The organism is Marivivens donghaensis, assembly GCF_011806565.1.
Classification (GTDB): domain Bacteria; phylum Pseudomonadota; class Alphaproteobacteria; order Rhodobacterales; family Rhodobacteraceae; genus Marivivens; species Marivivens donghaensis_A.
Genome location: NZ_JAATOP010000001.1, coordinates 1 through 221,380 on the forward strand (window position 1 = coordinate 1; position 221,380 = coordinate 221,380).

Sequence of the window (221,380 nt, forward strand, 5' to 3'; positions counted from 1 at the left end):
GCGGGGTGGAGCAGCCCGGTAGCTCGTCAGGCTCATAACCTGAAGGTCGTAGGTTCAAATCCTACCCCCGCAACCAACTCCTAAGACATGTAACACCTAGCGCCGCCAAAAAAGCAAAGGGAACGTCGTAAATCGTTCGCACCTCAATGCTTTTGCCGCGCAGAACCCGTGTACTTTTTAGTCAGTTCAGGGGCTACTTCGCTTCCGTCTACAAGAAACGGCAGAATACCGCGGCGGAGTGAACGGCCGCGTGCGGCTCGTATATCTGTATCTGACATAGTGACACGTTGGGACATGCGTCGCCCCCACTGTCCTAGGTAGCCATAAAGGCGCGCAATCTGGTCGAAGTGTTCAGTGTCTTCGCCAAGATCGTTTATCTCGTGCGGATCGGTTTCGAGGTCAAAGAGCATCTGACGGAAACCGCCTTCGAAGTGGATCATCTTCCAGCGGCCGTCAAAAACCATCATCATGCGGGCATCGCGGGGCGTCACGCCCAAAGCATCCGCGCGCGGGGTGACCGAATAGTCGTATTCGCTGATGATAAATTCCCGCCAATCTTCAGGCCCTTCGCCATTGATCCAAGGCATCAGTGAGCGCCCTTCAATGATATGATCAGGCACCTCGCCGCCAGCCGCGTCCACAAAGGTCGCGGCCAAGTCGATCGCCTCGACCAGAGCGGCACAGGTGGTACCCCGCGTGGCGTCGGCGCTGCTCCGTGGATCGCAGATGATGAGCGGAATTTTGACGGACGCCTCGTGGAAGAAGTCTTTCTCTCCCAGCCAGTGATCGCCCAGATAGTCGCCATGATCCGACGTCAGAACGATCATAGTGTCGTCCATCTGTCCGGTCGCTTCGAGGTGGTCCAGCAAGCGCCCGAGTTGGTCGTCGCATTGTTTGATCAGGCCCATATAGGCAGGAATAACTTTGGCCCGCACGTCGTCACGCTGGAATGCCTGCGCGACTTTGGTGTCGTGATATGCCTTCAGTACTGGATGCGGGTTTTTCAGTTCCTGCAAACTCCGCACGGGTGGCAGGATATGCTCTGGGCCATACATGTCGTGGTAGGGCGCGGGCACGATGTAGGGCCAGTGCGGTTTGATAAAGCTCACATGGGCGCACCACGGCATCTTCGCCACGTCGATAAAGCGGATCGCTTCGGAGGTGAGCCACGGTGTTTCGCTGTCTTGCTCTCGGATGTTGGCAGGCTTGTCCGCGTTCATGAACATCCAGCCGCTGGCAATCTGGTCGTTGCTGACGCCCGCATTTGCGTAGTCCGCCCAAGGATTATCGCCGTCATAGCCCTTGGATTTAAGGTACTCGTTGTAAGGCGAGCGCTTTTGGTCGTAATCGCCGTCCGGTCCCGTGCCCCACAGGCCGTCGTCGCGGACCCAAGCGTCAAAACCGCAGTCTGCCTGACGCGCGCCGATCAAGCTATCGGGTGAAAGGCCCAGCCGCGCCATGCCTTTGGCATCCGCCTTCATGTGCGTCTTGCCAAGAAGCCAGCAATCCATGCCCAGATCGCGGAGGTGATCGCCCAAAGTCATCTCACCCACCCGCAACGGGTAACCATTCCACTGCGCGCCGTGAGAGGACGCATAGCGCCCCGTGTAGAAACTCATCCGCGAAGCGCCGCAGATCGGCGATTGCACATAGGCGTTGGTGAAGCGCACGCCCTTCGCGGCAATCCGGTCGAAGTTCGGCGTGTGCAGATGTGGATGACCCGCGCAGCTGAGGTAATCATAACGCAACTGGTCGTACATGATGAAAAGAATGTTCATCGCAGGCTCCTCCGGTGATCGGCTGGCTCTATTTGTCATGCAAACGGTGGTGGATTGCTAACGCCGCTATATCAGAGCCGGATAACATACTCCTTGGTCGTCGTCTCCACGACTTCCCACGTGCCGCGGAAGCCCGGCCGCAAAACAAAGCTGTCGCCCGCGCGGAGCTCTAGGCTGTGGCCGTCATCTTCGGTGATGATCGAAACGCCTTCGAGGATGCGGCAGTACTCCCATTCGTCATACTGGATGCGCCACTTTCCCGGCGTTGACCGCCAAGTCCCGCAATAGAGGCCGTCGCGATCCTCCACGTTCCAAGTAGTGAACTGCGGCGAGCCGGAGATGATACGGTCGGCAGCGGGCGCGTCGTGTTCGACCTCTCCGAGGGTGGTGATACGGAAAAGGGCGTCGCTCATCAGGGAATTTCCTTGCAGTCTGGAAGGGCGTCTGCCGCCAAGGTGATCGACCGCCCCGTGCTTGTCCATCCCTGTGTCCGTTGCGACGAATGCAGTGGGTTCTACTCCGATGAAGGCAGCTAATCAGGTCAGTGTGCTGCCCAGTCGCACGTCAATGAATTCGTCCATGAAAAGCGACATGAACTCGACGCGGGATGTCACGCCTGCCTTTTGGAACACGTTGTGCGATTGAACCTTCACCGTGCCGACACTGGTGGAGCGCATCTTTGCGATGTCAGCAGTATTGAGACCTCTGAGCAGCAGCAATGCCACATCGCGCTCCGCGCCAGTCAGACCCCATTGCTCGAACCTGCGCACAATGAGGTCGTCGAAGTCGTCCTTCAGCGCGGAAAGCTGCGTCTTCTTGCGCTCGTTCTCTGCGGTGAGCATCGCCGTATACTGACGCATCGCCAAGATCCCGAACAGGAGGACAACTACGGCAATGGCCTCGAAAACGAGGTGAATCAGTTCGCCGTCAGAGTAGCCCTAACCCGAAGCAAAATGATCTCGTAGGTCGACAATCACATCCTGAAAGAAGAACAAAAAAGACAGGACCATGCCGGCCAGCAAGATGGCCAGAGCCTGCGCGTTTTTAACAATATTTTGCAATGTATCCTCCAGTTCAGGTTACAGTAGCCTGTCACGGGTGGCATAAACTGCCCATAAACCGAGGTTATACGCGCTGTTTTACAGGCGCTATAAGCCCCAGTTTATGGACCGGAGGGGGCAAAGCAAACATCCTGACTGCAATGTAATCAGGAGGCTCCCATGAAATTCAAACTACTTTCGACCGCCGCGTTTCTGCTCGCCGCAAATGTTGCAATGGCTGATGGCGTAGATAGCGCGATCAATACCTTGGCTCTGGATGGCTATACCCATTTCGAACTTGGCCGCGGTGCGACCCAATCCAAGATCGAAGGCTATGCGGTCGACGGTCGTAAGATTGAGATTCTCGTTGACAATACAACCGGCGCGATCCTCCAGCAGTACGTCGAATTTGTCGGGCAAGACGAAAGCACCGACATGATCGGTTCTATTCAGTCCCGCAGCGATGACGACGATCGGGGTAGAGACGACCATAACGAGGTCGATGACAACGGCGTGGACGACGACGGCTATGACCACATCGACGATAACCGCAGTGATGATGATCACGTCCATGATGGCCAAGGCAGTGACGATGACATGGGCGGCTCGGATGACGACTATGGCACCACTTCAGGCTCCCATGACAGCGACGATACTTACGGGTCCAATGGTGGCATCGACGATGATAATGGAGCCGACGACAATCATAGCACCACGTCGGGCACGGGCTCGCACGACAATGACGACACCAATGGTTCGGACGACAATGGAACCGATGATGACCATAACTCGACATCAAGCTCCAGCTCGCACGATGACGACGACAACAACAACGACGATGATCGTGAAGATGATCGCGACAACGATCGCGAGGATGACGACGACGATCACGAAGACGACTGATCTTCTGGGAGTCTTCGCATGAACAAATTCCACCGTCCAAACAAGGGCGGTGGCTTTTTCGTGTTTGCAGTTAGTCCGCCCCTTGCTCAGCAGCCCGACTACTCGAAAAAGTCGGCAAAGGTCTCCTTGATCGTCGGCAAATCGCGGATCAGTCCACGCAGGTGCTGACGCATGTTGGCTTCTGCCTGATCAGGCGAGCCCGCCTTGATCGCATCGACAATACCAATGTGCTGCGCGATGACATTGGCGCGCGGGAAGTGCTGCGAGGACAGGTGACGCACGCGGTCCAATTGGGATTTCGTGCTTTCGACCGTCTCCCACGCGTGGACATGTCCGGCGGCAAGCGCGAGGCGGTGGTGGAAGCGGTCGTCGATCGCCATGAACTCTTCGACCTTGCTGTCGGCAGCACGTTTCTGCGCGGCGACCAGTTCCTCCAGATCGCGGATCACATCGTCATCAGGCGCATTTGCCACGATGCGCACGATGTCCGCTTCGATCGCCTCACGAACAAACCGCGCATCGAGGACATTGGCGCTGGAGATCTTCCGGACAAAGCTGCCACGCTGTGGGCGGACCTCGATCAGACCGTCCTCGCGCAGTTTGATGAACGCCTCGCGGATTGGTTGGCGACTGACGTCGTAGTCTGAGGCGACTTCCGACTCTGACAGGCGCTGGCCCGGTTTCCAATCGTTGTGGATGATCCTGCGGCGGAGCGCATTGACCAACTGCGGACCGATAGGCTTGGTCGAATCCAGTCGGGGTGTGTCAGGTGCGATAGTCATATTTGTCTCCTGCCATACTATTGGGCGGGAAAGGGCAATGATCAATCGGCTTTAGAGTGCATCCATCGGGATCAGCGCACCGTGGTGCATCACGACCTTGGCCGCCATTGCATGTCCCGCGTGAACGGCGCCGAGGATCGACTGGCCTTGCAGGAGCGCGGCAAGGAACGCTCCGTTGAAGCTGTCGCCCGCGCCCGTCGTGTCAATGGGGTCGACCATTTCTAGCCCGTCGATGGGGAATGATTTGCCGTTGTCATGCACGATCATGGCGCCGGAGCCATTCTTGACCACGACAGTCTTTGCGCCCGCGTCCAGATAGCGCTGGCAGGTTTCTTGGGGCGAGGCATCACCAAACAGAGCGGCTTCGTCGTCGAAGCTCGGCAGGATGATATCGGCAGCTTGCGCCGCAGCGGTGAGGATTTGCTTCGCCGTTTCAGCATCATCCCACAGGCGCAGGCGGATGTTTGGGTCGAGTACGATTTTCACGCCGCGCGTTCGGCAGTCCAGCATATGCGCAATCAGGTTCTGGCGCCCTTGGGCGGACAGAATGGCAAGCGTGATGCCAGAGATATGAACCATCTCCGCGTTCTCGGTCATGGCCTCGAGCATCGCCGGATCGTCGGCCAGCGTCTTTGCTGCCGAGGTGTCGCGCCAATAGCTGAAGCTGCGCTCTCCGTTCGTCAGGCTAATCGCGTAGAGCCCGATGGAGCGGGTCGGATGCGTGAACAGCGCGTCGGTGTGCAAGCCATTTGCGGTCAGGAACGCAGGCACCTTGGTCGAAAACGTATCGCAGCCAATGACCGTGCCATAGCTCACCCGCCAATCGTCAGGCAGCGAGGCGCGGGCGTACCATGCAGTATTCAGCGTGTCGCCCGCAATGCCCATGCGCCACAGGTCGTCGGTGCCGCCCGATAGTTCGACCATGCATTCACCGATAGAGACAAAGCGTTTCATCGCGCAGCTTCCGCCTCGATCACGGTGGTCATCGGTTCTGTAAGCATGGCGGTGAGTATCTCGGTCACTTCCGCCCAGAATGCGTCATCAGTGGCGGCGGTCTCACTCACGAAGCTGGCTTTGCGCATGTGCGCAACGATCTCCACAGCGCTTTTGCCGTCCGCCATTTCGCTCAGTTCTGCCGCACGCGGATCGCGAAGTTCATAGGGATCGCAATCATGCGTGGAGCCACTGATGTGCCGCAGCCAAGCAGCGGTCGCAAAAGCGAAAGCACGACAATCGATCCCGCGGGATCGCGCGTCGGCGAGGGCCGAGAATATACGCTGCGGCAGTTTTTCTGAGCCGTCCATGGCAATCTGGAATGTCTGGTGCGCAATTTCGGGATTGCGGAACCGTTCGATCAGCGCGTCGGCGTAATCGGCGGTGTCGATACCTTCGATCAGCGGCAGGGTCGCGGCGGCGGTATCCAGATGGCGGCGGACGAGTTTGGCCAGTGCAGTGTCAGCCATGACATCACGCACATAGGTGCGGCCCGCGTGGAAGCCTGCGTAAGCGAGCATCGAGTGCGAGCCGTTGAGCATCCGCAACTTCATCGCCTCGAAAGCGACCACGTTGTCGGTGAAAATCACGCCTGCCGCTTCCCAATCCGGGCGGCCGAGGGGGAAGTTATCTTCGATGACCCACTGGTAGAACGGCTCGGTCTCGGTCGCGGCGAGGTCGGCCACGCCGAGCAGCGCTTCGGCATCTGCCAGCGTTTTCGCGGTGGCCGCAGGCGTGATGCGGTCCACCATCGTCGATGGGAAGGCAACTTTTTCCGCGATCCAGCCCGCAAGCTCGGGGTCGATATCGTTCGCAAAATCGATGGTTGCGCCGCGCAAAAGGTGACCGTTGTCCGGCAGGTTATCGCAACACAGCACGGTGAAGGACGAAATGCCCGCTTGCCGGCGCGTATCCAGCGCGCGAACCAGCATTCCCAGAACGCCGTGCGGTTTGTGGGGCGATTTCAGATCGGCGGCAACAGCGGGGTGGTTGCGGTCACATCTGCCGCTCGCACGGTCGAGGCCGTAGGCTTTTTCGGTGACGGTGATCGACACGATCTTGGTTGCCGGATTGGCCATAGCGTCCAATGCAAGTGCCGGATCTTCGGCCGAGCAGATTGCTCCGCAAATCGAGCCGATAACGCGGGCGGAGGTCGAGGTGCCTCGTTCGATCAAAGTATAAAGGCCGTGCTGCGGAGCCAGTTCGTCCGCCGCTTTGGGTGAACGAAGGGAAACACCAAGGATGCGCCAGTCGCCGCCCGAGGCTGCAATGGCTAGGTCGGTCAGCGCGGCTTGGTGTGCTTTGTGAAACGCGCCGAGGCCGATGTGGACGATGCCGACGCCATGCGCGGATGGATCGTAAGCGGGGCGAAGCGACTGCGGAACTTGGTCGAGCGATGTCAGGCGCATGGTCACTCCGCAGCAATCACGCGTTCGAAAGTGCGATAGACACCGCGCAGTTCCGCGAGGCCCTTGAGGCGGCCAATCGCGGGATACCCCGGCTGCGCATCGCGGCCGATGTCGTCCAGAATGTCCTGACCGTGGTCGGGACGCACTGGGATCGACCAGTCGGCGCGGCCTGCATCCTTGCGGCGTTTTTCCTCGGCGACAATGGCTTGGATCATGCCGATCATGTCGGTGTGACCCGTAAGGTGTTCGTCCTCGAAGAAGGAGTTCTTCACCTCGGTGCCTTCGATATTCACGTTCCGCAGGTGCAGGAAGTGAACGCGGTCGGCGAGGGCTTTGAAGATCTCGACCGGATTGTTGTCGGGACGAGCGCCCAGCGAGCCGGTGCAGAACGTGACGCCGTTTGCAGGTAGATCGACGGCGGTTAGAATGGCCTCATAGTGGGCCTGCGTAGACATGATGCGCGGCAGTCCCAGCAGCGGGAAGGGTGGATCGTCGGGGTGGCAGCAAATGCGGACGCCAAGCTCTTCGGCAAGCGGCGTGACCTCGGACAGGAAGTCGATCAGATGGCTGCGCAGGCGGTCTTCGCTGATATTGTTATACTCGGCGAGGTGTTCGCGCACGTTTTCGAGCGTGAATTTCTCCGCGGCGCCCGGCAGGCCAAAGACCACGTTTCCCGCGATCTTGTCTCTTTGCTGATCGGTCATCTCTGCAAAGCGGCGAGCGGCGGCTTCGACGATGGCATCAGGGAATTCCTCGGCAGCGCCGGCGCGCTTGAGGATATGGATGTCGAAAGCGGCGAAGTCGGTCAGGTCGAAGCGCATACAGCGGGCGCCATTGGGGCGTTCCCACGCAAGATCGGTGCGCGTCCAGTCGAGGACAGGCATGAAGTTGTAGCAGATCACTTCAATCCCGCTGTCGCGCAGATTGCGCATCGACAGCTTCCAGTTCGCAATGTGCGTTTTCCAGTCGCCCTGCTGTTTTTTGATGTCCTCGGACACGGGCAACGATTCGACGACATCCCATGTCAGCGGGGACGGACGACCGTCTTTGCGGGTTCGGATCGCCTGATGACGGATCGCGATTTCTTCGGGGGTCCAGACGGCACCCGTGGGCACGTGATGAAGCGCCGACACGACGCCTTCGACGCCTGCCTGCATCATATCGTCAATGCTCACGCGATCCTGTGGACCGAACCAACGCCAAGTCTGACGCATAATCTCCTCCCCCGAATTTATTCAGCAAACGCCGTTTTGTGTCGAACTTCAATATCACCGTAACTCGATGTTGACTAGTATGGAAGTATGTATCAGTGTGTGCGGCAGGAGGAGACGATGGCTTTACTCATGCGACAGCCTGCTACGTTAGACCCGACCGTGCCGGTCGGGCCCCAGCTGTTGCGCGTATTACGGAATGCCATCGTCTCCAACGAACTTCAGCCAGGAGCGCGCCTGTCCGAAGCCGAAATCGGCGCGAGGTACGGCGTGAGTCGACAGCCTGTTCGCGAAGCCTTCATCAAGCTCGCCGAAGACGGTCTGGTCGAAGTGCGCCCCCAGCGCGGCACCTTCGTGCGCAAGATCAATATCGGCGCGGTTCTGGACGCCCGTTTCGTGCGTGAAGCGGTCGAGGCCGACATCGTCGCCGCTTGTGCAGAGCGCGCAGACTCCGCGTTGGTTAGTGAGTTGAATAAGCAGATCGAAGTGCAGCGCGAAAAGGCACCGTCCGATCCGAGCGGATTTGTCGAAATGGACGACCTGTTCCATCGCACGCTCGCGGATGGGGCAGGGCACAGCAATGCGTGGGGCGTTGTCGACGGGATGAAATCCCAAATGGACCGCGTGCGTCAGCTGACTGCGACCCGCCTGCCGACCGACCACCTGATCAAACAGCACGAAGCCATCGTTGAGGCCATCGCAATGAACGATCCGGCCGCGGCGAAGCTCGCGCTGCGTGCGCATCTGAAAATGATTTTGGCGGACTTGCCAGCCATCCAAGAGGCATGTCCGCAGTATTTCGAACCTCGGGCCACGGCCTGAACCAAGCGATCTTTAGGGAGGAAACCATGATCGTAGCCAAGACTCTCAAGACTGTAATGCTCGCCGGTATCGCCACTGCCGCGATGGCCGTTTCGGCATTCGCTCAGGACGTGACCCTCAAGCTGGGTCACCCCGCCAACGAACAGAACACGTGGCACCTCGGTGCGGTGAAGTTCGCCGAAGAAGTGTCGGCGCTGACCGACGGCCGCGTTGCTGTCGAAGTCTACCCGAACGAAACGCTCGGCAAGGAAATGGATGTCATCAACGGTATGCAGCTCGGCACCGCCGACATGACCATCACCGGTGAATCGCTCCAGAACTGGGCGCCGATGGCGGCACTGCTGGCTGTCCCGTACGGCTACAGCTCGCTGGAGCAGATGGACGAAGTCGCGTCGGGCGAGCTTGGTGACCGCATCGAAGCCCAGATCATCGAAGCCGTCGGCATCCGCCCGATTGCCTATTTCGCGCGCGGCCCGCGCAACCTGACCTCGAACCGTCCGATCACCAACCTCGACGAGCTGGCCGGCCTGAAGATGCGCGTTCCGAACGTTCCGCTCTTCCTCAACACCTGGCAGGCGCTGGGCGCGAACCCGACCCCGATGGCATTTTCGGAAGTATTCACCTCGCTCCAGAACGGTACCATCGACGCGCAGGAAAACCCGCTCGCGCTAATCAAGTCGGCGAACTTCAACGAGGTTCAGGGCTACGTCAACAAGACCGAGCACGTCCGTTCGTGGATCTACCTGACCATCTCCGAAATGGCTTGGGAAAAGCTGTCGGAAGAGGATCAGGCTGCCGTGATGGAAGCCGCTGCAACCGCGCAGGCCTACGAGCGTGAACTGTTCAACGCGCAGGAAGCCGAACTGGTCGCAGAGCTTGAATCGCTCGGCATGGAGTTCGTCGAAGTCGATAGCGCTGCATTCGCTGCCGCTGCCAAAGACGCTGTCCTGTCGTCGGTTTCGGACGAGATCCGTCCGGAAGTCGAAGCACTCTTCGCCAACTAAGCCCATTTTGACAAACTACAGAGGGCGCCGACGCGCCCTCTGTCTGCATTTTACCAACGGGTCGTCCGATGAAAAATCTCGTCATCCGCATAACGCACTGGTGCACCCTGATCGCCAGAGCCGCGACCGGTGCTGCGTTTCTGGTGATCATCGGGGCCGTTGTGCTTCAGCTTCTCGGACGTTCCGGTGTCGTGAAAACCGTCATCTGGACCGAAGAGCTTACCCGCTTCGCACTCCTCTGGCTTACTGCGTTCGGCGCGGGCCTCGGATTGCGGTCGGGTGATCTGGTGAACGTGGATATCCTGTCGGAATCTCTCCCGGGCCGTTTTCCTTGGGCTTTCCGCCTATTCGGTGCGGCTGCGACAGCGGTATTCGCGTTCATCCTGATCGAACCGGCACAATTTTTCACAAAGATCGGCGCGCGCCAGACGGCGCCTGCGCTGGGCATTCACATGAACTGGGTCCACGCCGCATCGCTCGTGATGCTGCTTGTCGTGGGCATTTTCGCCGCTCTACGCGTCATCTCGATGCTGATCGGAACCGAAGACGGTCTGCCTGTGACGCGGACGGAGGAAGACTAATGGGACTGGCGCTACTTCTCGGCCTATTCGTTCTGGGGCTGGTGCTGGGCATCCCCGTCGCGATCACGCTCGGCATCTCGTCGATGGCCTACCTGCTCGAGGCGGGCATTCCGCTCGTGACCATTCCGCAGAAAATGTACGCGGGCATCGACAGCTTTGTGCTGCTCTGTATTCCGGGCTTCATTCTCGCGGGCAACCTGATGAACGAGGGCGGAATTACCAACCGCATCGTTCGCCTTGCCCAAGCGATGGTGGGCTGGATGCGTGGCGGTCTGGGTCTGACCAACGTCGCGGCATCAATGCTGTTCGGCGGTATCTCCGGCACGGCTGCGGCTGATGCGGCGTCTATTGGCGGAATGATGATCCCCGGCATGAAGAAGGCGGGCTATCCGGTGCCGTTCTCTGCCGCGATCACGGCTGCGTCGTCCACCGTCGGTCCGATCATTCCGCCGTCGGTGCCGATGATCATCGTCGGCACGCTCTCGGGCATTTCGGTCGGCAAGATGTTCCTTGCCGGTGCGTTGCCGGGCATTCTGATGGGCGTTGCAATGATGATCACCGCGTGGATCATCGCCAAGAAAAACGACTTCCCGCGTCAGCCGTGGCAGGGATGGGGCGAGCTGGCCCGAGCATTCGGCGGAGCGTTCTGGGCCGTCATGATGACCGTGCTGATCGTCGGCGGTATGCTCAGCGGCTTTGCCACGCCGACCGAGACCGCCATCGTGGCCTCGATCTACGCATTCGTGGTCGGCGCGTTTGTCTATCGCGGGCTAAAGCTGCGCGACGTGCCGCGCATCCTGATCGACAGCGCTGTTTCTGCCGCCGCGATCCTGATCCTCGTCGGCCTAGCGAACGTCTTCGGCTGGATTCTGGTGTCCGAGCGAATTCCCCAGATGATCGCGGACTCTGTCCTGTCGATCACTGATAACAAGTTCCTCGTTATCCTCCTGATTAACATCGTCCTGCTGTTCGTCGGCATGTTCATGGAGACGATTGCCGCGCTTATCATCCTTTTTGTTCCGCTGCTGGCACTTGCGCAGGGCGTTGGCGTCGATCCGCTCCACTTCGCGACCTTCGCGGTGTTGAACCTGATGATCGGTCTGACCACGCCGCCGGTGGGTGTGTGCCTTTTTATCTGTGCCAACATCGGTCGGATTTCGCTGGTCCAAATCACTAAGGCGATCTGGCCCTTCATCCTCACCAATATTATTGTGCTGCTGCTCGTGTCCTACGTGCCGTTCTTCAGCACGTGGCTCCCCAACCTCGTTTCGCAATAAGGCCCTCCCATGAACCGTATCGTTCGACTGCACGGACAAAATGATCTTCGTCTCGAAACGGAGGAGCTCCCGACCGCCGGTGAAGGGCAGGTCGTTGTGGCGATCGGCGCTGTGGGGTTCTGCGGGTCGGACCTTCATTACCATTCGGACGGCGGGATCGGCACGATCCGCGTGCGCGAGCCGATCATCCTTGGTCACGAAGCCGCTGGTACCGTTGTAGAAGTCGGCGCTGGCGTCACCCGTGTTGCCGTCGGAGACGTCGTGGCTATGAACCCGTCGCATCCTTGCGGCTCCTGCAAGTTCTGCGATGCGGGCGAACATCACCACTGCATGAACATGCGGTTCAAAGGCTCGGCCATGTTCCTGCCGCACGAGCAGGGCTTCATGCGCGACCGCGTCGCGATTGGCGAGGCGCAGTGCTACAAGATCGCCGACGGCGTCCCGATGACCGAAGCGGCGCTGGCTGAACCGCTGGCCGTCTGCCGCCGCGCCATGACCCGTGCGTTCGACGTGGCGGGTAATCTGTCGGGCAAGCGTGTGCTCGTCACCGGCGCCGGTCCGATTGGCGTGCTCTGCGTTGCGCTGGCGAAATACTTCGGCGCGTCTGAGATCGTTGTGACCGACCTTCAGGACGCCACTCTCGCAGTTGCCAAGGAAGTCGGCGCGACCGGCACCGTCAACGTTCTGTCCGACCCCGAGGGCCTGAAACCTTACGAGGTCGACAAAGGCCAGTTCGACATCGTGTTCGAATGCTCTGCCGCACTGCCTGCGCTCCGCAGCGCGCTGACTTGCGTGCGCCCGCTCGGCACCATCGTTCAGGTCGGCGTCATGGGTGATACTGCGCTGCCGTTCAACATGCTGGTGGCGAAGGAAGTGAACCTCGTCGGTACGCACCGCTTCGACAAAGAGTTCGGACAGGCCGTCGGGTTGATCAACGACCGTGTGCTGAACCTCGGCCCCGTTGTGACCGATGTTTTCAACGGCAGCGATGCCCTTGAGGCGATCAAGGTCGCCTCTGACAGAACCCGCGCGGTCAAGGTCCAGCTGGTTTTCGACCAGTAATTACATCTGTTTGTAAGGGCCGGTTAGCTGCCAACGAATGTTGAACCGGTCCTTGAACGCCGCGAATGCTTCGGTCCAGAACTGCGGTCCGAAGGGCTCCTGAATGTCGGCTCCTTCGATCAGCGCGTCATAGGCGGTCTTGGTTTCTTCGACGCTGTCGAATTCGACCGTCAGTGAGATGTTCGAGGTGGTCGCCGACGTGCCCTGCCAGTTATCGGACGCCATGATGCGCGTGCCGTCGGGCATGGTGTAGAGCATATTCATCACCATCTTCGAAACGTCGTCAGGCAGCGGCGGATCCTGGGGCATGTCACCCATCCGCATGATGCCTGTGATCTCGCCGCCGAACACACGGGCGTAGGTCGTCATGGCTTCTTCGCAGTTACCGTTGAAATAGAGATAGGGGACGACAGCCATGGCAGGTTCCTCATTGGCAGAATGTCACTGCTGAATTTGGTAGGAGCCGCCATCCCTTGCGTCAAGCGCGCCTGTATATCGGCGCTACCCGTTTGCGCGCGATCCAGCAGGATCGCCGCCGCATCTGTGCGCCAACATTACGTTGTGGTTATGCGGCAAGTTCCGATAGGCTCTGCCCAAATTGAAGAGGGGTGGACATGGAACTCATTGCAAAAGCGACTGCCGTTGTTGGCGGCACCGTCGCATTTATTCGCCGTCTCGGCTCGCCGTCGCATCAGGCGTTCGGCGCAACGCCGGATATTCCCGAGGCCAAGAAACAGGGCATCATGACCCTGAAAATGCCTGCGGCCGAAGGCTGGAAAGATGGGCGTCTTCCGACCTGCGCGCCGGGCCTGAAGGTCAATGCGTTTGCGTCTGGCCTCGATCACCCGCGCTGGATCGAAGTGCTGCCAAACGGTGATGTGCTCGTTGCTGAATCCAAAGAACAGGCAGGTCCGCCAAAGACCTTCATGGACCACGCCGCCCAAGCCACGATGCGCCGCGTCAAAGCCATCGGCAAAAGCGCGAACCGCGTGACGCTCTGGCGCGATGCGGACGGCGACGGCACTGCCGAAATCCGTGAAGTCTTTGTCGAGAACCAGAACCAGCCCTTCGGCATGGCGCTTGTTGGAAACCGCTTTTACCTCGGCAATACCGACGGCATCCGCGTGTTCGATTTCGCGGTCGGTGATACGGCGCTGCAGGGCGAGGGCGAGAAGCTCGTCGATTTCAAACCGCACGGCCACTGGACCCGCAGCCTGCTCGTCTCGCCCGATCAGACCAAGATTTACGCTGGCGTCGGCTCGCTCACCAACATCGCCGATCAAGGTATGGAGGCCGAAGAAGGCCGCGCTGCGATCTGGGAGCTGGATGTCGCAACCAACGATGCACGCGTCTTTGCCTCGGGCCTGCGCAACCCTGTGGGTATGGCGTGGGAGCCGGTGACCGGCAAGCTCTGGACCGTGGTCAACGAACGCGACGGTCTGGGCGACGAAACCCCGCCCGACTATCTGACCTCGGTCGAGGATGGCGGCTTTTACGGCTGGCCCTACAGCTACTGGGATCGCATCGTCGACGACCGGGTAGAGCAGGACGTGCAGAAGGTCGCGAACTCGACCAAGCCCGACTATGCGCTGGGCGGTCACACCGCGTCGCTTGGCCTCTGCTGGATGCCCGAAGGCACGCTGCCCGGATTTGGCGACGGTATGGTGATTGGTCAGCACGGCTCGTGGAACCGCTCTAAACTCAGCGGCTACAAACTGATTTTCGTTCCATTCAAGGACGGCAAGCCGAGTGGCCCGTCGCGCGATATCCTGTCGGGCTTCCTGTCCGACGACGAAAAGCTGGCCTATGGCCGCCCTGTCGGCGTGACCATCGGTCCGGATGGTAAATCGCTGCTGATGGCCGATGACGTGGGTGACATCATCTGGCGAGTCACTGCCGCCTGATAAATGGGGCGGGCCTGAAATGGCCCGCCCTCATCGTTTGGCGAGCTTGCCTGGTGCGGTCGGTGCGAGGTCCAATCCCGCCAGTCGCGCCATCTGCCAAGCCAGCGCGAGATTGCTGCTGACCACCGGCAGGCCGAGTTCGGCCTCCAACCCGTCGATCACATCCATCGTGCGCAGGTTGGTGCAGGACAGGAATACGGCGTCGACTTCGAGGTCTCGCACGACGTCATGCGCAGCGGCGCGGATAGAGGCTTGGTCGATCCGCACCACGTTCGCCTCGACTGCCTCTCCGAATGAAAGTGTACGCAGGACATCGATGCCCGCGGCCTCGAACGCTGCACGGACGGGCTCCGCGACCTCGGGCACATATGGCGACACGATGGCGAGCCGCTTGACGCCAAGTGCCTGCATCGCCGCAATCGCGGCGGTCAGAGGGTTCGTGACAGCCGCCATGGTGCAGGCACTACCGACCAGTTCCGCGACCCGCTCCGGCCCGATCTGCGCCGAGGCTGATGTGCAGGCATAGGCCACAACGTCGAAATTGGCAGCGGGCGGCAGGAGCGCGGCGGCGGCAGGGAGGCGGTTCTCCATCGCCGCAATGGTTTCAGTACCGAGCTCGTCACCCGAGCGCAGGCGGGTCACATGCAGATAGACGTCCTCTGGCAGCAAGCGGCGAAAGTCGTGTTCGATCGTCTCGTCCACGCTGAGCACGATCAGGCCGAAGGTCTTTTGCGTGCTCGTGTCGCCCAGCTCATACGGAAACTCGCCCATTATCCGATCTCCGGCATGTCATAGGGCGCGCGTTCGGACAGCAACTCGCAGCCGTTCGCGCGCAGGACGATGTTTTCTTCGTGCACCAGAATGCGGTCCTCGGTGACCCACGCCCCCGGCTCAATCGTCAGCACCATATTTTCGCGCAGCGGCGTGCGGTCCACGGGCGAGAACGAGGGCCATTCAGTCAGGTTGATGCCAAGCCCATGTCCGAAGCGCCCACCCGACGGTTTTGCGCCATAGCGTATCAACGAGTCCGATAGGATGTGATGAGCGTCACAGGCGAGCATCCCCGGTCTCAGCTCCGACATCAGATCATCGGTCGCTTGCCAAAGGCCATGATGCGCCTTGCGGGTCGCGTCCGACACCGGACCAAGGGAAAAATTGCGGTCAAAGTCGCAGAAATATCCGTCCCGCACCGCGCCTGTGTCCAGCATGAGGACATCGCCCGCCTCCAGCGGTGTCGGTCCCGCAGGAGAGATCACGTCGCCATATCCATCCTGCTCCGCACCGCCCGCAACGTAGGACACCCAGTCTGCGCCCTCGTCGAGAAGTGCGATCTGGAAATCGCGGAACACGCGGTCCAGCGGACGACCGATAGTGGCAAACTCCGGCACACGGGCAAAGGCGCGGTCGGCGATCTGGCAAATCGCTTTGATTTTTGAAATCTCGGCTTCGGTTTTGATCTCGCGGACGCGCTGGATTGCCGAAGTGCCGTCAACGAAAGTGCGCGGGGCAATCAGCTGTTCGACCTTGCGTAGGTCGGCAAGCGGCATCCGCGTGTGGGTTTCCAGGCCGCTCGGAATGCCGATACGGGCCGACGGTCCAGTCACTCCCGCGATGGTGTCGGACAGCAGGCTAACACCGTCATCGTCCGGATTTGGGGCGTCCCATGTTCGGATATCCTTGACCCAAGTGCGCCCCATGAGGTCAGCGCCGATGCGCGGGATCACCGCGATGGGAGCACCGCTGGATGGGACGACGATGAACCAAGGACGGGCAGGGCTCTCCCAGAAACGGGTTAGAAATCCTGTGACGTAAAAGATGTCGGCTGGCGTGGTAAGCAGTAGTGCATCAAGGCGGCTTGCCGACATTTCGCGTTGAAGCCTGTCGATCCGTGACCGGTATTCCGCGGACGGAAAGATCAGCGAGCGTTCACTCATCTACGGGCCCTTCGGAGATGAAACACAGAACGCGGGCATCGCTCGGCAGTTCAAGACCGCAGAGCAAAGCGGACAGTCCCGCCCCGCCCGAAGGGGAGGTCTCCGCACCCATTTCTGCCAGCTTTACGATTGCAGCGGCAACTTCGTCCTCGCCCAAAGTCACGAAGCGGTCCGCGTCACGAGCTAAGCCTGCGAGGGCGATCATGGACGGCGTTTTGCAGTCGAGGCGGCCCATGCTCGACACAGGGCCTTCGGTGTCGACGACCTTGCCTGCGGCGATGCTGTCGATCAGGGCGGGGGCGGCGTCCGGCTCGATCACGATGATCTCTGGCGCGTCGCCCCAAGTGGCGCGGGCGTGGGCGGCGACGGCAGCGGCGAGCCCGCCGACACCCGCTTGCAGCAGGATATGCGTGGGCGGCTCGGGGATCTGGCGCGAAGCCTCCTCAGCCATGGCGAGGTAGCCTTCCATCACGCGGTAGGGCCAGTCGGTGTAGCCGGGCCATGAGGAGTCCGACAGCAAGGTCCATCCGTTGTCGACCGAAGCCTTTTCGGCGGCTGCCATGCTGTCCTCGTAGGTCGCACCTTCGCGGACGGCTTCGGCGCCGTATGTTTTTAGCCGGTCGATAAAGCTCTGCGGGGCGGCTTCGGACAGGTAGATGACCGCCTTCGCGCCGAACACGCGGGCACCTGCGGCGACTGACATGCCGTGGTTGCCGGCGCTCGCAGTGACGAAGGTATGACCCGAAAGCCCAGTCCCCCAGTCGTCGCCGCTCACCTTTCGAGACGCGCAGCGGGCGATAGCGTGCGATGCACCCAGCGCCTTGAAGCTGCCGAGGCCCATCCGGCCGCGTTCGTCTTTGGCGTAAATCCGAGCCACGCCAGCATGTTTGGCGAGGTCATCCAGTTCCAGCAGCGGCGTCTCGCCGTGAGCAGGGCATTGCGCCAGAAGTTGCGTGACGGCGGAAGCGTCCGAGTGCGGAAAGGCGGTCAGCCCCTCGATGCCCTTGCCGCGCCAAGGGTTCTTCAATTGCTTCAACATGAACGCACTCTCCCACCGGAATGATCGACCGACACAGCCGTGCCGTTTCTGGAACTCAAGCGGAAGTCACTGCGTCTGGCAATGAATCTCGACGGGTATGTCGGCCGTCTCAGAAAGGTAGGGCGTTTAACGGGTGCGCAAAATGCGCATGAGAGATGCGGAAATTCAGTGGGTTGGGAACATGCTGTTCCGTGCATGATTTTGGCAAGTCAACGACATTCGCACGTTTTAGGGTCGTGTATGCGGATGCCTCGCACATGTGCGTCAGGCGGTCAAAACTACCCATCCGAGCAAATGTCGCAGTGCAGCACGAGGAGTAACTCGTGCCCTGATTGTCTATTTGCCAAAGGGCCGACTCAGATACGCCGCGTCGCTAATACTCTCTTCTCTCTGTTCCGAGTGCTTGTTGTTCTGATTGCTTCCACAATCGCAACGGTTGCATATGCCGAACTCGTCTCTGTGCCTTTCAAAGAAGGTTTTGTTGGAACCATCGGCAGCTCCAACCGTCAGGCGCTGAACATCCGCACCTTCGCCGCGCTGGGCATCGAGGCCAGCCTCGTCTAGCAGAATTCGAGCACATCGCAGTTCGAGTCGCCGACAGGCAACGACATTCCCGTTGACCTCGTTTTGATCCAAGGCGGGACGACCCTCACGATCCCTGGCTCTGTGAGCTGGAAGGTCAAGGACGGCGGCGCGCTGCAAATCTTCGGCTTCCCCCCCGACAGCAGCCAGCCGACCTATCAGGACATCACGCTGACCATTCCCGGCGGTGGTACTTATAGCCTCGTCGGGTCGTCGAGCTACGGCGTGGTGAAGACGTCGACTACCCTTGCGAACCTCGACATTGTCGATGGTCAGTCCAGCGTTTCGGGATCGAACGACCCTGTGAACCTCGCCGACCTGAACGACTACCTCGACGACGTCCGCGCAAGCCGCCCGTTTGGTCCGATCACCACCGACAGCGACAACATCATCGGCGTGGGCGAAGCTTGGGTCTACACTGCGTCCTACACGCTTGTGTCTGGCGACCTTCTGACCGGACAGGTCGACAACATTGCAGAGGTCTCCGCGACCTCGTCGCTCGGCACCGCGATCACCGTCCAGTCTTCGGCCACTGGCAACACCACATCGACCGGCAGCGTCACGTCCACGACCTTCGCCAGCCTGTCGTCGCTGTTCATTTCGAAAACCGCTGCGCTCGATACCGAGGTCGTCGGCGGAGCGAACGACACCACCGTCGATGTGGGCGATCAGATCACCTACACCGTGACCGTCTCGAACACCGGCAACACTGTGCTGAGCAACGTCGTTGTCTCGGATACGCTGAGCCGTGTGGCTGCGGACAACACCGCGACGACTGTCGTCTCGACTGCGACCACGCCCGCGCTGCTCGGCACTGCGACCGATAATGACGGCACCACGTCGGGCGCGACCATGAACCCGAACGAGCAGTGGGTTTACACCTACACCTACACTCTAACGCAGGACGATATCGACGCGGGCTGCATGTCGAACCTAGCTTCGGTGACCGATGGCTCGCTCTACATTGAATCGATGACTGCGGGTAACACGGACACTTCCGTTCTGACCGGCGCCGCACCGAGCGGTTCCCCGACCGTCACTTCGCTTCCCCAATCGCCGGAAATGCTGGTGAAGAAGGTCACCGACCTGACCGTTTCCGGCGCGACCTATCTGACGGGCAATAACTCAGATATCGTCGATCAGGATGCCAGCGGCACCGTTTCAGTAGGCGACCGCGTTTACTTCACCATCACAGTCAAGAACACGGGCAACGTTACGCTGTCGAGCGTTTCGCTGGCCGATACCCTGACAACGAACGAAGCCGCACCGACTACGCTGTCGATGACCTCCGGTCCGACCCTGACCGCCGATACCGGCACCACTGGCGATGGGAACCTCGCCGTCGGCGATCTCTGGACCTACAGCGGCTACTACGCTCTGACCCAGAGCGACATTGATCTTGGCGTCGGCATCAAGAACCTCGCAACCTTCACCGCCACGCCGCCGATAGCACCACGCTGGCTCCAGGCGCGTCGGCGACCTTCACCGCAACGTACGTCGTCACTCAGGACGACATCGACGCGGGCGGCCTGTCGAACACCGCGACGGTTGCGGGCACTGCTCCGGGCGGATCGACTTTGGACGACGTGACCGATGACGGCGATACCGGAGCAGGCGACACGGGCGCTGACCTGACCGTTTCGACGATCACTTCGTCACCCGCTGTCGCGATCCAGAAGACGGTTGATGACAGCGCGCTGGATGACGGCGTACGTGCGGGTGACGTTCTGCATTATACGATCACCATCGAGAACATCGGTGACGTGACGCTCCGGAACATAGCGATCACCGACAACCTGTCGGACCTGAACGGGACTGCGCTGAGCCTCGATGCGGCTCCTACGAAGACGTCGGATACCGGCGCGAATACCGCCGATGCGATCCTCGAGATCGGCAATGTCTGGACCTACACCGCCGACTACACCCTGACTGCCAGCGATATCGCGGCGGGCGGCGTGGAGAATATCGCGATCGTCACGGCGGAAACGCCGAGCGGCGCAACTGTCCCGGCGGAGAGCAAAACCTCGGGCAACACGTCGAATGGTGGCGATGGCGCACCGACTGAAACCGGCTTCCCTGGTGAAATCAGCGGTACCGTGATCGAGTATCAAGCAGGCGTGCAGGGCGTCATCGTCTACCTGCTCGAAGAAACTTCGCCGGGCGTTTACGACTACGTCGACGATCCGCAGAACCCCGGCACCCGTCTGTCGACGACGACCGATGCGAACGGCAACTATACGTTCGTTGGCCTGCCGCCGCTGACCTGCGGTATCGAGTTCTCGAACCCGAATTCGGGGGCCGTGCCGACCGCATCGAGCGCGACGCACTCCGAAAGCGGTAATCGTATCCTCGGGATCACCGTGGGCGCGGGCGCTGTCGAAGTTGAACAGGACGCATTCCTGATTGACCCGAGTGGTGTTGTCTACGACTCGTCGACGTTTGCTCCGCTCAGCGGCGCGACTGTGACGCTTTACTACCAGTCGTCGACCGGCGCTTCGGCGCGGATCGTGCCGGATAGCTGGCTCGACGCCGACCACGGCGATGCCTACGGTATCGTAGCGGGTTCGGACGGCAAATACGCCTACTTCCTGAAGTCGGACCGTGCGCGGGACGGCATCTATTCGCTCGACGTCGAAAAAGCGGATTACCTCTTTACCTCGTCGGTCATCGCCCCGCATTCGGGCAGCTATAACGCGGGTCTGGGTGGGCATGTCGTGCCGATCACCGCTGACGCGACCCCGCGTGCGGCTATGGACACGACCTACTACCTCGCGTTCGAGATGGTGTTCACGGGATCGGCTGCAACGTCGTCGAACGGTGTTGTGCACAACAACATCCCGCTCGATGCGATCCCGTCGTTGCTGCCGCAGATCGAGGACGATCTGGTTCAGATCCTGAAGGACGATCTATCGGCCACCATGACGCAGCAGGGGCAGGAAATGGTAGGTTTTGCAGCAGGTGCGCTGGACCGCCTGAAGCAGCGTGACGGCAACAGCTGTGCTGCGGATGTGGCCAAGGAACTCGCATACAATCCGATCCGCTTTGAGACGGCCTCTGCGGTTATTCTGCCAGAGAGCGAAGAGACCCTAAACCGCATCGCTGCGCTTCTGGAGACTTGCCCCGAAGCGGCGTTTGAAGTGGCGGGCCATATCGACGATCAGGCTGATGCGGACTACAACCAGCGTCTCAGCCAGTCGCGCGCGGCAAATATCGTCGCAGCGCTTACGGCTCGCGGTGCCGCGGCGGAGCGTCTGTCGGCTGCGGGGTACGGTGAGGGCCGCCCCGTTGCGGACAACATCACCGAAGAGGGCCGTGTGCTCAACCGCCGCGTGGAGTTGGTTGCATTCGATATGCCCTCAAACGAAGAGCCGTGCCGCAACACCCAGACCTTGTGCGTGACCTGAACATTCAGGGCGAAGACACTGGACTGACTGCGGAAGGCAGCTTTGACAGCGAAGTCCGTGACTGCGCAATCGACGGCTGGCGCATCTTTTCTGGCTCGACCAGCTACCTGACGGATGAGGGTATCTCGCAGGGCATGTTCAAACTGAACTACCGTGTCGAGCGCTTCGTCACCAATGACCGCGTGTCGGGCTGGTTCGCGGGCATCTATGGCTCGGACGATACTATCAGCGGCTCGGCCACCGGCAGCATCAATGGCTTCGGCGTGAACGGCGGGCTTTATGGTGCGGCGCGTCTCGATGCGAACCTCTTCGCCGATTACTACCTCGGCGCGGCAGCGGGGCGTCACAGCTTCGACCTCGATTTCGAGCGCGCACAGGGCACCATCAACGCGGAGGGCTTGTATGACTACTATGCGCTCTTCGCAGGTGCTGCGCTCTCGGGCCAGTTCGACGTGAACGACTACGTGCTTGCGCCGCGCTTCGGTGTGGACGCAGCGTGGTCGCCGGGCGGCGAGGCTTGGGTCACCGCCAGCCGTGCGGGCTTTGAAGACAGCGGTGCGCTCTCGACCGGCGAGGTTTCGGGGCTGCGTTTCTTCGGAGAACTGGGCGTTGCCGACCTGCTGCTGGATGATCCGGCGGTCCTGTCGATCACCCCGCGTTTCTTCTGCGAACGTGCGATCGGTTCGGATGACAACACCTGCGGTATGGGCGCGAAACTGTCCTATGAAAGCCGCAACGAGGTGACCGGAGATCACGTCGGCTTTGAGCTGGATGTCGAAGGCGCGAAGGGCCGCCAATACTACTCTGTCGGTGTGAATGTCGGTCAGCCGATGTTCGGCGGAAACGTCGAAACCAACGTCGGTGTCGGCGCGAATGGCAGCGTCGATCTGGGCCTGTCCTACACCGCCGCGTTCTGATCGCTAAACGCAAAAAGCCCCGTTCTTGAGAAAGAGCGGGGCTTTTCCTTGCCTACCGGCCTATCACTTGCCGAGCACCGTCTCCACGGCCTGCACAACGCCGGCGACGATCTGGTCGACCTCGTAGCGGGTCAGGCAGAACGGCGGAGCAAAACCGAGGATGTCACCCTGCGGCATGGCGCGGGCGATGATCTTGGACTGCTCCAGCAGGGTCGCCGAAATACGCGGGCCGACCTTTTCGCTGGGGTCAAAGAACGTGTGGCTGTCCTTGTCTTTGACGAACTCGACCGCGCACAGCAGACCTTCGCCGCGCACATCGCCGACGTGAGCGTGATCACCCAGAGCCGCCTTCATCTGTTCGTTGAGGTAAGCGCCGGTTGTTTTGGCGTTTTCGATCAGGTTCAGCTTGTCCAGCAGTTCGAGGTTGGCAACACCCGCCGCCGCGCCGATGGGGTGGGCGGAATAGGTCCAGCCGTGGCCGATGGGGCCGTTTTCGTCAGTGCCTTGCTCGAGGACCTTCCAGACTTTGTCCGACAGGATCGAACCCGATAGCGGCGCATAGGCAGAGGTCAGGCCCTTGGCGATGGTGATGATATCGGGCTCCATGCCGTAGTGGTCAGAGCCGAACATGGTGCCGAGGCGACCGAAGCCAGTGACGACCTCGTCCGCGATCAGCAGGATGTCATGCTTTTTCAGAACTGCCTGGATCGCTTCCCAGTAGCCTGCGGGCGGCGGAACGATCCCGCCAGTGCCGAGGGCAGGCTCACCGATGAAGGCCGCGATGGTATCGGCGCCTTCGCGTTCGATGAGTGCTTCCAGTTCGGCAGCGCAATGGGCCACGAACTGCTCTTCGGTTTGGTCGAGATTCTGGCGGCGGAAATAGTATGGCGCTTCGGTGTGGATCACCTGCTCGATCGGCAGGTCGAATTTCTTGTGGAACAGCTCAAGGCCGGTCAGCGAGCCGGTCACGAGGCCTGAACCGTGATAACCGCGCCAACGTGAGATGATTTTCTTCTTCTGCGGGCGACCGAGGATGTTGTTGTAGTACCAGACCAGCTTCACATTGGTTTCGTTCGCGTCCGATCCGCCAAGGCCGAAGTAGACCTTGCTCATGTTCTTGGGCGCGCGGTCCAGAACCATCTTGGACAGGGTGATCGACGCTTCGGTGCCGTGGCCAACGTAGGCGTGATAGTACGCCAGTTCCTTGGCCTGCGCGGCAATCGCATCGGCGATCTCGGGACGGCCATAGCCGACGTTCACGCAGTAGAGGCCCGCGAAAGCGTCCAGAAGTTTATTGCCGTCGCGGTCTTCGATGAACACGCCCGATGCGGTCTTGATGACGCGGTTCGGGCTTTCGCCGCGCGCGTGCTGTGCCAGATGGGTCGACGGGTGAAAGAAATTCTCGCGGTCCCATTGGTCGAGTTGATCGTTCTTGAGCATCGGCGGTCCTTTTCCGAAAAGCGTGAAACATCTTCCGGTGAAGCCACTGGCTTCCGGTATGCCTGTCTACATGGCGCATTTCGGCAGAATTTCTGTCTGAATATTCCGTAGGCCGCAGAAAATTCAGCTGTCCGGAAGTTGCCCCAGCAGCAGATCCAGCGGGGGTGTACCGTTCCCTTTGACCGGTTTGGTCACAATATAGGTGAAGTAACGGCTCAGCCCGATCCGCGCATCTAGCATGTCGTCGATCAGTTTCTGATAGCTATCCACATCCCGCGTCACGATCTGCATCAGGTAGTCGAATCCGCCGCCGAGCGCCCAGCACGCCGTCACTTCGTCATACCGCTGCATGGCCGCTTCGAACGATCGGAAGCTCGCCGCCGTGTGGTCTGCGATTTCCGCGACCACGAAGACCGTCACATGGGACGCCAGTTTCTTAAGGTTGATACGCGCGCCGTAGCCTTCGATCAGGCCGGCATTCTCCAGCTTTTTCAGACGGTCCCAGCACGGGGTAGGGGACAGGCCAATCTGTTCTGCCAACGCGGATTTGGTGATCCGCCCGTCTCGGGACAGAACTTTGAGGATCTGTAAATCGCGGTCATCCAGCAGCATGTCGGCAGTGTCTTTGGCTGTAGCGGTGGGGTCAAGTAACCCGCTGCTTCTGCGGCTCTTTTCCTGCGCTGTCCACGGGCTGCCGCAAAAATTAGCCTGACGGATAGGCGGTGATCACATCAGGCGAGATATCGCTGTTGCGATCTATCGTGTCGCGAAAGAACCTTCACGTGTCTCATCCGCTCTCCTAGGCTCGGGGCATGGATCGCCGATGCGCGACCGCAATCCCTAGTCAGAGTCGTTACCATCATGCCCATCGAAAACGCTGCCTTCAGCCTGCCCGAATATAAAGCCCGCATCGCCAAGACGCGCGCAGCAATGGAAAAGGCGGGCATCGACCTACTGTTCGTGACCGACCCGTCCAATCAGGCGTGGCTCACAGGGTATGACGGTTGGTCGTTCTATGTGCATCAGGGCGTGCTGCTTCCGATGGAAGGCGAGCCGATCTGGTGGGGGCGGGGCATGGACGCCCAAGGAGGCAAGCGTACCTGCTGGATGTCGTTCGATAATATCCACGGTTACGCCGACAACTACGTGCAATCGACCGTCCGCCATCCGATGCAGGACCTCGCCGGGCACATCCGTCGTCTGGGTTCCGAAGGGGCCCGGATCGGTGTGGAGATGGAGAACTACTACTACTCCGCCAAGGCCCACGCCGTCCTGACCGAAGAGCTGCCGAACGCGACCTTTGTGGACGCGACCGCACTGGTGAACTGGCAGCGTCTGGTCAAATCGGGCGAGGAAATCGCTTTCATCCGCAAGGCCGCGCGTATCTCTGAAAAGGTCATTCGGACAGCGATCGACAAATCTGCCGTTGGGGTGCGCAAGAACGATGTCGTGGCCGAAATCATGCACGCGGGCATCACCGGTGTTGATGATATCTGGGGCGATTACCCTGCCATTGTGCCGCTGACGCCATCGGGACTGGACGCGACCGCCGCGCACCTGACGTGGAACGGTGCGCCGATGAAAGAGGGCGAGGCGACGTTCTTTGAACTCTCGGGCTGTTATCGCCGTTATCACGCACCGCTTTGCCGTACCGTGTTCCTCGGCAAGCCGCCGCAATCCGCGCTGGATGCCGAAAAGGCGCAGGTCGAGGGGATCGAGGCGGCGCTGGACGCCGCGCGTGCAGGCAACCGTACGTGCGATATCGCGAACGCTTTCACCAGCGTCCTCGCCAAGCATGGCCTGAAGAAAGAGGGCCGCATGGGCTACCCGATCGGCCTCAGCTACCCGCCCGACTGGGGCGAGCGCAGCGCTTCGATCCGTGCCGAGGACCAGACCATTCTGGAACCGGGGATGACATTCCACTTCATGCCTGCGCTCTGGATGGATACATGGGGGCTGGAGACGACAGAGACGATCCTCATCACCGAAAACGGCCCCGCAGAGGCTGTCTGCAACGTCGAGCGTAAGCTGTTTGTGAAGGACTAAGCCGTGTCACTGATCGACGACACCAAAGATATCCTGGCAGAGCTGATCGCTTTCCCGACGGTTTCGACCGACAGCAACCTGCACATGATCCAGTGGCTCGCGCAGAGGCTCGGTGACCTCGGGGCGCAGGTGGAAATCTGGTACGATGCCTCGGGCAACAAGGCGAACCTGTTCGCTACCTTGGGGCCGATGCGGGACGGCGGGATCGTTCTGTCGGGCCATTCCGACGTCGTGCCCGTCGCCGATCAGGACTGGACCACCGATCCGTTTGAAATGGTCGAAAGGGACGGCAAATGGTACGGACGCGGTGCTTGCGACATGAAGGGCTTCATCGCCGCCGTTATGGCGATGGCCCCGCGATATGCCGCGCTGGATTTGCAACGTCCGCTCCATTTCGCGTTCACCTATGACGAGGAAACCGGCTGCCTCGGTGCTCAGGCACTGGCCGAGCAGTTGGCGGAGCAGGGCATTCGGCCCGCGGTTGCGATCATCGGCGAGCCGACGATGATGAAAATCATCGAAGGGCACAAAGGCTGCTGCGAATACTCGACGCATTTCACGGGGCTTGAGGGGCATGGGTCGTCACCCGACCTCGGCGTGAATGCCGTCGAATATGCGGTGCGGTTCGTTGGTCGCTTGATGGAGCTGAAGGATGAACTGAAGCCGCGCGCACCGGCGAACAGTCGCTTCGATCCGCCGTGGACCACGATCAACACCGGCGCGTTGATTGGCGGCGTTGCGCACAACGTCATTCCGGGGAAGGCGCGAGTGGACTGGGAAATGCGGCCCGTCCAGAAATCCGACATGACATTCGTGAAGGACGCCGTGCACGATTACGTCACGCGCGTTCTGGAACCTGCGATGCAGGAGTTCTACCCCGATGCAGGGATCGAGACCGAAGTCATCGGCGAGGTCGGCGGGCTGGAGCCCATGGAACCCAGCGAGGCCCGTGAGCTGGTTAGCGCACTGACGGGTGGAAACGACGTCGGCGTCGTGCCCTTCGGCACCGAGGCCGGTATTTTTCAGGATATCGGGATGAGCGTCGTGGTGTGCGGGCCCGGCTCTATCGCGCAGGCCCACAAACCGGACGAATTCGTTGCAGTCGAGCAGATGGAGCAGTGCCTCGATATGCTCGAAAGGCTCTGCGCCAAGCTTGTCTGATCAGCCGTTGCGGATCGTGTCGATCATCAACTGAACGTTTTCGGGGTCCGCATCCGGCGTGATCCCGTGACCGAGGTTGAAGATATGCGGGCCCTTCGACAGCGCATCCACAACGCGGCGGGTTTCGCGGACGAGATCTTCGCCGCCAGTGACCATGTGCGACGATTTCAGATTGCCCTGAACGCAGCCGCCGGTCTGGACATTGGCCGCCGCCCACTCCGGCGTAACGCCATCGTCGAGCGCAATGCAGTCCGCGCCGATCTTCTCGTGCAGGCCGACATAGCGCTCGCCCGCGCCGCGCGGGAACGCGATGACGGGGAAGCCGGGGTGGCGCGATTTAATCGCAGCGGTGATCTTGCGAGCAGGCTCGACGGCGAACTCCTCGAAGTCCTGACCTTGAAGCGATCCGGCCCAGCTATCGAAGATCTTCACAACCTCGGCTCCGGCTTCGATCTGCTGGCACAGATATTCGATCGTCGCGTCGGTGAGCAGGTCGATGATGCCTTTGAACGTCTCGCGGTCCGTGTTCTTCAGCGCGTGTGCAGGGCCCTGATCTGGCGTGCCTTGGCCTGCGATCATATAGGTCGCCACGGTCCATGGCGCGCCTGCGAAACCGATCAGAGTCGTCTCTTGGGGCAGTTCGCGGCGCAGGATGCGGACGGTCTCGTAAACGGGGTTCAGCGTGTCGTGGATCGCGTCGATAGGCTTCAGCGCAGCCAGTTCGCTCGCCGTTGTCGTGGTTGTCATGCGCGGGCCTTCACCCGTCACGAACCACAGATCGACGCCCAGAGCCTGCGGAAGAAGCAGGATGTCGGCAAACAGGATGGAGGCATCGAACCCGTAGCGGCGGATCGGCTGGAGGGTCACCTCGGCCGCCAATTCGCTGTTATAGCAAAGGGAAAGGAAGTCACCGGCTTCGGCGCGGGTTGCGCGATATTCGGGCAGATAACGGCCCGCCTGACGCATCATCCAGATCGGCGGAGTGGGCAGTGTTTCGCCCGCTAGGGCTCGCAGGATGGTCTTGGTCATGGCAACTCCTTTGGCTGGGGTTTAGGTCGCCAATGCCGCAGGGCAAGTCAAGCCATTGCTGGCAGAGTTATCCGCGGCTAGAAAGCGCATATGACATTGAACCTGCCCACCCCCGCTGAACCGCTCAAGATTGGCACCCGTGGCTCGCCGCTCGCGCTGGCGCAGGCATACGAGACGCGCGAACGCCTGATGGCGGCGTTTGACCTGCCCGAGGACGCGTTCGAAATCGTGGTCATCTCGACCACCGGTGACAACAAGACGCTGATCGACGCGGACCGCCCGCTCAAAGAGATCGGCAACAAGGGTCTGTTCACCAAAGAGATCGAAGAGGCCATGCTCGACGGCCGTATCGACATCGCGGTCCATTCCTCAAAGGATATGCCGGTGGAGCAGCCCGAGGGCCTGATCCTCGACGTGTTCCTTCCGCGCGAGGACGTCCGCGATGCGTTCGTGTCGATCAAATACAAGAGCATCGCCGAGCTGCCCGACGGAACTGTCGTCGGCACCTCGTCGCTCCGCCGCAAGGCGCAGCTATTGTCGCGTCGCCCTGACCTCAAGGTCGTCGAATTCCGCGGCAATGTGCAGACCCGCCTGCGCAAGCTGGCCGATGGCGTGGCCGAGGCGACGTTCCTCGCGATGGCCGGCCTCAATCGTCTGGGCATGTCGGACGTGCCGCACGCTGCCGTCAGCGAAGACGACATGCTGCCCGCAATTGCGCAGGGCGCGATTGGTATCGAACGCCGCATCGACGACGAGCGTGCGAAGGGCCTACTTGCCGCGATCCATGACGAGTCGACCGGTCAGCGTCTCGCAGCCGAACGCGCGTTCCTCGCGGCTCTGGACGGTTCGTGCCAGACACCGATCGGCGGGCTTGCGACGATTGACGGCGATACCATTCACCTGCGCGGTGAAATTCTGAAGACGGATGGCACGGTCACTTACGCTGAAGAAGCCAGCGCTCCGATCGCCGAAGGGGCCGAACTGGGCCGCTCTCTGGCCAAAAAACTGTTGGATCGTGCGGGCGCTGATTTCTTCTGATTTCAGTGTCTTGCGCGATTTTTGAAAGGGCGTCCCACGGGGCGCCTTTTTCATTCCGGTTGGTGCCTTGCAGAAATTTTGAGGTAGGGTCGAAAAAGTTGCCGCGACTCTATTGACCCCTTCGGCGGGAAACCGTAAATGCCCCTCCACACACACCGTGGCGGTGTAGCTCAGTTGGTTAGAGCAGAGGAATCATAATCCTTGTGTCCGGGGTTCGAGTCCCTGCACCGCCACCACTTCTCCCTGATAGTTCAAACGTATGTGCCCGCTCAGCGGGATGTTTTGCGTTCTGGGTTGCGCCCGCAAGTTGGCGCTCTACCACCTTCGGAGTCTATTAAGGGCGGGTTTACAACTCAAAAGAGTAGGACCCGTTAAAACTTCCTTCACTCCATATTATTAACTTCGCAAACGAACGGCACGTCGGGCGTGAATTCGTTGTGTTTCACGGACGACTGACCGGACCTAAGGCCACGGCTGCTTCCGGCTTGTGGAAAGTGAAATGGTATGGCTGACGGCACTCTTCAGGAATTGGCGGACTTTCTTGCGACCGGCTATTGGGGTGCGGCTGGTACTTTTACGCGGCGGTGGAACCTGACTGACACCGGCCCCGGTGCGATGAGCGGCCAGATCACCTATTCTGTGTCGGGCAACTGGGTCGATAGCGACGGTATCTCGTCCACGCACGCCGATCTCGTGCGGACCGCGTTCCAGTACCTCGAAAACATCACCGGCATCGATTTTGTCGAGACGACTTCGACCGTATACGATGAAGTAAACATCGCCTTCGGCGATAACTATTCCGGTGCGTATTCGTACTTCGATTACGGATTCTGGGACGTGTACCCAGACAGTGCTATCGCGACCCATGCGGTCGTGAATGTTAGCCCGACGTGGTACAACGGCGGCGCGAATGTCGAGAACGACTATGTTCTCCAGACCTTCATCCATGAAATCCTGCACGCGCTCGGGCTGGGTCACCAAGGTTATTACAACGGCTCGGCCAATTACCCGACCGATGCCGACTTCGACAACGATAGCTGGCAGAACAGCATCATGTCGTACTTCACGACGACCGAAAATACGACGGTCGACGCCGATTTCGCGTTTCTTCAGTCGGTCATGGCGGCGGATCTTCTGGCGCTCGACGCGCTCTATGGATCGCAAAGCTACAACGGCACCACCTTTGGCACCGCCAATGCGTTTCTGGGTGACACCGTTTACGGATTTAACACCAACATTTCGTCCGGCACCGACACGCTCATGGCGAACCTCGGGACCTACAGCTACGATAATGCCTACTGCATCGTTGATGCGGGCGGCATTGATACGCTGGACATGTCGGGGTGGAACTATGACCAACTGCTGAACCTGACGATCTCGTCGTCCACCGACACCGCGCCGAGCGTGTCGAACATCGGCGGTCTGACCGGCAACCTTACTCTGGCCGTAGGCACGGTCATCGAGAACGCTATCGGCGGTTCGGGCGACGATCTGATCTACGGCAACACTGCGAACAACTTCCTCGTCGGAAATTCGGGCAACGACAGCCTTTATGGCGAGGATGGTGACGACGACCTCTACGGTTCGGCAGGCAATGACTACCTAGAAGGCGGGGCGGGCATCGACTACCTCGTGGGGGCCGAAGGTGACGATACGCTCGTGGGCGGCTCCGATGCGGATACCTTTCTGCTGACCTACCAGTGCGGCTCCGATGTGGTGCTGGATTTCGAATGGGGCCTCGATAGCCTCTACTTCTACGACACCGACGGAGAGGTGTTCTGGTCCGAGCTGACCCTCGGCTATAACCTCGACGGCTTCCGCCAGTTCGTCATGTCCGACGGCAGCAGCATCGTTTTGTCGGGTCTCGTGAACTTTGACCCGACCGGCTCCGTGGTCATTTCCGGCACTGAAGAGCGCGGCGAGACGCTTTCCATCGTCAACACCATCGCCGACGAAGACGGGCTTGGTGCGTTCAGCTACCAGTGGCAGCGGGATGGGGCAGGCATTAGTGGCGCAAACGGCGCGAACTATATCCTCACCAACAGCGATGTCGGCAGCGCGATCACTGTCACTGTCAGCTACACCGACGATTTCGGCACAGCCGAGACCGTGAGTAGCGCCGCGACCGGCCTCATCACAGGCTCGAACAGCGCTCCGACGGGGTCCATCACCATCGCGGGGACAGAGGCGGAGGGCTCGACGCTTTCCATCCTCAATACGCTTGCCGACGAGGACGGCCTTGGCTCGTTCAGCTATCAATGGAAGCGCGATGGCGTCGCGATCTCGGGTGCGACGGGGGAGACCTACGCGCTCACGCAGACCGATGTGGGAAAGGCGATCACCGTTTCGGTCAGCTACACTGATGGCTATGGCGAAGCGGAGAGTGTGACGAGTGCCGCTACTGGTGCAATCACGAACGTGAACGATAGCCCGACCGGCTCGGTCACCATCAACGGAACAGAGCAAGAAGGTTCGACGCTTTCTGTCCTCAACACGCTTGCGGACGAAGACGGCATCGGCACCTTCAGCTACCAGTGGAGGCGTGACGGCGTGGCCGTTTCAGGTGCGACCGAGACAACGTATGCGCTGACCCAGACCGATGTGGGCAAAGGCATCACCGCAACTGTCAGCTACAACGACGGCTACGGCACGATGGAGAGTGTGACGAGTGCCGCTACTGGGGCAATCACGAACGTGAACGATAGCCCGACCGGCTCGGTCACCATCAACGGAACAGAGCAAGAAGGTTCGACGCTTTCTGTCCTCAACACGCTTGCGGACGAAGACGGCATCGGCACCTTCAGCTACCAGTGGAGGCGTGACGGCGTGGCCGTTTCAGGTGCGACCGAGACAACGTATGCGCTGACCCAGACCGATGTGGGTAAGGGCATCACCGTAACTGTCAGCTACACCGATGGCTACGGCACAACGGAAACCGTCACCAGTGCCGCAACTGGGGCAATCACGAACGTGAACGATAGCCCGACCGGTTCGGTCGCGATCATCGGAACAGAGCAGGAAGGCGCGACGCTTTCAATCCGCAACACGCTCACCGACGAAGACGGCCTCGGCACCTTCGGCTACCAGTGGAAGCGCGATGGCTCCGCAATCTTGGACGCGACAGCCTCGACGTATGTTCTGACTGAAGCCGACCTCGGGGCCGCGATCACAGTGAGCGTGAGCTACACTGACAGCTACGGACAAAGCGAGAGCGCCACCAGTTTAGCGACTGATCCAATTACTTACCCCGCAACTCTCTACCGCGATGCGTCCACCGCGCTGCCCGACATTGAGGGTGTGCTCAACCTTGTCTTGACGGGAGCCGCTGCAATGGACGGCTACGGGAACGCGCAGGATAATATCCTCAGCGGGAATGCCGCGGAAAACACTCTGTCAGGCGTCGCGGGCAGCGATACGATCTACGGCGGAGGTGGGGCGGACAGAGTGTTTGGTGGCGTCGGGGACGATGTGGCATACGGCGGCGAGGGCAATGATATTTTCTACGCCGATGCAGGCAATGACGGCATCTACGGCGGCTTCGGCGACGATTGGCTGATCTTTGATGGTGAGGCCGATGTAGCGCTCAGGATGTCCTATCGGGATGAGCAGGACACTGGCTACGGCGTGGACACTATCCGCGGGATTGAAAATGCGATCGGCGGGTCGGGCGACGATCACATCATCGGGACAGGCGGGAATAACGCGATTTACGGCAATGACGGACTGGATCGGCTGATCGGCCGGAAAGGCGACGACGTGCTCGTGGGCGGTGCGGACAACGACGTGCTGATCGGCAGCGCTGGCCATGACAGGATTTTCGGTGGCAAGGATGACGATCTGCTCAAAGGCAACTCCGGTCAGGATATTCTTCAAGGTGACCGTGGTCAGGACGTGCTGATCGGTGGGGCGCAGGCGGACGTGTTTGCGTTCACCAAAACGGCTGATAGCAGCAAAAACGTCTCCGGCGCGGACCTCATTCGCGACTTCCAGCAGGGGCTCGACCGGATCGACCTGTCGCAGATCGACGCGAGCACGGTCTGGAGCGGGGAGAACGCCTTCAGGTTCATCGGCACGGACGATGCGGGCACGGGGAATGCTGGCACGGTGTCATACGAGGTGTTCGACTATCGCGGTCGTCGCAATGACACGACGGTCATTTCTATTGACACCGACGATGATCGCGGGGCGGAGATGGTGATCAAGCTCAAGGGCGTCTACGACCTCACGGCGGACGATTTCATCCTATAGGCAGGATTGGTCAGGAAATGCGGTCGCGCTATCTGCGTGGTAAGTTATTTCCGGAAAGTCCCATTATGCTGAACGCCTATATCACCCGAAACAACCATCTCGTCGCGCTCGGTTCCGATGATGATCTGGGCGAGGCGATGTGGATAGATCTGTTTAGCGGGACGCCCGAACAGATCGCGCAGGTCGAGGCGCTGGGCATCTCCGTGCCGACATTGGCAGAGATGGAAGAGATCGAGATTTCGAACCGGCTTTACCGTGAGGGCGAGGTTGACGTGATGACGGTGGTCCTGCCCGGCCTGTCCGAAGGCAGCACGCCTGTCGCCAGTCCCGTGACGTTTATCCTGACCCCGCAGCAACTGGTCACGGTCCGCCACCGCATTTCGCGTCCGTTCGAAACCTATCCGCAGCGCCCCGAACGGACGGCGGTTGGCTGTGCGACGCACGAACGGATCTTCCTCGGTCTGATCGAAGAGATCGTAGGGCGACTGGCCGACCTGCTCGAAGGGATCGGGATCAGCGTCGATGATATGTCAGCGAATATCTACCGCAATCCGGAGGCGCCGGACTCTGACGAACTGCTTGAAGTGCTGCGCCAAGTCGGGCGGCAGGGCGACCTTCTTGGTCGTATCAGGCTCGGTCTGACGACGTGCGAGCGGATGCTCAGCTACTACGTACAGAACCTGACGACCCGCGAAGATACGAAGGCACTCAAACACGCCGCCAATGCCCAGACGCGGGATATTCAGGCGCTGGCCGTTCACGCGGATTTCTTGGGGAGCCGGATCGGCCTGACCACGGACGCCACGCTCGGCATGGTCAATCTGGCGCAGAACGCGGCGGTGCGGATCATCTCGGTGGTCGCGGCGCTCTTCACGCCGCCCACACTGATTGCCTCGATTTACGGGATGAATTTTGCCAACATGCCTGAACTTCAGGTGCCGTGGGCCTATCCTGTGGCCCTTGCCGCGATGCTGACGTCAGCGGTCGCGACATGGGCGTATTTCCGGTGGCGCGGCTGGCTTTAAACCACGCGGGCTTCGAAACCGGCGCCAGCCAGAGTGTTCAGAATGTGCTGCTGGCCACGAGTTGTTTCGACAGCGACCGTCTTTGATTCGAGGTCGACCGAAACCTTGGCGTTGCCGTCGAGGTTCTGGATCGCGTTTTCGATGGTCGCTTTGCAGTGGTTGCACGTCATATCGCTGACGAGGAATTTCATCTCAGTCTCCATTGTTTGGTAGATATGTTGTGGTTCGAAAAAGGATCGTCAATACTGGCCTTGACCTTCCAGTAACTGGAACGACTAGGTACCTTTCAAACGGAAAGGCTGAACGATGTCAGACGAAGTCACTCTCAATATCGAAGGCATGACCTGCGCCTCCTGCGTCTCGCGCGTCGAAAAGATCGCGGGCCGCGTGAACGGCGTCGAGGCGGTGAGCGTCAACCTCGCGACGGAAAAGGCCAAAGTCCTGATGGACGGCGGTCGGCTCGATGATGTGATCGAGGCGCTGACCAATGCAGGTTTTCCCGCGTCAAAGCCGGCGGACGAACAGCCGACGACCGCCAGCAAGAAAATGAGCGAGTCGCGTCAGATGGCGCTCCGCCTCTTGGTTGCGGCCGCGCTGACCATTCCGGTCGCGTTTGTGGAGATGGGTGGCCACCTCGTACCGCCGCTCCACGATGCGATCATGGGCATTGTCGGGATGCAGAACCTTCGGCTCGTCGAGTTTATTCTGACGACCCTGCTGATCCTCGGCCCTGGTCGCGTTTTCTTTGCCAAAGGCATTCCGTCGTTGCTGCGTGGTGGACCGGAGATGAACAGCCTCGTCGCGCTGGGCGCGGGGGCGGCTTACCTCTATTCCATCGTCGCGACCTTCTGGCCGAGCGCGCTGCCGAGTGAGACCAACAGTGTGTATTACGAGGCCGCGATGGTCATCATGACTCTGATCCTGCTGGGCCGTACGCTGGAAGCCCGCGCCAAAGGCCGCGCGGGTGCCGCGATCGAGGCGCTGCTGAACCTCGCGCCCGAAACGGCCATTGTGGTGAACGACGATGTGGAAACCGAAACGCCCGTTTCCGAAATTCGCCGCGGTCAGATCCTGCTCGTGCGTCCGGGGAGCAAGTTCCCGCTGGATGGCGAGGTCATTTCGGGCTCCACCTTTGCTGACGAGTCCATGATCACCGGTGAGCCTATGCCCGTCGAAAAGGGCGTTGGTGACACGCTCGTAGGCGGCACGATCAACGGCATGGGCGTCGTGCGCATGAAAGTCACCGCGACAGGCAAGGACACCGTCCTCGCGCGGATCGTGGCGATGGTGCAGGATGCGCAGAGCGCAAAGCTCCCGATCCAGACCCAGGTCGACAAGGTCACCGCCGTCTTCGTTCCTGTTGTCATCGCAATCGCGGCGCTGACCTTCCTGACGTGGCTTATCCTCGGGCCGTCGTTGCAATATGCGCTGGTGGCAGGTGTGTCCGTGCTGATCATCGCGTGCCCCTGCGCGATGGGCCTTGCCACGCCGACGTCGATCATGGTCGGCACGGGGCGCGCGGCTGAACTCGGCATCCTGTTCCGGCAGGGCGATGCGCTGCAACGTTTTGCAGAGGTGACGACCGTCGCGTTCGACAAAACAGGCACGCTGACCAAAGGCAAACCGTCGCTCGTCACCATGCTCAGCGATAACCGCGCAGATGCGATCAGCATTATGGCGGGGGTGGAGCAGAACTCCGAACACCCTCTGGCTCACGCGATCATGACGGAGGCCAAGGAAAACCGGATCGAACCTGCGCGGATCACCGATTTCCGCACGCTTCCCGGTTTGGGTGTCGAAGGCAATATGGAGGGCCGCCGCGTCGTCGTCGGTTCCGAGCGGCTGATGCGCGAAAAGGGCGTTCCGATCAGCGGCTATACCGCGCGGTCGAGTGCGATGGCGCTCGAAGGTCAGTCGCCGTTCTTTGCTGCGGTCGACAACGAACTGCTTGCAGTGGTGGGCGTCGCCGATCCGGTGAAACCGGAAGCGGGCGAAGCGATCAGCCAGCTCCATGATCGCGATATCTACACCATTATGATCACCGGCGATAACGCGGCGACCGCGAGCGTCGTGGCCCGCCAGCTCAACATTAACCGCTTCGTGGCCGAGGTCGCCCCTGAGGGCAAGGTAGGCGCGATCCGCGATGCGCAATCCCACGGTCCGGTCGCGTTTATCGGCGACGGCATCAACGATGCACCCGCTCTGGCGCAGGCGGACGTTGGCGTTGCTGTGGGTTCAGGCACCGATGTTGCGATCCAGACCGCTGACGTGGTGCTGATGAGCAGCGATATCCGCCTTGCCGCCGCCGCGTGGCGCATGAGCCGCGCCGTGATGCGCAACATCCGTCAGAACCTGTTCTGGGCCTTTGCCTATAACGTAGTGCTGATCCCTGTCGCAGCGGGCGTCCTTTATCCGACCTTCGGCATCATGCTATCACCGATGCTCGGCGCGGGCGCGATGGCCTTCAGCTCGATCTTTGTAGTCGGCAATGCGCTGCGCCTACGCAGCTACTCGGCGGGGCGCACGGCATGAACATCAAGGAAGCCTCCCGCCGCACGGGCCTGCCCGCAAAAACGATCCGCTATTACGAGGACATCGGCCTCGTGACGCCGGATCGCGACGACAATGGCTATCGCAGCTTCAGCGATCCTGTCCTGCACAAGCTCGCCTTCGTCGGGCGGGGCAGGGCGCTGGGCTTTTCGATCAATGAATGCCGCAGCCTGCTGGAACTCTACGAGGACCAGTCACGCGCCAGTGCCGAAGTGAAAACCATCGCCGCCGCGCATTTGGCCGAGGTCGACAAGCGCATCGCCGAAATGACCGAGATGCGCGACACGCTGGCCGAGCTTGTGGACTGCTGCAAAGGGGACGAACGCCCCGACTGTCCCATTCTGTACAGCCTTGCGGGGCAGGACTAGAGCGTCACCGTGAATGGCGGCACATCAACTTCTTCGAGGTTCGGCGTGTCGCCGATCCTGTCAACGACCGCGAAAAGCCCCGGAGCGTGCAGCGGCGTCAGAACGCCGTGCCATGTGCCGCGATGGAAATTGATCCCCTGTCCGGCCTCGCTGATGAACGCCACCGGAGTGCCCGGTTTGCCGCCATCATCGGACGCGACGATGATCAGGAACGGTTCCATGCTCATGGGAATGAACGCCTGACTGCCTTCGGGATGACGCTCCAATAGATCGCAGACATAAGGCATTTCGCGCGGGATCGCCTTGAACAGGCTGATGCCTACGCGACCTTCGGGACCGAAGTCCATATCGGCACGATCGTGGTAGCGACCGCACATGCCGCGGTTGATGATCCTGTCGGGATCGCCCGCAGTATCCAGCACATCGCCGAACGGCGCAAAAGCCTCGCGGGTGAGGGGGAGAGCTTTGATTTCCATGAGTTCCTTTAAGTGGTCGTGCCAGCGAACCGGCACGACCACCAATAGCCACCCTTCAGAGCGTCAAAGAAGGATGACGATTAACGTCCTTATACAGCAAATATCTAAAGGGAACATCACCAGTTGCAATACAAGCCTGCGGACAGAAGGCGCGAAGCCACATAAAATCGCCCGGACCGACGTCTACCCAGCGTTCGTTGAGCAGATATTTGGCCGTTCCTTGCAAAACATAGAGCCCGTGCTCCATCACATGCGTTTCTGCGAACGGAATCTGGCCTCCCGGTTTGAAGGTGACGATGTTGACGTGCATGTCGTGGCGCAGATCGTCGGGTGAAACAAAACGGGTGGTACCCCATTTGTCCGTACCGGGCATCCAGTGGACAGGCTGCTCTGCGTCGGATGTGACGAATGGGCGCGGATTATCGTAGCCGTCGACGTGAACGTAGCGACGCCGGATCCAGTGGAACCGCAGCATTTCGTCGCTCGCATTGCGTAACGTCCAGCGCGTCGCGGGCGGACAATAGACATAGCCGCCCGCGCCGACGACGTGGGTCTCGCCTGCGATGATGATCTCCATCTTGCCTTCGGCGATAAAGAGAACGCCCTCGGCATCGCGGTCCGGCTCTGGTTTGTCGCTCCCGCCGTTCGGCTCGATTTCGACGGCGTACTGGGCGAAGGTCTCGGCAAAGCCGGTCATCGGGCGGGCGATAATCCAGCAGCGCGTTTTGACCCAGTTCGGCAGCAAGCTCGACGTAATGTCGCGCATGGTGGACGCGGGAATGACCGCGTAGCTTTCGGTGAAGTGCGCACCATTCGAGGCCGGATCTTCGGTCAGCGGGGGCATCCCGCCGGGCGGGAAAGCGTAGGTCATGGCAATAGTGCTTTCAGTCGGTGCAGCGCGATCCGTTCGACCTGTCCGCAAGCCGTTTTTATTTCGGTTTCGGTGTCGTTCGAGACGCGCTCTTTGAATGCGTTCAGAATACCCGCCTTGTCGTGATCACGCACGGCAATGATGAACGGGAAGCCGTGCTTTTCCGTATAGGCGGTATTCAATCGGGTAAATTCCTCGCGTTCTCCGTCGGTTAGCGCATCGAGGCCGGCGCTCGCCTGTTCGGAGGTGCTGTCGGCGGTGAGGCGCTTTGCGGCAGCGAGCTTGCCCGCAAGGTCGGGGTGTGCGGTCAGAACGCCCATCTTTTCGTCATCGGTAGCCGAGCGGAACATACGGCAGAGCGCGTTGTGCAGCCCAACCGCGCGATCGTGCGCGGGGCCAAGCTCCAGATCATATGCACGTTCGGCGATCCACGGCGAATGCTCGAAGATGCTGCCGTAGGTGCTGACGAACATATCCTTGTCCATCTCGGTCGGACGGTCATAGCGGACGTGCGGGTGATGTTCGGCCCAGTGGTTCGCGATGTCGATGCGGCGGGGGAACCAGACGTCATCGAACTGCGCAACGTAGTCGAGGAACTTCTTGAGGCCCGCCATCTTGCCCGGACGGCCGATCAGGCGGCAATGAAGGCCGACGCTCATCATCTTGGCACGGCCCGCTTCGCCCTCGGCATAGAGCACGTCGAAGGCGTCCTTGAGGTACTGATAGAACTGCTCGCCCGTGATGTAGCCGGGTGCTGTCGCGAAGCGCATGTCATTGGCTTCGAGAGTGTAGGGGATCACCAACTGATCGCGGTCGCCCGCTTCGAGCCAGTAGGGCAGGTCGTCGTCGTAGGTGTCGCTGATCCACGGCAGGCCCAGTTCGGCGGTGAGGCGCACAGTGTTGAGCGAACAGCGGCCCGTGTACCAACCGGTCGGCGGAGTGCCGACGACTTCGGTATGCAGGCGCACCGCTTCGGCAATCTGGCTGCGCTCCTCCTCCTCGGGCATGTCCTTGTGTTCGACCCACTTGAGGCCGTGGGATGCGATTTCCCAGCCAGCGTTCTTCATCGCGGCCACCTGTTCGGGGCTGCGGGCGAGGGCGGTGGCGACGCCGTAGATCGTCACGGGGATATCCCGTTCGGTGAACAACTGGTGCAAGCGCCAGAAACCGGCGCGCGCGCCATATTCGTAAATCGATTCCATGTTCCAGTGGCGCTGACCCGGCCACTGCGCCGCACCCGCGATGTCGGAAAGAAAGGCCTCGGACTGTCCGTCACCGTGCAGAATGCAGTTCTCGCCGCCTTCTTCGTAGTTCAGAACAAGGCTGATGGCGACTTTGGCCCCACCGGGCCATTTGGCATCTGGCGCGTCCGGCCCGTGGCCGATCATATTGCGCGGATATCGGTTCATGCTTGCCTCTTGAGCGTTTGGTCAAATTTATGGTGTTGTGAAAGGCAAAGTTTGGCAAGTGACGTGCGGTTGATCACAACACGCATCGACATTGTGCCAATGAATGCGGCACGTTGATCACAAATGATAACGGAGTAATCAATGCCGGGCGGCTATTTAACGACCCATGTTCTGGATACTGCACGCGGAATGCCCGCAGCCGGAATGATGATCGACCTCTTCCGCTTTGATGGGAGCCAGCGGTTTCACATCGGCTACAAGTTCACCAACGACGATGGCCGGACCGATGGGCCGATCCTTCCCAAGGAAGAATTCAAGGCAGGAACCTACGAGCTGGAATTTCGTGTCGGCGCCTATCTGAAAGCGACCGGACAGGAATTCCCTGAGCCGTTCTTTCTCGATGTCGTTCCGATCCGCTTCGGTATGAGCGATCCGATGGCGCACTATCATGTGCCGCTTCTGGTCTCGCCGTTCGGCTACTCCACCTACCGCGGGAGCTGAGATGAACCCGATTCTGCTAGACTGGATCGAATTTGCCGTCCGTTGGACCCACGTCATTACGGCTGTGGCGTGGATCGGTTCGTCCTTCTATTTCATCGCGCTCGACCTTGGCCTCCACCGCGACCGCAATCTGGCGACAGGTGCTGACGGCGAAGAATGGCAGGTCCACGGCGGCGGGTTCTACCACATCCAGAAGTACCTCGTTGCGCCCGAGCAGATGCCCTCCGACCTCGTGTGGTTCAAATGGGAGAGCTATTCGACGTGGCTGTCGGGCTTCGCGATGCTGTTCGTGGTCTACTACCTCGGCGGCGACCTCTTTCTGATCGACCCGAACAAGCTGGATATCCCTGTCTGGCAAGGCGCTGTGATTTCGATGGCGTCGCTCGGTCTTGGCTGGGTGATGTATGACCAGCTCTGCAAGACCAAATTCGGCGACAACAACACCCGCCTGATGATCCTGCTCTACGTGATCCTCGTGGCGATGGCGTGGGGCTACAATCAGGTGTTCACCGGCCGCGCTGCGCTGCTGCACCTTGGTGCGTTCACCGCGACGATCATGTCGGCCAACGTGTTTTTCATCATCATCCCGAACCAGAAAATCGTGGTGGCCGACCTCATCGCGGGGCGCAAACCCGATCCGAAGTACGGCAAGATCGCCAAGCAGCGCTCGACCCACAACAACTACCTGACGCTGCCTGTGATCTTCCTGATGCTGTCGAACCATTACCCGATGGCATTCGGCACCGAATACAACTGGGTCGTCGCGTCGCTGGTGTTCCTGATGGGGGTCACAATCCGTCACTTCTTCAACTCGATGCACGCCCGCAAGGGCAAGCCGGGTTGGACGCTGGCCGTGACTGCGATCCTGTTCGTGCTGATCATCTGGGTGTCGTCGCTGTCGCGCTGGGAATACCAAGAGGACGCCGCGCTTTCGCAGACCGCGCACAAATACTCGGCTGCCGAAGGGTTCGATGACGTGGTCAACATCGTGATGGGCAACTGTTCGATGTGCCACGCCGCCGAACCGGGCTGGCCGGGGATCGCGGTGCCGCCGAAGGGCGTGATGCTGGAAATCCCCGAACAGGTCGCCATCCACGCCAAGCAGATCTACCTGCAAGCAGGGCGGAGCCATGCCATGCCTCCGCCCTCTGCGTCCTACATCCTGCCCGAAGACCGCGCAGAAATCGTGAAGTGGTTCGAGAGCGTCAACGGCTGAAACGCCACTCGCTCTCCTGCGTCCACACACCGCCTGCCTTGAGCACGATCTTGGGGAAAGTCGGCTCGTGCGGTGCGTTCGGCCAGTATTGCGGCTCCAGCGCGAGACCGGCGTAGGGGGCAAAGCCCTGCGCGTCGGTATCACGGCCATCGTAGACCTGAAGACCGGGTGCATCGGTCGCAATCTTCATCGTCACATCACCGCCCTGAAGCGTCATCACCTCCCGCATGTCCAACTTGATGCGCGACAGGCAGAAATTGTGGTCGAGGTCCGGCTCGCCCGGTACGACCGGACGCAGTTCGCGGAAGTCGAACAGAGTGCCTTCGACATCGGTCGGTTCGGTCGGAAGGGTTTCATCGTCAACGGGCAGATACTGGCGCGCCGCGATCTGCATTTTATGGTTGGTGATGTCCTTCTCGCCGCTGAGGTTCCAATAGGCGTGGTTCACCACGTTCACCCACGCGTCCTCGTCTGTGGTGACGGTCAACTCCAGCCGCAGGACGTTGTCGGCTTCGATGCTGTAGTGGGCCAGAACACGCTGGTTGCCGGGGAAGCCCGCGTCGCCGTCGGGCAGTGTCACGGACAGGGTGATGGAGCTATCGGTCAATTCTTCCAGCGTCCAGAGCTTGCAAAAGCTGCCCGCCTCGGCGGAATGCAGCGTGTTGCGACCCTCGTTCGGGGTCAGCATATGCTCGATCCCGTTGAGGCGCGCACGGGCGCCTTTGATGCGATTGCCGACGGGACCGATGAGGGCGCCGTAGTACTTCATCTTGACGTAGTAGTCTTCGAGGTTGTCCGAGTTCAGTGTGAGATTGTAGTCGAGCCCCGCCAGACGCACCTCGTGCAGGATCGCGCCGTAGGTCAGGAAACTCGCCGACAGATCGCCGTTCGAAATCGTATGGCGCTCGACATCGCGGCCATCGGGCAGGGTAGCAAACTTCATTCTCAGGTCTCCGCGAGTTTCCGGTAGAGCGCGATAAATCCGCGCAGCGTCGTATCACCGTGTTCGGTGACGGGTGTGCCCTGCGATTTCAATGCGCGAACGTAGGCGGACACAAGAGGGCTATCGCCTATGACTGCAACTTGTTGGCCGAGAACATAGGGTCTTGCCGCTTTGAGGTCGGCACCGACCAGCAGGCCAAGCACTTCGCCATCCGGCGCGCCAGCAGCCTGAGCCGAAGCCAGAAGGTGCAGCAGCCATTCAGGACGGTCGGAGCCGCGTTCGAAACCACGGTCGAAATCGTCGGCGGTCCAATCGGTCGGCGCGAGGGCGGGGGTCACAGAGGTCGCGAAGCTCACGATCTCGCCTGCGCTGACATGCACCCAATGAACCTCCGGACCGACAAGGCAGACGATGCCGTCCCAGTCGTCGTGCTGATCGAGGAAGCCCGCAACCGCAGCGGCATGTGGCAGTCGTTGCGCAGGGCTGGCCTGTTTGATCGTGGGGAATGCGCCGCCGACGGGCAGCACCTTGCAGGGCGTCTGGGCCTCTTTGGCGTCTGGCATTCCCGCGATGATTTGCGGGCCGGGCCAGTCACCGACAAGCGCGGCAGGCGTCGCGCCGCGTCGTTCGTCCAATACGTTTTCACCGTCCATGAGCCACGCGCGCTGCGCGGTCAGGTCAATTGCGATCCATTGCATAAGTCACCTCTCGCCCCGTTTGAAACACGAACGGGGCGAGAGTGAAAGGCTTAGGCCATCACGCGGGTTAGCGCGGCGTCGACGGCAGCTGTGATTTCGTCTACGTCGCTTTCGGTCGCGATCAGCGCGGGAGCGAACAGGAGTGTATTGTTGAAGCCCGGCATCGAACGGTTCGATGCGCCGATGATCACACCCTGCTGGAGGCAGTCGGCCACGACGCCCATGACGCGCTTTTCGTCCATCGGTTCGCGGGTCTCGCGGTCGAGCACGAGCTCGGCGCCTTGGAATAGACCCATGCCGCGGACTTCACCGATGCACTTGTGCTTGTCCATCAGCTCCAGAAGGTTGTTCTGGAAACGCTCGCCCATCTTGGTCGAGTTCTCGCAGAGCTTCTCGTTCTCGATGATCTCCATGTTGACCAGCGCAGCGGTCGGACCGGCGGTGCAGCCACCGAAGGTGGAGATGTCACGGAAGTATCCGAGCTTGTCGGTGTCGTCCTTGAACATGTCGAACACGCGGTTGGTGGTGACGCAGCACGAAATCGCCGCGTAGCCAGAGGCAACACCCTTCGCCATGGTGACGATATCGGGCTGTACGCCGAACTGCTGGTAGCCGAACCACGTGCCGGTACGGCCGAGGCCGCAGACAACTTCGTCGATGTGCAGGAGGATGTCGTACTTCTTGCAAAGCTCCTGAACGCCTTCCCAATAGCCTTTGGGCGGAACGATGATGCCGCCGCCTGCGGTGATCGGCTCAAGGCAAAGCGCGCCGATCTCGTCAGCGCCCTCGCGCAGGATCACGTCCTCGATGGCTTTGACGGCGCGTTCTGCATAACCCTCGCCGCGGTCGGTGGACTGGTATTCAAGGCAGTGCGGCACCTCGATGAAACCGGGCGCGAACGGGCCGTATTGAACGTTACGCTCCTTCTGGCCACCGGCGGAGAGGCAGGCAATCGTGGTGCCGTGGTAGTCGCGGTCGCGGTAAAGAATCTTGGATTTCTTGCCGCCATAATGCTTCGCCGAAATCTGGCGAACCATTTTGAACGCCTTCTCGTTCGCCTCGGAACCGGAGTTCGCGTAGTAAACGCGGTCCAGACCCGGCATCTTGCCGATGAGGCGCTCGGCGAAGGTCGCGCCGGGGATCGTGCCTTTGGCGCCTGCGAAGTAGCACATCTTTACGAGCTGGTCGCGGACTGCATCGGCGATCTCGGTGCGGCCATAGCCGACGTTGACGGTCCATACGCCGCCGGACACGGCATCAAGGTGCTCTTTGCCGTTGAGGTCCCAGACACGCATGCCTTTGCCTTCGACGATGATCTGCGGATCAATCGTTTCAAACGGCTTATGCTGCACAAGGTGGTGCCAGACGTGCGCGCGGTCGGCTTCGATAAGCGCGGCTGGATCGTTGACGTGAGTGTTCATGGAAACCTCGACTGTTGGAGAGGCCCTTAGGGCGAATTTTTGATCAATTGATCGAGAAATCCTCGCTACGTCAAGCGAGGCGGCGCAGCGCGGGTCAGGCGGCACCCGAATTTGCTGCGAACGCGTTCAATGCTTCCTGCGTTTCGGACCAGATTGCCTCAATCTCGGGCAGGCGGTCACGCATCTCGGGCGCTTGACCGCTCTTGCCCATCGTTTCCAGCGTCCGCAATTCGTCACCGAGCGCGATTGTCCCGAAGAGCGAAGCGGAACCCGCAAGCTTGTGGATCTTGGCGATGAGGTCGCTGTCCTGCTCTTCCGGCTCCGTCACAAGTTCGCCAACTACACGATCGGTTTCGGCAAGGAATGAGCCGAGGAGCTTGTTGCCGCGCTCCGCACCAAGGTCAGTGAATAGACTGCTGACCACGGTTTCGTCGATGGTCGCGGATGGGACAGGGGCGGCGGGCTTCGGTGCTTGCTCCGCGTGCTTGATGTCGAGGATCTTCGACAGCTTGTTACGCGAAATCGGCTTCACCAGCACATCGTTCATGCCTGCATCCTCGAATTTCTCTAGGTCGGAGGGCAGCGCGTGTGCGGTCAGGGCAATGATGCGGCTGTCTTTGGACCGCCCGTCACCCGCGCGAATACGGCGGCAGGCTTCGATGCCGTCCATGCGCGGCATGGAGATATCCATGAGGATGACTTCATAACGGCGAAGTGCCGCCGCAGCGACACCTTCCTCACCATCGTTGGCCAGCGTGACGCGATGACCTTCCTTGGTCAGCATTTCCTCGACCACCAACTGGTTGATCTGGTTATCTTCAACCACCAGAATATCCAGCGAGGACAGTCCCTTGGCGGTATCCTTCGCCGGTTCGCTGAATAACTGTGGCGGCGGCGCGGACGACAGGATCGGCATGGGCAGGCGGAACCAAAACAGGCTGCCATCGCCGATTTCACTCTCAACCCCGATTGCGCCTTCCATCGAATTGACGAGACGCCGCGCTATGCCGAGGCCAAGCCCGGTACCGCCGAATTCACGCGAATAGGATGCATCAAGCGTGATGAAGTCGTCGAAGATTTTCTCGAGCTTGTCTTCGGGGATGCCGATGCCGGTGTCGATGACGCGGAATTCGAGGATATCGCTGTCGCCCAGACGCTCCGCTTCGATGCGGACAACGCCGTCGCGGGTAAACTTGATCGCGTTGGAAGTGAGGTTCAGAAGGACCTGACGCAACCGCTGTTGATCGCCGAGGACAGTCGGATGTCCAATGGCATCGAGGTCGATTTCCACCATCGTTCTGTTGCGGGTCGCGATAGCGCGCTGGCCGTCGACGACTTCGGAAATGACGTTGTAGAGGTCGAACGGGCGGCGTTCGATGTCCGAGCTGCCAGTTTCCAGACGGGCGATGTCGAGCACGTCGTTGACGTGGTGCAGCAGCAGGCGGCCAGAGGTTTCCATGATTTTCAGGTAGTCGCGCTGCCGTTGGGTGAGGGGTGTGTCGCCCATTAACTCCATCGTGCCGAGCATACCGTTCAGCGGTGTACGCATCTCGTGGCTCATGACGGCCATGAACTCGGCGCGGGCGCGTTCGCCGGCGAGTGCTTCGTCGCGGGCCTTCATCAGCTCGGTTTCGGCAGCGACCTGGCTGGACGTGTCACGCAGGAACGAGACAAACAGCAGGCCCGATGCCGACTGGGCGCGGGAAATGGAGAATTCGCAGGGGAAGACCTCGCCGTTCTTGCGCAGGCCAAAGAACTGATGGCGCCCGTGGCCGACAACCGTGGAAATGCCCTCGGTCAGGTGACGCTTCATGCCGTTCAGATGGCGGCGGCGATATTCGACCGGAATGATAAGGTCGACCATCGGCTGGTTCATGACCTCTTCGCGGGAATAGCCGAAGATATACTCTGCGGCACCGTTATATTCGACGATCAGACCGTCGGCGTTGATCACAATGACCGCATCGAGCGTGCCTGACACCATCGCAGCGAGGCGTGCGGAGGCGGTGCGGACCTCTTCGGCATTGCGCTGGGCCACGCGGTAAAGCTGGAACAGGACGATGGACACGATGACAAGCGCGATCACCAGCGCGATGGTCAGCGCGGCGACCCGCATGAGGGTCAGCGAGACCTCTTCGCGGCTTTCATCAGACTTCAACGCAAAGTAGTCGAGACCGCTGAGTGTGATGGCCCTGACAGGAGGCTCCATCTGGGTCAGTTGGGTCCGCAGCGGGCCAAGATTTGCCATTAGCTGGCTGTCGGGCGAGTCGATGATGGGAATCAGCGCATCGAGGCCGCTGGCCACCTCCATCAGCAGGTCGTTGAAATCCGGCTGGTCCCGTAGCTGGCTGTACACCGTGCCGCGGCGGAACGTGTCTATCCTGCTGTAAAAGATATCGAATTTGCGGCGAACGTCGGACAGATCGTCCATCGTAACTGCCATGTCGACCTCGCCTTCGAGCCGCAGGAATTCGACCTCGAGCTGCGCAAGCGTCCACTGGATGTTGTCCGACCCGGCGGTCGCCTGCTCGCGCATTTTGCGACTGACCTCGAAGCCCAGCAGCGCGATCGCGATAAGGCACACCGAAAGAACGGCAGCAAGGATGCCGATCTTGGTCCACCTTAGGGGTGCTTGCGACGCTGGGTCTTGGTTTTCCACGGTCCTTTTCTACCCGTCAGTTGATGGGTGCTGGCCGATGTTATTCGAGGACTTCGATACGGTCCATTTGCCAGATACTGCGAGAGTACTTTACTTCGGTCTGTAGCTCTGGCGAGCTATCAAAAGGATACACAACCCAAAGCGGCCCTTTATCGCGCACGCTCATCGGTTCGCCATTGCGTGCATAGGCGACCAGTTCGGCACCTTCTTCGATTTCGTCATTCGGGATATCGACAGCGTAGTCGTTGATCGCGGTCGCGCGGACGGTGCTGCCCTCGGCGCCAAGATAATCCAGCAGGGTGCGCATCTCGACACCAGTGAAGGTCTGTACGCCATCCGTCCAGATAGTCGCCGTGTCGAAAGAGGTCGCGCCGATCTCTTCAAGCATTTCCATGTCGAATTCGGCGATGCCGTCACCGTTGGTGTGGGCGATATTACCGCTTACCGTTAGGATGATGTCACCCTCAGGGCGAGCCAGTTCGTCTGCATTCGCGGAAATAGCGAGCGTGGACGTCAAGAAAAGTACAGCAGCGACGACGCTGCCGCGAGTCGGTATGTTCGCCTGCATAGGGGCCCCCTTCTCAGGAAATATGGTATCTACCTGACTTGTTGGCATCATTAGGCATAGGGGTCACCAAGGCAAACGAATAACCGAATATACGTTCGTATAGTATACTTCTGCCATTGCGCGAATGGGTATACATTGGGCATGCTGTCTCAGCGTACGGTTGTGTTCTAAGTTCCTTTTCATGACGACAGGTGATGTGAAAAGGTGAGGAACTCGTCCGATGTATATTCAAGGAAATGCTAACGCGCCTGAAAGCGTAAACAGTTCGGAACCCACACCTGTTGAGCGTAGCGGGTTCAACAAAAGAGAAACGGAGCCCTTTATGCGTGTACTTATTGCTGATGACCACGACCTCGTTCGGGAGACCATTGCGGCCTACCTGCTCAATGAGGGCGTCGTCGAGGTACGTACTGCCGCAACGCTCGATGAAGCTATCGCCGAAGCCGACAACACGGGTAGCTTCGATGTGGTTCTCCTCGATTACAATATGCCCGGTATGAACGGCCTCGAAGGTCTCACGAAGATGCGTCAGGCTAATGACGATCGCCCAGTGGCGCTAATTTCGGGAACCGCCACCCGCGACGTTGCCGACGCAGCCCTCAAAGCCGGTGCTGCCGGTTTCGTGCCGAAGACCCTCGCGTCGAAGTCGATGGTTACGGCGATCCGCTTCATGGCTGCCGGCGAAACCTACGCGCCGTTCGGTTTCATGCAGGAGGCTCCGGCTGCCGGCGACGGTCTGCTGACCAAACGCGAAACCGATGTGCTTCGCGGTATCTGCGACGGTAAATCGAACAAGGAAATCGCACGGGACCTCGATCTTCAGGAAGTCACTGTGAAACTCCACGTCAAAACCCTGAGCCGCAAGCTCGAAGCACGCAACCGTACTCAGGCTGCAATGATCGCACGGGACCGCAATCTGGTCTGATTGCACAAGAATAAGCGCCACTCACGCTGAATGGGGAGGTCGACCATTACCGGTCGCCTCCCTTTTTTATTCCATCTCGTCCATGTCGCCGAACCCGCCGCCCAGCGAGTCGAAGAGCGAACTATCACCCAGAGCGGACAGATCCGGCCCTTGGTTCTTCTTGGGCTTGGACTGGAGCACCTTGCTATCGGTCCGCTTCGCCGTTTCTTCCTGAGGCGCTGCGGCAGGTTCTTCGGGCGCTTCCTCGGGGACTGCGTCCTCTTCCGCCGTTTCGGCAGGGGTGTCGTCTTCGGCCGGAGCCTCTTCCTCAACGACGGGCGCGTCTTCGGACACTTCTTCGGCAGCGTCAGCATCAACCTCCGCGCTGTCATCTTCAGGGAAGACAACCGCACCAGGTTCGAAGGACTCCTTGGCTTGGATGCCGGTTGCTTCGAAAGCGGGCTGTTCTTCGGCGCTTTCTTCCTGATCGGTGGACAGATCACGCTCTAGTTCGGCGGCGACGTCAGCAGCGACTTCCTCGTCCGAGGGGGCATCGCCCTCAGTGATAACGGGTGAGGGTGTTCCGGACGCGTCGTCGTCGCCAAGCTGCGCGAACATCGCTGCGGCGTCGTCCTCGGCAAAGGCGGCGTCGGGCTTGGGCGCATCATCGTCCGACAAAAACGCGGCATCTTCGCTTGTGCTGTCGTCGCTGTCGAAGGCGACGTCTTCGGTCGGGGCTTCATCATCACCGAAGGCAACGTCTTCTTCGTCCTCATCCTCGTCGCCGCCTTCTTCGTCGTCACCGCCGCCGAATTGCAGCATCATGGTCACGTCGCTGAGGTCCATCGACATCATCTGCGCCTTTTTGCCCGCCTTCTTGGAGGCGGGGGGCGGAGCCGGTTCTTCGATCACCGGTTCTTCGATGATTTCGGGTTCCGGCTCCGGCTCGGGCGCAGGTTTCGGCGCGGGCTTGGCTTTCGGCTTCGGCGGATCGTTGACCATCAGGTTCATCAGGACAGCGCGCATGGTGCGGCGCTCCAGATGATCCTTGGTCTTGTCGTGCATTTCCCAAAGGGTCTCGACCGCGTTCACGTCCTCGACCTCTCCTGCTTTTCGCAGGATGGCGCGCACGGCTTTCTTCATCGAAGCCGGCTGGGGCATGTACTGCTCTTTGGCCATTCATTTCCCTCGAACGCAGGTTGGCACGCGGTTTGCACACATCTCCGCAATAGCGGGTTCTCCGCACAAAGACCGGATACTCAATATGACGACAGGCATCAGAGAAGGTTTAGGAGTTCATGCAGAGGCGCTCGTTCTGCGCAATGCACGCAACTCCCTGCTGACGTCGAACATCGCGAACGCAGCCACTCCCGGCTACAAGGCGCGTGACTTCGACTTCGAGCAGCAGCTCGCCATGCAAACGCATGGTTCGGGTGCCATGAAGACCTCGCATGACCGTCACTTGGGCATCGGGTCCGTCGCGGACACATCCCCCGGTTACCGAGTACCAGTTGTTCCCTCGTTGGACGGCAACACAGTCGATATGGCGGTCGAGCAAATGGAATTTGCCGAGAACTCCGTCCGTTACCAGTCCAGCCTCGAATTCCTGAACCGCCGCGTCGGCGGGCTGATGCGTGTCATCAATGGAGGTGAATAATGGCTAACTTCAACGTCTTCGATGTCGGCAAAATGGCGATGTCCGCGCAAATGGTGCGGATGAATGCCACCGCATCGAACCTCGCGAATGCCAGCTCGCTCGGATCGACGCCCGAAGAGGCATACCACGCGATCCGCCCCGTGTTCGAAACGGAGTACGCCAAAGGGCACGCGGGTCTCAATTCGCTCGCCACCGTGCGTGCGACCGAGGTCAAAGCGCTGGACCGCGAGCCTAAGGCGCTGTTCCGCCCCGATCACCCGCAGGCCGACGAAAACGGTTTCGTTTACGCCTCGACCGTCAACACCGAAGAAGAGATGGTCGATATGCTGGAAGCCAGCCGTCAGTACCAGAACGTCCTCGAAGCTGTCTCCACGATGCGGACCCTGATGTCCCGCACGATGGCGATGGGCAAATAAGGAACTGACAGATGACCGAGATTTCTTCAGTCGACCCGTTTAGCCTCAACCGTCAGGGCGTCGTTCAGACCGACAAGGAAGCAGGCGCTGTCCTCGGGCAGGAGGATTTCCTCAAGCTGCTGACCGCGCAGCTGACCAATCAGGACCCGATGTCCCCGATGGACAACGCGGAGTTCCTGTCACAGATGGCGCAGTTCTCCACCGTCGATGGCATCGAGCGCGTGAACTCGGGCATCGAGGGCCTCGCCAACACGATGAGCCAGTCTCAGGTCCAGACCGCTGCAAGCCTCCTTGGCAAGTCGGTTCTGGTCGATGGCAACGTCGCGCGTCCGGGATCGGACGGCGGCATTCACGGCATGGCCAACCTCGAGTCCGCAGCCAGCGAAGTGCTCGTCAGCTACAACGACGCGACGACGGGCGGTGTGCTCTACACCCAAGTCCTCGGTGCGCAATCGCCGGGTCAGGTCGCATTCGACTGGGACAACGTTCCGGAAGACATCGTCGCCAACCACGGTCAGGTCCGCATCACAGTTGTCGCGGATACCGAAGCCGGAACCGTTTCTGTACCGACCTCCGTCTACGCGCAGGTCAAATCCGCCATCGGCGGACCCAGCTCCACCAACATCACCCTACAGCTCGAGGACTACGGAGCCCTCGACACCCTCGAAGTCACCGCTTTCCGCTAACAATCAGCCTCGGAGTATAAACCATGAGCATGACCACCGCCCTGTCCGGGCTGATCGCCGCCCAGCAGGACATCTCGACCACCTCGCACAACATCGCCAACGTGAACACCAATGCGTTCCGCAAGAGCCGCGCCGAGTTCGTCGATGACTATTACACCAACCCGATGGACAGTTTTCAGACCGTCGTCGGTTCGGGTACCCACATGAGCCGCGTGGCGGTCCAGTTCGATCAGGGCAACTTTGTCGCCACGGGTCAAACCCTCGACCTCGCGATCCAGGGACCGGGTTTCTTCACCGTCGCGCCGCAGCTTGATGTGAATGATCAGCCGACCGAGGTTGTTTACACCCGCAACGGCGGCTTCAGGCTGGACTCCACCAACCGTATCGCGGACTCCTCGGGCCGCCCGATGCTCGCGTGGCCGGTGGCCAACGACGGCACTGTCCTGTCGATGGAAGACGGCGCGCTGGCTCCGGTCGACGTTCCGCTTGTGGCTGGCACGACCCAGCCCACGGACGAGCTTTCGCTGCAAATGCGTATGCCGAGCGGTGACGATATGCTTGGTCAGCAGGACGCCGTTCCGCCGACCAATCCGTTCGACGCAGCCGACCCGACCTCTTTCGCGTTCAGTACGCCTGTTCCGATGTCGGACGAACAGGGCAACGCCGTCGAGGCGCGCGCTTATTACATCAAGACCCGCAACCCCGATGTGGCGGACGAGACGACCGAATACGAAATGCGTCTGTTCGTCGATGGTAACGAAGTTCCCGCCGCTGACGCGCTAAACCCGACCACCTTCACTTTCGACGTGGCCGGTGAGCTGGTCGACACCCAAGGCGACCTCGAATTCGGTGTCGGCGGCGTTGATTACACCGTCAGCGTTGCGGGTTCGATGATGCAGGACCAGCCCTTCGCGATGGAGTCGGTCAATCACAACGGCACCGGCCCGCTTGGTCTGTCGAACCTCGAAATCGACGACGGCGGCGTGATCTGGGCCAACTACGGCACCGACAACCGCATGGCGCTGGGCCGCGTTGCTCTCGCCACCTTCTCGAACCCGCAGGGTCTGCGCCAGACAGGTAACGCATCATTCCGCGCCGCTGCCGACTCCGGTCAGCCGGTCCATTCGGCACCAGGTGAAAAGGGTCTGGGCCAGCTTCAATCAGGTATGCTCGAACGTTCTAACGTCGACCTGACCGAAGAGCTTGTCCATCTGCTCACCGCGCAGCGCAATTATCAGGCCAACGCAAAGGCGATGGAGACGTCCTCCTCGCTCATGCAGTCGGTCATGAACATCCGTAGCTAATCGCTGATTTGAACCGGAGGCCCCGTCATGGATCGTATGGTACATACTCTCGCTAACTCGATGCAGTCCGTGAAGGACATGCAGGCGATCACGGCGCAGAACTTGGCCAACATGAATGTGCCGGGGTATCGCCGCGACCTCTCGATCCAGGACCACTCGGTTGTTGTCGACGGTTACGACTCGTTCAACGTCCGTTATTTCCAGTCGACTACGCAGCACGGCGCATTCCTTGAAGACGTCGGAAATCTGGAGCAGACGGGCGACCCGTTCGACATCGCAATCAGTGAGGACGGTTACTTCTACGTCAAAGAAGGTAACGGCGAGCCGGGCCTGACCCGCCGCGGCGATTTACGTACCGACGGGGTTGGGCAGCTGGTAAACGGTGCGAACGAACTGATCCTCGATCAGGCGATGAACCCGATTGTCCTTCCGCCCTACCGTAACATGCAGATCACCGAAGCGGGTGAGCTGCTGATCGAACCCGTTGATGCGCCTCAGGGGCAGACCCAATTGGTCGCCCTGATCGCAACCGTGTCCCCCGATCCCAATCAGGTTCTGGTCAAAGGGCTCGACGGTTTGATCCGTCCGCTTGACGGGCAGATGCCCGTTGCGAACCAAGGCGCCTCGATCCGTCAGGGCGTCATCGAAAGCTCCAACGTCAACGCGACCGAGGAACTAATCGCCCTTATTGACCAACAGCGCGGATTCGAGATGAACACCAAGATGATCGAAACGGCCAAGACACTTGACGAGGCCGGCGCAACACTGATGCGCGCGCCCGAATAATCTTGGCCTGATCCCCGAGGTGGCACGGGGTTTGCAGCTTAACGGGTGAATAAGGAACCCCGGAAGGAGCCGCAAATGTCCACCAGCGCAATGCACGTTGCCAAGACAGGCTTGAACGCACAACAAACCCGTCTTCAGGTCATCGCGAACAACCTCGCGAACGTGAACACGACCGGTTTCAAGCGGGACCGAGCCAACTTCGAAACCCTGCTTTATCAGGTCTCCCGCCCCGGCGGTGACCAGACCTCCACCGACACACAGCTCACCAGCGCACTTGCCGTCGGTACGGGTGTCCGTGTGGTTTCGACCGATAAGCTCTACACCCAAGGCGCACTTGCCGACACGGGCAACGCCCTTGACCTCGCGGTTCAGGGTACGGGCTTTTTTCAGGTTCTGATGCCGGACGGCCGTATCGGGTACACCCGCGACGGTGCTTTCTCGATGAACTCCGAAGGTACGCTGACCACCGCGAGCGGTTATGTCGTCCAGCCCGAAATCCAGATCCCGACCGGCGTCACCCAGATCAGCGTCTCCAACGACGGCGTCGTCAAAGTGCTGATGCCGGGCGAGACCGAAATGGATGAAATTGGCCAGATCACTCTGGCAAATTTCGCTAACCCGCGCGGCCTTGAGCCGATCGGTGAAAACTTCCTCGTGGAGACCGTCGCATCGGGCCAGCCGATCGTGACCGCCCCCATTGAGGACGGCACGGGGTCTATCGCGCAAGGTATGCTCGAAAGCTCGAACGTGAACGTCGTGCAGGAACTCGTCGACATGATCGAGACCCAGCGCGCCTACGAAATCAACTCCAAGTCCATCTCCGCAGCGGACGAAATGCTGCGCTTCATGTCCAACAAGCTCTGATAGGACACACGATGAAAAAAGCTCTCCCCATTCTCGCTGCACTCACTCTCACCACGGCATGTTCGACCTACGTTCAGGAAGTCGAGTCCCAGAACTACGAGCCGGTTTATCTGCAAGAACCGATGTATCAGGCCGAGCGTCAACCGACCGGCAGCATCTATTCGACGAGCGCGCAAGGCTTGTTCGTTCAGGACCGCCGCGCCGCCCAGATCGGCGATGTGCTGACCGTGGAGCTCAGCGAACGCTTCACCGCGTCGCAGTCGCTCACGGCCACGTCGGCCCGCAGCTCCAGCTACCAGATGGACCTGCCGAACATCCTGACCGGCGGCTTCGACGACGCGCTGCTGACCAACGGCACGACGCAAAGTTTCAACGGCAACGGCTCGGCCAACCAGTCGAATTCGCTCCGTGGTCGCATGACCGTTCAGGTCGTGCGCCAGCTTCCCGGCGGTATGCTGGAGATCATGGGCGAAAAGCGTCTGACGCTGAACTCCGGCGCTGAATACATCCGCATCACAGGCGTTGTCCGTCCCGAAGATATCGGCCCTGATAACGTTGTTCCGTCCGACCGCATCGCGAACGCCCGCATCGAATATGTTGGCGCAGGCGATAGCGCCGATGCCGCCCGTCCGGGCTGGCTGCGTCGCGGCCTGAACACGGTTTCCCCGCTATGATCCGTGCGGTCCTCCTGTCCCTCGGCCTTCTGGTCGCAGCGACGACGGCCACGGCTGACCGGATCAAGGACATGGCCACGGTGGCCGGCGTCCGCTCCAACCCGCTGGTCGGCTACGGCGTGGTCGTGGGCCTGTCCGGCACGGGTGACGGTGACAGCGGTCTGACGCTGCAATCCATGCAGTCGATGCTGTCCCGCATGGGTCTGGCTGTGGAGGTCGGTGACATCGACGCATCCAACGCCGCCGCTGTGATGGTGACGGCCGAGCTTGGCGCGTTCCTCAAGGAGGGCCAGGAGATCGACGTCACCGTGTCCACCGTCGGCGCAGCGGAGTCGCTCAAGGGCGGCACGCTTCTGATGACCCCTCTTATGGGCGCGGATGGAGAGATTTACGCCATCGCGCAGGGCAACCTCATCGTCGGCGGCATGGGTCTGTCGGCAGAGGACGGCTCGTCGCTCACCGTGAATATCCCAACCGTGGGCCGCGTGCCGAACGGCGGTACGGTCGAACGCATGGTCGAAAGCCCGTTCCAGAACGCCGAAAGCCTCATCCTGAACCTGAACCGCAGTGACTTTTCGACCGCCGCAAACGTGGCCGAAGCGATCAACAATGTGTTCGGCGGCGGTGTGGCTGTCGCGCTCGACGGCACGTCCATTCAGGTGCGTGCGCCCGTCGACCTTGATCAGCGCGTATCCTTCATGGGCCTGATCGAGAATATCCAAGTGACCCCCGACGCTCCGGCGGCGAAGGTCGTGGTGAACAGCCGTACAGGCACGGTTGTCATCGGTGGCGAAGTCCTCGTCACACCCGCCGCCGTAACGCATGGCGGTCTGACGGTGCAGATCAACGAAGACTTTAACGTCGATCAGAACGCCACCGTCACAATGAACGATAATCAGACGGTCATCGCCCCTGGGCAGCCGACCATCACCCCCGATAGCCAGCTTTACCTCAATCAGGATCCGGCCAAGGCCTTCCTCTTTGATCCGGGCGTTTCGCTGGCCTCGCTCGTGGATGCCATCAACGCAGTTGGCGCCGCACCTGGTGATCTGGTCGCGATCCTCGAAGCCCTGCGCGAAGCAGGGGCCCTGCGGGCAGAACTCGTCGTCATCTGAGGTAGTATCATGGAAGTCAGTGCAGTCCGTCAGTTCATGGTTTCAGCAGATTCCGGCCGCTTCGTGCAGAGCGCGCAGGATGGGGAGGCTGCGGCGCGGGATGAACTCCGCGCCGCAGCTGAAGGCTTCGAAGCCATCTTCATCAACACGATGCTGAAATCGGCACGCACCGAGGCTTTCGCCGACGACCTCACCAGCAGCAGCGCCGTCCGCTCTGCCCAGAGCCTGTTCGACATGAAAATTTCCGAAGCCGTTTCGGGCAGTTCGAACCTCGGTATCGCGGATGCCGTTGTCCGCCAGCTTTCGCCGCTCGTGCGCTATAAGGGGTGATGTAGATGCCCAATCTCCTCGATATCGGCACCAGCGCAGTTATGGCGTATCGCGCCGCGCTGACCACCACCGGTGAAAACATCGCAAACGCTGACACCGACGGCTACACCCGCCGAGATATCCAGATCCACGAAGTGCGCGGCGGCAAGATGTCTGCCGTGTCCAAGAACTCGGGCGGGCAGGGCGTGATCGTCGATGACGTACGCCGCTCCTATGACGCGTTCCTGTCTGAGCGCGTCCGCTCCACCGCCAGCGCGTTCAGCTCCGCCGAGGCGTTCGCAGACGTGACTTTCGCCATCGAAGACCTCTTCATGCCGACCACGGGCGGTATCGCGAAGGGCCTCGACGGGTTTTTCAGTTCGCTGTCGACGCTTTCGGGCAATCCGTCCGACATCGCACTGCGCCAGTCGTCGCTGGAAGCGGGCCGCGCGATGGCGACTTCGATTGCCGATGTTGCGACGGGCCTTCTGAAACTGCGCGAAGACGTTGTGGTTCAGGCACACACCGCTGTTGGCATCCTGAACGAGAAGCTGAGCCAGCTGACCAAACTGCAACTGGAACTATCGGGCGCGACCAACGAAAACGGCGGCCTCAACCCGATGTTCGACGAGCGCGACCGTCTGCTCAACGACATTGCCGAGGTCACGGGCACCAACACCCAGATCGACCAGTTCGGCCGCGCTGTCGTCCGCCTTGGCGATACGCTCGGCGGGCCGATGCTGGCCGACAACGAGGAAGCGTCGACCGTGGCGGTGGAGGCCGATACTGATCTGCGCCTCAACATCACCCGAGATGGGGAGACCAAGCAGAGTACCCAGATTTCAGGTGGCCTGATGCAGGGCTACCGCAACGCCATCGGCGCACTGGACGAAGCGATGATCCAGCTTGATGCCTTTGCGCGGCGGGTGACGCGGGACATCAACGCGCTCCACGCCAGCGGGATCGACCAGCAGGGCAACGTGGGCGGCGAGATGTTCAACATGATCGGCTTCACTGCCGACGCCTCTGCCGGCAACCGCGGCACGGCCTACATCGAATTCACTATCACGGGCCGCAATCAGGCGGCGGAGCTTCCGCAGTTCGAACTGGTACGCGACAATGCCGCAGGCACTTGGACGGCGCAAGACGCGGATGGTAATGTGCTGGCCAGCGGTGCGAATATCCTCGTGATGGACGGTCTGACGCTGACGATCAGCGGCACGCCCGCCAACGGTGATCGCTACACCATTACGCCTGTCTCGGGGCGCGCCGTGGATATGGCGATGGTCCTGACCGAGCCGCAGCAATTCGCGGCGGCGGCGTCCTCGCTGGTTGTCGCAGATGCATCGAATCTCGGCTCCGGCTCTGCCGTGATGGCCCGTGTTCCTGTTGCAACGCCCGCCGTTGACGACCTCGCCACGACATTGACCGCCACGTCGAACGGCGCGGACGCGGTGAGCCTTCTGTCCGCCGGAGTGGTCGGCTACGTGCCTGCGGGGGCAAAGAGCCTGACCCTCTCGGCGCTCGGCCAGCAGTCCACGATGGATTTTGTTCTGAACGATGCGGATGCCGGCGGGGTGTCATCGCTCAGCTTCACTTCGAGCGGCACGACGCAGACATTTACCCTCGCGGGCCAAGCCACTGTCGCTGACCTCGCGGCTGCACTGAACAACGGCACGCTGACCACTGGCGCGGGCGAAACGCTTGCTGATTTCGGAGTGCATGCGGCAGGCACCGATGGGGTTCTGACCCTCGCGCTGGGCGATGGCGACTTCGGTGCGGCGGCAACGCTGTCGGGCGGGATGGGCAATGTCTCCGGCCTGCGCCAACTGTCCGAACCGTCGGGCGGCACCGTGCAGGTCTTCACCCGCAACGGCGTGCAGATCGCAGGCACGGCGCTTGATGCGGCAACGGCGGCGAACATGCTGACCGAAGCAAACGGCTTCCTCGCAGGGGCCAGTTACATCGACGATTACCTTTATCCCGAGGGCGCGACCGGCTATCGCGGCGCGACAGTATCGCAGCAAACCCTGCCGGGTGCGCACGTTGTCGAAGTCCCGCTGGCTGCACCGCAAACCTGGGCCGCGCCTGGTGTCGGTAGCGCTTCGTCGCCCGAAACACTGACACTGTCGTATGTCGAAGGCGAAGACCTCGCCATCGACCTGTCCGCCGGCATGTCCGCCGCGCGTGCCGCTGTGATGCTGAACGATAGCGTCGAAGGCATGAACGCCTCGGCCCGCACCGCGCTGGACCTGCAAATCGCAGGCGACGGTACCGTCGCGTTCCGTCTTGAGGGCGACAACACCGCCGCGCTGAACATCTCTGCGCTTGTGGTGAATGGCGATCTGAACACGCTCGCCTACGAGATCAACGACCGCCTTGGCTCGACCGGCATCACTGCGCAACTGTCGCCGAACGGTGACCGCATCGTGCTGGTCCACGAGGGCGGCGAGAATATCAAGATCGAGCAATTCGCCCACTCCGGCGGCGGCACGATGACCATTCAGGAGGCCGATAATCAGGGCCTTCCTGCGGGCAATGCCGTGACACTGGGTGCTGGCAATGACGCGGTGAATTTCACCGGCCATGTCACCATCGAAGCACCGAGCGCCTTTGGCGTCGGCTATGGCGCGACGATGTATGCGTCGAACGTTGATCCGCTAATTGGCGGGCTTGTCGCGCAATCCTATGGGCAAGCGGGAGCGGTCCAGACCTTCACCTTTACCGGTGACGATGCGCTGGACGGCGGGGCGAGCAGCCTCGACGGGCTCGCGGCCATGGCGCCGAACGCGAAGTACAGCATCGACGTACGCGGGCTTTCGGTCAGCTACACCGGCGCGAGCGGTGCCGCTGGCCTTGCCGCCGAAATGCGGGCGACTGCGCCGCAATCGTCGCTGACTGGCGCAGCCGTTGCCTCCCTTCCCGTCACGGGCGCTGGCACAACGGTTATGCTGGGCGAGGACGCGTACGTTCTGCGCATGGGCGCGAGCGGCGCGATCACGGTCACCGGTCCGGAAGAGGGCCGCCTGTCGGCCAACTTCGATGCGTCCAACCAGCTCCAGATCACCGTCAATGACGGCACGTTGAACGGCGAAGCACTGCGCGTTCCTGCCGGAGCTTCGGGCGCGGCGGCGTTTGGCCTTTCGGCTGGCCTTGGAGCGACGACCACGATCCAAGGCGGCGCGATGGATGCGGGCGGCCTGCCATCCACAATGGACATTGACGTCGACGGCACGATCCACACGGTCGGCGTTTCGACGGCTGGCGCGACATTGCCCGCAGGCTTCCCCGGTACGGCGAACATGAACGCGGGGCAGTTGAGCTTTGAATTCGACGCCAGCGTCGGTCCCGTCAGCATTCCGCAAACGGCGGGCGGCACGGCGGCAGGCTTTGCCACTCTCGGAATGCGCGCGAAGGTGGATCGCGACAGCCTGACCTTCACCGCCACGGACGGCGCGGCAATCGACGCGGACATGTCGGTCTCTGCATTGTCATCCCAACGGATCAGCCTGTCCGACCTGCCGGACGAGGACCTGATCGTCTTCATCACCGGCGCGCCGCCGCTACGCCTTGCAGGCGGATATGAGGCGGGAGAGGTCTCGGAATTCCCGCCCTCGGTCCGCGTGGAGGTCGTTGACAGCGTCGCGGGCACCGTTCGGCTCGTGGACGATGAAACCGGACACACGATTGCGCAGAAATCGCTCGACGCCAACAATTCGGCGATCCTGAACGACATCCAATTCGCGATGACGGGCCAGCCGGAAAACGGCGATAGCTTCTCGCTCGTCGCGAACTCCGGCTTTGTCGGGGATAGCCGCAACATCAACGCTATGTCCGACCTGCGCAGCGCAGACCCGACCACGGGGAAGGGCGGCTTTGGCCGTATCCTCGCAGCGCTTCAGGCCCAGAAAGGCGCGGTCGTCGCCGCCGCGAAGGCGCGTGTCTCCGTGACCGACGTGGCCCGCGAAAGCGCCGAGCGCGTCTATGACGACCGGACCTCCGTGAACCTCGATGTCGAGGCCGCGCGTCTGGTCGAGAACCAGCAAGCCTATCAGGCCTCCGCGCAGATCCTCGCGGTCGCCAACGATCTCTTCGATACCCTTCTCAGCACGATCCGCGTTTAACACCGGAAAGAGGACGCCATGACGGTCAGTAACCAGCTTTTCACCGACCTCGCCACCCGCTCGTTTAGCCGCGTGCAGGCGAAGGTGTCGGATCTTCAGGCACAGATTTCGTCGGGCAAGAACGACCCGCGCGCCTCTGCCGACCAGATGCGCGCCTCGCAGCTTTCCGCGCTGAAAGAAGAACGCGCGGCGCTCGATCATTTCACCAATGCAGCCGATCAGGCTGCAAGCCGGATCAGCCTGTCGGACCAAGCCATCGGGGATGCCGCAGTCATCATGCGCCGCCTGACCGAACTGGCAATTCAAGCGGGCAACAGCACGCTGCCTGCCGAAGGTATCCAAGGTATCAGGACAGAGGCGCAAACCCTCCGCACCTCGCTGGTCGAGATTGCGAACCGCACCGATGCGCTGGGCCAGCCGCTTTTCGCCGGATACTCCGCCGCGCCCGCATTCAAGGAGACGAATGACGGTGTCCAGTACATTGGCGATGGCGGGCGTCCATCGCAGCGTCTGTCCGAAACCCTGACGATGGCGGTCGGACTCAATGGCGATGAGCTATTCATGACCGCACCTCTGGCGGGCGACCGTACCAGCGTGTTCGGCATCGTCGACAAGCTGGTCGATAGCATGGACACCACCATGTACGAGGCCGACGACGCGATTGCCGTCACGGGACGCGGCAAGCTGGTTCTGGATGCCGACCGCACGACCAAAACGCTCTCCATGACGATCAACGGGCCGGACGGTTCGGTCGATATCGAGGCGGAGCTGGTGGCCGGTCTGCCGCAGCCTATGGTTGACGTCATCAACGCGCACAGCGCCACGACTGGTGTCACCGCAGAGGTCTCCGAAGACGGCAAAGACATCATCCTGAACGCGGAAAGCGAGTTCGAACTTGCGAACTTCAAGCGCTCCGACAACCCGCAGCGGCCCATCGGTTCGTTGCAGCAGCTCGAATTCCGTGGCCAGCCTGGGAAAAACCCGATACTCCTCAAAGCGGTGACGATGTCGTCGGACGCGATGCTGTTGCAGGTGCAGGCCGCCGTCGGTCACTTCGCTGCCATGCGCGCCGAGGTTGGTGCAATGGGCGCAACTGTGGACGCGCAGAAAGAGGCGCTCGACTTCCGCCAGTTGCGGATCGACGAAGCGGTTGCGGGGCTCGAAGACCTCGACATCGCGAAGGCGGTGACGGAATTACAGACCCTGCTGCTGACCCGCGATGCGTCGCAGCAGACCTATGTGAAGATCACGCAGACCTCGCTCTTCGACTTCCTGCGCTGAGTGGCGCGGGACTTGCAGGGCAGGGACATGAGATTTCTTGTTTCCCTCTTTGCGCTTCTGGCAACGCCCGCGCTGGCCAACCTCCCCGATTGCGAGGGGCTGGCCGCTGTTGCGGGGCAGGAGGCCGGTCTCCCCGAAACCCTACTCCCCGCCGTGGCGCGTATGGAAAGCGGTTACGCCATCAACGGCGTTGATCGCCGCGCTTGGCCTTGGACGCTGAACCAGGGCGGGCGCAGCATGTATTTCGATACCCGAGCGGAGGCGCAGGCCTATCTGGAACAGGCGGTAGCAGAGGGCGTGACCAATATCGACGTGGGCTGCATGCAGATTAACTATCGCTGGCACCACGATAATTTCCCGTCGCTGGCCGATATGCTCGATCCCGATCTGAACACCCGCTACGGCGCGCAGTTCATGGCCGAGCTCTACAATCAGCTCGGCGGATGGGACGCGGCGACGGCCAGCTACCATTCTCGCGACACGGATCGCGGCACGGCTTATCGCGAGCGGGTCTACAACATCGTCGCGGAAATCCGTCAGGAAGACCCTGTGCCGCTCCCAGAGCCGCAGCGCGGTTTCCTGACCCGCAGCCCGATGCCGCTCGTTGCGATGGCGCCGACAGTCGAAGTCTACCTCGCCAGCGAAGACGACAGCCCAGAGGACACGCCGCAATCAGGTGCGCCCGAACACACGCCGCGTCCGCGTGCGCGTGGCACCTATGACGACGCCGCGCCGATCGCTGTGGTGCTGAATGCGCCGACCGAAGAGCCGCGCACCGAGGGCCGTTGGCGCGTCACCGATAACCGCGTGTTGGCTAGCCGCGAAAGCCTGCCGCCGCGCCTTCAACGCGACTGGGACAAGATCGAAGCGTTCCGTGAACTCTTCGGTTCTGCGCAGTAGTTATTCCTCGGCGTCGGCGGTTTCGTACACGGTGTCGACCACTTCCTGATCATCGTCGCCAAGGTAAGGTCCGGTCTGGACCTCGACGAGCTTCAGCGTCGCCTTGCCCGGATTTTCGATGCTGTATTCCTGACCCTTACCGATCAGAACGCTATCGTTTTCGCAGATCAGTTCGGTCACGCCATCACGCACAACGCGGCCCGTTCCTTCGACGACAACCCAGTTCTCTTTTCGGTTGAGGTGAGAGCGGGTGGGAATGCGGCAACCGGGCTTGATGATAACCCAGCGCAGGCGGTGGGTCGGGCCCGTTTGAAGCATTTCGGTCCTGCCCCACGGATGAAGCTGGAGCACTGGGCCTTGTGACTTGGACGACGGTCGCGCCTCCATCTGCCTGACCACGGTAGGCAGTTCCTCGGTCTTGTCCATGTCCATCACGAGCACGGCGTCGCGTGTGGCGACCACCGCGATATTGCTGAGCCCAATGCCGAGAACCTGCATCCCGTCCGACTGGCTTGCAAGGTAGGTGTCGTTGCAGCCGTGCGCCTGCGCGTTGCCTTCGACACGAACTCCCTTGCGGTCTTTCTCGGCGCTTTGCCACGCATCGCGCCAATTCTCGACCGTCGAAGATCCAGACGCGAGCGGTACGACGGTGCCCTGCTGGTGCTGCATGATCGAGGTGAAGAAACTCGTTTCATCGGCGGCGCTGTAGCACGCCCCAAGAGTATGGGATTTGCCATTCACCTGACCTTCGCGAACGGCGCGGCGGACGGTGGCGCGAATGGGGGCGGCGTGTCGGCCGTAGATGCCGCGTAAGGTCTTGGCCGAAACCAGCACGAGCTGCATGCCCCACATGTACCGACCCGTCGCGGCAATCTCTCCGGCAACGGCGGTGTCCGAGGTCGGCAGGAACTGCGCGACCGGTTGCGGGGAGGTCGATAGTGACGTGCCCTGCGCCAGCTCGATGGCGATGGACCGCGGCACGCCCGCACCAGGGGGGAAGCCGAAGGACACGAACTGCCCGCTGTCCGACAGGTGATAGCCGGCGGAAATGGCTTCCGCGATGGTTCGCTGGTGGATCACCTGACGGTCGGCCAGCATCAGCAGCATCGACGTGTCGGGGTTTTCTGCCGCGACGATTTCCGTCGCCGCGCAAGCCGCTGCGGAAGTGCCGCGATCTTCGGGCAGTCCCACAACCGCGCGGACGGGAATGCCGTATTCCGCGATCTGGTCATCGACGAGGTGACGGTGATCCGACAGTGCCACAACCAAAGCGGGTCCGAGGCCCAATTCGAACGCAGCCTTCAAACTTTGCTGGAAAGCGCTGGGCGCATCGCCTGTTTTCGCGAATTGCTGGGGCAGGGCGTCGCTCGATACCGGCCAGAAATTCTGGTCACGGCCACTACAGAGAATGACGGGACATACAGAGCGAAGTGACATCCGTTCCTCCTTCGTAGGCGAGTTTCACGGCTTCGCGGCAATTCATGCGCTTATTTTGCAAAACTGTCCAATTTTCAGAGGGATAGGATACCTATGCCTCGCCCGATTCGAAGGGCGTCCGATTCTCGACATACGAGAATGACGGCGTTGCCACGGCCAAGCCCCAAGTTCGTTGAACGAGGTGGTAAGCGCACTGGATCACTATCCCGAAGTATAATCGTCAGTGCTGGTCGAGATATGCACCTAGTCCGACGCTGTTTTTAGACCCTCTCATGCAGAGTCTAAATAACTCTCAGGTTGTGGGATGATGTGTCAGTGGCCCGACACCCTGTCGGAATTACAAAAAGTAAGGACGGTACCATGACACAGCATTGGACTAACGTACAATTCGGCGCGCAGAACACTGATAGCGCTATCGCTGTGGTCGATGGTATCATTGCCGGTAACTCTCCCGTCATGCAGCAGGTCAAGCAGCACATTGCGCTGGTCGGCGCGTCGGTTGCCCCCGTGCTGGTGCAGGGCGAGACAGGTACGGGCAAGGAACTTGTCGCAGAGGCGCTGCATGCCGTATCCGGCCGTACGGGCGAACTGGTTGCCGTGAACTGTGCCGCGATCCCTGCCGAGCTGCTGGAAAGCGAACTCTTCGGCCACGAGAAGGGTGCGTTTACCGGTGCAGAAGGCCGCAAGATCGGCCGTTTCGAACAGGCTTGCGGCGGTACGCTGTTCCTCGACGAGATCGGTGACATGCCGCCCGCACTTCAGGTCAAATTGCTCCGCGTTCTCGAAACCCGCAAGATCCGTCGCCTTGGATCGATGCAGGAAATCGACGTCGATTTCCGCCTCGTCACCGCGACCCACCGCGATCTGACCTCTCAGGAAGAAGTACAGTTCCGCGAAGACCTCTATTTCCGCGTTGCCGTATTCCAGATCGGCCTGCCGTCGCTGGCAAAGCGCGTGACCGACATTCCGCTCATCCTCGATCGCATGATCAAGGGCTACAAGGCGAACGACGTCACCTTCGACGAGCCGCTATTCGATGAGACCGGCATGCGCGCGCTCCAGTCGCACACGTGGCGGGGCAACATCCGTGAACTTCGCAACACGCTGATCCGCGCGTCCGTCATGTTCCCGGGTCAGGTCGTTACTGGCGACATGGTAAAACACTTCCTGCTGAACGCCGGAATGCCCTACATCGACGGCTGTGCGCCGCAGTCCGACGCGGTCATGCCCGAAACCCACGATCTGCCGTCGCCGGATCAGTTCCGCTATCTGAACGACGCCGAAGGGCAGGACCTCGACCTACGCGTTTATCTGCGAGATATCGAAGTGGCCCTGATCGAGACGGCGCTGGAAAAGACCAGCTATTGCGTCAGCCGTGCGGCCACCCAGCTGCGTCTGCGCCGCACCACCCTCATCGAAAAGATGAAAAAGTACGGGCTGAACCGCGAGGTCGCTTGATAGCGGCCTCTTTCCACTGATTTCTTAGCTCTTGTTCCAGCTATCGACGAGATTGCTGAGGTATTCGCCCGTCGCATTCAGCGCGGAGATCGCGGTTTCCATAGCCGCGAAACGCTTAAGGTAGCGCGTCTCGATCGTGTCGGTTCGCTCCTCCGCTTCTTTCAGCTCCGCGTCCTGCTCCGTCATGATGTTGTTGAAATGGGTGTCGCGGCTGTCGAACGTGCCGTTGACCCTCAGCGCATCATCCAGCACTTCGCGAAGGCTCGACACGAGGCTGCGGCCATAGCTGATCGTCCCCGTGGTGGCGGTGTTTTCCATCAGCATGACCACGCCAGCCATATCGCCCGACGTCGCCACGAAGCGGATCATGTTGTCGTCCAGCGCGGTCGCGAACATGGATGAATTGCCCATGCGGACCGTGCCCGCATTAGGATCGAAGCTGAAATCGTAAGAGCCCGATTTGGTAGAAGAATTCGCGGTGCCGCTGACCGTAATGCCTTCGTTGTCCGCACGGAACGTATCCTGAAACACCTGATCGAACGCATCGGGGTCGTTGGTGAATGCCCGCTCGAAAAGGGCAGTATTCAGATACAGCGTCCCGTCACGATTGGTCGCAACGCCAAGGTCGGCCATATAGACAGGATCGTCGCGGTGGCCCGTAAGCGGCTGTTTCAGAACGTCGGTGAAATCCTTGAGCAGTTTCTGCGCGGTGCGGTCACCTGCAAGGTCTCCTGCGTCGTTCTCGGCAGTGCCGTAGACGGTCATGTCCTTGATCGTGCGGATCGTCGTGTTGATCTGCGACACGAAGGTCTGCAGCATCTGTGACGCCAGTTCCGCATCGCGCTTGACCGTGACCCCCGTCGGGAATTCGGTCGTGCCGTTCAGCGTGAGCGTCAGCCCGTCGATGGCATCGTCGATGACATTTGTGTCGCGAAAGATCGTCACACCGTCGACCGTCAGCAGGGCGTTCTGCGCCGCCTGCACCTGTTTGTCCACGTTGGTGGTCGTGGTGTCGAAATCGACTAGCGCACCGGTGGCATTGGTCGTCTGGAACCGCATAGCGCGGCCAGCGCCTTCTTCGGATACGATCCCGAGTGTGTAGGTGCCGTCACCGCGGTCGAGTACTTTGGCCGTTACGCCGTCGAGCGACGAGAGCGCGTCGGCAAAATCCTGAAGCGTTGCGCCCTCACCAATGGTGATGGTGCTGCCGGGGTAGCTCGGGTTTGCGGTGAAAGTCGTGCTATCTTCCGTCCACACGCCGAATTCGACAGAGATATCTCCCGTTCCGATCACATCATCCGGCCCAGTGAAGCCGGTGAATTCGAGCACCTGACGCTGCGCGGTCTGGATCACGTCGACGCTCGATGTGGCCTCGGTCACAGCAGAACGTTCGGTGACTTCGACCGAAATGGCAGAGCTCCCAGACGTCGCGCTCAGCACCGATGCGCCCTGCATGTAGGCGAGCGAGCCGTCGAAATCCTCGAACGCTGCGCGAAGCTGGGCGTAGGCAGAGATCGCGACCTCGGCTTCTGCTTTCTTCTTCTCTGCCGCATAGATCTTGGGTGCGGTTTCTGCGGCGGCAATGCTGCCTGCCAGCTCGGACAGATTGAGGCCCGAGCCGTTCTTGTTCAGCGTGCTGATATAATCGACGGCCATTGCGATGGCTCCTTGTTAGAAGTCGATTTCGATTTCGATGCGGCGGTTCTGCTCGCGCCCTTCGGGTGTGTCGTTGCTGGCCACGGGTTCGCTTTCGCCTTTGGATACAGCCGACAGACGGTCCGGTGCGACCAGACCCGTAGCGCCAAGTTCGCGCACCACAGCCGACGCACGGCCAGAGGCGAGCCCCCAGTTGTCCGTGAACTGACCGCCCGATAGCGGAACGTTGTCGGTATGGCCCGTCACGGTAATCGTGCCTTCGTTGCCCGCAGCGGACAGCGCGAGGCGACGCATGATTTCCTGCGCTTCGGCGGTGAGGTCGGCAGAGCCGGAAGAGAACGCGCCGCCTGCGCCGACCGTGACGAAGATCTTGTCGTCCTCGCGCTCCACCGCGACGAGGCCTTGGTCGATCTGTTCTTGCAGCGCGACTTCCAGCTTGGCCTCGGCCACACCCGCACGGCGCTGCGCCGCTTGGCTATCGCCGGTTCCGGTGCCTTCACCCGCGCCGCCCATCGCATCTGCAATGCGGCCCAAATCATTAGCGAGGCCGCTGACCTGCACGTCTTCACCCGTTGCACCGGTCTGTTCCAGCGCGTCGGCGAGCTGCTGCATCTGTTCCGCGCGCTCTGCCATCGGCTGGTCCGAGGTTGCCTCGGGGAAGGTGACGGTGACCTGATCACCCTGCATTTCGACCGACAGGTCCGTGCCTTCCAGCGCGTCCTGAAGCTCTTCCATGAGCTGCTGTTTCTCCTGCTGCTCCTGTTGTTGCTGTTCGGTCTGCTGGTCGGTCTGTTCCTGCGGATCGGTTTCTTTCTCGGTGTTCTCGGTCGGCTCGTCGGTTTTCACCTCCCGCTGGTCCTGCTGGGTTGTGTCCTGCGTCATTTCCTGCGTGACCGACGGCTGCGGCGACGGAGAGAACGTCTGCGAAATGACGGTCGTGCCCTTCGGGCTTTCGACGACAGGCACGAGGCGCTGCACACCGAAGGATTCACGCAGCGAGCCCGCGATCATCTTGAAACGGGGCTGGTTGAATTCGGCGAATGACAGAATGAGAACGAAGAACGCCATCAGCAGCGTTGCCATGTCGGCGAAGGTCGCCATCCAAGCAGGAGCACCCACAGGTGGGCACTTTGGGCATTCTTCCTGCTCTTCTTCCTCTTCGGGAGGAGGCGGGGGGACGACCTTGAGCTTTGCCATGGGTTACGCAGCCTCTGCCATTTTCTGCTGCACCTTCGGCGCAAGAGCGGTGACGAGCTGGTCTTGGATGTTGCGGCCGCTGTCGCCTTTGGCGATGCCGCGCAGGCCCTCGATGACGAGTTCGCGGTAGACGACTTCATCAGCCGAGTAGCCTTCGAGCTTCGCCAGCATCGGGCCGAAAAGCACGTTCGCAAGAAACGCACCATAAAGAGTTGTCAGAAGTGCCACCGCCATTGCAGGGCCGATCGCCTTGGGGTCGGCCATGTTGCCGAGCATCAGAACGAGGCCGATCAGCGTACCGATCATGCCCATCGCAGGACCGATGTCGATCCACGCTTTGACGCCGGACTGGTTGGCGGCGTGGCGACGCTTCATCGCGTCGATTTCCTGCTTGAGCTGCTTGGCCATCTTCTGCTCGTCCGCACCGTCGACGAGCATCTGGAGGCCCTTCTCGAAGAACTTGTCGGTAACCTGCTGACCTTCGAGAGCCATCATCCCGTCCTTGCGGGCGAGGTTCGACAGCTCGACCATTTTCTCGATCAGCTGTTCGGTCTTGAACGTGGAAGGCATGAAGCATTTGGCCATCGCACCGAAGTGTCCGAGGAAGACGCCCATCGGCAGCAGATACATCACGGCAAAGAGCGTCCCGCCGAACACGATGAGGATCGAGGGTACGTCGATGAACGGTCCGATGCCGCCGCCGCTGATCATAGCGCCGACAATCATACCGACTGCGCCGATAAGGCCAATGAGCGATGCGAGATCCATAGTCAAACTCCGGTTCCGGTTGCTTATGGATTAACGGCATGCAGCCGAAGAATTTCAGCAGACGCGCGAAAATCCACCCGCAGAGGGTGCCGGATACGTGGGCAAAAACCGTGCCGCCTACGTGCGTATAGAGTCAGTAGAATGGTAAGGTCCTGCCGCCGCGCAATTTTTCATTTCGTGCTAAACAAATTCTCAGGGAGCCGTTGAGGATGACAAGCGCTGCACGGCGCGTCACCAACAACCCGCCAACCCTATCGGAGGCACCTATGACTACGATTAATACTAACATCGGCGCCATCAACGCACAGTCCAACATGGCTCGCGTGAATGACGAGTTTAACACCGCAATGACCCGCCTTTCGACCGGTCTGCGCGTCAACGCTGCTAAGGACGACGCCGCCGGTATGGCCATCGGCGAAAAAATGACCGCACAGGTCATGGGTCTGAACCAGGCAATTCGTAACGCTTCGGACGGTAAGAACCTCGTAGACACCACTGAAGGTGCACACGTGGAAGTCTCGAACATGCTGCAGCGTCTGCGTGAACTCGCAGTTCAGTCGGCAAACGACACCAACACCGCTTCGGACCGTGGCTCGCTGATGGCAGAAGCCAAGCAGCTGGTCGCAGAAGTCGACCGCGTTGCTGAAACCACCACCTTCAACGGTATGAATATCCTCGACGGTTCGTTCAAAGGTAAGCAGCTGCAGATCGGCGCTGACTCCGGCACCACCATGGAAATCAACGTCGACAGCGCGAAAGCGACCGACATTGGCGCCCACGAGATGACCTCGGAACAGTCGACCACCTCGTTCGACGCTGAAACCGTCACCATCTCGGGCCACCGCGGTTCGGAAACGATGACCACTACCGCAACCGACTCCGCCAAGGACATCGCTGCTCGCGTCAACGGTATCTCGTCCTCGACCGGTGTTTCGGCAACCGCAAGCACTTCGGCAGTCCTCGAAGGTCCGGAAGCCTCGAACACGGCAGTCGCTTCGACCGTTCAGTTCGACATCAACGGTGTCTCGACCAAAGCGGTCGCTATTCCGGCATCCGACCCGAACGGCGGTCAGCGTCTGGAATCGCTGCGTGATGCGATCAACGACCTGTCCTCGCAGACTGGCGTGACCGCAGCGATCAACGACGATGGCAACATCGAACTGACCGATGTTGACGGTGACGACATCAAAATCGAGAACTTCAAGTCCTCGACCGCCTCGTCGACCATGACCATCACCGCAGGTGACAACGCTGCGACTTTCGACCTCGACCCTACCACTGCCGGCACCACCGACACCGTCACCATGAAGGGTTCGGTCAACATGACCTCGACCAACACCTTCTCGGTCGCGACCGACGTCAGCGACGTTGCCGGTACTTCGGAATCGTTCCTAGACACCGACAGCGACCTGCACTTCGGCTCCTCGCTGAGCGCGGTTTCGGAAATCGATATCACCACCGCTGAAGGCGCAAACGACGCCATCAAGGTGATCGACGTCGCACTGTCGAAGATCTCGGACAGCCGCTCGGAGCTCGGTGCTGTTTCCAACCGCCTCGACTCGGTCATCTCGAACCTGACCAACATCTCGACTTCGGTTCAGGCCGCTAAGTCGCAGGTTATGGACGCAGACTTCGCTCAGGAATCGACCAACCTGGCCCGCGGCCAGATCCTCAGCCAGGCTGCAACGGCGATGCTCGCACAGGCGAACTCCTCGAAGCAGGGCGTCCTCCAGCTGCTCCGCGGCTGACGGAAAACCGACACTTCGAAAAAAAGCCCCGGCGACTGGTTCGCCGGGGTTTCTTTTATTTCAGACACTTATTGGGTGTACGCCACTATTCCGACACCGGTTTTCCGTCATTTTAGGGCTGTCAAATTGATTTTTTTAAATTTCTCCAGAATCGCTGCAGTTTGGGTTCATCGGAGGTCAGAACCATGCAGCTCAATACGTCCCAAATTGTTAGTCAGAGACAGTCGCTTGTTGTTACCGCGCAGCTGCAACAGGCAATCCATCTTCTTCAACTCGGAAATCAGGATCTCGCTTCGTTCATCGAAGAACAGGCCGAAGAGAACCCGTTTGTCGACGTGAAGCTGCCCGCCGCGCCGGCTCTGCCGTCGTCGTCGCGCAATGCCTCGGACGACTGGGATCGCATCGGCAATCTTGCCGCTGATCCGGGTCCGTCGATCTACGCCCATGCAACCGCAGAGATCGACCGTCTTGATCTGTCCGCCACCTGTCGCCAGCGTGCCGAAGCGTTCCTTGATGCGCTGGAGCCGTCGGGTTGGCTCGGTCAACCTCTGGACGTGATCGCCATGACCGGCAACATGACCATCGAGGAAGCCGAAGAGCTGCTGGTCAAGCTCCAAACCATTGAACCGGCTGGTTTCTTTGCCCGCGACCTTGCCGAGTGTCTGCGCCTTCAGGCTATCGACCTCGACATCATGTCGCCGGTGTTTGAAGGTGTACTGAACAACCTCGGGCTGCTCGCTAACGCCGACCTCAAAGGTCTGTCGAAGGCCTGCCGCACCGACCTTGAAACCCTGCGTCCGGTGCTGCGCCAACTGCGCGGTCTCAACCCTAAGCCGGGTGCCGTATACGAAGGTTCCGTCTCGCCGCAGCGTCCGCCGGATCTCATTGTGACGAAGGGCGAGGATGGCTGGAACATCGACCTGAACCGCTCGACTCTGCCCACCGTACAGGTGCGTACCAACGACACCATCAAGAGCCTTCGCCGCACCGCTGACGGCAAGGCGTGGGCCGAGGATCGCGTTAACGTCGCACGCTGGCTCCAGCGCGCCGTCGAGCACCGCAACATGACCACGCTGAAGGTCGGCGCAGAGGTCGTGAAGCGTCAGGCAGAGTTCCTTGAGAACGGCCCGTCGCACCTGCGCCCGATGATCCTGCGCGAAATCGCGGACGCCGTAGGCGTACACGAAAGCACCGTCAGCCGTGTCACCAACGGTATGTTGATCCAGACCCCGCAAGGCACGCTGCCGCTCAAGGCGTTCTTCAACGCGGCTCTGGGTGCGAAGGGCGATAGCTCGGGTTCGGCTGCGGCTGTGCGTCACCGCATCAAGCAGCTGGTGTCGAACGAAAATCCGGAAAGCCCGCTGAGCGACGACGCGATTGTCAAAACTCTGGCAGACGAAGGCACCGAACTGGCCCGCCGCACCGTCGCCAAGTATCGCGAAATGCTGAACATCCCCAGCTCGGTCCAGCGCCGCCGCCGCGCGGTCGTTGCAGGCGCCGCCTGATCCTTTCTTAGTCCTCTGTGAGTTCGTGTTCCGCCGTCTCCTCCTTGGGGGCGGCGAACATGAATCTGCCCTTCGGGTCGATCTTACCGTAAGCGGCGTGAGCGCCTGCTTCGGACGTGGCGGCAACAATGGCGTAGGGCGCCATTCCCATGTTGATCCTGTCCAGACGATAGAGCGTTGCGCCGGATTTGCGCAGCGTCAGACCGGCAAGAATGTAGACTACTGCGGCCAGCGGAATCCAGATCATGCCTGCCGTGACCAAAGCGGCGATAATCGCAGCGGTCGCAACCCACAGGCGGCTTTTGAGCAGCCAGACAGGCGGCAGGAACAGCGCGAGGTTGTCGGGGGACAGCGAGTGAAGGTCGTAGCTGCCATCGCTAGCACGCAGCACCTCCCAATTGCGCATCATCACGGGATCATCGCCGTCACCCGTCCATCCGGATACGGGATCGGTCGCTTCCCATTTGCCCAAGTTTGGATGGTCCGCAAGGACGGTCAGGTCGACCTTTCCGCGCCTGAAACTCAGCGCCAAGGGCTTGCCGCCGCTCTGTTTGAAACGGGTATTGAGGTCCTGAACGGTGCCGATAAACGGCGCGCCGTTCACGCCCGCCAGCACATCACCGGGGCGCAGCCCGAGCATACTGCCCGCTGCCGTCAGCTTGCGGTTCGCAAGCTTCACCGTCCCCGTCGGCGCGGCCTTCGTTTGAGGCGCTGCGCCGGCGGCCGGTGCTTCGTCATCGACCTGATCATCCGCCATGTGCTGACTTTACGACAGTGTTACGGAATGCTGAAAGGGTTTGGTGCGGGCGCGGGTGCCGGACGCGGTGCGGGGCGTGTCGTCGTGGCCGCACGCGTCGGTGTTGGCGTAGGTGCCGGAGCCGGACGGGCCGCCGCTGTCTGCGCAGCCGCGATCGCGGTGCGAAGCTCGCCGATCATCTCCGTCATCTGCGCGCGGGTCTCTTCGCCCATACCGCCCGACGTTTCGGTGATGATGTTGGTCAACGACAGATCGAGGTCCGTGATCGCGCCCAGAAGGTCCTCGTGAACCTCGTCGATCTTGGCCGAGATGGTGTCGTTCACGCCGCTCATCATCTGCGGGACCATGTTGGCGTCCGTTTCGGCGGTCTCGGGCTCGGGCATAGGAGCCTGCGTCGCCATCAGCGCCATTTCGGCGGACAGGCGTTCGGTCGCATCGTCAATGTGCGAGGTTAGAACGGTCTGCATCGCGCCTTGCTGGTTGCCCGCTTGGGTGACGACCTCTTGCAGGGCGGCGGTCTGTGCGACGATGGCTGCCAGCGCCTCTGCCTGAAGTTCGGCGTTCTCGCGCAGGTCGTTCACGCTGCGAAAATAGATCAGGCCTGCAATCGTCGTGGCCAGTAGACCGCCGACCAGAGCCCCGATCGCCATCGCGCCGAGCTTCTTCTGCGACTGCTGGACTTTGACCACGAAGGCGTCGTGCGCCTTTTTGATCGTCTCGATATCCTGCGCGGCGTCGTCAGCAAGACGCGCCGATTCCAGCGCGCGATTGATCGAGTCCGTGAGCTGTTCGGATTCGGTCATTTCTTCTTCGTCGTCAGGCTTCGAGCTTGTACGCTTGGGCTTACGCGGTGGCATGGTGTTCTCCGAAAATCGAGCTTGTCAGTGGCTTGCAAGGGCCGTGCCACCTAGCGGCGTCTGCGGTCCTTGATGGCCTGAAGCGGGAAGCGCAGTGCGCCGAGAAAGCAGGCAATCGCGCTCAGCCAAAGGGCTGTATGCGCCAACAACCCGCCATCCCATTCGAGCGCATTATACGTCAGCTTTGCCGCCATCCCTGCGAAGGCAAAAGTAGAGATCATCTCTCCGGTCGAGCGTGAATTGCGACTGGTACTCATATTATTCCTCGTCCATCCGGCGTCCGAATTCGTTCAGATGCAGTTCGTCAGGCAGGTCGATGTCGGGCATTTCGCCCATGTAGCCGCGGTCGACGTGGTAGACGTAACCGAGCAGCACAGCGACGGCGGTAAAGAGACGCTCGTCGATCTCCTGTCCGATCTGCGTGGTGAAGTAGAGCGCGCGGGCAAGCAGCGGGACACGCACGGTGTGGATGCCCTTCTTCTTGCCGAGCTTGATGATCTCGTGCGCCATGTGACCCTTGCCCGAGGCAAGCACGACAGGGGCGGGCATCTCGCCGGGTACGTACCGCAGCGCGATGGCGAAGTGGGTCGGGTTCGTGACGATCGCGGTGGCCTTCGGCACGTCCTTGAGAGCGGCGCGTTCCTGCGAACCTCGGCGGGACATCTCGAACTGCTTCTGGCGGATTTTGCCTTTCAGCTCGGGCGAGCCGTTGGTTTCCTTGGCTTCGTCGCGGACCTCCTTGAAGGTCATCATCAGCTGTTGCTTCATCGAATACATCTGCCAGATCAGGTCGATCGCACCGATGACCAGAAGCACTATCGACAACCCGCCAAGCATCAAGACCGTATCGCTCAGCACTACATTGAGGCTGGTCGCCACGTCGGTCGCCCAAAGGCGGTCAAGGCGCGGCAGCATCCCGTAGAGCAGAAATCCCGCCACGACAGCCAGCATCGACACCTTTAGGATGCCTTTGACCAGTTCGACCAATGCCTGCTTCGAAACCATCCGCGCCAGACCTTTGAGCGGGTCGAGTTTCTCAGGCTTGAAGCCAATCGCTTTCGGTGCGAACTGGATGCCGCCCATCGCGGCTTGCAGGCCAAGCACGACCAAACCAATAGGCACCGCCGCCATCAGGCCGACGACCAGAACGTGCTTCCACGCTTGGCCAAGCATGATGAGCAGATGTTGATCCAGATCGGTGCCCGAGCGGATGACGAAGTAATTCGACCACATGCCGCCTACGGTGGTGGACATCGACTGCACCATCGCCAGCAGCAACGTGCCAGTTGCGATGCAGGCAAAGACGAACATTTCTTTGGAAGTAACAACCTTACCTTCTTCCCGCGCTTTTTCCTTTTTTCGCGGGGTTGGTTCGTTTGACTTTTCGCCGCTATCGTCCTCAGCCACGGCCGACCTCCAAAATCATTTCCGACATGAGCGACAGTGCGTCGTGGATCAGCTCGTCAAATGCCGCCGCCGTGCCCGGAACCGTGAGGAACAACAGGACAATCGTGGCGGTCATCGTGACCGGAAAACCAAAAGAGAAAACGTTCAGCTGCGGGGCCGAACGGGTGAAGACGCCGATCATGATGTTGATCAGCAGAAGCGCCGCGACGACGGGCATCATGATCCGCGCGGCAAGCGCAAACATTTGGCCGCCCGCCATGATGATCGCGTCGATCATCGCGTAGGGATTGAACGACCCCATCGGCGGCACCAGCGTGTAGCTTTCGAGGATGATGCGGAACGCGGTCAGATGACCGTTCGTGCCAATGAATATCAGCAGTAACAGGATGCCGAAAATCTGTGCGACAACAGGGGTTTGACCGCCAGCAGACGGGTCAAGCTGCGCAGCAAAGCCAAGGCCCGCCGTGTTCGCGATCCGGTCGCCCGCAATCGCGGCGGCACCGAACAGCGTGGTCAGTAGAATACCCGCGCCAAGGCCGATAGCGATCTCCATCCCGACAAGCTTGAACATCGACAGTTGCGAAAGCTGATCGATCGTCGGGACGGGAACGTTGCCGACCAGCGGCAGCGTCATCACGATGGTCGCGACGATGCGGACGGGCAGGGGGACATAGCGGCCACCGAAACCGGGGCCGGCGAGGAGGAACGCTCCGATCCGCAGCGACAGGAAGAAGAACTGCGTGATCCAAAAGACCACGTCAGTCAACTCCGCGCCGGGAAGGAATGCACCACCCTCCATCGCGTCAATCCATCGTGCGGATGGTTTCGAACACGAACGCGAAGTAGTCCGTGATCGTCGTGAGCATAAAGCCCGAGGCCAGCGCCATCGTGAGCATGACAATCGCCAGCTTCGGCACGAACGACAGTGTCTGTTCGTTGATCGAGGTCGCCGCCTGAAGGATGCCGATGACCAGACCGACAGCCAGCGCCACGCCGAGCACAGGCCCAGCCGTCATCAGGATTTTCCAGTACGCAATGCGCAGGTGTTCGATATTCGCGTCGAAATCCATTGTTAACCTCCAACGGAGTAGGTTGCTGCCAGCGAGCCGAGCGTCAGCGCCCAGCCGTCAACCAGAACGAACAGCAGCAGTTTGAAAGGGAGAGAGACCAGAACAGGCGAAAGCATCATCATACCAAGGCTCATCAGGATCGACGCGATGACCATGTCGATGACGAGGAACGGCAGGAACAGAAGGAAGCCGATCTGGAAGGCGGACTTAAGCTCGGACGTCATGTAGGACGGCAGCAGCACCGACCACGGCACGTCATTGGGGCTCTCGTAAGGGCCGAGGTTCGCCATGTCAGAAAACATCAGCAGGTCGGTTTCGCGAGTGTTCGCGATGAGGAAGCCGCGCATGATCGCACCGCCGCGCTCGATCGCTTCGGTCGCGGGTAGCGCGCCGTCGAGGTAAGGCGACAGCGCGCTGTTGTAGACCTCGGTCAGCGTGGGGTTCATGACATAGAACGTCAGAAAAAGCGCCAGCCCGATCAGAACCTGGTTTGGCGGGGTCTGCTGGGTGCCGAGTGCCTGTCGGAGAATCGACAGTACGATGATGATGCGTGTGAAAGCCGTCATTCCCAGCACCAGCGACGGCAGCACCGTCAGGGCCGTCATCAGGATCAGGATCTGGTAGGACAGGGTGTAACTGGTGTCGCCCGCATCGCCCGTCGCGGTCAGGGCCGGAAGCCCCTGCGCGTGGGTTTGCGATGCCAGTAGAACGACGCCGAGGGCGAGGAGAACGCGTTTCATTCTGCCGACTCCTTCGCTTCGAGGCGGGTCAGTGAAGCGGGCGATCCCTTTGATTTCAGGACAAGAAAATCAGCGCCGTCGACGTTGATGATCATGGCGCGGTCCGTCGGGGACAGCGCCGTCACTTCCGCCACGGAGATCCGACGACCCTGACGCACTTTCGCGCCAAGACCCGCACCTTTCATCCGGACAACAAACCAGGCCAGCCCCAGAAGGGCCAGAAACAAGACAACAATGATGATCTGGTCGGGGCGAACGACGTTCATCGGCAGACTCCATGACGGTTACTGCCGTGATACGTGCAAAAGTTGTGCCAGCCGGGTGGCGGGATCAAACGCTTTCGGCGCGTTTCTCCGGATCGATGATCTCGCCAACGCGAATGCCGAAGCGTTCGCCCACCACCACGACCTCGCCTTTGGCGATCGGGGTGCCGTTGACCAGCACGTCGAGCGGATCACCCGCCAGCCGGTCGAGTTCGACGATCGACCCTTCGGCAAGGCGCAGCAGGTCGCGGATCGTCAGTTCGGTCCGGCCAACCTCGACGGTGAGCTTTACCTGAATGCTTTCGAGCATACGCAGGCTTTCAGCGGTTTCCTTGGTCGCTTCTTCAGTCATAGGTGCGCCCTTTCTTGAGCTTGGTCGGGTCCAGCCGCTTGCTCAGATTCAATGCGGATTTGCCGCTGATTTCGCCTGCGTGCGCTTCAAAGAGCGGCATCCCCTCGACACGCATGGTGACGCTGTCGCTCAGGTTCGCCGGAACGATGTCGCCGTTGTTCAAAGTCTTCAGTTTGCCGAGCGAGATCGTCGGCTCCACCAGTTCGGCGGTCACGTTGAGCGGGATCGACAGGATCGCGCGGGTCAGACGCTCGCGCCACGATTTGTCGTCGGCCACATAGTCGGACTGCATCCGGCTGCGCAGCTGGCTCGAAATCGGCTTCAGCGTTTGCAGCGGGTACAGAATATCGAAGCTCGCCGGTTCGAGGTCGGGAAGCTGGACCATGAACGAACAGTTCACGACCATCTCGTCACCGTCCACGAAGGCCGCGAATTGCAGGTTTTCCTCGCGGCTGACGAGCGAGAAATTAAGCGGCATCAGATCGCGCCACGCCAGACGCAGCGCCTGGTTGAGGTTATCCGTCACGATCTCGATCACGCGGTGCTCGGTCGCGGTGAATTCCGAACGGGTCGGACGTAGCGCGGTGATCGAGCCGCCATAGTAGGCATCCGTCAGCAGCGAGATGAACTGCGGCGGAATGACGATCAGCTGGTTGCCGCGCAGTTCCTCGATCCGGCTGTTGGTCAGCGAAAGGAACGGGTCCTGACTGTCGCGGTAGTCATCGAAGTTCCGGATTTCCGGCGGGAACGACGAAATACGCGGCTGGAAACGCAGCATCGGCATGAAGACCGAACGCGCGATGCGGCAGAAACGGTCGTTGATCATACGCAGCGCGTGGAATTCGCCGAGCAGGGAAAGGTCGTCGGAACCGAACTGGTAGCTGCGGTAGGAGACGCCGTTTTCGTCGCCGGCACCGTCCATATCCATGAGGCCGCCGACAAGCGCCGCGACTTCATTGGATGACAGTTTACGAGGTGACTTCACGATTGGTGCTCCGACTTACTGAAGAACGAAACTGGTAAAGAACACGTCTTCGACGCCCCCGAACCCTTCGAGCTGCTCAAGACGATGGTTCACGGTATCTTTGATCGCGGACGCAAGCTCGGTACGCCCATCCGCGCCTGCAACCTGCTCTTCGGTGAAATTGCTCATCACACCGAGGATATCCGAGCGGATCGCGACTTTGTGGGTTTCGACGTTCGCCGTGACCTGTTCGCCGTATTGCGTCGACATGCCGACGCCGATCTGAAGGTACTGACGCGAGTTGTGCAGGTTGGTCGTGAGCGCTTCGTCCATCTGGTAATAAGACGTCACGAACAGCGGCGTTTCCGGCATTTCGCGCGGGATACGGGCGGGCTCGCCATCACCTTCGCCTTCGCCCTCACCTTCGGCGGTTTCGTCGACGGGCTCCGGCGCGAGCAGGGAAAGCGCGCTTTGTGCAGGCGACATCGGGTTAGCGAAATAGAACCAGCCACCCGCAAAACCGGCGCCCAGCAGCACGGCGGCCATCACCAGCCGCGTCAGCAGCTTGACGATCTTTCCGACGATCCCCGGTTTCTTTTCTTCTTCGTTTTCGTCAGCCATGAGTGCCTCAAGCCACCAAGTTCACAAGGCCGCGGACCTGTTGACGCTGGGCTTGTCCCGCGTCGTCGGTCTGTTGGCCGTTACCATTGTCGTAATGTCCGGACGGGCCGTTCTGGCCGCGTTGTCCCGCATTGTTCTGCCCGCCGCGCGGATCGGCGCTGGCGTTCTGCCCTGTCAGGCTGAGGCCCGATTTCGACAGAAGTTCGCTCAGGCGGCCTTCGGACTGGTTGAATAGCCGTGCGGCCTGTTCGTTGTCGGTCAGGACGGTCACATGGGCCGCGCCGTCGCGCATCTCCAGACGGATGCGCAGCGTGCCGAGGTTGTCGGGCGTCAGTGCAATATCAATGTTGCCGCCGTCCTCTGTGAACTCGGCTTCGATCTGCGTTGCCAGTTGGTCTTCCCAGCCAGGCGCGGTCATGTCGAGCGGCTGTACGTCCGGATTTTCTGTCTGCGTCGTGTCCGTCATGCTGGTCGGTTCAGCGGCTGCGGCATTGCCCACATCCACTTGAACGGCAGGCATGGGCTGCGCTTTAGGTTGCTCGGCGGTTACGGTCTTGTGCGTAACCTCTGTCGCGTTCTCCATAATCTGCGCGAAACGCGAAGGACGCTGGGGTACTTTCGGAGCGGCGATCTCGACGGACTCGGCAGGCTCACCGAAGTCGTCGCTGACGGTCTCCTGGGTCGTGACGGTGTGCGCAGTTGCCGGCTTGGCCTGTTCAACACGCGCGGCGTTCGCCTGTTTGACCTGAGGCGCCGCAACCTGTTGGGCTACGGTCTGCGCCGCGGCAACGGGAGCATCAGCGCGGCGCGCGGTCTGTTGCGGAGCCTGAACGGCGGCAGCAACGACCTGTTCAGGCGGTTCGGCGGTTTCTGCATCAGGCGTGGCAACGATTTCTGCCGTCTCTTCCGTCTCGCCCTTCGGTTCATTCGTCTCAGCGACCTGAGCCTTCACCTCGGGCGCGACGGTGACAACGGTTTCGGGCGCAACCTCTGCTTCCGCAATCACTTCGGTCACGGGCACTTCAGGCGCCACGTCTTCAACCGTCTCATCCGTCAACCCGACGAGCTGTTCGACCAGCGGATCGGCTTCGGTCTCGGCTTCGACGTCTTCACTGACTGCAACCATTTCAGGCATAATCTCTTCGCCGACAGTCGCTTCGCGTACAGCCATTTCGCCAGCAAGGGCGACGACCTCGACGGGCATTTCGAGCGGTTCTTCTTCGCCTTCAACCATAGGAGTTCCGGTCTGTTGGGCGAGTAGGGCGAGGATCGACGTCTCGCCGCCCTCGGTCGATGCACCCGCATCGCCGTCAGTCAGCAGCAAATCGGCAAACCCCGACTGGGTTGCGTCGCCGTTGGTCAGTAGTTCGGCCACGCCTGCCTCACCCGCTTCGCCTTCGGCGGTCGGCATGATCTGGACGAACAGTTTGTCGAAGAGCGCGGACTCGGCGGAGCGACCCGCAGCTTTGTGGGCTCGCCCGTGAGGGTGCGTCACGGTCTGTTCGCTTGTCGAAATCGGTTCCATCGGCAAATCCCGTTTGATCTTTGCTCGTTTACTGCAATGAGCGTGCCACTCAGCGGCGCGGCGTGATGCGAGACGCTTCCATCCGCTTTTCGCGCTCTTCTTCTTCGGCGCGGCGGGCTTGCTGGGCGGCATCGTTCAGGAAACGCGCCTTGTGGCTCTGTGCCGCCAGCGATTTACGTGTGGCGTCGAGCGCCGAAGCAAGCTCGACGGTCCTTGCACTCTGGTTCGCGGCTTCGGCAGCCAACTTGGTGTTCAAATGCGCGTTCGAGCGAAGCTCTGCCGCCGTCACAGGACCGGACACCTGACGTTCGTTCAGAATATCGCGGAGCTTTTCCGTCAGTTCGCTGGCGCGCGAGTGCGCGGCTTGCAGATTGCGAACTTCGGACAGAACGGCGGCCTTGGCAGCCTCTTCTTTTTTGGCCATCAACGAATAGAGATCGCTACGGTTACGCATTCTGTCCTCCGACTACTTTGACTAATTGTTCGACGCTCTGCGCAAAGGGCGCGGGTTCGTCGTGCGACTGTTTGATAAGATCCTGGATCTGCGGCCAAAGCTGTACGGCAGCGTCGAGGTCGGCATCCTGTCCCGCCTGATACCCGCCCATCAGCATGAGATCGCGGTTGTCCATATAAAGCGAAACCAGCTGGCGCAGGCGCAGCGCGGCTACGTTGTGTTCCTTGGTCACCACGTCGTTCATTACGCGGCTGACCGACTGCGGAATGTCGACCGCAGGGTAGATGCCCATCTGGGTCTGGCGGCGCGAGAGCACGAGGTGTCCGTCAAGGATTGCTCGCGCCGTGTCGACCACGGGGTCATTCGTCGTGTCGTCGCCATCAGCAAGCACGGTGTAGATCGCAGTGATCGCGCCTTGCCCCGGTTCGCCAGGTCCGGTGCGTTCGATGAGGTTCGGGATCAGCGACACGACCGACGGCGGATAGCCCTTCGCGGTCGGTTGCTCGCCCAGGGCCAGACCGATTTCGCGCTGAGCGTGGGCGACGCGGGTGAGGCTGTCCATGATGAGCAGAACCTGCTTGCCCTGATCGCGGAAGTATTCGGCGATCGCGGTCGCACGGCGGGCGGCCCGCAGGCGCAGCAGCGGCGAGCGGTCGGCAGGCACGGCGACCATGCAGAGCTTTTTCGCGGCTTCGCCCTTCATGATCGAGCGGGCAAAGGCACCAACTTCGCGGGCGCGTTCACCGATCAGGCCCACGACCACAACGTCGGCCGAGGTGAACTTGGTCATCATCTCGATCAGAACGGATTTGCCCACGCCGGATCCAGCAACGATACCGATACGCTGGCCCTGACCGACGGTGAGGCAGGCGTTGATAATCCGTACACCCACGTCCAGCGGTTTTTCGACGCCGGTGCGGGTGAGAGGGTTCATCTGCTTGCCCGCCAGCGGCCATTCGTCCGCGCAGAACGGGAGCGCACGACCGTCGAGCGGCTGGCCCTCGGCGTCTATGACGCGGCCCAGCAGCGACGGCCCGACGGGCACCATCCGGCCACCATTGCGCAGCCGTACATTCGCGCCCGCCATGATCGGCGCGCCGGGTGTGTCGAGGAAAACCATGTTTCGACCGTCGGCAAAGCCGATGATCTCTCCGTTCACGGTATCGCCTACTTCAGTGTCGATTTCGCACAGCGCACCGGGCGTCGCGGGAAAGCCGGAGGTCTGCACGATGAGGCCGTCATATTTGAGCACACGCCCCGTAATGGTCGGCGGTGCCATCTGCGGCTGACCCACGCGGGCCGAGATATCGGCGAGGAGCGGGTTCATTCGATTTCATCCGGCTGCGGCGGACGGATCGGTTTGTCGGCGGCCTTGTTCGGCGCGATGACATCTTCGAGGCGGATGGCTTCGCAGCGCACGATCACGTCGCCGCGTCCAAGTGTGGCATCGACCGAGATCATGGCCGTATCAATTGTTTCGCTCCCCGCAATCTCGGGCAGAAGTGCCGCGTGATCTTCGGGGTTCAGGCGGATTTTCACGGCGCGGATACCTTGGCTCACGCGGTCGGCGAGCGTTTCGATCCGCTTGAGGAACGCATCCGGCGTGTCGTCGATCTGCACGCCCGCGCGTTCGCTGGCGAGGCGCCGAACCGATTGGTCGATGCTTGCGGCGAGGTTCGCGCTGTCGTCGGGATGCACTTCGGAAAGGCGGTTGATGACGTTTTGCATCGTCGCACGAAGCACGGCCATTTGCGCGCGCTCGTCCGCGATTTCCGCATTCAGACGCGCACGTTCTTCGGCGATCCCTTCGGCCTTTGCAGCGGCGCGGGCGGCTTCGACGCGGTGTTCGACCTCGGCCTCGCTGATCCCGCTGACCTGCTCGATCACCGGCTCCGGCGTGACCGGCGCGATGGACGGATCTTCGACGATAACGGCTGTCTGCTGGGCAGAGCGGGGCGCAAAGGCGCCGCCGCTGGTGCCGTCTGTGTAGTCCTTTTTCTTGAACCCGTCGCCGTTCGTCGCGCGGATCATCGCGAGAATGTCGACGGGACGGATTGTGCGTTCTGCCTGATCTGCCATGTGTTACACCATCTGTTCGCCGCCACGGCCTGCGAGCACGATCGTGCCTTCGTCGGCCATACGGCGGGCTACTGCGACAATTTCCTTCTGGGCGTTCTGAACCTCGGTCAGACGTACCGGACCCATGGCCTCCATCTCGTCGCGGATGTTCGCGGCGGCGCGGGTGGACATACAGGCCAGCAGCTTTTCCTTGAGCGCCTCGTCCGCACCTTTGAGCGCGAGGACCAGCAGTTCGGTTTCGACCGAGCGCATGAGGGTTTGCATCGAACGGTCGTCCGATTTGATGAGGTTGTCGAAGACGAACATGCTTTCTTCGATCGACTGCTGCATATCCTTATCGCCCTTGCGCAGGTCACGCATGATACGCTGTTCCATGTCGGTGCGGGTGAAGTTGAGGATGCGGGCAGCCGCGTTGATGCCGCCGATCTGGCTGGCGCGCATGGTCGAGGACTGCTTGAATTTGCGCTGCATGACCTGTTCGAGGTCCTTCAGCGGCTCGGGCTGAACGGTGTTGAGCGATGCGATACGCTGCACCAGATCGCCCTGAACGTCGTCGGGCAGGAGGGTCAGAACTTCGGCAGCCAGCGCGTAGTCGAGGCAAGCGATCACAAGCGCCATGATCTGCGGATGTTCGTCCGAAATCAGTTCCGCAATCGCGCGCGCATCCATCCAGTCGAGGATTTCAATCGGCTTCTGTGTGTCCATCGGGTTGATGCGGGAAATGACTGACTGGGCTTTTTCGTCACCCAGCGCATCGGTCATCACGGTTTTCACATAGTCTGCCGCGCCAAGGCCGATACCGGTTTCGGCGCGCACGGCACCGAGGAACTCTTCGACCACCGCATCGAGCGTATCGCTGTCGATATCGCCGACGCTGTACATCGCAGCGCCAAGGTGCTGGACCTCACGCGGCGACATGTTGCGCAGGATCGACGCTGCGGCCTGCTCGCCGAACAGCATCATCAGGACAGCGGCCTTCTGTGTGCGCGTAACGTTTTTCAGTCTTTCTTGCACGTCAGCCATCTTAGTTCACCTGATCGATTTCATCGGCCATCATGCGGTGCAGGACCGAAGCGATACGTGCGGGATCGTCGGAGGCCAGCTGGCGGATCGCTGCGAATTTGTCCTCACGGCTGACTTCGGCACCCATCACGCTTTCGGCCATCTCGCGGCGGCGGCTATCGAGGCGCTTTTGCACTTCGGTCAGCGTCTCGCCTTCGCCGACTTCGACAGCGGCAGCCTGCATGGCGTGTGCAACTTCGAGCGTATCGCTGGCCGGAACCAGGACACGGTCCAGCAGCGGACGGACAACGCCGAGGCCGACAATGGCGAGGGCGAGGATGATCGCACCCTGACGGAGCAGGTCCGGCAGCCAGGTCATGCCGCGCACCGCAGAAACGCTGGCCACTTCGATGGGCTGGAATTCCTGCGCGACGATGGTCAGACTGTCACCGCGGTCTTCGCTGAAACCGATGGCGTTACGGGCCAGACGTTCCAGACCTTCGACATCGGGACCGGACGCGCCTTCCTCGCCTTCGGCCGCGGGTTCCTGACGCAGCACGATGGCGGCGCTGATACGGGTCACCTTGGCACCCGGCGCTTGAGTCGCGGTCACGGTGCGGCTGATTTCGTAGTTGCGGGTCGAGGACGAGCTGCGGTTTGTCGGCGAAGTGCTGGCGGCCTCTTCTGTGGCAGCGGTGTTCGCGTCGGCAAGCGTCGGATCGGGCGGCGGCGCGTTGGAGATTGCTCCTGGAATGCCGCGTGCGCTGCTCTGATTGCTTTCGCTTTCGGACGACTGTTCCGACAGAACGACCGAGCCGTTGGGGTCCAGCATCTCTGCCGTGGTTTCAGTGCGGGTGAAGTCCATATCCACGGTCACCTGAACCGACAGGTTATCGACCCCGACGATCGGGGCGAGGATCGCTTCGATACGCTGACGATAGAGGTTCTCGATCTGGACGCGGTGCTCCAGTTCGCGGTCGGACAGGATGAGCGAGGCATCGTCCGAGCCGCGAGACAGCAGGCGGCCCATCTGGTCGACGACCGTCACGTCCTCGCGGGCCATGCCGGGTACCGAAGACGAAACAAGGTTTACGATGGCATCGACCTGACCGCGATCCAGCGCACGACCCTGCGCCAGTTGCAGGAACACCGAGGCACGCGGCGGCTGGCTGTCACGCAGGAACGCCGAGCGCTCGGAAAGGGCGAGGTGGACGCGGGCACCGGTCACGGCTGCGATTTCGGTGATCGAGCGGGCAAGGTCGAATTCCTGCGCCTGACGCAGACGCGCGCTTTCGACCGACTTCGACGCACCCATCGGCAGATCGGAAATAACGTCGCTACCGGCAGGAACGCTCTGCGGCAGACCGGCAGAGGCAAGCAGCATACGGGCACGGTAATAATCGGCAGAAGGAACCTGAATATCGCCGGTGGCGGTGTCGACGACGGCATTGATCCCGTTGGACGAAAGCGCCTCCATCACCTGCGCCTTATCGCCCTCGGCCATACCGGGGTACAGCGTGGTACGGGCAGGGGCCGACAGCAGCGACCACGCCAGCAGACCTGCGACCATGACCACGACGATCATGATGGCAGGCATCGCACGCTGGATAGCGGGCTGCCGCGTCATGGCGAACACGTTCGAAAGCATTCCGCCAGCTTGCGAAACAAGCGATCCGCCTTGTGCGGGCTGCTGGGTAGGAGCAAGTGCCATAGTTCAGTTCCTGTTTGTCCGTCCCGATCAGACGGGCATGTTCATGATGTCGCGGTAGGCGGTCAGCGCCTTGTTCCGGACCTGCAAAGTCAGCTGCATCGAAAGGGACGCGACCTGCTGGTCGATCATCACGCCGGCCAAGTCCTGTTCTTGGCCCATTTCGAATGCGGTCGCGCTTGAGCGCGCTTGTGTCTGTGCGGCGTGGAGGTCTTCGAACGCCCCCTTCACCCGTGACTGGAAATCCTCGCCCTGCGGTGCCTGTACCGCTGGGTTCTTCACTTCGCGCTGTGCTTCCTGCAGCAGCTGAAGTGGAGACATGTTGCTGGAAATTCCTCCGATACTCATTGCTCGATACCTTTATTAAGGAGGGGTTTAGATGGCCTCTGCCATGTCGGGCAGGCTGAGGGTTTCGCCGGCGTCGATCACCAGATCGTCGGGCGTGATGCGGTCGTTTTCACAGAGAACCAGCGCGCGCTGGATGACGTTTTCCAGCTCACGGACGTTGCCCGGCCAGTGGTGCGCCTGAAGTGCGCAGAGCGCTTCGGCAGTCAGCAGCGGCAGCTTCATGTCGGCGGGGCAGTGACGGGCAGTCAGAACCGCAGCCAGCACCGGAACGTCTTCGTTGCGCATGTTCAGTGCCTGCGTGGCGAGCGGGAACACATTGAGACGGTAGAAAAGGTCTTCGCGGAAACGGCCTGCGCGAACCTCTTCGGGCATGTTGCGGTTCGAGGTCGCGACGATGCGGATATCAACGGCGACTTCGGTCTGCGAGCCAATCGGGGTGACGGCGCGTTCCTGAAGCACGCGGAGCAGTTTCGACTGCAAACCCATCGGCATTTCAGACACTTCGTCGAGCAGCAGCGTGCCGCCGTCGGCTGCGCGGATGATGCCCTTGTTGCCGGTCGATGCGCCGGTGAAGGCACCTTTTTCGTGACCGAACAGGATCGCTTCGAGCATGTTTTCGGGGATCGCGGCGCAGTTGATGGCGACAAACGGCTTGTCGGCGCGGCGCGATGCGCTGTGGATCTGGCGGGCGAGGACTTCTTTGCCCGAGCCGGTCGGGCCGTTGATGAACACGGTGACGTCCGAGCGGGCGACGCGGCGGCTCAGGTCGATGAGCTTTGCGGTCGACGGCGTTGCGGCGGCCATGGCACCAACGATGCCGCCCAACATGTTGCCCAGTGTCAGAAGCGCAGCGTTCTGGAGAAGCGGCGCGTCGATGGTCGGGATGCTGACACGTACGAGGCGTCCGCCCAGTTCGGGGGCCTCCTCATAGTGGGTCGCACCCTCGGTCACGATGATGACGGTCTTGGCGCCCGCCTTGCGAACGGCGTCAATCAGACCGCGGGTGCCGCCCGATGCAGCTTCCACTTTGGACGAGACGACGATGACCTCGCTGTCACACTCTTGTACGGTTCCTTTACCGATTTGAATGCGGCGGCGTTCCAGAAGCTCTGCAATCTGGGCTGCTGCGTTGAATTCGACGTCTACGATATGGATCTGGGGCATGGCTCCCTCCGCGTTGGTGTACGCAGTTGGAAAAGCACAGACCGTGCCACGTCGGATTTTTGCCGCAAATTTTTTTCGAAATTGCCCTAAAACGGGTAATTCCCGTGCCGATAAGCAGGAACTGTGAGGAAAAGCGTGTCGAGCTGTCGGCTCCGCGCTGTCGGTAAAGAGTCAGAGTCCGGTTTCTTGACACTCCCTTAGGGTAAGGCGCCAGCGCGACAGGAGTCTTTCGGACCTCGAAGGTGCAGTTCACGCGAAGTAACCGTATAAAACTGCCCCACCCCATACTTTCGGGTATATCACATTTCGGTTGAATGCACCGTTTCTAGGCCCGTGACAGATCAAGGGACCTGGGCCAAATGCTATCAAAAACCTATCACCTGAAGTTCCCCAATCTCGATGCCGCGCAAATCGCTGCCCCGTTTGTCATCGAGGCGCTCGGCAATGCTATCCCGTCCTGCAACCTCACAGGGTTGAATGTCGTGATCAGCAAAGAGGGGGATGTATCGATCAATGTGTTCTTCCAGAACGTCAATGATCTCAAGAACTATGAAAAGAAGCACGGCGGCTTCCTGGATTCAATGAAGAAGACCTTCCTGTTCAAGTCCACGGGCTTCGACGGGGTGTGCATCTACAACTACGAGCGTGGCGACGACGAAGCAGCGTAAAGAGCTGTTCCGATTTGGCCTGAAGCTTGCAGACCGACGTTGAATAACAGAGGCGGGCTCGCCACGACGGACAAGTTCCGGCTTCTGTATCAAGGACTTAATTGATGAGCGCACAACCAGAAACATCGACAGATACCGGCCTTGTCCGGGTGTCGTCAGAAAAAATCAGCCGGTTGATGGACCTCGTTGGAGAGCTTTCTCTCAGCGTTTCCGAAACCGTGCATTCGCCTGACCTACAGGGTCTGGATCTGGCGTCCTTCGATGCAGCTGTCCACCGCCTCACCATGATTGTCCGCGAAGTCCAGGACGTCGCTACCGAACTCCGTCTTGTTCCCATGGATGATGTCTTCAAGCGTCTGCGCCGCATGGTGCGGGAGCTCGAGCGTCAGACTAAGAAGAAGATCGACCTCGTTATCGAGGGCGGTGACACCGCCATCGACAAACTCGTTGCCGACAAACTCTATGACCCTCTGCTGCACGTTCTGCGGAACGCGGCAGACCATGGTCTTGAAGGCACCGAAGAACGTATCGCAGCCGGAAAAGGCGAACGGGGGCAGATCCGTCTGGCCGCGAGCCAGGTCGGCAGCGAAGTCCGTATCATCGTCGAAGATGACGGCCGCGGCCTCGCACGGGACAAGATCCTTGCCATCGCCCGCAAGCGTGGCTTCTTTGGCCCAGAAGAAGAACCCGAACCCTCCGTGCTCTGGCGCGTGATCTTCGAGCCTGGTTTCTCGACGGCGGAAGTTGTCAGCAACCTTTCGGGTCGCGGTGTCGGCATGGACGTTCTGAATGCCACGATGGTGGCCCTGCGTGGCCGCATCGCGGTGGACAGTACGGCAGGGAACGGCACGCGCGTGTCGCTCTTCATTCCTGTGTCGCTGGCCTTCCTCGACTGTATCATCTTGCGCCTTGGCGCGACGCTGTTTGCGGTTCCGATCGACGTTGTTTCCGAGATCGCCCGTCCCGACCGCGAAGAACTGATGCACGTCTCGGCCGACCAGAACCGCGAGCTTCTCAAGCTGCGGGGCACGATGATCCCCATCGTGCGTCTGGATGAGTTCTTCAACGAAGCAACGCATGGTGAGGGCCGCAAGCCGGTGCCGCCGATCCTCGTCGTCTTCAACACCGCGACCGGCCCGATCGCCATTCCGGTGGATGAAGTGCTCGACCGCCAACAGGTCGTCATGAAACCGCTTGTCGGCAAGCTTGCATCCGTCCGCGCGAGCTGGGGCTGCGCCCTGCTTGGCACTGGCGAAGTTGCGCTGGTTCTCGATTGCGAGCGCTTGGCAGCAGGAGCAGCGAAATGATTAACGAAGAAGCCGGTTTCGAACAAATCCGGTCGTGGCTCGGCCAACGGTGTGGGATCCACTACACCGACCAGAAGAAGGACCTCCTTCTTCAGCGCCTGAACCGCGTTCAGAGGGCGTTCAACATCGAGCGTCTTGCCGAAATGTCGCGCCGCCTCGGTGACAGCGCGGAGCACGACCTCCAGCTGGCCGTCATGCACGCCGCATCGACCAACCACACCTATTTCTTCCGCGAAATGGATGTGCTCGACAAATTCCGCGACATGATCCTGCCCAAGCTGGCAAAGCGTCAGGACATCCGCATCTGGAGCGCCGCTTGCTCCACTGGCGACGAAGCCTACACGCTCGCGATCATCATCGCCGAGGCGCTGGGCATGGATGCGCTGCGGCGTGTGTCGATCCTCGGCACCGACATCAGTGCGCCTGTCGTCGAGCGTGCGGAGGCCGGTATCTTCGGTCAGCGCCAGCTTGAACAGGTGCCGCCGGGACTGCTGGGCAAGTACTTTACGCCGGTCGGTATGGGCCAGTATGAGGTCATCGACGCGATCCGCAGCCGCTGTACGTTCCGCCGTTTGAACCTGAAGACGCAGCCTTATCCGTTCAAGCAGCCGTTCCAAGTCGTGTTCTGCCGTAACATCCTCTATTATTTTGATGTCGCTGACCAAAAGGCGACCATCAATGCGATCTACGATGTGACGGAACCCGATGGTTTCCTGATCACTTCGGTGACCGAGAGTGTTCGCGAACTGTCGAACCGCTGGGAAAACGTCGCGACCAGCATCAGCCGTAAACCTCTGGGGAGTGCCGCATAATGCCGTCGTCCCAGCCCATCCGTGTATTGATTGTCGATGACAGCGCCATGATCCGTCGTGTGCTGGCCATGGGCATTGATCGCGAGCCGGACCTCGAAGTGGTCGGCTTTGCGTCGAACGGCGAGCAAGCGCTCGACCTGATGCAACGGATGCGTCCGGATGTGATTACGCTCGACCTCGAAATGCCGAGCATGGACGGGCTGACGTTCATGCGCAGCTACATGAAGTCGACACCGATCCCGACGATCGTCATTTCCTCGGCGACCACGGGCAACCGCAGCATCGCACTGCAAGCGGTCGAGGCCGGTGCGGTCGATATCATCTCGAAACCGCAGGGCGGCACCAACGTCGGCCTTGCGAGCATGATGGTCGATGTCTGCCAGCGTATCCGCGAAGCTGCCTCGGCCAAGACCGGTCTGGCGTCGAACAAAAGCCGCGTGATTGCCGAAGCGCTCGGCGCCGCGCCGATCCAGGTGCCTGCTGGCCGCGCTGCGTCGTGGGTCCATGCGATCGGAGCCTCCACGGGCGGCATTCAGGCGCTGTCGACCATGCTGCCGCTGTTCCCCGCGAATTCGCCCGGCATCGTGATCGTGCAGCACATGCCCGAAGGTTTCACGGCCTCCTTTGCCGCGCGTCTGAACACCATCTGCCCGATGGATGTCCGCGAAGCGAAAGACGGCGACATCGTCCAACCGGGCCGCATTTTGCTGGCCCCCGGCGGAGCACGTCACATGATGCTCGTCCGGTTCTCGATGGGGTACCGCGTATCGCTGATCGACGGCGATCCGGTCTGCTACTCGCGTCCGTCGGTCGACGTTCTTTTCCACTCGGTCGCCAAGGAATGCGGCCGACGGTGTTCGGCGTCGATCCTGACCGGCATGGGCCGCGACGGTGCCGAAGGAATGCTGTCCATTCGTCGCGCAGGCGGCGCGACGTTTGCACAGAATGAAGCAACCTGTGTCGTCTACGGCATGCCTCAGGCTGCTCACCAGATGGGGGCCGCGTCAAAGATGTTGCCGCTCGAAGATATCCCCGCCGCCATGACCCACGCGATGGGGGCACCTGTGCGCCCCTCACTGAAACAACCCTGAAGCTGAAGGAACCCCGCTATGACCGAAGCAGCTCAACTCACCGAAGACGCCCTGAACGCGGCCGCCGCGCGGGGAGACGCCGCATTCGCGGATGCAGATAACGTCGATGATATGTACCTCACGTTCGCGCTGGCGGACGAGGAATACGGCGTCGGCATCGGCGTTGTGACCGAAATCGTCGGTATGCAACGCATCATGTCCGTGCCGGACATGCCCCACTACGTGAAGGGCGTGATCAACCTGCGCGGCAAAGTCATTCCGCTGATGGACGCACGTCTGCGCTTCGGCATGGAAGAACGTCCCTACGACGACCGCACTGTTGTGATCGTCATGGATGTTGCTGACGCCCTCATCGGCCTGATCGTGGACGGCGTGAGCGAAGTACTCGAAATCCCGCCGAGCCAGGTCGATGCACACGGCCAGTTCGGAAAAGGCGGGCGTTCGGTCATCTCCGGCATCGGCAAGATCGGAGAGCGCGTATCGATCCTCTTGGATGTACAGGTCCTCGTTTCGGACAGCGACATCTCGTTGCCAGCAGACATGCTCTGACGAGGCACCATGACGGACGAAACTGAAAAAAAGAGCAGCAGTAGCCCCTCCAAGATCACTCGCACGGCGAAGGCTTCCCCCAAACAGCCTGCTCCCGAGCCCGCCCCTAGGAATGATGAAATGACTGAGAAATCTCCGACTATGACTCCTGAACTGGAAAACATCATTGGCGATATGTCGGCGCAGAACCTGCTCGACCTTATCGGTACGCCGGTCACCATCGCCGACGAAAACATGGTCATCCGCTATGTGAACGCGTCCGCGACCAAGCTGTTCAAAGACGTCGAAAAAGACATCCGCAAGGATCTGCCGAACTTCTCGGTCGACAGACTCGTGGGCACTTGCGTCGACGACTTCCACGTGAACCCTGCGCACCAGCGCCGTATGGTCGCCAGCCTGACCGAAACATACAATGGTACGCTGTCGGTCGGCGGTCACCACTACGCATTCATGGGCACGCCGCGCTTCAATGCCGAGGGCAAGCTCATCGGTGTGTTCGTGGAGTGGCAGGACCAGACCTCGGTCGTGAACAACGTGAACGAAGGCAAGGCACTTGCTGCCGAGTTCGAAATGATGGCCCGCAAGCACACCGAAGGCTTCATCTCGGTCACTGCCGACAGCGCGAAATTCGGCGAAGAATTCTCGCGCGTTGTCGATGGCGTCAACGAAATGGTCAAAGCTCACATCGACACTAAGAAGAAAGCAATCGGCTTCGTAACCGACCTGGCGAACGGCAACTTCGATACGGAACTTGAACAGTTCCCTGAAGAAAAGGCATTCATCAACGTGGCACTGGAAGGCGTCCGCGAACGCTTCCGCGGTGTTGTCCGCGAAGCCGAGCGCATGGGTCAGAGCATCCTGCGCGGCGACCTTGATGTTCAGGCGAACACCGAAGGCTTCAGCGGCGAATTCCGCACCCTCCTCGGTACGCTGGACGGCATCAGCAACCACGTCAGCGCCGTGATCGAAGAGATCGAGAACCTGTCGAACAGCATCGTTCAGGGCCGCCTCGACGTGAACGTCGACACCCGCCGCTTCGAAGGTGCTTACGGTTCGATCATGCGTGCGTTCGAAGGCTCGTTCGGTTCGCTGAACTCTACCTTCAACACCATCAATACGCAGGTCGGTCAGATCGTCTCGACCGTGGACCAGATGAGCCGCGCCAGCCAGTCGCTCGCGACGAACTCGCAGATCCAGTCGTCCTCGGTGGACGAGGTTTCGTCCTCGACCGAAGAGACCGAAAGCCAGGTCAAATCCAACGCCACCGCAGCCGGTTCGGCCCGCGATCTGGTCGTCGGTGCCTCGGTTGTCGCTTCGGACGGCAAGGTCAAGATCGGCGAGATGGTCAACGCTATGGACGGTATCCGCGCATCGAGCCAGGACATCGCCAAGATCATCAAGGTCATCGACGAGATCGCCTTCCAGACCAACCTGCTTGCGCTCAACGCTGCTGTTGAAGCAGCCCGCGCAGGTCAGCACGGTCGCGGCTTCGCAGTCGTTGCTCAGGAAGTCCGCAACCTCGCTGGCCGCTCCGCAAAGGCAGCCCGCGAGACCAGCGAACTGATCGAAAGTGCGTCGAGCCGCGTGCAGGAAGGTGTTCGCATCGCGGACGAAACCTCCAGCGCCTTCACCTCGATTGCGGATGACATCGAAAAGGTCCGCACTCTGGTCGGCGACATCGCAACCGCTTCGGACGAACAGTCCCGCGGTGTGGCGCAGATCAACGTCGCAGTGGGCGAGATCGCCAAGTCGGCACTCTCGACCAGCCAGCAGGCGGACGAACTGGCCGCTTCGGCAGCCCAGATGCAGGCCGCAACCGAAAATGTCCGCTCCGAGATCGCACGCTTCTCGCTGCGCGCCATGAATACGTCGACCGCCATCCCTGCGGGCCTCGAAGGTCTCCCGCCGGAAATGATGGCCCAGATCCAGGCAATGCTTGCCAATCAGGGCAACGCCAACATGGCTCCGGCTCCGGCTGCAAAGACCGGCACCGGCGGCAACCGCAACAGTGATCGTGACGAACGCGGTTTCGGACACTTCTAACGAATAACGAGCTCGGTCGGCGGGCCTCCTAACCCGCCGGTCATCTTCCACAGGAGAACGTAAATGCCCCATAACGTAATGATCGTCGACGACGCAGCGATGATGCGTCTCTACATTGCCAGCTTCATCAAGACGCTGCCTGATTTCAAAGTGATCGCCCAAGCCGGTAACGGTCAGGAAGCACTCGATAAACTGGCGGATATGCCGAACGTCGACCTGATCCTGCTCGACATCGAAATGCCCGTCATGGACGGCCTCGAGTTCCTGCGCCACGCAAAACTCAAGACCCGCGCCAAGATCGTCATGCTCTCGTCCGTGGCCGTTTCCGGCTCGGCACACGCTGCCAAAGCCCGTGAACTCGGTGCTGACGGCGTCGTGGCAAAGCCCTCGGGCACCGTTTCGCATGACCTCGAAGAGAAGGCCGGCGACGAACTTGCAAGGGTGATGCGCGCACAGTTCGCAACAGCCTGATCGGGCGCGCGTGCGCCCGCCGAATTTCTACTGCAACCTTTGACGAGAGACTGTCATGTCTGACGAAATGGACGAAATCTGGGCACTCTATCTGGACGACGGGACGCAATCCCTCGACCAGATGGAAGCCGCACTTCTCGCGCTCCAAGACGGCGATGCAGCCACAGCAGGCGAGCACGTCAGTGCGCTCTTCCGTGCTGTCCATACGTTCAAAGGTAATAGCCGCGTCCTGGGGCTCGCGGTTGTAGAAAGCCGGGCGCACTACTCCGAAGATCTCATCGGTCTGGTGCGCGACGATGGCGTTCCGCTGGATGAGGAGATCATCGACATCCTGCTGCTCGCCTCCGACGTTCTGCGCGACATGCTGGAGCAGACCTCGGCCAGCCGTTCGGACGTCGATCCAGCGTCGTCCGAAGACCTGATGCAGCAGCTCAAGAGTAAGATTGCGCGCTGCAAGGGCGAGGACGAGCCTACCGGCGAAGAGCCTGCCGCTGAAGCGCCTGCCGCAGAAGAGCCCGTTGCCGAAGCTCCGGCCGAGGAAGCACCTGCCGAAGAGACGGTCGCAGAGGCCGAGCCCGAAGAGCCTGCCGCGCCGGCCTCCAAGATGCCCGACATCTCGGATGCGATGGCGTCGCTGGGCGACGTGGACAGCAATTTCGGTGACGACGACTTCTTCGAAGACGAAGCCGCGCAGACCGACGATCTGAACGACACCGTTGCAGACGTTCCGGACGTTGCCGATCCTGTGGTCGCGGAAGAGCCTGCACCGGAGCCGGTAGCCGAAGAGCCCGCAGCCGAAGAGCCTGTGGCCGCAGCACCTGCCGCGCCGTCCACGCCGAAGCGTCTTATTGACGATCCGACCTACAAAGACATTTTCCGCGGCATGGCCGACGGTGCGCTGACGAAGTTCCGCCAGTATATGGGCGACTACGCAGGCGACGTCTCGGGCACATACGCGCTGGCCAAGCGCCAAGCCGACGACCTCCACCACGCCGCGGGCCAGATGGGCCTGAACAACTGGTGCGACGTGCTCAAGCTATTCATGGACCAGCCCGAGGCCGATGCCGATACCGGCGTCGAACAGATCGCCGCGTTGGTTCTCAAGATCGAAGAACTGACCATCCTTGACCTGTCGGACGAACCGCAGCCCATCGCGGCTCCGGCAGAGGGCGAGGAGACTTTCTTCGACCGCCTGAAGGACGTTCTGCACAATCTGGCGAAGGTTGCGCTCGACTGGACCACCGGCGACGCGCCCGAAGTCAGCTCCTACGCCGACGACGTGAAGTTCGTGATCGGTCTGGCCGACGAGCGTGGTCTCGTCCGTGTTGCCGACGCTGCAAAGCGCCTGACCGAGGTCAACAGCGCCAAAGCGTTCCGCTCAGCCGAACTGCGTCTTTACGAAGAACTGGCCGCTGTCGAGCGCGTTCTGACCGAAGAAGCTGCGGCGTCCTCCGTCAGCCCGTCCGAACTGCTACGCCACTGGTGTGCCGAACATGCCTTCGACACCCTGTCGGCTGTCGATCACGCACTCGAGGGCATCAAGACGGGCGAGAACGTCGACGAACAGTACAGTGCATTTGCCCGCCAGATGCGCCTCGTGTTCCACGCGTGCGAATACCACAAGCTCGGCACTGCCGGTCAGCTGGCGATGTCGCTCATCGACCTCTTTGGCCGTGTGCAGACCTCGGGCATCGGGCTCGACGGCATTCTCATGCACATCGCGCGCGGCTTCATCGACACCATCGAGCTTGTATTCGACGCGCTGGAGCAGGGCGAGATCCCCGACACCCAGAACCTCGCCATCCTGTTCGAGCAGGCATCGACCGCTGCGTTCAGCCAGGAAGGCGTGCTGACCGCGACCGCCATCGAACGTCGCCTCCAGCTGCCCGACGAATTCCACCGCGTTCTGTCCCCCGACAGCGTGCGTACCGCGTCGAAGGCGATCGAGGCCGGTCACCATTTCTATGTAATCCGAACAGACATCAACAACGACGAGAACCTTGCCGAACGCTTCCTTGAATGGATCAGCGGCGACAACGTTGAATCGATCACCAACGTCACCGTGTTCCGTGATGCGGAAACGCTGTTCGACTTCCTCGTCTCGACCCCGATGGACAATGCGTCGGTCATCACCGCGCTGACCGAGATGGACCCGTCGGGCAAGTACCTCGAACTGCTGCACACTCTCGAAGACCAGCAGCGCGAAGACGGACCGTCCGACAAACCTGCGTCCAAGAATGCCGACCAGCCGATCGGGCAGGGGCCTGGCCTCAGCTCCGAGATGCTCGAAGCGATCAGCGAAGTCGCGGCCAGCCAGGCGATGGTCAACCACATGCTCTCGGATCTGGCAGAAACGGGCCTTGCCGAAAGCATCGAAGTCGCGCTGCGCGTCGCAGACCAGAACCCCGCGCAAAGCCGCGATATGGTCCGTAAGATCGTCGGCGATTTCTCGGCTCGTTTGCAGGAAACCGTACAGGTCGAAAGCCAGCTTGTCGGTCAGCTTGCCCATCTTCAGGAACAGACCGTCGCGATCCGTTCGCGTCCGCTCGAGCTTCTGATCCGCCCACTCGAAGCGCTCGTCGAAACGCTGTCCCGCCGCAACCGCGGTCAGGCCAGCATGACCAGCTCCGGCGGCGAGATGTCGATCGACGTCACGCTGATGGAGCACCTGCGCAAGATGCTCCGCACAATGCTGACGGACCGTCTGTCCGCTGGCGACGACGTGGCACCCAATGCGATCCACATGGCCTTCCAGCGCGACGACGAACGCGTGCTGGTCACCATCGACGACGACGGCAAGTCCGCGGACACAGCCAACCTCGAAGCCGAACTGGCGCCGATGCTCAAAGCCACCTCGGCAGAGCTGCGCAAGATCGTCCTTCCGGGTAACAAGGGTCTGCGCTTCCACATTTCGATGCCGCTCTCGATGGTGGTCCTCGAGGGGATGGTCGTCGGCGTGGGCGGCATCCGCTATGTCATTCCGGTCGACACGATCCAGACCATCATCCAGCCGCAACCCAAGGCCCTGCGTCCGATCTCGGCCGCGAATGGCCGCGTGATGCTGCGGATGGAGGACGGCTCGATGGTTTCGGTCCACCACCTCAACGACACGTCGATCGGTGCGTTGAAGGAAGAGGACGAAAACGGTCAGCGCCGTGTCTTCGTGGTGCTCGGCGTCGGTGAACGCCGCCTTGCGATCCCCGTCGATGACCTTCTCGGACAGCAGCTTGTCCTCCTTCGTCCGCTGCGCGGCGTCCTGCGCCAGATGCGGAATCTCAACGGCATTGCTCTTCTGGCAGGCGGTGAGGTTGGCATGGTTCTGTCGACAAATTCCTTGCTGTCCGACGCGTCCGAAGCGGCATGATTTTTGCAAATGACGTCGTGAAAGAACGGCGTCATTTGCTTAACAAAATCGCCATTCTGACGTTGAGGTATACAAGCGCCAGTCGCAAAGTACAGGTAACAGGAGGAGTGTCGTATGACATTCGAGAACGCCCGGTCGTCCTACCGACGCATCGAGTCCGTGAAGCAGGTCGAACCCACTGATCCCCATGAAATCATTGGCGTAACTCTCCGCGAGCTTGAAAAGTCCCTGCGCGTACTGGCGACCGCTCAAGAGGCTGGCCGTCCGTTTCCGAGCCAGCACCTGAACCGCGCTTTCACTGCGATCTACATCCTGCAAAGCAGCCTTGATTTCAACCAGGGCGGTGACATCGCAACCAACCTTTTCCAGGTCTACGAGTACTGTCGTCTGCAAGTCGCGGACGCTTTCGCCCGCAAGGAAGGCGTGAACCTCGCCGCTTGCGCAGAGCACATCGGCGGCATCCTGACCGCGTGGGACCAGATCGGCAGCAACAGCCAATGACCCCGCGCGTAGCACCTCGCAAGGCCGAAAATCCTGCGGCGCTTGCGGTGCTGTTGTCGGGCCTGACCGACACCCTTCTGGCGGCCGCCACAGACGGAAATCACGCCGAAGTCCAATCCCTCAGCCTGCGTATCCGCGCCATGTCCGACAAGCTCGTCCAGAGCGCATCGGACAAGGACGACCAGCTCGTCCGCGCGACCCTCAAACAGACCGGCACAGCCTTGCGTGATGCTTCCACCCGCATCGAGGCAACGCTGCGCCAGTCCCGCCTTCAGGGACGCAAACACAGCGCCTACGGGCGTGCGCAAACGGCGGGGTCACAGCGATGACCTCCTGCCGGATCTGCAATTTCATCAGGGGGTTTCTGCTGCTCGCGGGCGGCCTTCTGATCATGATGGCCTATTTCGCATGGGCAGGTGACGAGCCCGCGGTCCGGCTTCCCGGACCCATGGCATTCGGTATGGCAGTGCCGGCGATCGGAATCCCCAGCTTCATCATCAAGTATCGCCGCTACAAGGCTCAGCGCAGAGGCTGAGCCAGTTCGGCAACCGGAACGTAGCGGGTCGACGGACGGCCCTGCGCATCGTTCACAGTGATCTCCACATACATCGTGCCTTTGGAAGCGTCCTGCTGCGGCAGCGGACGGTTGGCCTTTTCGGCGGGAATGATGCTTGGCTGGTGGTGCATGGTTTTGCTCCTCGGTTTGGCGTTAACCAGTCGGAGCAAGAAGCGTGCCGTTTATTGGTGCGCGTAAGAGGTCAGCAGCACTTCCCGCACCGGCTGGGGTTCTTCTTCGGTTCCCAGCTGGACATTGATCGCGTGACGGATCAGCTGCGGAATGGCGGAGCGCAAACGGTCGATATCGTTCACCGCGTCCTCGGCCTCGTTGATGGCCCCCGTCAGCACCGCATCCACCCGCCCGTCGAACGCATCCATCTGTGCCTGTAGCTCGTCAATGGCGGGGCTGCCGCTGTCCATCATGAACGAGATTTTCACCGACACACTGCGATTGAATTTGGGCAGCGTCACCGTCAGCGGCATGACGTAGGGCACATAGATCGGCTCGGGCCGCATGGACGGCATCGGGGCCGCGACCACGACAGGCTCGGGCTTCGCGGCAGGGGCGAGTGTCGTTGCCATGCCGAAGCTGAACGGCCCCATGATGAGGGCAAAGCCGAGAAAGCCGAGGATTTTGCTGCTGTCCATCAGTCCGCTTTGATTTGATCCAAGTTCTATTCCATTAACGGCATGGATCGGAAAACTGTTGGCCCCGCGCTCAGGTATTCGCGCATATTCAATGGGATAGTCGAAACGCGAAAAAATATCCTTTTGCGCCTAACATCGGCGGGGATTGCGCCGTTATTCCTGCTGACAGCTACACCCGACCGGATTTTTCGATGAACATTCCAGTGAACAAATCGCTCGTACCCGTGCCGCGGAACCTTCCTGCGCGCGTGGCTGCGCAGAACGCTCGGAAGAAAGAAAAGGCCGCTGAACAAGCCGCCCGCGACTACGATCTGGTTCGGAACGAAACGTACCTCAACGACGCGAGCGAGGTCGAAAAGTACCTACCCGACATTCTGGGCCGCGCCCTTGCGCGCATCTGGATTGACGACCAGTTCCGCCAGCGGTTTGCGCATAGCCCTGTCGAAACACTCGCCGCTTATGGGGTCTACCTGCCGCGCACGATTTCGATTGATTTCGTGACCGAAGGTACGCCGCGCCCGCAGATCGTTGTTTATGAAACTAAACGCATGGGCCTCCAGCGTCGCCGTCTGATGTCGCTGCGCCTCATGATGATGGCAGGGCAATAGGATGAAACGTTTTCTCGCCACCACCGCAGTCATGATGAGCCTGTGCGCGCCCGCCATGGCAGGCGCCGGTCTGCAAGAGGCGCTCGACGCCTATGCTGCGGGCCATGCGGCCGAAGCGGCGGCGATCTATGGTGATTTAGCCCGCACCGGCGATGGCCGCGCACAGTTCAACCTCGCGCTCATGTTTTATGCGGGGGAGGGTGTCCCCCAAAGCTGGAGCGACGCTTTCGCGTGGGCGTGGCGCGCGAAATTGAACGGCGTACAACAGGCCGAGGCTTTGCTTTCTCGTGTTGCCGCCCCGATCACGAGTGGCGAACGCACCGCGCTGGCCGAGGTTCTGACCGCCGAGCTTGCGGACAAAGTGGCCGAGGGCGACGCCCGTGCCATGATCCAGATGTCCCTCATCCAGTCGGAACTTCTGCCGCGCCCCGACATGGTTAGCACCTACGTCTGGCAGTCGCTCGCGGTCGCAATGGGGATGGAGCGGGCGGTACCTGTCCGCGCGTCGACCTTCGAAAGCCTCTCGGCCCGCGACCAGACCAAAGCGCAGTTGGCGCTGCGCGAGAAATACGCCGAATGGTGCGCGGCTGCACCCGTCGGATCTCCGGCCTGCGGGCTGATCATTAACTGACAAACTGGCAGCACAAAAAGAAAGCCCCGCCGATTACGGCGGGGCTTTTCCTGTTCCCGTGAGTGGTCTGCTTAGTGTTTGCGGAAGCGGCTGATGGCTTCGGCAGCATCGAGCGGGAGTCCCAGTTCCACGCTGATGTCTTTGGCTTGCTGACCCGTGCGGGCCATGTTGATCGCTTCGTCGATCATGCGCTCACCGGCGAGCCAGTCCATATCCGACTGGAGGCCGCGTATATCGTCGTGGATGCGGTTCGCGGTCTGTGCCTGCATCGATTCGATGCGGCCCGCATACGCGGCAAGGCGGACGTCAATCTGTTCGATCAGCTGCTCCTCGCGGGCTTGCGCCTTGGCGGAGGCGGCAGCCGCCTTCGCGCGGGCACGGCGGATGGTAATTGCAGTCAGCAAAACCACGAATAGGGCAACGCCGCCGGAGATGATCGTGAGGGTCTGTGGGCCAGGCAAGGTCATGCCGTTCTCTCCGGTGTAGTCAGTTGTTCAGTTCGAGGTAGCTTTGGAACAGGCTCTCCGTGATCTTCTCCAGATCAATCGGGTAGCTGCCGTTCGCAATCGCCTCCTGTATGCGGGTGACCAGCTCCATTTCCACGGGCGGTCCCGACTTCAGCTCGGCCGGCATCGGCTGCGCCACAGGCGCACTGATTTCCACGTTCTCTCCAGCCGGCGCCGCGGGTGCAGCCGGCTGGCCCACTGTCGGTCCGCCCTTCGCTTTTTGCAGGCGGGCGGCCGCGTCATCGGCGGTGCGCTTGATTTGTGCGCCCCCGGATTGAGAGATTGAGTCAACCATTTCAGACCTCCATTCGACGTTAGTAACGACAGCTGGTCAAATAATGTTAGGCCGTAAAGCCACTATATTGTCACCGGTTACGACGCCTCGAACCACCTTGCCCGAAGACAGATTTCTTAGCTCTATAACGTCACCGATGCGGCCGTCTTGTAGTGCTTCGCCAGGGGCAATCACATTAATCGGGCCAACTTGTATCTGTAGTGCAATTGGCGTGCCGACTCTGACGGCCCAATCGGGATCAAGATGCCTTGTGAGCAAAAATTGACCCTCACCGATGCTGGAGCGCAGGCGGCGGCCAACCACTTGTTCTATATCGCTAAAAGTATCGCGCGGCGTTTGGGCGGTGCGAGGCAGCAGGCGTACGTCGCCCGCCGTCACCATTTCGCCACGTCCCATCGTGCGGGCCAGCGCCACGACCATCGGGCCTAGGTTTTCGGGCGCATCGTTATTCGTGATTTCGAGCCGGAGCGGCGCCATCTGCGAAACGCTGGCACGGGTGCGGATATTTCGGGACCATGACGGGCTGTCGCAGCGCAGTTCCGCGGTCTCCCAGCCGTCGAATTTCGGGCTGACCGTCGGCGCGTGATCGCAGGCCGGAAACGGACGCACAGGAACCGTTGGTTCGGCCCCTGAAACGCCCGCCTCGGTCAGCGCAAGCGTGACCAGTTCTGCCGCTTGCGCGCCGCTGATGCCGTTCGCGTACTCACCCTCGGCCAAGGCGGGCGAGGCAATTAGGGCAAGGGCGCAGAGCCAGCGCATCTCAGAGCCCCGTTTCCACGAACTGCACCGGACGCCCGACAAACGCGCTTATCGGGCGGGTCGGGTCCATCGGGCGCAGCGTGGTGTAACGGTCGGTGATCTGGACGATCTCCAGCATTTCGATGCTGTTGCCGCGATCCATGGTAAAGGCAATCGCCCCGCGGCTCAGACCCTGACGGGAGCCGAGGTTGGTGATCAGTTCGTCACCGGACATGGTGACGGTCGCTTGCAGCGGAGTGCACGCCTGAATGTCGAGCAGTTGGTCGAATGCAGCGCCGACGCCATCGGTCAAATCCGCCACCATCTGGGCGCGGGTGTTCTGCGTCAGCGTGCCGACGGCGCTGATCAGCGTCGGTCCGGGCAGTTTGGTGCGGCGGATGATCTCCTGGCGATGGACCTGATTATCCGAAGACACCAGATCGAGCGTCAGGCGCATCTCGATCGCCTGACCGCGTCCGTCGGCAACGGTGTAAATCTCAAGCGCGGGAATGAAGCCCCAGTCGCCCGTGGTCAGACGCACGTCGCCTTGGGTAATCACGGTGTAGTCGCGGCGGGCACGCATATCGCTGAGGCCGCGCGGCATGGTGCGGTCGGTGATGCGCAGGCTCGCGGTCTGCGGATGACGGTCGAGCACGCCGTAGAGCGTTTGCAACACATCCTGCGCGACGATCTGCGTAAACGCGGGTGCATTGGGGGACACGCGGACTTCGGGGCGGTAAGTGATGACGTGCAGCAGGTTGGCCGCGCGGCACATCGTTTGCGCCTCGTCACCGACCAGCGCCTTGATCCGCACCTGCCACATATTGCCGTTCAGCACCGCGCTGATCTGTTCGTGACGCAGCACGCGGCCAAGCGCCTGAACGATGGTCAGGTCGCGCTCTACGCGGGTCATGTTGACGACTGTATGGCCGTGCACCGAAGCGCCGCCCATCAGAGCCGCGTTCAGCAAAGCATCCGCCACCGCACGGCGGCGGGCGCTGTCGGTGTCATTGGGGGCGCTGACAAAGCCGATGCCCTCGGCCTCGACCCAGACGGTCCGTTCCGCTGTCGCCGTAGTGGCAAACAGCAGCGCAGCGACGATGATCAGCGCCCGCCGGATCACAGTGCGCCCCGGAATGCGCTGACGATGTAGGCCACGGTTGACGCATCGAGCGCCAGCTCGACTTCGTAGCCGTCGGTGCCTTTGGGCGTGATGCGAACGGTGCGTGCGCCGCGAATGGTGCCTTCGACCATCGCCGACATGGAGTCGTTGCCGACACGCGCCTGCGAAACAGTGGTAGTCGAGGTGACGTAGATGCCGTGCACTTGCTCGGTCAGGATGCGGATCGCATCGACGCGGGCCGCGCGGAGCGCCAGCAAACGCTTTTCATTCAGCGTGCGGCCCGGCTGGCCGGAGACCTGTGCGAAGCCGATCGCGGTGATCATCGCAGGCTCTGCAACCACCACAGGGGCGGGTGTCGCCATATCGCCGCCGCCGGTCGAAACGGCGGTATTCCCCGCAACAGTCCGCGCCGGAGCGCCGTGTCCGGCACCTTCCATCGCGTCGATGTCTTCTTTGATCTGGGCGACCGTTGCTGCGCGGACCGAAGGGTCTTCGGGCAGGTGATCGGTCGGGGTCATGGGGGCCGTACAGGCGGCCACGCCCATCAGGCCAAGCGAGGCCATCAGCGCGGGCATTTTCAGAAACGAGCGGGTCAAGGCGTGCTCCATAGGCAGAGGTTTGGTTCGCCGGTTCTCTGCAAACGCCATGCCATGAAATCGGGGAGGGTCGGGAAGGCCGCACAACCCTGCGGTGGCATCCTTCTTGCAAGCCAAGTCCCGATACGCCGCTCACAGGAACGACGCACTGATGAAAATGTTTAATGGTAAAATGCAGCAGGGGACGAATTGATGGCCGCCGAAGCCCGTCCCACCATACTTGGCCGTATTGGCGACATGACCCTTCCGGTCGGCATCCTCGCTGTGATGGCGATGATGGTTCTACCGCTGCCAGTCACGCTGCTGGATGCTTTCTTTGTCGGAAACATCGTGCTCGCCCTGATGGTGCTGATGGTGGCGCTGCATAGCTACCGCCCGCTCGATTTCTCCAGCTTTCCCAGTGTGTTGCTGATCGCCACGATCCTGCGCCTTGCGCTCAACGTCGCCTCCACCCGTATCGTTCTGACCGACGGTCACACCGGTTCGGGCGCTGCGGGGCGCGTCATTCAGGCGTTCGGCGAGTTCGTGATTGCGGGCAATTTTCTTGTCGGTCTTCTGGTGTTCGCGATCCTCGTAATTATCAACCTCGTCGTCATTACCAAGGGTGCGGGCCGCGTGTCCGAGGTCTCCGCACGCTTCACTCTCGACGCGATGCCGGGCAAGCAGATGGCCATCGACGCCGACCTGAATGCCGGACTTTTGACACCCGAAGAGGCAAAACGTCGTCGAACCGACGTTGCTGCGGAGGCAGATTTTTACGGTGCGATGGACGGTGCGTCGAAATTTGTGAAGGGCGATGCCATCGCCGGTATCCTGATCCTCGCGATCAACGTCATCGGCGGCATCCTGATCGGCACGATCCAACATAGCCTTTCGGCGGGCGAAGCGGCCCAGACCTATATCCTTCTGTCGATCGGTGACGGCCTCGTCGCCCAGATCCCGTCGCTGCTGCTGTCCATCGCGACCGCGGTCATCGTGACCCGCGTGTCCTCCAGCCACGACATGGGCAAGCTGATCGGCAAGCAGATGAACCTGCGCCGCGCTTGGGTGCCTGTGGCGGGCGTGATGGCGCTCCTTGGCATAGTGCCGGGAATGCCGAACCTTCTGTTCATCATCGCTGCCGCCGGTGCTGGTGCGATGGCCTACTTCAACCGCGATCTGGCCGAGGGCGAGGATGGTGAAGTCCTGCCCCCCGAACAAGGCGACGCAGCTGGCGGCGAAGACGAAGACAGCGAAGGCATCGTGCCTGAAGACGTGGCCGACAACGCGCCCATCTCGCTCCAGATCGGCTACGGCCTGATCCAGATGGCCGGCGGTGAAAATGGCGCGCTCGTGTCCCGCATCACCGGTATCCGCAAGGAAATGTCCAAGGCGATGGGCTTCGTCGTGCCTGGTGTCCGCATCCGCGACGACCTCAGCCTGCCGCCCAACCAGTACCGCATCCGCATCGGCCACCGCATTGTGGGCGAGGACGTTGTGTACCCCGACCGCAAGCTTGCCTTGCCGGGTGGTAGCTCGACCCGCAAACTGCGCGGGATCGAGGTCAAAGACCCGTCCTTCGGTATGGATGCGATCTGGATCCTGCCTCAGCAGGTCACCGAGGCCGAAGCCGACGATTATGTGGTCGTCGAGCCCGAGTCCGTGATCGCCACCCATATGTCTCAGGCGATTTCCTCGCACGCTGCCGACCTTATCGGTCCCGACGATGTGCAGGCGCTACTCGATAACCTCGCCAACAGCGCGCCGACGCTGGTGGAAAGCGTTGTGCCGAAATTGGTGCCGCTCCACACGCTCACTGCCGTGCTGCGCCATCTGCTGTCTGGCCGTATTCCGATCAGCGATCTGCGCCGCATCCTCGAAGGTCTGGCCGAACTGTCGGGCCGCAACCTCGCGGCTCAGGACATGGCCGAAGCGATGCGTCCGCAACTGACCCCGCTTCTGCTCCAGCAGCTTGGCCCAATCAATTCGCCGCTGCCGCTCATCACGCTGGACCCCGAGCTGGAGCAGATCCTGATCCGCGCCCGCCAGTCCGGCGATATCGACGGCGGCCTCGTGATCGACAACGGTCTTGCCCAGACGATCATCACGTCGCTGGCCGAAGCACAGGACAAAGCCGCTGGCGAGGGCAAGACCTCGGTCGTCGTCGTCGCCAACGTGCTGCGCCGCGCCTTCTCGGCCTTCATCCGCCCGCACATGCCCGATGCCATCGTCATCGGGATCAACGAACTGCCTGAAATGCGCAAGGTCGAGGTGGTCGCCGTAATCGGCGGTCAGTCCACTCTGCCGCGCCCGAAACAGTGAGGTAAACTATGTCGACGATTGTTGTCCGCGCATCCGATACCGCTCTGGCGATGGAAGAGGTGAAACGTCGCCTCGGTCTTGATGCCTTCATTATTTCGACCAAGAAAAAGAACGGGCAGGTCGAGGTGCGAGCGACCACCGAGGCGCCGAAACCCAAAGCGCCCCCGCCGCCGCGCCAGCCCGAAACGCAAGGCCGCACGTTCGGCGAGGTTCTAGCCGCGCGTACTCAGCCGCCTGTGACGCCCGAAAAGCCGCAGCATGTGGTGACGGCCGAACGGGTGGAAGCTCCGCAGCAACCGGCCTTCAAGGCAAGCCCCGTCGCCCCCATGGGCGGCTGGCCGGGGCTGACGCCGAATTTCATCGCCGACCTCTGGGTCGAACTGGGCAAGGGCGAGGGCAAGGAGGACGGTTTCTTCAACGACCTCTGCCAGCGTCTGCTGACTGATCAACCGGCAGGACAGGCGGCGCGCACTATTATCGTGGGGCCGCAAGGCTCCGGCAAATCACTGACCGCCGCGCGTATGGCTGCGCTGATGATGACCGAACGGGCCGGACTGCGCCCGCGGATCATCGCGCCCCGCAGCGAACGCCTGCTCGGCAGTGATATCCTCGCGGGCTGGTCCCGCCTCATGGGGCTCGACATTGATCGTCCGATCGTCTCGACGCTCCTTGCTACGCTTCCCGCCGCCGACGCGCACGCGCCGCAGATCATCGACATCCCCGATTGCATGGACCCCGAACAGGTCGCGGCCATCGCCGGCGGAGCCGAGGTGATCCTGTGTCTGCCTGCCGGTCTGCATCCGGGCATGATCGCACGCCAGACGGAAAAATGGGCGGCCCTTTCGCCGCGTATCTGTCTGACCCGCACCGACGACTGGGCCCTCACCGCCGAGGAGCTCAGCGCAATCGCATCGTCAAGCTGTACGCTTGCCTTCTTCGGAACTGGGGCCGGTTTGATCGATACTCTTACTCGTCCGCAGCGAAATGACATTCGCAAGCTTGCCGAGGGGTGGTTGTCACCAATTTCGAGGGGTTGGGCATGACACTTGCAATTCACCTGCTGACTGAATGTGAAAGGAAGCTGCTATGCTGCTGACGAAAGGATATGCCGAACAGCAGGTCGATCCCGACAAGCTCGTGTCTGACCATATGCACATCGTGCGCAAGATTGCCTGGCACATGTTCGGGCGCGTCGGGCGCATGGTGGAAATCGATGACCTGCTGCAAGTCGGCTATATGGGCCTGATCGACGCCAGCCGTCGCTACCAGCCCAAAGCCGGTGCCTCGTTCGCCTCTTACGCTGCCATTCGTGTGCGCGGCTCTATCGTGGATTTCCTGCGGGACAACGCCAGCGTTTGCCGTAGCACGATCCTGATGCAACAGAAGGCGCGTGCTGCGACGGCCAAGCTTGAACAGGCGCTCATGCGGGCCCCGACCAAGGAAGAAGTGGCCGCCGAAATGGGGCTGCCCGTCGCTGAATACGAGGACTGGGAAACCCGCTTTGCTGCGGGACAGGTCAAATCGCTCGACGAGCTTTATACTGACCAGTCCAAGCTGTTCTCGGACAACAGCAGATCGGTCGAGGATACTCTGCAACAACAGCAGATGAAGGCCATGCTCCGCCGTGCGCTGGGCCAGTTGCCGGAACGCGAGGCGCTGCTGCTACAGCTCTATTATGTCGAGGAACTGAACGTCTATGAGATCGCCAAGGTGCTTGGCGTAACGACCGGACGTGTCTCGCAGATCAAGAAAGCCGCGGTCGAACGCCTGCGCAAGTTCATCGCGGAAATGGAAGGGGAGGACTAAGCCCTCCCCTCCGCTCATCAGATGTTGAAAGCCGGCATGATCGACGCACCAGCGGCGATACGGCGGGCCCAGCTCTGGGTATCTTCGGCAAAGCTTTCGCGAGTGTCCGGTATAGCTTCCATCAGCGCGGTGACAGCGATCTTGCCCAGTTCGTTTTCGGGATCGAAGCCGCTGACATCGACCGGAGTCCAGTCCCTGCCCTCGATACGCACCGCGCAGCCTTCGTCGTTCATACGCACGAACCACTCATAGCCGTAGAGGTCGAACAGCATGATGTCCGGACCCGCATTCACGTTGCGGCGGTGGATCATGTGCATCCGGATGTATTCGAACACCGGATCGCGGGTGAGAGAGATGATCTCGGCCGCAACCGACGACCAGCCTTCTTCGACGGTGTTTTTCAGCTGCACCCACTCGGCGGTGTTATCGGCGTCCAGACGGAAGACCAGCACGTTGATGTCCGACATCTCGCCGATCATGTAGTTGGTGCCGCCGATGCAGAGTTTCGCCACAGGCTCGATATCGGCCTTGGGCTTCTCTTCTTCGACCATCCCAGTAGCAGGTGCCGCTTCCTCGATGTGACGGGTGCAGCGCGGACGGGCCTTGCCTTCGTATTCACCGGTCGAAAAATCGCGCAGGAGGTCGAGAGCGATCTGGCTCAGGACCACTTCGCGGCCACCTTCAAGGTCGGCGAGACCGGCGATGCGCAGCGCGGTCTGCTCGGACGGGGTGGCTTTGCCTTCGCTGGCAAGGCGCAGCAGACCGACCAGCGTGTGGGACGCGGCGCTCGGATCATACTCGCGCAGGGCAATGACCAGATCCAGAAGGTCGCTAGTCGTGTAGAAACGGTGCGGGACCGCCGACGGACGGGCGGCCGTCTCGGATGTCGTTTGCATAGCAAAGTGCCTTTCGCTGCTGAACGTAAACTCTTGGCACTAGAACGTACGGCAGCGCGGCATGTTTAGGTTGCCGGTCAGTCTCAAAAGCAGAGGGGCGACCCGAAAGCCGCCCCATCCGTATTAAACCGTATCTTTGTAATTCACGATTTTCGTATCTTCACCCGGCGCTGATTTCTCGCGGCGGACGATCAAGCGGTTGATTGCATTGATATATGCCTTCGCCGAAGCAACAACCGTGTCGGTATCTGCCGACTGGCCGGTTGCGATCTTGCCGTCCTCTTCAAGGCGGACAGAAACAGTCGCCTGCGCATCGGTGCCTTCGGTCACAGCGTGAACCTGATAGAGTTGCAGGCGGCCGCCGTGATCAAAGAGTTCCTTGATCGCGTTGAAGGTCGCATCGACAGGGCCGTCACCGGTGGCTTTGACCGACTTCTCTTCGCCGTCGATTTCCAGCGTCATGTCAGCCGTCTGCGGACCTTCGGTGCCGCAAACAACCTGGAGCGACTTCAGCTTGATGTGGTCTTCGACAGTGTCGTTCTGACGGATCAGCGCGATCAGGTCGTCGTCATAGACTTCCTTCTTGCGGTCGGCGAGGTCTTTGAAGCGGACGAACAGGTCCTTCAACTGGTTGTCGGCCAACTCGTAGCCGAGGCTTTCCAGCTTGGCACGCAACGCAGCGCGGCCCGAGTGCTTGCCCAAGGGGAGCGACGTGCCAGCCAGCCCCACGTCTTCGGGGCGCATGATCTCGAACGTTTCCTTGTTCTTGAGCATGCCGTCCTGGTGGATGCCGGACTCGTGGGCAAAGGCGTTCTTGCCGACGATTGCCTTGTTGAACTGCACGGCAAAGCCCGAAGCGGTCGCAACGCGGCGCGAGATGTTCATGATCTTGGTGGTGTCGATGCCCGTCTGGAACGGCATGATGTCGTTGCGGACCTTCAGCGCCATCACGACTTCTTCGAGCGCGGTGTTACCCGCACGTTCACCCAGACCGTTGATCGTGCATTCGATCTGGCGCGCACCGGCTTCGACAGCAGCGAGGCTGTTCGCCGTCGCCATGCCGAGGTCGTTGTGGCAGTGCGTCGCAAAGATCACCTCGTCCGCGCCCGGAACGGTTTCGATCAGGCGGCGGATCAGGTCGGCAGACTCGCGCGGGGCGGTGTAGCCGACGGTATCGGGAATGTTGATCGTGGTCGCGCCCGCCTTGATGGCGATCTCGATGACGCGGCAGAGGTAGTCCCACTCGGTCCGCGTGGCGTCCATTGGCGACCACTGCACGTTGTCGCAGAGGTTGCGCGCATGGGTCACTGTCTCGTGGATGCGCTCAGCCATCTGGTCCATGTCGAGGTTCGGAATGGCGCGGTGCAGCGGCGAGGTGCCGATAAAGGTGTGAATGCGGCCCGAGCCCGCGTGCTTCACGGCTTCGGCGCAGCGCTCGATATCCTTGAAATTCGCACGGGCGAGGCCGCAAATCGTCGAGTTCTTGGACCGCTTGGCGATCTCGGAAACGGCACGGAAGTCACCTTCTGAAGCGATCGGGAAGCCGGCTTCGATGATGTCGACACCCATGTCGTCGAGCAGCTCTGCAATCTCGAGCTTTTCTTCATGGGTCATGGTGGCCCCCGGCGACTGTTCGCCATCACGGAGGGTAGTGTCGAAAATCAACACGCGGTCTTGGGTCATGTCATAAATCCTTGTCTGTCCTTAGCATTACCCGGCGCTGGGACACCCCTGAGCGGTCGCGCCGGCAGGCACGCTCAGAGGCTGCTAAGGAGTAGAAGGGCGCGCGTGGGCAGGGCACCGCAGGTGCGGGCAGCAACAATGATATGATCCAAGCGCGTCATAGGGCGGGACTATACCTATGATTCACCCGAGGGAAAGGGGGATTTTTGCCTTTGGTATCAGAGGGGCTCTGCCCCCGTCCGCCTGCGGCGGCCTCCCCCGAGGTATTTTCGTCAAAGTGAAGGGTGGAGTGGCGCGCGCTGCGGGTTATCTTCGGATTTATGAAACGAATTCTAGTCATAGGCGCTTCGGGCGGGATCGGTGCCGCGCTGTGTTCGGTCGCAGGCGGCGAGGTTGTGGGCCTGTCGCGGTCGGGCGACGGGTTGGACGTGACCGATCCGGCGTCGGTCGAGCGGGTCTTGGGCAGTGTCGAAGGGCCGTTCGATGTCATCTGGATCGCGGTCGGCATTCTGAGCGCGGGACAGGGACCGGAGAAGTCTCTGTCGCAGATCGACGCGCAGGAAATGGCGGACGTCATGGCCGTGAATAGCATCGGCGTTGCGCTGGTGATGCGGCATGTTCCGCGGCTGTTGGCAAGTGGCGGGCGTGTCGGGGGTCTGTCGGCGCGGGTCGGGTCGATCGGGGACAACGGGCTGGGCGGTTGGCACGCGTATCGTGCGTCGAAAGCCGCTGTGAACCAGATCATTCGCGGCGCGTCGATCGAACTGAAGCGGACGCATAAAGGGTCGGTTGTTCTTGCGCTGCATCCGGGCACGGTCGAGACGGAATTTACTGCAGGCTATAAGGCCAGCAAGCTGTCGCCCGAAGAGTCCGCCACGAAGCTCACCGCCGTTCTGGAGGGCGCGACGCCTGACCAGACGGGGCAGTTCTACGACTACGCCGGAAAGGCGATCCCGTGGTGAAGCTGGTGCTCGTGCTGGGGGACCAGCTGACCGAAGACCTGTCCGCGCTACGAGAGGCTGCCGAGGACGATGTGATCGTCATGGCAGAGGTGCGGGACGAGGCGTCCTACGTCAAACATCACCCCAAAAAGATCGCGCTCATCTTTGCTGCGATGCGCAAGTTCGCCAAGCGGCTGGAGGAGAGCGGACGCACCGTTGCTTATACGCGATATGACGACAAGGAGAACTCCGGCAGCATCGTCGGCGAACTGCTGCATCGCGCTAATGAATATGACGCGTCAGAGGTGCTCGCCACTGAACCGGGCGAGTGGCGGCTGATTTCGGCGCTGGAGGATGCGCCGCTCGATATCCACCAGTTCCCCGATGACCGCTTCGTGGCCTCGCACCGCGAGTTCGAGGAATGGGCCGATGGGCGCAAGGCGCTGCGGATGGAGTATTTCTATCGCGAGATGCGGCGCAAGACGGGCCTTTTGATGGAGGGCGACGATCCCGAGGGCGGCAAGTGGAACTACGACCACGACAACCGCAAAGCCGCGCCAGATGACGTCGATTTCAATGGCCCGATGGAGTTCACGCCTGACGAGATCACCGAAGAGGTTCTGACCCTCGTCGAAAAGGAATTCGGCGACAATTTTGGCGACTTGCGTCCATTCCGCTATGCCACCGATCAGGAGGGCGCGCGGCGGCAGTTGACGTTCTGGCTCAAGGGCGGGCTGCCGAAGTTCGGGGATTATCAGGACGCGATGCTCGCGGACGAGCGGTTCCTCTGGCACTCCATCATTTCGATGTACATCAACATCGGTCTTCTGGACGCGCTGGAGGTCTGCAAACGGGTCGAGGAGGCGTATCGCAACGGTGACGTGCCGCTCAATTCCGCCGAAGGATACATCCGCCAGATCATCGGTTGGCGCGAGTACATGCGCGGCATCTATTTCCTGAACGGCCCCGACTACACTAGCCACAACACGCTGCGCCACGACCGCGATTTGCCGTGGTTCTATTGGGGCGGCGAGACGAAGATGCGCTGCATTTCCAAGGCGGTCGAGCAGACCAAGGAAGAAGCCTACGCGCACCACATCCAGCGCCTGATGGTCACGGGGAATTTCGCGCTGATCGCGGGGATCGATCCGCATCAGGTCCACGAATGGTATCTCTCGGTCTACGCCGATGCCTTCGAATGGGTCGAGGCGCCCAACACCATCGGCATGAGCCAGTTTGCCGACGGCGGGATCATCGCGTCAAAGCCCTACGTCAGCAGCGGGGCCTATATCGACCGCATGTCCGACTACTGCAAAGGCTGCGCTTACAAGGTCAAAGAAAAAACGGGCGAGGATGCCTGCCCGTTCAATCTGCTCTACTGGTATTTCCTCGACCGTCACCGCCAGCGGTTCGAAAACAATCCACGCATGGGGAACATGTACCGCACGTGGGACCGTATGGACGAGGACCGCCGCAAGACGGTCCTGTCCGATGCCAACGCGTGGCTCAAGCGGATGGAGGACGGAGAGACCGTTTAGTTCGCGGTCTCTTCCTCGGTTTCTTCCTCTTCGGGCGTGACGGGTAGGACGCTGTCGACGAAAACGTTGTCTTCCCATTCGCCCTGTTCCACTTCGCCGTCGGCGTATTGCATCCGTCCGTCACCCTGACGGCGACCGGCCACGAAAGTGCCGGTGTAGATGTCGCCGTTCGAGTAGGTCGCAACGCCTTGGCCCGAAATCTCGCCGTTTTTCCATTCGCCTTCGTAGGTGAAGGTCTCGTCGGTTTCGGTGGCGGGATTGTCCGGAATGGTGATCGTGCCTTTGCCGTCGCGCTGGCCAGCCACGAAAGTGCCCGTGTAGACCGACCCGTCGGCATAGGTGGCTTTGCCTTCGCCCTCGCGCTGACCATCGACCCACGCGCCGTTATAAGAATAGCCGTGTGAGTCCGTCATTACGCCCTGACCGTGGTTCTTGGCGTTCTTGAACTCGCCCTCGTAGACCAGGCCGTTGGGGTAGGTCGCGCGGCCCGTGCCGTTGATGACGCCTTGCGTCCATTGACCGTCATAGGTCGAACCGTCGGGGTAGGTAATCTTGCCCGTGCCATCGGCGAGGCCCGCCGCAAACTGGCCGATGTAGACCGAGCCGTCGGGGTAGGTGACCTGACCACGGCCCGAAATCTCGCCCTGATCCCAGTTGCCAATGTAGATATAGCCGTCCACGCCGCGGAACGTGCCTTGTCCGTGACGAAGGTCGGCGTCAAAGCCGCCCTGATACACGTCGCCGTTGGCGTAGGTCACGGTGCCGATGCCGTCGCGCTTGCCCGCGACCAGCGTGCCTTCGTAGACATCGCCGTTCGACTGGACGAGCTTGCCGTTGCCTTCGATCTGGCCGTCGACCCATGTGCCTTCGTAGATCGTGCCGTCCGGCATCGTGAGCATCCCCGAACCGTCGCGTTCGTCATGCGCCAGCTCGCCTTCGTAAACGGTGCCGTCGGGGTAGGTGATGATGCCTTCACCCTCTTTGACGCCGTTCATCCATGTGCCGGTGTAGGTGTACCCGTCCGAGCTGGTCATGGTGCCTTCGCCGTGGTGCATAGCATTGCGGAACTGACCCTCGTAGACGACACCGTTGGCATAGGTCGCCTTGCCCATGCCCGTGATGTTGCCTTCGAGCCAGTCGCCCTCGTAGGTGCCGCCGTCGGCAAAGGTGATCTGGCCCTTGCCGTCGGGCTTTCCTGCCGAGAATTCGCCGACATATACCGAACCGTTGGGGAAGCGCGCCGTGCCCTCGCCGCGGATTGCGCCGTTGACCCATTCGCCGGTGTATTCATAGCCGTTCGGAAGGCGGTATGTGCCTTGACCGTTCTGCTTTCCGTTTTCGAACTGGCCTTCGTAGACCCCGCCGTCTTCGTATTGTTTGGTCTGGACTTGTTGTGCCACTGCCATCTGGCCGACAAGCAGAAACGCCACACTGCCAAGGAGCGCCTGTTTCAGGTTCATGATGGTCTTTTCCCTGTTTTCTCGGGGTGATGCTAATTGACCAGAACAATTCCTACAACGGCCTAGCAGACTGTTTACTGCCGCATTCGGCTTTCCCTTGGCGCGTGTTCTGCTAAATCTGCCACAACAACGATGCGCAGGAAGCCGATGACCGATACGTTCCGTATGTCCATTGCCCAGCTGAACCCGACCGTCGGGGATATCGAGGGCAACGCCGCAAAAGCTGTCGCGGCATGGAAGCAGGCCAAAGAGGCCGGCTCCGAAATGGTGGCTCTGCCCGAGATGTTCATCGCCGGCTACTCGGCGCAGGACCTCGTGATGAAGCCCGCCTTCCACCGTGCTTGTATGGCCCGCATCGAACAGCTCGCGCAGGACTGCGCCGACGGCCCGATCCTAGCGATCGGCGGCCCCTACGCGGAAGAGGGGCGTCTCTATAACGCTTATTTCATCTGCAAGAACGGTGTCGTCGCGGCGCGTCAGCTCAAGCACTTCCTGCCGAATTACAACGTCTTCGACGAAGTGCGTCAGTTCAATCGCGGCGCGATCCAAGGCCCCTATGACGTCGGTCAGCTCCGCATCGGCTCCCCGATCTGCGAGGACGCTTGGTATCCCGACGTGGCCGAAGCCATGGTCGAAAGCGGCGCGGAGATGCTCGTCGTCCCGAACGGCTCGCCCTACTACCGTGGTAAATTCGACCGCCGCCTGAGCACCATGGTCGCCCGCGTCATCGAAAACGATGTGCCGATGGTCTACGTGAACACCATCGGCGGTCAGGACGATCAGGCGTTCGACGGCGGCTCCTTCGTGCTGAACCGTGGCGGCAAGCTCGCCGTGCAGCTTCCGCTCTTCGTCGAGACCATCGCCCACGTCGATTTCGAACGCACCGAAGACGGCGACTGGGAAGCTCTTCCCGGCAACATGATCACCTTCCCGACCGAATGGGAGCAGGACTATCATGCGATGGTCCTCACCCTGCGCGACTACCTGCGCAAGACGGGCTTCAAGAAAGTTCTGCTCGGCCTGTCGGGCGGCATCGACTCCGCGCTCGTCGCCACCATCGCCGTTGACGCGCTGGGCGCCGAGAACGTCCGCTGCGTGATGCTGCCGTCGGAATACACCTCGCAAGGCTCGCTCGACGACGCCGAAGATATCGCAAAGCGTCTTGGCGTTCATTACGATTTCGTGCCGATTTCCGAGGGCCGCGATGCGATTACCAACACGCTCGCGCCGATCTTCGAAGGCACCAAGCCGGACATCACCGAAGAAAACATCCAGTCCCGCCTGCGCGGTCTGCTGCTGATGGCGATGTCGAACAAGTTCGGGGAAATGCTGCTGACCACGGGCAACAAATCCGAGGTCGCCGTCGGCTACGCCACGATCTACGGCGATATGAACGGCGGCTACAACCCGATCAAGGATCTCTACAAGACCCGGGTGTTCGAAACCTGCCGTTGGCGCAACGCCAATCACCGCGACTGGATGAACGGCCCCGAAGGCGAGGTCATCCCCGTTTCGATCATCGAAAAGCCGCCCTCAGCCGAGCTCCGTCCCGACCAGAAGGACGAAGACAGCCTGCCGCCCTACGAAATCCTCGACGCGATCCTCGAACTCCTCGTGGACCGCGAGGCGAGCGTGGCAGAGTGCGTGGCGCTGGGCTTCGAACGAGAAACGGTCAAGCGGGTGGAGCACCTTCTCTACATCAGCGAATACAAACGTTTCCAGTCGGCACCGGGCACGCGCCTGACCAAGCGTGCGTTCTGGCTCGACCGCCGTTACCCGATCGCGAACCGCTTCCGCGACAACTCCTGAGAATAGGCGATCTCACGCCGACATGACGGAGGCGTGAAGGAAACTTGTTAAGGATCTAGGAACGCTTTCAGGGGGCTGGCTGTTCTCTCTCCAATCCGGCGGCGCACCGCTGCCACAGAGAATTGGAGACTATTATGACTATCATCAAACGCACCCTCGCAGGTTCGGCAATCGCTCTGGCCGTAGCCGCTCCGGCAATCGCACAGGCAGCCGACGCAACGGCTGCAACCGATCTGAACGTACGTAGCGGCCCGGGTGCATGGTATGAATCGGTCGGCGTGATTCCCGCCGGTGAAATGGCTACCATCGAAGGCTGCCTCGACGGCTACGAATGGTGCCAGGTCAGCTACGACGGCACCGACGGCTGGTCGTATGCGCCGTACCTGACCGTACAGGCAGGTGACAACGTCGCCACCATCGACACGCAGCCCGAGCAGGTCGAAATCAAGACCGTCACCTACGTGAACCAGGAAGAAACCGACGAAGATAAAGGCGTCGCTGCCATCGCTGGCGGTACTGCCGGTGCGCTGATCGCCTACGCACTTGGTGGCCCGACCACTGCCATCGTTGCCAGCGGTCTGCTGGGTTCGGCTGGCGCGGCTGAAGTCGTAGAGCCGACCACCGAGACCATGACCTACATCCAGAGCAACCCGGTCGAGCCGGTAAACCTTTCGGGTGAGATCGTTGTCGGCGCAGGTATTCCGGCCGAAATCGTGACCTACGAGACCCCGCAGGATGGTCTGCGTTATCTGAACATCAATGGCCAGTATGTTGCCATTGACGCAGAAACGAACGCCATTGTGCGCATTGCTGGCTAATTCAGCAAAATTGCACCGAACGGCCCGCCATTGGTGGGTCGTTTTGCATTTGCGCACAGGGTCCGAGCGGTAATGCCTGACGACAAGACCGCTTCTCGGGCCTAACTCTGCCTCAGAACTCACAAAGAGGATTTCCAAATGGCTACGCCCAAAATTGCAGTTATTTTCTACTCCACCTACGGCACCAACTACGGCATCGCTGCCGCCGCTGCCAAAGCCGCTGAAGAAGCAGGCGCAGAGGTCCGTGTCCTCCGCATCGCCGAAACCGCTCCGCCTGAAGTCGTCGAAGGTCAGGACGCATGGAAAGCTCAAGTAGAGCGTGTTTCCGAGCTGCCGGTCGTCACGCCTGACGATCTGAAGTGGGCTGACGGTTACTTCCTGTCGTCGCCGACCCGCTACGGCGGTATGGCCAGCCAGACCCGCGCATGGCTCGACACCCTCGGCGGTCTGTGGATGGAAGGCGCTCTCGCCAACAAGACCATCACCGTCACCGCTTCGGCCCAGAACATGAACGGCGGCACCGAAGGCGCGATCCAGCAGACCTACGTCTCGGCCATGCACTTCGGCATGATCCCGGTTGCGCCGGGTTACACCGATGGCGTCAAGTTCGAAGACAGCGGCAACCCCTACGGTTTCTCGTCCCAGCCGGGCGAGCTGTCGGAAGTCGGCCACCGTTCTGTTGCCCACCAAGCCAAGCGCCTCGTGGACATCACCGCGAAGCTCACCGCCTAAGATTACGAAAAACGGCCCCGCGAAGGGGCCGTTTTTTTATCTCGCGACAGCTAGTGTTTTACATCAACTGGTAGGACACGGGCACGAAGCGATACCCGCTGCCGTTCTGCTCGACATACCCGATACCGGGGAAGGGCATGTGGTAGCCGATCATCGGAATGCGATCGACCGCGACCATATCAAGGATACGGCGACGCGTTTCGGCGGCCTTTGCTTTGTCCATGTCGAACCGCACTTCCCAATCAGGATGCTGGAGCGAGAAAACATAGTGGTTCGTCGTATCAGCGGCGAGCAGCAACGCCTGACCAGCCGATTCCAGACGGAACACCATATGACCCGGCGTGTGGCCGAACGCATCGTGCGCGGTGATGCCACTGGCCACGCTGTCGCCTTCGGACACAAAGGTCGTCTTGCTTTCCAGCGGGCGCATCTTGGTCTCGAAAGTCTCGTTCTCGGCACCTGCCCAGTAGTCGAACTCGGTCTTGCCGGTGACGTACTGCGCGTTGGTGAACGTCGCGCTGTCGCCCATCAGCCCGCCGATGTGGTCGGGGTGCATGTGGGTCAGAACGACGGTCGAGATATCCTCGGGCGCATGACCTGCGGCTTTGAGCGCGGCAGTTACACCTTCCGGCGACAGCCCCGTATCGAACAGGATCTTGTCGCTGCCTGTTTCCACCAGCACGGGCGTGAAAAAGTTCACCGAGCTATCGGCGGGAATGAAATTGGCTTCGGCGGCTGCCGCAAAATCCTCGTCCGAGGCATTCAGGCCGAACGTGCCGTGCGGGTCGTCCATCGGGCGGTGGGCCGCGAGGAGCGTCGTGACCTTGAAGTCACCGACATTCACACTGCGATAAGGAGCGATCATCGGCACCTCTTGTTCGGTTTCAGCCGATTGTGCGCGAACGATTTGCGGCATGGCAAGGGCTGCGGGGGCGGCTGCGGCGGCTCCGAGAGCCTGACGTCGTGAAAGTTTCATGGCGGGGTCTCCCAAAGGTTGGATGTCTCGCAAAATAGCCCGAACCCCGCCGCGGCCCACAAACCTGACGCCGATGTTATCTGGGCGCGCAAAGCCGAACTGCATAAGGCTGATATGGACAAAAGGGGGCCGATATGAAATGGCCTTGGCGCAATAGGAGATTGTCATGACCACGACCCGTTTTGCCCCCTCGCCCACCGGTTGGATGCACATCGGCAACCTGCGCGCTGCCCTGATGAACTTTGCCATCGCCCGACAGAACGGCGGCGAATTCATCCTGCGTATCGACGACACCGACCAGGAGCGTTCGAAGCAAGAATACGTCGACGGCATCAAGGATGCGCTGACCTGGCTCGGCATCTCGTGGGACCGTATCGAGTACCAGTCCAAGCGCCTTGAGCGTTACGAGGCCGCCAAGCAGAAGCTCATCGAAATGGGCCGCCTGTACGAGTGCTTCGAAACCCCGACCGAACTGGATCTCAAGCGCAAGAAGCAGCTGAACATGGGCAAGCCGCCCGTGTACGACCGCGCTGCCCTCGACCTCAGCGAAGAGGAAAAGGACAAGCTGCGCGCCGAACGCGGCAGCCACTGGCGCTTCAAGCTCGACCGCGAGCGCATCGAATGGAACGACGGTATCCTCGGCGATATCTCGATCGACGCCGCGTCGGTGTCCGATCCCGTTCTCATTAAGGAAAGCGGCCAGTTCCTCTACACCATGGCATCGGTCGTCGATGACGTGGAAATGGGGATTACCAATGTTGTGCGCGGCTCCGACCACGTCACCAACACCGCGACCCAGATCCAGATGATCAAGGCCCTCGGCGGCACGGTTCCGGCATTTGCCCACCACTCGCTGCTGACCGGCCCGCAGGGCGAAGCGCTGTCCAAGCGCCTCGGCACACTGTCGCTGAAGGACCTGCGCGAAAAGGGCATCGAGCCGATGGCGATCATGTCGCTGATGGCCCGCCTCGGTTCCGCCGATCCGGTCGAACTGCGCGCCAACGTGCAGGAGGTCATCGACGGTTTCGACGTCACCAAATTCGGTGCCGCCCCGACCAAGTTCGACACCGAAGACCTGCTGCCGCTCACCGCACGCATCAACGCCGCCAAGCCCTTCGCTGATGTGAAGGACGAGGTTCTGGCGCTCGGCGTTCCGGCTGATCTGGCAGAGAAATTCTGGGATGTCGTCCGCGAAAACATCACCTTCATGTCCGACATGAAGGACTGGTGGAACCTGTTCCAGAACGGCACACCGGGTCTTGTCGCTGACGAAGACAAGGAAATGGTCGACACCGCTCTCGGTCTCTTGGGCGACGCGCCTTACGGCCCCGATGCGTGGAAAGACTGGACCACCGCTGTGAAGGACGCGACCGGCCGCAAGGGCAAGGGTCTCTTCATGCCGCTGCGCAAGCTCGTCACGGGCCGTACCAACGGCCCCGACATGGGCGATGTGATGCAGCTGATGCAGGTGAAGCCCTACGTCTAAGACGTAAGGCCACCGCTAAAACGATCAGAGGTCAGCCTTGCGGCTGGCCTCTTTCTTTGAGGTAGGCGTCCACCAGCGCGGTTTCCTTGTCCGTCAGCAGACAGGCGCGCGGATAAAGCGGCGCATCGCGGTCATCCAGTACCGGCAGAGACTCCCAGCCCATCGTCGTGTCAAAGAAATGCTTCACCCCGTCGTCGCCGAACAGGCGGTGATAACCCTGCACGACCACATCAAGGTAGCTCAGCAGCACCGGATGCGCGGTCGACGGCTCGGCAAAGTAGCCCTCTTCAACCTCGTAAACGACAACCTCGTCATGCTCCGGCGTCACCTGATGGGCGACAGGGCGGCGGGCATAGGCAAACTCGCGTTCGTCCAGCGCCTCAAAATCGGCGTTCGGCACCAGCGCAGTCGCGCCCAGCAGAACGGTGCCCTCATGCGGCTCGACCGACAGGAAAGCGAAATCTCGGATATTGGTATGACGCCAGATACGGCGCCACCCTTGCAGTTTGGCTGCTTTCGGCTCGGGGTAGCTATGGGTGTCGAAGTTGACGAGGCTGCCATAGCCGAAAAAGCGGGGATGGTTCATTCGCGGTCTCTTAGATTGCGGGCTGGCCGCACGCTGAGGGCTCTGAGCGCGAAGGTCAAGTTGGCAAGAAGTGTTGCCACAATCCCACCGGCGATAATCCATAGCGCATTGGACCAGATGATCTGGAAGTCTGTCTCCATAATGTAGGTGGTGACTGTCCAACCGCCACCGATCCCCGCAAACAGCGCCACGATCCCCGCCGCAAACCCGACGAATGCCGCGCGCAGGGCAAAGCTGCGCAAAATAGTGCCGCGCGTCGCACCGAGCGTCTTGAGGATCGACGCCTCGTAGACCCGTGCCCGCTGGCCAGCCGCCGCAGCCCCGATCAGCACGAGGAACCCCGTGACCAATGTCGCCAGCGCACCATACCGCACACCCGCTGCGATACCATCGACCAGCACGAGCGCTTGATCGATGGCGTCCCGCACGCGGATCGCGGTGATGTTCGGGTAGGCATTCGCCAGATCTCGCAGGATCGCCGCTTCGGCGTCTTCCTCTGCGTAGACCGTGCTGATCCAGCTATGGGGCGCACCCGCCAGCGCGGTAGGATTCATCGACATGACAAAGCCGATGGCCGCCGTGTCGAACTCCACTTTGCGGAAGCTCGCGACCGTCGCCGTGATGTCCCGCCCGAGGATATTGACCGTCAGCGTGTCACCCAGTTGCAGGCCGATCTCGGCGGCTTCTTCGGCTGAGAAGCTGACCAGCGGCTCGCCGTCATAGCCCTCCGGCCACCATTCGCCAGCGGTCAGGCGGGTGCCCTCGGGCAACGCCTCGGAATAGGTCACGCCGCGATCCCCGCGCACGACCCAGTGGCCGTTCGCGAATTCTTCGGCGGGCTGTCCGTTGATCGTCGTGATGATCCCCCGCAGCATCGGCGCGGCTTCGACTTTGGACACAGCTGGGTCCGTGTCGAGCCTCTCGCGGAAGCCCTCCATCTGGTCGGGCTGGATATCGACAAAGAAGTAGCTCGGCGCGACCGAGGGCAATTCGTCCGTGAATGCCGCCCGCAGGTTGCCGTCGATCTGTCCGACCGAGGCGAGCACCGACAGGCCGAGCCCCAGCGACAGCACAACCGAAAGCGTCTCGCCCTTCTGCGCCGCGATTGCCGCCAGCGCCGCGCGAAGGGCAGGGCGCCCCCGTGCCATCGGGTTCAAACGTCCCGCGATCCAGCCGATCAGCCACGCCGCGACTGCGAGCACCAGCAGCGCCCCAGCGATCCCTCCGAAAGTGTAGAGCGTCAGGCGCACCGCATCTGTGAACCACGCCGCCAGCGCGACCAATGCCGCCACCAGCACGCCCGTGTAGAGCACATGGCGGAACGGCAAGCGTCCGCTGCCCTGATTGCGGAACAGCGCCGCCGCGCGGATGTTCTCCGTCCGCGCAATTGGGAGCAGGGTGAAGATTGCCGCCGTCAGCGCACCGTAAATCGCGGCCTCCACCAGCGGCATCGGGTAGATGCGGAAGCTCGCCGGAACAGGCAATTGCGCCGCGATGAGCGGCGAGAACACCAGCGGCAACAGCAGCCCCAGCACCAGCCCCGCGACGATACCGATCGCGGACAGGAACGCGATCTGGATGGCGTAGACGGCCAGAATGGTCCGCCGCTCTGCGCCCAGGGTTTTCAGCGTCGCGATGGTGTCGCGCTTGCCCGCGAGGTACGACCGCACCGCCGCCGACACGCCCACGCCGCCCACGGCGAGGCCCGCGAGGCCGACCAAAATCAGGAACGACCCGATCTGCTGCACGAACCGTTCGGTCCCGCCGGCACCGCGCCGCGCATCGCGCCATCGCAGTCCGCTGTCACGCCACTGGCCTTCGGTCTGCCGCTCCAGCGCCGCGAGGTCAGCCCCATCGGGCAGGTCGAGCCGATATTGCGTATTAAACAGCGTGCCCTCGGCAATCAGCCCCGCATCCGCGAGGTCTTCGGTCAGTACCAGCGTCCGCGGACCAAGCCCAAAGCCCCCAGCCGCGTTGTCAGGATAGGTGTCCAGCACAGCTGACAGCACGAAATCCTGTGTGCCAAGGCGGAACGTATCCCCCGCGCTCAGCCCCAGACGGTCGGCGAGCACGCGCTCCATCACACCGCCGGGCAACTCGCCATTTCCCGCAAAGGCATCCGCCAGCGGCATTTCGGGCGACAAAGTCACCTCGCCGATCAACGGATAGAGGCTATCGACGGCCCGCACCTGCGTCAGCGCGCGTTCCGACTCTTCGCGCTGCACGACGACCATCGACCGGAAATCAACGGTTTCTGAGACCTGCTCGGAAATGCTCTGCAAATACGCCAACTCTTCGGGACGGGCGAAGCGGTAAGTGAACTCCGCCTCGGCATCGCCGCCCAGAAGCGCCGCGCCTTGTTCTTTCAAACCGGCGGTGATCGCGCTGCGCACCGTGCCGACAGCCGCAATCGCAGCCACGCCGAGGATCAGGCAGGCAAGGAAAATCCGGAACGATTTCAGGCTCCCGCGCAGATCGCGGAGGGCCAGACGATACGCGAGGCTCATGCCGCGTCCTCGATCCGCCCGTCACGCAGGCGCACCACGCGGTCGCACCGCGCCGCCAGTTCGGGGGCGTGCGTGACCATCACCAGCGTTGCGCCGTGGCGGTCGCGCAGGCCGAACAGCAGGTCCATGATCGCAGCGCCCGTGCTTTCATCAAGGTTCCCCGTCGGCTCGTCCGCCAGCAGGATACGCGGGCGCGGCGCGGCGGCGCGGGCCAGTGCCACACGCTGCTGTTCGCCGCCCGAAAGCTGGCTGGGGTAGTGGTCCGCGCGGTGGCCAAGGCCCACGGCCTCAAGCTCCGCCCTTGCGCGGTCGAACGCGTCCACTTCGCCGGCCAGTTCCAGCGGGGTCGCGATATTTTCAACAGCCGTCATCGTGGGAATGAGGTGGAAGGACTGGAACACCACCCCCATATTGTTTCTACGAAAGCGGGCAAGCGCGTCTTCGTCCATGCGGGTCAGGTCCTGATCCAGCGCAGTCACCTTGCCGCCTGTGGCCTGTTCCAAACCGCCCATAACCATGAGCAGCGAGGACTTGCCCGATCCGCTCGGTCCGATCAGGCCGACGCTCTCGCCCGCGGATACCGACAGGGTAATCCCGTGGAGAATATCTACTTTGCCCGCGTTCGACGAAAGCGAAAGCGAGGCGTCCTGAAGGGAAAGAACTGTCATGGAAAATGTCCGGTCGGTAATGGCTGTTAAAGCATATGGGGCGGCTCGTTGGCTACGCAATGGCGCGGCTGTAGTTTTGGCCCTCTCCGCAGCGCCTGTGATGGCCGACACGATGACCGTTGCCGCATTGGGTGACAGCCTGACCCAAGGCTACGGCCTGCCGCGTGACGAAGGCTTTGTCCCTCAGATGCAGGCGTGGCTGACGGCCCACGGTGCAGATGTCGAAATGCTGAACGCGGGCGTCTCCGGCGACACCACAGCAGGGGGCCTCCGCCGCGTTGCGTGGACGCTGACCGATGACGTCGACGCGATGATCGTGAATCTCGGCGGCAACGACTTCCTCCGCGCGCTCGATCCCGCGAACAGCCGCGAAAACCTGCGCGGCATTCTCGAAGCGGCAGAGGAGGCGGATGTCGATGTGATGCTCGTTGGCCTGACGATCTCGAACAACTACGGGCCGGACTACAAAGAGCAGTTCGAAGGTATGTACACCGACCTCGCTGCCGAATTCGACGTGCCGCTTTATCCCGACTACTTCGCCGCGATGAATGCATCGGATCTGCCGCGCGAAGACCTGATGCAGCGCGACGGCATCCACCCGTCGGCCAAGGGCGTTGCGATCACGGTGGAGGATATGGGGCCGAAAGTGCTCGAATGGTTGGAGACCGTTCAGTAACGCTCCATCTTCACCAGCGCGCTATAGGTGTAGCTCTGTTTGATGGAGCCGACGGGCTCGTCGATGAAGTTCGGGTCTTGCGGTAGGCATCCCGCCCCGCAGACCTGATAGGCCCGCATTTCGGACGAATCCACGAACCACATCCGCCCTCCTGGCGTGGCGATCCAACCGTCAGTGCCCGACGCTTCGTCCGATTCCATGTCGAGCGCGGAGGGCACTTCGCTGTGGTAGTCGGGGCTGTATGTGCTGTGGGTATGGAGCGACGCGATCACGTCCATCTTGGCCGATCGCACAGGCAGAATGCAGGTCGCTTCGGTGCCGACGGCCACGCGGGTCAACATCAGCCGTCCGTCAGGACCATAGCCGATGTACGCGCAAAGCTCGCGTTCGAGGTCGAAAGACTGCTGCTGGATTTTCTGGAAGACTTTTCTTGCGAACGGCTGGATTTCGCTGCGAGGTGTATCGTCGGCTTGGCTGAATGTAATTCCAAGGCCGATGATAAGCAGGGACGTCAGTGTCGCGAGGCGTTTCATGGGCCCGAATTGTGACGGGCCCATAAATTTTATCAAGAGCTAATCAGATCAGTTCGAGATTGATTGCCGACTCGCGACCATCACGGCCGGTCTGCAGTTCGAAGCTGACTTTCTGGTTGTCCTTCAGCTCTTCCAGGCCCGAACGCTGGATAGCCGAGATGTGAACGAAGATGTCCTTCGCGCCACCATCGGGAGCAATGAAGCCGTAGCCCTTGGTTTGGTTGAACCATTTCACGGTGCCGGTTGCCATCGTGATTTCTCCTTAAAACGTTTAGTAACCCTTTCTCGCAGTATGCAGAAAGGTCGGCTCGTCAGTCCTTGCGTCTAACTGAAGCCGTGTCGGAGGCAGGTAGAAATAGGCAACTCGCACGGGGTACTATGGTGATTGTTTATTCCACAATCAAGCGGGCTTGCGTGGGCAGTCTCGCGTTTCTCCTGTAGGTGTTGGGTATTTGCCGCTTTCGGCGGGGCACACTTGCGCTTTTCCGCCGAATACACATATGAAATGTTAAATGTATGACGGAGGCAACGATGGCCGGATTGAAAGTGACGTGTCTGGACTGCGGTCAGGTGAACCGCGTTCCATCCGAAAAACTCGGGGCAGGGCCGAAATGTGCGACCTGCGGGACCAAACTGATCAGCGACAAGGCGGTCGAGATCGACTTTGACACGCTGCAAAAGGCAGCGCGCAACGACGATCTTCCGCTTGTGGTGGATTTCTGGGCACCGTGGTGCGGCCCTTGCCGCCAGATGGCGCCCGAATTTTCGAAGTCGGCTCAGGCACTCAGCGGCAAGGCGCGACTGGTCAAAGTCAACACCGAGGCAGAACCCAAAGCTGGCGCGAAGTACAATATCCGCGGCATCCCGACGATGGTCCAGTTCAAGGGTGGCCGCGAGGTGAAGCGTCAGTCCGGCGCCATGCCGTCCCGCGCAATCACGGATTGGGCTGGGACCTGATCAGCCGTTGATGCGGGCGAGAATATTGGCCGTTGCGCGTGCGCGGCGGCCATGCATGTTCGAGATCAGCACGCTAAGTGGCGCGGCAATGCCAGCGATCAGATAGATCGAGAACGCGGCGACAACGCCGAGGTTCAGGAAAACGATTCCGGCAACAGCCAGACAAAGTCCAAGAAAGCTACCTGCAAGGAAAGCGACTAGGGCCATTTTGAATACTCCACTCAGCGACAACGCTACGGTTTTTGACATCACGGGGTTTATTTACCGTTAGTGACCCTCACCGTTCACCCCGCCTTATCCGCTGTGGTCGTGCACCTATCCTCTTGGAATTGTGCAAATGACGTGCAGAGCGCCTGCTGGGGATAATTTACTACTTAAAATTGTAGAGAAGTGGCCTGAGGCTTCGCTAAACGATTCGTTTTGATAGGATTTTACTATCAAAGAACGGAAAAACGATATTGATTTGAAGATAACTCAGGTTCATTGAGACCCGATCAGGGAGTCTCGTATGAACGTTGTCACGCCATTGCCGTCGCAGGACGATATCAAGGATATCATCGCGCGCCACAGCCAGCTTGAAGGGCCGCTGCTGCCCATCCTCCATGACATCCAGAGCCAGTTCGGCCATGTTCCGCAGATGGCGGTTCAGGTGCTCGCCGACGCTCTGAATATCGGCCGCGCCGAAGTGCACGGCGTCATCAGTTTCTACCACGACTTCCGCGACGCCCCCGCTGGCCGCCATGTCGTGAAAATCTGCCGCGCAGAAGCCTGCCAGTCCGTCGGCGCGAATGCCCTTGCCGACCACGCCCTGAACAAACTCGGCGGCGAGTGGCACATGACCACGCCTAACGGCAATATTACTGTCGAGCCGGTCTACTGCCTCGGCCTGTGTGCCTGCGGTCCGGCTGTCATGGTCGATGGTCAGCTCGAAGGCCGCGTGGACAACGAACGTATCGACGAAATCCTGACGGAGTGCGGCGCATGAAAATCTACGTCCCCCGTGACGCCGCGGCCAAGGCGCTCGGCGCAGAGCGCGTCGTCAAAGCCATCGAAGCCGAAATCGCAGAGCGCGGCATCGACGCGACTATCGTGCGCAACGGCACCCGCGGCATGATCTGGCTGGAGCCGCTGGTAGAGATCGAAACCTCCGAAGGCCGCGTCGGCTATGGCCCCGTGACCCCTGCGGACGTCAAAGCAATCTTCGAAGGCGACAGCGACAAGGCGCTCGGCAATGTCGAAGAGATTCCGTTCTTCGCCCAGCAGAACCGCCTGACCTTCGCCCGCGTGGGCAAGACCGATCCGCTGTCGATGGCCGACTACGAAGCCCACGGCGGTCTCTCGGGTCTGCGCCGCGCGCTGACCCTGACCGGCGATCAACTCATCGACGAGATGAAGACCTCCGGCCTCCGCGGTCGCGGCGGTGCTGGTTTCCCGACGGGTATCAAGTGGGACACCGTCCGCCGTGCCCAAGCGGAACAGAAATACATCGTCTGTAATGCCGACGAAGGCGACAGCGGCACCTTTGCCGACCGCATGATCATGGAGGGTGACCCCTTCACCCTGATCGAAGGCATGGTGATCGCAGGTCTGACCGTCGGTGCGACCAAGGGTTACGTCTACATCCGTTCCGAATATCCCGACGCTATCGAAGTGATGTCCGCCGCCTGCGCCATCGCCCGCGACCACGGTCTGCTGGGCAATGTCATGGGTTCGGGCAACAGCTTCGACATCGAGGTTCGGGTCGGTGCCGGTGCTTATGTCTGCGGCGAGGAAACCTCCCTCCTCAATAGCCTCGAAGGCAAGCGCGGCACCGTCCGGGCCAAGCCGCCGCTCCCCGCGCTGCAAGGTTTCATGGGCCGCCCGACGGTGGTCAACAACGTGATCTCGCTGGCGACCGTGCCGGTGATCTTTGAAAAGGGCGGCCAGCATTACGCGGACTTCGGACTTGGCCGTTCGAAAGGCACCATGCCGATCCAGATCGCGGGCAACGTCAAATTCGGCGGCCTGTTCGAAACCGCTTTCGGGATGCCGCTTGGTGATCTCGTGAACAAAATCGGCGGCGGCACCGCTTCGGGTCGCCCCGTAAAGGCGGTTCAGGTTGGCGGTCCGCTGGGCGCCTACATGCCCGTCTCCAAGTTCGACACGCCCTTCGGCTATGAAGAATTCGACGGGCAGGGCGGTCTGATCGGTCACGCTGGTATCGTGGTGTTTGACGACACCGCAGACATGCTCGGCATGGCGCGTTTCGCGATGGAATTCTGCGCGGTCGAGAGCTGCGGCAAGTGCACCCCCTGCCGCATCGGCGCGGTGCGCGGTGTCGAGACCATCGACCGCATCGCCCAAGGCGACGGCGAGGCTGTCGAACTGCTCACCGACCTGTGCGAGACCATGAAAGACGGCTCGCTCTGTGCGCTCGGCGGCTTCACCCCTTATCCGGTGATGTCCGCGCTCCAGAACTTCCCTGAAGAATTCGCGGGCGTGAAGGAGGCTGCGGAATGAAGGACTTTATCATCCCGTGGGGCGATGACCGTGACCTCGGCACCCCTGCATCGAAATCCGACAAGACCGTCACGCTGAGCATCGATGGTTTCGACATCACCGTTCCCGAAGGCACCAGCGTCATGCGTGCCTCGGCGCTGGCGGGGATCGACATCCCCAAGCTCTGCGCGTCCGACAACCTCGAAGCGTTCGGTTCCTGCCGTCTGTGCGTGGTCGAAATCGAAGGCCGCCGCGGTACGCCCGCGTCCTGCACCACGCCCGTTGCCGAAGGCATGGTCGTGCACACCCAGTCGAAAAAGGTCGCCAAGATCCGCAAGGGCGTGATGGAGCTCTATATCTCCGACCACCCGCTCGACTGTCTGACCTGCGCCGCCAATGGTGACTGCGAACTGCAAGATCAGGCGGGTGCCGTCGGTCTGCGCGATGTGCGTTATACCACGGGCGAAAACCACTATGACCCGACCGGAACAGGCGCGCTGTCGATGGCCGACGCCAAGCGCCGCGAAGGTCCGGGGAACCACCACTACATCCCCAAAGACGACAGCAACCCGTACTTCACCTACGATCCGGCGAAGTGCATCGTCTGCTCGCGCTGCGTACGCGCCTGCGAAGAAGTGCAGGGCACTTTCGCGCTGACCATCGAGGGTCGCGGCTTTGAAAGCCGCGTCTCCGCCGGTGCTGTGGACGATAGCTTCCTGACCTCGGACTGCGTGTCCTGCGGTGCCTGCGTGCAGGCCTGCCCGACAGCGACGCTTCAGGAAAAGTCGGTGATCGAGATGGGCACCCCGACCCGCTCCGTCATCACAACCTGCGCCTATTGCGGTGTCGGCTGTTCGTTCAAGGCAGAGATGAAGGGCGACCAGCTCGTCCGCATGACGCCTTACAAGCACGGCAAGGCCAACCGCGGCCACTCGTGCGTGAAGGGCCGTTTCGCCTACGGCTACGCCACCCATCAGGACCGCATCCTCAGCCCGATGATCCGCGAAAGCGTCGATCTGCCGTGGCAGGAAGTGTCGTGGGACGAGGCGCTGACCTTTGCCGCGAACAGGATGCGCGGCCTTCAGGAAAAGTACGGCAAGAAGTCGATCGGCGTGATCACCTCGTCGCGCTGCACGAACGAGGAAACCTACCTCGTGCAGAAGCTGACCCGCGCTGTGTTCGGCAACAACAATACCGACACCTGCGCCCGCGTCTGCCACTCGCCCACGGGTTATGGCCTTGGCCAGACCTACGGCACTTCGGCAGGTACGCAGGACTTCGACTCGGTCGAGGAAACGGATTGCGCGCTCATCATCGGTGCCAACCCGACCGACGGTCACCCCGTCTTTGCCTCGCGCCTGAAAAAGCGCATCCGTCAGGGCGCAAAGCTGATCGTGATCGACCCGCGCCGCACCGACATGGTGAAATCGAACCACATCGAAGCGGACCACCATCTGCCGCTCCGTCCCGGTACGAACGTTGCCATTGTCACCGCGCTGGCCCACGTCATCGTCACCGAAAACCTCATCGACGAGGCTTACATCCGCACCCGTTGCGATTGGGACGAATATCTGGCCTACGCCGATTTCGTCAGCGACAAGCGCCATTCGCCCGAAGCGGTCGAGATGCTCACCGGTGTTCCGGCTGCTGACGTCCGCGCTGCGGCCCGCACCTATGCGACCGCTGGCAAGTCGTCGATCTACTACGGCCTTGGCGTGACCGAGCACAGCCAAGGCTCGACCACCGTCATCGGTATCGCCAACCTTGCGATGCTGACCGGCAACGTCGGTATCAACGGCGCTGGCGTGAACCCGCTGCGCGGTCAGAACAACGTGCAGGGCTCGTGCGATATGGGTTCGTTCCCGCACGAACTGCCGGGTTATCGCCATGTCAAAAACGCCGATGTGCGTGAAGTGTTCGAGAACGCATGGGGCGTGCCGATTGATCCCGAACCGGGTCTGCGCATTCCCAACATGCTCGACGCGGCAGTCGATGGCACCTTCAAGGGCCTCTACTGTCAGGGGGAGGACATCCTCCAGTCCGACCCCGACACCAAACACGTCGCTGCGGGCCTTGCCGCGATGGAGTGCGTGATTGTCCACGACCTGTTCCTGAACGAGACCGCGAACTACGCGCATGTCTTCCTGCCGGGGTCGTCGTTCCTCGAAAAGGACGGCACATTCACCAACGCCGAGCGCCGTATCAACCGCGTGCGCAAAGTCATGGCGCCGATGAACGGTTACGCTGACTGGGAAGTTACGCAGTTGCTCGCCAACGCGATGGGCGCGGGCTGGACCTATACTCACCCGAGCCAGATCATGGACGAGATCGCAGCGACCACCCCGTCGTTCGCCAACGTGAACTACGAACTGCTGGAAGAGCGCGGCTCGATCCAGTGGCCGTGTAACGACGACAACCCCGACGGCACCCCGCTGATGCACGTCGACGGTTTCGTGCGCGGCAAGGGCCGTCTGATCGTGACCGAGTACGTCGCGACCGATGAAAAGACAGGTCCGCGTTTCCCGCTGCTGCTTACCACGGGCCGTATCCTGTCGCAGTACAACGTGGGTGCGCAGACACGCCGCACGAAGAACTCGGTCTGGCACGGCGAGGATCTGCTCGAGGTCCACCCGCACGACGCAGAGGTGCGCGGCATCAACGAAGGCGACTTCGTCAAGCTCGCGTCCCGTTCGGGGGAAACCACGCTGCGCGCCACGATCACCGACCGCGTATCGCCGGGTGTGGTCTACACGACCTTCCACCACCCCGACACGCAGGCCAACGTGATCACCACGGACTTCAGCGACTGGGCGACCAACTGTCCCGAATACAAGGTGACGGCTGTTCAGGTGTCCCCGTCGAACGGGCCGACCGACTGGCAGGAAGATTACAACGCGCAGGCCGCCGCCTCGCGCCGTATCCTTCCGGCGGCAGAGTGACGCCGAGCAAAACCATAGCAGGCCAAAGATGGCAGGGCGCGTTGCAGGACATGCAGCGCGCTTTGCCCGAAGAAGCGCCCGTGGCCATCGTGTTCAACGGCACCACCCAAGCCGTGATGATGGCGACCCCTGACAAGCTGGAGGCTTTCGGGACCGGCTTTGCACTGACCGAAGGCACGGTGAAATCCGCCGGTCAAATCGAAAGCCTTGAGGTCATCGAGCACGCGCAGGGCTACGAGGTCCGCATGTGGATCACCGACGACGCAGCCAAGCGGATGGAAGACCGCCGCCGCTCGATGCTCGGTCCGGTGGGCTGCGGGCTGTGCGGCATCGACAGTCTGGAGCAGGCGCTCCGCGAGTTGACAACTGTCAAAAATAACAAAGTGTTAACAGCGGAGGAGGTCAATCGCGCAACCGAAGAACTCCGCAAACACCAGCCGCTCCACGATGAAACCCGCGCGGTTCATGCTGCCGGTTTCTGGCGCGATGGTATCGTTGCCGTGTGCGAGGACGTGGGCCGCCACAACGCGCTCGACAAACTCATCGGGACGCTGATCCAACAGGGCATCGACCCTGCGGATGGCGCGATTGTCCTGACCTCCCGCGTGTCGGTCGATATGGTCCAGAAGACCGTGATCGCAGGCGCGCCGATCCTGATTGCCGTTTCCGCCCCGACCGCCCACGCGGTGCGCGTCGCGGACCACGCCAACCTGACTGTCGTTGCGCTCGCGCGCGGGGACGGTTTCGACGTTTACACCCATCCCGAACGGATAACCGCATGAAAACCGAAAAGATGGTCTACATGGCGAACCAGATCGCCACGTTCTTTTCCTCGCAGCCGACGGACGAAAAAGCCGAAGGCGTCGCGGCGCACATCAATGATTTCTGGGAGCCGCGGATGCGCGAGCAACTGTTGGCCCATTGCGAGGCAGGCGGCGAGGGCCTTTCGGACCTCGCGCTTGATGCCTGCAAACTGGTGAAGCAGCCCGCTTAACAGATCCGCGGGAGCTGCTCGCCCACGAGCATGTCGACAATGCGGCTGCCGCCGAACGCGGTGCGCATGGTGACGAGTGGATTACCCGCCTTGGCCCGCCCGATGATGCGGGCGTCTTTGCCGGTGTCGACCGATTGCATGGCCGCGAGCGCGGCGTCCGCGTGTTCTTCGGGAACGAACAGCACCAGCGTGCCTTCGTTCGCGAGGTAGAGCGGATCGAGGCCGAGGATTTCGCAGGTGCCTTTGCCGACGGGCTTGGTGGTGAAAAAGGGATCGAAGATCGACTGCGCGATGTCGTCAGAAATGCCCGTGCCGTTGTCGGCGACTTCGATGAAGGCCATGTCCTCTGCCTCTCCGATGCGGATGATGACTTCGGGCACGGCGGTGTTTTCGACGGCGTCCAGCGCGTTCTGGACGAGGTTCATGATGACCTGCTGGATGTGGCCGTTGCGCCCGTGGGCAATCAGCGACAGCGGGGCTTCCGTACGGATGGGGGCTTCTTTCTTGGTGCCGCGGGCGACCCAGTGGGTGGCGACGCGGGTGGTTTCCACCAGATCGAAATCGGCCATTTCGCCCGTGCCGTCCGACGACAGGCGGCGCAGATCCTCGACGATATCGCGGACACGTTCGGCACCGTCGCGGGCGCCGTCGATCGCCATGCGCATGTTCGACAATTCGCGGTCGAGGCGCAGGTCTTTCCGCAGCGCGATCAGGTCGTCGCGGCTCGCGCCGGCCTGAACCTGTTCAAAGTAGGTTACGAAGCGGCCCACGTATTTTTCGAGCGCGTGGGTGTTGGCGTAGACGAAGGAAATCGGGTTGTTCAGTTCGTGCGCAACGCCTGCGAGGAGGCGACCAAGGGAGGCCAGCTTTTCATTGCGGACGAGGTGGCTCTGCGCTTCTTGCAGCGCCTGATGGCTCTCTTCGAGTTCGGAATAAGCGCGGCGCAGCTCGCCCACAGGGCGGCCGATGAGCACTGCGCCGACGGACTTACCGCGCTCGCCGAGGCGGGGCGCGAGGGACACGTCGAACGGCTCCGCGCCGCTGGCGGTGTCGAGTTCGACTTCTAGCCGCATCGGGCGGCGGGTTGTGATGACCTGATCGAGGGCGGTGTTGAGTGTGCCGTAAGCCTCCTCGCCCGTGATGGCAGAAAGGGGCTGGCCCGTCACCGTCGCAGGATCGCGGCCAAGCTGCGCGGCGAAAGAACCCGCCGCCTGTTCGATCATCCCGTCACGGCTAACGACAATCAGAACGTCCGAGACCGAAGCCATGACGGACGACATGAAGCCGCGCATCTCATCGAGCTCGGCGTTCCGTTGCTCAAGCTGGCTTTGGTATTCGACAAGCTCGTTGTAGGTCTGGTCCATCGCCTTGAGCACATCGACCCTCGCCTCGTCCGAGACGTTCGCCGCGAGGCTGTCGGTATTTGCGATGGTGTTGGTCACGCGGCTCTCCCCTTGGGTGAGAGATTATCCATTTCGCGCCCCGCGTCAAAGCGCCTCCTGTCACGAAAAACGGCGCTGCCGCATGGGGATGTCCCCGTTTTGGCAGCGCCGTATGCAATCGGCTGGATGGCTGGAAGGCCGGTGATCAGAAGTCCGGCGTGACGCCCGGCAGATCAAGCGCCTTCACCAGATCGCGCAGCTCCTGACGGGCAGCGACGTTGGAGATGTTCAGCTGGGTGACGCCGATGTCGCGCAGGTCGAGCAGGGTCAGGCCGCGCGGGAAAAGTTCGCGGAAAATAACACGTTCGTTGAAGCCCGGCGCGGTACGGAAACCGATGCGGCGGGACAGTTTGTCGAGCGCGTTTTCCATCTTTTGCTTGTTGACCATCGCCTGCGCACCCATGCGGTTGCGGACGACGAGCCAGTCGATCGGCTTCAGTCCGGCTTGCGCGCGAAGCTGGCGGGCGCTCCACACCATTTCGGAATAGACGGAAGGGCCGGTGATGTTTTCACCGTCGCTGTCGATATGTGCGAGGAGGTCGAAGTCGACGAAGCTGTCGTTCAGCGGGGTGATCAGCGTGTCGGCGAGCGAGTGGGCGACCTGCGAAAGGCGAGTGTGCGATCCGGGGCAGTCGATCAGAACGAATTCGTTCTCGGACTCCATCTTGCTGACGGCGTTCGACAGGCGCTGGTCGAATGCGTTTTCGCCGGGCTTGAGGGCTTCCTGATCGACCTCGGGCAGTTCGTAGTAGTTCGGGGTGGCAAGATCGATGCCTTCGCTCGCGCAGAATTCCTTGCGGTTCAGCAGGTAGCGGCCGAGTGATTTCTGACGCAGGTCGAGGTCGATAACGCCGATAGAGTGACCCATGCGGGCCAGCGCGGTTGCAACATGCATCGACACCGTCGACTTGCCTGCACCGCCTTTTTCGTTCCCGACAACAATAATATGCGCCACGTTCTTTCCCCGCGTAGTTTGCTTGGCTCCGGTTATACGATCACGCGGAAGAGAGGAAAAGGTAAAGCGGATAGTGTGCTTAATCTTCATTCACTTGACATTTGTCTGATGAATCCGCATGTGACGCCTATCGGTATCCGTCACCTGTGGCGTGAGCAGCGCGTCGATAAGACAGACGCAAGGGGATACCACGAAAACTTCGGACCCACATTCACGCAGGGGGCCGTGGCGTAACGGCAGTCTGGCATGCGGCCAGATCGCGAGTCTGCGTCACCACCTGTAGGATGGCTTCGGCGTCCTGAGGGAGCCCGTGTGTTGCGGGCGGAAAGATATTCTATGACTTTTGAAGAATTCGGGCTTCAGGCCCGTCTGCTGGAAAACCTTGCCGAAAACGGCATCACCACTCCGACCCCGATCCAGGAAAAAGCGATCCCGCTGGCCATGGAAGGCCATGACGTGATGGGTCTGGCACAAACCGGCACCGGCAAAACCGCGGCTTTCGGTCTGCCGATCCTGCACGCGATGATGAAGGATGGTCGCCGCGTTGAATCCAAAGTGGTGCGGACGCTGATCCTTGCTCCGACCCGCGAACTGGCAAAGCAGATTTTCGAGAACCTGCAAAACTTCTGCGCTGGCACCCACCTAAAGATGGCTCTGGTCACCGGCGGTGCGGGTATCGTCGGCCAGATGCGCAAGCTCGAAAAGGGCGTGTCGGTTCTGGTGGCAACGCCGGGCCGTCTGCTCGATCTGATCGACCGCAATGCTCTGCGCCTCGACGCGACCGAGTTCCTCGTCCTCGACGAAGCGGACCAGATGCTCGACCTTGGCTTTATCCACCAGCTGCGCCGCATCGCGACCCTGCTGCCGCATGGCCGTCAGACCATGCTGTTCTCGGCCACCATGCCCAAGCAGATGGAAGAGATCGCTGCCAGCTACCTCAACAAGCCGCAGCGCGTTCAGGTAAACCCTCCGGGTCAGACCGCCGACAAGATCGAGCAGTCGATCCACTACGTCGGCAAAGCTGCCAAGTTCGACCTGCTGGTCGAGCTGCTGGACCAGCACCGCGACGACCGTGCGCTCGTTTTCGGCCGCACCAAGTGGGGCATGGAAAAGCTGGCCCGTTCGCTGGAAGCCAAGGGCTTTGGCGTCGCTGCGATCCACGGCAACAAGAGCCAAGGCCAGCGTGACCGCGCGATTGCCGACTTCAAAGCGGGCAAGACCCGGGTTCTAGTTGCGACCGACGTTGCTGCGCGCGGCATCGACATTCCGGATGTGCGCTACGTCTACAACTATGAACTGCCGAACGTGCCGGACCAGTATGTCCACCGCATCGGCCGTACCGCGCGTGCGGGCAACGACGGTAAGGCCGTAGCGTTCTGCGCACCGGACGAAATGGGCGATCTGCGCGACATCCAGAAGACCATCAAGAGCGAGATCCCCGTGGCTTCGGGTCGTCCGTGGGAAAAGAGCGAAGAGAAAGCAGCCGAGCCGCAGCAGCGCAACAAGCGTGGCGGTGGCGGCGGTCAGCGTCGTGGTGGTCAGAAAGCTGGCGGCGCACCGAAGCAAGGCGGCAAGCCGCAGCACCGCGGTGGCGCAGGTAAGCCCGCCCAGCGCCGTGCAGGTGGCAATCCCAACGCTGCATCGAAGGGTGGCGCTGCGTCGCCGCGTCGCCGCAAGGCCAACTAAGACGATACTGACGACAGGTGCCGTAATTGGCACCTGTCATCCGGTTCCCGAGCGCGGAACGAATTTCCTGACAAGTTGCAACATTTCGCCACTCCTTTTGCGGGTGATCGGCGGAGCTTGGCCATTCCCTCGATCACAGCTGCGTTTTTCCGCAGAAAACCTGATCGAATTGCGTTGGCCGCGCGTTAGCTCTCTGCACGACACAGTTACAGCCGCGCAACACCCCGCTACCGATTGATCGGCGCAGGGAACGCACGGCGAAAGTTGCGACCAGTCGACAGGTCGCATGGTGTGGCCCGGTGTATGGCGGAGCGCATGACGCATTTGCCGGGTCACGCCGTCCTCTAAGGAAGAGGGGAGGAGGTCGGGTCAGCGGCGGGATGGCTGCTGACTTGGATGGTTCGGTCTCACACACGCCGAACCCAACTGTGGGTGGGCCGGGTGCCTAATCCCGTGGACTGGCATCCGCCCGCCTGCTTTTTGCAGAGCATACCGCCCAAAGAAAAACGCCGCCCCGAGGGACGGCGTTTTCTGTTTCCGCTTGGAAAGGGATTAGAAGCCCAGACCTGCGTACTTGTTCTTGAACTTCGAAACGCGGCCGCCGGTGTCCAGCAGGCGCGAGGTGCCGCCGGTCCATGCCGGGTGTACCGAGGGGTCGACGTCGAGCGACATCTGGTCGCCTTCTTTGCCCCAGGTCGAGCGCATCTTTACGATGGTGCCGTCGACCAGTTTAACGTCGATGAAGTGGTATTCGGGGTGAATATCTTTACGCATCTCGAGCTATCCTTACTTCTCAGCCAGCGGCTTGTAGTTGGTGACCTCAGCGATACGAGCCGACTTACCGCGGCGGGTGCGGAGGTAGTACAGCTTGCTGCGGCGGACTTTACCGCGACGTACAACTTCGATGCTGTCGATGTTGGTCGAGAACAGCGGGAACACACGCTCCACGCCTTCGCCGAACGAGATTTTGCGAACGGTGAACGAGCCGGCAATGCCTTTGCCGTTCTTGCGGCTGATGCATACGCCTTCGTACATCTGTACGCGGGTACGCGAGCCTTCGGTCACCTTGTAGCCGACGCGAATGGTGTCACCGGCTTTGAAATCGGGAATTTCCTTCCCGAGCGAGGCGATTTGTTCTGCCTCGATCTGTGCGATCAGATTCATCTGATGCTCCTATCTGCTTGTGGTTATTCCACAAAGGTTGCTTGCGCCCTCAGAGCTCTTGGCCTTCAACCGGGTCCGCTGGGTTCCCATTCGGGAGCGCCCGCCAGAGTTCAGTGCGACTTTACTTGGTGCCACCTTGCCTGCCCTTGTCCCCCCGAAGAAAGAGGGATGCGGCAATACAAAACGGGCCTAGCGGAATCACAGATCCCCTAGACAGTCGCGCGTATAGGCCAAAGGGGGGCGGGGGGCAAGAAGGTATCATACATTGGCATGACACCTTGCGCGAGAGTTGGGATGCGCTATTCTTGCTGGAGAAGAAGTTGGTAAATCCTCGGCATTTATTTGAAAACGCAGCGCGCAACTCAATTCAGAGACTTTATCATTGTGCTGGTCGGTGCCGCTGGCGTGGTTGGGTTCCTCTTGTATTTATTGTCATTAGTAGTCGATGAAACTTGGTGGGAGCGAAACACGCTTTTGGTGGGGACGCACGGGTTTTATTTGTTTCTACTGCCACCATTGCTATGGGCGTTTCGCTTTCGTCATCAGGATGGATTTCAGTCGCCAACAGTTCGGAAAATATTAGACAACGGTCTAATTTTGGTGGAGCCCTGCGACTGGCTCGGTCATGGTATTGGGGTGTCTATTTTCCGAGCGAGCGATGACTTGGAAATATTTGTCGGATGTGCGCGAGTGATGAACATTCAAACAAATAGAATAGTTCAACTTCGTTTGACCTCCGCTGAAGATGATGAAGTTAGTACTATAAAAGAAATGGCAGATTTTCGAAAAGACCTAGTGATCAAGCCCGGGCACATGACATGACTGATAAAACTAAGAATCGTGCAACTGTGTCGCACGTGCCGGATGATTACCGCGCTGTGATTAACCGAGGAAGTCTCCATGGCGTTAAAGCAGGTGATGTCTACTTAATCTATTCGATAGGACCCGAATTGTTTGATCCTGACACAAATGAATCGCTTGGTCGTTTGGAAGAGGTGCGTGGGCGAGCCAAAGTAACTCATGTTCAAGAAAAGATCGCGACGCTTCGTTCGATCGAGTTTGAGGAAACCCACGGGAGCCGAAAGATCATTCGCCGTGACAGTGGGATCGCTATGTTTGGGCAGCAGCGTGAAGAAATTGAAGAAGGAGCGAAGAGAGTTAACCTATCGTTAGATGCGGAAGTTGGCGATCAAGCTAAACTACTAAGTTCTGCTTGACAGCAAGCGGCACTGGTTTCCATTTCTGAAATTTAAGGTACACTCAGCGCTTTAAAGTGCTCGCAAACTTCTCCCACATATCCGGCCGACGTTCCTTCGTGATCTCTTCGGCCTGTTCGCGGCGCCATTTTTCGATGTTGCCGTGGTGGCCCGACATAAGCACGTCGGGGATGGTGCGGCCGCGCCATTCGGCGGGGCGGGTGTATTGGGGGTGTTCGAGGAGGCCGTTGGAGTGGCTTTCTTCCTCGATGCTCTCGGCGTTACCCAGCACGCCAGGCAGGAGGCGGATGGTGGCGTCGAGCATGGCTTGGGCGGCAAGCTCGCCGCCTGTCATGACGAAATCGCCGAGGGAAACTTCCTGAATGCGGTAGGCGTCGAGCACGCGCTGGTCGACACCTTCGAAACGGCCGCAGAGCAGGGTGACACCGTCGTAGGATGCCCACTCGCGCGCCATCGCCTGATCGAACCGTTTGCCGCGGGGCGAGAGGTAAATCAGGGGCATGTTGCCGCGCGCGGTGCTGCCAGCGGTCTGGATCGCCTCGTCGAGCACATCGGCCCGCAGCACCATGCCTGCGCCGCCGCCCGCAGGGGTGTCGTCGACGTTCTTGTGTTTGCCGATGCCGAAGTCGCGCAGGTTGATCGTCCGCAGCGCCCAGAGGTTTTCGCGCAGCGCCTTGCCCGTGAGGCTCTGCCCCAGCATTCCCGGAAACGCATCGGGGAGCAGGGTGATGATCTGCGCGGTCCAGACGCCGTGCCACTCCGGCTGCTCGGTGAGCAGATCGCGGGGTTTCAGCGTGGGCCGCATCACGCGGCGGCCGCTCGATTTGTTGGGCGTATCTTCGGTCATGGCTGGCTCATACGGCAAAGCGGGGTCGAAGGGAACTCAGGCCGTGCGCCACCCGCCAAGTTGGGTTTCCTCGGCGAGAGCATCTTTGGCTGCGATGACCTCTTCGTCGGAGAGGCCGGAGCGGTTGATGGTCAGGAACTCGCGCCAGAGCGCCTCTTCCGGGCCGGTGTTGCCTTTGCCGACGGGAGCAAATCCGCTCGGGTCGATGCCGAATGCGTCCAGCAGCGCACCGCCGGGGCCGAGGGCGTGGGACTTCGCGTCCTCCAGCGGCAGCGTCGTGACGACATCGCCCAGTTCGGAGCGAAGCGCGTCGACAATCGGCACGAAGTCGGCGGCGGGGCTGTAGGCGGCGGCGAATTCGTCGAAATCCATCCGCAGGCGATGGCCCTTGAGATGGTGACGGTAGGCCGAGAACAGCCAGGACGACCGCTCGCGTGTGGTCAGCACGACCTTGGTTTCGATCGCGCCGAAATGTTCGGCCAGATAGTTGGCGACATAAGACACGGTGACGGGCGCGGCGGCGTAGGTATCGACGTTCGGCCAACCGGGCAGGTGGCCGCAAAGCGCCTCGCACGAGACCAGAACATCGCGGCCATCCATGGGTAGCTGTGACAGCAGCGTGTCCAGACGTTCGCTGAGGTCCAGCAGCACGAGCGGATTGCCCGTGCGCGAAAAGTTGTGGACGAGCGATGTCACGGGCTTGAGATGGCGGAGCATCAGAAGCTGGACCTGCGGTTCCAGCTTCTCGCGGTTCACCCAGAGAAAATGCTGGATCGAGCTGGTGCCGGTCTTGTGGAAACCGGGGTGCAGCAGGATCCGTGGCATCTTATTCATCGGGGAACAGGCCCTCCGGCGGGTCGGCGACGATGCGGCCTGCGGCGATGTCCACGGTCGGAACGGCCGCCTGCGTGAAGGGCAGCAGCACGGTCGATTTGTAGCCCGCCTTGTGAATTTCCAAGAGGTCCGTCGCGCCGTGGTTCATCACGGTTTTCACGGTGCCGAGGTCGTTGCCGCCCGTGTCGAACACCTGAAGGCCGATGAGGTCGGCGTAGTAGTATTCGTCGTCAGCGGGCGGGGGCATCTTGTCCCGATCCGCAAAGACCTGTGTGCCCTTGAGCTTGTCCGCGTCCTCTTTCGACACAACGCCATCCATGCGGACGATCAGCGCGTTTTGCGCGACGCCGGTCACGACGATCGTCGGGAAGGTGCGGCCATCCGCAGTATAAAGCGGGGTGTAGTCCGCAATCGCGTCGGGCTCTGCGCAGTACGATTTCAGGCGCACTTCGCCGCGGACGCCGAATGCGCCGCCGATGGCTCCGACGACAACTCGATCCTGTGTCATGTTATCTCTCCAGCAGTGCGGGCAGATCCTGCCGTTTTTCCCAACCGAGCCGTTCCAGCTCGGGGCTTTCCTCTTCGGTGAGCGGGTAGCCGATACAGAAGTAACCTATCAGACGCCAGTGCGAAGGCACATCCAGATCGCGGGTCAGCTGCTCGGGATCGAGGATCGACACCCAACCAAGGCCGATGCGGTGCGCGCGAAGCAGCAGCCAGAACTGCATGATGGCGGACACGCAGGAATAGGCTTTCATCTCTGGCATGGTGCCTGCGCCAAGGCCCTTGCCCTTAGTTGTGTTGTCTTCGCTGAAAACGGCGATCTGCACGGGGGCGTCGTCCATGCCGGACAGCTTCAGACCCGCGTAGATCTTGGCATCGTCGCCCGAATATCCGGCGAGCGCATCGGCGTTGGCGGCGCGGAAATTCTCGCGTGCGGCGATACGGCGAGCGGGATCGTTGACGCGGACAACGCGCCACGGCTCCGACAGGCCAACCGAAGGCGCGAGCGAAAAGCTCCGCAAGCAGTCATCGATAACATCGGAATCTACGGGGTCGGTGCGGAAGTGGCGAACGTCGCGCCGCATCCGCAGCAGGCGCCAGAGTTCATCGCGAAAGTCAGCGTCAAATCCGGTCATGTGCGGCTCCTTTGCGGTGACCGTAGCGGGAACGGTCGCGGCGAAAAAGCCGAAAAAGAAACTGCCCGGAGGTTTCCCTCCGGGCAGCGGGCGTGAAGATTACTCTTCGCCAGCAGCGGCTTCTTCGGCCTTAGCGGCTTTAGCAGCAGCGCGCTCCTGAGCAGCTTTGCCCGGAACGGCTTTCTTCGGGTTGTTGCGCTCTTTCTTGGCAACAACGCCAGCAGCTTCGAGGAAGCGTGCAACGCGGTCGGTCGGCTGTGCGCCGTGGTCGAGCCAGTACTGAGCGCGCTCGAGGTCGAGCTTTACGCGGTCTTCCGAATCCTTGGCAAGGAGCGGGTTGTAGGTGCCCAGCTTCTCTTTGAAGCGGCCGTCGCGCGGCATGCGCGAGTCAGCAGCAACGATTGCGTAGTGGGGGCGCTTTTTGGAACCACCGCGTGCGAGACGGATTTTGATAGCCATGATGTTTCTCCTGATCGAATGGCAGTGTGACGGCGAGGCCGTCAGGATTGGTGTTGCTTGTGGTGTTGGATCACTTCCTGAATGATGAAATTCAGGAATTTCTTAGCGAACTCGGGGTCTAGATCGGCCTTGTCCGCAAGGTCTGTCAGCCGTGCGATCTGCATCTCTTCGCGTGCAGGGTCGCTAGGCGGAAGGTCGTTTTCGGCCTTCAGCTTGCCCACGGATTGCGTGTGCTTGAAGCGTTCGGCGAGCGTGAAAACCAGAATGGCATCGAGGCGGTCGATGCTTTCACGGTGGCCTTTCAGAAGCTCGGCTGCGCGGGCGACGGCGTCGTCAGTCATGGAGTCCTCTTACTCGGGGATTTCACGGGGATAGCGGTAGGCGATGCAGCCGCCGAAGTCGGCGCTTTCGTCGCGTTCCGCACCCAGACGCTCGGCCAGTTTGATGGCGCGGGCGTTATCGGGGTGGATGTAGCTGACCAGCGTTTCCCAGCTCAGCGCGTTGTAGGCGTTGTTACGGGCGCTGCGGGCAGCTTCGAGTGCGTAGCCCTGACCTTCGAACTCTTCGAGGAAGAGGAAGCCCAGTTCCGGTTCCGGATCGCCGAACTCGTGGTCAAGCATGACAAAGCCGAGCGTTTTCAGGTCGTCGTTGCGCACAACGGTCCAGAGACCCGCGCCACGCAGCAGCCAGCCAGCAACCAACTGGTTAAAGTCGAGCCACGCATCATCGCGGCTCATCGGGCCGTCGACGTACTTGCCGCGCTCGGTGCACACGATTTTCGCGTAGTCCTCGAAGTCCGAGATATACGGCGCGCGCAGGGTGACACGTGCCAGCGCAATGCGCGGCAGCGAGCCTGCGATACGGTCGGTCGCGACGGCGGCCTGACCCTGAGGATCTGCTTCCCACGGGCGGTTCATGACAGGTGCTCCGGTTTGGTATGACGGTAAACAAGGCAATCTTTACCATCCGGAGCGGCCGCATTCGGGTCGCGCTTCGCACCCAGCTTTTCAGCCAGAGCGATCGAACGGTTGTTGTCGGGACCGATGTAATTCACGATCGTGTCCCACTTCAGCACGGACCATGTGTGGTCGATGATCGCCTTCGCGGCTTCGGTCGCAATGCCCGTGCCCTCGACGCTCTCGTCCCAGATCATCCAGCCGATTTCCTTTTCCGGCCAGCCAGCCGGATACCACGGGCCGATCATGCCCAGTGCGGTGTCGTCGCCTTTGCGGGTGACGACCCACATGCCATAGCCGTGGATTTCCCAGTGACCGATTTCCGCCGCGAAACCGCGCCACGCCTGACCTTCCTGCAACGGACCGCCCACGCCGACCGAGCGGTCCGAGGCAAAGAATGCCATCGCCGCGTCAAGGTCGGACGCCTTGGGTTTGCGCAGGATCAAGCGCTGGGTTTCGAGTGTTTCGGTCATCGGTTACTTTTTCTTACCCAGACCGCCGAGGCCGCTCAGACCGCCGGGCAGACCCATGCCGCCCAGACCGCCCATTCCGCCGGGGATCTGCTGACCCAGAGCTTTGGCAGCCTGCTGCATCGCCTTGGGATCGTTCATGTCGGGCATACCGCCTTCGGGCATGCCGTCCTTGCCGAACATCTGTTTGACGGCCTGACGGAGCGCGCCGCCTTTGCCCATCTTGCCCATCTTCTTCATCATGTCGGCCATCTGCTTCTGCTGCTTGAGCAGCTTGTTCAGTTCCGACACTTCCAGACCGGCACCCTTGGCCACGCGCTTTTTACGGCTGGCCTGCATCAGGTCGGGGTTGGCGCGCTCTTTCTTGGTCATCGAGTTGATGAGAGCGATCTGGCGGCGCAGCATGATATCGTCGAAGCCGGCTTCTTTGATCTTGCCAGCGTGCTTGGCCATGCCCGGCATCATGCCGACGAGGCTGTCCATGCCGCCCATCTTGATCATCTGTTCCAGCTGCATCTTCAGGTCGTTCATGTTGAAGCGGCCCTTCTGGAAGCGCTTCATCATGCGTTCGGCCTGCTCGACCTCCAGCGTGGCCTGTGCCTTTTCAACAAGAGCAACGATGTCGCCCATGCCGAGGATACGGCCCGCGACGCGTTCGGCCTCGAAGGTTTCGATCGCGTCCATCTTTTCGCCGAGACCGACGAAACGGATCGGCTTGCCGGTGATCGCGCGCATCGACAGCGCAGCACCGCCGCGGCCGTCACCGTCCATACGGGTGAGGACAACGCCCGAAACGCCGATCTTGTCGTCGAATTCGGTCGCAACGTTCACGGCGTCCTGACCGGTCAGGCCGTCGACAACGAGCAGGGTTTCGCGCGGCTTCACAACGTCGCGGACGTCGGCAGCCTGCTGGATCAGTTCTGCGTCAATGTGCAGGCGGCCTGCGGTATCGAGCATGTAGACGTCATAGCCACCGAGCGACGCTTGGGTCTTGGCGCGCTTGGCGATGGCAACGGGATCTTCGCCCTTCACGATCGGCAGGGTGTCCACGCCGATCTGGGTGCCGAGGATCGCGAGCTGTTCCATCGCAGCCGGACGGTTGACGTCGAGCGAAGCCATGAGGACGCGCTTGCCTTCGCGCTCTTTCAGGCGCTTGGCGAGCTTTGCGGTCGTGGTGGTCTTACCCGAGCCCTGAAGGCCGACCATCAGGATCGGAGCGGGCGGGGTGTCGATTTTCAGTGCGCCGGCGTCTTCTTCACCAGCCAGAACGCGGATCAGTTCGTCGTGGACGATCTTCACGACCTGCTGGCCGGGCGTGATCGACTTGGTGACGGCAGAGCCGGTGGCCTTGGTTTCGACGGACTTGATGAAGTTGCGCACAACGGGGAGCGAAACGTCGGCTTCGAGCAGGGCAACGCGTACTTCGCGCAGGGCAATCTTGACGTCGTCGGCGGACAGGGCGCCTTGCTTGGTCAGACGGTCGAAGACTCCGCCAAGGCGTTCGGATAGATTTTCAAACATGCCGACGGTCCTCCTAGACCAGTTACCAATCGTTGGACGACTACATAGGTGCCGACCGCTCAAACCACAATCGCGCCCACGGGCGCAACGCGCTGGTGGACGGCGATCCCCCCATATAGGGAAGGGACCGGAAGACTCATGCTCCCGGGATGGTTGGCTGGCCGTCTACGCGCGTGCGCACCTAGAGTCAAGGTACACATAGGCGGATGTGCGGTCTTGCAGTCCTGAGTGTGCTCACTAAAGTGGCGCACAGACTATTTAAGGTTTTACTCATGCAAAATTGGGATGAAGTGCGCACCGCATATCAGGTGGCGCGTTTAGGAACCGTGAGTGGTGCCGCAGAAGTATTAGGCGTGCACCACGCTACGGTGATCCGGCATATTGATGCCCTCGAAGGACGCCTCGGCGTCAAACTTTTCCAGCGCCATGCGCGTGGATATACCCCGACCGAGGCAGGCACCGACCTGCTGAACGTCGCAAAGATGACCGATGACCAGTTCCAGCAGTTGCAGGGACGCATCAAGGGACGCGGCGACGCGGTGGATGGCGACCTCACCGTCACCTCGCTGGCCTCGTTCTCGACGATGTTGACGCCGATCCTCGTCGGCTTCCAGAACCAGCACCCGAAGCTGCGCGTGCGCTATCTGACCGGCGACCGTCTGTTCCGTCTGGAGTACGGCGAAGCCCATGTCGCGATCCGTGCGGGCAACCCGCCGGATCAGCCCGACAACGTGGTGCAGCCGTTCCTTGAACAGAAGGTCTGTCTGGTTGCGTCGAAGTCCTACATCGAAAAGTTTGGCCGCCCGAAAGACGACGCGGACCTCGTGAACCACCACTTCGTCAGCCACGACGACATGGATGGCCGCGCGCCGTTCCACCGCTGGCTGACCGCGAACCTGCCGCACGACCGGATTTCCTATCGCACGATGGATAACCGTTCGATGCGCGACGCGATTGCGGCGGGTGCGGGTATGGGCTTCCTGCCGAAGTGCGAACTCAGCACCATGCCCGAAGTGGAATGCGTGATGGAACCGCGCGATGAGTGGTCGAGCCGTCTGTGGCTGGTCACGCACGTCGACCTTCATCGCACGCCCAAAGTGCAAGCCTTCCTCAAGTACCTGAAAGAAGAGTCGCGCAATTGGGAAAACTGAGCCCGTCACTCGCGGGCCACTTGGCAATGCTCACGTTCTCGGCGCTCGTCGCCGGGAGCTTTTCGTTGGGCTCCATGGTGGCAAACGAAATTGCACCCATGGCCCTCAACGCGCTCCGCTTCTGGATCGGCGCCGGTATCGTCGGCGGCATGGTCTGGTGGACGGGCACGTTCAAAGCGTCCGACTACAAGGGAACGTGGCGCTACCTGCTGCTCGGCGGGATCTTTGCGTTCTACTTCGTCCTTATGTTCGAAGGCTTGAAGACCGCAGAGCCCGTGAGCGCTTCGGCAGTCTTTACCCTCACCCCCATCATCTCGGCCATCGCGGGTTACATCCTGCTGCGGCAGATGATGACCGCGCGCATCGCATTGGCGCTCGCCATCGGCGGGGCAGGGGCGCTGTGGGTGATTTTCCGCGCCGATTGGGATGCGTTTTTGCGGTTCCAGATCGGCAAGGGCGAGTTCATCTATTTCTGGGGCTGCGTGGCTCACGCCATCTATACCCCTCTGGTGCGCAAACTGAACCGCGGCGAGCCTGCCGTGGTGTTTACCTTTGGCGTCGTCGTTGCGGCGGCTGTCGTGCTGACGTTCTTCGGCGCGAGCGCTATTGGTGCGACCGACTGGGGCAGCCTGCCGCCTCTGGTGTGGGTGACTATATTATATACGTCGATCTTCGCGACGGCGGTGACGGCGGTGCTGCTGCAATTCGCGTCGCTCCGCCTGCCTGCGGCCAAGGTGATGGCCTACACCTACCTCGCGCCGACTTGGGTGCTGGGATGGGAACTGGCGCTTGGCCAGTCGGTGCCGCCACTGGCGATCATTGGCGGGATCGGCCTGACTATTCTGGCGCTTCTTCTGCTTCTTCGGGACTGACGCCTTCGGACACGAGGAACCGTTCAAAACTGTCGAAGTCGAGCTGGTCGAACTGCCCGAACGACTGCATCCAGACGCTCGCTTCGCGCAGGGTGTCCGGTTCCAGTTTGCACCACTTCACGCGGCCGCGCTTTTCCTGACTGATGAGACCCGCGTCAGCGAGCACGCTCAGGTGTTTGGAAATCGCAGCGAGCGAGACGTGAAACGGCTCCGCCACATCGGTCACGGCCATATCGTCCTCCAGCAGCATCGACAGGATCGTGCGGCGGGTGGGGTCGGCGAGTGCAGTGAAAATCGTGTCGAGCGAAGCGGCCATGAAGAGTGATTAAGGTGTGCCACAGAGAAAGGTCAACCAATCGGTTGAATATGGATTCAATGCAGTTGCAGCGCCGCCAGGGTCGCCTGTGGACAATTTTACCCCATCGCCGATTTGAAAAATGCAGCAATATCAATGCAATGAAGGGGTGTCGCAGGGTGGCCGTAGCTTATTGACTCGGAGCGCCTAACAACTTAGCAAAGCGCCAACCTTCATGGGGACCCTCGACTGTGACGAACCAGACCGAACAAGACCGTCTGCGCTCGCTGGAAGAGCGGATCAACAAGGCCAAGGCGGAAGCCCCGACCGAGAACCACATGAAGAAAGACTACTCCCAAGCGCAGCACGCGTGGCGGATGGTCACCGAATTAGTTGCCGGTCTTCTGATCGGTTTCGTCATCGGGTTCGGGTTGGACTATGCCCTTGGCACGTCCCCCATATTCCTGGTGATCTTTATTTTCTTTGGCTTTGCCGCCGGTATGAAAACCGTGATCGGCTCGGCCAAAGAGTTGCAGATGAAAATGCTGGACCAGCAGTCCGGCAAAAATGGGGAAAAGTGACATGGCGACCGACGTGCACGGTGAAGAAGCTGGCGGCCTGGTTTTCCACCCGCTCGATCAGTTCGAAGTAAAATCGCTGTTCAGCGATGGTCCGGTAAACTTCATCTCGATCACGAACTCGACGCTGTGGATGGCAATCGCCGTTCTGTGCGTGGTTCTGCTGTTCGTCATGGGTACCCGCAAGCGCGCGATCATCCCGACCCGCACGCAGTCGATCGCAGAACTGTTCTACGGCTTCATCTACAAGATGGTCGAAGACGTAACCGGCCATGACGGTGTGAAGTACTTCCCCTACATCTTCACCGTCTTCCTGTTCATCTTCTTCGCGAACTTCCTCGGTCTGCTGCCGCTGTCGTACACCCCGACCGCGCAGATCGCAGTGACCGCAGTTCTGGGCTTCGGCGTGTTCATCGCCGTCACCATCATCGGTTTCGTCAAGAACGGCGCGAGCTTCCTCGGCCTGTTCTGGATGTCGGACGCCCCGCTGGTGCTGCGTCCCGTCATCGCGATCATCGAAGTGATTTCGTACTTTGTCCGTCCCGTCAGCCACTCCATTCGTCTTGCAGGTAACCTGACCGCAGGTCACGCAATGATCAAAGTGTTCGCTGGCTTCGCAGCTATCGCCGCCGTTGCTCCGGTTTCGGTTGTCGCTATCGCTGCTGTCTACGGACTGGAAGTTCTCGTAGCCGGTATTCAGGCATACGTGTTCACCATTCTGACCTGCATCTATCTGAAAGATGCCCTGCACCCGGCTCACTAAGCCTGCAAACGGTCTGAATATCTATCAAGCCAATTCCATCGTAAGGAGAAAATCATGGAAGGCAATATCGCACAACTCGGTCAGTTCATCGGTGCCGGCCTCGGCGCAATCGGTTCGGGCCTTGCTGCTATCGGCGTTGGTAACGTCGCTGCTAACTACCTGGGCGGCGCTCTGCGCAACCCGTCGGCTGCTGCTTCGCAGACCGCAACTCTCTTCATCGGCCTCGCATTCGCAGAAGCTCTGGGCATCTTCTCGTTCCTGGTTGCTCTGCTGCTGATGTTCGCAGTCTAATCTACTGACGCATCCTTACGGTCGGGGCGCGCGGGCACGCCCGCGCCCCCGATGACACCAAAGGGTCCGACGGAGAAAGACGAGATGGCAGACACTAATACCGAAGTCGCCCACACTGCTACCGATGTCGCTACCGCGCACGGTGCAGATATGGCGCACGGGGCCGAGGCCGGCGGCGCATCCATGCCGCAGCTGGACCCTTCGACCTATTCCAACCAGATTTTCTGGCTTCTGGTCACGCTCGTCGTGATCTACTTCGTGCTGTCCCGTATCGCCCTACCGCGCATCGCCGCGGTTCTGGCTGAACGGTCCGGTACGATCACTAACGATATCGCCGCTGCCGAAGAGCTTAAACTCAAAGCTACCGAGGCCGAGGCTACTTATAACAAGGCTCTGGCTGATGCCCGCGCCGAAGCTGCCCGTATCGTCGCTGATACCAAGGCTCAGATCCAATCGGATCTTGATGTCGAGATTGCGAAGGCTGATGAAGTCATTGCCGCCAAGACCGCCGAAGGCGCGAAGGCCATTGACGAAATCCGCGCCAACGCCGTCGCCAGCGTCGAAGAGGTGGCTAAGGATACCGCCGGTGCGATCGTTGCTGCGCTGGGTGGCACTGCCGATCAGGCTGTCATCGACGCAGAAGTCGCAGAGCAGATGAAAGGCTGAGGACCATGAAAAAGATCCTGATCCCCGCCATTCTCGCTGTGACTGCACAGCCGGCTTTTGCTTCGACGAAGAACGTGTTCTCGGGTGAGTTCTACTCGCTGCACAACACCGACTTCATCGTGCTTCTGGCATTCCTGCTGTTCGTAGGCGTTCTGGTTTATCTGAAGGTTCCGGGCAAAGTCGGCGAAATGCTCGACAACCGCGCGGACACCATCAAGTCCGAACTGGAAGAAGCCCGCGCACTGCGTGAGGAAGCACAGAGCCTGCTGGCCTCTTACGAGCGCAAGCAGAAAGAAGTGCAAGAGCAGGCCGACCGCATCGTTGCCGATGCCAAAGCCGAAGCTGAAGCTGCTGCAGAGCAGGCCAAAGCGGACATCGCCACGTCGGTTGCACGCCGTCTGGCTTCCGCTGAAGAGCAGATCAACGCTGCTCAGGCTTCCGCAGTGAAAGAAGTGCGCGACAGCGCAATCAACGTTGCTGTCAAGGCTGCCCGCGAAGTTATCGCCAAGCAGATGACCGCCGCCGAGGCCAACAAGCTGATCGACGACTCGATCAAGACTGTTGACGCCAAGCTGCACTAAACGCTTCTAAAGCTTTTAAAGCGCCCTGCCTGAGAGATCAGGCGGGGCGTTTTTCGTTTCAACGGTTGAGTTCGTGTTCGTAGCGCTTGCGGGCGATGGCCTCGTTGCGATCGGCCTTCTGCTGGTCGTCAAGCGCCTGCTGCACGAAGTCGAGGTGTTGGGCCACTGCGGCACGCGCGCCTTCGGGGTCGCGCTTCTGGAGCGCGTCGTTGATGGCGCGGTGCTGTTCGAGCAGTTCGCCGCGGGTCGTGCGCTGCTTGAACATGATCTGGCGGTTATAGAACACGCCCTCACGCAGCAGTTGGTACATGGACCGCATCATGTGAAGCATGATGACGTTGTGGCTCGCCTCGATGATGGCGAGGTGAAAATCCGCATCCAGTTGCGCTTCGTCGGTCGCGTTGCGCTTGGGGTGGGCGGCTTCCATCTTCTTGAAGATCGCGTCGATGACCTTGAGGTCGGTGTCGGAGCCGAGACGCGCGGCGCGCTCTGCGGCGAGCCCCTCCATATCGCGGCGGAAAGCGATGTAGTCGAACACGGCCTCTTCATGGGTGGAGAACAGCGTCACGAGGGCCGCGGAGAAGGCGGAGCCCAGCACGTCGGCCACAAATACGCCTGCACCTGCCTTGCTGATCAGTAGGCCGCGCTCTTGCAGGTCAGAGAGGGCTTCTCTCAGGGACGGGCGGGATACGCCAAGCCGGTCCGACAGTTCACGTTCCGAAGGTAGGCGCTCACCGGGGCGCAGGATACCTCTTAGAATAAGGCCCTCGACTTGACGGACGACCTCCTGTGACAGCTTTTCCTGCGTGATTTTTTCGAACGGCATGATCTTCTCCGGTTTGGTCAGAATATATGACCACGCCGCCTGCCGCACAATCCAACAAAAAAGGGGCCGCCCGAAGGCAGCCCCGATGATCGATATCCGGAAATCCGATTAGCCGTTCGGCGTGATGACGATCTCGACGCGACGGTTCTGGGCGCGGCCAGCGGCAGTCAGGTTGTCAGCAACCGGCTGGTCTTCGCCGCGGCCGATGACGTTGAGACGCGAAGCCGATACGCCAGCGTTGATCAGAACCGACGAAACGGCCTGAGCGCGGCGCTGCGAGAGGTCCATGTTGTAAGCGGCGCTACCGGTGTTGTCGGTGTGGCCAACCACGTTCACGGTGGTGTTCGGGTAGTTGTTGATCGAGCGAGCAACGGTGTAGAGGTCGCCCTGAAGCGCGCCGGTCAGCGAAGCGCTATCGGTTGCGAACAGGATGTCCTGCGGCATGGTGACGACCAGCTGGCTGCCGGTGTTCACGAGGCCAACGTTGTTGCCGAGCTGCTGACGCAGTTCTGCTTCCTGACGGTCCAGAGCAGCACCGCCAACAGCACCAAGGCCAGCGCCGACAGCTGCGCCCAGAACGGCGTTACGGGTGTTTTCGCGAGCGCTGTCGCCCTGCTTCGAACCGATAAGAGCGCCGATGCCAGCACCTACGAGAGCGCCAGTCTGGGCGTTACGGTTCGGGTTGTCCGGCGAGGTCATTTCGGTACAGGCCGACAGACCGATCACTGCAGCTGCGGCGAGGGCGAGCGAGGAACGAGCGAGAATCATAGTATTAAATCCGTTTTGTTTTGCGCATGTCAGCGCGTTGCTGCGGTATTCATGCGGCAAGCGCTTCTGATATCCAATAACGAGATGAAAGCCGGCAAAGTTCCGCCACTCTGGCAGATAGTCCATACTTTGGTGCAAGGCAGATATCGGATAACAGGGCTGCCGTCCGCGCTTCGCGGGCATCTTTCCTTGCCTGATCAGGCAGGTACGGGCATACCTCACCCCATGGTCAAGCAGCTCGATTATCACACGATCAACGAAATTTTTTCTCGCTTCGAAGCGGCGGAAGCCGAACCGAAGGGGGAGCTGGAGCATGTGAATGCGTTCACGCTGGTCGTCGCGGTCGCCCTTTCGGCGCAGGCGACGGACGCGGGCGTGAACAAGGCGACGCGCGAGCTGTTCAAGATCGCGGATACCCCGCAGAAGATGCTCGACCTCGGTGAAGAGGGCGTGACGGAGCACATCAAGACGATCGGACTGTTCCGCCAGAAGGCCAAGAACGTCATCAAGCTGTCCCGCATCCTCGTCGATGAATACGGCGGCGAGGTTCCGGCCAGTCGCGCGGCGCTGCAATCGCTGCCGGGTGTGGGCCGCAAGACCGCGAACGTCGTTCTGAACATGTGGTTCAAGTATCCCGCGCAGGCGGTGGACACCCATATCTTTCGCGTCGGCAATCGCACGGGCATCGCGGTCGGCAAGAACGTCGATGTCGTGGAGCGCGCGATCGAGGACCACATCCCCGCACATTTCCAGCAGCACGCTCACCACTGGCTAATTCTGCACGGACGGTATACGTGCGTCGCCCGTAAACCCAAATGCGCGGCCTGTCTGATCCGCGACTTGTGTCAATTCGAGGACAAGAACCTATGAAGAAGTATCAGGTTGTCGGCATCGGCAACGCCATCGTCGATGTTATCGCCCACGCTGACGACAGCTTTCTGGAGCTGATGGACATCGAAAAAGGCATCATGCAGCTGGTCGAGCGCGAACGTGCCGAACTGCTCTATGCGTCGATGGAAGACCGCAAGCAGGCCGCTGGCGGCTCGGTAGCCAACACGCTGGCAGGTCTGGGCGCGCTGGGTGCGCGGACCGCTTTCGTTGGCCGCGTGCGTGACGATGCGCTTGGCCGTTTTTACGCCGACGCGATGGAGAAAGTGGGCACCGCTTTCGTGAACCCGCCTGTGGCTGGCGCTGAGCTGCCGACCTCGCGTTCGATGATCTTTGTCTCGCCCGATGGTGAGCGTTCGATGAACACCTACCTCGGCGTCTCGGCCGAACTGGGCACCGAGGATGTTGATCTGGCCGTGGCCGCGGATTCCGAGGCTGTGTTCCTCGAAGGATACCTGTTCGACAAGGACAAGGGTAAGGAAGCGTTCACCGCAATGGCCCGCGCCTGTAGCGGCAACGGCGGCAAGGCCGGTATCGCGATTTCGGACCCGTTCTGCGTCGAGCGTCACCGCGCCGACTTCCTCAGCCTGATCGAAGACGAACTGGACTACGTCATCGGCAACGAAGACGAGATCAAGTCACTGTTCGAAACCGACGATCTGGAAGAAGCCCTGAAGAAGACCGCCGAGATTTGCCCGCTGGTCGCCTGCACCCGTTCGGGTGACGGCGTGACCATCATCGCAAATGGCGAGCGCACCGACGTGCCGGTCGAAAAGATCGTCCCTGTGGATGCGACGGGCGCTGGCGACGGTTTCGCAGCGGGTTTCATCTACGGCATGGTGACCGGCCGCGATATGGAGACCTGCGGACGTATGGGTTGCCTCGTGGCGGGGCAGGTGATCCGTCAGGTCGGCCCGCGTGCCGAAACGGACCTCAAGGCGCTCTTCACCGAGCACAACCTCTAAAAAGAAAAGCCGGCGGAGACGCCGGCTTTTTCGTTAATCGCCCAGTTTGGCGTGAACCTCGTCGAGGTCGATCTCTCCGATCGGCATCTTGTTCGACGGGTTTTCGAAATCGTATTTGAAGAGCTGGAAGTCCTTCTTGTAGATTTCGTAGACCAGATGCATCGACAGATCGTCGAAGTAATCCTCGACCGGATGCAGGCGCTTGGGGCCGTGGCCTTCGCTTTCGTTGAAGCGCGGGATGTTGTTGAGGTCGATCGGATGCGGGGTCTCGATGTTGTCGAGGACGCTCTGCATCCCTTCGTTGAATTTCTCGGTCCAGAAGATGTTGTCGTAGCGCCCGCCATTCACGATGAACGTGGCGACGTGGCCCGACATGGCCGACCAGTGGATATCGGGGTCCATGGGACGCTTGAAGCGGATGGTGTCGCGCGCGAACAGCAGGAAACGGCGGAACGACTGGATCTGGTCGAAGTCGAAGTTGTCCTCGGGCGAGCCGACCTGAATGCCGTATTTCTGCGTCAGTTGCGGCACGAGGTTCCCGCGGTAGCGGCGACCGTTGCGCTGGATGCCCGCGATCTTGTCGAAGAACGACGACAGGATGCGCGTGTAGGGATTGCGCACACAGCTGTAGGCATAGCTTTTGTGGGACTTCACGTTCTCCGTGATGGGAGCCTGACTCTCGTCCTGGGACCACTTGTGCAGACCCGAGGTGGAATCATGGATGTCGCCATCGAAAAAGCGGCCGTGGTCCGAATAGAACATGATCTGGCCGATGCTCGAACATGCACATTTGGGCACCACACGGTACACCATGCTCTCGCTCTCGGTCATCCATACGCCCGGAAATCCCATGCCTGTCCCCTTTTGACACGACCTGTCACTTGTTTTGCGACAAGTCCGGATGTTATCGACATATCAATCAGTCGGTTCGTTGAATACAACGATTGGTGAGAATATCAAAGTATTCAGGACTATACAGCGGGCACTGACTGTTTATTAGATGGCAAAAATCGCGTTCATACTTCTCTGCCACAAAGATCCTGACGCGATCATCCAGCAGGCTGAACAGCTTACCGCTGCGGGTGACTACATTTCGATCCATTTCGACGCCCGCGCACCCAAGGCGTATTTCGACCGAATCCGCACGGAGCTCGCCGATAATCCGAATGTTGCCTACGCCCGCAAACGCCTGAAATGCGGCTGGGGTGAATGGAGCCTCGTTGCGGCAACGCTCGAAGCGATCATATCTGCAGAACAAGCATTCCCCCGCGCAACGCACTTCTACATGCTGTCGGGTGACTGCATGGCGACAAAGTCAGCGCGGTATGCGCACAGCTTCCTCGACCGTCATGATTGCGATTTCGTGGAGAGTTTCGACTTCTTCAAAAGTGACTGGATCAAGACGGGCATGAAAGAAGAGCGCCTGATCTACCGTCACTGGTTCAACGAGCGGACCCAGAAGCGCCGCTTCTATTGGTTGTTCTGGCTGCAACGCCGTTTCGGCCTGACCCGCGAGATCCCGCACGACATCGACGTGCAGATCGGCAGCCAGTGGTGGTGCCTGCGCCGTCAGACCGTCGAAAAGATCCTCGAATTCACGCGCGAGCGGAAGGACGTGATGAAGTTCTTCTCGACCACGTGGATTCCCGACGAGACGTTTTTCCAGACGCTCGTGCGGCACCTCGTGCCCGCCAAAGAAATCCAGACGCGCACGCTGACGTTCCTGATGTTCACCGACTACGGGATGCCGGTGACGTTCTACAACGACCACTACGATCTGCTGCTCGCGCAGGACACGCTGTTCGCCCGCAAGATCAGTCCCGAAGCGAAAGAGCTGAAGAAACGGCTCGGTAAGCTGTGGGCGTCGGAGCGCGATCACTTCGGCATCTCGAACGAGGGCCGCAAACTGTTCGACTTCCTGACGGGCAGGGGCCGCGAAGGGCGCCGTTTCGCACCGCGTTTCTGGGAGACCGAGGCGAGCCTCGGGCCGGAGCGCGAACTACTGATTATTGCCTGCAAGAAGTGGCACGTTGCGAAGCGCCTGATCCAGTCGATCTCGGCCCGCACGGATTTGCCGACTGTGGCCTATCTCTTCAACGAAGAGAATACGGACCTACCAGACCTTGGCGGTATTCAGGACAGTCTGTCCAAGCGGCACCGTCACCGCCGCGCATTGATGCGGATGCTGTTCGACTATCACCAGTCGGACCGGATGGTGGTGTGTATGGACACATCCAGCCTCGATCTGATGCAGGACTTCGTCAACGACCGCGCGACCACGCGGATCATGGTGGTGCAGTGCCAGTTCTCTGACGACTACCTGCAAGGCCATGCGCAGCGTGTAGGGCTTGCGGGCGGCGAGACGCCTGCCGGTGCGATGTCGCGCCTGCTGCCGTCGGTGCGCAACGATGTGCTCCATGAAGCCGAACGCATCCGAGAGGCGCGGTTCACCCACTACTACACAATCAACGAAAGCGATCCGGTCGAAGCGAACGCTCGCGCGCTCGGCCAGTTTCTGTCAGTCTCCGACGAGGAGGCGCGGCTGATCGCCGAAACCCCATACCTGTTCCACGACTGAGGCCCGACATGGCGTTCGATTACGATCCGCAGAACATCTTTGCCCGCATCCTGCGCGGCGAAATTCCGAACAAGACCGTTTACGAGAACGACCACGCGCTGGCGTTCGAGGACATCGCGCCCCAAGCGCCCGTCCACGTGCTGGTGATCCCGAAGGGTGCGTACATGTCGCTCGACCATTTCGCGATGGAAGCGACAGCGGAAGAGCAGGTCGGTTTCATGCAGGCGGTTGCCGAGGTATGCAAACAGATCAACGCCGAAGATGGTTTCCGCGCCATTGCCAACACCCGCGATCATGGCGGTCAGGAAGTACCGCATTACCACCTGCACATCCTTGCAGGTCAGCCGCTGGGTAAGATGCTGGCGATCTGATCCGCCCGCGCGTTGCGCGAGCGGTGCCTCCGGCGGAGGTATTTTTATCAGAATGAAGAGAGCGCGCGCGCTGGTGCGCCCTTATTTATTGGAGGTGAGGGCGAGGAAGACGTCTTCGAGGTCGGCTTCTTCGGTTTTCACGTCAGCGATACGGATGCCTGCGTTGTGGACCACGGCGAGGACTTCCTCGGCGGATGTTTCCCGCGGCTTGTAGGTGAAGGCGAGGGTGCCGTCCTTGCGCGTCGTGGCGGTGATCCCAGCGGGCAGGTCGGGGATTGCCGTTTCAGTGGCGGGCGTGATCACCATGGTTTTGCTGTCGAGGCGGCCCAGCAGGTTCGCGGTGGTGTCGCGAGTGATAAGTTGGCCGTGGTTGATGATCGCGATCTCGTCACACATCTCCTGCGCTTCTTCGAGGTAGTGCGTGGTGAGGATGATCGTCATGCCCTGCTCTTCGTTCAGGCGGCGGACGTTGGCCCAGAGCATGTTGCGCAATTCGATGTCGACGCCAGCGGTCGGCTCATCAAGAACGAGAATCTGCGGGGTGTGGACCAGCGCTTTGCCCAGCAAGAGGCGGCGGCGCATACCGCCCGAGAGTGAGCGCGCGTAGGCTTCTGCTTTGTCGGTCAGGCCGATGAGTTCGAGGATTTCCTTGGTCTGGCGCTGCGATTTCGGCACGCCGTAGAGGCCAGCCTGCACTTCGAGGCTGCCACGCGGGGTGAAGAACGGATCGAGGTTCGGCTCTTGCGGCATGATGCCGATAGCGGCGCGGGACTGGCGCGGGTTCTTGTCCTGATCGAAGCCCCAGATATTCACACGGCCATCCGTTTTGTTCACGAGGCCGGCGAGGATATTGATGATCGTCGATTTGCCTGCACCGTTCGGGCCAAGGAGGCCGAAGATCGATCCGCGCGGGATGTTGAGATCGATTCCCTTTAGCGCTTCTTTGGCTTCGGTGCGGGGCGTGGCCGCATAAGTCTTGCGCAGACCTTCGATCTCGATGGCGTTTTCCGTCATAGTACTTTCCCGCTTGCCCATGCTTGGGCTTGATATAACCTTGTTCCCGATCTAAAGCGGGCCAAGTCCCGCGACAACCATATAGGCCAAGTGATGACCATTGCAGCACCCGAAACCAAGATCGTCGACACGTACAAGATCGCCTGTGACGGTGGCGAAGGTGCTCTGGGCCATCCGCGTGTCTGGCTGACCATCCCGCACGAAGAGGGCTTCGTCGAGTGCCCGTATTGCGATTGCCGCTATGAGATCAGCGACAATCCTTCGCACGACCACTGATTTTTTAGTTCTGACCTGAATGGTTTGAGGCGCGGCTAGGCAACTGGCCGTGCTTTTGTGTGTTTGAATGTTCGGCTTGAGCCTGCCGATGCAGAACAAAACGCGACTGGAAGGATGCGGCGGAACGTGACACAACCTCTCTGACTAAAAACGGGGAAGGAAACGGTATGAGCGGTTTCGGAAAAGGTTGTCACCTCCATCTCATCGACGGATCGGCGTTCATCTTTCGCGCCTACCACGCGCTTCCCCCGCTGACCCGTAAATCCGACGGCCTGCCCGTGGGCGCGGTGAGCGGCTTTGTGAACATGCTCCAGCGCTATGTCGAAGGGAACACCGGCCCCGATGCGGCGACCCATGTCGCTGTCATCTTCGACCACTCGGGTGCTTCCTTCCGCAACGCGATTTATGACCAGTACAAGGCGCACCGTCCGCCTGCGCCCGAAGATCTGAAGCCCCAATTCCCACTGACCCGCGAGGCAACCCGCGCGTTCAACATCGCCTGCCACGAGATCGAAGGCTACGAGGCGGATGACATCATCGCGACTCTGTCCTGCCGTGCGCGCGAGGCTGGCGGCCGTGTGACTATCGTGTCCTCCGACAAGGACCTGATGCAGCTGGTCGGTGACGGCGTCGAAATGCTCGACCCGATGAAGAACAAACGCATCGACCGCGAGGGTGTGGAAGAGAAGTTCGGCGTCGGACCGGAGCGGGTTGTCGATGTGCAGGCGCTGGCGGGCGATTCCGTCGATAACGTGCCAGGCGCGCCCGGCATCGGGATCAAGACCGCCGCCCTTCTCATCAACGAATACGGCGATCTGGAAACGCTGCTGGACCGCGCCGAAGAGATCAAACAGCCCAAGCGCCGCCAGACCCTGATCGAATTCCGCGAGCAGATCGAAATCTCGAAAAAGCTGGTGCAGCTCGATTGCGAAATGGAGCTGGATTTCACCATCGAAGAGCTGGAAATCCGCGATCCGGAGCCGGAAAAGCTGCTCGGTTTCCTTGCCGAGATGGAGTTCCGCACGATCACCAAACGCATCGCCGACAAGCTGGGCGTCGATGCGCCGACGGTCGCCGATGTGATTCCCGATGGCCCCGACGCCGCGCCCGCAGACGCGCCGGAGACACTGCCGTTCAACCCCGACGACTACGAATGCGTCAGCGATGTCGAGTCGCTCAAGGGATGGATCGCGCAGGCTTACGAGCGGGGTTACGTCGCCTTCGATACCGAGACGACCTCGCTCAACGAAATGCAGGCCGAACTGGTCGGCGTGTCGCTCTGTATTGAGGCTGGCAAGGCGTGCTACGTCCCGATCGGCCACCGTGCCTCGGCTACGGACGACCTGTTCGGCGGCAATGCACGCGCCGAAGGGCAGCTCGATCTGAATGAGGCTTTGGGACTTCTGAAGCCGATGCTGGAGGACGAAAGTATCCTCAAGATCGGCCAGAATATGAAGTACGATAGCAAGGTGCTGAGCCGCTACGGCATCATGCTCGGCCCGATCGACGACACCATGCTGATGTCCTATGCGCTGTTCGCCGGCATCCACAATCACGGCATGGACACGTTGGCCGAGCGCTACCTCGACCACACGCCGATCCCGATCAAATCGCTGCTCGGGTCGGGCAAGTCGATGATTACCTTCGACCGCGTTCCTGTCGCCGATGCGGTAAAGTATGCGGCTGAGGACGCCGACATCACCCTGCGGCTGTGGGAACGCTTCAAGCCGCAGCTTCACCAGCAGAAAGTGACGACCGTCTACGAAACGCTCGAACGCCCGCTGGTCCCTGTCTTGGAGCGCATGGAGATGCGCGGCGTCAAAGTCGACCGCGACACACTCAGCCGTATGTCCAACGCTTTCGCGCAGAAAATGGCGCAGCTCGAGGACGAGATCCAGAAAGCCGCTGGCCGCGATTTCAACGTCGGCTCGCCCAAACAGCTGGGCGAAGTGCTGTTCGACGACCTGAGCCTGCCCGGCGGTAAGAAAGGCAAGAATGGAGCATATTCGACCGGCGCCGATATCCTCGAAGACCTCGCGACCGAACACGAACTGCCTCGTCTGGTGCTGGACTGGCGCCAACTTTCCAAGCTGAAATCGACTTACACCGACGCGCTGCAAAACCACATCGACCCCGAAACGGGCCGCGTTCACACGTCCTATATGCAGACGGGCGCGAACACCGGACGCCTTTCGTCGACCGACCCGAACCTGCAGAACATCCCCGTCCGCAGCGAAGAAGGCCGCCGTATCCGCGAGGCGTTCGTGGCCGAACCGGGTAACGTGATCGTCTCGCTCGACTACAGCCAGATCGAACTGCGAATCCTCGCGCATGTGGCGGGCATCGACACGCTCAAGCAGGCGTTCCGCGACGGTCAGGACATCCACGCGCTCACCGCCTCCGAGATGTTCGACGTTCCGCTTGAAGAGATGACTTCGGACATCCGCCGTCAGGCCAAGGCGATCAACTTCGGCGTCATCTACGGCATCTCGGGCTTCGGCCTAGCACGCAACCTGCGCATCCCTCGCGCCGAAGCGCAGGGCTTCATCGACCGTTATTTCGAGCGCTTCCCCGGAATCCGCGCATACATGGATGAAACGGTGAAGTTCGCAAAGGACAACGGCTATGTGCAGACGCTGTTCGGCCGCAAAATCCATACGCCCGAGATCAATGCCAAAGGCCCGACCGCTGGCTTTGCCAAGCGCGCTGCGATCAATGCTCCGATCCAAGGCACCGCCGCGGACATCATCCGCCGCGCGATGGTGCGCATGGAGGATGCGATTAAAGGGCTGCCGGTAAAAATGCTGCTTCAAGTCCACGACGAACTCATCTTCGAGGTCGAAGAGGGCGCCGAGGACAAGCTGATCGAAAAGGCCCGTGCCGCGATGGAAGGCGCCGCCGATCCGGCGGTAAAGCTCGACGTGAAGCTCAGCGTGGATGCGGGTGTCGGCAGTAATTGGGCGCAGGCTCACTAAACAGGCCTGATTGGGGGCGCTGCCCCCGCGGCTCCGCCGCTCCCCCGAGATATTTCAGGCACAAAGGCAAAAAAGCCCGGCGCGGATTTCCACCGTGCCGGGCTTTGGCTTTCGCCTTCGTGCGCGGTCATCGGCGTCCCCGCCTGTACCGCACGAGCTAACTTGGGAGGAACTCGTTAAAATCTCCCTAAGGTCTGCCTTTGTGCGGCAAATATCCTCGGGGGTGAATTGGCCGGAGGCCAAGAGGGGGGCAGACAGCCCCCTCACGCCATCAGTTGACGGTTTGTGCGTCGACCAGTTCTTTCTGGGTGGAAGCACCTTTGCCGATCTCGATACGGCGCGGCTTTAGCGCTTCGGGCACTTCGCGAACGAGGTCGATGTGCAGCATACCGTTCTCGTGGGTCGCACCAATAGCGCGGACGTGGTCTGCGATGTGGAAGCGGCGCTCGAATGCGCGGGTGGCGATACCGCGGTGCAGGTAGGTGCGCGGGGTTTCGTCTTCGGCTTTCTTGCCGGTCACGAGAAGTGCATTCTCGCGAACTTCGACGGTCAGGTCTTCATCGGTGAAGCCAGCAACGGCCAGCGAAATGCGCCAGCTTTGCTCGTCGGTCTTTTCGATATTGTACGGGGGGTAGGTCTGCGCGCTTGCGTCGTTAGTCAGGACGCGGTCCATCATTTCGGCCATTTGGTCAAAGCCGACGGTGGCACGGTAAAGCGGTGCAAGATCAAAGGTTCGCATGGGTTATCCTCCATTGAGCGACAACTTCTATGGCCTTCCGACATGGACAGGCCTGAAACCGGAACCCTCTGTGGGCGTTCCGTTTTATTGAAGTGGGGAGGGTTTGGCGGCGTTTCAAGACCCTTTACGGGCGGATGAATTTCGCGCCTGTGTCGTTACGCTCGCCGGGGGTGATGACGCGCGGGCGGGCGCTGTCGACTGTGGTTCCGTCGAAGGCAGCGAGGAGTTCTTGTAGGGGCCGTCCGAGGGATGTGCCGAGCGAGACGGCGTTGCCCTTGAGTTCCGACATGGCAGAGACCACCGACACGATCTTCGCGCCATCTGATGCGATGCGGAAAACAGGGGAGCCGGAGGCGCCGAAGTTCACTTCGCAGGACATGATCAGGATATCTTCCTGCGAGCCGACCACGCGGCAAACGTCTTGTAGCGACGGAGCCTCTTCGCGTCCGCGGGCGTATGACACCACGCCGATCTCTTCGTTCTGCATCGCGTCGGATGCGACAGCGTAGGGCCGGATTCGCGTGGTGCGGATGGGAAGTTCGAGTTGCAGGAGCGCCAGATCGCGGGCGACTTCGGTCGCTGTATCTCCGCTGTGGTAGACATAGCCGGGATGCACCACGACGCGGCGGACGTTGCGGTAGGCTTCGGCGCGTCCTTCGCGCAGGCCAGCGTTGAAGGTAAATCGCTCTGCTGCGACGGGTTCGCCCGTTCGGTCATAGACGCAATGGGCGGCTGTGAGGACGAGATCTTCGCGGATGAGCGAGGCCGTGCAGAACCCTTTGCCTTCGATATCGAGGCGGCCGACCGCTTCCCAGCCGCGGCTGTCCTGTCCTGTGGACAAGCGGACGAGGCGTCCGTCCTGCGCCAATGACGATGTAGCAAAGAAGGCCAGCGCCACAGCCAGCCGTCCGAAGATTCGCATTGTGTTATGCCTGCTCTTTTTTACGGACCTGTTTAGCCCAATTCAGCGCAGGATCGGAACGCTTTCTTGCCCGCTGAGGGATTTCGGCTTTGGCCCGCCAGTGGCCCAGTCCAGCAGCTCGACCGTGTGAACGACCGGAACACCTGTGCCTGAGCCGATCTGCATCATGCAACCGATGTTGCCTGCGCTGATGACATCGGGTTTCAGCGCCTCCAGCGTGCCGACCTTGCGTCGCTTCAGTTCTCCCGAAATCTCGGGCTGCATGAGGTTGTAGGTGCCAGCCGAGCCACAGCACAGGTGTGGGTTCGCAGGTTCAAGGACCGTGAAACCTGCCTTTCGCAGCAGATCTTTCGGAGCGGCCTTGATCTGCTGACCGTGCTGGAGCGAGCAGGCGGCGTGGTAGGCGACCTTGAGCGGCTGGGCATTGGTGGCGGGCAGCTCAAGGCGGGACAGCAGTTCGGTGATATCCATCGCGATAGATGAAACGCGCTCGGCATCCGTCGCCAGCGCATCGTTGCGGAACATATGCCCGTAGTCTTTCACCGTCGTGCCACAGCCCGAGGTGTTGATGACGATGGCATCGAGGCCCTTGCCGTCAATCTCTGCCGCCCACGCGCGGATGTTTTTCGCTGCGGCAGCGTGGCTCTCGTCCTCGCGGCCCATGTGGTGGGTGAGCGCCCCGCAGCAGCCCGCGCCTTCGGCGACGACAACTTCCACGCCGAGCCGCCCCAGCAGGCGGATTGTCGCATCGTTGATGTCCGTGTTGAGCGCCCTCTGCGCACAGCCCGTCATGAGCGCGACGCGCATCTTCGGCTCTGCCACGACAAAGGTCTGCGGGTCGTCATTGCGGCTGACGGGAGGGATATGCTTCGGTGCCATTTCGAGCATCGCACGCAAACGCGGATCGGGCAGGAACCGGCGGAACGGACGCCCGATCTTGGCCCCCAACAGCGCCAGACGGAACCGGTTCGGATACGGCAGGATACGCGACAGCACCCATCGCAGGGCGCGGTCCATGAATGGGCGCTTGTAGCGCTGCTCGATATATGCGCGCGCATGGTCGACAAGATGCATGTAGTGCACGCCCGACGGACAGGTCGTCATGCAGGACAGGCACGACAGGCAACGGTCAATGTGCTTGACCGTCTTCGCGTCCGGCACACGCTCGTTTTCGAGCATATCCTTGATCAGGTAGATACGTCCGCGCGGACTATCGAGTTCATCGCCGAGCACCTGATACGTCGGACAAGTCGCAGTGCAGAACCCGCAGTGAACGCAGGAGCGCAGAATCTGGTGGGCCCGCTGGATTCCCGGATCGGTGAGCTGCTCTTCGGTGAAATTCGTCTGCATCAGCCCATCATCCCGCGATTGAATTTTGCGTCCGGATCGAATTGTCGGCGCAGCCCTTCGGACAATTTGGCAACGACCGCGTTTTCGGGCGGGAACACACCCAAGCGACGTTTGTCGGCTTCGGCGGCGCGCACCAACGTGGCATGACCGTTTTTTATGTGCGCACGGATGTCTGTGCCGGATGAGGTCAGCGCCCAGATCAGGCCGCCGCCCCAGTCGTAAAACGCATCAAGCGGGTTGATCGCCGCCACAATATCCGCCGCCGTCGACGGCTGGGTCGAAATGCGCCAAACGTCACCCTCGGCAGCCGTGAAACGCTGGACGTCACGAATGCCAAGCCACAGCGCCTCGCTATCCGTTATCTCCAATACGGCCGCCTCTCCGAATGGAGCCAGCAACGCCTGCAATGAACCTGAACGATAGGCTACCGATTTCTCGAACCCTTCCAACCGCAGCACAGTTCGTGCCGCAGCGCCGCCTGCTTCGGGTAAATGGCTCGCTCCTGACACTTCGAACGGCGATCCGAGCGATGCTGACATCATCGCTACCGCGCGATCCGCCGAAAGCCCCTCGTACACCAACGATACCTGCGTCTCCGGCATGGGCTGTGTCTTCAAGCTCACCTCGGACAGCACACCGAGCGTCCCGTGACTGCCCGACATCAGCTTGACCAGATCATAGCCCGTGACGTTCTTCATCACACGCCCGCCGTTCTTCACAACCTCGCCGCGCCCGTCGACGAACCGCACACCAAGGCTGAAATCCCGCGCAGCACCCGCAACCATACGGCGGGGGCCAGAGGCATTTGCGGCTACAACACCGCCAATCGTGCTGTAACCCTCAACACCCAGCAATCCGCCGAGGGACGGCGCCTCGAACGCCAGCCGCTGCCCTTCCCTCGCCAGCAGTTCCTCGACCTCGGACAACAGCGTGCCCGCCCCGACAACCAGCGTCAGCGACCCCGGCTCGTACAGTTTCACGCCGCTCAAGCCCCGCGTGGACAACGCCTCGCCCTCGGCCAAACCAATCGTCCGCGTCCCGCCGCCTGCGATCCTGAACGGCCCGCTGCCGCCCGCGACCAACTCGGCCAGTTCCTGCTCTGTCTTCGGCATCATCGTCATCGCCTTTGTGTCTCAAATATCCCGGGGGTGAATGCCGGAGGCAGAGGGGGCAGAGCCCCCAGCGCGCCGCGCCTCACTCGATGCCAGTGGAAAGACCTTCGCCGGATTGAGTAGCCATTGCGGATCAAAGACGTCCTTCACCGCCATTTGGCGATCCAGATCAACGGGCGCGTATTGCACAGTCATCAGATCGCGCTTTTCGATGCCAACGCCATGCTCGCCAGTCAGGCAGCCGCCGACCTCGACGCAGAGCTTCAGGATGTCCGCGCCGAACGCCTCGCACTTTTCCAGATCACCGGGCTTATTCGCATTATAAAGGATCAGCGGGTGCATGTTGCCGTCGCCTGCGTGGAACACATTCCCGACGCCGAGCCCGTACTCCTTAGACATCTCGCCGATGCGGCGCAGCACGTAGGGGAGTTCCGACACGGGGATCGTCCCGTCCAGACACATGTAGTCATTGATCTGCCCCATCGCGCCGAACGCGGACTTGCGGCCGAGCCAGATGCGGTAAGCCTGATCCGCATCCTTCGCCTCGCGCAACTCCACCGGATTGTGCGTCTTGGCGATCGCCATGATGCGGTCGAGCTGGTCGCGGATTTCACCTTCGGAGCCTTCGACTTCGATGATCAGCAGCGCCTCGCACATTGGGTAGCCGGCTTTCGCAAAGGCTTCGGTCGCCTCGATGCAGGGGCGGTCCATGAACTCGATGGCGACGGGCAGGATGCCTGCCTTGATGATGTCGCTGACGCACTGGCCCGCGACCTCGTTGCTGTCATAACCGATGAGGACGGGCAGGGCGCCCTCGGGTTTGGGCAGGATGCGCAGGGTCGCCTCGGTCACAACGCCGAGTTGCCCCTCGGACCCGCAAATGACGCCGAGCAGATCAAGCCCGCCCGAATCCATATGCGCGCCGCCAACTTCGACCACTGTGCCGTCCATCAGCACCATCGTCACGCCAAGCAGATTGTTCGTGGTCACGCCGTACTTCAAACAGTGCGCCCCGCCGGAGTTCATGGCGATATTCCCCGCAATCGCGCAGGCCAGCTGCGACGACGGGTCTGGTGCGTAGAAGAAGCCGTCCTGCTCGACCGCGCCGGTGACCGACAGGTTCGTGCGGCCGGTCTGAACCTTGATAAAGCGGTCAGGATAATTGACCTCGATCACATCGTTCATGCGTGCAACGCCGAGGATCACGCAGTCTGCGGTCGGCAATGCTCCACCGGCCAGCGACGTCCCTGCACCGCGCGGGACGACCGGAACGCCTTCCTCGTGGCAGATTTTCAGGACAGCGGAGACCTCGGCAGTATTGGCCGGAAGCACTGCAACAAGGGGCGGACAGCGGTACGCGGTCAGTGCATCACACTCGTAAGCACGCGTTTCGGCGATGTCGGAAATGACCGCGTCGTCGGGTAGAACCGCACGCAAGCGACTGACGATCCGGTCTTTTTTCGCGATGAGCGCGACGTTCGGGCTGGGCATGTCCATGGCTGACTCCTGTCCAATTGGTAAGAAAATATAACCAATAAGATTTTCTCGCAAGTCCTGTTTACTGCGGCTAATGTGCGCGCCATGACGGTATGGGAACACCTCGCTCTTCTGAGCTTCGGAGATGGCATCGCGGCAGTATTCATTCTGCTCGCGTGGGCTGCGGCTGGTTATTCGATCGAGCATCCGCCGAGCGGCTGGCCGTCGGTTTCGTCGATGATGGCCGATTACCGTCGGTCTTGGATGGCCGCTTGCGAGCGGCGCGAGAACCGAATTTTCGATGCGCAGATCATCGGCACCTTACGGCAAGGGACCTCGTTCTTTGCCTCGACCTCGATCCTCGCGATCGGTGGTCTGATGGCGCTGATCGGCAACGTCGATCCGCTGCGCGGTGTGGCGGTCGAGTTGATCGCGGAGGACGCGCCGGTCTTTGTCTGGCAGATCAAGCTGATCCTTGTGGGCTTTTTCCTGACCACAGCCTTCCTGAAATTCGTCTGGTCGCACCGCCTGTTCGGCTACTGCGCCGTGGTCATGGGATCGCTTGGCGCACCCGGAGCCGAGGGCGGTCGCCGCGCTGCATTGCGTGCCGCTGACCTGAACATCCGCGCGTCGATCAACTTCACCCGCGGTCTGCGGTCGATGTATTTCGCGCTGGGCGCTTTGGGCTGGCTGTTCGGCGCGGTGGCGCTGTTTCTGGCCACCGTCGCGGTGCTCTATCTGCTCTTGTCGCGCGAGTTTTACTCGGCTCCGCGCGACATCCTGATGCGCGATTAACGGCGCCCTTCACGGAGCCACGCGCCGAGGATTAGCAATCCTGCAAGCATCAGGAAAAGCCAAGCGGGCACAAGCGGCGTGACCGACAGCGAGGTCGTGCGATATGCGCCGCGCGGTGTGATGCCGAGCCAGTTGCTGCCCGCTGCCAGACGCCCTGCATCTACGGCGCGGATGTTGAACGGACCGTCCGACATTTCCAACGTGCCGCCGCCGGTGGCGGCTTGGATGGGTTCGATCACTTCGTCGGTCGCGATGGTCTGCTCGAACTCTTTCGGTGCGGCAGGGCCGACACCGACGACGGCGGTCAGGTCGCCTTCGCTCAGACGGTAAAGACCCATCTGTTTTGCATCGTACTCCAGTTCATAACGGCCCGGATCGGTCTGGTTCAGCGTCAGTGTCTCGACAGTGCCGTCAGGTTTGGTGATCGTCACGCTACCCACGCCCTCGGTCAGGGTGCGGCGAATGATGTGGAGCGTCTGGCCGGAAACGTCGGCCCAGAGTGCTTCTTCTTCCAGCTCGGGTTCCTTCATCATCCAGTGCGCAAGGCGGCGCAACAGTTCGAGCTGCGGGCCGCCGCCCTCATAGCCGCGATCCCAGAGCCACGAATGGTCGGATGCGATCAGCGCCACGCGGCCCTCGCCTTCGCGGCCAAGCATGAGCAGCGGGCGGTCATTGATGCCCGACATGACAACGGTGCTGTTCTTGGCCGCATTCACGTCGATCTGGCGCAGCCAACGGCCCCACGGCGTGTCGGTGTCAGTGCCGCCCGCGAACTGTTCGAGGCCCTCGGTCACAGGATGGCGTTCGCCAATGTCGGTCACGTTGGGCAGATACGGCTCCTCGACGACGCGGCTTGTCGGCACACCAGGGAGGATATCGCCAAGGCCGGAGCGGAAAATACTGTCCGCGCTGCCGTATTCGGGGCCTGCGGAGACCAGCAGCGCGCCGCCGTTCAGCACGTAATTCGTGATGTTGTTGAAGTAGCTATTCGGCAGGATGCCGCGACGGCGGTAGCGGTCAAAGATGATGAGGTCGAACTCCTCGATCTTCTCCTGGAACAGCTCGCGGGTCGGGAAGGCGATCAGCGACATCTCGTCCACCGGCACGCCGTCCTGCTTTTCTGGCGGGCGGAGAATGGTGAAGTGTACGAGGTCCACCGCACTGTCGGATTTCAGCAGGTTGCGCCATGTGCGCTCGCCCGGATGCGGTTCGCCCGACACGAGGAGGACGCGGAGGCGGTCTCGCACGCCGTTCATCTGGATGACGGCGGCATTGTTGCGGTCGGTCAGTTCGCCGTCAACGGTCGGCGTACGGAATTCGAGCACGTTCATCCCGCCGTGAGGCAGGGTGATCGGCAGGTCGATGGACTGACCGAGTGGGATTTCGAATTCGAGCGGCTCTTGTCCGTCAATGGAAATCGTCAGCGGTGCAAAGGCCGCTGCGGGCGCGCGGCCTTGATCCTCGACCATCAGGGTCAGCGTCACGGGCTCGCCAATGATGGCGAAGGCAGGCGCATTGCTGACCACGAGGCGGCGGTCCCAGTCGTCAGGCTCGCCCGATTGCAGCAGGTGCACCGGCGCGGGAACGTCTGGCGCCATCTCCATGTCGTGAATGCGTCCGTCCGACAGGAAGAATACACCCGCGACACGGCTCATCGGCTCTTCGGCAAGCGCGGCGGTCAGGGCGGTCATCGCTTCGGTACCAGCGTCTCCCTCGGCATCGCCAACGATGACTTCGCGCAGTTCAGTGTTCGGCAGGCGGGCGATGCGGTTGCGGAGTGTCTCCAGCGCCTCGGTCGTCTGGTCCGGGCGGGTGGAGACCTGCTGGCTTGCGCTGCGGTCGATCACGGCGATGACGATGTCCGAAAGTTCTTGCCGTTCCTCGCTCTGGTAAGCGGGGTTGGCAATGGCGATGAGGAGGGCAATCGCGCCAAGCGCACGCAGCCACCAGCCCGCCATGCGGCGCCAGACAGTCAGGCCGACCGTCAACACGGCAAGCGCCAGAATAGCCCAGAAAACGGGCCACGCGATCAGGGGGGCGAAGACGATATTACCGGTCATCACTGCCCCAATCGGTCGAGTAGATCAGGCACGTGGACCTGATCGGATTTGTAGTTACCCGTCAGCACATTCATCACGAGGTTGATGCCGAAACGGTAGGAAATCTCGCGCTGCTGCTGCCCTGCGGAGCCGCGACCGACGGGGTAAATCGGCTGGCCATAGTCATTTGCTGCCCAAGCCGCAGCCCAATCGTTGCCGCCGATGACGACGGGCGTGACGCCGTCGTTGAGATTGCGGAACGGCATCCCTTCGATCTGCTGGGCGGCGGGGTCCGACGCCTCGGCCCAGATCTGCCCGTTATAGCGACCCGGGAAATCCTGAAGCAGATAGAACGTGCGGGTCAGGATGTGGTCTGCAGGTACGGGCTCCAGCGGAGGAATATCGAGCCCCGCCGCAATTGTTTGCAGCTTGCGCCCCTCGGCGGTGGTGTTGCCATAGGTTGCACGGTCAGCGTCGCGGGTGTCGAAAAGGATCATGCCGCCCGTCGCGAGATAGCGGTTAAGCTTAGCGTAAGCCTCGGCGCTGGGCAGTGGTTGGTCCGCATTCACGGGCCAATAGAGCAACGGAAAGACGGACAGCTCGTCGGTTTCCAGATCGACGCCCATGGGGCGGCCGGGTTCGACGGAGGTGCGGCGGAAAAGCATATCGGACAGGCCGTAAAGTCCTTGGTGAGCCATCTCGTCCAGACCGTCATCGCCTGTCAGAACGTGGGCAAGCACGACTTCGGAGGCGGCGCGGATCAGGTCGTCGTCCTGCGCCTGCGAAGGGTGCGGCTGGAGGATGAGCAGCGCGATCAATACTGTCGCCGCATGGCGCAGACGCCCCGTCAGGCCGAGGGTGCCGATGACGTCGAGGGTCAGCAGAACCAGCGCGGAGACTAGGAACCAAGCGGACAAGTCACGCTCCTCTGCCGCTTGGGGGCGTTCGATGTCGGTGCCGGCCGGCCAGTTGGCGGCGGTCAGTCTCTGGTCGGCAGTGATGGTGTTCACTGCAAGCAGGCGATCCTGACCACGATAAAGGCCAGGCGGCAGATCGGGGCCGACTTTGCCCGTGGCGACGATCTCGCCCTCATAGGCAACGGTTTCATCCTCGCGCGCCAAGCAGCCGTCAGCCAGCAGGCGTTGGTCGAGTGACCAGATCGTGCCCTCGAACTCCGCTGCATCGGGCGCGGCGGGGCGGACGGCGATGGCGAGCCGTTCAAGCATCGCGGGGAACAGGCCCGAGAGCGGCAAGGTCGACCATTCGGCGTTCGCAGTGACGTGGAACAGAACGATCTGGCCTGCGCCGCTTTCCTTGCGGGTGACGAGCGGGGTGCCGTCGGCAAGCTCGGCGATGACGCGGTCGGCGAGCGTCGGGTCGGGCTGGGCGACGACTTGGGTGGACACGGTGACGTCGCCAGGGATTTGCAGGCCGACGAACGGCGAGCCGTCCTTGAACGGGGCTAGCGCCTTCGGTTCTCCCCAGCTCATCGTGCCGCCGACCGTACGGCCGCCGGTCCGGAGGCGAACGGGCAGCAGGTCGTCTTCGCCCGTGCGGCTGATGTCGGAACTGGCGAGGCGTGGACCGGCAAAACGCACCAGCATCCCGCCGTCATCAACCCAGGCGGACAGCGCCTCGGCCTCTTGCTGGGGCAGGGCGGCGGTGTCGGTCAGGATGATGATGTCAGGGTTGGCAGGGATCGCATCGGCGAGCGGGACTTCGATCAGTTCGGCATTCGGGGCAAGCGCTTCGCGCAGATAGTGGAGCGGCGAAAGCAGTTGCAGACCCTCCTGCGATGCGCCGGCGGGGATCAGTGCAATCTCGCGGCGTTTAAGACTGTCGTCGGTGAGCGACACAGCGCCTGCGGTGGGCTGGCCGACGATTTCGAAACGGGTCAGACGGTTGCGAATTTCGGGAGGCAGCTCGAAGGTGAGCCTCGCGGTCAATGCGCCTTCGGGGAAGGTCAAAGGCTGGCGGGATAGCTCTCGCTCTACTCCCGCCGGATCGCGCCCGATTGCGGCGATGGTCACAGGGTCTTCGGTCGGCAGGGAGCGCAGCACATCGAGACGGATCGCGCCATCATCAAAGCGGGCGGGATGCAGGCCGTACACGGGGCGCAGGCGTTCGAAAACGGTGACAGCGCCGTGGTCATCAAGGTCGGCGATCACGCTGCGGCTCGGGCGGCCGAGGCCATCGGACAGCCAGTAGGTGTCGAAATCGCTATCCAGCGCGGCGACCCATTCGGTCACTTCTGTATCGTCCGGCAGCCAAGCATTAGGGCGAATCGCACCGATCATACGCTCGGCGGCTTCGGCGCTTTGGAAAACGGGGCCGTCGGCGGGCAGGTCGGTGAGCGACGCGACTGCAATGGTGCGACCCTGACGACCGGCGTTGGCGACGAGCGCCTCGATACGTGACATGCGGGCGGTCCAGTCGTTCGCCTCCGCCCAGCTACCATCGGTGAGGATCAGGAGCGGACCGCTGCCCTGTTCGCGGTTTTCGGGGTTCAGGACTGGGCCAGCGAAACCAACGATAATCGCGGCGAGTGCCATCATCCGCAGCAGCAGGAGCCACCACGGCGTGCGGTCGGTCTGCACGCTGTCGTCGTTCAGTCCGAGCAGCAGAGCAACGCCGGGAAAACGGCGGCGGATCGGTGCGGGCGGGATGGCGCGGAGCAGTATGATCAGCAGCGGCAGCGCAATCGCTGCAAGCAGAAGCCATGGTTGGGCAAAGCCAAGAGGACCGATCTGGAACATCAGCGCTTGCGCTCCAACGCGCCGAAAAGCCACAAAAGGGCGCTCATTGCGCTCTGCATCGTGTGGTGGGTGTGGAATTGCCAACCGGCGGTACGGGCCAGATGGGCGAGGCGGTCTTTGCGCTCTGCCAGACGTTCGAGGTATTCGGCCTTCAGGTCACGGGCGCGGAGTGTTTCGTGTTTCAGATTGCCGCCCATCGATTCAAAGATCGTGCGACCGTCGAAGGGAAACTCTTCTTCCTGCGGGTCGAGGATCTGCAACAGCGCGCCGCCGACACCGCGATCTGCGGCACGGAGCAGGGCGTCCTCCACCCCCGACAGATCGCCGAGGAAATCCGAAATGAACAGCGCGCGCGAGTGCGGCAGCATCCCGTCCGTGGCGGGCGAGCCGTATTCGGTCGTCTCGTCCTCGGCCAGAATGCTCGCCATTTGTTCGATCTGCTGGGCTCCGCGGCGGGGCGGCAGGCGCAGCCCCGTGAGGCCCACACGTTCACCACCGCGCACCATCAGGATCGACGTCGCCAGAGCGAGGACGCGGGCGCGGTGGCCCTTGGTCTCGCCCGATTTCAGCGACGTGAATCCCATCGACGCACTACGGTCGATCCAGAGCAGCACCGACTGCGCGATCTGCCATTCCTTATCTTGCACGAAGGTGGAATCGGAGCGGGCCGAGCGGCGCCAGTCGATCAGGCGCGCTTCGTCGTGGTCCTGCGCGGGGCGGTATTGCCAGAATGTATCGCCAAGCCCTGCACGGCGCCGACCGTGTTCCCCGAGGATCACGGTGGTCGCCAGATGCTCTGCCTCGGCGAGAAGCGTCGGCATGGGGGAGGCTAGGTGTTCGGCCTCCGCTCGCAGGGCCAGCGGATCGGTCACGCAGCAACTCCGGTGCGGGTGACGGAGCGAGCGACGGTGTCGATGATGGCGGGCAGGCTTTCACCACGCGCACGGGCCGCGAAGGTCAGCGCCATGCGGTGCGACAGGACAGGCTCGGCCATGGCCAGCACGTCCTCGGGCGAGGGCGACAGGCGGCCGTTCATCAGCGCGTGAGCGCGGGCCGTCAGCATCAGCGCCTGAGCCGCACGAGGGCCGGGGCCCCACGAGACGTTCTGGCGAATGGCTTCGGGTGCGTCGGCATCAGGGCGGCAGGAGCGCACGAGGTCGAGGATCATATCAACGATGGCCTCACCGACAGGCATCCGGCGCAGGAGCGCCTGCGCGGCAAGAAGTTCGTCAGCGGTAAAGACAGCGTGGGCCTCGTCCTCTTCGACGCCGGTCGTTGCCAGCAGGATATCACGCTCCGCATCGCGGGTGGGATAGGGGACATCGATGGAAAGCAGAAAACGGTCGAGCTGCGCTTCGGGCAGCGGGTAGGTGCCTTCCTGTTCGAGCGGGTTCTGGGTTGCCAGAACGTGGAAAGGGCGACCAAGCGGGCGGTGCTCGCCTGCAATCGTCACCTCGCGTTCCTGCATCGCTTGCAAAAGGGCGGACTGGGTGCGCGGCGAGGCACGATTGATCTCGTCCGCCATCAGAAGCTGGCAGAAAATCGGACCGGGAACGAAGCGGAACGCGCGGGTGCTGTCGGCAGCGGTTTCCAGCACCTCGGAGCCAAGAATATCCGCAGGCATCAGGTCCGGCGTGAACTGGACGCGGTTTTCGTCCAGCCCCATCACGGTCGAAAGCGTCTGCACAAGGCGCGTTTTACCCAGCCCCGGAAGGCCGATCAGCAGTGCGTGGCCGCCCGAGATAAGGGAAGCGAGGACGAGGTCGACAACGCGGTCCTGTCCGATGAAGCGTCTGGCGATACTTTCCCGCGCTTGCCCCAGTTTCTGTCCCAGAGATTCAATCTCTGCCACCAGATCGGCGGGTGCAGCCATGACAATGCTCCTTATGACCTATATCTATCAGTGAACCAGATAACAGACCGGCTCCCAATCGGAAAAGCATGATGACACAAAAGATTGTGACACCTTCGGCAGATAACATAGCGGCCTCGGCCAAGGCTGCCTCCAAAAAGGGGCCGCCACCTGTCGATAAATGGAACCCGCCTTTTTGCGGCGACATCGATATGCGTATCGCGCGTGATGGAACGTGGTTCTATCTCGGCACGCCCATCGGCAGGCAGCCGCTGGTGAATTTGTTCGCGTCGATCATCCGCAAGGACGGCGACGACTACTTTCTTGTTACGCCGGTCGAGAAGGTGGGGATCAAAGTCGACGATGCGCCCTTCGTCGCCGTCGATTTCGAGCCCGAAGACGACGGCCTGCGTTTCGTGACCAACGTCGGTGACAGCGTGGTCGCGGGGCCAGAGCATCCGATCCGTGTTGTCCGCGACGAGGACGGTGAGCCGTCGCCTTACATCCTGATCCGCCGTAACCTCGAAGCGCTGATCGACCGCAAGTCGTTCTACCGCCTCGTCGATCTGGGTGAAGAGCAGAACGGCATGTTCGGCGTCAGCTCCGGCGGGACGTTTTTCCCGATCATTCCTGCGGCAGAACTCAGGGACTAAATGAAAACCTGCGCCAACCTTTCGCTGCTCTTCCCCGAAGCGGGTGGCCTTCTGGAGCGTATCGACGCTGCGGGCAAGGCGGGCTTTACTGCGGTCGAAGTCCAGTTTCCCTACGACGATCCGGCGAACGACATCCTGTCGCGCTTGGCCAAGTACGACATGCAGCTCATCACGATGAACTGCCCGCCGCCGAACTATACTGGCGGCGAGCGGGGCTGGGCCGCCGTGCCTGCCTTGCAGGACCGCTTCCGCCGCGATTTTCCCCGCGCGCTGCGCTTTGCCAAGGCGCTGGGCGTGACCCGAATGCACATCATGTCCGGCAGCGCCGAGGGCGCAGAGGCGCGGCAGACCTACGTCGAGAACCTGCGCTGGGCGGCAGAGCAAGCCCCGCATATGTCACTGCTGATCGAGCCGATCAACCAAACCTCGATGCCTGGCTATTTCCTAAGTGATTTCGACGAAGCCGTCCGCATTCTCGACGAGGTCGCCGCCCCAAACCTGTCTCTGCTGTTCGACAGCTTCCACGCCGCGATGATGGAGGGCGATATTGTGAAGGTCTGGGACCGTGTCGGTCACCGCGTGACCCACGTTCAGATCGGCGGCGCGCCGCACAGGCATGAGCCGGAAAATCACGAAGCGTTTTTCGACCGCCTCCGCGCAGACGGATATGGCGGCTATGTCAGTGGAGAGTACAACCCCAGCGGCCTGACGACTGATGGCCTCTCATGGGTGAAAGCTGCAACTTGAGGTCGCCGTTCGGTATTCCGGTACCGTTCCGAAAGGAAACGCAGGTCTACAATCCGTTCCAAAACGCAACAATCGGAGCGGACGTTTCCCCGCGACGACACAAAATGCCGCAAATGGCTGAAAAACGGCGTTCCTGTTCAATGGAATCTGCGTGGGCTGTCTGTAATAGCCAGCGAAAGCATACCGGAGACCACCATGTCGAAATACGTTCTTACAGTGACCTGCAAATCGACCCGCGGAATCGTCGCGGCCGTTGCCAACTACATGGCGGATAACGGTTGCAACATCACCGACACTGCCCAGTTCGACGACCAGAAAACTGGCAAATTCTTCCTGCGCGCCAGCTTCACCGCCGAAACCGGTATGACCCTCGAAGAGCTGACCAAAGGCTTTGAGGCCACCGGCGCCGAATTCGACATGGACTACGATTTCTTCGTCGACGGTGCGAAGACCAAAGTCGTCATCATGGTCTCCCGTTTCGGCCACTGCCTGAACGACCTGCTGTACCGCTGGAAAATCGGCGGCCTGCCGATCGACATCGTGGCTGTGATCTCGAACCACATGGACTACCAGAAGGTCGTCGTGAACAACGACATCCCGTTCCACTGCATCAAAGTCACCAAAGAGAACAAGCCGCAGGCCGAAGCCCAGATCATGCAGGTGGTCGAGGATTCGGGCGCAGAGCTGATCGTCCTCGCGCGCTACATGCAGATCCTTTCGGATGCGATGTGCCAGAAGATGTCCGGCCGCATCATCAACATCCACCACTCGTTCCTGCCGTCGTTCAAGGGCGCGAACCCCTACAAGCAGGCGTTCGAGAAGGGCGTGAAGCTGATCGGTGCGACCTCGCACTACGTGACCGCCGACCTCGACGAAGGTCCGATCATCGAACAGGATGTTGTACGCGTTACCCACGCCCAGTCGCCGGAAGACTACGTCTCGCTCGGCCGCGATGTCGAAGCGCAGGTCCTCTCCCGCGCGATTCAGGCGCACGTCCAGCGCCGCGTGTTCCTTAATGGCGACAAAACCGTCGTCTTCCCGGCAAGCCCGGGCGGCTACGCATCCGAGCGTATGGGCTAATAAACGAAGGGCGGGGATTTCCCCGCCCTTTTCAGTTCTTCCGACCGATCAAAAACAGCGCCGCTTTCTTGCCCGGCTGCCAGTCATGGATAATCTCCAGTCCGGCCTTGCGGTACATTGCCCGCATTTCGTGCTTGGTTCGCGCGTAAGGCGTCAGCCCCAGCCATGGCCAGCGCAGGAACGGCAGCAGGATCTTCATCCCCACGCCCATATCCGCAACACATGCGGTTGAACTGATCAGCACGCCGCCCGGTTTCAGCTTGGAAGAAGCCTCGGCGATGATGTCCTGCGGATTATGCACGAGATGTAGAATGCTGTGGCAGAGAAACGCATCAAACTGACCGTCCAGAACCTCCATCGAGCCCACGCGGAAATCGGCATTCGTCAGCCCTGCGGCTTCGGCCTTCCGCCGTGCAATGGCGATCATGTTCTCGGCGAAGTCGGACGCCACGATCTCCCGAACATGCGGCGCGATGAAGATCGCGGTCGATCCGGTGCCGCAGCCAAGTTCGCCGACGCGGGTGTTCTGGTCGACATACTCCAACGTCTTGGCCAGCTTCGCCTGATAGGACGCCTCGTCCGCGATCGGCGACTTGGCATAGCGCTCGGCCATCCAGTTCCAGAATTTCGGTGTCTTCGCCGTCATGCCTTAAACCTTCCAGATCAATTCGCGCTCTATTCACTTTGATAAAAATACCTTGGGGGTGAATGCCCAGAGGGCAGAGGGGGCAAAGCCCCATAAAACCCCCAACGAAACAAGGGCCCCGAAGGGCCCCTGCTGTAAAGTCCGAATTGCGTGACTTACATCTGGCCGATGGTCCAGAAGAACGTCTCGCCCGAGCTGTCATCGACGCCGTCGTTGTCGGTCGACACCCAAGTCGTGCCGTCCTCGAAAATCGCCAGACCCTCGATCTTGTCGACAACGTAGCCGCCGTTTGCAGCCAGATCGGGGATCAGGTCGCGGACGACTTCTTTGCTGACAACCGGCAGTTCGTTGCCGAGCGCTGCGGCGACCATTTCCGCAGCAGGCACGCGGACGATCTGTTTGATCGCGGCAGCTTCACCGATCTGGTTATCACGCTCGATCAGGTAGACGTAGTCGCCGTGCGCGGTGATTTCCGACAGGCCGACCCAACCGTTTTCGGCTTGGTCTTTCTGGAACGAAACGGCGCCCCATTCTTCGCTATCGGTGTTGTAGGCCACGAGCTTGACGACGTTTTCGGCGTCATCGGCCCATTCGCGCTGAACGGCCATCCACAGGGTGTCGCCAATCATGGTGACGCCTTCGAAGCCGTAGCGCTTCTCGACTGCCAGCAGTTCTGCGGGCAGCGAGATTTCTTCTTCGATCTCGCCGTCTGCGTTGATGTGGTAGATGCCATGCGGAACCATGCGGTCGGTACGGCCTTCGGACGCGACCCAAAAGCCACCTTCACCGTCGAGCGTGATGCCTTCCATGTCCAGCTTCTGCGCCGGATAGCCGCCACGGGTGACGGGCAGCGCCGATATGATGCGGGCCGGGGTCTGATTGGTGTCGATGGTAAAGATGGTCGGCTGGTAGCTGTAGAAGCTGTCGTTGACCGCATAGACCATGCCGTCTTCGCCCGCGACCATGCCCGAGATCGCGCCCCAACCGATCAACTCGTCTGCACCTTCCGAGGTCAGCTGCGGGTAGGCAGCCGGAGCGCCTTGCAGTTCGTAGACCATGACGTGAGCGCGTGCGCCGCCCTCTTCGGTCAGGTCGGTCTCGTTCGCGGTAACGAGCAGGTTGCGCGACGGGATTGCGATCGCGCCTTCCGGCGAAATGCCCGACGGGAGCAGGTTCTTGAGGACCGGAGCCGCCGGATCGGTCACGTCGTAGACGCCGACCATCGAGGAACGCTCGGACAGGATGAACAGGTACGGGGTGTCGCCGAAGACAGCGAATTCCATGCCTTCGGGTTCGTTACCCTTGGCGTCCGAACGCTTGTCCGGATAGTGGCCGGCCTGAATGATGGCTTCTTCGAACGAGGTGCCGGCCTCGTAAACGACGGTGCCATCCTTGTTGAAGATAGTGAAGCCACGCGAGCCGCCGTCCATGTCGCCTTCGTTGGCGATGGCAAAGTGGTTGTCGTCGATCCACTGGAGGCCGTCGGGTTCACGCAGGCGGCCCATCTGGCTTTCGGTGAAGATCAGCGCGCCGCGCTCGTCGGTGGCGTCGATGTTTTCCAGATCGACCGAACCGGCGGAGAACTGGTTCATGACTTCGCCGTCGGCGCCGATGACGACGATAGCGTTGTTTTCTTGCAGGGTGACAGCGATCTCGCCGAGGCTGTTCACGTCAACGAATTCCGGCTCCGGATCTTCCGGTGCGATCTCGGTCAGACCCGAGACGTCGATTTTCATCAGGCTGTCGCAGACGATGGCTTCGTCTTCGACCATGACCTTGACCATGTAACCGCCCGGAGCCTGACCGACGCGGCCATCGCCGAGGTCTTCGTCACGCTCGTTTTCGATCGCGACAGCAACGAACGATCCGTCCTTTGCGACAGCGGTCGAATCCGGCTGGCCACCGAGGTCACACTCACTGGTGATTTCGCCCGAAGCGAGGTCGATGGACACCAGCTTGCCCGACGGCGCGGTGTAGCTTTCCGAGGTGTTCACGCCAGCAAACGCGGTGTTGCCGATGACCGAAACTGCGGTCGGTTCACCGTCGACAGCCACGTTGCCCTTGGGCTGCGGGTTCTTCGGGTCGGTGATGTCGATCATGCCGATCACACCGAGCGGGCTGTCGGAATAGACGATGGTCATGCCGTCTGCGGAGGCAGAAATGATCTCGGCCGAGGTTTCCTGCGACATGTCTTCGCCTTCGGCCATGTTATGCGGCGTGGCGAACGAAGAAATGCGGTTGAAGTTCATCTCGGCCATGGCGCTGCCTGCAGTCAGAGCGAGGATCGAGGTCAGGCAGACGGTCTTGATGGTCATGCTACTCTCTGGGTCAAATGGACAGTGGCACGGAGGTGGCCGCAAGACGTGACAGCTGCGTGAGAGTTGGATGACACAATTGTAAAAAGAAAAGCCCCCACACGCAGGGCGGGCGGGGGCCTTTGTTCGGTTAGGTCTGCGCTCAGACGTTGGTGCAGATGTACTTCAGTTCGAGGTAATCCTCGATACCGTGGTGGCTGCCTTCGCGGCCAAGGCCGGACTGCTTCACACCGCCGAACGGGGCGACTTCGGTCGAGATGATGCCGGTGTTCACGCCCACGATGCCGTACTCCAGCGCTTCCTGAACCTTGATCACGCGGCTGAGGTCTTTGGCGTAGAAGTAGGAGGCGAGGCCGAAGATAGTGTCGTTCGCCATCTCGATAACCTCGTCTTCGTCCTTGAAGCGGAAGAGCGGCGCGAACGGGCCGAAAGTTTCTTCGCGGGCGACCTTCATGTCCTGCGTCGCGTCGCAGATGATGGTCGGCAGGAAGAACTGGCCGCCCTCTGGAGCCATTTCGCCGCCCGTCAGAACCTTGCCGCCCTTCGAGAGCGCATCGGCGAGGTGGTCTTTGACCTTGTCGATGGCCTTGGGTTCGATCAGCGGGCCAAGGTCGGTGCCTTCGCTCAGGCCGTCACCGACTTTCAGCGCCTCGACGGCTTCTTTCAGCTTCGCGCTGAAGGCATCGTATACGCCGTCCTGTACGTAGATGCGATTCGCACAAACGCAGGTCTGGCCGTTGTTGCGGAATTTACAGGCGATGGCGCCTTTGACCGCTTCGTCGATGTCGGCGTCGTCAAAAACGATGAACGGCGCGTTGCCGCCAAGCTCCATCGAGCACTTCATGACCTGATCGGCAGCCTGACGCAGCAGGATGCGGCCAACTTCGGTCGAGCCGGTGAATGTCAGTTTGCGTACCTTCGGGTTTTCGCAGAACTCTTTACCCACGCCCGAGGCGTCTTCGGAAGTCACGACCGAGAACACACCTGCGGGGATGCCTGCTTCTTCGCCGAGCTTGGCCATCGCCAGCGCCGACAGCGGCGTCTGCGAGGCGGGACGGATGACGAACGAACACCCAGCGGCGAGGGCAGGCGCGACCTTGCGGGCGATCATCGCGTTGGGGAAGTTCCACGGCGTGATGCCTGCGGCAACGCCGATGGGCTGCTTGATGACGGTGATGCGTTTGTCGGCCATGTGACCGGGGATGGTTTCGCCGTAAACGCGCTTTGCCTCTTCACCGAACCATTCGACGAACGACGCGCCGTATGCGATCTCGCCGCGGCTTTCAGCCAGCGGTTTGCCCTGTTCGGCGGTCATGATGATGGCGAGGTCTTCTTGGTTGGCCATCATCAGGTCGAACCATTTGCGCAGGATTTTCGCGCGGTCCTTGCCGGTTTTCTTGGCCCAGTCCTTTTGCGCTTTGTAAGCGGCATCAATGACTTCGCCTGTCTCTTCGCGGGACAGATCGGGGATCTTGGCGATCACGTCGCCACGGGCGGGGTTCACCACGTCGAAAGTGGCGCCATTCCGCGCGTCGACCCATTGACCGTTGATATAAGCCTTGTCCATGACCAGATCAGGATTGGACAACAGGGATTTCAGGTTTGTTGCCGAAGCAGACATGACTTTCTCCGAATAATTTGATCACATTCAACGCAAAGGGACCGCAAAGGTCCAGTGATTACGGTGGAGATATGCCAAATAATCGCGACGACGAATTCGCAAACGGTGCTTACATCGAAGGGGCTGCGGGCTATCCGCCGCGATGGCAGTCCGAAGCGGCAGAATTCCGCAAAACACACGCAAGCCGACTCGATGCGGGCATTCCGTATGGCGAGGGCGAGCGCGAGAAGTTCGACCTCTTTGTTCCTGAAGGCAAGGCAAAGGGCCTCGTCGTGTTCGTGCACGGGGGCTACTGGCTGGCGTTCGATCGTGCCGACTGGTCACATCTGGCAGAGGGGCCTCTGTCAGCAGGCTATGCGGTCGCGATGCCGTCCTACAGCCTCTGCCCGACCGTCCGGATTGCCGACATCACCCGCCAGATCCGCCGCGCGATTACCGTTGCTGCGGCGAAGGTCGATGGCCCGATCTATCTGACGGGCCATTCCGCTGGCGGGCATCTGGTAGCGCGTATGGCCTGCAATGACGAACGGCTGGACTGGCAGGATCGTCTGGCGCGGGTCGTGGCGATTTCTCCTCTGGCCGACCTAGCGCCGCTTCAGGAAACTACTATGAACGAGGATCTGTGCCTCGATCCTGATGAGGCTGCCGCCGAAAGTCCCGTCAGCCACAAACCCGTCTGTCCGGGGCATGTCTGGGTGGGGGCGAATGAAAGGCCCGTGTTCCTTTCGCAAGGGCAAATGCTGGCGGATAAATGGGATGTGCCGATCACGATTGAACCCGATCGGCACCACTTTGACGTCATCGACGGGCTCGCGGATGCGCAGAGCGCCCTTTGCCGGACGCTGCTCGCTTAGGGCAGTTCGACGAACCTTTCGCAGACGTAGTCGAGCTTTGGCGTGTTGCCGAGGGTGTAGGGAAACCCGCCGAATGCGTGTTCCGACACGATCACGACGGCGTTGGCATCACCGATCCCGTTGCTGATATTTGCGGCATCAACGGGGTCGAAAAAGTCCGCCAGCGCTTCTTCGACGCGGGTGCCGTAGCCTGTCGCAACATAATTCGTGTCGATATAGGCACCCGGAAGATCGCGGGTCAGCATCTCCGGACTGTCGGGGCCCTCGGTGTCGAAACAATAACCGAAGAGGTCAGCCTCGCTGTCGAAATGTCCAGCAAATACATGGACTCGCACGGTTCCTTCGGGGCTGGGCTGCGGCAGTTCCGGCTCATCTTCCGGCAGTGCTGCGGGGTCAATCAGTTCCTTGATGATACTCATTACGTTCTCTCCCTTGGTGCAAAGCACCACTCCAGATGGACAGCTAGATCGGTTTATCGTTTGTCCAAGAGGGCTCCCCACCTAGTTATACTACAAAAGAACTTAACACCTTCGTGATATCATACATCAAAACCACACTGCGCGTCAGACTTGCCGTATACATTTGCCCATTGGCATCCGAATGGTATTGGTCCGCAACGTACGACTACGGACAAAACAGAATGAAAGACCTCCGTTTGAAGATTTTTAAGCCGCTGTTTGCCGTTCTGGCCCTGTCACTCGCAGCAGCATGCGCCCCCGAGCCCGAACCCGTCGAAGAACCCCAGCCGCAGAATGTTGTTGTGCCGGGCTATGAGACGATCATCGACAACGGTTACGCGGTTGCTGCGGTCCCGTCGGAATACCTCGACACGCCGAACCGCCGTTTCCTTGTCCAGTATACCGGACCCGCCGAACCCGGTCAGATCGAAGTCGATATCTACGCCAAGTTCCTCTACTGGATCATGGAGGACGGCACCGCATGGCGCTATCCCATTGCCGTTGGCCGTCTTGGCCGTTCGATCCGCACCGACACCGTGATCAAGCGCAAGGTGGAGTGGCCGGGCTGGACCCCGACCGCGAACATGCTCCGCAACGAGCCTGACGTTTACGGCCCCTTCAGCGGCGGCATCCCCGGCGGTCTACGTAGCCCGCTCGGTGCGCGTGCGCTTTACCTCTATCGCGGAGACCGTGACACGTACTTCCGTATCCACGGAACCAACGACCTCGCTTCTATTGGTAACTCCGGTTCCGCAGGCTGTATCCGCATGTTCAATCAGGACATCATCCACCTGTTCGAGCAGGTTCCGCTGGGAACCCGCGTTGTGATGCGCAGCGAGGCCGACTCCATCGACATCGAGGACGAGTACTACAACCGCGGTATGGAAATGCCTGCGCGTCACGTCGACCCCGATGAGATCTACAGCGACGAGGCCATTGCCGCTGACCGTCCGATTGCTGAAATTATCGCCGACGAAATCGCCAACGGCGAACTTCCGGCTGATGCCGAGGTCGAACTTGAAGGCGAACATGCCACTGACGACTCGGCTTGAGTTGAAATGACATCAAAGCGAAAGCCGGAGGAGTAATCCTTCGGCTTTTTATTTTAATGAACCTAATTTCTCACGATCACGCACATTTAACTCACACTTTGGTATAGAAGTCGGGTTCTGAGGAACGTCGAGGTTGAATGTGCGGCTCGTAGAGTCCAGCTTATTGCCGAAGCCAGACGCCAGTGGGAGGCGACCTTTGTACGCAATTCTATTACCTGCCGTCGCATTGGCCGTCGTTGGATGGCTCATCCCGCAGCTCATCGCCAAGTTTCTGCCCGAAGGCCTCAAACCGCTTGCCATCAATGCCGTCATCTCGATCCTCGTAATGATGCTGATCGGCATCTGTTTTTTCATCGGCCTCTACGTGATCCAAGGTTTCCCGATTTTCGAGCTGCTCGACGCGGGCTTCACGGCCGTGCTTGAACACTTCGTCCCGCTCGCCGCGATTTCCGCGCTGCTGTGGGGGCCGGTCCTGGTGCTCTCGATCGCGAATTTGCCCCGACACTGGAGCAAGGTGGTCTGGTAAGGGCCGGTGCGGTTCATCGTCTTTCTCGCGGGCTTCGGCCTGATCCTGTCAGCGTTCTACCTCGTTGTTTCCGTCTATTCGCGGTCCGTCAGACGCGAGAAGCTCGAAAAATCGTGGGATGCGACCAATCTCGGGGGTGATCCCAACGCGCGGGAAGCCTATATCGCCGAGAACATGACCCGCTATGAACGCAGTTTTCGTAAAAAGCTGATCCTGCTGGTCTATATTATTCCAGCCGTCACCGTGGCGGTGATTTATTTTGTGACGAACTGAGGTCGATATGTCTTTCCGGATGATTTTCCGCGCTGTGCTCGTGGTGCTCTTGCTGCCGTTTTTCGACTACGTGCTTCCGCAGCACGACATCGCGCGCATCACGGGGACGGAAGTCATCCGTCAGGACTTCAGCCGCTGGAACAGAATGTTCTACGCCCAGCCTGAAAGCGGTAACGCCGACCTCGGCTCGCGGGACGTGCTGTTCATTAATACGGTGCGCCGCCCGACCTATCTGTTCGGCCTTATCCGCGGTTCCGAAGCGAACGACATCATGATCTATCGCAACGAGGACACAGGCTGGATCTGGCCGCCGTACTTCAAATTCGACAGCCGCGATCTGCAAGGCGAGGCGCAGGAATACACATCGACCTCCGCCAATCCGCAGTGGGTCGTCATCACCAAATACGGCTGGCGCAACCGCTTCCTGACCACGTTCCCGAATGCCGTGCGGATCAAGCCTGTCGATGGCCCTGACGTGACCATCATTCCGTGGTTCAACATCATCTTCTTTATCGCGCTGGCGATCTTCATACTGTTCACCCGCCGCGTCTGGTTCCAGTTCCGCGAACGTGTGATGGACCCTGCGCTGGGCCGCGCAGGCAATGGTGTGGACCGTATGGAAGCGGGCATCGCAGAGCGGAAATCGCGCTTCAACCGCTGGCGCAATCGCAAGTAATCAGGCGGGCTGGATCGCGTTCGTCTGGAACTGACGCCGGAACTGCGCTGGCGTCATCTTGTGGTAGGACAGGAACAACCTGTGAAAGTGGCTGAGGTTCGGGATACCGCAATCGGCGGCAATCTCGGCGAGGCTGTCGCCCGAACCCGTCAGCATTCGCGCGGCGTGCTGCATCCGGATTTCGTTAATGTATTCCGAAGGGCTCTGCCCGAGGAAATGACGCGCCGTACGGCTGACATGCGCATGGGCGCGGCCTGTGACACGAACAAAACCAGCAGCACCGTCGCGGAAAATCGCGGGTTCTTTGGCGGCGTTGCAGGCGCGCATCAGCCAGTCGGGCGCTTCTGAGGGCAGCGGAACCTGCTCTGCCATCAACGATGAAAGCAGCGGCAGCAGGAATGCTTCAGCGGCGAGCGACGAAGCGGACTGACGCTCCATCAACATCGCGGCGCGGTTCAGATCGGCCATCTGGCGGCTATCACGCAACACGCGGATAGGACGGGGCGCATTGGCCCAGAAGAACCGCCCGTTTAATTCGGGATGTCGCGACAGCAGGCTGGCGATCAGATCGGCGGAAAAGCTCACCGAAACGGCCATCGCCTCTTCACCGCGTCCCTGAAGGGCGTGAATATGCTGCGGCTGCACGAAAAGCAGCGAACCTTCCAGCAGATCCTCGTGACGGTCCTCGAGGTGGTGGCGCAGCTTGCCGTTCTGGACCCAGATCAATTCGTAGAAATCGTGTTGATGCAAGCTCTTGGGCTTCCGCTTGGACAGCAGAGCCCGCGAAAGCGCCCAATGTCCGCCCGCCGGAAGGACAGCGTCAGATTTGAGTAGCAGCACCGACATGCGTACATCCTAACCACAAAGATCGATATTCATGTGAACCTATTTGCCGCAGTGCCGCAATAGATGGTTTGAATGGATGACGTTGCCAGCAAACCGCGTTAAATAGCGGCAGAATGCACTAGGAGGACGCTGCGCATGACTTTCGACCGCTCTATCAAGATCGCTCCGTCGATTCTTTCCGCCGACTTCGCCAACTTTGGTCAGGAAATCCGCGCGATCGAGGATCAGGGCGCCGATTGGGTCCACGTCGATGTTATGGACGGGCACTTCGTGCCGAACCTGACCTTCGGCCCGCCCGCGGTTAAAGCGTTCCGTCCGCACGTCAAAACCTTCATGGATGTGCACCTGATGATCTCGCCGATCGATCAGTACATCGAGGCATATGCCGAAGCCGGTGCCGACATGATCACGGCCCACATCGAGGCAGGTCCGCACATCCACCGCACCGTTCAGGCGATCCGCGTGCAGGGCGTTAAGGCTGGCGTTGCGCTGAACCCCGGTACCCGCGCTGAAGAAGTCGAGTATCTGCTAGACAGCATCGACATGGTGCTCGTGATGACCGTAAACCCGGGTTTTGGCGGTCAGAAGTTCATCCAGAACGGCGTCGAGAAGGTCCGCAAAGTGCGCGAGATGATCGGCGACCGTCCGGTCCATATTCAGGTCGACGGCGGCGTCGATACCAACACCGCTCCGCTCGTCGCGGCTGCCGGTGCGGACTCGCTGGTGGCTGGTTCGGCTGTGTTCAAAGGCGGTTCGGTCGACAAGCCCGACGTCTACGGCGCGAACATCAAGGCAATCCGCGAAGCAGCGCAGTCCGCGCTCTGATCTGCACGCAATCTGCACATCTTCCGCAGTCCGGCTACGCGGCCGGACTGACACCTGTAGGCTCAACTACAGGAGACGAATGATGAAGCAGATCGTGGTAAATGGTGTCCCGCAGAGCCTTTTGCGGGACGGATGGTGGCTCGACGAACATGCGAAAGCCTTTCGCAGCGGAGCCGCCAAGGGTAGCGTGAGCCAGACCAAACCTGCCGAAGCCACCGACAAATGACCCGAACCATCCTGATCGCCGACGACGATGCCAACATTCGCGATATCCTGAGGATCGCGCTGAGGCAGGCGGACTTTGCGGTGATCGAAGCCGAGGACGGCGCGCAGGCGCTGGAACTGGCGCAGACGGCGAAACCTGATCTCTTGATCCTCGACATTGGAATGCCGGAAATGGACGGCCTCGACGTGTGCCGCCAGCTGCGCAAGTCATCGGACGTGCCGGTTTTATTCCTCACCGCACGCTCTGACGAGATCGACCGGATTGTGGGGCTGGAGCTTGGCGCCGACGATTATGTGGCCAAACCGTTTTCCCCGCGCGAGCTGGTCGCCCGCGTGAAAGTCATCTTGAAGCGTACCGTGACCGCACCCGCCAAGCCGAGCGGGTTGCGTCGCGGTGTTCTGACCCTCGATCCAGAACGGCACGTTTGCCATGTCCGCGAAACGGAGGTCGACCTAACCGCGCGTGAGCAGGACATCCTGATGCATCTGATTGCCCGTCCCGAGCATGTGGTCCCGCGCCCTGCATTGGTGGACCAGGTGTATGGCACAAACATTCACGTCAGCGACCGGACGCTCGACAGCCACCTGCGGAACCTGCGCAAGAAGCTTGCCGATGCGGGCTGCCCCGATGCTATCGACACAGTGCACGGCGTTGGGCTGAGGATGGGTCAATGTCGCGGCCATTAGGGGCGAAGTGGCGCCCGTCGCTCGGCCTCGTTGTTGCAGTCGTGCTTGGCGCTGTTCTGGGGCTGGCATTCGGCGGCATCGTGGCAGTCCGTTACCTCTGGCCGTACCTCGGCTACCGCGAGGCTGTTTTCGCCGTGTTCGCTGTGGTCTTCGTCGCGACCATTGCGCTCGGCTGGGGATTGGTGCGGCTGGTCTTGCGCCCCGTGTCTTTGCTGGCGGCACGCTCAGGGGCGATCAAACGGTCGGAAGAGGGGTCGCTCGACCCGTTGCCCCATTACGGGACCAGCGAATTTCAGATGCTTGGCCAATCCATGCTGGAGATGGGCCGCGTGCTGCAAAACCGCGAGGCTGTCGTGCGGTCTTATGCCGACCACGTAACGCACGAGATGCGCTCTCCGCTCACCGTATTGCGCGGCGCGGCGGAGCTCCTAGACAGTGACCTCCCGCACGATGAACGCCGCCGCCTTGTGGAGCGGATCGGGCAGGCGACCGACCGGATGATGGCGCTCCTCGAAGCGCAGCGTGATTTGGCCCGCGCGCAAGAGCCCATGCCAGCGGGGCAGACAGTGCTCGCCGATCTGGTCGAAGAATGGCACGTCGCTTATCCCGACCTCGATATCGCGATGAAGGGCGATGCGACGATCCCGCTCGGCAAGGATGCCGTCCGGCTCGTGATCCAGCATCTGCTAGCCAACGCTGCGGTCCATGGCGCGCGCAGGGTGACGCTGGAGTGCAACGGGCAAAAGGTCATCGTCACGGACGACGGGCGCGGGATCTCTGCTGGTAATCGCGACCGGATTTTCGAGCCATTCTTTACCACGCGGCGCAGTACTGGCGGCACTGGCATGGGCCTGCCGATTGTGCGCCGGATGCTTGAGGCGCACGGCGGCTCTATCGCGCTGCTGCCGACCGATGAGGGCACTGCGTTCGAGATACGTTTCTGATGCTGCGACGATTTGTCGACCCACCCAGCCGTTTTTTGGGAACAGAAACCCGCTCGAAATGCGTTGATAACGAAGACCGACTACTTTGTGCATTTTCTTGCCAAGCCGGATAACATTTTTGTGGTTCCGAGACGCAGCTGTCATATTTCGAAGGTATCGAGGCGGCAACGTTATCGGGATCGAGGCACGTTATTATGGATATTCAGTCCCAGAGTTTTTCGAGGGCCCCGTTCATTGTTCCGCCCGAAGTCGTGGCCGATTTGCAAGCGATGGCTCGCACGCCGAAATCCGACCGAAAGCCGAAGCACCAGCCAGGTAAGCGTTACTTCCCGACGATCTTCATCTCCGACCTGCACCTTGGCGCCCGTAGCTGCCGTGCAGAGGAATTGCTCGCATTCCTTCAGTCCCACGTTGCGGACACGATCTACCTTGTCGGCGATATTTTTGACATCTGGCGCCCGATCGGGTCGCGCTGGACCAAGACACACCACGACATTTTCCGCCTTTTGCTGGATCGCGCCAAAAGCGGTGTGCGTCTGGTCTATACTCCCGGCAATCACGACGAATTCTTTCGCAACTATTTTGGCACCTATTTCGAGTGCGTCGAAGTTGCCGATTACGTCTATCACACCGCATCCGACGGCTCGCGCTACCTCGTAATCCACGGCGATTGCTGTGACGAGTTCGAGCAGCGCGCCCCGCTTTTGTCAAAGCTCGGCGCCCATTGCGAAGGCGTGCTGCGCGGCGCACAGGATTGCTTCAACTGGGTTGCTTCGGGTTTCGGGATGAAGCGCGAATGGAACGGCATCAACTGGTGCCTGAACCGCATCAACAACATGCTGCGCGCGCAGGATAACTTTCAGTTCCGCCTGACCGATCTGGCCAAAGAACACGAAGTCGACGGGATCATCTGCGGCCACTTCCATCAAGCAGCGCTGCACTCGGATCATGGCGTCGTTTATGCCAACTGCGGCGACTGGACGGAAAATTGTACGGCTCTGGCTGAAACCAGTAGCGGTGGTTTGATGTTGGTAGACTGGGCGGCCCACGGTGCCACTGCGCCAGTACCCGCCGCTGAAGACGAACCAGTGTCTGTGCGAGCTTGAGTCATGAACGGAATTGAAATCATTGCCTCCGCGATCCTCGGCACCTCCGGCGCCCTCCAGATTGTGACGTCCGGCGCTGCTGCTTACGCGATGAAGGCAAAACGCAAGAAGAGCATCATCTCGGGCACCCCGAGCGTATCGGTCCTGCGCCCTGTCTGCGGGCTAGAGAACAACATTGAGGCGACGCTGCGCACCACGTTCGAAACAACGTGGCACGGGAAGGTCGAGCTGCTGTTCTGTGTCGACCGCGAAGACGATCCCATCGTTCCGGTGGTGCGTGGCCTGATCTCCGAATACCCCTCTGTCGAAGCGCGTCTGCTTGTGGGTAGGGACCATGTTTCGGGCAATCCCAAGCTGAACAATCTTGTGAAAGGCTGGAAAGAAGCGAAGCACGAATTCGTCCTAATGGCGGATAGCAACGTCCTGCTTCCGGCTGACTATATCGAGCGTCTGTTTGCGCGCTGGGATGACGAAACCGGCCTCGTGACCTCGCCGCCCGTTGGCGTTGATGCGACGAATATGTGGGGCTCGCTGGAATGCGGTTTCCTCAACACCTATCAGGGTCGTTGGCAGCTGAGTTCTGACACTTTCGAGAACGGCTACGCGCAGGGCAAAATGTTGTTCTGGCGCAAGGACATCCTCGACGCTGCGGGTGGACCCGAAGCGCTGGGTGCAGAGATGGCCGAAGATGTGGCCTCCACCAAAGTTGTCCGTGCCGCCGGCAAGAAAGTTCGCTTGCTCAACCAGTTGATGCCACAGCCGATCGGCGAGCGGGATTTCAAATCGGTCTGGAGCCGTCAGGTCCGCTGGGCCAAGGTGCGCCGCATGGGCTTTCCGGCTGTGTTCTGCGCCGAAATTCTGGCGGGCGTCGGACTGCCGATGCTCATGACCCTGATCCTGACTCTGACGGGTCTCCTTTCGTGGTGGTGGCTGCTCGCCGTACCCGCGCTGTGGTTCGGCACCGAATATGCCGTCGCCAGCCTCGCAGGATGGCCGCGGAGTTTGCGTGACGTCGCCTCGTGGGTTATCCGCGACGCCATGCTGCCCTTGATCTGGGTGAGCGCATGGAGAGGCAACAGCTTCGAATGGCGTGGCAATGCAATGGACGCCAGCGAGGTGACGGCGAAAGCCCGAGGCTAACTTATGGACTTGAATACACTCCAGCAGCTCGTGCAGGCGCACGGCCTGTGGCTGCTGGTTCCCGCGTCGATCGTCGAGGGACCGATCGTCACTGTCATTGCGTCATACATGGCGAGTCTCGGTCTGCTGAACATCTACGCGGTCTACGTGATCTGCGTGCTCGGCGATCTGCTCGGCGACACGATCCTGTATTGCATCGGTCGGTTCGCGCCAAAAACGCTGCCAGGTCGGTGGCAAGTGCGCCTCGGCTTGAGCCGTAGCCGCCGCAAGAGCCTGCGGGGCCATTACCACGACAAAGGCGGCAAGACCCTGATGATCGGCAAGCTGACCCATGCTGCCAGCGCGCCCGTTCTGGTCGCTGCGGGGGCCGCCAAGATGAACTATCTCAGCTTCATCGGCTGGAACACGCTCGCCACGCTGCCAAAGACTTTGGTTTTCACGATCGTTGGCTATGTATTCGGGTACGCCTACGTGAAGATCGACCACTACATTTTCCGCGGGTCGCTCATCCTGCTCGGCCTCATGCTGGTCGTCGGAGGCATCTGGTACTATCGCCGTCGCAATCGGGCGGCAAACGAAGAGGAAAACGAAGTTTGACCGTCAAGATCAGCTGCATCATCCCCGCCTACAACGAAGAAGCCCGCATCGGCCACGTGCTCGACACTGTTGTCGGGCATCCGCTGGTGGACGAGGTCATTGTTGTGGATGACGGCTCTTCGGACGGGACGGCTGACGTGGTTGCGGGGCGCGAAGGTGTGACCTTCATCAAGATGGAGCGCAATCGCGGTAAAACGTGGGCCGTGACGGAGGGTATCGAGGCGGCCAAGGGATCGCATCTGCTGCTGGTGGACGCTGACCTGCTGGGCTTAGAGGCGTGGCACCTGACGGCGCTCATCTCCCCGATTGTGTACGATCAGGCGGATGTGTCGATCAGCCTGCGCAAGAACGCTCCGAAAATCTGGCATCGGATCGGGATCGACTACATCAGCGGGGAGCGCGTTATCGAACGCGAGCTGTTGGCCTCGAAGATTGCCGAGCTGCGCAAGCTGCCCAAGTTCGGGCTAGAGGTATTCATGAACCGTCTGCTGATGGACCGTGACGCGCGTATTGCCGTCGTGCAATGGCCCGAAGTTGTCAGCCCCTTCAAAAACGCAAAGGTCGGCTGGATGCGGGGGCTGACGGCGGATGTCAAAATGATCACCGATATGTGCCGCAGTGTGCCCCCGTGGGGGCTGGCGTCGCAGATCTACAAAATGCGCCGCCAGCGGGTGAATGTGCCGAATCAGGCCTGAAGCTGAATGCGCTCCAGCGCTTTCTTGATCGCCGGACGGGCGTTGAAACGTTCGATATAGGCGTGGACGTTGGTGAACTGATCGAAATCGGTCACCTCTTTGGCGCCGTAGAAATCGAGCGCTTCCAGCCACGGCACGAGCGCCATATCCGCAATCGAATACTCGCCCGCGATCCACTCCTGACCTTCGAGCTGGGTATTGACCACGTTCAGCAGACGCTTGGCTTCGTTGATGTAGCGGTCGCGCGCGGTCGGGTCTTCCATCTTGGAGCCGGCGTATTTGTAGAAAAAGCCAAGCTGCCCGAACATCGGACCCACACCCGCCATCTGGAACATCAGCCACTGGATCACGGTATAGCGCTCGTGCGCGTTGCGACCGATGAACTTGCCGCTTTTGTCCGCGAGGTAAATCAGGATCGCACCGCTTTCGAACAGGCCGAGCGGCTCACCATCGGGGCCGTTCGGATCAATGATCGCGGGAATTTTGTTGTTCGGGCTGAGAGAGAGAAACTCGGAGCTCTTCACATCCGTGTCGCTGAGCGAAACCTGATGGTATTCGTACTCCAGACCCATCTCTTCGAGCGCGAACGGGATCTTTTTGCCGTTCGGGGTCGGGAAGGCGTAGAGCTGAATGAGCTCGGGGTTCTGGGCGGGCCAGCGTTTGTTGATTTCGAAAGTCGATAAATCGGCCATGAGAGCCTCCTGAAATTATTCTCTCAATAACTAGGCATATCCTGTGCGATATGAAGGATTAGACATGTGGGGCGGTGACGCTACCTATGTGCGTTAGAGCGCAGGATAGCGCACCTTTTAATTAAGGAATTGAGGGAAGATGTATAAAGAATTCAAAGCGTTCATTGCCAAGGGCAATGTTATGGACCTTGCCGTCGGTATCATCGTCGGTTCGGCTTTCACCGCGATCGTCAACTCGATCGTCAAGGATCTGATCAACCCGATCATCGGCGTGATCACCAGCGGCCTTGATTTTACCAACACCTATTGGGTTCTCAGCGGCGATGTTCCGGCAGACGCAAGCCTTCAGGAAGCGCGCGATGCGGGGGCAGCGATTTTCGCTTACGGCTCGTTCATCATGGCCGTCGTGAACTTCTTCATCATCGCGTTCGTCGTGTTCCTGCTGGTCCGCTTCGTGAACCGCGTCCGTGACGAGATGACCGAGAAAGAAGAGACCCCGATCCCCGAGGCGCCGAAGGCTCCGACCGAGTTGGAGATCCTCATGCAGATCCGCGACGAACTGCGCACTGACAAGGTTCCCGCCGGTCCGCAAGGCTAACAAAAAGGCCCGCCGAAATTGGCGGGCCGTTTCAATTTCCGTGAGTGGAAATTACAGCAGCGAGGCCGGATCGACCGTCTCGATGCCGAGAGCTTCGCCGACAGCGGCGTAGGTCAGCTGGCCAGCGTGAACGTTGAGACCATTCAGCAGGTGTTTGTCGTCAGCGCAGGCTTTCTTCCAACCTTTGTTCGCCAGCGCGATCATGAACGGCATGGTCGCATTGCCAAGAGCGATGGTCGACGTGCGCGCGACAGCGCCCGGCATGTTGGCCACGCAGTAGTGCATCACGCCGTCGACTTCGTAGATCGGGTCTTGGTGGGTGGTGGCCTTCGAGGTCTCAAAGCAGCCGCCTTGGTCGATGGCAACGTCAACGAGGACAGCGCCGGGTTTCAGCTCTTTCAGCTGGTCGCGCTTGATCAGCTTCGGCGCGGCAGCACCCGGAACAAGCACAGCACCGATGATCAGGTCGGCCTCGCGGGCCAGTTCGATGGTGTTGGCAGCGGACGCATAGGAGGTCTTGAAGGTGCCGCCAAACACGTCGTCGAGGTAACGCAGGCGCGGCAGCGAGCGGTCGAGCACGGTCACATCAGCGCCCATGCCAGCAGCGATTTTCGCGGCGTGAGTGCCGACGACACCGCCGCCGATGACCAGAACCTTGCCCGGACCAACGCCCGGAACGCCGCCGAGCAGAACGCCGCGGCCGCCGTTGGCCTTTTGCAGGGTGTAGGCACCGACCTGCGGAGCGAGACGGCCAGCGACTTCGGACATCGGAGCAAGCAGCGGGAGGCCGCCGCGGTCGTCGGTGACGGTCTCGTAGGCGATGCAGGTCGCGCCGGAGGCCAGCAGGTCCTTGGTCTGCTCCGGATCCGGAGCAAGGTGGAGGTAGGTGAACAGCAGTTGGCCTTCGCGGAGCATCTTGCGCTCGACAGCCTGCGGTTCCTTGACCTTCACGATCATGTCGGCAGCGGCAAAGACGTCCTCGGCCTTGGCTGCAATGCTTGCGCCTGCTGCGGTGTAGTCTTCGTCAGTAAAGCCCGCGCCGATACCTGCGTTGGTCTCAATCGTGACGGTGTGACCGTGGGCAACAGCCTCCTGAACGGCGCTGGGCGTCATGCCGACGCGGAATTCTTGCGGTTTGATTTCTTTGGGGCAGCCGATGTGCATGGTGCATCCTCCTGTTCGCTTAGACGTAGGATGACGCACCTTTCGTGCAATTGCTTCGGAAAGATCGGTTGCGAAAAGGCGAATATTCGAAGAATATTCGATACACTGATTGAAATGGCGAAGAAACGTGACTGATTTCGGAATCGATCCGACGGATCAACGCATCCTGACCATCCTGCAAAAAGAGGGTCGGCTGAGTAATGCCGATCTGGCCGAACGGGTGAACCTGTCGGCCTCTGCCTGTCACCGCAGGGTCCAGCATCTGGAGCGGGGTGGGTACATCACGGGCTACGTTGCGCTGGTGAACCCGCGCAAAGTCGGGCGTAAAACGACCGTGTACGTCGAGATCACGCTCAACGGGCAGGCGGATGAGACGCTGGATGCGTTCGAGAAGGCCGTTGCCCGCGTGCCGGATGTGCTGGAGTGTCACCTGATGGCGGGCACTGCGGACTATCTGCTTAAGGTGGTGGCCGAAGACGCTGAGGACTTCGCGCGTATCCACCGCCGCCATCTGGCGAAGCTGCCGGGTGTGCAGACGCTGCAATCGTCGTTTTCACTCAAGACCGTAAGGCAGACGACAGCATTGCCGATCTAGGGGCCGCGCTGCGCGCGGGCGGGGGCGCAGCCCCCGAACCCCCGAGGTATTTTCGTCAGAATGAAGAGCACAAAGAAAAACCCCCGACCGAGGCCGGGGGTTAATTTTAGCGACAAAGGGGTGCTCTTAGAGCAGACCTTCGCGCTGCAGCTTTTTGCGAGCCAGCTTGCGCTGACGGCGGATCGCCTCGGCCTTTTCACGGGCCTTCTGGACGGAGGGCTTCTCGAAATGCTGCTTGAGCTTCATTTCGCGGAAGACGCCTTCACGCTGCAGTTTTTTCTTGAGCGCACGGAGCGCCTGTTCAACGTTGTTATCGCGAACGCTTACCTGCATGTGGTATTCACCACCTTCCTAAGTTGGATTTGCAAAAAAGTTTGCAGGGTGGGCGGCGTATAGCAATTACGTCCTATGTTGTCTAGTGTGCTGCCCCGAAGGAGAGACCCTATGCCTATTACGCCCCTTTCGCCTGCCGTGGAACGCTTGCTTGATGCCATCGAGCCCAATGTCGTTTTCGACGGATGGACCGATACTGCATTTGAACATGCCGCAAATGCCGCCGGGATGACGAAGGCCGAGGCGCTGGCCGTTTGCCCGCGCGGCGCTGTCGATCTGGCCGTTGCCTATCATAATAAGGGCGATGCGGCGATGGTTGCGCGGATGCAGAGTGGCGAGATGGAGGGGATGCGCTACAGTGAGAAGGTTGCGGCGGCGATCCGTTTCCGTCTTGAGGCCGCTGATCGCGAGTTGGTGCGACGCGGGACGACGCTCTTTGCGCTGCCGCATCTGGCGCCGGTCGGGGCAGGGCTGATCTGGGGCACTGCCGATCTGATCTGGGAGACGCTGGGCGATACATCGGACGATTACAACTGGTACTCCAAGCGGACGATTCTCTCGGGCGTTTACAGTTCCGTCGTGCTCTATTGGTTGGGTGACGAAACGGGCGGCGAGGCGACGAATGCCTTTATCGATCGCCGCATTGCCGACGTCATGTCGTTCGAAAAGTTCAAAGGCACGGTGAAGAAAACTCCGGTTCTTGGCGCGTTTGCCGGTGGGTTGGAGAAAATGCTTTCGGGCATCAAGGCACCTGTTCGCGGACGGCAGGATGACCTGCCCGGACGCTGGACGTTGAACGAATAAGGAGCATCAGGTGCGCGCTATCGAAATTACCAAGGCCGGCGGACCCGAGGTCCTGAAAGTCTGCGAACGTCCGATGCCGGAAGCCGGTGCGGGGCAGGTCGTCATCAAGGTTGCCTATGCGGGCGTGAACCGTCCCGACGCATTGCAGCGTGCCGGCCTCTATGCGCCGCCGCCCGAAGCGAGTGATCTGCCGGGGCTGGAAGCGTCCGGCGAGGTTGTGGCGGTCGGTCCGGGTGTGAGCCTTTCCGTTGGCGACAAGGTTTGCGCGCTGCTGCCGGGCGGTGGTTATGCTGAATATGTTGCGACGTCGGCGTCGCACTGTCTGCCGATCCCTGATGGCATGAGTATGCGCGATGCGGCCTGTCTGCCGGAAACGTACTTTACCGTGTGGTCCAACGTCTTCATGCGCGGCGGGCTGAAAGGCGGGGAGCGATTCCTTGTGCATGGTGGTTCGTCCGGTATCGGCACAACCGCGATCCAGCTGGCGAAGGCATTCGGCGCACGTGTGTTCGCTACCGCTGGGTCGGCGGACAAGTGCAACGCTTGCGAAGAGCTTGGTGCCGAGAAGTGCTTCAACTACCGCGAAGAGGATTTCGTCGAGGGCATGAAAGCCGAAGGCGGCGCGAACCTCATCCTCGACATGGTTGGCGGCGAGTACATCAACCGCAATATCAAGTCGCTCGCGATGGAAGGACGTCTCGTCCAGATCGCATTCCTGAAAGGGCCTAAGGCGGATGTAAACTGGGCGCAGCTCATGATGCGCCGTCTGACGTTTACGGGTTCGACCCTGCGCCCACAGTCTGATGCCGCCAAGGCCGCGATTGCGGACCAGTTGCGCGAACATGTCTGGCCGCTGCTTGGTGCGGGGCGGATCAAGCCGATCGTCTACAAGGAATTCAGCCTTGATGAGGCAGCGGACGCCCATGCGCTGATAGAAAGCAGCGCACACATCGGCAAGCTCGTCATGCGCGTTGCCGGAGAGTAACCACACGTCGATGTGAAACGATGCGGCTTGGACCCCGTCGCAAAGCGGGGCAAAGTCGCGCCATGTTTCGGATAACTCTTGTACTGCTGGTAATCTTTGCCTTGCTGCCACTGAGAATGGCCGCGAGGACAGAGGCGCTTGTCTCTGTGCCGACGGAAGCGGCGATCACGCAGACGGCAGGACTGACGCTTCAGCAGCGATGCCATGGGGTCTCCTTGCCCGGTCATCGCTGTGCTGTGGACCTGTGGATGGCAGAGGACATGGCCTCGCCCGATCCGCATTTGCCCACCATCGCCGCGCCACGTGATGCCATCTGGCTGTCCGCGCTGCATCAGCTCGAAATTCCGGTGCCGCCGCCTCGATTTGTCTGACGCCTGAAAACCGTTAGCAAAATCACGAGGGATATCATGTTCAATCGAAGAAGTTTTCTCGCTTCGGCGGGAATGGCAGCGCTGTCTGCCTGCGCCCGTCCTGCGCCCGAACCGGAGCCTGTCGCTCCGCCCGCACCTCCGCCGCCACCGCCAATGCCTGCGCGATATGGTGCGCTTTATGACGAGCCGTTTCCTGTGCCCGCCGTCCCGCGCGGGGTGGTGTCACGGGAATACTGGCGCCAGGAAATTGCCAACCCGTTTACCGACATGGACGAGGGCGGCATCGTCGTCGATCCCGATGCGGCGTTCCTCTATCTGGTCGAGCCGAACGGCCGCGCGCTCCGATATGGTGTCAGCGTCGGGGCCGCCGGGTTTGAATGGAAGGGCGATGCGATCATCCAGTACCAGCGGGATTGGCCCGTCTGGAAGGCGCCCGACAGCATGGTCGAGCGCTGGCCGCAGTTCGAGCCGTACTCCGTCGCTAATGGCGGGATGCCGGGCGGTCCGGGCAATCCGCTCGGCGCGCGGGCGCTCTATCTGTTCCAGAACGGCGAAGACACGCTCTACCGCATTCACGGGGCGTGCGAGCCGGAAACGGTGGGAAAGGCTGTGTCGTCGGGCTGTATCCGCATGATCGATCAGGACGTGATCGATCTAGCCACGCGTGTCCGTCACCATGCACCCGTTCGCGTGTTGAAATCGGTGAAGCCCGAGGGCCTCACCGGCATCTACTAGCGGACCGGATCGAAGAGAGCGTCATCCAGCGTGCAGTCGCGGACCACATCCGCGCTGCACGTCCTGAATTCCAGGTCGCGGGTCAGGCAGATCCGCGCCTCTTGGATATAGCCCGACCGGCAGGTGATCGTGATGCCGTCGGGCTCCATCGCCGGATTGTTCTGAACGAAGGCTTCTTCGATCAGTGAAGCGGGGAGCGAGACCTGTTCTTGCAGCTTGGCAAAGGCGGTCGGGAATTTAATGCGCTCGTAAGCTTCGCGGGCGAGGCCATAGTAGTCCTCGGACGACAAACCCGAACAAACGCCGTGCTTGTTCCATTGGTAGAACGCCAGCCCGTCCGTGCCCATGATGTCCGCCATATCGCGGGTCTGTTGGCGGCTCGGGCGACCAAAATCAGTATCGCAATATTCGGGATATCCGCGCTCGTACTGCGGCCAGAGCCCGTGCATGATCCAGCCGAAATCCTCGTCTTCATCACATTGCGTTGAACCCCGCGCGTCCCCTTCGATGGTGCACCAGTTGGGCGACCAAGACAAAGACAGCACGTAATAGTCGAATTCTCCGGCAATATCCTGAGAGGCCGCAATCTGCGGAAACAGGCCGAGCGCCAATGCAGCAAGGGTCGATCGCATTTTCATCTTTTCTAATTGTGATGATATGACTATATAGCGCCTGAGTTCCCCGACAATGTGAACTGGGCCGATCCGATCCGGCCCGCCCCCTCGCGGGGCAGCGGGGAAGATATGTATTCAGGAGACGACGATGTCCGATAAACCGATCATGGCCAAAGCCACCGCTGTCTGGCTGATTGACAACACCACCATCGGCTTCAAGCAGATCGCCGATTTCGTTGGCATGCACGAGCTGGAAATTCAGGGCATTGCCGATGGCGAAGTCGCTCAGGGCGTGAAGGGCTTTGATCCGGTTGCCAACAACCAGCTGACCCAAGAAGAAATCGACAAGGCCGAAAAGAACCCGCTTCACAAGCTGAAGCTGAAGTTTAACCCGGCTGCCGTTGGCGAAGAAAAGCGCCGTGGCCCGCGCTACACCCCGCTGTCGAAGCGTCAGGACCGTCCGAATTCGATCCTCTGGCTGGTCAAGTTCCACCCCGAACTGCCCGATGGTGCGATTGCCAAGCTCGTCGGCACCACCAAGCCGACCATTCAGGCGATCCGCGAGCGTACCCACTGGAACATCGCCAACATGCAGCCGGTCGATCCGGTCGCTCTGGGCCTGTGTAAGCAGTCGGAGCTCGACCAGGCCGTTCAGAAGGCCAACGCCAACAAGGGCACCGCGATGTCGGACGATGAGCGCCGCAAGCTGGTGTCGACCGAGCAGAGCCTCGGCATGGATGCGGACGAGCCGAAAATGCCGTCGTCGATCGCTGGCCTCGAAACCTTCACCCTGTCGGACAGCGGCAGCAACGAAGAGCCGATGGACAACGACAAGATCGACGACGATTTCTCGGACGCCGACAGCTTCTTCAACCTGCCTTCGGGCGGTGATGACGACGAAGACGACAAATAAGTCGCCGTCGGTCCAAATGAAAAGCCCCGCGATTGCGGGGCTTTTTTACATTGTGCGTCTGGCTTTGAGAGCGGCTGTGATCGTGCCGTCGTCGAGGTAGTCGAGCTCTCCCCCGACAGGCACACCCTGCGCCAATGACGTGACCTTCACATCACCAAGCTGGTCCGCGATGTAGTGAGCCGTGGTCTGGCCGTCGATGGTGGCTGACAGCGCGAGAATGACCTCATTGATATGCTCCGACGAAATGCGGTCGATCAGCTTGGGGATGCGCAGTTCGTCCGGCCCCACGGCATCCAGCGCCGACAGCGTCCCGCCCAGCACATGATAGCGACCGCGAAACACCGCAGCGCGTTCCATTGCCCAAAGGTCGGCGACATCCTCGACCACGCAAAGCTCGCCGTTTTCGCGGCGAGTGTCCTCGCAGATCGGACAAATGTCGGCGGTGCCGATATTGCCGCAGTTCAGGCACTCGCGAGCCGTCTGCGCGACGGTTGTCATCGCTTCGGCAAGCGGCGAGAGGTGCGTTTTACGTTTCTTGACCAGATGCAGCACCGCACGACGGGCCGACCGCGGGCCAAGGCCCGGCAGCTTCGACAGAAGCTCGATCAGCGTTTCGATGTCAGCGGTGCCTTGAGCCATCTTAGAACGGCATCTCGAAGCCCGGCGGCAGGCCCAGACCTTCGGTCAGCTTGGACATCTCTGCCTTGGCTTTTTCCGAAGCGCGGCCCTGCGCGTCCTTGATCGCGGCGAGGATCAGGTCTTCGACCATTTCCTTTTCGTCGGTGTTGAAGATCGACGGATCGATATCGAGTGCCTTCAGCTCGCCCTTGCAGGTCGCGGTGGCTTTGACGAGGCCAGCGCCGGCTTCACCGGTCACGGTCATCGTTTCCAGCTCTTCCTGAAGCTGGGCCATTTTCGACTGCATTTCCTGTGCGGTCTTCATCATCTTGGCCATGTCGCCAAGACCGCCCATTCCTTTGAACATCACGTTTTCCTTCGATTGCGGATGCGCCGGACGGCGCGAATAAGTGCGAATAGCATTACGCCAGCAGCGAACACGGTCGGGACGATCGGCGGGGCTATGCAGCCTTCGGCCTGTCCCAGCGCCCAGATGCCGTCCGGGTCTTTGGCCCAAAGGCGCGTCGACACCAAGAGTAACACGAACGATGCAGATATAATGCCTGCCATCTGCCATGCAATGTGGCGGTAGAAAGACCCCATCAGCACAATCAGCAGCATGACGAACAGCATCGGGTTCGCGAACACGTATGCGGCTTCGGTCCAGATGTTCACGGTGCCCTTGTCGGGCGACCACATCGGACGGAGTTGTTCGCAGACGTCGGCCATTGCCGGAGCTGGAAGGAGGGCGAGGATCAGTCCTCTTCGAAGGGGTCCCATTCGTCCTCTACTTCTTCGAGTGCTTCTTCGAGAGCGCCGGTTTCCAGATCCTTCGCCGTGCGGACATCTGCAATCTTCGACTTCGGGAAGGCCGCGAGGATCGACTGCACGAGCGGCAGCGCTGCGGCTTCGGCTTTCAGTTCTGCTTCGGCAGCGTCGCGCACTTCGGAGACAGTCGGCTGACCGCCTTCGTTTACCACGATCACAGCCCAGCGGTTGCCGGTCCATGTTTGAAGGCGCGAGCCGAGCTTGGCCGCCAGATCGCGAGGCGCATTCGGCGTAGGTTCGAATTCGATGCGGCCGGGCCGGAAGTTGGCGAGGCGCATGTAATTCTCGACCTCGACCAGTAGCTGCACATCGCGGTGAGCACGGATCAGATCGAGTACGGATTCGAACGTGGCGTAGCGGGCCAGCGAGTTCTGCGCGAGCTGCGGGGCGGCAGATGCAACAGGGCCGCTGGGGCCGGAATGGGTCGGGACATGACCGCCGCCATAGGCGTTCGTGCTTCCACCTTGCGCGGGAGCATACGCGCCGCCACCACCGCCGCCACCCGGATGGGGCGGGGGAGCGGTGTTCTGCAGTTTGCGAACCAGTTCCTCGGGCGAGGGCAGTTCGGCGACGTGGGTAAGGCGGATGATCGCCATTTCGGCAGCCATCATCGCGTTCGGCGCTTGGCTGACTTCCTCGATCGCTTTGAGCAGCATCTGCCACATGCGGGTCAGCACGCGCATCGGCAGCGCATCGGCAGCGGTTTTGCCGCGCGAGCGTTCATCGGGGCTGACAGTCGGATCGTCGGCAGCCTCGGGCGTGATCTTGATGACCGAGATCCAGTGCGTGATCTCGGCAAGGTCACGCAGCACGGCCATCGGGTCGGCGCCGTCGGAATACTGCGCCGAAAGCTCGCCCAGAGCCTCAGCCGCCTGACCGCGCATAATCATGTCAAAGAGGTCGAACACACGCCCACGGTCGGCAAGGCCGAGCATCGCGCGGACCTGTTCGGCGGTCGTCTCGCCAGCGCCATGCGAAATCGCTTGATCGAGCAGCGAGGTTGCGTCACGCGCAGACCCTTCGGCAGCGCGGGTGATCAGGGCAATCGCGTCTTCGGTGATCTCTGCGCCTTCGGCGTTCGCGATCTTGCGCATGAGGCCGAGCATCACCTCGGGCTCGATGCGGCGCAGGTCGAAGCGCTGGCAGCGCGACAGAACGGTCACCGGAACCTTGCGGATCTCGGTGGTCGCAAAGATGAACTTCACATGCGCGGGCGGTTCTTCAAGCGTTTTCAGCAGCGCGTTGAACGCGCCGGTCGACAGCATGTGAACTTCGTCGATGATGTAGACTTTGTAGCGAGCCGATGCCGCGCGGTAGTGAACGCTGTCGATAATCTCGCGGATGTTGGCGACGCCGGTGTTGGAGGCGGCGTCCATCTCGATCACGTCGACATGGCGGCCTTCCATGATGGCGGTGCAGTGTTCGCACTTCCCGCAGGGTTCGGTCGTCGGGCCGCCGTTGCCGTCAACACCAATGCAGTTCATCCCCTTGGCGATGATACGCGCGGTAGTCGTCTTACCCGTGCCTCGGATGCCGGTCATGATGAACGCCTGCGCGATCCGGCCTGCCTCGAACGAGTTTTTCAGCGTGCGGACCATCGCATCCTGCCCCACGAGATCGACAAAGGTCTCGGGGCGGTATTTGCGGGCAAGCACCTGATACGGCTTGGGTTCGGCTTCGGTCATGGCGTCCTTGGGATTCTGGTTGCTGGCAAGGTAAGCGCAGGAGAAGGCGAGGTCCACCGCGATTGCCGCAATCAGCCGGTCTCGGCTGTGTCGAATTGTGGGGATAAGGTGAGAGGCTGGACAACGACCCAAGCGGGGCTCGTTACGGCTGCTTCCTTCCGGACCTGACCGGGTTGGCGAGGCGCTCGCCCGCGCCAACCTCTCAAGCGGGGAGATATGACATGGAACTGGGTTTTGCAAGGGCGCGCACGCAGCAAAACTCGCCGCATCGCAAAAGGCGTAATGCGGGCGTCAGTTCTATCGAACGTTCTGAATGTAGGGGGAAAGTGGCAGCCCGTAGGGGAATCGAACCCCTCTTTCCAGGTTGAAAACCTGGCGTCCTAACCGATAGACGAACGGGCCACTCTTGGTGTGAGCGGGCTAATAATGAAGTCCGCAGAGGGGCGCAAGTGGAAAATCACGCTTTTCTTTTGCGACCCACCAAAATTCCTCCGAGGATGAGCGCGACACCCGCGATCCGCGCGTATGGCGACCCCGGTGCGCCAGTGATGATGTCCATGATAACGCTGGAAAGCATCTGCCCCGCGATCACAAGAACTGCCGTTTGCGCTGCGCCAAGGCGCGAGATCAGCCAGCTGGACGAGGCCACGAAAATAACGCCGAGCGGGCCGCCGACGAACGCCAGCCAAGGCCAGTCGATGGGTTCGCCCTTGGGGAATAGACCGCCGAAGGCCAATGCCACCGCCGTCAGCGCAACGAAGCCGACGAAGTGATTCCAGAACGAGGACACAAGCGGGCCGGTGCTGAGCGACAGGCGACCATTGATCTGGCGGCTGAGGCCCACAAGGATGCCGCCGCCGAAAGCGAATGCGATAAACGTCAGCATCAGGCGCCCCGTCCGTAAAAGATGATGAGCAGGCTCCCCGCCACGATCAGCGCGATTCCCGCGAGGTCTTTCCACGCGGGCGATTTGCGGGGCAGGCCGAAGAGGCCGAATTTATCTGCCGTCAGTCCGAACACCATCTGACCCGCGAGGCCGAGCGCCAAAGTGCCTGAAAGTGCCAGTGCCGAGTTCACCGCCGTGGAGGTGAGAATCACTGTCAGCGCACCCGAAATGCCGCCCAAATAGGCCCAAAGCGGGGCCTTGGAGGCTCCGGCGGGGCGGCGGCGGAAGGCAGGGATCGCAACCAGCATGAGAATCGCGGCAATCGCGCCCGTTCCGTGTGCCGATAGCGATGAGAACAGCGCCGAGGCTGCCGCAGCCAGTTGCCCGTTGAAATACGTCATCAAAGTCAAAAGCCCGCCTGTACCGAGGGCGGCGAAGAACAGAATGGCGGGGCGTTCGGGGGGCTGTGTCATGGCATGTCTCCTGACGCTACCCCTGCCACCAGCGTGACCTGTGCGCAACCATCAGGCGTAAATTCCAAGGCGCATAATATGGTGCGTAAGAAAACATATATCCGCCTCATTCCTTACGATGCTAAGCGAAAACTAAAAATGGAATGGGACATGCGTGGTATTTTTGCTGTCACTGCTTGTGTGGCATCGCTCAATTTTGCACCGGTTTTGGCACTGGATTATGACACGGGCGCTGTTGCCCAGTCGTCGAACCCTTACGAGTTCGTCGGGATCGGTCGCATCTTTTCGAATGATAAATTCGGTGACAACGACGACCGCTGGCGGACTGGCAGCTACAACCTTTCGTTCGCTTTCTCGAACGAGGGCGACAACGACTACGGCTCGGACCCGCTTGATCTGGTCGAATTTCGTTTCCGCTCGGAAATCATCGCGCCGCGCAACCTAAAGCGCGCTGGCTCGGACGACCGTATCTATGTCGGTCAGCTCTCGTTCGGTGCGCATACACATTATGAGGTCGAGCGCTACGAGGTCAGCCTCGGTGCGGATATGATCTTTACCGGCCCACAGACCGGCATGTCCGACTTCCACCAGAAGACCCACGAAGCGTTCAGCGCACCGTCGCTTGGCGATAGCGTGATCGATAACCAGCTCGGCGACCACATCTTTCCGACCATCACCGCAGAGATCGGCAAGGAATATCAGCTGAGCCGTACCGCTCCTGTCACGATGCGTCCGTTTGCGGAGGCGATTGTCGGTGTCGAGTCGCTCGCCCGCGTTGGTGTCGATTTCAACTACGGTGTCGCCGGCCGCGACATTGCCTACAGCCGCGATTCCGCGACGGGCCAGCGCATCCCGCTCGGCTATGGTGATAATCTGGGCCTGACGTGGAATGCGGGTTTCGACTACGCCAACGTCATCGATAGCGCCTATTTCCCCTCCTATTTCGACAGCGAAATGGAAAACGACCGATTCCGTGCGCGGGCCGGTGTGAACTGGCATTTCGGCGACCGGATGGCTGTCTACTACGGAGTCACCTACCTGTCCGAAGAGTATGTCGGGCAGGAAGAGGGGCAGGTGCTCGGTTCGTTCCGGTTAAATTTCACCTATTAATTGAAATATTGGGAAAGTCTGTTCTCTCAACTTGATTTGATCTGTGTGTTGACGTTACGGTGAACTCCACAACCCGGGCGTTCAAGATCCGGACATGACTGAGGCACAGAGAAGAGCAGAAGATGAAAACGGGCTTTCATGGCACGTTCGTCATTTCCTGGTCGCAAACGGAACTTGATGGGGAGTGGTCCGCTCCGCTCGACGTCTTGCGCGTCGGCGCCAGCTGGATCTGGACAGGCGAAGCAGTCCGCGTAGACGGGCCTTCGGAAATCCTCCCCCTCGGGACTGCGACCGGAATGGTCGAAATGCGTAAGCGGGCGGCGCACACCGTCCGCCGTCTCCTTAATGCTGTCGACAAGAATACTCCGTTTTCGGAATCCCTTTCCGATGCGCCGCCGCTTGCCGAGAAGAGCTTCAACGTCACGGATGGCCGTTCGACGTGGAATGTCACGCTGATTGAAGCGGGGCAGGGCCGTAAACCGCTGCTCGTTTTCGTCGGAGAGATCCCACCGCGCGACACCGAGATGTGGATCGTGGCGCATAATATCGACACCGGCCGTGTGGCGCGTGCGAACGCGAATCCAGGTGGCGTGATTTGTTTCACCCCCGGAACCATGATCCAGACGGAGTTCGGTCCGCGCCTTGTCGAAAGCCTGCGCGAAGGTGACCGCATTCAGACCAAGGACAACGGTTGCCGCGAAATCCTCTGGATCGGTCAGCGGCGTATGACGGGCGCGCGTCTTTTCGCCATGCCGCACCTCGCGCCGGTCCGTATGCGCCGCGGTGCGCTGGACGAAGTTGTGCCGGATGACGGCATCCTTGTGTCGCCTGATCACCGCATGGTGCTGAAAGGCGCCCGTGCTCGCGCACTGTTCAATTGCGACGAAGTGCTGGTTGCGGCCCGTGACCTCGTCAACGACTCCAGCGTCTATGTGGACCGCGCCGTCCGCGAAGTGACCTACGTCCACCTTCTGTTGCCGGGACACGAGATCGTCTTTGCCAACGGGGTGGAGACCGAAAGCTTCCATCCGGCCAGCGCGGCGCTGTCGTATCTAGACGAACACGACCGTATGCGGCTGATGACGCGCATTCCTGAAGCGGGCTGCGATCCGATGGCCTACGGGGCCTTTGCGCGCCGCGTTTTGTCGGGTTATGAAACTGCCGTCCTGCGTCAGGACTTCTAACGCCGAAAGGCTGTTGACTCCTCCGCAGCGCTCTCTATAAGCCGCGTTTCATTGGTGTTGGTGGCCCCCGCAAGGGGACGCCTGTCAGGCTTCGGCCAGAGGACAACGCCCTTCGAAACCTAGTGAAGGAGATCAGCCGTGACCAAACGCACGTCTGCCAAGTACAAAATTGACCGCCGCATGGGCGAAAACATCTGGGGCCGCCCGAAGTCCCCGGTTAACCGTCGTGAATACGGCCCCGGCCAGCACGGCCAGCGTCGCAAGGCAAAGATCTCGGACTTCGGTCTGCAGCTCCGCGCCAAGCAGAAGCTGAAGGGCTACTACGGCGACCTGACCGAAAAGCAGTTCCGCCGCATCTTCTCGGAAGCAGAACGCGTTAAGGGCGACACCGGTGAAAACCTGATCGGTCTGCTCGAGCGCCGTCTGGACGCTGTCGTTTACCGCGCCAAGTTCGTTCCGACCGTTTTCGCTGCTCGTCAGTTCGTAAACCACGGCCACGTCACTGTTAACGGCAAGAAAGTTAACATCCCGTCGTACCGCGTCAAAGAAGGCGATGTCATCGAAGTTCGTCAGAAGTCGAAGCAGATGGCTCTCGTTCTCGAAGCAGCTCAGCTGCCCGAGCGTGACGTTCCGGACTACCTCGACGTAGACCACTCGAAAATGACCGCGACCTTCGTTCGCGCTCCGGGTCTGTCGGACGTTCCGTACCCGGTTCTGATGGAACCGAACCTGGTCGTCGAATTCTACGCGAAGAACTAATCTGTTCTTCGCCGCAATACGGAAAGGTCGCCCATTGGGCGACCTTTTTGCTTTTGGGGGTCAGCGGAATTGCCGCTCGATCTCGATCAGCTTCTGTTTCCGCCACAGCCCACCCGCGTAGCCCGTGAGCGTGCCGTCCGCGCCAATGACGCGGTGGCAAGGGATGATGAGCGCGATCTGGTTCTGGGCGTTAGCGTTCGCCACCGCGCGCGTTGCCGTCGGGCGCCCGATGTCAGCAGCAAGTTCTCCGTAGCTGCGGGTCTCTCCGGCGGGGATCGCGCGGAGGGCAGCCCAGATTTGTTGCTGGAATGCGGTGCCGTAGTCGGATGCAAGCGGGACCGTGAAGCCATCGAGCTCACCCGCGAAGAACTGGCATAGCTGATCCTCTGTCTGGTCGTGAATTGCAGTGCGTCCGAAGCCGAGGGCACCTTCGGTCTTGTGGATCTTGCGTAGTTGCTCGGGCAGGCCCTTGCGCTCGGGAAATTCCAGCATTCGAAGGGCCTTGTCGTCTGCTAGCGCGATCATCGGGCCGAGGGGCGTTTCGAAAAAGTCTGCCTTGAGCCGGCTGTCCGATTTCATTTCGGACGGAGCCATTCCCAGCATCGCCGCAAAAGCAGTCCGGAAAGCGGAGGGCGAGTCGAAGCCCGCGTTGAGTTGTGCGTCGATCACTTTGTGTCCTTTCGCCAAAGCGCGGGAGCTGTCACGCAGCCGCCTTGCGCGCGCCATTTGCAAGAATGTCATGCCGTATTGCCGCCGGAACGTCCGCCGGACGGTGGAACTGTCAAAGCCCATGGCGACCACGTCCTCCTCCGACCAGCGGTGGTCCGGTTCCGCATCGAGCGCCGCCATGAGCGCCCCGATCACTGGATCGGCTTCCGCCGCGGGCTTTACCGGATGGCAGCGCTTGCAGGGGCGAAAGCCAGCGTCAAAACATTCTTGCGGGGTCGCGTAGAACCGGCAATTCGACCGCAGCGGCTTGCGCGCAGGGCACGTCAGACGGCAGAAAATGCCGGTCGAGGCGACCCCCACGTAGGCTTGCCCGTCAAAACGGGCGTCGCGGCGCAGAAGCGCGTCATAAAGGGTGTCGAAGTCGGGCAATTTGAACAGCATGGCCCACCATAGCGCGCTTCATGTCACGCTGCCGCCTGAAAACGGGCAGCGCATCAATGATCTTCTCTGGAAAGGACAGGTGCGCCCCGTTATGGAGTGACTGTTATTCGGAGGGGCAGAGATGACCACCAAGCCACAGCCACAGCCCGGCATCATGGATATCGCACTCTACGTGAGCGGCGAATCCAAGGTCGAAGGCAAAACCGAGGTTCTGAAACTCTCGGCGAACGAAAACCCCTATGGTTTCAGCGACAAAGCTAAGGAAGCCTATCTGCGTTCGGCTGTGAACCTCCATCGCTATCCCAACACCGACCACGCACCGCTGCGCGAAGCGATTGCCGAAATCCACGGGATCGACGCGGGCCGCATCATTTGCGGTGTCGGCTCTGACGAGGTGCTCCAGTTCATTGTGCACAGCTACGCCGGTGTCGGTGACGAGGTCATCGTGACCGAGCACGGCTTTTCGATGTACCCGATTCTGGCCCGTATGGTCGGCGCAACTCCGGTCGAGGTGAAGGAAAAGACCCGCGTTGTGGACGTGGATTCGATCCTGTCCGCCGTAACGCCCAAAACCCGCGTTGTGTTCATTGCGAACCCCGCGAACCCGACCGGCACCATGATCGGTGAGGACGAGCTTTACCGTCTGGCCAAAGGTCTGCCGCGCAACGTGATCCTCGTGATCGATAGCGCCTATGCCGAGTTTGCCGAAGGCTATGACGGCGGCAAAGCCATCGTGAACGAATTCGCGAACGTCGTTATGACCCGCACGTTCTCCAAGCTGCACGGCCTCGGCGGTATGCGTATCGGTTGGGGATATGCACAGCGCGAGGTCATCGACGTTCTGAACCGCGTGCGTCAGCCGTTCAACCTGTCCGAAACCCAGATGACCGTTGCCGCTGCTGCCGTGCGCGATACGGACTTTGCCGAACGCTGCGTGCGTGAAAACGCCCGTTGGCGTGATTGGCTGCGCAATGCGCTGGTTCAGATGGGTGTCGGTTGTGACGAAAGCTACGCCAACTTCGTGCTGGCGCGGTTCTCGAACCCTGATGAGGCGGCTGCGTGCAATGTCGCGCTCAAGGCCGACGGCATCATCGTGCGTCCCGTGGGCAGCTACAAATTGCCGAACTGCCTGCGTATCACCGTCGGTGACGAGGCTGCCTGCCGCCGCGTAATCCACGTGATCGCCACATTCAAAGGTATCCGCTGATGACTTTGATCTACAAACGTGTCGCGCTCATCGGTCTGGGCCTGATTGCCGGCTCGATGTCGCTAGCCATTCGTCGCGGCAAGCTGGCCGAGGAAATCGTCGGTTACGCCCGTTCACAGGAAACCCGTGACATCGCGCGCGAGATTAACCTCGTGGATCGCGTCGTCGAGAGCGCCGAGGAAGCCGTCAAAGGCGCCGATCTCGTCGTGCTCGCCGTTCCGGTCGGCGCAATGGGCGGCGTGATGGAGGCGATTGCACCGCACCTTAAAGAGGGTGCTGTCGTGAGCGACGTCGGCTCGGTAAAGCAATCGGTGTTCGACGCCGTGATGCCGCATATGCCCGAGCACGCGCACTTTATCGGCAGCCACCCGATGGCGGGTACCGAACACTCCGGTCCGCGCGCTGGTTTTGCCACCCTGTTCGACAACCGCTGGTGCCTCATTGTGCCGCCGGCGGATGCCGAGCAGGCCGAGGTTGATAAACTCGCCGAGTTCTGGCGTGCGATCGGTGCGGATATCGAGTTCATGGAGCCAGAGCGTCACGACCTCGTTTGTGCTGTGGTGTCGCACACGCCGCACCTCATCGCTTACACGATGGTGGGCGTGGCCGATGACCTTCGCCGCGTGACGGAGCGTGAGGTCATCAAATTCTCCGCCGCCGGTTTCCGTGACTTCACCCGTATCGCAGCGTCCGACCCGACCATGTGGCGAGACGTGTTCCTGACGAACAAGGAAGCGACGCTGGAAATCCTCGGCCGCTTTACCGAAGAGCTTTTCGCCCTTCAGCGCGCAATCCGTACGGGCGATGGCGACACGCTGTTTGACTACTTCACGCATACCCGCGCGATCCGTCGCGGCATTCTCGAAGCCGGTCAGGATACCGACGCGCCAGACTTTGGCCGTACGAAAGCTGCGAAAGAATGAAACTGGGGTTGGCGCTTGCGCTGACCTTGTGGGGCGGCGCGGTGTGGGCAAATGCGCCCGCCGCGACGTCCCAACCCCGCCTGCGCCCGACCGAGGTCGTCGTGAGTGCATCAGGCACTGCCGTCGCCCGCCCGCGACTGCGCCCTGCGGCACTTGCCCCCGCGCCGAGCACCCCTGAAAGCACTGCCGCGCGTGTCGCGATGGAGCCCGAGACCTCCAGCCAGTTTGCCGTGCGCCGTTCGTCGCGGCCCTCGGCCCGCCCGCCGCACGTGGTGCTCGCGGGCATTGCTGCTGCCGAAGCGCGTCGCCGTGGCAGCATTTGCGGCGATTTCGACATCCAAGGCGAAGAGATCGCGGACATCAACGGCCCCGGTCCTTGCGGCGTCGAAGGGGCCGTGCGCATCCGCTCAATCCTCGGCATCGGGTTTTCCGAGCAGCCGACGGTGGACTGCCGGACGGCTTCGGCCTTTAAAACATGGCTCGAGCGTGGTGCGATTCCTGCCGTGGGTAGCGAAGGCGGCGGGATCAAGGAAATCTGGGTGATGGGGCACTACAGCTGTCGCAACCAGATCGGCAATTCCAGTAGCCGCAGATTGTCAGAGCATGCGCTTGGCCACGCTATTGACGTGGGCGGCCTGCGTCTGAATGACGGGGGCATGATTTCGGTCAAGGATGGATGGGGCACGCGTTCGGACGGCGGGCAACTGCGCGACATGCATCAGGCGGCGTGCGGACCGTTCGGGACGGTGCTGGGGCCGAACGCGAATGCGGCCCACCACGACCATTTCCATTTCGACACGGCCCGTAACCGCAACAGCGCCTACTGCCGCTGACATGCGAGGGGCGACGGCCCGAGTGGGAACGGCCCGAGCCGCATGGTTTGACCCGCAAGAGTGAGGGGCAGGGCGATACGCCCTTCGCTGTCGGCCAGATTGCCGCCGACAATCTTCCAGCTCTGGGCGACTTGCGGTTCGATCATTTCCATCTCGACCGCAACATCGAAGAACGTCTGCCAGCCTTTGACCGCAAGGTTGATCTGGCCTTGGGCATCGCAGCCATCCACGAAGGTCAATTTGCCGTCAAACGCCAGTTCGATATCGTCCCACTTCATTGTCGCGGTGGCGATATCCAAAGTCTCGATCACGGGATCGGCTGACTGTATAAGCAGCGGCCGTTTCAGACCCGCGAGCGCTTCAAAGTGGGCGGATTCGATGACATTCGACAGCGATCCGTTGATCTGCGCGAAAAGGTCGAGGTCCCGCGGCAGTTCGATGTTTGCCGCATCCATCGACAGCGCATAGCCGTTGTGGGCATCCTCCGACTGCTCGGCCTTCACATGAAGCGCTTCGATAGCAACGTCCGCACCGCTGACCGTGGCGTCTTCGATGTCGACGGTCGCCTTTTCGACCTCTCCAAACGGCCAGTAATTCACTTTCAGGTCGCCCTCGATGCGGTCGCCCGCAACGACAACGGTCTGCAACTCGTCCGCGACCGTAATCGGTGCCTTGGTCGACAGACGAAGGCCATTGGGCGGCGTCGTCGGAATGCTGACGTCCAAAGCATCAAAGGTCAAACCGTCAGCCGTCGCAAGGTCATCGACCCGAACGGTCCAGCGGAGCGGCGTAAACCTGATCGCGCGGTCCGACGCAGTGATGTCCTCACTGCTATCGAACGCCGTGCCAAGGCCAGCGTAGAGAACGACCGATCCGATGCCCCACCACAGGACATATGCCATCGGCAGTCCGATCTTCTTTCGCGTGTGGCGTGCCATGACTGCCCCTTCAAGTTTTCGTCTTGCGTCGTTATAGCCCACCCGAACAGGAGGAACAGTGATGACCTTATGGGTATTTGGTTACGGATCTCTTCTCTGGAATCCGGGATTTGAACCGGTCGAGGCTCGCCAAGGCCGGCTCGACGGGTGGCATCGTTCGTTCTGTATGCTCTCCATTCATCACCGCGGCACAGTCGAGCACCCTGGTCTGGTGCTGGCGCTAGACGCGCAAAAGGACGCGCGGTGTACCGGCATGGTCTTGCGCGTGGCAGACGAGGACACCGACGAGGTGCTTGCCTACCTGCGCGAGCGCGAGCTGGTGTCTGCGGCTTACCTCGAGGTGAAGCTGCCGGTCACGCTCGACGATGGGCGCGAGATCGAAGCGGTGACCTATGTTATCGACGCCTCGCACGCGCAGTATATCGACTTCGACCTCGAAACGCAGGCGCAAATGATCGCATCTGCCGTTGGTGGGCGCGGTCCGAACTACGAATATCTGGACAATACCGCGTCCCATCTGGACAAGATGGGCATCGCTGACCCCGATATGGCGTGGCTTGTTCGCCGCGTTGCAGCTATTCGTACAGGTGAATCCGTATAAATTATTTGGGTTCGGGGTTGTTGACCCCTATGGTGACCCAAAACAGAGACGAGGAACCTGTCCGACATGGACATCAGGGAACCTGAGGCCGAGCCGTATTTTTCGCAGCCGCTTCGCCAGATCATTTCTATGCTTATCGCCTTGGCCCTTATCGGGGCGGGGGGATATTTGGCGTTTGGAACGGTAGAATTCCTGTTCCTGTCCAATCCGTATCTCAACACGTTGATCGGACTGGTGTTCGTCATCGGTCTGTTCTCCTGCTTTGCGCAGGTGTTCCAGTTGATGAACAGTGTGGAGTGGATCAAGCGTTTCGTCCGTGAACAGCAGACCCGTCAGGCGCCCGCGCTGCTTGCGCCGCTGGCGACGCTGCTCCGTTCGCGCGGTGCGCGGATGCAGCTGTCGAACTCCTCGACCCGCTCAATTCTGGACTCGGTCGCGTCGCGTATTGACGAAGATCGCGAGATTACGAAATACCTGGGCAACACGCTGATTTTCCTTGGCCTGCTCGGTACCTTCTACGGCCTCGCGACGACGCTCCCCGCGCTTGTTGATACGATCCGTAACCTGAATGCTGACGGCCAGTCGGGGTCTGACGTGTTCACCAAGCTCCAGCAGGGCCTCGAATCCCAACTTGGCGGCATGGGCACGGCGTTCTCGTCTTCGCTGCTCGGTCTGGCTGGGTCGCTCATCGTTGGTCTTCTGGAGCTTTTCGCGGGCCACGGTCAGAACCGTTTCTACCGCGAGCTTGAAGAATGGCTGTCGTCGATCACCCGCCTTGGCTTTGCGTCAGGAGATGAGGCGACGGGCGGCGAAGGCACCGAATATGGCGGTGTTCTGGATCAGATGGCAGACCAGATCGACCAGCTTGCCGACCTTTTCCACCGCGCCGAAGAGCGCCGTGCGCACACTGACGTGCAGATCGCGAACCTCACCGGCGCACTGACCATGCTGGCGCAGCGGCTAGAGCAGGACGACCCGCGCCCCGCGCTGACAGCCTCCGCCGAAGCGCAACAGCGCCTTGTCGAGCGCCTGCGTGAAAGTGGTGTTGACGGCATCGACGCCGAAAGTCGTATGCGCCTCCGTTCGATCGACGTGCAGTTGCTGAAGATCCTCGAAGAACTCTCGGCCGGTCGTCAGGAGACGATGGCTGAAATCCGCGCCGAAGTTGGCGCTCTGGCTCGCGGGCTGCGTCAACAGCGCCGCCAGGGCGAGTAAAGCCCGATGGCAATCGGGGGCCGCCGCAGTACGAACCGTTTTAACGCCTCGATCTGGCCGGGGTTTGTGGACGCCATGACCGGCCTTCTGCTGGTCATGATGTTCGTTCTGACGATCTTCATGGTCCTCCAATTTGCCTTGCGCGAACAGATTTCGGGTCAGGAAAGCCGCCTGATTGAACTCTCGGACGAGGTCGCCATTCTTTCGCAGGCCCTCGGCCTTGAACGCGAAAAGAGCGCGACGCTTGAGAGCACTGTCGGCAATCTGAACGACGAACTCGACGAGGCGTCGGCTCAGGCTGATGCTCAGGCGGCGTTGATCGCATCCTTGCGGACCGAGCGCGACGATATCGCCGCCCAGCTTGTGACGGCGCAGAACCAGATCACCGGTTTCGAAGCGCAAGTCGCTGGGCTGCTGGCAGACCGAGCCGACCTTCGCGATCAGGTCTCGAACCTTGAAGGCGACAATGCGGAGTTGATGAGCGAGAGCGAAGCGCTGAACCTCGCGCTGGCGCAGGCGCGCGATGAAGTCGACGCGCAAGAAGAGGCCGCTCGCCTTGCCGCTGCCCGCCGCGAAGCGCTTGAAGCCATGATCGCAGAATTGCGGAACGAAGGGGCGGAGACGTCCGGCGCACTCGACGCTGCTCAAGCCGAGATTGACGAACTGGAAGCGGCGCGTCTGGCTGACGCTGCCGCCGCCGAAGCTCTGCGCGAACGCCTTGCCAATGCGGATAGCGAACTGACGGCGATGACCCTCGCGCTGGAGGAACAGCGCCAGCGGGCCGAAGAAACGCTGACCCTGCTCGCCGCAGCAGAAGCCGCCCGCGATGACCTCGATAGCAAACTGGCCGATGCGATTATCGCGCGGCAGGCGTTGCAGGCCGAGGTCGATAGCCTTGCTTCGACGCAGGACGAAACCTCTCAGGAAAGAGCCGACTTGCAATCGCGCCTCGCTGCTGCGCTCGCCGCATTGAACGAAGCGCAACAGGACGCCGCTGACCAGATGACCGAGGCAGACCGGCAGGCGGCATTGCTGGCGACGGCGAATAGCGCGCTGGCTGAACAAGAGGCGCTTTCGGCTGAAAGCGAACGCCAGATCGCTGCGCTGAACGCCAATGTTTCGCAGCTCCGTGCGCAGCTTGAAGAGCTTCAGGGCCTGCTTAATATCGCGAACGAAAACGACAGCAGCGCAACCTTACAGATCAACAATCTGACCACGCAGCTTAATCAGGCGCTTGCCCGCGCGGCGCTTGAAAACCAGCGTCGTCTCGCGCTGGAAGAAGCCGAGCGCAAGCGCCTTGAGGAAGAGGCCAAGGAGCTTTCGAACTACCGCTCCGAGTTCTTCGGTCAGCTTCGCGCGCTACTCGCGGATCAGGACGGTGTTCGTATCGTCGGCGACCGCTTCGTGTTCTCGTCCGAGGTTCTGTTTGACGAAGGCAGTGCTGATCTGTCGCCGCAGGGGCGCCGCGAGATCGGGAACGTTGCGTCTATCCTCCGTCAGATCGTCGACGATATTCCGGACACTATCGACTGGATCATTCGAGTCGACGGCCACACCGATGACCAGCCGCTGTCGGGCACGGGCGAATTCGCGGACAACTGGGAGCTTAGCCAAGCACGCGCGCTTTCTGTGGTGCGCTTCATGGTCGACCGCGAAGGCATCGACCCGCGTCACCTGTCGGCCAATGGTTTCGCCGAGTATCAGCCGATCAACGACGCCGATACGCCCGAAGCGCGCGCGCAGAATCGCCGTATCGAACTTAAATTGACCGAGCGTTAATCGAGCGTGAAGCTGGTGGACATGCTATCCAGCAGCTCACCATTTCGCGTCATTGTCACCGTGCCGTTGTAGGTTCCAGCGGGCCAGCGGTCCGTCGTCAGCCGTTTTCCGGCGGCGCGGAATGTTTGGGCCTGCGCGCGGTCGAGGGTTTCTTCGTGGGTGAAGGCGAAGCCGTCCGGCCCTTCGATACTCAGCGTCAGCAGGTCGCCGGTTTGGGTGCCAAAGCTCAGCCCCCAGATCACGAGATTGCTGTCGGCTGAGGGCAGGGTTGTCGCCGTGCCAGCTTTCGCCGCGTCATAGTCGGGCACGTTCGGCGCAAAGCCCACAGACACGATCCCGCCGTCTGGTGCGTTGATCGGTTCGGACCAGAGCGCACCCGAGGCCGTGCAGTCAGCCGCATTACCTGTGTCAAACGGGTCGATGACATCACCATCTTTGCGAACCGATAGATGAACGTGAGGGAATTGGGTCTGACCGGAAAGGCCCACTTGGCCGACGACATCACCGGCGGAGACCTGTTGCCCAACGCGGGGAATAACGCTGCCGAGAGCAAGGTGGCAGTATTGCGTTTCCCACCCGTCGCCGTGGTTGATGACGAGACCGTTGCCGCATTCTTGGTTCGTAACATCAGGTGCGCCGAGGCCGGTTTGCAAGACGTCCGGCATCTCGTCCCGCACGCCCGTCACCACGCCGTCCGCTGCGGCCAATACGTTCACGCCTTCCGCCTGCATCGCGAGCGAGGGGAGGGCGAAGTCGGTGCCCTTATGGCCGTCATAACTCAGGCCGCTACAGCGGAAATCGCTGACGCCGCCCGTCGGGTCGCGGTCGACGAATTGCTGGATGTAGCAGACCCCGCCGAGATCGCAGTCGATCGGCGAGGACAAAGAAAAAGCCCCTGCCGCCACGGGGGCGGCAAGGGCCGAAATCGTTACCAGTAACCGCATCAATCGGCGGTCAGAAGCGGAGGCTTGTTGCCGGTCAGGCGGCCAGGCTTCGGCGGCTCGATCTGGAGATCGAGCTTGTCGTCCTTGACCGCAACGCGGACCAGACCGCCCTTGGTGAGCTGACCGAAGAGAAGTTCCTCTGCCAGCGGCTTCTTGATGTGCTCCTGAATGACGCGGCCCAGCGGACGCGCACCCATCTTGGAGTCGTAGCCCTTGTCGGCCAACCATGCGGCGGCTTCTTCGGTAAGTTCGATATGCACGTTGCGGTCCATGAGCTGCGCTTCCAGCTGGAGAACGAACTTCTCGACCACCTGCATGATGACTTCTTTGGGCAGCGGCGCGAACGGAATGACAGCATCCAGACGGTTGCGGAATTCCGGTGTGAAGGTCCGCTCAATGGCGGCAGTATCTTCACCTTCGCGGCGGTCACGTCCAAAGCCGATGGCTTCTTTCGCTTGCTCCGCAGCACCCGCGTTCGAGGTCATAATCAGGATCACGTTGCGGAAGTCTGTGGTCCGGCCGTTGTGGTCGGTGAGCTTCCCGTGGTCCATGACCTGTAGCAGGATGTTGTAGACATCCGGGTGGGCTTTTTCGATTTCGTCGAGCAGCAGAACACAGTGCGGGTTCTGGTCGATCTTGTCGGTCAGCATACCGCCTTGATCGAAACCAACGTAGCCCGGAGGGGCACCGATCAGACGCGAAACCGCGTGCTTCTCCATGTATTCCGACATGTCGAAGCGGATCAGTTCGACGCCGAGCGTATCAGCCAGCTGCTTGGCCACTTCGGTCTTACCCACACCAGTCGGACCGGCGAAGAGGTAGTTGCCGATCGGCTTTTCAGGCTCACGCAGACCAGCACGGGCCAGCTTGATCGCAGACGACAGCGACTCGATGGCGATGTTCTGCCCGAACACGACCCGCTTGAGCGACTTTTCGAGATCCTTCAGGGTCTCGGCGTCGTCCTTGCTGACGTTCTTCGGCGGGATGCGGGCAATCTTGGCCACGACGGCCTCGATTTCCTTCACGCCGATAGTCTTGCGGCGCTTCGATTCCGCGACGAGGTGCTGGGCAGCGCCTGCTTCATCAATGACGTCGATGGCCTTATCTGGCAGCTTGCGGTCGTTGATATAGCGCGACGACAGCTCCACGGCCGACTTGATAGCGTCAGCGGTGTAGCGGATGTTGTGGTGCTCTTCGAAGTAGGGCTTCAGACCCTGAAGGATCTTGACCGAATCCTCCACCGAAGGCTCGTTCACGTCGATCTTCTGGAAACGGCGGCTCAGCGCGCGGTCTTTTTCGAAGTGCTGACGGAATTCCTTGTAGGTGGTCGAGCCCATGCAGCGCAGTTTGCCGCCCTGAAGTGCCGGCTTCAGGAGGTTGGACGCATCCATAGCGCCGCCCGAAGTGGCACCGGCACCGATCACGGTGTGGATTTCGTCGATGAACAGAACCGCGTCGTCATGTTCTTCGAGCTCCGAAACAACGGCTTTCAGGCGCTCTTCGAAGTCACCGCGGTAACGGGTGCCTGCAAGCAGGGCGCCCATGTCGAGGCTGAAGATCGTGGTGCCCGAAAGGACTTCCGGTACTTCTTCGTTGATGATCTGGCGAGCCAGACCCTCCGCAATTGCGGTCTTACCAACGCCCGGATCGCCCACGAGAAGCGGGTTGTTCTTGCGGCGGCGGCAAAGCACCTGAATGCAGCGCTCGACCTCGTGGTGGCGACCGATCAGCGGGTCGACGTCGCCCTTGCGGGACTTCGCGTTGAGGTCGACGCAATATTTGGCCAGCGCGGATTCCTTGCCTTCGGCTTCGGGCGCGGACTGGTGCGGGCGGGACGATTGCTCTTCTTCTTCGGCACCGGTGATCGGGCGCGCTTCGCCGAATGCGGGGTCTTTGGCGACACCGTGGGCGATGAAGTTGACCGCGTCGTAACGGGTCATGTCCTGATCCTGGAGGAAGTACGCGGCGTTGCTTTCACGCTCTGCGAAGATCGCGACGAGCACGTTGGCACCGGTAACTTCCGTACGGCCAGACGACTGGACGTGGATCGCGGCGCGCTGGATGACGCGCTGGAACGCAGCGGTCGGCACGGCCTCGGATCCTTCGACCTCGGTGATGAGGGTCGAAAGGTCGTCGTCGATGTAGTCTTCAAGATTCTTGCGTAGCTCGTCGAGATCGACGGCACAGGCACGCATGACGCGTGATGCGTCGGGTTCGTCGATCAGAGCCAGCAAGAGGTGTTCGAGAGTAGCCAGTTCGTGACGGCGGGCGTTCGCCAGCGCCAGTGCTGCGTGGATGGACTGCTCGAGTGTTGTCGAAAATGACGGCACGTCAGTGCTCCTCTATCGTGGTTCGCGAAGCCGGAAGCTGCGCGAAGCATGGCCTCTTATACTTAAGGTTTGGTGTTCTTTGGTTGTCCTTCAAGGACTTTCTCTCGATTTACCTTCACAATTGTCATCAACTCTATCCTACGGCTCAATCCCGCATCATGTTCGGGCATGTATCCGTCAGAAGTTGTCTTTACGCTTGCGGACCTCCGCAAAGACCTCCTCGTCGGTTGCAAGCGGCATGCCGATCGCCGATTTCAGGGCCTCGTCATCAGCTCGCAGATACGGGTTGGTTGCGACCTCATCGCCCAGAATGGATGGGACGGTGGGCTCGCCGCGTTCCCGCGCCGCAAACACCGCATCGGCCCGTGCTTTGACAGCCGGATGGCCCGGCTCGATGGTCAGGGCGAATTTGGCATTGGTGGCCGTGTACTCGTGGCCGGAACAAACAACGGTTTCGGGCGGCAATGCGCGCAGGCGTTTCAGACTGTTCCACATCTCGGCAGGGGTGCCTTCGAAAAGACGACCGCAACCGAATGCCATCAGACTGTCTGCGGAAAACAGATAGCCGCTTTCGGGCAGGTGGAAAGCGATATGACCGGACGAATGGCCGGGGACAAAGATGACATGGCACGTCTCGCCGCAAACCTCGAACGTGTCGTCGTCACTGACCGCAAGGTCCAGGGCAGGCAGGCGATGGGCATCGATTTCGGCACCTATTACGCGAGCGTTCGATTTCACGCGGAGAGCATCCACACCGTCGATATGGTCATGGTGGTGGTGGGTTACAAGAATGTCGTCCAGTTCAAATCCGCGGTGGCCGAGGAAGGATGCGATCGGTTCAACCTCGGGGGCGTCGACCAGCGCGGTCTTGCCAGTGGCCGCATTGTGCAACACGT

General features: G+C 60.9%; 221 protein-coding genes, 2 tRNA genes, 1 other RNA gene and 4 pseudogenes (1 of these 228 cut by a window edge). 114 read left to right on the forward strand and 114 right to left on the reverse strand.

All coding sequences use genetic code 11. The features are described 5' to 3' along the window. Positions 1 to 143: 143 nt before the first annotated feature. The 3 genes from HCZ30_RS00005 to HCZ30_RS00015 all read right to left on the reverse strand — a co-directional run bounded on the left by HCZ30_RS00005 (position 144) and on the right by HCZ30_RS00015 (position 2,638). Positions 144 to 1,778, reverse strand: coding sequence for a sulfatase-like hydrolase/transferase (locus HCZ30_RS00005; protein WP_167635708.1), 1,635 nt, complete (start codon positions 1,776 to 1,778; stop codon positions 144 to 146). Between the two features lie 71 nt (positions 1,779 to 1,849). Further along, entirely contained in the window at positions 1,850 to 2,191 is a 342-nt protein-coding gene (locus HCZ30_RS00010; protein ID WP_167635709.1) for a cupin domain-containing protein, read from the reverse strand. A 123-nt stretch (positions 2,192 to 2,314) separates the two neighbouring features. After that, a complete protein-coding gene (locus HCZ30_RS00015; RefSeq protein ID WP_167635710.1) occupies positions 2,315 to 2,638 on the reverse strand; it encodes a helix-turn-helix transcriptional regulator in 324 nt (107 codons plus the stop codon). Between the two features lie 360 nt (positions 2,639 to 2,998). Between HCZ30_RS00015 and HCZ30_RS00020 the strand changes: the two genes are divergently transcribed. After that, the gene (locus HCZ30_RS00020) at positions 2,999 to 3,721 is read left to right on the forward strand and encodes a hypothetical protein (RefSeq protein WP_167635711.1); all 723 of its coding nucleotides are present in this window, start codon (positions 2,999 to 3,001) and stop codon (positions 3,719 to 3,721) included. Between the two features lie 98 nt (positions 3,722 to 3,819). Here the strand turns inward: HCZ30_RS00020 and HCZ30_RS00025 are convergent, their stop codons facing one another. The 4 genes from HCZ30_RS00025 to uxuA are packed head-to-tail and all read right to left on the reverse strand — an operon-like array spanning position 3,820 to position 8,119. After that, positions 3,820 to 4,503 carry a GntR family transcriptional regulator gene (locus tag HCZ30_RS00025; RefSeq protein WP_167635712.1) on the reverse strand — a complete coding sequence of 228 codons (684 nt, stop codon included), beginning with the start codon at positions 4,501 to 4,503 and terminating at the stop codon, positions 3,820 to 3,822. A gap of 51 nt (positions 4,504 to 4,554) precedes the next feature. Further along, on the reverse strand, positions 4,555 to 5,457 hold the full coding sequence (locus HCZ30_RS00030; RefSeq protein ID WP_167635713.1) for a sugar kinase: 903 nt from the start codon (positions 5,455 to 5,457) through the stop codon (positions 4,555 to 4,557). Next, entirely contained in the window at positions 5,454 to 6,905 is a 1,452-nt protein-coding gene (locus HCZ30_RS00035; protein WP_167635714.1) for a mannitol dehydrogenase family protein, read from the reverse strand. Before HCZ30_RS00035 ends, HCZ30_RS00030 begins: the two co-directional genes overlap by 4 nt. 2 nt (positions 6,906 to 6,907) lie before the next feature. Next, a complete protein-coding gene (gene uxuA, locus HCZ30_RS00040; RefSeq protein ID WP_167635715.1) occupies positions 6,908 to 8,119 on the reverse strand; it encodes a mannonate dehydratase in 1,212 nt (403 codons plus the stop codon). Between the two features lie 117 nt (positions 8,120 to 8,236). Here uxuA and HCZ30_RS00045 point away from each other — a divergent pair, with 117 nt between their 5' ends. The 5 genes from HCZ30_RS00045 to HCZ30_RS00065 all read left to right on the forward strand — a co-directional run bounded on the left by HCZ30_RS00045 (position 8,237) and on the right by HCZ30_RS00065 (position 12,862). Beyond that, the gene (locus tag HCZ30_RS00045) at positions 8,237 to 8,938 is read left to right on the forward strand and encodes a GntR family transcriptional regulator (RefSeq protein ID WP_167635716.1); all 702 of its coding nucleotides are present in this window, start codon (positions 8,237 to 8,239) and stop codon (positions 8,936 to 8,938) included. Positions 8,939 to 8,964: 26 nt separating this feature from the next. After that, positions 8,965 to 9,942: a TRAP transporter substrate-binding protein gene (locus HCZ30_RS00050; protein ID WP_167635717.1), complete on the forward strand. Its 978-nt coding sequence runs from the start codon at positions 8,965 to 8,967 to the stop codon at positions 9,940 to 9,942. A 68-nt stretch (positions 9,943 to 10,010) separates the two neighbouring features. After that, entirely contained in the window at positions 10,011 to 10,523 is a 513-nt protein-coding gene (locus HCZ30_RS00055; protein WP_167635718.1) for a TRAP transporter small permease, read from the forward strand. Beyond that, positions 10,523 to 11,800: a TRAP transporter large permease gene (locus HCZ30_RS00060; RefSeq protein ID WP_167635719.1), complete on the forward strand. Its 1,278-nt coding sequence runs from the start codon at positions 10,523 to 10,525 to the stop codon at positions 11,798 to 11,800. Before HCZ30_RS00055 ends, HCZ30_RS00060 begins: the two co-directional genes overlap by 1 nt. Positions 11,801 to 11,809: 9 nt before the next feature. After that, entirely contained in the window at positions 11,810 to 12,862 is a 1,053-nt protein-coding gene (locus tag HCZ30_RS00065; protein ID WP_167635720.1) for an L-idonate 5-dehydrogenase, read from the forward strand. Here HCZ30_RS00065 and HCZ30_RS00070 read toward each other — a convergent pair whose 3' ends face one another. After that, on the reverse strand, positions 12,863 to 13,279 hold the full coding sequence (locus HCZ30_RS00070; RefSeq protein WP_167635721.1) for a VOC family protein: 417 nt from the start codon (positions 13,277 to 13,279) through the stop codon (positions 12,863 to 12,865). Positions 13,280 to 13,476: 197 nt separating this feature from the next. Here HCZ30_RS00070 and HCZ30_RS00075 point away from each other — a divergent pair, with 197 nt between their 5' ends. Further along, complete coding sequence (locus HCZ30_RS00075) at positions 13,477 to 14,766, forward strand: PQQ-dependent sugar dehydrogenase (RefSeq protein WP_167635722.1); 1,290 nt, start codon at positions 13,477 to 13,479, stop codon at positions 14,764 to 14,766. 30 nt (positions 14,767 to 14,796) lie between these two features. On the opposite strand, the gene HCZ30_RS00080 is transcribed toward HCZ30_RS00075, so the two are convergent. The 3 genes from HCZ30_RS00080 to HCZ30_RS00090 are packed head-to-tail and all read right to left on the reverse strand — an operon-like array spanning position 14,797 to position 17,739. Then, positions 14,797 to 15,537, reverse strand: a complete 741-nt coding sequence (locus tag HCZ30_RS00080) for a maleate cis-trans isomerase family protein (RefSeq protein WP_167635723.1) — start codon at positions 15,535 to 15,537, stop codon at positions 14,797 to 14,799. After that, entirely contained in the window at positions 15,537 to 16,700 is a 1,164-nt protein-coding gene (locus HCZ30_RS00085; RefSeq protein ID WP_167635724.1) for a M24 family metallopeptidase, read from the reverse strand. The genes HCZ30_RS00080 and HCZ30_RS00085 overlap by 1 nt, the downstream gene beginning before the upstream one ends. After that, entirely contained in the window at positions 16,693 to 17,739 is a 1,047-nt protein-coding gene (locus HCZ30_RS00090; protein WP_167635725.1) for a pyridoxal-phosphate dependent enzyme, read from the reverse strand. The genes HCZ30_RS00085 and HCZ30_RS00090 overlap by 8 nt, the downstream gene beginning before the upstream one ends. Before the next feature lie 1,017 nt (positions 17,740 to 18,756). Between HCZ30_RS00090 and HCZ30_RS00095 the strand changes: the two are divergent. The 4 genes and pseudogenes from HCZ30_RS00095 to HCZ30_RS00105 form a co-directional block, all read left to right on the forward strand. Next, a pseudogene (locus HCZ30_RS00095) lies at positions 18,757 to 19,758 on the forward strand (DUF11 domain-containing protein); the annotation flags it as partial. 20 nt (positions 19,759 to 19,778) lie between these two features. Beyond that, positions 19,779 to 19,847: pseudogene (locus HCZ30_RS16855) on the forward strand (DUF7507 domain-containing protein); the annotation flags it as partial. 60 nt (positions 19,848 to 19,907) lie between these two features. Further along, complete coding sequence (locus tag HCZ30_RS16705; RefSeq protein WP_348640345.1) at positions 19,908 to 21,725, forward strand: DUF7507 domain-containing protein; 1,818 nt, start codon at positions 19,908 to 19,910, stop codon at positions 21,723 to 21,725. After that, on the forward strand, positions 21,692 to 22,642 hold the full coding sequence (locus tag HCZ30_RS00105) for an autotransporter outer membrane beta-barrel domain-containing protein (protein WP_167635728.1): 951 nt from the start codon (positions 21,692 to 21,694) through the stop codon (positions 22,640 to 22,642). Before HCZ30_RS16705 ends, HCZ30_RS00105 begins: the two co-directional genes overlap by 34 nt. A gap of 63 nt (positions 22,643 to 22,705) precedes the next feature. Here the strand turns inward: HCZ30_RS00105 and HCZ30_RS00110 are convergent, their stop codons facing one another. Both HCZ30_RS00110 and HCZ30_RS00115 read right to left on the reverse strand, forming a co-directional pair. Beyond that, on the reverse strand, positions 22,706 to 24,082 hold the full coding sequence (locus HCZ30_RS00110; protein ID WP_167635729.1) for an aspartate aminotransferase family protein: 1,377 nt from the start codon (positions 24,080 to 24,082) through the stop codon (positions 22,706 to 22,708). A gap of 123 nt (positions 24,083 to 24,205) precedes the next feature. Beyond that, a complete protein-coding gene (locus HCZ30_RS00115; RefSeq protein WP_167635730.1) occupies positions 24,206 to 24,694 on the reverse strand; it encodes an Lrp/AsnC family transcriptional regulator in 489 nt (162 codons plus the stop codon). 249 nt (positions 24,695 to 24,943) lie between these two features. Here HCZ30_RS00115 and HCZ30_RS00120 point away from each other — a divergent pair, with 249 nt between their 5' ends. Beyond that, complete coding sequence (locus tag HCZ30_RS00120) at positions 24,944 to 26,128, forward strand: M24 family metallopeptidase (protein WP_167635731.1); 1,185 nt, start codon at positions 24,944 to 24,946, stop codon at positions 26,126 to 26,128. 9 nt (positions 26,129 to 26,137) lie between these two features. After that, positions 26,138 to 27,289, forward strand: a complete 1,152-nt coding sequence (argE, locus tag HCZ30_RS00125; protein ID WP_167636244.1) for an acetylornithine deacetylase — start codon at positions 26,138 to 26,140, stop codon at positions 27,287 to 27,289. On the opposite strand, the gene hemE is transcribed toward argE, so the two are convergent. Beyond that, complete coding sequence (gene hemE / locus HCZ30_RS00130) at positions 27,290 to 28,318, reverse strand: uroporphyrinogen decarboxylase (RefSeq protein ID WP_167635732.1); 1,029 nt, start codon at positions 28,316 to 28,318, stop codon at positions 27,290 to 27,292. A gap of 90 nt (positions 28,319 to 28,408) precedes the next feature. Here hemE and hemC point away from each other — a divergent pair, with 90 nt between their 5' ends. From hemC to HCZ30_RS00150, 4 genes are all read left to right on the forward strand, one after another. Beyond that, positions 28,409 to 29,356, forward strand: coding sequence for a hydroxymethylbilane synthase (gene hemC / locus HCZ30_RS00135; protein ID WP_167635733.1), 948 nt, complete (start codon positions 28,409 to 28,411; stop codon positions 29,354 to 29,356). A 159-nt stretch (positions 29,357 to 29,515) separates the two neighbouring features. Then, positions 29,516 to 29,592: transfer RNA gene (locus HCZ30_RS00140), tRNA-Met, on the forward strand. A 268-nt stretch (positions 29,593 to 29,860) separates the two neighbouring features. Continuing rightward, complete coding sequence (locus HCZ30_RS00145; protein ID WP_167635734.1) at positions 29,861 to 33,604, forward strand: M10 family metallopeptidase C-terminal domain-containing protein; 3,744 nt, start codon at positions 29,861 to 29,863, stop codon at positions 33,602 to 33,604. 65 nt (positions 33,605 to 33,669) lie between these two features. Further along, the gene (locus HCZ30_RS00150; RefSeq protein ID WP_167635735.1) at positions 33,670 to 34,629 is read left to right on the forward strand and encodes a magnesium transporter CorA family protein; all 960 of its coding nucleotides are present in this window, start codon (positions 33,670 to 33,672) and stop codon (positions 34,627 to 34,629) included. Here the strand turns inward: HCZ30_RS00150 and HCZ30_RS00155 are convergent. Then, positions 34,626 to 34,820, reverse strand: a complete 195-nt coding sequence (locus tag HCZ30_RS00155; protein ID WP_217703021.1) for a heavy-metal-associated domain-containing protein — start codon at positions 34,818 to 34,820, stop codon at positions 34,626 to 34,628. The genes HCZ30_RS00150 and HCZ30_RS00155 overlap by 4 nt on opposite strands. A 115-nt stretch (positions 34,821 to 34,935) precedes the next feature. Here HCZ30_RS00155 and HCZ30_RS00160 point away from each other — a divergent pair, with 115 nt between their 5' ends. Then, positions 34,936 to 37,161: a heavy metal translocating P-type ATPase gene (locus HCZ30_RS00160; protein ID WP_167635737.1), complete on the forward strand. Its 2,226-nt coding sequence runs from the start codon at positions 34,936 to 34,938 to the stop codon at positions 37,159 to 37,161. Next, positions 37,158 to 37,547 (forward strand): Cu(I)-responsive transcriptional regulator, encoded by a 390-nt coding sequence (cueR, locus tag HCZ30_RS00165; RefSeq protein ID WP_167635738.1) that lies wholly within the window; start codon positions 37,158 to 37,160, stop codon positions 37,545 to 37,547. The genes HCZ30_RS00160 and cueR overlap by 4 nt, the downstream gene beginning before the upstream one ends. Here the strand turns inward: cueR and HCZ30_RS00170 are convergent. From HCZ30_RS00170 to puuE, 3 genes are read right to left on the reverse strand one after another with little or no spacing between them, the layout of a single operon-like run. Next, complete coding sequence (locus tag HCZ30_RS00170) at positions 37,544 to 38,023, reverse strand: ureidoglycolate lyase (RefSeq protein ID WP_167635739.1); 480 nt, start codon at positions 38,021 to 38,023, stop codon at positions 37,544 to 37,546. The genes cueR and HCZ30_RS00170 overlap by 4 nt on opposite strands. Before the next feature lie 55 nt (positions 38,024 to 38,078). Beyond that, the gene (locus HCZ30_RS00175) at positions 38,079 to 38,894 is read right to left on the reverse strand and encodes a bifunctional allantoicase/(S)-ureidoglycine aminohydrolase (protein WP_167635740.1); all 816 of its coding nucleotides are present in this window, start codon (positions 38,892 to 38,894) and stop codon (positions 38,079 to 38,081) included. After that, on the reverse strand, positions 38,891 to 40,303 hold the full coding sequence (gene puuE, locus HCZ30_RS00180; RefSeq protein ID WP_167635741.1) for an allantoinase PuuE: 1,413 nt from the start codon (positions 40,301 to 40,303) through the stop codon (positions 38,891 to 38,893). Before puuE ends, HCZ30_RS00175 begins: the two co-directional genes overlap by 4 nt. 141 nt (positions 40,304 to 40,444) lie before the next feature. On the opposite strand from puuE, the gene uraH reads away from it, so the two are divergent. Together uraH and HCZ30_RS00190 are read left to right on the forward strand one after the other, a co-directional pair. Then, a complete protein-coding gene (gene uraH, locus HCZ30_RS00185) occupies positions 40,445 to 40,804 on the forward strand; it encodes a hydroxyisourate hydrolase (protein ID WP_167635742.1) in 360 nt (119 codons plus the stop codon). A 1-nt stretch (position 40,805) separates the two neighbouring features. Beyond that, positions 40,806 to 42,020: a urate hydroxylase PuuD gene (locus HCZ30_RS00190; RefSeq protein ID WP_167635743.1), complete on the forward strand. Its 1,215-nt coding sequence runs from the start codon at positions 40,806 to 40,808 to the stop codon at positions 42,018 to 42,020. Here the strand turns inward: HCZ30_RS00190 and HCZ30_RS00195 are convergent. From HCZ30_RS00195 to HCZ30_RS00215, 5 genes are all read right to left on the reverse strand, one after another. After that, complete coding sequence (locus HCZ30_RS00195) at positions 42,010 to 42,963, reverse strand: aldose epimerase family protein (protein ID WP_167635744.1); 954 nt, start codon at positions 42,961 to 42,963, stop codon at positions 42,010 to 42,012. The genes HCZ30_RS00190 and HCZ30_RS00195 overlap by 11 nt on opposite strands. Before the next feature lie 2 nt (positions 42,964 to 42,965). Further along, positions 42,966 to 43,661 (reverse strand): 2-dehydro-3-deoxygalactonokinase, encoded by a 696-nt coding sequence (locus tag HCZ30_RS00200; protein WP_167635745.1) that lies wholly within the window; start codon positions 43,659 to 43,661, stop codon positions 42,966 to 42,968. A 50-nt stretch (positions 43,662 to 43,711) separates the two neighbouring features. Continuing rightward, the gene (locus HCZ30_RS00205) at positions 43,712 to 45,082 is read right to left on the reverse strand and encodes an aspartate aminotransferase family protein (RefSeq protein WP_167635746.1); all 1,371 of its coding nucleotides are present in this window, start codon (positions 45,080 to 45,082) and stop codon (positions 43,712 to 43,714) included. A gap of 94 nt (positions 45,083 to 45,176) precedes the next feature. Beyond that, on the reverse strand, positions 45,177 to 47,741 hold the full coding sequence (locus HCZ30_RS00210; protein WP_167635747.1) for an ATP-binding protein: 2,565 nt from the start codon (positions 47,739 to 47,741) through the stop codon (positions 45,177 to 45,179). A 40-nt stretch (positions 47,742 to 47,781) separates the two neighbouring features. Beyond that, positions 47,782 to 48,309: a molybdopterin-dependent oxidoreductase gene (locus HCZ30_RS00215; RefSeq protein ID WP_167635748.1), complete on the reverse strand. Its 528-nt coding sequence runs from the start codon at positions 48,307 to 48,309 to the stop codon at positions 47,782 to 47,784. Positions 48,310 to 48,631: 322 nt separating this feature from the next. On the opposite strand from HCZ30_RS00215, the gene HCZ30_RS00220 reads away from it, so the two are divergent. Then, positions 48,632 to 49,234: a response regulator transcription factor gene (locus HCZ30_RS00220; protein ID WP_167635749.1), complete on the forward strand. Its 603-nt coding sequence runs from the start codon at positions 48,632 to 48,634 to the stop codon at positions 49,232 to 49,234. Between the two features lie 66 nt (positions 49,235 to 49,300). Here HCZ30_RS00220 and HCZ30_RS00225 read toward each other — a convergent pair whose 3' ends face one another. Next, positions 49,301 to 50,392 (reverse strand): hypothetical protein, encoded by a 1,092-nt coding sequence (locus tag HCZ30_RS00225; protein WP_167635750.1) that lies wholly within the window; start codon positions 50,390 to 50,392, stop codon positions 49,301 to 49,303. An 85-nt stretch (positions 50,393 to 50,477) separates the two neighbouring features. On the opposite strand from HCZ30_RS00225, the gene flgB reads away from it, so the two are divergent. From flgB to HCZ30_RS00285, 12 genes are all read left to right on the forward strand, one after another. Then, positions 50,478 to 50,870, forward strand: a complete 393-nt coding sequence (flgB, locus tag HCZ30_RS00230) for a flagellar basal body rod protein FlgB (protein WP_167635751.1) — start codon at positions 50,478 to 50,480, stop codon at positions 50,868 to 50,870. Next, complete coding sequence (gene flgC, locus HCZ30_RS00235) at positions 50,870 to 51,286, forward strand: flagellar basal body rod protein FlgC (RefSeq protein ID WP_167635752.1); 417 nt, start codon at positions 50,870 to 50,872, stop codon at positions 51,284 to 51,286. The genes flgB and flgC overlap by 1 nt, the downstream gene beginning before the upstream one ends. 11 nt (positions 51,287 to 51,297) lie before the next feature. Further along, positions 51,298 to 51,972, forward strand: coding sequence for a flagellar hook assembly protein FlgD (locus HCZ30_RS00240; RefSeq protein WP_167635753.1), 675 nt, complete (start codon positions 51,298 to 51,300; stop codon positions 51,970 to 51,972). Between the two features lie 23 nt (positions 51,973 to 51,995). Beyond that, complete coding sequence (locus HCZ30_RS00245; RefSeq protein ID WP_167635754.1) at positions 51,996 to 53,276, forward strand: flagellar hook protein FlgE; 1,281 nt, start codon at positions 51,996 to 51,998, stop codon at positions 53,274 to 53,276. Positions 53,277 to 53,303: 27 nt separating this feature from the next. Continuing rightward, the gene (locus HCZ30_RS00250; protein ID WP_167635755.1) at positions 53,304 to 54,062 is read left to right on the forward strand and encodes a flagellar hook-basal body complex protein; all 759 of its coding nucleotides are present in this window, start codon (positions 53,304 to 53,306) and stop codon (positions 54,060 to 54,062) included. A gap of 75 nt (positions 54,063 to 54,137) precedes the next feature. After that, entirely contained in the window at positions 54,138 to 54,926 is a 789-nt protein-coding gene (flgG, locus tag HCZ30_RS00255; protein WP_167635756.1) for a flagellar basal-body rod protein FlgG, read from the forward strand. Between the two features lie 11 nt (positions 54,927 to 54,937). Next, the gene (locus HCZ30_RS00260; RefSeq protein WP_167635757.1) at positions 54,938 to 55,600 is read left to right on the forward strand and encodes a flagellar basal body L-ring protein FlgH; all 663 of its coding nucleotides are present in this window, start codon (positions 54,938 to 54,940) and stop codon (positions 55,598 to 55,600) included. Continuing rightward, the gene (locus HCZ30_RS00265) at positions 55,600 to 56,715 is read left to right on the forward strand and encodes a flagellar basal body P-ring protein FlgI (RefSeq protein WP_432442751.1); all 1,116 of its coding nucleotides are present in this window, start codon (positions 55,600 to 55,602) and stop codon (positions 56,713 to 56,715) included. The genes HCZ30_RS00260 and HCZ30_RS00265 overlap by 1 nt, the downstream gene beginning before the upstream one ends. Positions 56,716 to 56,724: 9 nt before the next feature. After that, entirely contained in the window at positions 56,725 to 57,045 is a 321-nt protein-coding gene (locus HCZ30_RS00270; RefSeq protein WP_167635759.1) for a rod-binding protein, read from the forward strand. 5 nt (positions 57,046 to 57,050) lie between these two features. Beyond that, positions 57,051 to 61,148: a FlgK family flagellar hook-associated protein gene (locus HCZ30_RS00275; RefSeq protein WP_167635760.1), complete on the forward strand. Its 4,098-nt coding sequence runs from the start codon at positions 57,051 to 57,053 to the stop codon at positions 61,146 to 61,148. Positions 61,149 to 61,166: 18 nt separating this feature from the next. Further along, a complete protein-coding gene (gene flgL / locus HCZ30_RS00280) occupies positions 61,167 to 62,429 on the forward strand; it encodes a flagellar hook-associated protein FlgL (RefSeq protein ID WP_167635761.1) in 1,263 nt (420 codons plus the stop codon). A gap of 27 nt (positions 62,430 to 62,456) precedes the next feature. Beyond that, the gene (locus tag HCZ30_RS00285; RefSeq protein WP_167635762.1) at positions 62,457 to 63,329 is read left to right on the forward strand and encodes a transglycosylase SLT domain-containing protein; all 873 of its coding nucleotides are present in this window, start codon (positions 62,457 to 62,459) and stop codon (positions 63,327 to 63,329) included. Here the strand turns inward: HCZ30_RS00285 and HCZ30_RS00290 are convergent, their stop codons facing one another. Beyond that, positions 63,330 to 64,766: a sugar phosphate nucleotidyltransferase gene (locus HCZ30_RS00290; RefSeq protein ID WP_167635763.1), complete on the reverse strand. Its 1,437-nt coding sequence runs from the start codon at positions 64,764 to 64,766 to the stop codon at positions 63,330 to 63,332. It abuts the gene before it with no gap. A gap of 360 nt (positions 64,767 to 65,126) precedes the next feature. Between HCZ30_RS00290 and HCZ30_RS00295 the strand changes: the two genes are divergently transcribed. Further along, positions 65,127 to 66,224, forward strand: a complete 1,098-nt coding sequence (locus HCZ30_RS00295; RefSeq protein WP_167635764.1) for a sigma-54 interaction domain-containing protein — start codon at positions 65,127 to 65,129, stop codon at positions 66,222 to 66,224. A gap of 24 nt (positions 66,225 to 66,248) precedes the next feature. On the opposite strand, the gene fliD is transcribed toward HCZ30_RS00295, so the two are convergent. The 3 genes from fliD to HCZ30_RS00310 all read right to left on the reverse strand — a co-directional run bounded on the left by fliD (position 66,249) and on the right by HCZ30_RS00310 (position 69,845). Next, complete coding sequence (gene fliD / locus HCZ30_RS00300) at positions 66,249 to 67,880, reverse strand: flagellar filament capping protein FliD (protein ID WP_167635765.1); 1,632 nt, start codon at positions 67,878 to 67,880, stop codon at positions 66,249 to 66,251. A 15-nt stretch (positions 67,881 to 67,895) separates the two neighbouring features. Further along, positions 67,896 to 68,999, reverse strand: coding sequence for an OmpA family protein (locus HCZ30_RS00305; protein ID WP_432442747.1), 1,104 nt, complete (start codon positions 68,997 to 68,999; stop codon positions 67,896 to 67,898). An 81-nt stretch (positions 69,000 to 69,080) separates the two neighbouring features. After that, a complete protein-coding gene (locus HCZ30_RS00310) occupies positions 69,081 to 69,845 on the reverse strand; it encodes a motility protein A (protein WP_167635767.1) in 765 nt (254 codons plus the stop codon). 266 nt (positions 69,846 to 70,111) lie between these two features. Between HCZ30_RS00310 and HCZ30_RS00315 the strand changes: the two genes are divergently transcribed. Both HCZ30_RS00315 and rpoN read left to right on the forward strand, forming a co-directional pair. Beyond that, complete coding sequence (locus HCZ30_RS00315; RefSeq protein WP_167635768.1) at positions 70,112 to 71,593, forward strand: flagellin; 1,482 nt, start codon at positions 70,112 to 70,114, stop codon at positions 71,591 to 71,593. Positions 71,594 to 71,778: 185 nt separating this feature from the next. Further along, on the forward strand, positions 71,779 to 73,098 hold the full coding sequence (rpoN, locus tag HCZ30_RS00320) for an RNA polymerase factor sigma-54 (protein ID WP_167635769.1): 1,320 nt from the start codon (positions 71,779 to 71,781) through the stop codon (positions 73,096 to 73,098). A 7-nt stretch (positions 73,099 to 73,105) separates the two neighbouring features. Here rpoN and HCZ30_RS00325 read toward each other — a convergent pair whose 3' ends face one another. The 19 genes from HCZ30_RS00325 to HCZ30_RS00415 form a co-directional block, all read right to left on the reverse strand. Beyond that, positions 73,106 to 73,855: a hypothetical protein gene (locus tag HCZ30_RS00325; protein WP_167635770.1), complete on the reverse strand. Its 750-nt coding sequence runs from the start codon at positions 73,853 to 73,855 to the stop codon at positions 73,106 to 73,108. A gap of 20 nt (positions 73,856 to 73,875) precedes the next feature. After that, positions 73,876 to 74,712 carry a hypothetical protein gene (locus HCZ30_RS00330; RefSeq protein WP_167635771.1) on the reverse strand — a complete coding sequence of 279 codons (837 nt, stop codon included), beginning with the start codon at positions 74,710 to 74,712 and terminating at the stop codon, positions 73,876 to 73,878. A gap of 50 nt (positions 74,713 to 74,762) precedes the next feature. Continuing rightward, entirely contained in the window at positions 74,763 to 74,969 is a 207-nt protein-coding gene (locus tag HCZ30_RS00335; RefSeq protein ID WP_167635772.1) for a hypothetical protein, read from the reverse strand. A 1-nt stretch (position 74,970) separates the two neighbouring features. Next, positions 74,971 to 76,119 carry an EscU/YscU/HrcU family type III secretion system export apparatus switch protein gene (locus HCZ30_RS00340; protein WP_167635773.1) on the reverse strand — a complete coding sequence of 383 codons (1,149 nt, stop codon included), beginning with the start codon at positions 76,117 to 76,119 and terminating at the stop codon, positions 74,971 to 74,973. Then, complete coding sequence (gene fliR, locus HCZ30_RS00345; RefSeq protein WP_167635774.1) at positions 76,112 to 76,918, reverse strand: flagellar biosynthetic protein FliR; 807 nt, start codon at positions 76,916 to 76,918, stop codon at positions 76,112 to 76,114. The genes HCZ30_RS00340 and fliR overlap by 8 nt, the downstream gene beginning before the upstream one ends. 4 nt (positions 76,919 to 76,922) lie before the next feature. Further along, positions 76,923 to 77,189, reverse strand: coding sequence for a flagellar biosynthesis protein FliQ (fliQ, locus tag HCZ30_RS00350; RefSeq protein ID WP_167635775.1), 267 nt, complete (start codon positions 77,187 to 77,189; stop codon positions 76,923 to 76,925). A 2-nt stretch (positions 77,190 to 77,191) separates the two neighbouring features. Further along, positions 77,192 to 77,929 carry a flagellar type III secretion system pore protein FliP gene (fliP, locus tag HCZ30_RS00355; RefSeq protein ID WP_167635776.1) on the reverse strand — a complete coding sequence of 246 codons (738 nt, stop codon included), beginning with the start codon at positions 77,927 to 77,929 and terminating at the stop codon, positions 77,192 to 77,194. After that, a complete protein-coding gene (locus tag HCZ30_RS00360) occupies positions 77,926 to 78,195 on the reverse strand; it encodes a flagellar biosynthetic protein FliO (protein ID WP_167635777.1) in 270 nt (89 codons plus the stop codon). The genes fliP and HCZ30_RS00360 overlap by 4 nt, the downstream gene beginning before the upstream one ends. A 64-nt stretch (positions 78,196 to 78,259) precedes the next feature. Beyond that, a complete protein-coding gene (gene fliN / locus HCZ30_RS00365; protein WP_167635778.1) occupies positions 78,260 to 78,544 on the reverse strand; it encodes a flagellar motor switch protein FliN in 285 nt (94 codons plus the stop codon). Continuing rightward, a complete protein-coding gene (fliM, locus tag HCZ30_RS00370) occupies positions 78,537 to 79,532 on the reverse strand; it encodes a flagellar motor switch protein FliM (protein WP_167636245.1) in 996 nt (331 codons plus the stop codon). Before fliM ends, fliN begins: the two co-directional genes overlap by 8 nt. 12 nt (positions 79,533 to 79,544) lie before the next feature. Then, a complete protein-coding gene (locus tag HCZ30_RS00375) occupies positions 79,545 to 80,129 on the reverse strand; it encodes a flagellar basal body-associated FliL family protein (protein ID WP_167635779.1) in 585 nt (194 codons plus the stop codon). Positions 80,130 to 80,136: 7 nt separating this feature from the next. Continuing rightward, positions 80,137 to 81,654, reverse strand: coding sequence for a flagellar hook-length control protein FliK (locus HCZ30_RS00380; RefSeq protein ID WP_167635780.1), 1,518 nt, complete (start codon positions 81,652 to 81,654; stop codon positions 80,137 to 80,139). A 49-nt stretch (positions 81,655 to 81,703) separates the two neighbouring features. Then, on the reverse strand, positions 81,704 to 82,108 hold the full coding sequence (locus tag HCZ30_RS00385; protein WP_167635781.1) for a hypothetical protein: 405 nt from the start codon (positions 82,106 to 82,108) through the stop codon (positions 81,704 to 81,706). After that, positions 82,101 to 83,435, reverse strand: coding sequence for a FliI/YscN family ATPase (locus HCZ30_RS00390; RefSeq protein ID WP_167635782.1), 1,335 nt, complete (start codon positions 83,433 to 83,435; stop codon positions 82,101 to 82,103). The genes HCZ30_RS00385 and HCZ30_RS00390 overlap by 8 nt, the downstream gene beginning before the upstream one ends. Further along, on the reverse strand, positions 83,432 to 84,187 hold the full coding sequence (locus tag HCZ30_RS00395) for a hypothetical protein (protein ID WP_167635783.1): 756 nt from the start codon (positions 84,185 to 84,187) through the stop codon (positions 83,432 to 83,434). Before HCZ30_RS00395 ends, HCZ30_RS00390 begins: the two co-directional genes overlap by 4 nt. Positions 84,188 to 84,190: 3 nt before the next feature. Then, positions 84,191 to 85,210, reverse strand: a complete 1,020-nt coding sequence (gene fliG / locus HCZ30_RS00400) for a flagellar motor switch protein FliG (RefSeq protein ID WP_167635784.1) — start codon at positions 85,208 to 85,210, stop codon at positions 84,191 to 84,193. Between the two features lies 1 nt (position 85,211). After that, a complete protein-coding gene (gene fliF / locus HCZ30_RS00405) occupies positions 85,212 to 86,900 on the reverse strand; it encodes a flagellar basal-body MS-ring/collar protein FliF (RefSeq protein WP_167635785.1) in 1,689 nt (562 codons plus the stop codon). A 27-nt stretch (positions 86,901 to 86,927) separates the two neighbouring features. After that, on the reverse strand, positions 86,928 to 87,218 hold the full coding sequence (gene fliE / locus HCZ30_RS00410; protein WP_228069161.1) for a flagellar hook-basal body complex protein FliE: 291 nt from the start codon (positions 87,216 to 87,218) through the stop codon (positions 86,928 to 86,930). Between the two features lie 54 nt (positions 87,219 to 87,272). Continuing rightward, positions 87,273 to 88,409 (reverse strand): sigma-54 interaction domain-containing protein, encoded by a 1,137-nt coding sequence (locus HCZ30_RS00415; protein WP_167635787.1) that lies wholly within the window; start codon positions 88,407 to 88,409, stop codon positions 87,273 to 87,275. A gap of 359 nt (positions 88,410 to 88,768) precedes the next feature. On the opposite strand from HCZ30_RS00415, the gene HCZ30_RS00420 reads away from it, so the two are divergent. From HCZ30_RS00420 to HCZ30_RS00465, 10 genes are all read left to right on the forward strand, one after another. After that, positions 88,769 to 89,077, forward strand: a complete 309-nt coding sequence (locus HCZ30_RS00420) for a hypothetical protein (protein WP_167635788.1) — start codon at positions 88,769 to 88,771, stop codon at positions 89,075 to 89,077. A gap of 104 nt (positions 89,078 to 89,181) precedes the next feature. Further along, positions 89,182 to 90,384: a chemotaxis protein CheA gene (locus HCZ30_RS00425; protein WP_167635789.1), complete on the forward strand. Its 1,203-nt coding sequence runs from the start codon at positions 89,182 to 89,184 to the stop codon at positions 90,382 to 90,384. Further along, positions 90,381 to 91,196, forward strand: a complete 816-nt coding sequence (locus tag HCZ30_RS00430; RefSeq protein ID WP_167635790.1) for a CheR family methyltransferase — start codon at positions 90,381 to 90,383, stop codon at positions 91,194 to 91,196. The genes HCZ30_RS00425 and HCZ30_RS00430 overlap by 4 nt, the downstream gene beginning before the upstream one ends. Further along, positions 91,196 to 92,287: a protein-glutamate methylesterase/protein-glutamine glutaminase gene (locus HCZ30_RS00435; protein WP_167635791.1), complete on the forward strand. Its 1,092-nt coding sequence runs from the start codon at positions 91,196 to 91,198 to the stop codon at positions 92,285 to 92,287. The genes HCZ30_RS00430 and HCZ30_RS00435 overlap by 1 nt, the downstream gene beginning before the upstream one ends. Positions 92,288 to 92,305: 18 nt before the next feature. Continuing rightward, positions 92,306 to 92,836 carry a chemotaxis protein CheW gene (locus tag HCZ30_RS00440; protein ID WP_167635792.1) on the forward strand — a complete coding sequence of 177 codons (531 nt, stop codon included), beginning with the start codon at positions 92,306 to 92,308 and terminating at the stop codon, positions 92,834 to 92,836. A 120-nt stretch (positions 92,837 to 92,956) separates the two neighbouring features. Then, complete coding sequence (locus tag HCZ30_RS00445) at positions 92,957 to 94,879, forward strand: methyl-accepting chemotaxis protein (RefSeq protein WP_246212504.1); 1,923 nt, start codon at positions 92,957 to 92,959, stop codon at positions 94,877 to 94,879. Between the two features lie 63 nt (positions 94,880 to 94,942). Then, entirely contained in the window at positions 94,943 to 95,350 is a 408-nt protein-coding gene (locus HCZ30_RS00450; RefSeq protein WP_167635793.1) for a response regulator, read from the forward strand. A 55-nt stretch (positions 95,351 to 95,405) separates the two neighbouring features. Beyond that, positions 95,406 to 98,714: an Hpt domain-containing protein gene (locus HCZ30_RS00455; RefSeq protein ID WP_167635794.1), complete on the forward strand. Its 3,309-nt coding sequence runs from the start codon at positions 95,406 to 95,408 to the stop codon at positions 98,712 to 98,714. Between the two features lie 114 nt (positions 98,715 to 98,828). Beyond that, positions 98,829 to 99,215 (forward strand): flagellar export chaperone FliS, encoded by a 387-nt coding sequence (fliS, locus tag HCZ30_RS00460; protein WP_167635795.1) that lies wholly within the window; start codon positions 98,829 to 98,831, stop codon positions 99,213 to 99,215. Continuing rightward, positions 99,212 to 99,544, forward strand: a complete 333-nt coding sequence (locus tag HCZ30_RS00465; RefSeq protein ID WP_167635796.1) for a hypothetical protein — start codon at positions 99,212 to 99,214, stop codon at positions 99,542 to 99,544. Before fliS ends, HCZ30_RS00465 begins: the two co-directional genes overlap by 4 nt. Before the next feature lie 190 nt (positions 99,545 to 99,734). Here HCZ30_RS00465 and HCZ30_RS00470 read toward each other — a convergent pair whose 3' ends face one another. Both HCZ30_RS00470 and HCZ30_RS00475 read right to left on the reverse strand, forming a co-directional pair. Continuing rightward, complete coding sequence (locus tag HCZ30_RS00470; protein WP_167635797.1) at positions 99,735 to 99,902, reverse strand: hypothetical protein; 168 nt, start codon at positions 99,900 to 99,902, stop codon at positions 99,735 to 99,737. A 51-nt stretch (positions 99,903 to 99,953) separates the two neighbouring features. Then, positions 99,954 to 100,421 (reverse strand): hypothetical protein, encoded by a 468-nt coding sequence (locus HCZ30_RS00475; RefSeq protein WP_167635798.1) that lies wholly within the window; start codon positions 100,419 to 100,421, stop codon positions 99,954 to 99,956. Positions 100,422 to 100,612: 191 nt separating this feature from the next. Between HCZ30_RS00475 and HCZ30_RS00480 the strand changes: the two genes are divergently transcribed. Beyond that, positions 100,613 to 101,029, forward strand: a complete 417-nt coding sequence (locus HCZ30_RS00480) for a hypothetical protein (RefSeq protein ID WP_167635799.1) — start codon at positions 100,613 to 100,615, stop codon at positions 101,027 to 101,029. Position 101,030: 1 nt separating this feature from the next. Beyond that, the gene (locus tag HCZ30_RS00485; RefSeq protein ID WP_167635800.1) at positions 101,031 to 101,660 is read left to right on the forward strand and encodes an SEL1-like repeat protein; all 630 of its coding nucleotides are present in this window, start codon (positions 101,031 to 101,033) and stop codon (positions 101,658 to 101,660) included. A gap of 71 nt (positions 101,661 to 101,731) precedes the next feature. Here the strand turns inward: HCZ30_RS00485 and HCZ30_RS00490 are convergent, their stop codons facing one another. The 5 genes from HCZ30_RS00490 to HCZ30_RS00510 are packed head-to-tail and all read right to left on the reverse strand — an operon-like array spanning position 101,732 to position 104,918. Then, a complete protein-coding gene (locus HCZ30_RS00490) occupies positions 101,732 to 102,127 on the reverse strand; it encodes a hypothetical protein (RefSeq protein WP_167635801.1) in 396 nt (131 codons plus the stop codon). Positions 102,128 to 102,146: 19 nt separating this feature from the next. Beyond that, a complete protein-coding gene (gene flgM, locus HCZ30_RS00495; protein ID WP_167635802.1) occupies positions 102,147 to 102,461 on the reverse strand; it encodes a flagellar biosynthesis anti-sigma factor FlgM in 315 nt (104 codons plus the stop codon). A gap of 36 nt (positions 102,462 to 102,497) precedes the next feature. Beyond that, positions 102,498 to 103,220 (reverse strand): flagellar basal body P-ring formation chaperone FlgA, encoded by a 723-nt coding sequence (gene flgA / locus HCZ30_RS00500; protein WP_167635803.1) that lies wholly within the window; start codon positions 103,218 to 103,220, stop codon positions 102,498 to 102,500. Position 103,221: 1 nt separating this feature from the next. After that, positions 103,222 to 104,322, reverse strand: coding sequence for a hypothetical protein (locus tag HCZ30_RS00505; RefSeq protein WP_167635804.1), 1,101 nt, complete (start codon positions 104,320 to 104,322; stop codon positions 103,222 to 103,224). After that, positions 104,319 to 104,918, reverse strand: a complete 600-nt coding sequence (locus HCZ30_RS00510; protein ID WP_167635805.1) for an LPP20 family lipoprotein — start codon at positions 104,916 to 104,918, stop codon at positions 104,319 to 104,321. Before HCZ30_RS00510 ends, HCZ30_RS00505 begins: the two co-directional genes overlap by 4 nt. Before the next feature lie 189 nt (positions 104,919 to 105,107). Here HCZ30_RS00510 and flhA point away from each other — a divergent pair, with 189 nt between their 5' ends. From flhA to HCZ30_RS00525, 3 genes are read left to right on the forward strand one after another with little or no spacing between them, the layout of a single operon-like run. Further along, on the forward strand, positions 105,108 to 107,219 hold the full coding sequence (gene flhA, locus HCZ30_RS00515) for a flagellar biosynthesis protein FlhA (protein WP_432442748.1): 2,112 nt from the start codon (positions 105,108 to 105,110) through the stop codon (positions 107,217 to 107,219). Positions 107,220 to 107,227: 8 nt separating this feature from the next. Then, a complete protein-coding gene (locus HCZ30_RS00520) occupies positions 107,228 to 108,262 on the forward strand; it encodes a hypothetical protein (RefSeq protein WP_167635807.1) in 1,035 nt (344 codons plus the stop codon). Between the two features lie 43 nt (positions 108,263 to 108,305). Beyond that, positions 108,306 to 109,025: a sigma-70 family RNA polymerase sigma factor gene (locus HCZ30_RS00525; protein ID WP_167635808.1), complete on the forward strand. Its 720-nt coding sequence runs from the start codon at positions 108,306 to 108,308 to the stop codon at positions 109,023 to 109,025. A 17-nt stretch (positions 109,026 to 109,042) separates the two neighbouring features. On the opposite strand, the gene HCZ30_RS00530 is transcribed toward HCZ30_RS00525, so the two are convergent. Together HCZ30_RS00530 and HCZ30_RS00535 are read right to left on the reverse strand one after the other, a co-directional pair. Continuing rightward, positions 109,043 to 109,921 (reverse strand): hypothetical protein, encoded by an 879-nt coding sequence (locus tag HCZ30_RS00530; protein ID WP_167635809.1) that lies wholly within the window; start codon positions 109,919 to 109,921, stop codon positions 109,043 to 109,045. A 123-nt stretch (positions 109,922 to 110,044) separates the two neighbouring features. Further along, positions 110,045 to 111,604, reverse strand: a complete 1,560-nt coding sequence (locus tag HCZ30_RS00535) for a 2-isopropylmalate synthase (protein WP_167635810.1) — start codon at positions 111,602 to 111,604, stop codon at positions 110,045 to 110,047. Positions 111,605 to 111,924: 320 nt separating this feature from the next. On the opposite strand from HCZ30_RS00535, the gene HCZ30_RS00540 reads away from it, so the two are divergent. Together HCZ30_RS00540 and HCZ30_RS00545 are read left to right on the forward strand one after the other, a co-directional pair. After that, positions 111,925 to 112,566 (forward strand): SDR family NAD(P)-dependent oxidoreductase, encoded by a 642-nt coding sequence (locus tag HCZ30_RS00540; RefSeq protein WP_167635811.1) that lies wholly within the window; start codon positions 111,925 to 111,927, stop codon positions 112,564 to 112,566. Next, a complete protein-coding gene (locus tag HCZ30_RS00545) occupies positions 112,560 to 114,083 on the forward strand; it encodes a cryptochrome/photolyase family protein (RefSeq protein WP_167635812.1) in 1,524 nt (507 codons plus the stop codon). Before HCZ30_RS00540 ends, HCZ30_RS00545 begins: the two co-directional genes overlap by 7 nt. Here HCZ30_RS00545 and HCZ30_RS00550 read toward each other — a convergent pair. Next, positions 114,080 to 115,543 carry a 2-isopropylmalate synthase gene (locus HCZ30_RS00550; protein WP_167635813.1) on the reverse strand — a complete coding sequence of 488 codons (1,464 nt, stop codon included), beginning with the start codon at positions 115,541 to 115,543 and terminating at the stop codon, positions 114,080 to 114,082. The two genes, HCZ30_RS00545 and HCZ30_RS00550, sit on opposite strands and share 4 nt — an antisense overlap. 147 nt (positions 115,544 to 115,690) lie before the next feature. Between HCZ30_RS00550 and HCZ30_RS00555 the strand changes: the two genes are divergently transcribed. The 3 genes from HCZ30_RS00555 (at position 115,691) to HCZ30_RS00565 (ending at position 118,902) form a co-directional block, all read left to right on the forward strand. Beyond that, on the forward strand, positions 115,691 to 117,352 hold the full coding sequence (locus HCZ30_RS00555) for an NAD+ synthase (protein ID WP_167635814.1): 1,662 nt from the start codon (positions 115,691 to 115,693) through the stop codon (positions 117,350 to 117,352). A gap of 134 nt (positions 117,353 to 117,486) precedes the next feature. After that, positions 117,487 to 118,170 (forward strand): SH3 domain-containing protein, encoded by a 684-nt coding sequence (locus tag HCZ30_RS00560; protein WP_167635815.1) that lies wholly within the window; start codon positions 117,487 to 117,489, stop codon positions 118,168 to 118,170. A 138-nt stretch (positions 118,171 to 118,308) separates the two neighbouring features. After that, complete coding sequence (locus HCZ30_RS00565) at positions 118,309 to 118,902, forward strand: NAD(P)H-dependent oxidoreductase (RefSeq protein ID WP_167635816.1); 594 nt, start codon at positions 118,309 to 118,311, stop codon at positions 118,900 to 118,902. Positions 118,903 to 118,960: 58 nt separating this feature from the next. Here the strand turns inward: HCZ30_RS00565 and HCZ30_RS00570 are convergent, their stop codons facing one another. Continuing rightward, positions 118,961 to 119,878, reverse strand: coding sequence for an MBL fold metallo-hydrolase (locus HCZ30_RS00570; protein WP_167635817.1), 918 nt, complete (start codon positions 119,876 to 119,878; stop codon positions 118,961 to 118,963). A 166-nt stretch (positions 119,879 to 120,044) separates the two neighbouring features. On the opposite strand from HCZ30_RS00570, the gene gltX reads away from it, so the two are divergent. After that, a complete protein-coding gene (gene gltX / locus HCZ30_RS00575; RefSeq protein WP_167635818.1) occupies positions 120,045 to 121,364 on the forward strand; it encodes a glutamate--tRNA ligase in 1,320 nt (439 codons plus the stop codon). 31 nt (positions 121,365 to 121,395) lie between these two features. Here the strand turns inward: gltX and HCZ30_RS00580 are convergent, their stop codons facing one another. From HCZ30_RS00580 to HCZ30_RS00590, 3 genes are read right to left on the reverse strand one after another with little or no spacing between them, the layout of a single operon-like run. Continuing rightward, the gene (locus HCZ30_RS00580; protein WP_167635819.1) at positions 121,396 to 121,950 is read right to left on the reverse strand and encodes a gamma-glutamylcyclotransferase family protein; all 555 of its coding nucleotides are present in this window, start codon (positions 121,948 to 121,950) and stop codon (positions 121,396 to 121,398) included. Beyond that, positions 121,947 to 124,457, reverse strand: coding sequence for an ABC transporter permease (locus HCZ30_RS00585; RefSeq protein WP_167635820.1), 2,511 nt, complete (start codon positions 124,455 to 124,457; stop codon positions 121,947 to 121,949). Before HCZ30_RS00585 ends, HCZ30_RS00580 begins: the two co-directional genes overlap by 4 nt. Further along, a complete protein-coding gene (locus HCZ30_RS00590) occupies positions 124,454 to 125,125 on the reverse strand; it encodes an ABC transporter ATP-binding protein (RefSeq protein WP_167635821.1) in 672 nt (223 codons plus the stop codon). Before HCZ30_RS00590 ends, HCZ30_RS00585 begins: the two co-directional genes overlap by 4 nt. A 76-nt stretch (positions 125,126 to 125,201) precedes the next feature. Here HCZ30_RS00590 and HCZ30_RS00595 point away from each other — a divergent pair, with 76 nt between their 5' ends. Further along, positions 125,202 to 125,801: an arylesterase gene (locus HCZ30_RS00595; protein ID WP_246212506.1), complete on the forward strand. Its 600-nt coding sequence runs from the start codon at positions 125,202 to 125,204 to the stop codon at positions 125,799 to 125,801. Here HCZ30_RS00595 and HCZ30_RS00600 read toward each other — a convergent pair. Next, a complete protein-coding gene (locus HCZ30_RS00600) occupies positions 125,795 to 126,334 on the reverse strand; it encodes a DUF4329 domain-containing protein (protein WP_167635822.1) in 540 nt (179 codons plus the stop codon). The two genes, HCZ30_RS00595 and HCZ30_RS00600, sit on opposite strands and share 7 nt — an antisense overlap. A gap of 43 nt (positions 126,335 to 126,377) precedes the next feature. After that, positions 126,378 to 126,584, reverse strand: a complete 207-nt coding sequence (locus HCZ30_RS00605) for a cold-shock protein (RefSeq protein WP_167635823.1) — start codon at positions 126,582 to 126,584, stop codon at positions 126,378 to 126,380. Between the two features lie 281 nt (positions 126,585 to 126,865). Between HCZ30_RS00605 and trxC the strand changes: the two genes are divergently transcribed. Continuing rightward, on the forward strand, positions 126,866 to 127,291 hold the full coding sequence (gene trxC / locus HCZ30_RS00610; RefSeq protein WP_167635824.1) for a thioredoxin TrxC: 426 nt from the start codon (positions 126,866 to 126,868) through the stop codon (positions 127,289 to 127,291). Here the strand turns inward: trxC and HCZ30_RS00615 are convergent, their stop codons facing one another. Continuing rightward, positions 127,292 to 127,498: a hypothetical protein gene (locus HCZ30_RS00615; RefSeq protein WP_167635825.1), complete on the reverse strand. Its 207-nt coding sequence runs from the start codon at positions 127,496 to 127,498 to the stop codon at positions 127,292 to 127,294. A 301-nt stretch (positions 127,499 to 127,799) separates the two neighbouring features. Here HCZ30_RS00615 and HCZ30_RS00620 point away from each other — a divergent pair, with 301 nt between their 5' ends. Genes HCZ30_RS00620 through HCZ30_RS00640 form a run of 5 tightly spaced genes read left to right on the forward strand, consistent with a single transcriptional unit; the run spans position 127,800 to position 133,702 of the window. Next, positions 127,800 to 128,276 carry a formate dehydrogenase subunit gamma gene (locus HCZ30_RS00620; RefSeq protein ID WP_167635826.1) on the forward strand — a complete coding sequence of 159 codons (477 nt, stop codon included), beginning with the start codon at positions 127,800 to 127,802 and terminating at the stop codon, positions 128,274 to 128,276. Further along, positions 128,273 to 129,790 carry a formate dehydrogenase beta subunit gene (locus HCZ30_RS00625; protein WP_167635827.1) on the forward strand — a complete coding sequence of 506 codons (1,518 nt, stop codon included), beginning with the start codon at positions 128,273 to 128,275 and terminating at the stop codon, positions 129,788 to 129,790. Before HCZ30_RS00620 ends, HCZ30_RS00625 begins: the two co-directional genes overlap by 4 nt. Further along, entirely contained in the window at positions 129,787 to 132,708 is a 2,922-nt protein-coding gene (fdhF, locus tag HCZ30_RS00630) for a formate dehydrogenase subunit alpha (protein ID WP_167635828.1), read from the forward strand. Before HCZ30_RS00625 ends, fdhF begins: the two co-directional genes overlap by 4 nt. Positions 132,709 to 132,758: 50 nt before the next feature. Then, positions 132,759 to 133,490, forward strand: coding sequence for a formate dehydrogenase accessory sulfurtransferase FdhD (gene fdhD, locus HCZ30_RS00635; protein ID WP_175580936.1), 732 nt, complete (start codon positions 132,759 to 132,761; stop codon positions 133,488 to 133,490). Beyond that, complete coding sequence (locus HCZ30_RS00640; RefSeq protein WP_167635830.1) at positions 133,487 to 133,702, forward strand: formate dehydrogenase subunit delta; 216 nt, start codon at positions 133,487 to 133,489, stop codon at positions 133,700 to 133,702. The genes fdhD and HCZ30_RS00640 overlap by 4 nt, the downstream gene beginning before the upstream one ends. Here the strand turns inward: HCZ30_RS00640 and HCZ30_RS16790 are convergent. From HCZ30_RS16790 to HCZ30_RS00650, 3 genes and pseudogenes are all read right to left on the reverse strand, one after another. Continuing rightward, a pseudogene (locus HCZ30_RS16790) lies at positions 133,699 to 134,583 on the reverse strand (ATP-binding protein); the annotation flags it as partial. The gene HCZ30_RS00640 and the pseudogene HCZ30_RS16790 overlap by 4 nt on opposite strands. Positions 134,584 to 134,652: 69 nt before the next feature. After that, positions 134,653 to 135,066, reverse strand: a pseudogene (locus HCZ30_RS16795) (PAS domain-containing protein); the annotation flags it as partial. A gap of 223 nt (positions 135,067 to 135,289) precedes the next feature. Further along, on the reverse strand, positions 135,290 to 136,099 hold the full coding sequence (locus tag HCZ30_RS00650) for a division plane positioning ATPase MipZ (protein WP_167635832.1): 810 nt from the start codon (positions 136,097 to 136,099) through the stop codon (positions 135,290 to 135,292). Between the two features lie 336 nt (positions 136,100 to 136,435). Between HCZ30_RS00650 and HCZ30_RS00655 the strand changes: the two genes are divergently transcribed. Next, entirely contained in the window at positions 136,436 to 137,785 is a 1,350-nt protein-coding gene (locus HCZ30_RS00655; protein WP_167635833.1) for a DEAD/DEAH box helicase, read from the forward strand. Between the two features lie 552 nt (positions 137,786 to 138,337). On the opposite strand, the gene rpmE is transcribed toward HCZ30_RS00655, so the two are convergent. Both rpmE and rplS read right to left on the reverse strand, forming a co-directional pair. Continuing rightward, entirely contained in the window at positions 138,338 to 138,559 is a 222-nt protein-coding gene (rpmE, locus tag HCZ30_RS00660; RefSeq protein WP_167635834.1) for a 50S ribosomal protein L31, read from the reverse strand. Between the two features lie 12 nt (positions 138,560 to 138,571). After that, complete coding sequence (gene rplS, locus HCZ30_RS00665) at positions 138,572 to 138,949, reverse strand: 50S ribosomal protein L19 (RefSeq protein ID WP_167635835.1); 378 nt, start codon at positions 138,947 to 138,949, stop codon at positions 138,572 to 138,574. Positions 138,950 to 139,291: 342 nt separating this feature from the next. On the opposite strand from rplS, the gene HCZ30_RS00670 reads away from it, so the two are divergent. Together HCZ30_RS00670 and HCZ30_RS00675 are read left to right on the forward strand one after the other, a co-directional pair. Further along, positions 139,292 to 139,771: a hypothetical protein gene (locus HCZ30_RS00670; RefSeq protein ID WP_167635836.1), complete on the forward strand. Its 480-nt coding sequence runs from the start codon at positions 139,292 to 139,294 to the stop codon at positions 139,769 to 139,771. Beyond that, the gene (locus tag HCZ30_RS00675; protein WP_167635837.1) at positions 139,768 to 140,166 is read left to right on the forward strand and encodes a hypothetical protein; all 399 of its coding nucleotides are present in this window, start codon (positions 139,768 to 139,770) and stop codon (positions 140,164 to 140,166) included. The genes HCZ30_RS00670 and HCZ30_RS00675 overlap by 4 nt, the downstream gene beginning before the upstream one ends. Positions 140,167 to 140,209: 43 nt before the next feature. Here HCZ30_RS00675 and trmD read toward each other — a convergent pair whose 3' ends face one another. From trmD to ffh, 9 genes are all read right to left on the reverse strand, one after another. After that, positions 140,210 to 141,013 carry a tRNA (guanosine(37)-N1)-methyltransferase TrmD gene (gene trmD / locus HCZ30_RS00680; RefSeq protein WP_167635838.1) on the reverse strand — a complete coding sequence of 268 codons (804 nt, stop codon included), beginning with the start codon at positions 141,011 to 141,013 and terminating at the stop codon, positions 140,210 to 140,212. Positions 141,014 to 141,049: 36 nt separating this feature from the next. Further along, positions 141,050 to 141,847: a hypothetical protein gene (locus tag HCZ30_RS00685; protein ID WP_167635839.1), complete on the reverse strand. Its 798-nt coding sequence runs from the start codon at positions 141,845 to 141,847 to the stop codon at positions 141,050 to 141,052. Further along, the gene (rimM, locus tag HCZ30_RS00690) at positions 141,840 to 142,355 is read right to left on the reverse strand and encodes a ribosome maturation factor RimM (RefSeq protein WP_167635840.1); all 516 of its coding nucleotides are present in this window, start codon (positions 142,353 to 142,355) and stop codon (positions 141,840 to 141,842) included. The genes HCZ30_RS00685 and rimM overlap by 8 nt, the downstream gene beginning before the upstream one ends. Before the next feature lies 1 nt (position 142,356). Further along, a complete protein-coding gene (bluB, locus tag HCZ30_RS00695) occupies positions 142,357 to 142,986 on the reverse strand; it encodes a 5,6-dimethylbenzimidazole synthase (protein WP_167635841.1) in 630 nt (209 codons plus the stop codon). 99 nt (positions 142,987 to 143,085) lie between these two features. Further along, complete coding sequence (gene rpsP, locus HCZ30_RS00700; protein WP_167635842.1) at positions 143,086 to 143,445, reverse strand: 30S ribosomal protein S16; 360 nt, start codon at positions 143,443 to 143,445, stop codon at positions 143,086 to 143,088. 41 nt (positions 143,446 to 143,486) lie between these two features. Further along, positions 143,487 to 143,786 (reverse strand): chorismate mutase, encoded by a 300-nt coding sequence (locus tag HCZ30_RS00705; protein WP_167635843.1) that lies wholly within the window; start codon positions 143,784 to 143,786, stop codon positions 143,487 to 143,489. A 9-nt stretch (positions 143,787 to 143,795) separates the two neighbouring features. Beyond that, on the reverse strand, positions 143,796 to 144,362 hold the full coding sequence (locus HCZ30_RS00710; protein ID WP_167635844.1) for a GNAT family N-acetyltransferase: 567 nt from the start codon (positions 144,360 to 144,362) through the stop codon (positions 143,796 to 143,798). Then, positions 144,359 to 144,874 carry a GNAT family N-acetyltransferase gene (locus HCZ30_RS00715; RefSeq protein ID WP_167635845.1) on the reverse strand — a complete coding sequence of 172 codons (516 nt, stop codon included), beginning with the start codon at positions 144,872 to 144,874 and terminating at the stop codon, positions 144,359 to 144,361. Before HCZ30_RS00715 ends, HCZ30_RS00710 begins: the two co-directional genes overlap by 4 nt. Positions 144,875 to 144,877: 3 nt before the next feature. Beyond that, positions 144,878 to 146,392 carry a signal recognition particle protein gene (gene ffh, locus HCZ30_RS00720; RefSeq protein ID WP_167635846.1) on the reverse strand — a complete coding sequence of 505 codons (1,515 nt, stop codon included), beginning with the start codon at positions 146,390 to 146,392 and terminating at the stop codon, positions 144,878 to 144,880. A gap of 272 nt (positions 146,393 to 146,664) precedes the next feature. Between ffh and HCZ30_RS00725 the strand changes: the two genes are divergently transcribed. Both HCZ30_RS00725 and HCZ30_RS00730 read left to right on the forward strand, forming a co-directional pair. Next, on the forward strand, positions 146,665 to 147,543 hold the full coding sequence (locus tag HCZ30_RS00725; protein WP_167635847.1) for a LysR family transcriptional regulator: 879 nt from the start codon (positions 146,665 to 146,667) through the stop codon (positions 147,541 to 147,543). Next, the gene (locus tag HCZ30_RS00730; protein WP_246212547.1) at positions 147,540 to 148,415 is read left to right on the forward strand and encodes a DMT family transporter; all 876 of its coding nucleotides are present in this window, start codon (positions 147,540 to 147,542) and stop codon (positions 148,413 to 148,415) included. Before HCZ30_RS00725 ends, HCZ30_RS00730 begins: the two co-directional genes overlap by 4 nt. Here HCZ30_RS00730 and HCZ30_RS00735 read toward each other — a convergent pair. Further along, complete coding sequence (locus HCZ30_RS00735) at positions 148,381 to 148,731, reverse strand: ArsR/SmtB family transcription factor (protein ID WP_167635848.1); 351 nt, start codon at positions 148,729 to 148,731, stop codon at positions 148,381 to 148,383. The two genes, HCZ30_RS00730 and HCZ30_RS00735, sit on opposite strands and share 35 nt — an antisense overlap. Positions 148,732 to 148,961: 230 nt before the next feature. Between HCZ30_RS00735 and HCZ30_RS00740 the strand changes: the two genes are divergently transcribed. From HCZ30_RS00740 to HCZ30_RS00760, 5 genes are all read left to right on the forward strand, one after another. After that, positions 148,962 to 149,291 carry an AtpZ/AtpI family protein gene (locus HCZ30_RS00740; protein WP_167635849.1) on the forward strand — a complete coding sequence of 110 codons (330 nt, stop codon included), beginning with the start codon at positions 148,962 to 148,964 and terminating at the stop codon, positions 149,289 to 149,291. A gap of 1 nt (position 149,292) precedes the next feature. Then, entirely contained in the window at positions 149,293 to 150,051 is a 759-nt protein-coding gene (locus tag HCZ30_RS00745) for a F0F1 ATP synthase subunit A (RefSeq protein ID WP_167635850.1), read from the forward strand. Between the two features lie 54 nt (positions 150,052 to 150,105). Continuing rightward, positions 150,106 to 150,342: a F0F1 ATP synthase subunit C gene (locus tag HCZ30_RS00750; protein ID WP_167635851.1), complete on the forward strand. Its 237-nt coding sequence runs from the start codon at positions 150,106 to 150,108 to the stop codon at positions 150,340 to 150,342. An 84-nt stretch (positions 150,343 to 150,426) separates the two neighbouring features. Next, positions 150,427 to 151,008 (forward strand): F0F1 ATP synthase subunit B', encoded by a 582-nt coding sequence (locus tag HCZ30_RS00755; protein WP_167635852.1) that lies wholly within the window; start codon positions 150,427 to 150,429, stop codon positions 151,006 to 151,008. Positions 151,009 to 151,013: 5 nt separating this feature from the next. Next, positions 151,014 to 151,589, forward strand: a complete 576-nt coding sequence (locus HCZ30_RS00760) for a F0F1 ATP synthase subunit B (RefSeq protein WP_167635853.1) — start codon at positions 151,014 to 151,016, stop codon at positions 151,587 to 151,589. A 58-nt stretch (positions 151,590 to 151,647) separates the two neighbouring features. Here HCZ30_RS00760 and HCZ30_RS00765 read toward each other — a convergent pair whose 3' ends face one another. Together HCZ30_RS00765 and HCZ30_RS00770 are read right to left on the reverse strand one after the other, a co-directional pair. Next, complete coding sequence (locus HCZ30_RS00765) at positions 151,648 to 152,415, reverse strand: FadR/GntR family transcriptional regulator (RefSeq protein WP_167635854.1); 768 nt, start codon at positions 152,413 to 152,415, stop codon at positions 151,648 to 151,650. A 108-nt stretch (positions 152,416 to 152,523) separates the two neighbouring features. Then, positions 152,524 to 153,183 (reverse strand): OmpA family protein, encoded by a 660-nt coding sequence (locus HCZ30_RS00770; RefSeq protein WP_167635855.1) that lies wholly within the window; start codon positions 153,181 to 153,183, stop codon positions 152,524 to 152,526. Between the two features lie 225 nt (positions 153,184 to 153,408). On the opposite strand from HCZ30_RS00770, the gene nth reads away from it, so the two are divergent. Both nth and HCZ30_RS00780 read left to right on the forward strand, forming a co-directional pair. Beyond that, entirely contained in the window at positions 153,409 to 154,053 is a 645-nt protein-coding gene (gene nth / locus HCZ30_RS00775; protein WP_167635856.1) for an endonuclease III, read from the forward strand. Continuing rightward, positions 154,050 to 155,036 (forward strand): adenosine kinase, encoded by a 987-nt coding sequence (locus HCZ30_RS00780; protein ID WP_167635857.1) that lies wholly within the window; start codon positions 154,050 to 154,052, stop codon positions 155,034 to 155,036. The genes nth and HCZ30_RS00780 overlap by 4 nt, the downstream gene beginning before the upstream one ends. 33 nt (positions 155,037 to 155,069) lie before the next feature. On the opposite strand, the gene HCZ30_RS00785 is transcribed toward HCZ30_RS00780, so the two are convergent. Next, positions 155,070 to 155,888: a sulfotransferase family protein gene (locus HCZ30_RS00785; RefSeq protein ID WP_167635858.1), complete on the reverse strand. Its 819-nt coding sequence runs from the start codon at positions 155,886 to 155,888 to the stop codon at positions 155,070 to 155,072. 148 nt (positions 155,889 to 156,036) lie between these two features. On the opposite strand from HCZ30_RS00785, the gene HCZ30_RS00790 reads away from it, so the two are divergent. Both HCZ30_RS00790 and HCZ30_RS00795 read left to right on the forward strand, forming a co-directional pair. Further along, on the forward strand, positions 156,037 to 157,614 hold the full coding sequence (locus HCZ30_RS00790) for a DUF5928 domain-containing protein (RefSeq protein ID WP_167635859.1): 1,578 nt from the start codon (positions 156,037 to 156,039) through the stop codon (positions 157,612 to 157,614). A gap of 8 nt (positions 157,615 to 157,622) precedes the next feature. Continuing rightward, positions 157,623 to 157,985, forward strand: coding sequence for a histidine triad nucleotide-binding protein (locus HCZ30_RS00795; protein WP_167635860.1), 363 nt, complete (start codon positions 157,623 to 157,625; stop codon positions 157,983 to 157,985). An 81-nt stretch (positions 157,986 to 158,066) separates the two neighbouring features. Here the strand turns inward: HCZ30_RS00795 and HCZ30_RS00800 are convergent, their stop codons facing one another. Next, a complete protein-coding gene (locus HCZ30_RS00800) occupies positions 158,067 to 158,999 on the reverse strand; it encodes an ABC transporter ATP-binding protein (protein ID WP_167635861.1) in 933 nt (310 codons plus the stop codon). A gap of 93 nt (positions 159,000 to 159,092) precedes the next feature. On the opposite strand from HCZ30_RS00800, the gene HCZ30_RS00805 reads away from it, so the two are divergent. Next, positions 159,093 to 159,275, forward strand: coding sequence for a zinc-finger domain-containing protein (locus HCZ30_RS00805; protein WP_167635862.1), 183 nt, complete (start codon positions 159,093 to 159,095; stop codon positions 159,273 to 159,275). Between the two features lie 167 nt (positions 159,276 to 159,442). Continuing rightward, entirely contained in the window at positions 159,443 to 162,250 is a 2,808-nt protein-coding gene (polA, locus tag HCZ30_RS00810; protein WP_167635863.1) for a DNA polymerase I, read from the forward strand. A gap of 271 nt (positions 162,251 to 162,521) precedes the next feature. Here the strand turns inward: polA and HCZ30_RS00815 are convergent, their stop codons facing one another. The 5 genes from HCZ30_RS00815 to HCZ30_RS00835 all read right to left on the reverse strand — a co-directional run bounded on the left by HCZ30_RS00815 (position 162,522) and on the right by HCZ30_RS00835 (position 167,870). Next, positions 162,522 to 162,989, reverse strand: a complete 468-nt coding sequence (locus HCZ30_RS00815; protein ID WP_167635864.1) for an Hsp20 family protein — start codon at positions 162,987 to 162,989, stop codon at positions 162,522 to 162,524. Between the two features lie 124 nt (positions 162,990 to 163,113). Continuing rightward, complete coding sequence (locus tag HCZ30_RS00820; protein ID WP_167635865.1) at positions 163,114 to 163,911, reverse strand: trypsin-like serine peptidase; 798 nt, start codon at positions 163,909 to 163,911, stop codon at positions 163,114 to 163,116. Positions 163,912 to 163,953: 42 nt separating this feature from the next. Further along, positions 163,954 to 165,261: a glycolate oxidase subunit GlcF gene (gene glcF / locus HCZ30_RS00825; protein WP_167635866.1), complete on the reverse strand. Its 1,308-nt coding sequence runs from the start codon at positions 165,259 to 165,261 to the stop codon at positions 163,954 to 163,956. Then, complete coding sequence (locus HCZ30_RS00830) at positions 165,261 to 166,376, reverse strand: FAD-binding protein (protein ID WP_167635867.1); 1,116 nt, start codon at positions 166,374 to 166,376, stop codon at positions 165,261 to 165,263. The genes glcF and HCZ30_RS00830 overlap by 1 nt, the downstream gene beginning before the upstream one ends. Positions 166,377 to 166,394: 18 nt before the next feature. Continuing rightward, a complete protein-coding gene (locus tag HCZ30_RS00835) occupies positions 166,395 to 167,870 on the reverse strand; it encodes an FAD-linked oxidase C-terminal domain-containing protein (RefSeq protein ID WP_167635868.1) in 1,476 nt (491 codons plus the stop codon). Between the two features lie 84 nt (positions 167,871 to 167,954). On the opposite strand from HCZ30_RS00835, the gene HCZ30_RS00840 reads away from it, so the two are divergent. Further along, entirely contained in the window at positions 167,955 to 168,644 is a 690-nt protein-coding gene (locus HCZ30_RS00840; RefSeq protein ID WP_167635869.1) for a DUF599 domain-containing protein, read from the forward strand. Here the strand turns inward: HCZ30_RS00840 and HCZ30_RS00845 are convergent. The 4 genes from HCZ30_RS00845 to HCZ30_RS00860 are packed head-to-tail and all read right to left on the reverse strand — an operon-like array spanning position 168,641 to position 175,312. Next, positions 168,641 to 170,704 carry a hypothetical protein gene (locus tag HCZ30_RS00845; RefSeq protein WP_167635870.1) on the reverse strand — a complete coding sequence of 688 codons (2,064 nt, stop codon included), beginning with the start codon at positions 170,702 to 170,704 and terminating at the stop codon, positions 168,641 to 168,643. The genes HCZ30_RS00840 and HCZ30_RS00845 overlap by 4 nt on opposite strands. Further along, positions 170,704 to 173,439 (reverse strand): DUF4159 domain-containing protein, encoded by a 2,736-nt coding sequence (locus tag HCZ30_RS00850; protein WP_167635871.1) that lies wholly within the window; start codon positions 173,437 to 173,439, stop codon positions 170,704 to 170,706. The genes HCZ30_RS00845 and HCZ30_RS00850 overlap by 1 nt, the downstream gene beginning before the upstream one ends. Then, on the reverse strand, positions 173,439 to 174,311 hold the full coding sequence (locus HCZ30_RS00855) for a DUF58 domain-containing protein (protein WP_167635872.1): 873 nt from the start codon (positions 174,309 to 174,311) through the stop codon (positions 173,439 to 173,441). Before HCZ30_RS00855 ends, HCZ30_RS00850 begins: the two co-directional genes overlap by 1 nt. Then, entirely contained in the window at positions 174,308 to 175,312 is a 1,005-nt protein-coding gene (locus tag HCZ30_RS00860) for an AAA family ATPase (RefSeq protein WP_167635873.1), read from the reverse strand. The genes HCZ30_RS00855 and HCZ30_RS00860 overlap by 4 nt, the downstream gene beginning before the upstream one ends. Before the next feature lie 68 nt (positions 175,313 to 175,380). Between HCZ30_RS00860 and HCZ30_RS00865 the strand changes: the two genes are divergently transcribed. From HCZ30_RS00865 to purU, 3 genes are all read left to right on the forward strand, one after another. Continuing rightward, positions 175,381 to 175,944, forward strand: a complete 564-nt coding sequence (locus tag HCZ30_RS00865; RefSeq protein ID WP_167635874.1) for a DUF1285 domain-containing protein — start codon at positions 175,381 to 175,383, stop codon at positions 175,942 to 175,944. Then, on the forward strand, positions 175,945 to 176,691 hold the full coding sequence (locus HCZ30_RS00870) for a hydroxypyruvate isomerase family protein (RefSeq protein ID WP_167635875.1): 747 nt from the start codon (positions 175,945 to 175,947) through the stop codon (positions 176,689 to 176,691). It abuts the gene before it with no gap. Positions 176,692 to 176,886: 195 nt separating this feature from the next. Beyond that, positions 176,887 to 177,771 (forward strand): formyltetrahydrofolate deformylase, encoded by an 885-nt coding sequence (gene purU / locus HCZ30_RS00875; protein ID WP_167635876.1) that lies wholly within the window; start codon positions 176,887 to 176,889, stop codon positions 177,769 to 177,771. A 31-nt stretch (positions 177,772 to 177,802) separates the two neighbouring features. Here the strand turns inward: purU and HCZ30_RS00880 are convergent, their stop codons facing one another. The 3 genes from HCZ30_RS00880 to HCZ30_RS00890 all read right to left on the reverse strand — a co-directional run bounded on the left by HCZ30_RS00880 (position 177,803) and on the right by HCZ30_RS00890 (position 182,353). Continuing rightward, positions 177,803 to 178,417 (reverse strand): class I SAM-dependent methyltransferase, encoded by a 615-nt coding sequence (locus tag HCZ30_RS00880; RefSeq protein WP_167635877.1) that lies wholly within the window; start codon positions 178,415 to 178,417, stop codon positions 177,803 to 177,805. A 155-nt stretch (positions 178,418 to 178,572) separates the two neighbouring features. After that, positions 178,573 to 180,732 (reverse strand): esterase-like activity of phytase family protein, encoded by a 2,160-nt coding sequence (locus HCZ30_RS00885; RefSeq protein WP_167635878.1) that lies wholly within the window; start codon positions 180,730 to 180,732, stop codon positions 178,573 to 178,575. A gap of 142 nt (positions 180,733 to 180,874) precedes the next feature. Next, complete coding sequence (locus HCZ30_RS00890) at positions 180,875 to 182,353, reverse strand: NAD-dependent succinate-semialdehyde dehydrogenase (protein ID WP_167635879.1); 1,479 nt, start codon at positions 182,351 to 182,353, stop codon at positions 180,875 to 180,877. 71 nt (positions 182,354 to 182,424) lie between these two features. Between HCZ30_RS00890 and HCZ30_RS00895 the strand changes: the two genes are divergently transcribed. Then, complete coding sequence (locus tag HCZ30_RS00895) at positions 182,425 to 183,207, forward strand: alpha/beta hydrolase (RefSeq protein ID WP_167635880.1); 783 nt, start codon at positions 182,425 to 182,427, stop codon at positions 183,205 to 183,207. Here HCZ30_RS00895 and HCZ30_RS00900 read toward each other — a convergent pair. After that, positions 183,204 to 183,626, reverse strand: coding sequence for a hypothetical protein (locus HCZ30_RS00900; RefSeq protein WP_167635881.1), 423 nt, complete (start codon positions 183,624 to 183,626; stop codon positions 183,204 to 183,206). The genes HCZ30_RS00895 and HCZ30_RS00900 overlap by 4 nt on opposite strands. 221 nt (positions 183,627 to 183,847) lie before the next feature. On the opposite strand from HCZ30_RS00900, the gene HCZ30_RS00905 reads away from it, so the two are divergent. The 4 genes from HCZ30_RS00905 to HCZ30_RS00920 all read left to right on the forward strand — a co-directional run bounded on the left by HCZ30_RS00905 (position 183,848) and on the right by HCZ30_RS00920 (position 186,192). Beyond that, entirely contained in the window at positions 183,848 to 184,717 is an 870-nt protein-coding gene (locus HCZ30_RS00905; RefSeq protein WP_167635882.1) for a L,D-transpeptidase, read from the forward strand. 196 nt (positions 184,718 to 184,913) lie between these two features. After that, positions 184,914 to 185,243 carry a hypothetical protein gene (locus tag HCZ30_RS00910; RefSeq protein WP_167635883.1) on the forward strand — a complete coding sequence of 110 codons (330 nt, stop codon included), beginning with the start codon at positions 184,914 to 184,916 and terminating at the stop codon, positions 185,241 to 185,243. A gap of 6 nt (positions 185,244 to 185,249) precedes the next feature. Beyond that, positions 185,250 to 185,516, forward strand: coding sequence for a hypothetical protein (locus tag HCZ30_RS00915; protein WP_167635884.1), 267 nt, complete (start codon positions 185,250 to 185,252; stop codon positions 185,514 to 185,516). Positions 185,517 to 185,523: 7 nt separating this feature from the next. After that, positions 185,524 to 186,192: a DUF1523 family protein gene (locus tag HCZ30_RS00920; RefSeq protein ID WP_167635885.1), complete on the forward strand. Its 669-nt coding sequence runs from the start codon at positions 185,524 to 185,526 to the stop codon at positions 186,190 to 186,192. Here HCZ30_RS00920 and HCZ30_RS00925 read toward each other — a convergent pair whose 3' ends face one another. Next, entirely contained in the window at positions 186,193 to 187,038 is an 846-nt protein-coding gene (locus tag HCZ30_RS00925) for an AraC family transcriptional regulator (RefSeq protein ID WP_167635886.1), read from the reverse strand. A 135-nt stretch (positions 187,039 to 187,173) separates the two neighbouring features. Between HCZ30_RS00925 and rpe the strand changes: the two genes are divergently transcribed. The 8 genes from rpe (at position 187,174) to HCZ30_RS00965 (ending at position 193,257) form a co-directional block, all read left to right on the forward strand. Continuing rightward, the gene (gene rpe, locus HCZ30_RS00930; RefSeq protein WP_167635887.1) at positions 187,174 to 187,863 is read left to right on the forward strand and encodes a ribulose-phosphate 3-epimerase; all 690 of its coding nucleotides are present in this window, start codon (positions 187,174 to 187,176) and stop codon (positions 187,861 to 187,863) included. 82 nt (positions 187,864 to 187,945) lie between these two features. Continuing rightward, on the forward strand, positions 187,946 to 188,089 hold the full coding sequence (locus tag HCZ30_RS00935) for a hypothetical protein (RefSeq protein WP_167635888.1): 144 nt from the start codon (positions 187,946 to 187,948) through the stop codon (positions 188,087 to 188,089). Continuing rightward, positions 188,086 to 188,775, forward strand: coding sequence for a response regulator transcription factor (locus HCZ30_RS00940; protein WP_167635889.1), 690 nt, complete (start codon positions 188,086 to 188,088; stop codon positions 188,773 to 188,775). The genes HCZ30_RS00935 and HCZ30_RS00940 overlap by 4 nt, the downstream gene beginning before the upstream one ends. Next, positions 188,760 to 189,719, forward strand: coding sequence for a sensor histidine kinase (locus tag HCZ30_RS00945; RefSeq protein WP_167635890.1), 960 nt, complete (start codon positions 188,760 to 188,762; stop codon positions 189,717 to 189,719). Before HCZ30_RS00940 ends, HCZ30_RS00945 begins: the two co-directional genes overlap by 16 nt. Before the next feature lie 194 nt (positions 189,720 to 189,913). Next, the gene (locus HCZ30_RS00950) at positions 189,914 to 190,825 is read left to right on the forward strand and encodes a UDP-2,3-diacylglucosamine diphosphatase (protein WP_167635891.1); all 912 of its coding nucleotides are present in this window, start codon (positions 189,914 to 189,916) and stop codon (positions 190,823 to 190,825) included. A gap of 3 nt (positions 190,826 to 190,828) precedes the next feature. Further along, entirely contained in the window at positions 190,829 to 191,965 is a 1,137-nt protein-coding gene (locus HCZ30_RS00955) for a ceramide glucosyltransferase (RefSeq protein ID WP_167635892.1), read from the forward strand. 3 nt (positions 191,966 to 191,968) lie between these two features. Beyond that, positions 191,969 to 192,562: a DedA family protein gene (locus tag HCZ30_RS00960; protein ID WP_167635893.1), complete on the forward strand. Its 594-nt coding sequence runs from the start codon at positions 191,969 to 191,971 to the stop codon at positions 192,560 to 192,562. Then, entirely contained in the window at positions 192,559 to 193,257 is a 699-nt protein-coding gene (locus HCZ30_RS00965) for a glycosyltransferase family 2 protein (protein WP_167635894.1), read from the forward strand. Before HCZ30_RS00960 ends, HCZ30_RS00965 begins: the two co-directional genes overlap by 4 nt. On the opposite strand, the gene HCZ30_RS00970 is transcribed toward HCZ30_RS00965, so the two are convergent. Continuing rightward, a complete protein-coding gene (locus HCZ30_RS00970) occupies positions 193,248 to 193,949 on the reverse strand; it encodes a glutathione S-transferase family protein (RefSeq protein WP_167635895.1) in 702 nt (233 codons plus the stop codon). The two genes, HCZ30_RS00965 and HCZ30_RS00970, sit on opposite strands and share 10 nt — an antisense overlap. A gap of 139 nt (positions 193,950 to 194,088) precedes the next feature. Between HCZ30_RS00970 and mscL the strand changes: the two genes are divergently transcribed. Continuing rightward, positions 194,089 to 194,547: a large conductance mechanosensitive channel protein MscL gene (gene mscL / locus HCZ30_RS00975; protein WP_167635896.1), complete on the forward strand. Its 459-nt coding sequence runs from the start codon at positions 194,089 to 194,091 to the stop codon at positions 194,545 to 194,547. Positions 194,548 to 194,598: 51 nt separating this feature from the next. Here mscL and ald read toward each other — a convergent pair whose 3' ends face one another. Continuing rightward, complete coding sequence (ald, locus tag HCZ30_RS00980) at positions 194,599 to 195,711, reverse strand: alanine dehydrogenase (RefSeq protein WP_167635897.1); 1,113 nt, start codon at positions 195,709 to 195,711, stop codon at positions 194,599 to 194,601. A gap of 127 nt (positions 195,712 to 195,838) precedes the next feature. Here ald and HCZ30_RS00985 point away from each other — a divergent pair, with 127 nt between their 5' ends. Then, positions 195,839 to 196,306, forward strand: a complete 468-nt coding sequence (locus HCZ30_RS00985) for an Lrp/AsnC ligand binding domain-containing protein (protein ID WP_167635898.1) — start codon at positions 195,839 to 195,841, stop codon at positions 196,304 to 196,306. 126 nt (positions 196,307 to 196,432) lie between these two features. On the opposite strand, the gene rpsU is transcribed toward HCZ30_RS00985, so the two are convergent. Next, on the reverse strand, positions 196,433 to 196,639 hold the full coding sequence (rpsU, locus tag HCZ30_RS00990; protein ID WP_086451606.1) for a 30S ribosomal protein S21: 207 nt from the start codon (positions 196,637 to 196,639) through the stop codon (positions 196,433 to 196,435). Between the two features lie 111 nt (positions 196,640 to 196,750). Here rpsU and HCZ30_RS00995 point away from each other — a divergent pair, with 111 nt between their 5' ends. The 4 genes from HCZ30_RS00995 to HCZ30_RS01010 all read left to right on the forward strand — a co-directional run bounded on the left by HCZ30_RS00995 (position 196,751) and on the right by HCZ30_RS01010 (position 199,534). Next, positions 196,751 to 197,443, forward strand: a complete 693-nt coding sequence (locus tag HCZ30_RS00995) for a COQ9 family protein (protein ID WP_167635899.1) — start codon at positions 196,751 to 196,753, stop codon at positions 197,441 to 197,443. Positions 197,444 to 197,453: 10 nt separating this feature from the next. Then, positions 197,454 to 198,428 carry a zinc-binding dehydrogenase gene (locus HCZ30_RS01000; RefSeq protein ID WP_167635900.1) on the forward strand — a complete coding sequence of 325 codons (975 nt, stop codon included), beginning with the start codon at positions 197,454 to 197,456 and terminating at the stop codon, positions 198,426 to 198,428. A gap of 215 nt (positions 198,429 to 198,643) precedes the next feature. After that, positions 198,644 to 198,799: a hypothetical protein gene (locus HCZ30_RS01005; protein ID WP_167635901.1), complete on the forward strand. Its 156-nt coding sequence runs from the start codon at positions 198,644 to 198,646 to the stop codon at positions 198,797 to 198,799. Positions 198,800 to 198,835: 36 nt separating this feature from the next. Continuing rightward, on the forward strand, positions 198,836 to 199,534 hold the full coding sequence (locus HCZ30_RS01010) for a L,D-transpeptidase (RefSeq protein WP_167635902.1): 699 nt from the start codon (positions 198,836 to 198,838) through the stop codon (positions 199,532 to 199,534). On the opposite strand, the gene HCZ30_RS01015 is transcribed toward HCZ30_RS01010, so the two are convergent. Further along, complete coding sequence (locus HCZ30_RS01015; RefSeq protein WP_167635903.1) at positions 199,531 to 200,166, reverse strand: ribonuclease T2 family protein; 636 nt, start codon at positions 200,164 to 200,166, stop codon at positions 199,531 to 199,533. The genes HCZ30_RS01010 and HCZ30_RS01015 overlap by 4 nt on opposite strands. Before the next feature lie 130 nt (positions 200,167 to 200,296). Here HCZ30_RS01015 and HCZ30_RS01020 point away from each other — a divergent pair, with 130 nt between their 5' ends. Continuing rightward, positions 200,297 to 201,061, forward strand: a complete 765-nt coding sequence (locus HCZ30_RS01020) for a DUF1013 domain-containing protein (protein WP_167635904.1) — start codon at positions 200,297 to 200,299, stop codon at positions 201,059 to 201,061. A gap of 45 nt (positions 201,062 to 201,106) precedes the next feature. Here HCZ30_RS01020 and recR read toward each other — a convergent pair whose 3' ends face one another. The 8 genes from recR to HCZ30_RS01060 form a co-directional block, all read right to left on the reverse strand. After that, complete coding sequence (recR, locus tag HCZ30_RS01025; RefSeq protein WP_167635905.1) at positions 201,107 to 201,700, reverse strand: recombination mediator RecR; 594 nt, start codon at positions 201,698 to 201,700, stop codon at positions 201,107 to 201,109. Position 201,701: 1 nt separating this feature from the next. Further along, the gene (locus HCZ30_RS01030; RefSeq protein ID WP_167635906.1) at positions 201,702 to 202,046 is read right to left on the reverse strand and encodes a YbaB/EbfC family nucleoid-associated protein; all 345 of its coding nucleotides are present in this window, start codon (positions 202,044 to 202,046) and stop codon (positions 201,702 to 201,704) included. Then, entirely contained in the window at positions 202,046 to 202,459 is a 414-nt protein-coding gene (locus HCZ30_RS01035) for a hypothetical protein (protein ID WP_167635907.1), read from the reverse strand. The genes HCZ30_RS01030 and HCZ30_RS01035 overlap by 1 nt, the downstream gene beginning before the upstream one ends. Then, on the reverse strand, positions 202,435 to 204,192 hold the full coding sequence (locus HCZ30_RS01040; protein ID WP_167635908.1) for a DNA polymerase III subunit gamma/tau: 1,758 nt from the start codon (positions 204,190 to 204,192) through the stop codon (positions 202,435 to 202,437). Before HCZ30_RS01040 ends, HCZ30_RS01035 begins: the two co-directional genes overlap by 25 nt. Before the next feature lie 106 nt (positions 204,193 to 204,298). Beyond that, positions 204,299 to 204,397, reverse strand: an RNA gene (gene ffs / locus HCZ30_RS01045) — signal recognition particle sRNA small type. A 122-nt stretch (positions 204,398 to 204,519) separates the two neighbouring features. Beyond that, positions 204,520 to 204,594 (reverse strand) — tRNA-Glu (locus tag HCZ30_RS01050). A gap of 55 nt (positions 204,595 to 204,649) precedes the next feature. Further along, positions 204,650 to 205,078 (reverse strand): DMT family transporter, encoded by a 429-nt coding sequence (locus HCZ30_RS01055; RefSeq protein WP_167635909.1) that lies wholly within the window; start codon positions 205,076 to 205,078, stop codon positions 204,650 to 204,652. After that, positions 205,078 to 205,551, reverse strand: coding sequence for a DMT family transporter (locus HCZ30_RS01060; RefSeq protein WP_167635910.1), 474 nt, complete (start codon positions 205,549 to 205,551; stop codon positions 205,078 to 205,080). Before HCZ30_RS01060 ends, HCZ30_RS01055 begins: the two co-directional genes overlap by 1 nt. 150 nt (positions 205,552 to 205,701) lie before the next feature. Between HCZ30_RS01060 and HCZ30_RS01065 the strand changes: the two genes are divergently transcribed. The 3 genes from HCZ30_RS01065 (at position 205,702) to rpsD (ending at position 208,604) form a co-directional block, all read left to right on the forward strand. Beyond that, positions 205,702 to 206,661: a lipid A-modifier LpxR family protein gene (locus HCZ30_RS01065; RefSeq protein WP_167635911.1), complete on the forward strand. Its 960-nt coding sequence runs from the start codon at positions 205,702 to 205,704 to the stop codon at positions 206,659 to 206,661. A 122-nt stretch (positions 206,662 to 206,783) separates the two neighbouring features. Further along, positions 206,784 to 207,845: a Hint domain-containing protein gene (locus tag HCZ30_RS01070; RefSeq protein WP_167635912.1), complete on the forward strand. Its 1,062-nt coding sequence runs from the start codon at positions 206,784 to 206,786 to the stop codon at positions 207,843 to 207,845. A gap of 138 nt (positions 207,846 to 207,983) precedes the next feature. After that, positions 207,984 to 208,604, forward strand: coding sequence for a 30S ribosomal protein S4 (gene rpsD / locus HCZ30_RS01075; RefSeq protein WP_167635913.1), 621 nt, complete (start codon positions 207,984 to 207,986; stop codon positions 208,602 to 208,604). 60 nt (positions 208,605 to 208,664) lie between these two features. Here rpsD and HCZ30_RS01080 read toward each other — a convergent pair whose 3' ends face one another. After that, positions 208,665 to 209,714, reverse strand: a complete 1,050-nt coding sequence (locus HCZ30_RS01080; RefSeq protein WP_167635914.1) for a bifunctional transcriptional activator/DNA repair enzyme AdaA — start codon at positions 209,712 to 209,714, stop codon at positions 208,665 to 208,667. 121 nt (positions 209,715 to 209,835) lie between these two features. Between HCZ30_RS01080 and hisC the strand changes: the two genes are divergently transcribed. Genes hisC through HCZ30_RS01095 form a run of 3 tightly spaced genes read left to right on the forward strand, consistent with a single transcriptional unit; the run spans position 209,836 to position 212,677 of the window. Then, the gene (gene hisC, locus HCZ30_RS01085; protein ID WP_167635915.1) at positions 209,836 to 210,921 is read left to right on the forward strand and encodes a histidinol-phosphate transaminase; all 1,086 of its coding nucleotides are present in this window, start codon (positions 209,836 to 209,838) and stop codon (positions 210,919 to 210,921) included. Beyond that, positions 210,921 to 211,844 carry a prephenate/arogenate dehydrogenase family protein gene (locus HCZ30_RS01090; RefSeq protein WP_167635916.1) on the forward strand — a complete coding sequence of 308 codons (924 nt, stop codon included), beginning with the start codon at positions 210,921 to 210,923 and terminating at the stop codon, positions 211,842 to 211,844. Before hisC ends, HCZ30_RS01090 begins: the two co-directional genes overlap by 1 nt. Further along, positions 211,841 to 212,677 (forward strand): extensin-like domain-containing protein, encoded by an 837-nt coding sequence (locus tag HCZ30_RS01095; RefSeq protein WP_167635917.1) that lies wholly within the window; start codon positions 211,841 to 211,843, stop codon positions 212,675 to 212,677. Before HCZ30_RS01090 ends, HCZ30_RS01095 begins: the two co-directional genes overlap by 4 nt. On the opposite strand, the gene HCZ30_RS01100 is transcribed toward HCZ30_RS01095, so the two are convergent. Next, complete coding sequence (locus HCZ30_RS01100) at positions 212,665 to 213,615, reverse strand: DUF2125 domain-containing protein (protein WP_167635918.1); 951 nt, start codon at positions 213,613 to 213,615, stop codon at positions 212,665 to 212,667. The genes HCZ30_RS01095 and HCZ30_RS01100 overlap by 13 nt on opposite strands. A gap of 61 nt (positions 213,616 to 213,676) precedes the next feature. Here HCZ30_RS01100 and HCZ30_RS01105 point away from each other — a divergent pair, with 61 nt between their 5' ends. The 3 genes from HCZ30_RS01105 to HCZ30_RS01115 all read left to right on the forward strand — a co-directional run bounded on the left by HCZ30_RS01105 (position 213,677) and on the right by HCZ30_RS01115 (position 217,210). Further along, positions 213,677 to 214,216, forward strand: a complete 540-nt coding sequence (locus tag HCZ30_RS01105; protein WP_167635919.1) for a gamma-glutamylcyclotransferase — start codon at positions 213,677 to 213,679, stop codon at positions 214,214 to 214,216. Between the two features lie 66 nt (positions 214,217 to 214,282). Next, the gene (locus HCZ30_RS01110) at positions 214,283 to 215,431 is read left to right on the forward strand and encodes a biopolymer transporter ExbB (RefSeq protein ID WP_175580926.1); all 1,149 of its coding nucleotides are present in this window, start codon (positions 214,283 to 214,285) and stop codon (positions 215,429 to 215,431) included. Between the two features lie 6 nt (positions 215,432 to 215,437). Further along, positions 215,438 to 217,210: a peptidoglycan -binding protein gene (locus HCZ30_RS01115; RefSeq protein WP_167635920.1), complete on the forward strand. Its 1,773-nt coding sequence runs from the start codon at positions 215,438 to 215,440 to the stop codon at positions 217,208 to 217,210. Here the strand turns inward: HCZ30_RS01115 and HCZ30_RS01120 are convergent. From HCZ30_RS01120 to gloB, 3 genes are all read right to left on the reverse strand, one after another. Then, positions 217,207 to 218,094, reverse strand: coding sequence for a M23 family metallopeptidase (locus tag HCZ30_RS01120; RefSeq protein ID WP_348640339.1), 888 nt, complete (start codon positions 218,092 to 218,094; stop codon positions 217,207 to 217,209). The two genes, HCZ30_RS01115 and HCZ30_RS01120, sit on opposite strands and share 4 nt — an antisense overlap. Positions 218,095 to 218,153: 59 nt before the next feature. Continuing rightward, positions 218,154 to 220,484, reverse strand: a complete 2,331-nt coding sequence (gene clpA / locus HCZ30_RS01125) for an ATP-dependent Clp protease ATP-binding subunit ClpA (protein WP_167635922.1) — start codon at positions 220,482 to 220,484, stop codon at positions 218,154 to 218,156. A 177-nt stretch (positions 220,485 to 220,661) separates the two neighbouring features. Then, a protein-coding gene (gene gloB / locus HCZ30_RS01130) for a hydroxyacylglutathione hydrolase (protein ID WP_167635923.1) crosses the window boundary here: on the reverse strand, positions 220,662 to 221,380 show its 3' portion. The gene runs 49 nt beyond the window's last position; only the last 719 of its 768 coding nucleotides appear in the window; its start codon lies off the right edge, out of view — the gene reads right to left on this strand; the stop codon is at positions 220,662 to 220,664.

What these genes read in the sequence shown, in the direction of transcription:
- HCZ30_RS00005 (WP_167635708.1), bottom strand. Translation starts at nt 1,778, where the DNA reads ATGAACATTCTTTTCATCATGTACGACCAGTTGCGTTATGATTACCTC.
- HCZ30_RS00010 (WP_167635709.1), bottom strand. Translation starts at nt 2,191, where the DNA reads ATGAGCGACGCCCTTTTCCGTATCACCACCCTCGGAGAGGTCGAACAC.
- HCZ30_RS00015 (WP_167635710.1), bottom strand. Translation starts at nt 2,638, where the DNA reads ATGCGTCAGTATACGGCGATGCTCACCGCAGAGAACGAGCGCAAGAAG.
- HCZ30_RS00020 (WP_167635711.1), top strand. Translation starts at nt 2,999, where the DNA reads ATGAAATTCAAACTACTTTCGACCGCCGCGTTTCTGCTCGCCGCAAAT.
- HCZ30_RS00025 (WP_167635712.1), bottom strand. Translation starts at nt 4,503, where the DNA reads ATGACTATCGCACCTGACACACCCCGACTGGATTCGACCAAGCCTATC.
- HCZ30_RS00030 (WP_167635713.1), bottom strand. Translation starts at nt 5,457, where the DNA reads ATGAAACGCTTTGTCTCTATCGGTGAATGCATGGTCGAACTATCGGGC.
- HCZ30_RS00035 (WP_167635714.1), bottom strand. Translation starts at nt 6,905, where the DNA reads ATGCGCCTGACATCGCTCGACCAAGTTCCGCAGTCGCTTCGCCCCGCT.
- uxuA (WP_167635715.1), bottom strand. Translation starts at nt 8,119, where the DNA reads ATGCGTCAGACTTGGCGTTGGTTCGGTCCACAGGATCGCGTGAGCATT.
- HCZ30_RS00045 (WP_167635716.1), top strand. Translation starts at nt 8,237, where the DNA reads ATGGCTTTACTCATGCGACAGCCTGCTACGTTAGACCCGACCGTGCCG.
- HCZ30_RS00050 (WP_167635717.1), top strand. Translation starts at nt 8,965, where the DNA reads ATGATCGTAGCCAAGACTCTCAAGACTGTAATGCTCGCCGGTATCGCC.
- HCZ30_RS00055 (WP_167635718.1), top strand. Translation starts at nt 10,011, where the DNA reads ATGAAAAATCTCGTCATCCGCATAACGCACTGGTGCACCCTGATCGCC.
- HCZ30_RS00060 (WP_167635719.1), top strand. Translation starts at nt 10,523, where the DNA reads ATGGGACTGGCGCTACTTCTCGGCCTATTCGTTCTGGGGCTGGTGCTG.
- HCZ30_RS00065 (WP_167635720.1), top strand. Translation starts at nt 11,810, where the DNA reads ATGAACCGTATCGTTCGACTGCACGGACAAAATGATCTTCGTCTCGAA.
- HCZ30_RS00070 (WP_167635721.1), bottom strand. Translation starts at nt 13,279, where the DNA reads ATGGCTGTCGTCCCCTATCTCTATTTCAACGGTAACTGCGAAGAAGCC.
- HCZ30_RS00075 (WP_167635722.1), top strand. Translation starts at nt 13,477, where the DNA reads ATGGAACTCATTGCAAAAGCGACTGCCGTTGTTGGCGGCACCGTCGCA.
- HCZ30_RS00080 (WP_167635723.1), bottom strand. Translation starts at nt 15,537, where the DNA reads ATGGGCGAGTTTCCGTATGAGCTGGGCGACACGAGCACGCAAAAGACC.
- HCZ30_RS00085 (WP_167635724.1), bottom strand. Translation starts at nt 16,700, where the DNA reads ATGAGTGAACGCTCGCTGATCTTTCCGTCCGCGGAATACCGGTCACGG.
- HCZ30_RS00090 (WP_167635725.1), bottom strand. Translation starts at nt 17,739, where the DNA reads ATGTTGAAGCAATTGAAGAACCCTTGGCGCGGCAAGGGCATCGAGGGG.
- HCZ30_RS00110 (WP_167635729.1), bottom strand. Translation starts at nt 24,082, where the DNA reads ATGCTCAAGAACGATCAACTCGACCAATGGGACCGCGAGAATTTCTTT.
- HCZ30_RS00115 (WP_167635730.1), bottom strand. Translation starts at nt 24,694, where the DNA reads ATGCTGCTGGATGACCGCGATTTACAGATCCTCAAAGTTCTGTCCCGA.
- HCZ30_RS00120 (WP_167635731.1), top strand. Translation starts at nt 24,944, where the DNA reads ATGCCCATCGAAAACGCTGCCTTCAGCCTGCCCGAATATAAAGCCCGC.
- hemE (WP_167635732.1), bottom strand. Translation starts at nt 28,318, where the DNA reads ATGACCAAGACCATCCTGCGAGCCCTAGCGGGCGAAACACTGCCCACT.
- hemC (WP_167635733.1), top strand. Translation starts at nt 28,409, where the DNA reads ATGACATTGAACCTGCCCACCCCCGCTGAACCGCTCAAGATTGGCACC.
- HCZ30_RS00145 (WP_167635734.1), top strand. Translation starts at nt 29,861, where the DNA reads ATGGCTGACGGCACTCTTCAGGAATTGGCGGACTTTCTTGCGACCGGC.
- HCZ30_RS00150 (WP_167635735.1), top strand. Translation starts at nt 33,670, where the DNA reads ATGCTGAACGCCTATATCACCCGAAACAACCATCTCGTCGCGCTCGGT.
- HCZ30_RS00155 (WP_217703021.1), bottom strand. Translation starts at nt 34,820, where the DNA reads ATGAAATTCCTCGTCAGCGATATGACGTGCAACCACTGCAAAGCGACC.
- HCZ30_RS00160 (WP_167635737.1), top strand. Translation starts at nt 34,936, where the DNA reads ATGTCAGACGAAGTCACTCTCAATATCGAAGGCATGACCTGCGCCTCC.
- cueR (WP_167635738.1), top strand. Translation starts at nt 37,158, where the DNA reads ATGAACATCAAGGAAGCCTCCCGCCGCACGGGCCTGCCCGCAAAAACG.
- HCZ30_RS00170 (WP_167635739.1), bottom strand. Translation starts at nt 38,023, where the DNA reads ATGGAAATCAAAGCTCTCCCCCTCACCCGCGAGGCTTTTGCGCCGTTC.
- HCZ30_RS00175 (WP_167635740.1), bottom strand. Translation starts at nt 38,894, where the DNA reads ATGACCTACGCTTTCCCGCCCGGCGGGATGCCCCCGCTGACCGAAGAT.
- puuE (WP_167635741.1), bottom strand. Translation starts at nt 40,303, where the DNA reads ATGAACCGATATCCGCGCAATATGATCGGCCACGGGCCGGACGCGCCA.
- uraH (WP_167635742.1), top strand. Translation starts at nt 40,445, where the DNA reads ATGCCGGGCGGCTATTTAACGACCCATGTTCTGGATACTGCACGCGGA.
- HCZ30_RS00190 (WP_167635743.1), top strand. Translation starts at nt 40,806, where the DNA reads ATGAACCCGATTCTGCTAGACTGGATCGAATTTGCCGTCCGTTGGACC.
- HCZ30_RS00195 (WP_167635744.1), bottom strand. Translation starts at nt 42,963, where the DNA reads ATGAAGTTTGCTACCCTGCCCGATGGCCGCGATGTCGAGCGCCATACG.
- HCZ30_RS00200 (WP_167635745.1), bottom strand. Translation starts at nt 43,661, where the DNA reads ATGCAATGGATCGCAATTGACCTGACCGCGCAGCGCGCGTGGCTCATG.
- HCZ30_RS00205 (WP_167635746.1), bottom strand. Translation starts at nt 45,082, where the DNA reads ATGAACACTCACGTCAACGATCCAGCCGCGCTTATCGAAGCCGACCGC.
- HCZ30_RS00215 (WP_167635748.1), bottom strand. Translation starts at nt 48,309, where the DNA reads ATGCAGGCGAACATACCGACTCGCGGCAGCGTCGTCGCTGCTGTACTT.
- HCZ30_RS00220 (WP_167635749.1), top strand. Translation starts at nt 48,632, where the DNA reads ATGCGTGTACTTATTGCTGATGACCACGACCTCGTTCGGGAGACCATT.
- HCZ30_RS00225 (WP_167635750.1), bottom strand. Translation starts at nt 50,392, where the DNA reads ATGGCCAAAGAGCAGTACATGCCCCAGCCGGCTTCGATGAAGAAAGCC.
- flgB (WP_167635751.1), top strand. Translation starts at nt 50,478, where the DNA reads ATGACGACAGGCATCAGAGAAGGTTTAGGAGTTCATGCAGAGGCGCTC.
- flgC (WP_167635752.1), top strand. Translation starts at nt 50,870, where the DNA reads ATGGCTAACTTCAACGTCTTCGATGTCGGCAAAATGGCGATGTCCGCG.
- HCZ30_RS00240 (WP_167635753.1), top strand. Translation starts at nt 51,298, where the DNA reads ATGACCGAGATTTCTTCAGTCGACCCGTTTAGCCTCAACCGTCAGGGC.
- HCZ30_RS00245 (WP_167635754.1), top strand. Translation starts at nt 51,996, where the DNA reads ATGAGCATGACCACCGCCCTGTCCGGGCTGATCGCCGCCCAGCAGGAC.
- HCZ30_RS00250 (WP_167635755.1), top strand. Translation starts at nt 53,304, where the DNA reads ATGGATCGTATGGTACATACTCTCGCTAACTCGATGCAGTCCGTGAAG.
- flgG (WP_167635756.1), top strand. Translation starts at nt 54,138, where the DNA reads ATGTCCACCAGCGCAATGCACGTTGCCAAGACAGGCTTGAACGCACAA.
- HCZ30_RS00260 (WP_167635757.1), top strand. Translation starts at nt 54,938, where the DNA reads ATGAAAAAAGCTCTCCCCATTCTCGCTGCACTCACTCTCACCACGGCA.
- HCZ30_RS00270 (WP_167635759.1), top strand. Translation starts at nt 56,725, where the DNA reads ATGGAAGTCAGTGCAGTCCGTCAGTTCATGGTTTCAGCAGATTCCGGC.
- HCZ30_RS00275 (WP_167635760.1), top strand. Translation starts at nt 57,051, where the DNA reads ATGCCCAATCTCCTCGATATCGGCACCAGCGCAGTTATGGCGTATCGC.
- flgL (WP_167635761.1), top strand. Translation starts at nt 61,167, where the DNA reads ATGACGGTCAGTAACCAGCTTTTCACCGACCTCGCCACCCGCTCGTTT.
- HCZ30_RS00285 (WP_167635762.1), top strand. Translation starts at nt 62,457, where the DNA reads ATGAGATTTCTTGTTTCCCTCTTTGCGCTTCTGGCAACGCCCGCGCTG.
- HCZ30_RS00290 (WP_167635763.1), bottom strand. Translation starts at nt 64,766, where the DNA reads ATGTCACTTCGCTCTGTATGTCCCGTCATTCTCTGTAGTGGCCGTGAC.
- HCZ30_RS00295 (WP_167635764.1), top strand. Translation starts at nt 65,127, where the DNA reads ATGACACAGCATTGGACTAACGTACAATTCGGCGCGCAGAACACTGAT.
- fliD (WP_167635765.1), bottom strand. Translation starts at nt 67,880, where the DNA reads ATGGCCGTCGATTATATCAGCACGCTGAACAAGAACGGCTCGGGCCTC.
- HCZ30_RS00310 (WP_167635767.1), bottom strand. Translation starts at nt 69,845, where the DNA reads ATGGATCTCGCATCGCTCATTGGCCTTATCGGCGCAGTCGGTATGATT.
- HCZ30_RS00315 (WP_167635768.1), top strand. Translation starts at nt 70,112, where the DNA reads ATGACTACGATTAATACTAACATCGGCGCCATCAACGCACAGTCCAAC.
- rpoN (WP_167635769.1), top strand. Translation starts at nt 71,779, where the DNA reads ATGCAGCTCAATACGTCCCAAATTGTTAGTCAGAGACAGTCGCTTGTT.
- HCZ30_RS00325 (WP_167635770.1), bottom strand. Translation starts at nt 73,855, where the DNA reads ATGGCGGATGATCAGGTCGATGACGAAGCACCGGCCGCCGGCGCAGCG.
- HCZ30_RS00330 (WP_167635771.1), bottom strand. Translation starts at nt 74,712, where the DNA reads ATGCCACCGCGTAAGCCCAAGCGTACAAGCTCGAAGCCTGACGACGAA.
- HCZ30_RS00335 (WP_167635772.1), bottom strand. Translation starts at nt 74,969, where the DNA reads ATGAGTACCAGTCGCAATTCACGCTCGACCGGAGAGATGATCTCTACT.
- fliR (WP_167635774.1), bottom strand. Translation starts at nt 76,918, where the DNA reads ATGGAGGGTGGTGCATTCCTTCCCGGCGCGGAGTTGACTGACGTGGTC.
- fliQ (WP_167635775.1), bottom strand. Translation starts at nt 77,189, where the DNA reads ATGGATTTCGACGCGAATATCGAACACCTGCGCATTGCGTACTGGAAA.
- fliP (WP_167635776.1), bottom strand. Translation starts at nt 77,929, where the DNA reads ATGAAACGCGTTCTCCTCGCCCTCGGCGTCGTTCTACTGGCATCGCAA.
- HCZ30_RS00360 (WP_167635777.1), bottom strand. Translation starts at nt 78,195, where the DNA reads ATGAACGTCGTTCGCCCCGACCAGATCATCATTGTTGTCTTGTTTCTG.
- fliN (WP_167635778.1), bottom strand. Translation starts at nt 78,544, where the DNA reads ATGACTGAAGAAGCGACCAAGGAAACCGCTGAAAGCCTGCGTATGCTC.
- HCZ30_RS00375 (WP_167635779.1), bottom strand. Translation starts at nt 80,129, where the DNA reads ATGGCTGACGAAAACGAAGAAGAAAAGAAACCGGGGATCGTCGGAAAG.
- HCZ30_RS00380 (WP_167635780.1), bottom strand. Translation starts at nt 81,654, where the DNA reads ATGGAACCGATTTCGACAAGCGAACAGACCGTGACGCACCCTCACGGG.
- HCZ30_RS00385 (WP_167635781.1), bottom strand. Translation starts at nt 82,108, where the DNA reads ATGCGTAACCGTAGCGATCTCTATTCGTTGATGGCCAAAAAAGAAGAG.
- HCZ30_RS00390 (WP_167635782.1), bottom strand. Translation starts at nt 83,435, where the DNA reads ATGAACCCGCTCCTCGCCGATATCTCGGCCCGCGTGGGTCAGCCGCAG.
- HCZ30_RS00395 (WP_167635783.1), bottom strand. Translation starts at nt 84,187, where the DNA reads ATGGCAGATCAGGCAGAACGCACAATCCGTCCCGTCGACATTCTCGCG.
- fliG (WP_167635784.1), bottom strand. Translation starts at nt 85,210, where the DNA reads ATGGCTGACGTGCAAGAAAGACTGAAAAACGTTACGCGCACACAGAAG.
- fliF (WP_167635785.1), bottom strand. Translation starts at nt 86,900, where the DNA reads ATGGCACTTGCTCCTACCCAGCAGCCCGCACAAGGCGGATCGCTTGTT.
- fliE (WP_228069161.1), bottom strand. Translation starts at nt 87,218, where the DNA reads ATGTCTCCACTTCAGCTGCTGCAGGAAGCACAGCGCGAAGTGAAGAAC.
- HCZ30_RS00415 (WP_167635787.1), bottom strand. Translation starts at nt 88,409, where the DNA reads ATGCCCCAGATCCATATCGTAGACGTCGAATTCAACGCAGCAGCCCAG.
- HCZ30_RS00420 (WP_167635788.1), top strand. Translation starts at nt 88,769, where the DNA reads ATGCTATCAAAAACCTATCACCTGAAGTTCCCCAATCTCGATGCCGCG.
- HCZ30_RS00425 (WP_167635789.1), top strand. Translation starts at nt 89,182, where the DNA reads ATGAGCGCACAACCAGAAACATCGACAGATACCGGCCTTGTCCGGGTG.
- HCZ30_RS00430 (WP_167635790.1), top strand. Translation starts at nt 90,381, where the DNA reads ATGATTAACGAAGAAGCCGGTTTCGAACAAATCCGGTCGTGGCTCGGC.
- HCZ30_RS00435 (WP_167635791.1), top strand. Translation starts at nt 91,196, where the DNA reads ATGCCGTCGTCCCAGCCCATCCGTGTATTGATTGTCGATGACAGCGCC.
- HCZ30_RS00440 (WP_167635792.1), top strand. Translation starts at nt 92,306, where the DNA reads ATGACCGAAGCAGCTCAACTCACCGAAGACGCCCTGAACGCGGCCGCC.
- HCZ30_RS00445 (WP_246212504.1), top strand. Translation starts at nt 92,957, where the DNA reads ATGACTGAGAAATCTCCGACTATGACTCCTGAACTGGAAAACATCATT.
- HCZ30_RS00450 (WP_167635793.1), top strand. Translation starts at nt 94,943, where the DNA reads ATGCCCCATAACGTAATGATCGTCGACGACGCAGCGATGATGCGTCTC.
- HCZ30_RS00455 (WP_167635794.1), top strand. Translation starts at nt 95,406, where the DNA reads ATGTCTGACGAAATGGACGAAATCTGGGCACTCTATCTGGACGACGGG.
- fliS (WP_167635795.1), top strand. Translation starts at nt 98,829, where the DNA reads ATGACATTCGAGAACGCCCGGTCGTCCTACCGACGCATCGAGTCCGTG.
- HCZ30_RS00465 (WP_167635796.1), top strand. Translation starts at nt 99,212, where the DNA reads ATGACCCCGCGCGTAGCACCTCGCAAGGCCGAAAATCCTGCGGCGCTT.
- HCZ30_RS00470 (WP_167635797.1), bottom strand. Translation starts at nt 99,902, where the DNA reads ATGCACCACCAGCCAAGCATCATTCCCGCCGAAAAGGCCAACCGTCCG.
- HCZ30_RS00475 (WP_167635798.1), bottom strand. Translation starts at nt 100,421, where the DNA reads ATGGACAGCAGCAAAATCCTCGGCTTTCTCGGCTTTGCCCTCATCATG.
- HCZ30_RS00480 (WP_167635799.1), top strand. Translation starts at nt 100,613, where the DNA reads ATGAACATTCCAGTGAACAAATCGCTCGTACCCGTGCCGCGGAACCTT.
- HCZ30_RS00485 (WP_167635800.1), top strand. Translation starts at nt 101,031, where the DNA reads ATGAAACGTTTTCTCGCCACCACCGCAGTCATGATGAGCCTGTGCGCG.
- HCZ30_RS00490 (WP_167635801.1), bottom strand. Translation starts at nt 102,127, where the DNA reads ATGACCTTGCCTGGCCCACAGACCCTCACGATCATCTCCGGCGGCGTT.
- flgM (WP_167635802.1), bottom strand. Translation starts at nt 102,461, where the DNA reads ATGGTTGACTCAATCTCTCAATCCGGGGGCGCACAAATCAAGCGCACC.
- flgA (WP_167635803.1), bottom strand. Translation starts at nt 103,220, where the DNA reads ATGCGCTGGCTCTGCGCCCTTGCCCTAATTGCCTCGCCCGCCTTGGCC.
- HCZ30_RS00520 (WP_167635807.1), top strand. Translation starts at nt 107,228, where the DNA reads ATGTCGACGATTGTTGTCCGCGCATCCGATACCGCTCTGGCGATGGAA.
- HCZ30_RS00525 (WP_167635808.1), top strand. Translation starts at nt 108,306, where the DNA reads ATGCTGCTGACGAAAGGATATGCCGAACAGCAGGTCGATCCCGACAAG.
- HCZ30_RS00530 (WP_167635809.1), bottom strand. Translation starts at nt 109,921, where the DNA reads ATGCAAACGACATCCGAGACGGCCGCCCGTCCGTCGGCGGTCCCGCAC.
- HCZ30_RS00535 (WP_167635810.1), bottom strand. Translation starts at nt 111,604, where the DNA reads ATGACCCAAGACCGCGTGTTGATTTTCGACACTACCCTCCGTGATGGC.
- HCZ30_RS00540 (WP_167635811.1), top strand. Translation starts at nt 111,925, where the DNA reads ATGAAACGAATTCTAGTCATAGGCGCTTCGGGCGGGATCGGTGCCGCG.
- HCZ30_RS00550 (WP_167635813.1), bottom strand. Translation starts at nt 115,543, where the DNA reads ATGAACCTGAAACAGGCGCTCCTTGGCAGTGTGGCGTTTCTGCTTGTC.
- HCZ30_RS00555 (WP_167635814.1), top strand. Translation starts at nt 115,691, where the DNA reads ATGACCGATACGTTCCGTATGTCCATTGCCCAGCTGAACCCGACCGTC.
- HCZ30_RS00560 (WP_167635815.1), top strand. Translation starts at nt 117,487, where the DNA reads ATGACTATCATCAAACGCACCCTCGCAGGTTCGGCAATCGCTCTGGCC.
- HCZ30_RS00565 (WP_167635816.1), top strand. Translation starts at nt 118,309, where the DNA reads ATGGCTACGCCCAAAATTGCAGTTATTTTCTACTCCACCTACGGCACC.
- HCZ30_RS00570 (WP_167635817.1), bottom strand. Translation starts at nt 119,878, where the DNA reads ATGAAACTTTCACGACGTCAGGCTCTCGGAGCCGCCGCAGCCGCCCCC.
- gltX (WP_167635818.1), top strand. Translation starts at nt 120,045, where the DNA reads ATGACCACGACCCGTTTTGCCCCCTCGCCCACCGGTTGGATGCACATC.
- HCZ30_RS00580 (WP_167635819.1), bottom strand. Translation starts at nt 121,950, where the DNA reads ATGAACCATCCCCGCTTTTTCGGCTATGGCAGCCTCGTCAACTTCGAC.
- HCZ30_RS00585 (WP_167635820.1), bottom strand. Translation starts at nt 124,457, where the DNA reads ATGAGCCTCGCGTATCGTCTGGCCCTCCGCGATCTGCGCGGGAGCCTG.
- HCZ30_RS00590 (WP_167635821.1), bottom strand. Translation starts at nt 125,125, where the DNA reads ATGACAGTTCTTTCCCTTCAGGACGCCTCGCTTTCGCTTTCGTCGAAC.
- HCZ30_RS00600 (WP_167635822.1), bottom strand. Translation starts at nt 126,334, where the DNA reads ATGAAACGCCTCGCGACACTGACGTCCCTGCTTATCATCGGCCTTGGA.
- HCZ30_RS00605 (WP_167635823.1), bottom strand. Translation starts at nt 126,584, where the DNA reads ATGGCAACCGGCACCGTGAAATGGTTCAACCAAACCAAGGGCTACGGC.
- trxC (WP_167635824.1), top strand. Translation starts at nt 126,866, where the DNA reads ATGGCCGGATTGAAAGTGACGTGTCTGGACTGCGGTCAGGTGAACCGC.
- HCZ30_RS00615 (WP_167635825.1), bottom strand. Translation starts at nt 127,498, where the DNA reads ATGGCCCTAGTCGCTTTCCTTGCAGGTAGCTTTCTTGGACTTTGTCTG.
- HCZ30_RS00620 (WP_167635826.1), top strand. Translation starts at nt 127,800, where the DNA reads ATGAACGTTGTCACGCCATTGCCGTCGCAGGACGATATCAAGGATATC.
- HCZ30_RS00625 (WP_167635827.1), top strand. Translation starts at nt 128,273, where the DNA reads ATGAAAATCTACGTCCCCCGTGACGCCGCGGCCAAGGCGCTCGGCGCA.
- fdhF (WP_167635828.1), top strand. Translation starts at nt 129,787, where the DNA reads ATGAAGGACTTTATCATCCCGTGGGGCGATGACCGTGACCTCGGCACC.
- fdhD (WP_175580936.1), top strand. Translation starts at nt 132,759, where the DNA reads ATGCAGCGCGCTTTGCCCGAAGAAGCGCCCGTGGCCATCGTGTTCAAC.
- HCZ30_RS00640 (WP_167635830.1), top strand. Translation starts at nt 133,487, where the DNA reads ATGAAAACCGAAAAGATGGTCTACATGGCGAACCAGATCGCCACGTTC.
- HCZ30_RS00655 (WP_167635833.1), top strand. Translation starts at nt 136,436, where the DNA reads ATGACTTTTGAAGAATTCGGGCTTCAGGCCCGTCTGCTGGAAAACCTT.
- rpmE (WP_167635834.1), bottom strand. Translation starts at nt 138,559, where the DNA reads ATGCGTAAAGATATTCACCCCGAATACCACTTCATCGACGTTAAACTG.
- rplS (WP_167635835.1), bottom strand. Translation starts at nt 138,949, where the DNA reads ATGAATCTGATCGCACAGATCGAGGCAGAACAAATCGCCTCGCTCGGG.
- HCZ30_RS00675 (WP_167635837.1), top strand. Translation starts at nt 139,768, where the DNA reads ATGACTGATAAAACTAAGAATCGTGCAACTGTGTCGCACGTGCCGGAT.
- trmD (WP_167635838.1), bottom strand. Translation starts at nt 141,013, where the DNA reads ATGACCGAAGATACGCCCAACAAATCGAGCGGCCGCCGCGTGATGCGG.
- HCZ30_RS00685 (WP_167635839.1), bottom strand. Translation starts at nt 141,847, where the DNA reads ATGAATAAGATGCCACGGATCCTGCTGCACCCCGGTTTCCACAAGACC.
- rimM (WP_167635840.1), bottom strand. Translation starts at nt 142,355, where the DNA reads ATGACACAGGATCGAGTTGTCGTCGGAGCCATCGGCGGCGCATTCGGC.
- bluB (WP_167635841.1), bottom strand. Translation starts at nt 142,986, where the DNA reads ATGACCGGATTTGACGCTGACTTTCGCGATGAACTCTGGCGCCTGCTG.
- rpsP (WP_167635842.1), bottom strand. Translation starts at nt 143,445, where the DNA reads ATGGCTATCAAAATCCGTCTCGCACGCGGTGGTTCCAAAAAGCGCCCC.
- HCZ30_RS00705 (WP_167635843.1), bottom strand. Translation starts at nt 143,786, where the DNA reads ATGACTGACGACGCCGTCGCCCGCGCAGCCGAGCTTCTGAAAGGCCAC.
- HCZ30_RS00710 (WP_167635844.1), bottom strand. Translation starts at nt 144,362, where the DNA reads ATGAACCGCCCGTGGGAAGCAGATCCTCAGGGTCAGGCCGCCGTCGCG.
- HCZ30_RS00715 (WP_167635845.1), bottom strand. Translation starts at nt 144,874, where the DNA reads ATGACCGAAACACTCGAAACCCAGCGCTTGATCCTGCGCAAACCCAAG.
- ffh (WP_167635846.1), bottom strand. Translation starts at nt 146,392, where the DNA reads ATGTTTGAAAATCTATCCGAACGCCTTGGCGGAGTCTTCGACCGTCTG.
- HCZ30_RS00725 (WP_167635847.1), top strand. Translation starts at nt 146,665, where the DNA reads ATGCAAAATTGGGATGAAGTGCGCACCGCATATCAGGTGGCGCGTTTA.
- HCZ30_RS00735 (WP_167635848.1), bottom strand. Translation starts at nt 148,731, where the DNA reads ATGGCCGCTTCGCTCGACACGATTTTCACTGCACTCGCCGACCCCACC.
- HCZ30_RS00745 (WP_167635850.1), top strand. Translation starts at nt 149,293, where the DNA reads ATGGCGACCGACGTGCACGGTGAAGAAGCTGGCGGCCTGGTTTTCCAC.
- HCZ30_RS00750 (WP_167635851.1), top strand. Translation starts at nt 150,106, where the DNA reads ATGGAAGGCAATATCGCACAACTCGGTCAGTTCATCGGTGCCGGCCTC.
- HCZ30_RS00755 (WP_167635852.1), top strand. Translation starts at nt 150,427, where the DNA reads ATGGCAGACACTAATACCGAAGTCGCCCACACTGCTACCGATGTCGCT.
- HCZ30_RS00760 (WP_167635853.1), top strand. Translation starts at nt 151,014, where the DNA reads ATGAAAAAGATCCTGATCCCCGCCATTCTCGCTGTGACTGCACAGCCG.
- HCZ30_RS00765 (WP_167635854.1), bottom strand. Translation starts at nt 152,415, where the DNA reads ATGCCGTTCGAAAAAATCACGCAGGAAAAGCTGTCACAGGAGGTCGTC.
- HCZ30_RS00770 (WP_167635855.1), bottom strand. Translation starts at nt 153,183, where the DNA reads ATGATTCTCGCTCGTTCCTCGCTCGCCCTCGCCGCAGCTGCAGTGATC.
- nth (WP_167635856.1), top strand. Translation starts at nt 153,409, where the DNA reads ATGGTCAAGCAGCTCGATTATCACACGATCAACGAAATTTTTTCTCGC.
- HCZ30_RS00780 (WP_167635857.1), top strand. Translation starts at nt 154,050, where the DNA reads ATGAAGAAGTATCAGGTTGTCGGCATCGGCAACGCCATCGTCGATGTT.
- HCZ30_RS00785 (WP_167635858.1), bottom strand. Translation starts at nt 155,888, where the DNA reads ATGGGATTTCCGGGCGTATGGATGACCGAGAGCGAGAGCATGGTGTAC.
- HCZ30_RS00790 (WP_167635859.1), top strand. Translation starts at nt 156,037, where the DNA reads ATGGCAAAAATCGCGTTCATACTTCTCTGCCACAAAGATCCTGACGCG.
- HCZ30_RS00795 (WP_167635860.1), top strand. Translation starts at nt 157,623, where the DNA reads ATGGCGTTCGATTACGATCCGCAGAACATCTTTGCCCGCATCCTGCGC.
- HCZ30_RS00800 (WP_167635861.1), bottom strand. Translation starts at nt 158,999, where the DNA reads ATGACGGAAAACGCCATCGAGATCGAAGGTCTGCGCAAGACTTATGCG.
- HCZ30_RS00805 (WP_167635862.1), top strand. Translation starts at nt 159,093, where the DNA reads ATGACCATTGCAGCACCCGAAACCAAGATCGTCGACACGTACAAGATC.
- polA (WP_167635863.1), top strand. Translation starts at nt 159,443, where the DNA reads ATGAGCGGTTTCGGAAAAGGTTGTCACCTCCATCTCATCGACGGATCG.
- HCZ30_RS00815 (WP_167635864.1), bottom strand. Translation starts at nt 162,989, where the DNA reads ATGCGAACCTTTGATCTTGCACCGCTTTACCGTGCCACCGTCGGCTTT.
- HCZ30_RS00820 (WP_167635865.1), bottom strand. Translation starts at nt 163,911, where the DNA reads ATGCGAATCTTCGGACGGCTGGCTGTGGCGCTGGCCTTCTTTGCTACA.
- glcF (WP_167635866.1), bottom strand. Translation starts at nt 165,261, where the DNA reads ATGCAGACGAATTTCACCGAAGAGCAGCTCACCGATCCGGGAATCCAG.
- HCZ30_RS00830 (WP_167635867.1), bottom strand. Translation starts at nt 166,376, where the DNA reads ATGATGCCGAAGACAGAGCAGGAACTGGCCGAGTTGGTCGCGGGCGGC.
- HCZ30_RS00835 (WP_167635868.1), bottom strand. Translation starts at nt 167,870, where the DNA reads ATGGACATGCCCAGCCCGAACGTCGCGCTCATCGCGAAAAAAGACCGG.
- HCZ30_RS00840 (WP_167635869.1), top strand. Translation starts at nt 167,955, where the DNA reads ATGACGGTATGGGAACACCTCGCTCTTCTGAGCTTCGGAGATGGCATC.
- HCZ30_RS00845 (WP_167635870.1), bottom strand. Translation starts at nt 170,704, where the DNA reads ATGACCGGTAATATCGTCTTCGCCCCCCTGATCGCGTGGCCCGTTTTC.
- HCZ30_RS00850 (WP_167635871.1), bottom strand. Translation starts at nt 173,439, where the DNA reads ATGTTCCAGATCGGTCCTCTTGGCTTTGCCCAACCATGGCTTCTGCTT.
- HCZ30_RS00860 (WP_167635873.1), bottom strand. Translation starts at nt 175,312, where the DNA reads ATGGCTGCACCCGCCGATCTGGTGGCAGAGATTGAATCTCTGGGACAG.
- HCZ30_RS00865 (WP_167635874.1), top strand. Translation starts at nt 175,381, where the DNA reads ATGATGACACAAAAGATTGTGACACCTTCGGCAGATAACATAGCGGCC.
- HCZ30_RS00870 (WP_167635875.1), top strand. Translation starts at nt 175,945, where the DNA reads ATGAAAACCTGCGCCAACCTTTCGCTGCTCTTCCCCGAAGCGGGTGGC.
- purU (WP_167635876.1), top strand. Translation starts at nt 176,887, where the DNA reads ATGTCGAAATACGTTCTTACAGTGACCTGCAAATCGACCCGCGGAATC.
- HCZ30_RS00880 (WP_167635877.1), bottom strand. Translation starts at nt 178,417, where the DNA reads ATGACGGCGAAGACACCGAAATTCTGGAACTGGATGGCCGAGCGCTAT.
- HCZ30_RS00885 (WP_167635878.1), bottom strand. Translation starts at nt 180,732, where the DNA reads ATGACCATCAAGACCGTCTGCCTGACCTCGATCCTCGCTCTGACTGCA.
- HCZ30_RS00890 (WP_167635879.1), bottom strand. Translation starts at nt 182,353, where the DNA reads ATGTCTGCTTCGGCAACAAACCTGAAATCCCTGTTGTCCAATCCTGAT.
- HCZ30_RS00895 (WP_167635880.1), top strand. Translation starts at nt 182,425, where the DNA reads ATGCCAAATAATCGCGACGACGAATTCGCAAACGGTGCTTACATCGAA.
- HCZ30_RS00900 (WP_167635881.1), bottom strand. Translation starts at nt 183,626, where the DNA reads ATGAGTATCATCAAGGAACTGATTGACCCCGCAGCACTGCCGGAAGAT.
- HCZ30_RS00905 (WP_167635882.1), top strand. Translation starts at nt 183,848, where the DNA reads ATGAAAGACCTCCGTTTGAAGATTTTTAAGCCGCTGTTTGCCGTTCTG.
- HCZ30_RS00920 (WP_167635885.1), top strand. Translation starts at nt 185,524, where the DNA reads ATGTCTTTCCGGATGATTTTCCGCGCTGTGCTCGTGGTGCTCTTGCTG.
- HCZ30_RS00925 (WP_167635886.1), bottom strand. Translation starts at nt 187,038, where the DNA reads ATGTCGGTGCTGCTACTCAAATCTGACGCTGTCCTTCCGGCGGGCGGA.
- rpe (WP_167635887.1), top strand. Translation starts at nt 187,174, where the DNA reads ATGACTTTCGACCGCTCTATCAAGATCGCTCCGTCGATTCTTTCCGCC.
- HCZ30_RS00935 (WP_167635888.1), top strand. Translation starts at nt 187,946, where the DNA reads ATGAAGCAGATCGTGGTAAATGGTGTCCCGCAGAGCCTTTTGCGGGAC.
- HCZ30_RS00940 (WP_167635889.1), top strand. Translation starts at nt 188,086, where the DNA reads ATGACCCGAACCATCCTGATCGCCGACGACGATGCCAACATTCGCGAT.
- HCZ30_RS00945 (WP_167635890.1), top strand. Translation starts at nt 188,760, where the DNA reads ATGTCGCGGCCATTAGGGGCGAAGTGGCGCCCGTCGCTCGGCCTCGTT.
- HCZ30_RS00950 (WP_167635891.1), top strand. Translation starts at nt 189,914, where the DNA reads ATGGATATTCAGTCCCAGAGTTTTTCGAGGGCCCCGTTCATTGTTCCG.
- HCZ30_RS00955 (WP_167635892.1), top strand. Translation starts at nt 190,829, where the DNA reads ATGAACGGAATTGAAATCATTGCCTCCGCGATCCTCGGCACCTCCGGC.
- HCZ30_RS00960 (WP_167635893.1), top strand. Translation starts at nt 191,969, where the DNA reads ATGGACTTGAATACACTCCAGCAGCTCGTGCAGGCGCACGGCCTGTGG.
- HCZ30_RS00970 (WP_167635895.1), bottom strand. Translation starts at nt 193,949, where the DNA reads ATGGCCGATTTATCGACTTTCGAAATCAACAAACGCTGGCCCGCCCAG.
- mscL (WP_167635896.1), top strand. Translation starts at nt 194,089, where the DNA reads ATGTATAAAGAATTCAAAGCGTTCATTGCCAAGGGCAATGTTATGGAC.
- ald (WP_167635897.1), bottom strand. Translation starts at nt 195,711, where the DNA reads ATGCACATCGGCTGCCCCAAAGAAATCAAACCGCAAGAATTCCGCGTC.
- rpsU (WP_086451606.1), bottom strand. Translation starts at nt 196,639, where the DNA reads ATGCAGGTAAGCGTTCGCGATAACAACGTTGAACAGGCGCTCCGTGCG.
- HCZ30_RS00995 (WP_167635899.1), top strand. Translation starts at nt 196,751, where the DNA reads ATGCCTATTACGCCCCTTTCGCCTGCCGTGGAACGCTTGCTTGATGCC.
- HCZ30_RS01010 (WP_167635902.1), top strand. Translation starts at nt 198,836, where the DNA reads ATGTTCAATCGAAGAAGTTTTCTCGCTTCGGCGGGAATGGCAGCGCTG.
- HCZ30_RS01015 (WP_167635903.1), bottom strand. Translation starts at nt 200,166, where the DNA reads ATGCGATCGACCCTTGCTGCATTGGCGCTCGGCCTGTTTCCGCAGATT.
- HCZ30_RS01020 (WP_167635904.1), top strand. Translation starts at nt 200,297, where the DNA reads ATGTCCGATAAACCGATCATGGCCAAAGCCACCGCTGTCTGGCTGATT.
- recR (WP_167635905.1), bottom strand. Translation starts at nt 201,700, where the DNA reads ATGGCTCAAGGCACCGCTGACATCGAAACGCTGATCGAGCTTCTGTCG.
- HCZ30_RS01030 (WP_167635906.1), bottom strand. Translation starts at nt 202,046, where the DNA reads ATGTTCAAAGGAATGGGCGGTCTTGGCGACATGGCCAAGATGATGAAG.
- HCZ30_RS01035 (WP_167635907.1), bottom strand. Translation starts at nt 202,459, where the DNA reads ATGGGACCCCTTCGAAGAGGACTGATCCTCGCCCTCCTTCCAGCTCCG.
- HCZ30_RS01040 (WP_167635908.1), bottom strand. Translation starts at nt 204,192, where the DNA reads ATGACCGAAGCCGAACCCAAGCCGTATCAGGTGCTTGCCCGCAAATAC.
- HCZ30_RS01055 (WP_167635909.1), bottom strand. Translation starts at nt 205,078, where the DNA reads ATGCTGACGTTTATCGCATTCGCTTTCGGCGGCGGCATCCTTGTGGGC.
- HCZ30_RS01060 (WP_167635910.1), bottom strand. Translation starts at nt 205,551, where the DNA reads ATGACACAGCCCCCCGAACGCCCCGCCATTCTGTTCTTCGCCGCCCTC.
- HCZ30_RS01065 (WP_167635911.1), top strand. Translation starts at nt 205,702, where the DNA reads ATGCGTGGTATTTTTGCTGTCACTGCTTGTGTGGCATCGCTCAATTTT.
- HCZ30_RS01070 (WP_167635912.1), top strand. Translation starts at nt 206,784, where the DNA reads ATGAAAACGGGCTTTCATGGCACGTTCGTCATTTCCTGGTCGCAAACG.
- HCZ30_RS01080 (WP_167635914.1), bottom strand. Translation starts at nt 209,714, where the DNA reads ATGCTGTTCAAATTGCCCGACTTCGACACCCTTTATGACGCGCTTCTG.
- hisC (WP_167635915.1), top strand. Translation starts at nt 209,836, where the DNA reads ATGACCACCAAGCCACAGCCACAGCCCGGCATCATGGATATCGCACTC.
- HCZ30_RS01090 (WP_167635916.1), top strand. Translation starts at nt 210,921, where the DNA reads ATGACTTTGATCTACAAACGTGTCGCGCTCATCGGTCTGGGCCTGATT.
- HCZ30_RS01095 (WP_167635917.1), top strand. Translation starts at nt 211,841, where the DNA reads ATGAAACTGGGGTTGGCGCTTGCGCTGACCTTGTGGGGCGGCGCGGTG.
- HCZ30_RS01100 (WP_167635918.1), bottom strand. Translation starts at nt 213,615, where the DNA reads ATGGCACGCCACACGCGAAAGAAGATCGGACTGCCGATGGCATATGTC.
- HCZ30_RS01105 (WP_167635919.1), top strand. Translation starts at nt 213,677, where the DNA reads ATGACCTTATGGGTATTTGGTTACGGATCTCTTCTCTGGAATCCGGGA.
- HCZ30_RS01110 (WP_175580926.1), top strand. Translation starts at nt 214,283, where the DNA reads ATGGACATCAGGGAACCTGAGGCCGAGCCGTATTTTTCGCAGCCGCTT.
- HCZ30_RS01115 (WP_167635920.1), top strand. Translation starts at nt 215,438, where the DNA reads ATGGCAATCGGGGGCCGCCGCAGTACGAACCGTTTTAACGCCTCGATC.